188 protein-coding genes, 1 tRNA gene and 2 riboswitches are annotated in these 230,686 nt (G+C 43.3%); of the genes, 91 read left to right on the forward strand and 98 right to left on the reverse strand.

Annotated features, from left to right (window positions below; translation table 11 throughout):
- The 3 genes from ACQKCP_RS04700 to ACQKCP_RS04710 form a co-directional block, all read right to left on the reverse strand.
- Positions 1–1,965: hypothetical protein (locus tag ACQKCP_RS04700; protein ID WP_427611474.1), on the reverse strand; the 1,965-nt coding region annotated here is incomplete at its 3' end.
- A 1,085-nt stretch (positions 1,966–3,050) separates the two neighbouring features.
- Positions 3,051–3,734 (reverse strand): cupin domain-containing protein, encoded by a 684-nt coding sequence (locus ACQKCP_RS04705; RefSeq protein WP_427611475.1) that lies wholly within the window; start codon positions 3,732–3,734, stop codon positions 3,051–3,053.
- 92 nt (positions 3,735–3,826) lie between these two features.
- Positions 3,827–4,690, reverse strand: coding sequence for a universal stress protein (locus ACQKCP_RS04710; RefSeq protein ID WP_057760594.1), 864 nt, complete (start codon positions 4,688–4,690; stop codon positions 3,827–3,829).
- Positions 4,691–5,109: 419 nt separating this feature from the next.
- Between ACQKCP_RS04710 and ACQKCP_RS04715 the strand changes: the two genes are divergently transcribed.
- The 7 genes from ACQKCP_RS04715 (at position 5,110) to ACQKCP_RS04745 (ending at position 13,627) form a co-directional block, all read left to right on the forward strand.
- Positions 5,110–5,643, forward strand: coding sequence for a DUF2058 domain-containing protein (locus ACQKCP_RS04715; protein ID WP_290176714.1), 534 nt, complete (start codon positions 5,110–5,112; stop codon positions 5,641–5,643).
- Positions 5,644–6,098: 455 nt separating this feature from the next.
- Entirely contained in the window at positions 6,099–6,503 is a 405-nt protein-coding gene (locus ACQKCP_RS04720) for a hypothetical protein (protein ID WP_102078490.1), read from the forward strand.
- 363 nt (positions 6,504–6,866) lie between these two features.
- Entirely contained in the window at positions 6,867–8,915 is a 2,049-nt protein-coding gene (locus ACQKCP_RS04725) for an FAD-dependent oxidoreductase (protein WP_427611476.1), read from the forward strand.
- 196 nt (positions 8,916–9,111) lie between these two features.
- Positions 9,112–10,410: an ABC transporter substrate-binding protein gene (locus ACQKCP_RS04730; RefSeq protein ID WP_427611477.1), complete on the forward strand. Its 1,299-nt coding sequence runs from the start codon at positions 9,112–9,114 to the stop codon at positions 10,408–10,410.
- Positions 10,407–12,170 carry an ABC transporter permease gene (locus ACQKCP_RS04735; RefSeq protein ID WP_427611478.1) on the forward strand — a complete coding sequence of 588 codons (1,764 nt, stop codon included), beginning with the start codon at positions 10,407–10,409 and terminating at the stop codon, positions 12,168–12,170. The genes ACQKCP_RS04730 and ACQKCP_RS04735 overlap by 4 nt, the downstream gene beginning before the upstream one ends.
- Before the next feature lie 130 nt (positions 12,171–12,300).
- Positions 12,301–12,933: an ATP-binding cassette domain-containing protein gene (locus ACQKCP_RS04740; RefSeq protein WP_427611479.1), complete on the forward strand. Its 633-nt coding sequence runs from the start codon at positions 12,301–12,303 to the stop codon at positions 12,931–12,933.
- 67 nt (positions 12,934–13,000) lie between these two features.
- On the forward strand, positions 13,001–13,627 hold the full coding sequence (locus ACQKCP_RS04745; protein ID WP_427611480.1) for a CDP-alcohol phosphatidyltransferase family protein: 627 nt from the start codon (positions 13,001–13,003) through the stop codon (positions 13,625–13,627).
- A 44-nt stretch (positions 13,628–13,671) separates the two neighbouring features.
- Here ACQKCP_RS04745 and ACQKCP_RS04750 read toward each other — a convergent pair whose 3' ends face one another.
- The 9 genes from ACQKCP_RS04750 to speB form a co-directional block, all read right to left on the reverse strand.
- Positions 13,672–14,283, reverse strand: coding sequence for a TetR/AcrR family transcriptional regulator (locus tag ACQKCP_RS04750; RefSeq protein ID WP_427611481.1), 612 nt, complete (start codon positions 14,281–14,283; stop codon positions 13,672–13,674).
- Between the two features lie 223 nt (positions 14,284–14,506).
- Positions 14,507–16,033: an aldehyde dehydrogenase family protein gene (locus ACQKCP_RS04755; protein ID WP_427611482.1), complete on the reverse strand. Its 1,527-nt coding sequence runs from the start codon at positions 16,031–16,033 to the stop codon at positions 14,507–14,509.
- 170 nt (positions 16,034–16,203) lie between these two features.
- The gene (locus ACQKCP_RS04760; protein ID WP_057760612.1) at positions 16,204–17,610 is read right to left on the reverse strand and encodes a YjiH family protein; all 1,407 of its coding nucleotides are present in this window, start codon (positions 17,608–17,610) and stop codon (positions 16,204–16,206) included.
- Entirely contained in the window at positions 17,591–19,417 is a 1,827-nt protein-coding gene (gene dld / locus ACQKCP_RS04765) for a D-lactate dehydrogenase (RefSeq protein ID WP_427611483.1), read from the reverse strand. Before dld ends, ACQKCP_RS04760 begins: the two co-directional genes overlap by 20 nt.
- Positions 19,418–19,511: 94 nt before the next feature.
- Positions 19,512–21,233, reverse strand: coding sequence for a 5-guanidino-2-oxopentanoate decarboxylase (locus ACQKCP_RS04770; protein ID WP_427611484.1), 1,722 nt, complete (start codon positions 21,231–21,233; stop codon positions 19,512–19,514).
- A 126-nt stretch (positions 21,234–21,359) separates the two neighbouring features.
- Entirely contained in the window at positions 21,360–22,103 is a 744-nt protein-coding gene (locus ACQKCP_RS04775) for an MBL fold metallo-hydrolase (protein ID WP_427611485.1), read from the reverse strand.
- Positions 22,100–22,900: a carbon-nitrogen hydrolase family protein gene (locus ACQKCP_RS04780; RefSeq protein WP_427611486.1), complete on the reverse strand. Its 801-nt coding sequence runs from the start codon at positions 22,898–22,900 to the stop codon at positions 22,100–22,102. Before ACQKCP_RS04780 ends, ACQKCP_RS04775 begins: the two co-directional genes overlap by 4 nt.
- Positions 22,897–24,243 (reverse strand): purine-cytosine permease family protein, encoded by a 1,347-nt coding sequence (locus ACQKCP_RS04785; RefSeq protein WP_191113805.1) that lies wholly within the window; start codon positions 24,241–24,243, stop codon positions 22,897–22,899. Before ACQKCP_RS04785 ends, ACQKCP_RS04780 begins: the two co-directional genes overlap by 4 nt.
- A 139-nt stretch (positions 24,244–24,382) precedes the next feature.
- Positions 24,383–25,351 carry an agmatinase gene (gene speB / locus ACQKCP_RS04790; protein WP_057760617.1) on the reverse strand — a complete coding sequence of 323 codons (969 nt, stop codon included), beginning with the start codon at positions 25,349–25,351 and terminating at the stop codon, positions 24,383–24,385.
- A 212-nt stretch (positions 25,352–25,563) separates the two neighbouring features.
- Here speB and ACQKCP_RS04795 point away from each other — a divergent pair, with 212 nt between their 5' ends.
- Positions 25,564–26,466: a LysR family transcriptional regulator gene (locus ACQKCP_RS04795; protein ID WP_227522927.1), complete on the forward strand. Its 903-nt coding sequence runs from the start codon at positions 25,564–25,566 to the stop codon at positions 26,464–26,466.
- A 16-nt stretch (positions 26,467–26,482) separates the two neighbouring features.
- Here ACQKCP_RS04795 and ACQKCP_RS04800 read toward each other — a convergent pair whose 3' ends face one another.
- The 3 genes from ACQKCP_RS04800 to ACQKCP_RS04810 form a co-directional block, all read right to left on the reverse strand.
- Positions 26,483–28,273, reverse strand: coding sequence for a potassium/proton antiporter (locus ACQKCP_RS04800; protein ID WP_427611487.1), 1,791 nt, complete (start codon positions 28,271–28,273; stop codon positions 26,483–26,485).
- Between the two features lie 279 nt (positions 28,274–28,552).
- On the reverse strand, positions 28,553–28,888 hold the full coding sequence (locus ACQKCP_RS04805; protein ID WP_240990750.1) for a GlpM family protein: 336 nt from the start codon (positions 28,886–28,888) through the stop codon (positions 28,553–28,555).
- A 188-nt stretch (positions 28,889–29,076) separates the two neighbouring features.
- Entirely contained in the window at positions 29,077–30,747 is a 1,671-nt protein-coding gene (locus ACQKCP_RS04810) for an alpha-keto acid decarboxylase family protein (RefSeq protein ID WP_427611488.1), read from the reverse strand.
- A 254-nt stretch (positions 30,748–31,001) separates the two neighbouring features.
- On the opposite strand from ACQKCP_RS04810, the gene ACQKCP_RS04815 reads away from it, so the two are divergent.
- The 4 genes from ACQKCP_RS04815 to ACQKCP_RS04830 all read left to right on the forward strand — a co-directional run bounded on the left by ACQKCP_RS04815 (position 31,002) and on the right by ACQKCP_RS04830 (position 33,522).
- Positions 31,002–31,076 (forward strand) — tRNA-Gly (locus ACQKCP_RS04815).
- A 285-nt stretch (positions 31,077–31,361) separates the two neighbouring features.
- Entirely contained in the window at positions 31,362–32,435 is a 1,074-nt protein-coding gene (locus ACQKCP_RS04820) for an HNH endonuclease (protein WP_427611489.1), read from the forward strand.
- 23 nt (positions 32,436–32,458) lie between these two features.
- A complete protein-coding gene (locus ACQKCP_RS04825; RefSeq protein WP_427611490.1) occupies positions 32,459–33,079 on the forward strand; it encodes a class I SAM-dependent methyltransferase in 621 nt (206 codons plus the stop codon).
- Between the two features lie 131 nt (positions 33,080–33,210).
- Complete coding sequence (locus tag ACQKCP_RS04830) at positions 33,211–33,522, forward strand: DUF1244 domain-containing protein (protein WP_427611491.1); 312 nt, start codon at positions 33,211–33,213, stop codon at positions 33,520–33,522.
- Between the two features lie 75 nt (positions 33,523–33,597).
- On the opposite strand, the gene ACQKCP_RS04835 is transcribed toward ACQKCP_RS04830, so the two are convergent.
- From ACQKCP_RS04835 to ACQKCP_RS04865, 7 genes are all read right to left on the reverse strand, one after another.
- A complete protein-coding gene (locus ACQKCP_RS04835; protein WP_427611492.1) occupies positions 33,598–34,041 on the reverse strand; it encodes an SRPBCC family protein in 444 nt (147 codons plus the stop codon).
- 81 nt (positions 34,042–34,122) lie between these two features.
- On the reverse strand, positions 34,123–35,127 hold the full coding sequence (gene rluF, locus ACQKCP_RS04840; protein ID WP_427611493.1) for a 23S rRNA pseudouridine(2604) synthase RluF: 1,005 nt from the start codon (positions 35,125–35,127) through the stop codon (positions 34,123–34,125).
- Between the two features lie 312 nt (positions 35,128–35,439).
- The gene (locus ACQKCP_RS04845) at positions 35,440–36,144 is read right to left on the reverse strand and encodes a hypothetical protein (RefSeq protein ID WP_427611494.1); all 705 of its coding nucleotides are present in this window, start codon (positions 36,142–36,144) and stop codon (positions 35,440–35,442) included.
- 303 nt (positions 36,145–36,447) lie between these two features.
- Positions 36,448–37,587 (reverse strand): CaiB/BaiF CoA transferase family protein, encoded by a 1,140-nt coding sequence (locus tag ACQKCP_RS04850; RefSeq protein ID WP_427611495.1) that lies wholly within the window; start codon positions 37,585–37,587, stop codon positions 36,448–36,450.
- The gene (locus ACQKCP_RS04855) at positions 37,580–39,769 is read right to left on the reverse strand and encodes a 3-hydroxyacyl-CoA dehydrogenase NAD-binding domain-containing protein (RefSeq protein WP_427611496.1); all 2,190 of its coding nucleotides are present in this window, start codon (positions 39,767–39,769) and stop codon (positions 37,580–37,582) included. Before ACQKCP_RS04855 ends, ACQKCP_RS04850 begins: the two co-directional genes overlap by 8 nt.
- Positions 39,770–39,841: 72 nt before the next feature.
- On the reverse strand, positions 39,842–41,050 hold the full coding sequence (locus ACQKCP_RS04860) for an acetyl-CoA C-acetyltransferase (protein ID WP_427611497.1): 1,209 nt from the start codon (positions 41,048–41,050) through the stop codon (positions 39,842–39,844).
- 62 nt (positions 41,051–41,112) lie between these two features.
- Positions 41,113–42,264 carry an acyl-CoA dehydrogenase family protein gene (locus tag ACQKCP_RS04865; RefSeq protein ID WP_427611498.1) on the reverse strand — a complete coding sequence of 384 codons (1,152 nt, stop codon included), beginning with the start codon at positions 42,262–42,264 and terminating at the stop codon, positions 41,113–41,115.
- Positions 42,265–42,641: 377 nt separating this feature from the next.
- Between ACQKCP_RS04865 and ACQKCP_RS04870 the strand changes: the two genes are divergently transcribed.
- Positions 42,642–43,280, forward strand: a complete 639-nt coding sequence (locus ACQKCP_RS04870; RefSeq protein ID WP_427611499.1) for a TetR/AcrR family transcriptional regulator — start codon at positions 42,642–42,644, stop codon at positions 43,278–43,280.
- Positions 43,281–43,458: 178 nt separating this feature from the next.
- On the opposite strand, the gene ACQKCP_RS04875 is transcribed toward ACQKCP_RS04870, so the two are convergent.
- The 5 genes from ACQKCP_RS04875 to ACQKCP_RS04895 all read right to left on the reverse strand — a co-directional run bounded on the left by ACQKCP_RS04875 (position 43,459) and on the right by ACQKCP_RS04895 (position 47,849).
- Complete coding sequence (locus ACQKCP_RS04875; protein ID WP_424505811.1) at positions 43,459–44,094, reverse strand: hypothetical protein; 636 nt, start codon at positions 44,092–44,094, stop codon at positions 43,459–43,461.
- A gap of 403 nt (positions 44,095–44,497) precedes the next feature.
- Positions 44,498–45,481 carry an MDR family oxidoreductase gene (locus ACQKCP_RS04880; protein WP_427611500.1) on the reverse strand — a complete coding sequence of 328 codons (984 nt, stop codon included), beginning with the start codon at positions 45,479–45,481 and terminating at the stop codon, positions 44,498–44,500.
- A gap of 81 nt (positions 45,482–45,562) precedes the next feature.
- The gene (locus tag ACQKCP_RS04885; protein WP_427611501.1) at positions 45,563–46,195 is read right to left on the reverse strand and encodes a TetR/AcrR family transcriptional regulator; all 633 of its coding nucleotides are present in this window, start codon (positions 46,193–46,195) and stop codon (positions 45,563–45,565) included.
- Positions 46,196–46,292: 97 nt separating this feature from the next.
- A complete protein-coding gene (locus ACQKCP_RS04890; RefSeq protein WP_427611502.1) occupies positions 46,293–46,877 on the reverse strand; it encodes a YqiA/YcfP family alpha/beta fold hydrolase in 585 nt (194 codons plus the stop codon).
- 57 nt (positions 46,878–46,934) lie between these two features.
- The gene (locus tag ACQKCP_RS04895) at positions 46,935–47,849 is read right to left on the reverse strand and encodes a hypothetical protein (RefSeq protein ID WP_427611503.1); all 915 of its coding nucleotides are present in this window, start codon (positions 47,847–47,849) and stop codon (positions 46,935–46,937) included.
- 734 nt (positions 47,850–48,583) lie between these two features.
- Between ACQKCP_RS04895 and ACQKCP_RS04900 the strand changes: the two genes are divergently transcribed.
- The 3 genes from ACQKCP_RS04900 (at position 48,584) to ACQKCP_RS04910 (ending at position 53,639) form a co-directional block, all read left to right on the forward strand.
- On the forward strand, positions 48,584–49,783 hold the full coding sequence (locus tag ACQKCP_RS04900) for a sugar transporter (RefSeq protein WP_427611504.1): 1,200 nt from the start codon (positions 48,584–48,586) through the stop codon (positions 49,781–49,783).
- A gap of 353 nt (positions 49,784–50,136) precedes the next feature.
- Complete coding sequence (locus ACQKCP_RS04905; protein WP_427611505.1) at positions 50,137–51,414, forward strand: MFS transporter; 1,278 nt, start codon at positions 50,137–50,139, stop codon at positions 51,412–51,414.
- 371 nt (positions 51,415–51,785) lie between these two features.
- On the forward strand, positions 51,786–53,639 hold the full coding sequence (locus tag ACQKCP_RS04910) for an autotransporter domain-containing protein (RefSeq protein WP_427611506.1): 1,854 nt from the start codon (positions 51,786–51,788) through the stop codon (positions 53,637–53,639).
- Between the two features lie 151 nt (positions 53,640–53,790).
- On the opposite strand, the gene arfB is transcribed toward ACQKCP_RS04910, so the two are convergent.
- The 6 genes from arfB to ACQKCP_RS04940 form a co-directional block, all read right to left on the reverse strand.
- A complete protein-coding gene (gene arfB / locus ACQKCP_RS04915; protein ID WP_379544632.1) occupies positions 53,791–54,204 on the reverse strand; it encodes an alternative ribosome rescue aminoacyl-tRNA hydrolase ArfB in 414 nt (137 codons plus the stop codon).
- A 357-nt stretch (positions 54,205–54,561) separates the two neighbouring features.
- Positions 54,562–55,404, reverse strand: coding sequence for an HpcH/HpaI aldolase/citrate lyase family protein (locus tag ACQKCP_RS04920; protein ID WP_427611507.1), 843 nt, complete (start codon positions 55,402–55,404; stop codon positions 54,562–54,564).
- A gap of 236 nt (positions 55,405–55,640) precedes the next feature.
- The gene (locus ACQKCP_RS04925) at positions 55,641–56,402 is read right to left on the reverse strand and encodes an SDR family oxidoreductase (protein WP_198331300.1); all 762 of its coding nucleotides are present in this window, start codon (positions 56,400–56,402) and stop codon (positions 55,641–55,643) included.
- A gap of 174 nt (positions 56,403–56,576) precedes the next feature.
- Positions 56,577–57,359, reverse strand: a complete 783-nt coding sequence (locus ACQKCP_RS04930) for an SDR family NAD(P)-dependent oxidoreductase (protein WP_102078818.1) — start codon at positions 57,357–57,359, stop codon at positions 56,577–56,579.
- 3 nt (positions 57,360–57,362) lie between these two features.
- On the reverse strand, positions 57,363–58,370 hold the full coding sequence (locus tag ACQKCP_RS04935; protein ID WP_427611508.1) for an NADP-dependent oxidoreductase: 1,008 nt from the start codon (positions 58,368–58,370) through the stop codon (positions 57,363–57,365).
- Positions 58,371–58,392: 22 nt separating this feature from the next.
- On the reverse strand, positions 58,393–60,198 hold the full coding sequence (locus ACQKCP_RS04940) for an acyl-CoA dehydrogenase (RefSeq protein WP_427611509.1): 1,806 nt from the start codon (positions 60,196–60,198) through the stop codon (positions 58,393–58,395).
- Between the two features lie 181 nt (positions 60,199–60,379).
- On the opposite strand from ACQKCP_RS04940, the gene ACQKCP_RS04945 reads away from it, so the two are divergent.
- Positions 60,380–61,402, forward strand: coding sequence for a GlxA family transcriptional regulator (locus tag ACQKCP_RS04945; protein WP_102091183.1), 1,023 nt, complete (start codon positions 60,380–60,382; stop codon positions 61,400–61,402).
- Positions 61,403–61,421: 19 nt separating this feature from the next.
- Here ACQKCP_RS04945 and ACQKCP_RS04950 read toward each other — a convergent pair whose 3' ends face one another.
- Positions 61,422–62,699 carry an LD-carboxypeptidase gene (locus tag ACQKCP_RS04950; protein ID WP_427611510.1) on the reverse strand — a complete coding sequence of 426 codons (1,278 nt, stop codon included), beginning with the start codon at positions 62,697–62,699 and terminating at the stop codon, positions 61,422–61,424.
- A 203-nt stretch (positions 62,700–62,902) separates the two neighbouring features.
- On the opposite strand from ACQKCP_RS04950, the gene ACQKCP_RS04955 reads away from it, so the two are divergent.
- A complete protein-coding gene (locus ACQKCP_RS04955) occupies positions 62,903–63,367 on the forward strand; it encodes a YkvA family protein (RefSeq protein WP_427611511.1) in 465 nt (154 codons plus the stop codon).
- A 109-nt stretch (positions 63,368–63,476) separates the two neighbouring features.
- Here the strand turns inward: ACQKCP_RS04955 and ACQKCP_RS04960 are convergent, their stop codons facing one another.
- Together ACQKCP_RS04960 and ACQKCP_RS04965 are read right to left on the reverse strand one after the other, a co-directional pair.
- A complete protein-coding gene (locus ACQKCP_RS04960) occupies positions 63,477–63,782 on the reverse strand; it encodes a hypothetical protein (protein ID WP_102078823.1) in 306 nt (101 codons plus the stop codon).
- Positions 63,783–63,898: 116 nt separating this feature from the next.
- Complete coding sequence (locus tag ACQKCP_RS04965; RefSeq protein ID WP_427611512.1) at positions 63,899–64,444, reverse strand: hypothetical protein; 546 nt, start codon at positions 64,442–64,444, stop codon at positions 63,899–63,901.
- Positions 64,445–64,793: 349 nt separating this feature from the next.
- Between ACQKCP_RS04965 and dnaQ the strand changes: the two genes are divergently transcribed.
- From dnaQ to ACQKCP_RS05005, 8 genes are all read left to right on the forward strand, one after another.
- Positions 64,794–66,440 (forward strand): DNA polymerase III subunit epsilon, encoded by a 1,647-nt coding sequence (gene dnaQ / locus ACQKCP_RS04970; RefSeq protein WP_427611513.1) that lies wholly within the window; start codon positions 64,794–64,796, stop codon positions 66,438–66,440.
- A 147-nt stretch (positions 66,441–66,587) separates the two neighbouring features.
- Complete coding sequence (locus ACQKCP_RS04975; RefSeq protein WP_427611514.1) at positions 66,588–68,270, forward strand: hypothetical protein; 1,683 nt, start codon at positions 66,588–66,590, stop codon at positions 68,268–68,270.
- A 259-nt stretch (positions 68,271–68,529) separates the two neighbouring features.
- Entirely contained in the window at positions 68,530–69,474 is a 945-nt protein-coding gene (gene nudC / locus ACQKCP_RS04980; protein WP_427611515.1) for an NAD(+) diphosphatase, read from the forward strand.
- A gap of 258 nt (positions 69,475–69,732) precedes the next feature.
- Complete coding sequence (locus ACQKCP_RS04985; RefSeq protein WP_427611516.1) at positions 69,733–70,578, forward strand: RnfABCDGE type electron transport complex subunit B; 846 nt, start codon at positions 69,733–69,735, stop codon at positions 70,576–70,578.
- Positions 70,579–70,698: 120 nt separating this feature from the next.
- Complete coding sequence (gene nth / locus ACQKCP_RS04990; protein ID WP_427611517.1) at positions 70,699–71,394, forward strand: endonuclease III; 696 nt, start codon at positions 70,699–70,701, stop codon at positions 71,392–71,394.
- Positions 71,395–71,883: 489 nt separating this feature from the next.
- On the forward strand, positions 71,884–73,050 hold the full coding sequence (metK, locus tag ACQKCP_RS04995; protein ID WP_057760687.1) for a methionine adenosyltransferase: 1,167 nt from the start codon (positions 71,884–71,886) through the stop codon (positions 73,048–73,050).
- A gap of 76 nt (positions 73,051–73,126) precedes the next feature.
- Complete coding sequence (locus tag ACQKCP_RS05000) at positions 73,127–73,483, forward strand: DUF3144 domain-containing protein (protein ID WP_102078350.1); 357 nt, start codon at positions 73,127–73,129, stop codon at positions 73,481–73,483.
- Between the two features lie 233 nt (positions 73,484–73,716).
- Positions 73,717–74,076, forward strand: coding sequence for a hypothetical protein (locus ACQKCP_RS05005; protein WP_427611518.1), 360 nt, complete (start codon positions 73,717–73,719; stop codon positions 74,074–74,076).
- 143 nt (positions 74,077–74,219) lie between these two features.
- Here ACQKCP_RS05005 and ACQKCP_RS05010 read toward each other — a convergent pair whose 3' ends face one another.
- From ACQKCP_RS05010 to ACQKCP_RS05070, 13 genes are all read right to left on the reverse strand, one after another.
- Entirely contained in the window at positions 74,220–75,872 is a 1,653-nt protein-coding gene (locus ACQKCP_RS05010; protein ID WP_057760694.1) for a BCCT family transporter, read from the reverse strand.
- A 242-nt stretch (positions 75,873–76,114) separates the two neighbouring features.
- A complete protein-coding gene (locus ACQKCP_RS05015) occupies positions 76,115–77,767 on the reverse strand; it encodes a BCCT family transporter (protein ID WP_427611519.1) in 1,653 nt (550 codons plus the stop codon).
- 243 nt (positions 77,768–78,010) lie between these two features.
- A complete protein-coding gene (locus ACQKCP_RS05020; RefSeq protein WP_427611520.1) occupies positions 78,011–79,654 on the reverse strand; it encodes a BCCT family transporter in 1,644 nt (547 codons plus the stop codon).
- A 178-nt stretch (positions 79,655–79,832) separates the two neighbouring features.
- Complete coding sequence (locus ACQKCP_RS05025) at positions 79,833–81,110, reverse strand: PQQ-dependent sugar dehydrogenase (protein ID WP_427611521.1); 1,278 nt, start codon at positions 81,108–81,110, stop codon at positions 79,833–79,835.
- Positions 81,111–81,317: 207 nt separating this feature from the next.
- On the reverse strand, positions 81,318–83,915 hold the full coding sequence (gene clpB / locus ACQKCP_RS05030; RefSeq protein ID WP_427611522.1) for an ATP-dependent chaperone ClpB: 2,598 nt from the start codon (positions 83,913–83,915) through the stop codon (positions 81,318–81,320).
- A 309-nt stretch (positions 83,916–84,224) separates the two neighbouring features.
- Entirely contained in the window at positions 84,225–84,806 is a 582-nt protein-coding gene (locus tag ACQKCP_RS05035; RefSeq protein ID WP_427611523.1) for a L,D-transpeptidase family protein, read from the reverse strand.
- A gap of 111 nt (positions 84,807–84,917) precedes the next feature.
- Entirely contained in the window at positions 84,918–85,709 is a 792-nt protein-coding gene (locus ACQKCP_RS05040) for an SDR family NAD(P)-dependent oxidoreductase (protein ID WP_427611524.1), read from the reverse strand.
- Positions 85,710–85,781: 72 nt separating this feature from the next.
- Positions 85,782–87,497 carry an AMP-binding protein gene (locus ACQKCP_RS05045; protein WP_427611525.1) on the reverse strand — a complete coding sequence of 572 codons (1,716 nt, stop codon included), beginning with the start codon at positions 87,495–87,497 and terminating at the stop codon, positions 85,782–85,784.
- Positions 87,498–87,800: 303 nt separating this feature from the next.
- A complete protein-coding gene (locus ACQKCP_RS05050) occupies positions 87,801–88,931 on the reverse strand; it encodes a DNA topoisomerase IB (RefSeq protein WP_427611526.1) in 1,131 nt (376 codons plus the stop codon).
- Positions 88,932–89,141: 210 nt separating this feature from the next.
- Positions 89,142–89,426, reverse strand: coding sequence for a pyrimidine/purine nucleoside phosphorylase (locus tag ACQKCP_RS05055; protein WP_057760713.1), 285 nt, complete (start codon positions 89,424–89,426; stop codon positions 89,142–89,144).
- Positions 89,427–89,487: 61 nt separating this feature from the next.
- Positions 89,488–90,583 (reverse strand): peptide chain release factor 2 gene (gene prfB / locus ACQKCP_RS05060; protein ID WP_102078362.1). Its coding sequence is split into 2 segments (ribosomal slippage): positions 89,488–90,510 and positions 90,512–90,583, totalling 1,095 coding nucleotides; the frame shifts between segments, so codons are not numbered across the junction.
- 125 nt (positions 90,584–90,708) lie between these two features.
- Positions 90,709–91,410, reverse strand: coding sequence for an HAD family hydrolase (locus ACQKCP_RS05065; RefSeq protein ID WP_427611527.1), 702 nt, complete (start codon positions 91,408–91,410; stop codon positions 90,709–90,711).
- A gap of 159 nt (positions 91,411–91,569) precedes the next feature.
- On the reverse strand, positions 91,570–92,106 hold the full coding sequence (locus tag ACQKCP_RS05070; RefSeq protein ID WP_296211716.1) for a gamma carbonic anhydrase family protein: 537 nt from the start codon (positions 92,104–92,106) through the stop codon (positions 91,570–91,572).
- A gap of 502 nt (positions 92,107–92,608) precedes the next feature.
- On the opposite strand from ACQKCP_RS05070, the gene carA reads away from it, so the two are divergent.
- The 8 genes from carA (at position 92,609) to ACQKCP_RS05110 (ending at position 104,061) form a co-directional block, all read left to right on the forward strand.
- Positions 92,609–93,850, forward strand: a complete 1,242-nt coding sequence (gene carA / locus ACQKCP_RS05075) for a glutamine-hydrolyzing carbamoyl-phosphate synthase small subunit (protein ID WP_427611528.1) — start codon at positions 92,609–92,611, stop codon at positions 93,848–93,850.
- 153 nt (positions 93,851–94,003) lie between these two features.
- A complete protein-coding gene (gene carB / locus ACQKCP_RS05080; RefSeq protein ID WP_427611529.1) occupies positions 94,004–97,267 on the forward strand; it encodes a carbamoyl-phosphate synthase large subunit in 3,264 nt (1,087 codons plus the stop codon).
- Between the two features lie 330 nt (positions 97,268–97,597).
- Positions 97,598–98,074, forward strand: coding sequence for a transcription elongation factor GreA (gene greA / locus ACQKCP_RS05085; protein ID WP_057760725.1), 477 nt, complete (start codon positions 97,598–97,600; stop codon positions 98,072–98,074).
- 484 nt (positions 98,075–98,558) lie between these two features.
- The gene (locus tag ACQKCP_RS05090; RefSeq protein WP_427611530.1) at positions 98,559–99,452 is read left to right on the forward strand and encodes a hypothetical protein; all 894 of its coding nucleotides are present in this window, start codon (positions 98,559–98,561) and stop codon (positions 99,450–99,452) included.
- A 202-nt stretch (positions 99,453–99,654) separates the two neighbouring features.
- Positions 99,655–100,230, forward strand: coding sequence for a hypothetical protein (locus ACQKCP_RS05095; RefSeq protein ID WP_427611531.1), 576 nt, complete (start codon positions 99,655–99,657; stop codon positions 100,228–100,230).
- A 140-nt stretch (positions 100,231–100,370) separates the two neighbouring features.
- Positions 100,371–101,639, forward strand: coding sequence for a putative DNA modification/repair radical SAM protein (locus ACQKCP_RS05100; protein WP_427611532.1), 1,269 nt, complete (start codon positions 100,371–100,373; stop codon positions 101,637–101,639).
- A gap of 76 nt (positions 101,640–101,715) precedes the next feature.
- Positions 101,716–102,588: a TIGR03915 family putative DNA repair protein gene (locus ACQKCP_RS05105; RefSeq protein ID WP_427611533.1), complete on the forward strand. Its 873-nt coding sequence runs from the start codon at positions 101,716–101,718 to the stop codon at positions 102,586–102,588.
- 150 nt (positions 102,589–102,738) lie between these two features.
- Complete coding sequence (locus tag ACQKCP_RS05110) at positions 102,739–104,061, forward strand: glycosyltransferase family 4 protein (RefSeq protein ID WP_102093790.1); 1,323 nt, start codon at positions 102,739–102,741, stop codon at positions 104,059–104,061.
- Positions 104,062–104,192: 131 nt separating this feature from the next.
- Here ACQKCP_RS05110 and ACQKCP_RS05115 read toward each other — a convergent pair whose 3' ends face one another.
- Positions 104,193–104,927, reverse strand: a complete 735-nt coding sequence (locus tag ACQKCP_RS05115; RefSeq protein ID WP_290177656.1) for a cupin domain-containing protein — start codon at positions 104,925–104,927, stop codon at positions 104,193–104,195.
- A complete protein-coding gene (locus ACQKCP_RS05120) occupies positions 104,902–105,642 on the reverse strand; it encodes a gamma-glutamyl-gamma-aminobutyrate hydrolase family protein (protein ID WP_427611534.1) in 741 nt (246 codons plus the stop codon). Before ACQKCP_RS05120 ends, ACQKCP_RS05115 begins: the two co-directional genes overlap by 26 nt.
- 466 nt (positions 105,643–106,108) lie before the next feature.
- Here ACQKCP_RS05120 and ACQKCP_RS05125 point away from each other — a divergent pair, with 466 nt between their 5' ends.
- From ACQKCP_RS05125 to ACQKCP_RS05150, 6 genes are all read left to right on the forward strand, one after another.
- Positions 106,109–107,452, forward strand: coding sequence for a glutamine synthetase family protein (locus ACQKCP_RS05125; protein ID WP_427611535.1), 1,344 nt, complete (start codon positions 106,109–106,111; stop codon positions 107,450–107,452).
- A 1-nt stretch (position 107,453) separates the two neighbouring features.
- Positions 107,454–108,830 carry an NAD(P)/FAD-dependent oxidoreductase gene (locus ACQKCP_RS05130; RefSeq protein WP_427611536.1) on the forward strand — a complete coding sequence of 459 codons (1,377 nt, stop codon included), beginning with the start codon at positions 107,454–107,456 and terminating at the stop codon, positions 108,828–108,830.
- Between the two features lie 198 nt (positions 108,831–109,028).
- On the forward strand, positions 109,029–110,522 hold the full coding sequence (locus ACQKCP_RS05135) for a Na+/H+ antiporter NhaC family protein (RefSeq protein ID WP_427611537.1): 1,494 nt from the start codon (positions 109,029–109,031) through the stop codon (positions 110,520–110,522).
- A gap of 135 nt (positions 110,523–110,657) precedes the next feature.
- Positions 110,658–111,527, forward strand: coding sequence for an N-carbamoylputrescine amidase (aguB, locus tag ACQKCP_RS05140; RefSeq protein WP_427611538.1), 870 nt, complete (start codon positions 110,658–110,660; stop codon positions 111,525–111,527).
- A gap of 68 nt (positions 111,528–111,595) precedes the next feature.
- Positions 111,596–112,711, forward strand: coding sequence for an agmatine deiminase (gene aguA, locus ACQKCP_RS05145; RefSeq protein ID WP_201567508.1), 1,116 nt, complete (start codon positions 111,596–111,598; stop codon positions 112,709–112,711).
- A 97-nt stretch (positions 112,712–112,808) separates the two neighbouring features.
- Positions 112,809–114,182 (forward strand): NAD-dependent succinate-semialdehyde dehydrogenase, encoded by a 1,374-nt coding sequence (locus tag ACQKCP_RS05150; protein WP_427611539.1) that lies wholly within the window; start codon positions 112,809–112,811, stop codon positions 114,180–114,182.
- Positions 114,183–114,260: 78 nt separating this feature from the next.
- On the opposite strand, the gene ACQKCP_RS05155 is transcribed toward ACQKCP_RS05150, so the two are convergent.
- From ACQKCP_RS05155 to ACQKCP_RS05170, 4 genes are all read right to left on the reverse strand, one after another.
- On the reverse strand, positions 114,261–115,703 hold the full coding sequence (locus ACQKCP_RS05155) for an APC family permease (RefSeq protein WP_101205684.1): 1,443 nt from the start codon (positions 115,701–115,703) through the stop codon (positions 114,261–114,263).
- 60 nt (positions 115,704–115,763) lie between these two features.
- Positions 115,764–115,940: a hypothetical protein gene (locus tag ACQKCP_RS05160; RefSeq protein WP_179799233.1), complete on the reverse strand. Its 177-nt coding sequence runs from the start codon at positions 115,938–115,940 to the stop codon at positions 115,764–115,766.
- 87 nt (positions 115,941–116,027) lie between these two features.
- Positions 116,028–117,290, reverse strand: a complete 1,263-nt coding sequence (gene gabT, locus ACQKCP_RS05165) for a 4-aminobutyrate--2-oxoglutarate transaminase (protein ID WP_427611540.1) — start codon at positions 117,288–117,290, stop codon at positions 116,028–116,030.
- A gap of 200 nt (positions 117,291–117,490) precedes the next feature.
- Complete coding sequence (locus ACQKCP_RS05170; protein ID WP_427611541.1) at positions 117,491–118,954, reverse strand: NAD-dependent succinate-semialdehyde dehydrogenase; 1,464 nt, start codon at positions 118,952–118,954, stop codon at positions 117,491–117,493.
- Positions 118,955–119,185: 231 nt separating this feature from the next.
- On the opposite strand from ACQKCP_RS05170, the gene ACQKCP_RS05175 reads away from it, so the two are divergent.
- A complete protein-coding gene (locus ACQKCP_RS05175) occupies positions 119,186–119,947 on the forward strand; it encodes an IclR family transcriptional regulator (protein WP_102091153.1) in 762 nt (253 codons plus the stop codon).
- A gap of 81 nt (positions 119,948–120,028) precedes the next feature.
- Here the strand turns inward: ACQKCP_RS05175 and ACQKCP_RS05180 are convergent, their stop codons facing one another.
- The 3 genes from ACQKCP_RS05180 to ACQKCP_RS05190 all read right to left on the reverse strand — a co-directional run bounded on the left by ACQKCP_RS05180 (position 120,029) and on the right by ACQKCP_RS05190 (position 123,808).
- Positions 120,029–121,099 (reverse strand): histone deacetylase family protein, encoded by a 1,071-nt coding sequence (locus tag ACQKCP_RS05180; RefSeq protein WP_427611542.1) that lies wholly within the window; start codon positions 121,097–121,099, stop codon positions 120,029–120,031.
- A gap of 117 nt (positions 121,100–121,216) precedes the next feature.
- Positions 121,217–122,425, reverse strand: coding sequence for a CaiB/BaiF CoA transferase family protein (locus ACQKCP_RS05185; RefSeq protein ID WP_427611674.1), 1,209 nt, complete (start codon positions 122,423–122,425; stop codon positions 121,217–121,219).
- Positions 122,426–122,623: 198 nt separating this feature from the next.
- Positions 122,624–123,808 carry an acyl-CoA dehydrogenase gene (locus tag ACQKCP_RS05190; protein WP_102091151.1) on the reverse strand — a complete coding sequence of 395 codons (1,185 nt, stop codon included), beginning with the start codon at positions 123,806–123,808 and terminating at the stop codon, positions 122,624–122,626.
- Between the two features lie 176 nt (positions 123,809–123,984).
- Here ACQKCP_RS05190 and ACQKCP_RS05195 point away from each other — a divergent pair, with 176 nt between their 5' ends.
- The 3 genes from ACQKCP_RS05195 (at position 123,985) to ACQKCP_RS05205 (ending at position 127,708) form a co-directional block, all read left to right on the forward strand.
- Entirely contained in the window at positions 123,985–124,812 is an 828-nt protein-coding gene (locus tag ACQKCP_RS05195; protein ID WP_427611543.1) for an IclR family transcriptional regulator, read from the forward strand.
- Between the two features lie 163 nt (positions 124,813–124,975).
- Complete coding sequence (locus ACQKCP_RS05200) at positions 124,976–126,790, forward strand: FMN-binding glutamate synthase family protein (RefSeq protein WP_427611544.1); 1,815 nt, start codon at positions 124,976–124,978, stop codon at positions 126,788–126,790.
- Between the two features lie 105 nt (positions 126,791–126,895).
- Positions 126,896–127,708, forward strand: coding sequence for a phosphodiester glycosidase family protein (locus ACQKCP_RS05205; RefSeq protein WP_427611545.1), 813 nt, complete (start codon positions 126,896–126,898; stop codon positions 127,706–127,708).
- Positions 127,709–127,843: 135 nt separating this feature from the next.
- Here ACQKCP_RS05205 and ACQKCP_RS05210 read toward each other — a convergent pair whose 3' ends face one another.
- From ACQKCP_RS05210 to ACQKCP_RS05230, 5 genes are all read right to left on the reverse strand, one after another.
- The gene (locus ACQKCP_RS05210) at positions 127,844–129,067 is read right to left on the reverse strand and encodes a vWA domain-containing protein (RefSeq protein WP_427611546.1); all 1,224 of its coding nucleotides are present in this window, start codon (positions 129,065–129,067) and stop codon (positions 127,844–127,846) included.
- Between the two features lie 2 nt (positions 129,068–129,069).
- On the reverse strand, positions 129,070–131,199 hold the full coding sequence (locus ACQKCP_RS05215; protein WP_427611547.1) for a nuclease-related domain-containing protein: 2,130 nt from the start codon (positions 131,197–131,199) through the stop codon (positions 129,070–129,072).
- A 13-nt stretch (positions 131,200–131,212) separates the two neighbouring features.
- Positions 131,213–132,076, reverse strand: a complete 864-nt coding sequence (locus ACQKCP_RS05220; RefSeq protein ID WP_057760758.1) for an AAA family ATPase — start codon at positions 132,074–132,076, stop codon at positions 131,213–131,215.
- A 299-nt stretch (positions 132,077–132,375) separates the two neighbouring features.
- Complete coding sequence (locus tag ACQKCP_RS05225; RefSeq protein WP_427611548.1) at positions 132,376–132,972, reverse strand: hypothetical protein; 597 nt, start codon at positions 132,970–132,972, stop codon at positions 132,376–132,378.
- A gap of 260 nt (positions 132,973–133,232) precedes the next feature.
- Positions 133,233–133,553 carry a YcgL domain-containing protein gene (locus ACQKCP_RS05230; protein WP_057760762.1) on the reverse strand — a complete coding sequence of 107 codons (321 nt, stop codon included), beginning with the start codon at positions 133,551–133,553 and terminating at the stop codon, positions 133,233–133,235.
- Positions 133,554–133,802: 249 nt separating this feature from the next.
- A riboswitch (glycine riboswitch) is annotated at positions 133,803–133,942 on the forward strand.
- A gap of 69 nt (positions 133,943–134,011) precedes the next feature.
- Positions 134,012–134,160: riboswitch (glycine riboswitch) on the forward strand.
- Between the two features lie 168 nt (positions 134,161–134,328).
- Here ACQKCP_RS05230 and gcvT point away from each other — a divergent pair.
- The 5 genes from gcvT (at position 134,329) to ACQKCP_RS05255 (ending at position 140,977) form a co-directional block, all read left to right on the forward strand.
- Positions 134,329–135,510 (forward strand): glycine cleavage system aminomethyltransferase GcvT, encoded by a 1,182-nt coding sequence (gene gcvT / locus ACQKCP_RS05235; protein ID WP_427611549.1) that lies wholly within the window; start codon positions 134,329–134,331, stop codon positions 135,508–135,510.
- A gap of 117 nt (positions 135,511–135,627) precedes the next feature.
- Entirely contained in the window at positions 135,628–136,008 is a 381-nt protein-coding gene (gene gcvH / locus ACQKCP_RS05240; RefSeq protein WP_057760766.1) for a glycine cleavage system protein GcvH, read from the forward strand.
- Between the two features lie 352 nt (positions 136,009–136,360).
- Positions 136,361–137,119: a nitroreductase family protein gene (locus ACQKCP_RS05245; protein ID WP_160021336.1), complete on the forward strand. Its 759-nt coding sequence runs from the start codon at positions 136,361–136,363 to the stop codon at positions 137,117–137,119.
- A gap of 64 nt (positions 137,120–137,183) precedes the next feature.
- Positions 137,184–140,081, forward strand: coding sequence for an aminomethyl-transferring glycine dehydrogenase (gene gcvP, locus ACQKCP_RS05250; protein WP_160021337.1), 2,898 nt, complete (start codon positions 137,184–137,186; stop codon positions 140,079–140,081).
- Between the two features lie 206 nt (positions 140,082–140,287).
- Positions 140,288–140,977, forward strand: coding sequence for an esterase/lipase family protein (locus tag ACQKCP_RS05255; RefSeq protein ID WP_427611550.1), 690 nt, complete (start codon positions 140,288–140,290; stop codon positions 140,975–140,977).
- Positions 140,978–141,027: 50 nt separating this feature from the next.
- Here ACQKCP_RS05255 and ACQKCP_RS05260 read toward each other — a convergent pair whose 3' ends face one another.
- The 4 genes from ACQKCP_RS05260 to ACQKCP_RS05275 form a co-directional block, all read right to left on the reverse strand.
- Entirely contained in the window at positions 141,028–142,368 is a 1,341-nt protein-coding gene (locus ACQKCP_RS05260) for a ribonuclease D (RefSeq protein WP_427611551.1), read from the reverse strand.
- Positions 142,369–142,503: 135 nt separating this feature from the next.
- Complete coding sequence (recR, locus tag ACQKCP_RS05265) at positions 142,504–143,097, reverse strand: recombination mediator RecR (protein WP_427611552.1); 594 nt, start codon at positions 143,095–143,097, stop codon at positions 142,504–142,506.
- Between the two features lie 117 nt (positions 143,098–143,214).
- Positions 143,215–143,544, reverse strand: a complete 330-nt coding sequence (locus tag ACQKCP_RS05270; RefSeq protein WP_045445429.1) for a YbaB/EbfC family nucleoid-associated protein — start codon at positions 143,542–143,544, stop codon at positions 143,215–143,217.
- Positions 143,545–143,655: 111 nt separating this feature from the next.
- Positions 143,656–144,930 carry an O-succinylhomoserine sulfhydrylase gene (locus ACQKCP_RS05275; protein ID WP_427611553.1) on the reverse strand — a complete coding sequence of 425 codons (1,275 nt, stop codon included), beginning with the start codon at positions 144,928–144,930 and terminating at the stop codon, positions 143,656–143,658.
- 446 nt (positions 144,931–145,376) lie between these two features.
- On the opposite strand from ACQKCP_RS05275, the gene ACQKCP_RS05280 reads away from it, so the two are divergent.
- The 3 genes from ACQKCP_RS05280 to dusA all read left to right on the forward strand — a co-directional run bounded on the left by ACQKCP_RS05280 (position 145,377) and on the right by dusA (position 149,662).
- On the forward strand, positions 145,377–147,011 hold the full coding sequence (locus ACQKCP_RS05280; RefSeq protein ID WP_427611554.1) for a phospholipase D family protein: 1,635 nt from the start codon (positions 145,377–145,379) through the stop codon (positions 147,009–147,011).
- 230 nt (positions 147,012–147,241) lie between these two features.
- Positions 147,242–148,546: an MFS transporter gene (locus ACQKCP_RS05285; RefSeq protein ID WP_427611555.1), complete on the forward strand. Its 1,305-nt coding sequence runs from the start codon at positions 147,242–147,244 to the stop codon at positions 148,544–148,546.
- Between the two features lie 132 nt (positions 148,547–148,678).
- The gene (dusA, locus tag ACQKCP_RS05290) at positions 148,679–149,662 is read left to right on the forward strand and encodes a tRNA dihydrouridine(20/20a) synthase DusA (RefSeq protein ID WP_427611556.1); all 984 of its coding nucleotides are present in this window, start codon (positions 148,679–148,681) and stop codon (positions 149,660–149,662) included.
- 81 nt (positions 149,663–149,743) lie between these two features.
- Here dusA and ACQKCP_RS05295 read toward each other — a convergent pair whose 3' ends face one another.
- The 4 genes from ACQKCP_RS05295 to ACQKCP_RS05310 form a co-directional block, all read right to left on the reverse strand.
- Positions 149,744–150,532, reverse strand: a complete 789-nt coding sequence (locus ACQKCP_RS05295; protein ID WP_427611557.1) for a CPBP family intramembrane glutamic endopeptidase — start codon at positions 150,530–150,532, stop codon at positions 149,744–149,746.
- 68 nt (positions 150,533–150,600) lie between these two features.
- Positions 150,601–151,491, reverse strand: coding sequence for an alpha/beta fold hydrolase (locus ACQKCP_RS05300; RefSeq protein WP_427611558.1), 891 nt, complete (start codon positions 151,489–151,491; stop codon positions 150,601–150,603).
- 279 nt (positions 151,492–151,770) lie between these two features.
- Positions 151,771–152,823, reverse strand: coding sequence for a signal peptide peptidase SppA (gene sppA / locus ACQKCP_RS05305; RefSeq protein ID WP_427611559.1), 1,053 nt, complete (start codon positions 152,821–152,823; stop codon positions 151,771–151,773).
- Positions 152,824–153,103: 280 nt separating this feature from the next.
- Complete coding sequence (locus tag ACQKCP_RS05310) at positions 153,104–156,019, reverse strand: ComEC/Rec2 family competence protein (protein WP_427611560.1); 2,916 nt, start codon at positions 156,017–156,019, stop codon at positions 153,104–153,106.
- Between the two features lie 245 nt (positions 156,020–156,264).
- On the opposite strand from ACQKCP_RS05310, the gene ACQKCP_RS05315 reads away from it, so the two are divergent.
- Positions 156,265–156,849 carry a DUF2062 domain-containing protein gene (locus ACQKCP_RS05315; protein WP_427611561.1) on the forward strand — a complete coding sequence of 195 codons (585 nt, stop codon included), beginning with the start codon at positions 156,265–156,267 and terminating at the stop codon, positions 156,847–156,849.
- 75 nt (positions 156,850–156,924) lie between these two features.
- On the opposite strand, the gene ACQKCP_RS05320 is transcribed toward ACQKCP_RS05315, so the two are convergent.
- From ACQKCP_RS05320 to ACQKCP_RS05330, 3 genes are all read right to left on the reverse strand, one after another.
- Complete coding sequence (locus ACQKCP_RS05320) at positions 156,925–157,230, reverse strand: hypothetical protein (protein ID WP_427611562.1); 306 nt, start codon at positions 157,228–157,230, stop codon at positions 156,925–156,927.
- Positions 157,231–157,399: 169 nt separating this feature from the next.
- A complete protein-coding gene (gene lolD / locus ACQKCP_RS05325) occupies positions 157,400–158,080 on the reverse strand; it encodes a lipoprotein-releasing ABC transporter ATP-binding protein LolD (protein WP_057760792.1) in 681 nt (226 codons plus the stop codon).
- 57 nt (positions 158,081–158,137) lie between these two features.
- Positions 158,138–159,373 (reverse strand): lipoprotein-releasing ABC transporter permease subunit, encoded by a 1,236-nt coding sequence (locus ACQKCP_RS05330; protein ID WP_102092330.1) that lies wholly within the window; start codon positions 159,371–159,373, stop codon positions 158,138–158,140.
- Positions 159,374–159,817: 444 nt separating this feature from the next.
- Here ACQKCP_RS05330 and ACQKCP_RS05335 point away from each other — a divergent pair, with 444 nt between their 5' ends.
- Complete coding sequence (locus ACQKCP_RS05335; protein WP_427611563.1) at positions 159,818–160,792, forward strand: hypothetical protein; 975 nt, start codon at positions 159,818–159,820, stop codon at positions 160,790–160,792.
- Positions 160,793–160,939: 147 nt separating this feature from the next.
- Here ACQKCP_RS05335 and ACQKCP_RS05340 read toward each other — a convergent pair whose 3' ends face one another.
- Complete coding sequence (locus tag ACQKCP_RS05340) at positions 160,940–161,329, reverse strand: SCP2 sterol-binding domain-containing protein (RefSeq protein WP_057760797.1); 390 nt, start codon at positions 161,327–161,329, stop codon at positions 160,940–160,942.
- 866 nt (positions 161,330–162,195) lie between these two features.
- Between ACQKCP_RS05340 and ccoN the strand changes: the two genes are divergently transcribed.
- The 6 genes from ccoN to ACQKCP_RS05370 all read left to right on the forward strand — a co-directional run bounded on the left by ccoN (position 162,196) and on the right by ACQKCP_RS05370 (position 168,389).
- Positions 162,196–163,677, forward strand: coding sequence for a cytochrome-c oxidase, cbb3-type subunit I (gene ccoN / locus ACQKCP_RS05345; protein ID WP_191113886.1), 1,482 nt, complete (start codon positions 162,196–162,198; stop codon positions 163,675–163,677).
- Positions 163,678–163,686: 9 nt separating this feature from the next.
- A complete protein-coding gene (gene ccoO / locus ACQKCP_RS05350) occupies positions 163,687–164,325 on the forward strand; it encodes a cytochrome-c oxidase, cbb3-type subunit II (protein WP_427611564.1) in 639 nt (212 codons plus the stop codon).
- Complete coding sequence (locus tag ACQKCP_RS05355; RefSeq protein ID WP_057760804.1) at positions 164,325–164,504, forward strand: CcoQ/FixQ family Cbb3-type cytochrome c oxidase assembly chaperone; 180 nt, start codon at positions 164,325–164,327, stop codon at positions 164,502–164,504. The genes ccoO and ACQKCP_RS05355 overlap by 1 nt, the downstream gene beginning before the upstream one ends.
- Positions 164,504–165,652, forward strand: a complete 1,149-nt coding sequence (locus tag ACQKCP_RS05360) for a c-type cytochrome (RefSeq protein WP_427611565.1) — start codon at positions 164,504–164,506, stop codon at positions 165,650–165,652. Before ACQKCP_RS05355 ends, ACQKCP_RS05360 begins: the two co-directional genes overlap by 1 nt.
- 527 nt (positions 165,653–166,179) lie before the next feature.
- Positions 166,180–167,589: a cytochrome c oxidase accessory protein CcoG gene (gene ccoG / locus ACQKCP_RS05365; protein WP_427611566.1), complete on the forward strand. Its 1,410-nt coding sequence runs from the start codon at positions 166,180–166,182 to the stop codon at positions 167,587–167,589.
- Positions 167,590–167,807: 218 nt separating this feature from the next.
- On the forward strand, positions 167,808–168,389 hold the full coding sequence (locus ACQKCP_RS05370) for a FixH family protein (protein WP_427611567.1): 582 nt from the start codon (positions 167,808–167,810) through the stop codon (positions 168,387–168,389).
- 125 nt (positions 168,390–168,514) lie between these two features.
- On the opposite strand, the gene ttcA is transcribed toward ACQKCP_RS05370, so the two are convergent.
- On the reverse strand, positions 168,515–169,537 hold the full coding sequence (ttcA, locus tag ACQKCP_RS05375; RefSeq protein WP_427611675.1) for a tRNA 2-thiocytidine(32) synthetase TtcA: 1,023 nt from the start codon (positions 169,535–169,537) through the stop codon (positions 168,515–168,517).
- 434 nt (positions 169,538–169,971) lie between these two features.
- On the opposite strand from ttcA, the gene queC reads away from it, so the two are divergent.
- The 12 genes from queC to ACQKCP_RS05435 all read left to right on the forward strand — a co-directional run bounded on the left by queC (position 169,972) and on the right by ACQKCP_RS05435 (position 183,521).
- On the forward strand, positions 169,972–170,748 hold the full coding sequence (queC, locus tag ACQKCP_RS05380) for a 7-cyano-7-deazaguanine synthase QueC (RefSeq protein ID WP_101205716.1): 777 nt from the start codon (positions 169,972–169,974) through the stop codon (positions 170,746–170,748).
- A 344-nt stretch (positions 170,749–171,092) separates the two neighbouring features.
- Positions 171,093–171,422: a hypothetical protein gene (locus ACQKCP_RS05385; RefSeq protein ID WP_179798272.1), complete on the forward strand. Its 330-nt coding sequence runs from the start codon at positions 171,093–171,095 to the stop codon at positions 171,420–171,422.
- A 175-nt stretch (positions 171,423–171,597) separates the two neighbouring features.
- Positions 171,598–172,095 (forward strand): peroxiredoxin, encoded by a 498-nt coding sequence (locus ACQKCP_RS05390; RefSeq protein WP_160020998.1) that lies wholly within the window; start codon positions 171,598–171,600, stop codon positions 172,093–172,095.
- 144 nt (positions 172,096–172,239) lie between these two features.
- Entirely contained in the window at positions 172,240–173,730 is a 1,491-nt protein-coding gene (locus tag ACQKCP_RS05395) for a dihydrolipoyl dehydrogenase (RefSeq protein WP_427611568.1), read from the forward strand.
- A 160-nt stretch (positions 173,731–173,890) separates the two neighbouring features.
- Positions 173,891–175,075, forward strand: coding sequence for a mechanosensitive ion channel family protein (locus ACQKCP_RS05400; RefSeq protein WP_227526560.1), 1,185 nt, complete (start codon positions 173,891–173,893; stop codon positions 175,073–175,075).
- A gap of 150 nt (positions 175,076–175,225) precedes the next feature.
- Positions 175,226–177,532, forward strand: a complete 2,307-nt coding sequence (rlmKL, locus tag ACQKCP_RS05405) for a bifunctional 23S rRNA (guanine(2069)-N(7))-methyltransferase RlmK/23S rRNA (guanine(2445)-N(2))-methyltransferase RlmL (RefSeq protein ID WP_427611569.1) — start codon at positions 175,226–175,228, stop codon at positions 177,530–177,532.
- A gap of 279 nt (positions 177,533–177,811) precedes the next feature.
- On the forward strand, positions 177,812–178,387 hold the full coding sequence (locus tag ACQKCP_RS05410) for a TerD family protein (protein WP_057760825.1): 576 nt from the start codon (positions 177,812–177,814) through the stop codon (positions 178,385–178,387).
- 227 nt (positions 178,388–178,614) lie between these two features.
- Complete coding sequence (locus tag ACQKCP_RS05415) at positions 178,615–179,682, forward strand: DUF475 domain-containing protein (RefSeq protein ID WP_057760827.1); 1,068 nt, start codon at positions 178,615–178,617, stop codon at positions 179,680–179,682.
- A 244-nt stretch (positions 179,683–179,926) separates the two neighbouring features.
- The gene (locus ACQKCP_RS05420) at positions 179,927–180,847 is read left to right on the forward strand and encodes a glutaminase (RefSeq protein WP_290175455.1); all 921 of its coding nucleotides are present in this window, start codon (positions 179,927–179,929) and stop codon (positions 180,845–180,847) included.
- Between the two features lie 454 nt (positions 180,848–181,301).
- Positions 181,302–181,877, forward strand: coding sequence for a TerD family protein (locus ACQKCP_RS05425; protein WP_057760832.1), 576 nt, complete (start codon positions 181,302–181,304; stop codon positions 181,875–181,877).
- A 206-nt stretch (positions 181,878–182,083) separates the two neighbouring features.
- Positions 182,084–182,836 (forward strand): TIGR00266 family protein, encoded by a 753-nt coding sequence (locus tag ACQKCP_RS05430; protein ID WP_057760834.1) that lies wholly within the window; start codon positions 182,084–182,086, stop codon positions 182,834–182,836.
- A 76-nt stretch (positions 182,837–182,912) separates the two neighbouring features.
- Positions 182,913–183,521, forward strand: a complete 609-nt coding sequence (locus ACQKCP_RS05435; protein ID WP_057760836.1) for a TerD family protein — start codon at positions 182,913–182,915, stop codon at positions 183,519–183,521.
- A gap of 123 nt (positions 183,522–183,644) precedes the next feature.
- Here the strand turns inward: ACQKCP_RS05435 and ACQKCP_RS05440 are convergent, their stop codons facing one another.
- The gene (locus tag ACQKCP_RS05440; protein ID WP_427611570.1) at positions 183,645–184,913 is read right to left on the reverse strand and encodes a TerD family protein; all 1,269 of its coding nucleotides are present in this window, start codon (positions 184,911–184,913) and stop codon (positions 183,645–183,647) included.
- 288 nt (positions 184,914–185,201) lie between these two features.
- On the opposite strand from ACQKCP_RS05440, the gene ACQKCP_RS05445 reads away from it, so the two are divergent.
- Positions 185,202–186,350, forward strand: coding sequence for an ATP-grasp domain-containing protein (locus tag ACQKCP_RS05445; RefSeq protein ID WP_427611571.1), 1,149 nt, complete (start codon positions 185,202–185,204; stop codon positions 186,348–186,350).
- Positions 186,351–186,480: 130 nt separating this feature from the next.
- On the opposite strand, the gene ACQKCP_RS05450 is transcribed toward ACQKCP_RS05445, so the two are convergent.
- Positions 186,481–187,221 (reverse strand): MHYT domain-containing protein, encoded by a 741-nt coding sequence (locus ACQKCP_RS05450; protein ID WP_379544726.1) that lies wholly within the window; start codon positions 187,219–187,221, stop codon positions 186,481–186,483.
- 124 nt (positions 187,222–187,345) lie between these two features.
- Complete coding sequence (locus ACQKCP_RS05455) at positions 187,346–188,053, reverse strand: hypothetical protein (RefSeq protein ID WP_296211579.1); 708 nt, start codon at positions 188,051–188,053, stop codon at positions 187,346–187,348.
- A gap of 724 nt (positions 188,054–188,777) precedes the next feature.
- On the opposite strand from ACQKCP_RS05455, the gene ACQKCP_RS05460 reads away from it, so the two are divergent.
- The 5 genes from ACQKCP_RS05460 (at position 188,778) to ACQKCP_RS05480 (ending at position 194,611) form a co-directional block, all read left to right on the forward strand.
- Entirely contained in the window at positions 188,778–190,004 is a 1,227-nt protein-coding gene (locus ACQKCP_RS05460) for a S1 family peptidase (protein WP_427611572.1), read from the forward strand.
- Positions 190,005–190,047: 43 nt separating this feature from the next.
- The gene (locus ACQKCP_RS05465) at positions 190,048–191,364 is read left to right on the forward strand and encodes a phosphoribosyltransferase domain-containing protein (protein WP_427611573.1); all 1,317 of its coding nucleotides are present in this window, start codon (positions 190,048–190,050) and stop codon (positions 191,362–191,364) included.
- A 42-nt stretch (positions 191,365–191,406) separates the two neighbouring features.
- Positions 191,407–192,237: an HAD hydrolase family protein gene (locus tag ACQKCP_RS05470; protein WP_427611574.1), complete on the forward strand. Its 831-nt coding sequence runs from the start codon at positions 191,407–191,409 to the stop codon at positions 192,235–192,237.
- 62 nt (positions 192,238–192,299) lie between these two features.
- Positions 192,300–193,481 carry a cysteine protease StiP domain-containing protein gene (locus tag ACQKCP_RS05475; RefSeq protein ID WP_427611575.1) on the forward strand — a complete coding sequence of 394 codons (1,182 nt, stop codon included), beginning with the start codon at positions 192,300–192,302 and terminating at the stop codon, positions 193,479–193,481.
- Positions 193,482–193,546: 65 nt separating this feature from the next.
- Positions 193,547–194,611, forward strand: coding sequence for an HpcH/HpaI aldolase/citrate lyase family protein (locus ACQKCP_RS05480; protein WP_427611576.1), 1,065 nt, complete (start codon positions 193,547–193,549; stop codon positions 194,609–194,611).
- Positions 194,612–194,765: 154 nt separating this feature from the next.
- On the opposite strand, the gene ACQKCP_RS05485 is transcribed toward ACQKCP_RS05480, so the two are convergent.
- Positions 194,766–195,578 carry an alpha/beta fold hydrolase gene (locus ACQKCP_RS05485; protein WP_427611577.1) on the reverse strand — a complete coding sequence of 271 codons (813 nt, stop codon included), beginning with the start codon at positions 195,576–195,578 and terminating at the stop codon, positions 194,766–194,768.
- A gap of 339 nt (positions 195,579–195,917) precedes the next feature.
- Here ACQKCP_RS05485 and ACQKCP_RS05490 point away from each other — a divergent pair, with 339 nt between their 5' ends.
- On the forward strand, positions 195,918–196,715 hold the full coding sequence (locus ACQKCP_RS05490) for an enoyl-CoA hydratase/isomerase family protein (protein ID WP_427611578.1): 798 nt from the start codon (positions 195,918–195,920) through the stop codon (positions 196,713–196,715).
- 70 nt (positions 196,716–196,785) lie between these two features.
- Here the strand turns inward: ACQKCP_RS05490 and ACQKCP_RS05495 are convergent, their stop codons facing one another.
- The 3 genes from ACQKCP_RS05495 to acnB all read right to left on the reverse strand — a co-directional run bounded on the left by ACQKCP_RS05495 (position 196,786) and on the right by acnB (position 200,684).
- A complete protein-coding gene (locus ACQKCP_RS05495; protein ID WP_427611579.1) occupies positions 196,786–197,226 on the reverse strand; it encodes a PACE efflux transporter in 441 nt (146 codons plus the stop codon).
- Positions 197,227–197,434: 208 nt separating this feature from the next.
- Complete coding sequence (locus tag ACQKCP_RS05500; RefSeq protein WP_427611580.1) at positions 197,435–197,878, reverse strand: DUF805 domain-containing protein; 444 nt, start codon at positions 197,876–197,878, stop codon at positions 197,435–197,437.
- A gap of 202 nt (positions 197,879–198,080) precedes the next feature.
- Complete coding sequence (gene acnB / locus ACQKCP_RS05505) at positions 198,081–200,684, reverse strand: bifunctional aconitate hydratase 2/2-methylisocitrate dehydratase (RefSeq protein WP_427611581.1); 2,604 nt, start codon at positions 200,682–200,684, stop codon at positions 198,081–198,083.
- Between the two features lie 419 nt (positions 200,685–201,103).
- On the opposite strand from acnB, the gene ACQKCP_RS05510 reads away from it, so the two are divergent.
- Together ACQKCP_RS05510 and lipA are read left to right on the forward strand one after the other, a co-directional pair.
- Positions 201,104–201,514 carry a carboxymuconolactone decarboxylase family protein gene (locus ACQKCP_RS05510; RefSeq protein ID WP_057760859.1) on the forward strand — a complete coding sequence of 137 codons (411 nt, stop codon included), beginning with the start codon at positions 201,104–201,106 and terminating at the stop codon, positions 201,512–201,514.
- A gap of 148 nt (positions 201,515–201,662) precedes the next feature.
- Positions 201,663–202,706, forward strand: coding sequence for a lipoyl synthase (gene lipA / locus ACQKCP_RS05515; protein ID WP_057760861.1), 1,044 nt, complete (start codon positions 201,663–201,665; stop codon positions 202,704–202,706).
- A gap of 139 nt (positions 202,707–202,845) precedes the next feature.
- On the opposite strand, the gene ACQKCP_RS05520 is transcribed toward lipA, so the two are convergent.
- From ACQKCP_RS05520 to ACQKCP_RS05530, 3 genes are read right to left on the reverse strand one after another with little or no spacing between them, the layout of a single operon-like run.
- Positions 202,846–204,849 (reverse strand): TRAP transporter permease, encoded by a 2,004-nt coding sequence (locus ACQKCP_RS05520; protein ID WP_427611676.1) that lies wholly within the window; start codon positions 204,847–204,849, stop codon positions 202,846–202,848.
- A 10-nt stretch (positions 204,850–204,859) separates the two neighbouring features.
- A complete protein-coding gene (locus tag ACQKCP_RS05525) occupies positions 204,860–205,423 on the reverse strand; it encodes a DUF1850 domain-containing protein (RefSeq protein WP_427611582.1) in 564 nt (187 codons plus the stop codon).
- The gene (locus tag ACQKCP_RS05530) at positions 205,401–206,420 is read right to left on the reverse strand and encodes a TAXI family TRAP transporter solute-binding subunit (RefSeq protein WP_057760864.1); all 1,020 of its coding nucleotides are present in this window, start codon (positions 206,418–206,420) and stop codon (positions 205,401–205,403) included. Before ACQKCP_RS05530 ends, ACQKCP_RS05525 begins: the two co-directional genes overlap by 23 nt.
- Positions 206,421–206,903: 483 nt before the next feature.
- Between ACQKCP_RS05530 and mtnP the strand changes: the two genes are divergently transcribed.
- Positions 206,904–207,803 carry an S-methyl-5'-thioadenosine phosphorylase gene (gene mtnP / locus ACQKCP_RS05535; protein WP_427611583.1) on the forward strand — a complete coding sequence of 300 codons (900 nt, stop codon included), beginning with the start codon at positions 206,904–206,906 and terminating at the stop codon, positions 207,801–207,803.
- A 155-nt stretch (positions 207,804–207,958) separates the two neighbouring features.
- Here the strand turns inward: mtnP and ACQKCP_RS05540 are convergent, their stop codons facing one another.
- From ACQKCP_RS05540 to ACQKCP_RS05565, 6 genes are all read right to left on the reverse strand, one after another.
- A complete protein-coding gene (locus ACQKCP_RS05540) occupies positions 207,959–209,002 on the reverse strand; it encodes a methyltransferase domain-containing protein (RefSeq protein ID WP_427611584.1) in 1,044 nt (347 codons plus the stop codon).
- A gap of 115 nt (positions 209,003–209,117) precedes the next feature.
- A complete protein-coding gene (locus ACQKCP_RS05545; protein WP_427611585.1) occupies positions 209,118–209,780 on the reverse strand; it encodes a TIGR04282 family arsenosugar biosynthesis glycosyltransferase in 663 nt (220 codons plus the stop codon).
- Between the two features lie 84 nt (positions 209,781–209,864).
- Positions 209,865–210,569 (reverse strand): TIGR04283 family arsenosugar biosynthesis glycosyltransferase, encoded by a 705-nt coding sequence (locus ACQKCP_RS05550; RefSeq protein ID WP_427611586.1) that lies wholly within the window; start codon positions 210,567–210,569, stop codon positions 209,865–209,867.
- Positions 210,570–210,614: 45 nt separating this feature from the next.
- Positions 210,615–211,436 carry a DUF547 domain-containing protein gene (locus tag ACQKCP_RS05555; RefSeq protein ID WP_160020971.1) on the reverse strand — a complete coding sequence of 274 codons (822 nt, stop codon included), beginning with the start codon at positions 211,434–211,436 and terminating at the stop codon, positions 210,615–210,617.
- Positions 211,437–211,616: 180 nt separating this feature from the next.
- On the reverse strand, positions 211,617–212,609 hold the full coding sequence (arsS, locus tag ACQKCP_RS05560) for an arsenosugar biosynthesis radical SAM (seleno)protein ArsS (RefSeq protein ID WP_427611587.1): 993 nt from the start codon (positions 212,607–212,609) through the stop codon (positions 211,617–211,619).
- Between the two features lie 231 nt (positions 212,610–212,840).
- Positions 212,841–214,043 carry an FAD-dependent oxidoreductase gene (locus ACQKCP_RS05565; protein ID WP_427611588.1) on the reverse strand — a complete coding sequence of 401 codons (1,203 nt, stop codon included), beginning with the start codon at positions 214,041–214,043 and terminating at the stop codon, positions 212,841–212,843.
- A 375-nt stretch (positions 214,044–214,418) separates the two neighbouring features.
- On the opposite strand from ACQKCP_RS05565, the gene ACQKCP_RS05570 reads away from it, so the two are divergent.
- The 6 genes from ACQKCP_RS05570 (at position 214,419) to ACQKCP_RS05595 (ending at position 220,064) form a co-directional block, all read left to right on the forward strand.
- Positions 214,419–215,375 (forward strand): alpha/beta fold hydrolase, encoded by a 957-nt coding sequence (locus tag ACQKCP_RS05570; RefSeq protein ID WP_427611589.1) that lies wholly within the window; start codon positions 214,419–214,421, stop codon positions 215,373–215,375.
- Between the two features lie 224 nt (positions 215,376–215,599).
- Positions 215,600–216,421, forward strand: coding sequence for a 2,3,4,5-tetrahydropyridine-2,6-dicarboxylate N-succinyltransferase (dapD, locus tag ACQKCP_RS05575; protein WP_057760881.1), 822 nt, complete (start codon positions 215,600–215,602; stop codon positions 216,419–216,421).
- A gap of 225 nt (positions 216,422–216,646) precedes the next feature.
- Positions 216,647–217,378, forward strand: a complete 732-nt coding sequence (queE, locus tag ACQKCP_RS05580) for a 7-carboxy-7-deazaguanine synthase QueE (protein WP_427611590.1) — start codon at positions 216,647–216,649, stop codon at positions 217,376–217,378.
- A 61-nt stretch (positions 217,379–217,439) separates the two neighbouring features.
- Positions 217,440–218,591 (forward strand): multidrug resistance efflux transporter family protein, encoded by a 1,152-nt coding sequence (locus tag ACQKCP_RS05585; protein WP_427611591.1) that lies wholly within the window; start codon positions 217,440–217,442, stop codon positions 218,589–218,591.
- A 100-nt stretch (positions 218,592–218,691) separates the two neighbouring features.
- Positions 218,692–219,327: a trimeric intracellular cation channel family protein gene (locus ACQKCP_RS05590; protein WP_057760886.1), complete on the forward strand. Its 636-nt coding sequence runs from the start codon at positions 218,692–218,694 to the stop codon at positions 219,325–219,327.
- A gap of 71 nt (positions 219,328–219,398) precedes the next feature.
- On the forward strand, positions 219,399–220,064 hold the full coding sequence (locus ACQKCP_RS05595; RefSeq protein WP_057760888.1) for a trimeric intracellular cation channel family protein: 666 nt from the start codon (positions 219,399–219,401) through the stop codon (positions 220,062–220,064).
- 82 nt (positions 220,065–220,146) lie between these two features.
- Here ACQKCP_RS05595 and recJ read toward each other — a convergent pair whose 3' ends face one another.
- Positions 220,147–222,021 carry a single-stranded-DNA-specific exonuclease RecJ gene (gene recJ, locus ACQKCP_RS05600; protein WP_427611592.1) on the reverse strand — a complete coding sequence of 625 codons (1,875 nt, stop codon included), beginning with the start codon at positions 222,019–222,021 and terminating at the stop codon, positions 220,147–220,149.
- Positions 222,022–222,338: 317 nt separating this feature from the next.
- Between recJ and ACQKCP_RS05605 the strand changes: the two genes are divergently transcribed.
- Positions 222,339–222,854, forward strand: coding sequence for a hypothetical protein (locus ACQKCP_RS05605; RefSeq protein WP_057760892.1), 516 nt, complete (start codon positions 222,339–222,341; stop codon positions 222,852–222,854).
- Positions 222,855–223,038: 184 nt separating this feature from the next.
- Positions 223,039–223,428: a hypothetical protein gene (locus ACQKCP_RS05610; protein ID WP_201567403.1), complete on the forward strand. Its 390-nt coding sequence runs from the start codon at positions 223,039–223,041 to the stop codon at positions 223,426–223,428.
- Between the two features lie 98 nt (positions 223,429–223,526).
- Here ACQKCP_RS05610 and ACQKCP_RS05615 read toward each other — a convergent pair whose 3' ends face one another.
- The 3 genes from ACQKCP_RS05615 to uvrB form a co-directional block, all read right to left on the reverse strand.
- Entirely contained in the window at positions 223,527–223,904 is a 378-nt protein-coding gene (locus ACQKCP_RS05615; RefSeq protein ID WP_057760896.1) for a hypothetical protein, read from the reverse strand.
- Between the two features lie 299 nt (positions 223,905–224,203).
- Positions 224,204–225,256 (reverse strand): pyridoxal phosphate-dependent aminotransferase, encoded by a 1,053-nt coding sequence (locus ACQKCP_RS05620; RefSeq protein WP_427611593.1) that lies wholly within the window; start codon positions 225,254–225,256, stop codon positions 224,204–224,206.
- A 322-nt stretch (positions 225,257–225,578) separates the two neighbouring features.
- Positions 225,579–227,690 carry an excinuclease ABC subunit UvrB gene (uvrB, locus tag ACQKCP_RS05625; protein WP_101206411.1) on the reverse strand — a complete coding sequence of 704 codons (2,112 nt, stop codon included), beginning with the start codon at positions 227,688–227,690 and terminating at the stop codon, positions 225,579–225,581.
- A 478-nt stretch (positions 227,691–228,168) separates the two neighbouring features.
- Between uvrB and dps the strand changes: the two genes are divergently transcribed.
- Complete coding sequence (dps, locus tag ACQKCP_RS05630; protein WP_114700342.1) at positions 228,169–228,651, forward strand: DNA starvation/stationary phase protection protein Dps; 483 nt, start codon at positions 228,169–228,171, stop codon at positions 228,649–228,651.
- Between the two features lie 157 nt (positions 228,652–228,808).
- Here the strand turns inward: dps and ACQKCP_RS05635 are convergent, their stop codons facing one another.
- Together ACQKCP_RS05635 and ACQKCP_RS05640 are read right to left on the reverse strand one after the other, a co-directional pair.
- On the reverse strand, positions 228,809–229,897 hold the full coding sequence (locus tag ACQKCP_RS05635; protein WP_427611594.1) for a cation diffusion facilitator family transporter: 1,089 nt from the start codon (positions 229,895–229,897) through the stop codon (positions 228,809–228,811).
- A gap of 188 nt (positions 229,898–230,085) precedes the next feature.
- Positions 230,086–230,646, reverse strand: a complete 561-nt coding sequence (locus ACQKCP_RS05640) for an acyl-CoA thioesterase (RefSeq protein ID WP_102092905.1) — start codon at positions 230,644–230,646, stop codon at positions 230,086–230,088.
- Between the last annotated feature and the right edge of the window lie 40 nt (positions 230,647–230,686).

Raw genomic sequence — 230,686 nt, forward strand, 5'->3', positions numbered from 1 at the left:
TTCTACGGTTACGGTTACTTGTCCATTATCCGCCAGGTCAAAGCCATTAATGGTGGCATCACCATCACCTATTGTGACGGTTGGGGCATCAGGCGCAATGGTGTCACGGATAGCACTAGCTGACACAGCAGTAGATGAGGCTCCTTCAGCATCTTTGATGCTTGCAGTTGCTTCAAAAGGTAGACCTTCTAATGGAGCATCAAAGTTAAATATCACAGTACGTTTACCGTTACTATCAACGATAATATTATCACCATCTAACACCTCACCAACGCCATTGACAATTACTGTATAGCCAGCTTCTGCACTGTCTGGCAATTCAACAGTGACAATAATCTGATTATTAGCTATCTCATTATCAGTTATGAATGGGCTGCCATCGCCTATATCCACGCTAACTGGAGCATCAGGAGCATCAATAGTATTTCGAGTAGCCGTAGTGGTTACAGAAGAAGACTCATTACCAGCTGCATCTTTGATAATTGCCGTTACGTCAAGCGCTTCACCTTCTGCTGGTGCGTTGATTTTAACAGTTATGTTTTTATTCTCGATATCATCATTAGTCAATTCCTGCTTGATACCATTAACAGTAACAGTGTCGCCTACAACGGCATTGTCTGGCAGTACAATTGTCACGCTGACTTTATCGTTAACAATCTCATCAACAGTGATGGATTCATCGCCATTGCCGATAGCAGTATTCTTTGGAGCATCAGGGGCAACCGTGTCTACCGTGAAGTTAACTGCTTCACTTGTAGCACTGCTATTACCAGCAGCATCGGTCACGATAACAGTCACACTATAATTACCATCAGCAGTTATGCCTGTTGCTGTATCATTTGGAATGGTGACCTCAGCAACACCGTTGCCACCATCTACATCTAAATCATCTGCGGTCACAACATAGTCAACGGTGATCGCCTCACCAATTGCAGGTGTGACGGTTAAGGTGACGGTGTCACCGACAACAGTACCAGTTGGTAAGGTCACTTGGGTTTGAACACCTGATCCAGCCATAGACGCTATGCCAAATTCTTCAGCATTCACAAAACCATCTTCTGCTTCGTCAATGACAATCACTGCGGCCACTGGATCGGCATCTTCTTGTTCACCAGGAGCCACGGTATCAATAATACCAACTGTTTCCGACAGCTCGTCTGACTCATTACCAGCTGCATCTGTGATACTTGCCGTTACGTCAAGCGCTTCACCTTCTGCTGGTGCGTTGATTTTAACAGTTACGTTTTTATTCTCGATGTCATCATTAGTCAATTTTTGCTTGATACCATTAACAGTAATAATGTCTCCAACAGATGCATTATCAGGTAAACCGATAATTACATCTACTTTGCCATTGTCATCGATCTCAGCAGCATTAATAAAGGCATCGTCATTACCAACATAAATATCAGTTGGTGCATCAGGCGCGGTGGTGTCTACCGGTGCGCTATCGTTATCATCACCGCTCCCGCCCCCTCCCCCTAAAGCCGCTGCCGCCACACCAACACCTGCTAGACCCAACAACCATGGTAAAGCTGCAAAACCTTCAGCTTCTGTGGCACCAACCCACCAAGGGCTTATTTGTGAATCTCCGCCTAATGATTGACTTTGTGCCTCACCTATTTGTAGTTCAGTAATATAGTCTGTCACTTCGCCTGTATCAGGAAGATAGTAGTAATAGCTACCATCCTCAGCGATACCTATTAATGCACTATCTGCATTATCATAAAACCCCTCAATAATGAGGTCTGGACCCTGTCCATCATTTTCAAAAGAAATATGAAGGTTTTTATCTACTCTTTTAGTAACAACACTATTTGGTGCACGATTAACGGTTGTATCAAGCAGCTCGTAATTAGTTCTATTAACAGATTTAATCACTGTAGGCGTTTCATTTTTTAAGACCACTGTATGCTCAGCAACTGTCTCAACTTTATTATTAACTTTCACAATTATAGTATCCATAAAACCATCCTTGATTGACTAATTTTGACCAAACATAAACACAGCTGTTCGATAAAATATTAATATTTCATAAGGCGATAATGAAAAACACTTCTAAATCATTTTTTTCAAAGAACTTTGGTTAACTGCACTTGTAAAAATTTATTTATATATAAAGCTAACTATTCTCTATCTTTTACTAAAACTTAAATGAAATCCTGACTAAATAGACAGCTTTCTCAAAATCTTCTACAAACCTCTCATTAAAAAAACTTTACTATATATCTTATTGTTTAAAATAATTTAACAAACCATTTGAATTCAAAAAAACGAATATAGAAACAAAATATTCTCTAAGTTATAACAGCACTATAAAAGAAGTACCAACCTTCCTTAATAACGCATTCTATCAACAAAAATCTAATTAACAAACAGTTTATAGAACTTTTGTTAATTATTGTTAGACTCTGTAAATATTCATTTTTAGTCAGAAATTACTTGTACACCTTTCATATTAAGATTCGGATATGTTTTTCACTATTACTTTTATAATAATACGCTAGGTTTATAGGTCAACATAGTTTCTTTATTAGATTGTAAACAATATTCTATTATACAAATGTAATCTTATTTTTACAGAGTACATAATTCTTGAATCAACTTGTATAGGTACGTTTCAATAGTTAAGATCATAGATAACGAATGAGACTAATGAAGGAATAAAATTATAATAAATATTTTTTGTAAACTAAGATTCTTTAATAAATAGATAGCAAGGAAATAAATAATATTCATTCTCATTGCTTATAAAAATAAATATAATTTTTGATGGTAAAAAGACAAGATTAGCCAAAAGCGCTGTTTAAAAGCACTCTATTTAATTACTTAGGCTAATTTTCTAGAAGAAGCTATTTGGAAGGTTAGAATTTTTCGAAGACAGATAGGAAAAGATGATACTTGGTATCTTTTTTTTATGAAGTTCACACAAAAACGAGTATTACTTATAATATATTAATTTTATGAAGTGATAATTTGGTACGTCATTATTAAAGATTAAAAGTACCAAATTATTTTTATATTTTGTCTATACAATTAATAAGCATTATTTAAATTTCTTCAATGTCTAAACCAATGACATGATTAAGATGGCCAGTTTTTAAGTATATGGTTGCGCCCTTTACCCCTGCTTTTATTTGTACGCTTGTATCTATCGGTAGGCGTATCCAACTATCCTGCTGATATACCTGTCCACCCTCTATTAGCTCACCTGCTACAACTAATATTTCTGCACCGCCATGAACTGTCTCAGTGAATAGCAACTCGCCTGCATCGATACGCTGTAGACTAACGTGCTCTACCCCATCGGAAAAAAGCGGGCAGATAGCACGGTTGCCTTGTTGCTGCCAATTAGCACCTTTATAAGTGTCGATAGCCACGTGCTGAGTTTCGTCAGACGACATTTGCCGTAACTTGACGAAAATAACAGCACCTTCGTCACTATAAGGCCGATGACCTGAAGACGGTGGATTACGCAGATACCAACCTGCTGGATAATGAGTGTCATCTGCAGAAAAAGTACCTGATAGTACTAAAATCTCTTCGCCGCCTGGATGCAGATGATGCGGAAAGTAAGAGTTTGGCGCGTAACGTACAAGACTGGTAGCACGAGCCTTCTCTGCGCCTACACGATCAAGCATGACACGCTCCACACCATTTTGTGGTGACTTAATCCATTGATGTGCTTCAGAGGTCAGTGAAGCACGTTGTGAAAAATCTGCATTAATTAACATAAAGTATTCCAAAGGTATTAAATGATTAAGGCGTACCCACAATATAAAACCGAGGACACGCCCTAGACGATAAACACAAATATATGACGTTATTACCGCACTAGAATGACCGGTGATAACGTGCTAGCGATAATTTCTGTCGTTGTACTTCCGAGAAACAGTTGCTGCCATTTTGAATGTCCGTACGCACCCACCACCATAATGTCGACATTGTTCTCTACCTGAAACTTTAACAATCCATCTACCGCATCAGAAGCAGATAAGTGATGTGCCTCAACGACAAACCCAGCATCTTCTAACTGTGCGGCGGCCGCGCTCATACTTTGCTTGGCGGCGTCGTTATGATTGCCCACCATCACGATGTGACCTTTTAAACCTTTTAACAGTGGACTTTTTGACACCATTCGTGCCGCTTTAATAGAAGTTTTGCTACCATCAAAGGCAATCATATACGAGCTTGGCTCTTCAAATTTTTCTGAGCAAATCAATATAGGAATATCTGACCCACGAGCGACCGTCTCGATTTGACTACCAATATTAATCCGACTGTTCTTATGATCTTCTCCGCGTCGTCCCATCACAATCGCACGATTTTCTTCTTTAAAATGCTCAATACTAGGAAGCAATTTGCCGTGGCGTTGATAAACGCGAACATTGACATCAGCGAAACTGCTTTGAATGTGGCTTTTTGCATCTTGTACCAACGCATTACTATAGCTGTTGACGACTTTTGCTCTTTGCTCATCCAATTGGGACAACTCTTCTAATAAAAACTGACGGCTATTTATGCCTATAGCACCTGATAAATCCCGTCTGGTCGATGCTGGTATGTCACTGACATGCAATAATCCAACAGGTACGTTGAGTTTACTGGCATACCATGCTGCATAGTCACAAACCGATTCAGTCACTGCCGAGCCGTCAATACAGGCCAAAATGTGCTGTGATGTTGTCATAATCTGTCCTTAAATTTAATTATTTAATCCTATACAGCTTGTTAGTTCTGACCAAGCTATGCTCTTTGGCTTATGTTCTCTGACTTATAATCTTTAGCTTATGCTCTCTGGCTTATGTACTCTGACTGGGGTATGTTTCATTTACTTCATAATAGTTATCTTTCAAAAATTATCTTATCAAGTAAATTTACCCCTTCATTTGATAATAACCAATTTAAACGGCTTCATCCAGCGATGTGTGCGACCCTTTTGCAATAATTGCAATTTGTTACTGACAGCATCGTGCATGGCTCACCGCAGACTGATATCTAGCTATATATAAAGTCTTATCATTGTCTGACCACATGCGCTAGCAAAGTTTGCTACAATGTATTTTTTAGCATTTATGATTTCGGTAACGTTATTTAGGTGATTGGATTATGGCAAAAAATGCCCTACAGGCTCAATTATTAAAGGCTGGCTTGGTTGATAGCAAAAAGGCCAAGAAGATCAGCAAACAAACGCAACATGCCAAGCGTACTGGTGACTCAGAAAGCGTCGAAGCAAAAAAAGCGTTAGCAGAGGCGCAAGCTCAAAAGCTAGAAAAGGATCAAAAGCTTAATCAAGAAAAACAGCGCGTATTGGAAGAAAAAGCATTAAAGGCTAATATCGTCCAAATGATTAAGCAGCATCAGATTACTGAGACAGAAGGTGAGGTCAGCTATCAGTTTGTCGATGAGTCCAAAGTAAAGAAAATCGCTATCACTCAGAAACTGTACGATCAAATCGTGGCTGGTCACGTAGTCATCGCACGCTTGGAAGAAGGCTACGCGCTATTGCCTCGTCCATTGGCGGATCGTATCGATTCAAAAATGGAAGGCTTTATGGTTGTGTCCAACGACACTGCCGAAGAAGCATTGGCAGAAGATGATCCGTATGCCGCTTATGTGATTCCAGATGATTTGATGTGGTAAGGCATTATTCTACTGCTGTTGGCTTTACTATAGTGTTATAAGCATCCCCTCAAAAGCCCTTTATAGGATTTACGTTCTATAAAGGGCTTTTTGCGTTTATACGAGTTAGGCAAATCTTTAGAGCGCAAGATAAACGTTAAATGTGTCGATAGACTCAATCAAACGTACATAAATCGGACTTCTTTAACCTAACATTGCTGGTTTGGTTAAAGAAAGTAACCCAACCCTATAATTGCCAGAATATGGATATAATCAACTTGAACAGTTATTCAATAACTACTACAATGCGTTTTTAGTACATTTTGTGGTAATACTTTGTTTATTTTTGAGTAATCGCTCAATATTGTTCATATTTTACCTGTGTTTGTTACCTGATAGTTCGGTGCCATCGTGCCCGTTTTGTTTGCTTAATTTGTTCCAATTCACTTTTACTTTTTCTCAAAAAGAGATCATTCATGCCAAAACATTTACCGCTCTCACTATTGTTTCTTCGCCTTGGTGTTTTCATCGTATTCTTCTTTTGGACACTCGACAAATTTGTAAATCCTGAGCATGCTGCTAATGTGTTTGCTAAATTCTACGCTTTAGAAAACTTGGGCATCACTATTGTTTACCTGATTGGTAGCTTACAAATTATTCTTATCTTCTCGTTTGTCATGGGTTTATTCAAAAAGTGGACGTACGGCATCATTTTATTACTACATGCCGCCTCTACTTTTGCATCTTTTGGTCTTTACCTAACGCCTTTTGATAACTTGTTGTTCTTTGCTGCATGGCCGATGCTGGCAGCCTGTTTGGCGCTATTCTTAATGAGAGACTATGACACCCTAACACTGGGTAAAAATACGTCTCCAGTATAAATATCGGCGGCAATGCTTATTGCTTAAGTAGTATAAATGACAGACAACAAGACATAATTTATATACTATTAAGACTGCCGACTTAAATTTTTTATCGTAGTTAAGCGATTCAGACAATTCGATTTGATTGCCACGTTACTCAACTATAGTCACTTAAATATAGTCACTTAAGTATAGTTATTCAGACGATGAGTATTCTACAGTTTGTAGTAATAACTACGATTTTAGCCTTTGCTCCCTTATTTGGCCGGATTCTCCATGATTAAAAGAATATTTTTAATACTATTAATATTGATATTAGCGGCAAGCTTTTTTTATTTTGACCTAAATCAATTATTGACGCTTGATGGCTTAAAAGGGTCGATGGCGCAATTTAATGAATACAAAGCGCAGTCACCGCTATTGATTATCGGTGGGTTTTTCTTACTATATGTCGTCGTTACTGCCCTCTCCTTACCTGGCGCTGCGATTTTGACGCTAGCCGCTGGTGCTTTATTTGGTTTGGTCCAAGGCTTGCTCGTTGCGTCATTTGCATCAAGTATTGGTGCTACCATTGCCTTCTTGGCATCGCGATATTTACTGCGTGACACCATCAAACAGCGCTTTCCTGAGCGGTTGTCGGCTATCGATGCAGGCGTCGAAAAAGAAGGTGGATTTTATTTATTTACCTTACGTCTGGTACCTATATTTCCCTTCTTTTTGATTAACCTATTGATGGGTGTGACGTCTATTAAAACATGGACTTACTACTGGGTCAGTCAAATCGGTATGCTGGCTGGAACGTTTGTCTTCGTCAATGCAGGGACACAGCTGGCACAAATAGACAGCTTATCGGGTATTTTATCTTTCAACTTAATTGTCTCGTTTGCGTTATTAGGTTTCTTCCCATTAATAGCAAAAGGAGTGTTGAACATGTTTAAAAAACGCCGTGTTTATAAAAACCACACCAAACCTAAAAAGTTCGATCGCAATATGATTGTGATTGGCGCAGGCGCTGGTGGCTTGGTCACAAGCTACATTGCCGCAGCGGTAAAAGCAAAAGTCACACTGATTGAGGCAGGTGAGATGGGCGGTGATTGTCTCAATTATGGCTGTGTACCTAGTAAGGCCATCATCAAAAGCGCAAAAATCGCTGATCAGATTCGTCATGGGGAAAAATACGGTCTAGAGAACACCGTACCGCAGTTTTCGTTCAAAAAAGTGATGGCACGCGTACAGCAAGTAGTGGCTGATATCGCACCGCACGATAGCGTTGAACGTTATACCAATCTGGGCGTCGATGTGGTCAAAGGCTATGCCAAATTAGTTGACCCGTGGACAGTAGAAATCCAGCTAAATGACGGCGGCATGCAGACCCTAACGGCGCGAACCATCGTTATCGCCACGGGCGCCCGTCCATTTGTACCGCCTCTGCCAGGTATAGAAGAAACAGGCTACGTAACCAGTGACACGCTATGGACGAAGTTTGCTGAGCTAGAAGAAGCCCCTAAGAAGCTAGTAGTACTGGGCGGTGGTCCAATCGGTAGCGAGCTTGCCCAAAGCTTTGCTCGACTGGGTTCTAATGTGACGCAAATCGAGATGAGCGATCGCATTATGGGTAAAGAAGACCTTGAAGTGTCTACCTTTGCTCACCAGTCGCTTACTGATAGCGGTGTTAATATTTTGACCTCGCATCAAGCGATGCGCTGCGAGATGCGTGATGGTAAAAAATACATTATCGTCAAACACAATGAAACAGAAATCGATATCGAGTATGATGAGCTACTTTGTGCCGTTGGTCGTAGCGCACGCCTTGAAGGTTATGGTTTAGAGGCGCTAGGTATCGAAACCAATCGTACTATCGTGACCAATGAATATCTCGAGACGTTATATCCCAATATCTTTGCTGCAGGCGATATTGTCGGTCCATACCAGTTTACTCATGTCGCTGCCCATCAGGGTTGGTACGCTGCAGTCAATGGCTTATTTGGCAATCTGAAGAAGTTTAAAGTAGATTATCGCGTCATTCCTTGGGTTACGTTTATCGACCCCGAAGTCGCTCGTGTCGGTATCAACGAGCAAGAGGCCATTGATAAAGGCATCGATTACGAGATTACTCGTTTTGAGTTTGAAGAGCTGGATCGCGCCATTACAGATAGCGCGGCTAAAGGCTTTATCAAAGTCATCACACCAAAAGGTAAAGACAAAATACTGGGCGTTACGGTGGTGTCTGAACATGCAGGCGACCTAATCGCTGAGTTTGTACTGGCCATGAAACATGGTCTGGGTCTCAATAAGATTTTGGGCACCATTCATAGCTACCCTACTTGGGCAGAAGGCAACAAATACGCCGCTGGTGAGTGGAAACGTGCTCATGCGCCTGAGACCGTATTAAGCTGGTTAGAGAAATACCATACTTGGCGTCGCGGTTAGTTAATGACGGTTAGTTAATAGCAGCGAATTAAGAGCAGTTTGCTGATTAATGTCATTAAATGACGCGACTGGTAGGAAAGTTCTAAAAGACTCCAATAAAGCTGGTTTAGATTTTGTGATATCTGTTTGGTTTGACATGGCAGACTATGAAATCTTTACCAGCTTTACTAACATTTAAATCATAACGGAAACTTGAATGCGCGTTATTACCGCTTTACCGATGCTCAAACGTCTTACGCGATATAGCACCTACGCTATGGTGATGAGCATTTGTATTGGTATATCAGCAAGCACAGCATCGCCAACTACTGCCAATATTAACCAAGACTTGTCACCTTGGCAGCAGATAGAAGCCCAAGGCAGCAACCAAGATGTTTACTTTTATGCATGGGGCGGTGATCCGCAAATTAACGCCTATCTACAATGGGTCGCCGATCAAGTCGATGATAAATATAATATCAACTTAGTCCATGTCAAATTGAGCGATACCAGCGAAGCAGTCAGTCGTGTACTGGCAGAAAAATCTGCTCATAATGACGATCAAGGCAGTGTGGATCTCATCTGGATTAATGGTGCTAACTTTGCCACCATGAGTGAGAGCTCATTACTACTCAAGCAATGGGCAAACAAGCTGCCCAATTTTGCGTTGACTGATCCGGACAATAATCCAACCGTAAACTTTGACTTTGGTGTGCCGACCAACGGTATGGAAGCACCATGGGGACAAGCCTCTCTGACGTTTTATTATGACAGCTTATCGACCAGTAAACCGCCAACAACGCTAACTGAACTGACCACTTGGACAGCACAAAACCCTGGCCGCTTTAGCTACCCAAAGCCACCTGATTTTTTGGGTATGAGTTTCTTAAAATACGTCTTAGTCATGCTGCATGAGCAACAAGACGCTCAAACGGGTAAAAACACTAGCGCACAGCTCAACTTGCCTGCCACTGAAGAAAACACCGCGCTCGTATTAGATCCGCTGTGGGCGTTTTTAGATGGCTTTCATCCAACCTTATGGCGTAATGGCGAGCAGTTCGTGCAGACAGGTGCGCAGATGCGGCGCTTGGTCGATGATACTGAGCTGAGTCTCGCGTTTACCTTTTCGGCACCAGAAGTTCCTGCGGCCGTGCAGCGTTATGACTTACCCCAGAGCATTCGCAGCTATGCGATGAGTGACGGCAGCTTAAGCAATACTCATTTTGTTGCCATTCCTTATAATGCTAGCCATCCTCAGGCGGCACAATTAGTAGCCAACTTTTTGATGAGTCCAGAAGCCCAAGCAAAAAAACAAACCCCCTCGGTATGGGGTGATAAAAGCGTACTGGTCCAATCTACGCTTAGCCCTGCACAACAAGCATTATTCAAAACCAAGCAGCCCCATCCAAGCGCCCTGCCCTTTGACAGTGTCAAACGCACGGTAAGTGAGCCGCATCCAAGTTGGGTAGAGGCCATCCAGCAAGGCTGGCAAGCACGTTATGGGGTGAGTCCATGAGCCAAGGTTTTGACAAAATAACGAAAAAAGGTGATAGCCCTAGACCTATTACGCTTGAGAAAAAAGATCTGTTTACGCGTATCGTGTCTTTTAGCCCCAAACTCTTAATTCTTATATTAATATTACCGGTACTCTGTGGCCTCATCTGTGTACTGTTGCCTGCTCTGAGCTGGCTTCCTGCCCTTGAAAAAACGACTCTGAATCTGCAAGGGTTCATAGACCTATGGCAAACGCCTGGTATCACGCAGATGGCTGCATTAAGTCTTGCTACAGGACTTATCAGCACCCTGCTTGCTTTTGTCATTGCCCTGATGATATTGGCCGCGTTTTTTAATAGTGTTTGGTTGCAGCGTATTGAGCACTTACTAAGCCCTATCTTGGTCATTCCTCATGCAGCCGCAGCCATTGCCGTTGGGTTTTTGATTGCGCCGTCAGGTATGTTTGCACGGCTCATCTCCCCGTGGCTAACTGGTTGGGAGATGGCACCCGATGGTATGTTTCCACATGATCCATACGGTATCAGCATCATCTTGGGTTTAACCTTAAAGGAGCTGCCGTTTTTATTATTAATGGCACTGGGCGCGCTTGCTCAGCCTGAGCTTGGTAAAAAACTGCGTCAACAATATACCGTTGCGCTCAATTTAGGTTATTACCCAATTACTGCTTTTTTTAAGGCGGTCTTGCCCCTGTTATATCCTTTTCTACGTTTGCCGATTTTAGCAGTGCTTGCCTATGCTAGTGCGAGTGTCGAGATGCCATTGATATTAGGTCCTAACACACCGCCAACGCTTGCTGTCTCTATCATACAATGGTTTAACGATGTTGACCTGACATTGCGTATCAAAGCATCAGCAGGTGCATTATTACAACTTGTACTGACAGCAGGTTTAGTCGCCTTTTGGCTGGGTGGCGAAAAAACGATCAAAACAGTATTTAATGTTTCGTCAGTTAATGGCAAACGTCATTATGCAGATGCTATTTGGCAAAAAGTCACCGCTATACTTACCGTAGGCGTGATTGGTTTTATGCTACTGTCACTTGCTGGTCTTGTGTTATGGGCATTTGCAGGATTTTGGCGGTTTCCAGCGATGCTACCAGAGCAATTCGTGCTATTACACTTTCAAAGTGCTTTTACCCAAATGAGCACACCATTGGTCAATACGCTTAGCATTGGGGCCGTTAGTACTGCCTTTGCTGTTTTTCTGACTTTGCTATGCTTGGAAGCTGAGCAATTGAGTGCTAAACCACTGTCGCACTTCACCAGCTTTATTATTTACTTACCGCTCTTGGTACCAAGTATCGCGTTTCTATTCGGCTTAGTATGGTTACAGCAGTTGGCCAATCATCAATCAGAATTTTTTAATGTGACATTCGCCCATCTTTTATTCGTGCTGCCGTACGTGTTTTTATCACTGGCCAGTAGTTATCGACGCTTAGACTCACGTTTTGCTCATGTGGCCGCAAGCCTTGGCGCTGCCCCTATTAAGGTATTCTTTCAGATAAAACTGCCGCAGCTATTTGCCCCTATTTTGATTGCCATTGCTCTCGGTCTAGCGATCAGCTTTGGTCAGTACTTACCAACTCTATTGGCGGGCGGTGGACGTATTGCTACTATTACGACAGAAGCGGTGACATTGGCGAATGGTGCCAGTAGGCGTACCAGTGCTGTCTACGCAATTATGCAAATGGCGCTACCACTCATCGGTTTTGTATTGGCTTGGATGCTACCCAAATACTTTTTTAGAAGTGGCGCACGGTAGCAGGTTTACCATGACATGAATAAGAACAGTTGTGAAAGGCATCAGCTATCGAAAACAGCCGTTATGAAAAAACTATCCACTAAAAACACTAAAATCATTAGTCATGAAAAACGTAAATAAAGGGTTCCTGATGCCATCATCTCTACAGATAAAAGACTTACAACTGTTTCGTCAAAATGAGCAGTTATTGAGTATCAATGAGCACATCGCTGGTGGCGATATCCTAACCGTGATGGGCCCTTCTGGTAGTGGCAAGTCTAGCTTACTAAGCTGGCTAACAGGCACTTTGGCGAGCGATTTTACCGCGACGGGTACTGTCTGGTTAAATGATGAAAACGTGACTCACCTGCCTGCGCATTTGCGCCGTATTGGTGTGCTGTATCAAGATGCACTGCTGTTTTCGCATCTGTCAGTCGCGGGTAACATTGCTTTTGCCATGCCAAAAGGAAACAAAAAACAGCGAGTTGAAAAAATAGCGCAGTCTTTAGCGCAAGTGGGCTTAGAAGGGATGGGAGATCGTCATCCTGATAACTTATCAGGTGGTCAACAAGCACGTGTTGCCCTACTACGCACGCTGCTGAGTGAACCCAAAGCGATACTACTTGATGAGCCGTTTAGCAAACTTGATACTCAGTTGAGAATGGATACGAGGCAATTGGTATTCGATCAGATTCGTACTCATAAGTTGCCTGCTATTATGGTCACGCACGACCAAAGCGATGCCGAAGCAGCCAATGGTAAAGTTATTTATGTAGGACGATAATTTTGGACATCAGAGTCAAACACTCAACCAAAATGACAAAGAAAGCAAAATATAGAAGGCAGCTCGCATGTTAGACAAGTTTATTACGCCCGTGATCAAGCCACTGCTAACTCCAATAGTAGCGACATTGCATAAGCTCGGTATTACGGCTGATCAGCTTACGGTAGCTGGATTCTTGGTTGGTATGTTGGCATTACCACTACTCGCGTTTGAGCTATGGTATGGCGCACTGGCAGTGATTATATTGAATCGTATTTTTGATGGGCTGGATGGCGCAATGGCACGCTATGCCCAGCAAAGCTCAAGCGCAGGCGGTTATTTAGATATCACCCTCGATTTTTTGTTTTATGCTGCTGTGCCACTTGGGTTCATTTTGGCTAACCCTGCACAAAACGCTATTGCAGGCGCGTTGTTATTAGCAGCATTTATTGGGACAGGTTCGAGCTTTTTGGCGTTTGCGATTTCTGCGGAAAAGTTTCAATTAGACAAGCCGCAGTTTAAATATAAGAGCTTTTATTATCTCAACGGCCTCACCGAGGGCACCGAGACTATTGCTCTGTTTATTGCCCTCTGTGTTTGGCCGCAGCAGTTTGTGCTACTTGCTGGTATCTTTGCTACTGCCTGCGCTGTTACTATTTTCACTCGTATACATGGTGGGTATCATACCCTCAAGCAGCTCGAATCTACCAAGTAAGCGTCTGAGATATACGTCATATTGAATAACCGACCTTGACACTACTAAGCATTTACGGAATCGTCGAGTCGCAGTGCCTCTATAGATAAGGCCATATCTTCAGCAAGGGCGTGTACCGTCGAGCTCTCTATGTCACGCTGTGCAAAGGCACGCAGTCCCATGACTTCTGCCTGTAAGCGGCGACCAAGTCTAACTGGATCAAGCTCACTATCTATCTCACCGACATTCTGCGCTTCTCTAAAGCATCCTATAAATCGCGTCTCCATACCTGCCAGCAGCATTTCTACCTTGGTTAACGCTGTTTGCTCACGCGCACCCAGCTCTAGTAAGCTTTTGACCAGCATACAGGCTCGGCTCGGTAATGCTTTGTCACGAATCCCGCCAAGCTGACGTATATAAGCGGCAAGGCCTAATAAAGGCGTTTCATGATGGCTCAATACTCGCTCAAGCTCGGTCAAACCTAGACGTGCATAGTATTCTAGCGCTTCTTGAAACAGGCCCTCTTTATTACCGAAAGCGGCATAGATACTACCTGGGCGCATATCGAGCGCTTGCTCAATATCTTTTAGAGAAGTAGCATGAAAGCCCTTTTGCCAAAAAAGCTGTAGCGCGCGCTCCAAGGCATCCTGACGATTATAAAGTGCGGTGCGTGACATAATGTGCCCCATTTAAAAAGCCGTGACCTCATATAAAAATGGGCACGGCTATAAAACTTGAATGATTGCTCAATTTTATCCTGAATGGGTGCGACAGTAAAGTTAATATAAGAAACGGTCTGGTAAACAAACGTAATGCTAGGGCGCGACTTAGCTATCAACAACCTTAATGATAGCTAGGTGCAAATCTTTATAACGGCTAGCGAGAAACGTGAAAATCTGGTTAATGAGTCAGCAATACATGCTTACTCTTTTGATAGGCGGATAGACCGTCACTACCCAGCTCACGGCCAATACCGCTGTGTTTGAACCCACCCCATCCAGCCTCTGGCAATACAATCTGTTGCTCGTTAATCCAGATATGCCCGGCTTTGATTTGTAGCGCTATCTCAAGTGCGGCAGTCTCATTGGCGCTCACGATGGTTGCTGCTAGAGCAAACTTGCTATCATTAGCTAGGCGAATAGCCTCTGCGTCGTCAGTAAAGGTTGCACAGACTAATACAGGGCCAAACACTTCCTCCATCCATAATTGGCTGGTCGTTGGCACATCCGTATAGATAGTAGGCATCGCAAAATAGCCAGATGCTTCTAATAGCTCACCGCCGGTTAAGCAATTTAGATTTTCAGCTGTCGCAATATCAAAGAATTTCTTAACTTGATTCAGCTGCTGCTCGCTCACCAATGGACCCATTTGCGTCTCTGTCGCAAAACCATCACCAATTTGCAAACTTTCCGTTTTTACTTTTAATGTGTCAAACAGTTGCTCAGCGATATCTTGATGGACAACCAAACGCGACGTGGCCGAGCATATCTGACCTGCATTGGTAAATATACCGCCAATGATTAAATCACAAGCATAATCAATATCAGCATCTGCGCATACCACAATAGCAGACTTACCGCCAAGCTCTAGGCTAATGTCTTTGATGCCTTTCGCTGCTTGAACCATGACCTTTTCGCCGACGACATTGCTGCCAGTAAAAGACACTTTGTCAATCAGCGGATGACTGGTCATAGCAGTGCCCACTTCAGCAGCACCCGGTAAAATATTAACCACCCCTTTTGGCAAACCTATCTCAGATAGGATATTACCTAGCATAAGCTCCGGTAATAGTGTCACCTCAGACGGTTTTAATAGCACCGTACAGCCTGCCGCTAGCGCAGGTGCCAGCTTCCAAGAAGTTGTTACCATTGGGAAGTTCCAAGGGGTAATCAGCGCACAAATACCTACTGGCGAGTATGTCTTTAACAAGCGTATGCCTGACTCAAGCGTTGAGACCTTAGACCACGTTGCCTGCTCTGTGATGAGATTGGCATAGTAGCGATAGCAGGCAATAGCATCACTGACGTCTATCTTTGCTTCCTCAATTGGCTTGCCATTGTTTAATACAGACAGTCCAACCAACTTATCGAATTGCTGCTCCATAGACTCTGCAATCGCATTTAGATAGCGGGCACGCTCGCTTACCGTGGTCTGTGACCAGCTAGCAAACGCTTCATCAGCCGCTGCAACTGCCTGCTCTACATGGGCACTGGTGCATAAGCGCGTCGTTGCAATTACATTGCCTGAATTTGGATCATACAACGCATGGTTACTTCTATTATCAAAGCTTGCATCACCAGAATCGGTCGCGAGCGCTTCAATCGTAACCCAGTCACCATTGATATAAGCGGCATTGAGTACAATTTCGTTTTGAGCCGTTTGTATGGCAGTTTCTCTGGTTAAATCTGTAGTGTTCAGCATTTCCATAATGGTCAATCGCCTTATATTTTTGATCAAATTGTCTTTATGTACGTAACGTCCGTAATGTGATTGGCTAAATGGTCGGTTTAACTGCCTACAGAAAAACTGACCATTTGTATATTTTTGCATATTATTGTTAGGCTAGATGCCTTGTGAATACTATACTAGACACGTCACTAATACAGTAGATGCGCCACAGACGTAATTACTACCAAGCTGATAAGCGTACGAAGGATAAAGATTAAAAATAGCTCTAACACATTTAGCTTAATATTTGACTTCAAAATCAGCGCACCGACTTCAGACATGTAGATAATCTGAGTAATTGAAGCAGCACCAACGATGAATCGTGTCATCTCACTTTCAATGCTTTTACCGACTAGCGCTGGCAAGTACATATCCGCAAAGCCCATGATCATGGCAGGTGCCGCTTTTGCCGCCTCTGGAATTTGTAACCATTCAAGTAGTGGTACAAGTGGTGTCGCAAGCCAATTAAAGACTGGCGTATATTCTGCTAAGCCAAGACCGATGGTACCAATCGCAAAGATAACCGGAATCAATCCAAAGTAGATATCAAACAGATTGTGTACGCTGCGTTTGAACACTTTACCTAAGCTAGGCATAGAATGCGCGCGAGTAACCGCACGATTGACCGCCCATTGGTACGTTGTATATTCAGCAGGAATGCCTTCATCCAGCATGCTTTTGCCAGAATGATACGTATCAGGCTTAAGTGACAATGGTGGTATACGCGGCATAATAATCGCAGCGATGAAACCGGTTAGCGCAATAGTTAGATAAAAGAAGACGAAGTTATTGTCTACGCCGATGGTTTTGGCAACCACATAGGTAAAGGCGATAGAAGTGACGGAAAATGTGGTCGCAATAATGGCGGCTTCACGCTGACTGTAGAAGCTTTTGTCATACTCTTGCATAGTGACTAGCAAGCCGATAGACGCTGCACCAAACCAAGAAGACATTGCATCGACAGCAGAACGACCAGGTAGTTTAAAAAGCTTGATAAATACTTTACTGGCTAAGGTACCTAAAAACTCCATCAAGCCAAAATCAGTCAAAAATGGCAGTGATAAAATGGCGAAGAAAAACAACGGAATCAGAATAGGAATCAAATCTTCGAAAATGACGCCGCCCGTATTACGATTGATAATAAACTCGGGGCCGACTTGTAGGAAAATCATCCAAACAAACAACATACCTAAAAAACGCGTGGACAGCCAAAACCAATCAACATCAAAAAGCTTTTTTACCAGTGAATCTTCATGCAAATTAGGCTTTAACGCTTTGACTGCCAGTGCACCAAGAGCGGAGATAGTCACTATCGCCATCGCGATATAGGCCACAAATCCACCTAACACGGTTTGTAGCGTATCGGTCAACACACCTAATAAAATTGTGACCTTACCATCCCACTCAAACGGTATGATAAAAAGTGCAATACCCAGTGCTGAAAACAATAGGAACTTCCACATTGCTGCACGCCACTGGCCTGCTTTTGGTGTTTCTGGATCAACCGTATTATTCCCTAAAATCGGCTGCTGTGACTTATCCATATAACTCGTCATTTAATTTCTCCTTAATGGGCGATGATTGCCAGTTTTTCCATTTCTCTGTCTGACCAATACCTGGGTTAAGCGAATTGGTTGGATCCAGTTTTTTATAAAAATAATGTAGCTCAGCTTTAGCAGGGTACACATGCCCCACGTTGTGCTCAGCAGGATACTCAATATGACGCTTATCATAAAATGTCAGCAGGTCATCCTTGAATTGCTTGGCATTGGTCTTAGGTTTCAATAAATAGTCTTGGTGCATGACATGACAGAAAAAATGCCCCAAATAAAACGTTTTACTGACTTGTTCTTGTAAGTATTCAGGTAGAGTCTCGTCCCAATCTACGGCATTTCTAGGTAAAGCAATATCGGTCGATAGCAGCTCGCCAAATTTGTCTTGATTTAAATTATGATAACGAAACATGGCAGCGGTCGCGGCACTGCGAAATACTAACAGTGATTGCGATTCAAGCTCTGTGCATACATGCAGCGCACCTTGATATTGCTGCATATGATTTTGCAAAAAATCCTGCGCAGCAGCGATATTGTTGCCGTCGTTTTTATTGGAATTTTTATTAATACCATTATCAAAGTCGTTATTAAAACCATCTGCGACTTTTATAATCAAATGGTATTTATATGAGAGCGCTTGCGCAGTCAAAGTGGCTGGTAATGACGGCGGCATAAACCTAGATGTTAGTTGCAGTATCCGATCTGGCAGCGTCTTTGGAAGATGCCATTTATCCAGGTAGTAGCCAATCTTTGCTTGCAGTCGATATAACGTCCCTATCTTGCTGGCAGGAAGCTTACGCATACTCAGACAAGTGTCTCGACCATAGTTCATCGTGATGTCGTTATAGTCTTTATGCATATACTCAGCCAACACGGGCAATTTCAACTCGCTTTTTAACCATTGTTGCCTGAGTGTGGTCAAGGTATCAGCGTCGTTGGTCGAGATATAAAACGTTTGCTCGTGCTTAGGCTTGGCAAAGGTCGCTACCCTTACCGCAAATACAATGACCTTGCCAGCTGAGCCAGATGCTTCATACAGGCCGTTAGGATCGTTGTTAAATCTAGCAGGTGTCTCTGCCTCACAATTACGGACTTTGTGTTGATAATGATAGTTAGTGCAGGCGTTACTGTTGCTCGTACTATTTGAGACCTTATTAAACGTACCAGCTTGCAGGTTCTCTAGCATTTCCTCTGGCTGTGTGCCCAAATCCAGTCCTAAGTGATTGATTAACTCAAACGCTCCTGAGGTATTGCGTTTGGCAAACAAAGCCATCTCAGTATAGGCAGGTCCACGCTGCACTAGCATCCCGCCCGAGCTATTGCAGATGCCGCCTATCACTGATGCACCCACACAACTAGAGCCCAATACTGAATGCGGCTCACGCCCTAATGGCGCAAGGATAGACTCTAATTGCTGCAAAGTAGCGGCTGGCAAAGCAATCAGTTCTGCTGCATCATTAAGTAAATGCACACCGCCCAACAACTGCATAGAGATTACGACTAGTGGCCTGTCATAATCTCCATTCGGCGTTGAGCCACCTGTTAGGCCTGTATTGGCCGCTTGAGCAATGATAATCACATCAAAAGTGGCACAGATATTAATGACGCGCCATAGTGCCACAAGAGAGTGCGGTATCACAACTGCGATGGTCGCGTCTGTGATAGCCTTAATTGCACCTTGCACATAAGACCGCTGTTGGCTAGGTTTTGTCAATACATTGGTCGTACCAACGACAGCAGCAAGCTCCGTCAACAAACGCAGCATTTGCTCATGTCTATTTTCTGACATTTCTCTAGCATTGGGCGTCATGAACGTGCTTCCTTGCGTAACTAGCGTTTGTCGTTTTTTAGAACTGTGACTATCAGTCTCGTGATTATCCGTGGCATTAGAGCCAGTATTACTATTAACTAAAATAAGTCACTGTCTCAGCCATTTCTTTTAGAAAGTCGTCTGCTTCATCAATCTCATAAATGATTGGCTGTTTACCCTTAGTGTCTGTCTTTAGTGCGTCTAGCAGTTGCTGCTTATCGGTGATTCTACGATAGCCAGCGCCAAATCCGGCTGCTAGTGGCTCAAAATTTGGCGTTTTGATATTGACACCAATCAGTGGTAAACCGCCCTCTTCCATGTAACGACGAATCTCACCGTAGCCTTGGTTGTTCCATAATAAAACGATTAATGGTAGCTCAAGCTCGGCTGCGCAGATAAGCTCGGCAATCGTAAATTGAATACCACCATCACCCATTAGACTGACGACGGGTAGATTTGAGCCAACCATGGCACCGATAGCGGCAGGCAAACCATAGCCTAGCGTGCCAAAACCCGTCGATGAATTAAACCATTTACGCGTCGCCAAGGCTTCAAGACCAAGGTTGCCGCTATAGACAGGTTGCGTTGAATCACCAACAAAAATGACGTCTTCTACCTCATCTCTAATCAGCTTCAGTAAAGCATTTTGACCCGCAAAGTCTGTCGTTACATCCTTCAAGATGGCCTGCTTTGCCTCATTGACACGTGACAGTGCTTGATGATCGAATGTCTGACCTTCTAAGCGGCTGCATAAACCACTAATCGCCATCTGCGCGTCGGACAGTACCGCAATGTCTGCTATAAACGGACGCTGCAATTGCTGGGCATCACAGTCGATACGTACCAGTGTGCCGTTGATTTTGAACTCACCATTAAAGTACACATCATAGTCAGTCTCGCCAAGCTCAGTACCAATCGCTAACACCCAGTCGGCCTCGGTAATCACGGCTCGACCTGCGTCTAATGACTGGTTGCTACCTAAACTTAATGGATGACCAGGTGGCAGCAAGCCTTTGGCATTAATCGTCAAAAACGTTGGCGCATCTATCAGCTCTGCCAATCGCTGTGCATCGTGATCGACATCGACGCAGCCGCCCCCATAAAGTAGTACGGGATTTTTCGCGGTTTTTAATGACTGTACGATTAGGTCTAATTGCGTAGGATTCGGCAGTGGTCTTGTAACCTGCGATAGGCTCACACTATTTGTACCAGCTTCGCTATTTGCTACAGCAGTTAACTTAGGCGGCTTAGCAACATGGCTAGCATCAGCGGTGATGACATCGATAGGCAGCTGAATATGTACAGGGCCAGGACGTGCACCGTTAAATAAGGCAAAAGCTTCTGCAATGACTTTAGGTAACGATTCAGGTTGCCAAATGGTCTTACTCGTCAATGCTACTTTGCTAATCATGCCTTGCTGATCATGCAATTCATGCAAATGCCCTTCGCCACTACCCGTGTCTTTGACTTTATTGACACTAGATATCACTAGCATCGGTATCGAATCAGCCAGTGCTTGCGCCATCGCCGTCATAATGTTGGTCATACCAGGGCCAGTGATGATGAAACACACGCCAATCTTGCCAGAGGCACGGTAGTAGCCATCTGCCATAAACCCAGCGCCTTGTTCATGGCGCGGTGTCACATGACGGATATTGGTATTTGGAAGGCCGCGATACAGCTCTACCGTGTGTACACCAGGGATACCAAAAACGGTCTCTACACCATAATATTCTAGCCACTGCACCAATAGCTCACCGCAGGTCAATGATGAAGTGTCAGACAAAGAAGAAGGCGTTTGCGTCAATTGGGTCATGGGTCAGTCATCCTGAAAAATATAATTAGTATTAAGTTAAAATTTTTATTTGAAGTTGCTTTTTATTTAGAGTAGTTAGTTATTTTAAATCGCTGTTAATTTTGAATAATAATTAAATGCTATTCATTACAAGTCATGGTGCCGTAACCAATCATCAATCATGATGTTTAAGCGTTTACCTGAAAAGCTAGGGAAATGACCCCCATGAACGACTCGCACCGGCAGTGCATTTAAGCGGCGCATGCTCTTAGCGTAGTCAGACATATTGCTGTGCCACGTATCTTCAATTAATGGGCCATCATAGATAAGGTCACCAGAAATCAGCGTTTCGCTAGCAGCTTCCCACAAGGCGATACCACCTGGTGAATGACCCGGCGTATGAATCACTTCAAATTGACGATTGCCCAAATCAATCACGTCACCGTCTTCAAGCTGCATAATTTTCGCTGGTGCAGCAATTTTATAGCCGCAATGGGCATAAGGTTCAGGCGGTAGCGCGTCAAACATCTCATCGTTAACAAACATATCTGCCAAAGTACGAGCATTGTCTGGTTCAGCTAAGATGTGTGCTTCAGCAGAATGGACATGACAGCAGTCAAACTCATTTGCCGCGCCAATGTGGTCAAAATGGGTGTGACTGGCTACACCAACGATATCGCGATCAGCGAGCAAAGCGACATGGCGGCGCAATGGTACAGCACCTAACCCAAAATCTACTAATAAATCACGTTCGCTACCTCGTACGTGCCACAGATTGCAGCGGAAAAACGGCTTAATCCATGGCTCATCAATAAGTGTGATTCCGTCACTGAGCGTGGTGGTTCGATACCAATTTTCTGGTTTGATTCGAGGTAATGACTGCTCACTCATAAGTCAGCTCCATTAACGACATGAGTATCTTTAAGAACACGCAGGTCCTTAAGATAATTTTGATGCATACGACTCTCATCAATACGGGCAAGATCAATATCTACTATCATCGTGCCAGCGGTCAAACCAAGCCTGCCGATTACCTCGCCATCGGGACCAGCAACGATACTATTACCACAGTAATGAAGAGTGTCTTCTACGCCTGAGCGGTTGATACAAGCAACAAAGCATTGATTGTCCATGGCACGAGCGCGAATTTGGAGTACTTGACGCTCTGCATTTGGCAGCATGTTTGCTGTCGGTGACAGTATGATCTCTGCCCCCGCTTGTGCCAGCTCTCTTGCTACTTCTGGGAACTCATTATCGTAGCAAATCATTAAACCTAACTTGCCAAACCGAGTATCAACCACGCAGGATTTTTTACCTGCTGTAAAGAACTCGTTTTCACGATCCCATAAATGACGCTTATTATAAGTCGCAAGGTGTTGCCCATTGTCATCTAGCAGTATGGCAGAGTTGCTTAACTCACCATTAGACTGTCGCTCAGCGAGACCAAACAATAGATGCAAGTTATATTTCTTAGCAAGTCTCGCTGCCTCAGTGACGATTGGACCATCAATAGTTTGCGCTAAGTGATCAAGATGCTCAAAGATGTTGTAGCCTGTGAATGCAAGCTCTGGCAACGCGATCAGATCTGCTTTTGCCTCTACTGCTAGGCGGCAGAGAGACTCTAAAGCTTCTAGATTAACCGTCGCTTCAGCCAGTAAAGGATTGGTTTGAGCAACCATCAATTTCATAATGATGGCTCCTTTTGAGCTGAAGTGATAGCGCTATTAGGACGAGTAAACAAAGTCGCGCCTAACCAGTACAGTCCACCAGTAATGATAAAGACGGGTAATGAAGCACCGAAAGATGGAGGCGCTATCAAAGTCCAGTATGCGGCGAGCGCTGCACCGATTAGATATGCTGCGATAGCAATCTTTGCAGTAGGACGGCCTAACTGTTTAGTAGAATCAAGCAGCTTTGCGGTATAGCCTTCTTGACCAACAAGATAATAATCGACAATCATGACTGAAAATGCTGGGATAAATAGTGCACCTACGATCAATAAGAAGTTTTGGAACTGGTCTAAAATACCTGGTATCAGCGCCCCAAAGATAGTGACCAAACCAATGATAAGTGCAGGTTTCCAAAAGCTCATGTTAGGAGCGATGTTCATGCAGGATAGTGTTGCGCTATAGACTGCCATTACATTGGTTGTCATGACTGAAAAGAAGATAACTAGAGCAGCTGGCAGACCAAAACCAAAGTCAGCAAGCAGACGAGTCGGGTCGTAAGTCTGTTCCATACCGTTTAAGATAGAAAGTCCTGATATCGTCGCACCCAAACCCATAGCAACGATAGCCGCCATAATGTAGCCAAAGTAAGTACCCCATACGGCAATCTTTGAAGTTTTACAGTTACGGTTGTAATCAGCTGCTGAAGACATCCAAGAAAACGCAGTGGCAATGACAATATCAAACGCGATACCTAACGTAATACCATTACGTGATTCAACTGGCATCTCAAACAGGGTCGATACGTCATAATGTTGATTAAGTTGATAGAGCACGACAACCGTAAGACCTGCCATGGCTAGTGCTGCCCAGCGTTCGACAAGCTCAATACCGAGGTGACCGCGTAGCACAATTAGCACCACGACTGTCTCACACAAGATCACAAATAGTGGTAGGTTGCTATAACCCGTGGTAGCCTCAATAGCGTAATTCAGACTCATGCCAGCGAGCAGCGCCTGAATACAGCTCCACGCAATGAGCACACCCATGTTTACCAGTGAAATCAACTGGCTACCAAGTGGTCCATAAGCTCTACGTGTTAGCGCCATCGATGGCAGACCGGTACGCTGACCCATCAGACCAACCAAAAGCAGTGGAATTGCACCGATTAAAGAACCAATGAGTACGGTCGTGATAGCAGTGGTAAATCGTAGATCTGGTACCAACAACATCCCAGTTAAGATGGTCGTGACTACGATATTGGCACCAAACCACAGCGCAAACGTACCAATTGAACCCAAACTGTGTCCAGCTTCATTTGGAGAAAGCGTATCTTGACCAAAAAATGAAGAAGGTTTACTCATTAGTGTCTTCCTTAACCGAGTTATATTAATACCAGTCATTGCACTGGTGCCGATAAAGCTACTTTATGCTCCACATCTAACCCATAAGAGATTGTTAATAACCCATTCCTTTTATGGTTATCATGTTGAGATATAACGACTAATAAACCGCTTTAACTTTGTCGTCATAGCGTACGCCCGGCAGGATGCATAGCATCTCAAACAATAAGTTCGCCGCCAATACCGAGGTATTACCAAATGGATCATACGGTGGTGATACTTCAACCAAATCCCCGCCGACTACATCTAAGCCACGCATACCGCGAATGATTTCGATGCCTTGAGTAGAGGTCAGGCCACCGATTTCAGCAGTGCCCGTACCTGGGGCAAACGCAGGATCAATACCGTCGATATCAAAGCTCAAGTAAACAGGACCATCGCCTAGCTTTTCGCGTACTTCAGCCATAAGCGGTGTTAGCGACTTATACCAGCACTCTTCAGCAGGTACCACACGGAATCCTTGCTCAGTTGACCAGTCAAACTCTTCTGCGCTATAGCCTGTACCACGTAGACCAATCTGCACCACACGGTTACCATCGATGAGGTTTTCTTCAACAGCGCGGCGGAACGGCGTACCATGAGCGATTTTTTCGCCAAACATATCATCATTGATATCAGCATGAGCATCAATATGCACCATACCGACAGGGCCATGTTTTTTGGCAAGTGCACGCAGAATCGGTAACGCGATAGTATGATCGCCACCTAGTGTTAAAGGAATCGCGCCGTGTTTGACGATTTTATCGGTATAGAATTTTTCGATGATATCAACGCTTTTTAGCAGGTTGAATGTATTGATAGGCACATCGCCGATGTCAGCGACTTGTAATGACTCAAAAGGCGCAGCACGAGTGGCCACATTGTAGGGACGAATCATTCTTGACTCATCACGAATCTGTCTAGGACCCAATCTTGCACCGCTACGGTTGGATGCACCAATATCCAAAGGTACGCCAACAAACGCCACATCTAACCCTTCAGCGTCGGCTTGAGTTGGCAGACGCATCATAGAAGCGAAACCGCCAAATCTTGGCATGTCATTGCCGCTTAATGGTTGATTGAATGTCATAAGTTACTTCCTTGTTCTATTTGGTTTAAGTACACAATTTGCTACATGCCATTGACAATACATAAATATAAGAGAAGGAACCATGGTAAAATTTAGAAGTAAACTTCTATTTTTTCGTAGTAAAGTGCGCTTATAGGTCACTATCAGAAGTTTATGAAAAGAAGTATCGATTAAAAAAAGATGATATTGATTTAATAAATAAGGAGCCGCTTTTGATATTGGATGAACTGATAAAGATAGACATCAAAACACTACGTAGCTTTATGGCTATCGTAGAGTGCCAAGGCGTGACGGCCGCTCAGTCGCGTTTGAATGTTACTACTTCTGTCATCAGTGGACACTTAACCCACTTAGAAGACCGCTTAGGCATGACGCTATGTCATCGTGGTCGAGCAGGATTCAAACTCACGGAGGACGGTGCGGCGGTGTATGAGGCATGTTTAGGCTTTACCGAATCAGTCGCCAGCTTTCAACATCAGCTGCATTATATTAAACAATTAGACTCAGTTCACGGCGGGCACATCAGGCTTTGCTTGATTGATCAGATGCCCAAGTTTTTTTATGATGCACTTAGACAACGTCTAGCCAACAGCTACCGTAATAACCCGTTAATACACTTTTCTATCGACGTACAAAGCCCTGAGAGCATGTTAGAAAAGCTCTTAAGTAACGAGAGTGACATTGGCGTGGGTTATTTTGGCAGCTTTCCACCTTTACTGACCTTTAAGCCAGCATTTGTTGAAAAACAAGTGGTCTGCTGTGGTCGCGAGCATAGGCTGTTTTACAACTCAGACGGATTAACTTTTGATGATTTAGAACAGAACTATCCGTGGATAAAAAGAGGCTATGTGGTAGAGCATCATATCAATCATATTCGCCCCAAGACATTAAGCGCGACTACTTATCATATGGAGGCGACAGCCCAGCTTATCCTTGCGGGTCACCATGTTGGCTACTTGCCGCGTGATTTAGCGAAGCGTTATGAGGGTATGGGACTGATGAAAATACTACTGCCTGATGAGGCAAGCTATGATGTCGAGCACCATTGGGCATATCGAGAAAATCAGCCTAAACAAGCGGCTGATTTTTTGAATAAGATGATGAACTTATTATAAGATACCACTCGATTTATTACACTATTGCAGACGGTTGTTGGTACTTTAGACCAATGGTTCTTAGCTTCCCTTTGTCATCGACTTCCTTAATGACCAATGACCACTCATCACTCACTACGACGGTATCTCCCGACACTGGCGCGGTACCTAGATGTGATTTTACGTATTCGGCCACCGTCTGCTCCCACATGTTTTTTGTGCTGTCTTCATCGGACGTTTTGAGTGTTTTTACCAATGTCTCAGACGCCATAATTCCTGTAAAAAACGGCAAGTCTCCAAGCTTGACACTCGGTGATAGCAACCAATCGCCATAGAAGTCATCGATAGCTTTGCGATCTAATGTCGTGTCATTAAAAATCTTGGCGATTTTGCTCGCGTGATTACCTCTCATCGCATACCAAACACTGTCGCCGAACTTGAGCTTTGTATTGTCATCGACTACTACGATTTGCTGGTTACGCACTAGCGCAAAGACACTAATTTCATCTGGATTGATACCTTTGGAGATACCCATAGGATGACGCCCAATGGCAAATGCACCCGACTTTGCCTCAAACTCATACAGCGTGATACTGGCCTTATCCGATACCCAGACCTCGTGTTCTTCTTTTGGGTCTTTATTGGTTGGAATACGTACCTTAAATAGATTTGCCATTGTAGGGATGGTTGTGCCTTGCAAAATCAACGACAAAACGACGACACCAAAGGCAATATCAAACAGCATAAAGGCGTTATCTATACCAGCCATGACGGGTAAAATTGCCAAGGTAATAGGCACTGCACCGCGCAAGCCAACCCAAGAGATAAACCCAATCTCTCTGTCTTTAAATTTGAATGGTTTGACGCTGGTATAGACGGCAATAGGACGCGCCACAAAGATCATAAAGAGCGCGATTGCAACCGAATAATGCCAGACATTGAGGACGTTTGATGGAGTGACCAGCAGTCCTAATACTACGAAAAGCACTGCTTGTGATAGCCAAGCAAAGCTGTCCATCACTCGCATGACATGTTCTGTTGAGCGCACCTTGTGGTTGCCGATTAACACACCAGTGAGGTATACCGCCAAAAATCCACTGCCGCCAATGAGATTGGTCGCGGCGAACACAGCCAAGCCAGCAGAGAGAATCAAAATGGCGTACATGCCTTCTGCTAAATGCACCTTGGGCAATAATCGGGATAGAAAATAACCGAACAGTAAGCCCATGCCTAGCCCAAAGCTCAGCTGCTGTAGCAATAAAACTAAAAAACCAAATACTGTCTGACCAGCAGGATCTACATTTAGGGCAATCAAACCAGTGACTAATAAAATAGCCAAAGGATCGTTGGCACCAGACTCAAGTTCAAGCGTTGCTTGTACACGGTCGTTAAGCTTGACGCCGCCATTACGTAATAGAGAAAATACCGCTGCGGCATCGGTTGAGCCAACAATCGCTGCCATCAGTAAACCAAAGCGCCAATCGACATCGAGCAGCCAAGTGACAAAGACCCCTAGCACCATGACCGTGACCAACACACCCCACGTGGCTAGCGTAATCGCAGGTTTTAGACCCACTCGGAACGATTTAAAGGACGTACGTAAACCACCATCTAGCAAGATACAGGCTAAGGCGGCCTGCCCAACGAAATTGGCTAGCGCATATTGAGAGAACTCAATACCCAAGATACCCTGCTCGCCTGCCAACATACCCACTATCAAAAACAGCAACAACAATGGTACGCCTAAGCGCGCCGATAATGTACTCGCCATGATACTGGCGAAAATTAATACTGCGCCTACGAGATACAGGATATTTAAGGTATCCATTTTTTTTGAGCCCTATTTTTTATTATTAAGAATAGTAATTGATTGCGATGGGGTTTTCGTTATCTTGCTGTTAGTAGATATTACACCAGTGAGCCTATCATAAGCGGTCGTTATTCAAAATATGAATGACAATTATTTATAATGATATTAGCATCACCATCAGAACTAGCCGCCAATACTAAATAAATAAAAAAGACTTCAATAAAAAAAGTTTAAATATTAAAGTGAAGCCCAAAAAATACCATTGCTATGCTAAAAAAGTTTACGTCTTAACATTACTTAACCCTGAATGTATTGCCATGTCAGTACTAGAATAGCCGCCGCAACCGTCCAAGCGGCCACACCTAATAGCAATGCCTTGTATAAGCTCATATAACTGATGCTAAAAAACACCACAAAGGTATAAATCAAGTGCGGTATGACGCCAAGCATACTGAATATCAGCGCGACCTTTAAATCTGCGGGACTGCGCTCAGTACCGACGATAAAGTGACTGATTAACGTAAAAGTGGGGAATAGCGGCGCAAGTGCCGCCAAATAGAAAAATCGGGTTTGGGCGAACATTTGAATCGCCAGTACCATCAAGGCGCCGATGAGCATTTTTAACCAAATCACGACGGGTCCATCTCCTGTTGACTATAAAGGCTGAAGTAGCCCAATCCGCCATGATACTAAAGTCTGCAAACTGACATAAGAGCAATCGCTGATTAATTAATCCGTATGATAGAAAAATGCAAAAACCCCATCTAGCTAAGTTGCTAAATGGGGCTGGTACTTTTATTCAGTAAGCTTTTACGAATGACTTAGTCCTTTTTTGGTTTTAGTGCCGCGCTGATGTCTGCTAGCAATGGCGGTATATCATGCTTGTCTGCGATCACCTCAATCATTATAAGCTTATCGGTAGTCGCAGCAGCTTTGTCGAAAGCAGATTTTAGCTCGCCTGCTGTCTCTGCTTTGAGTAATAGGCTATTCGCTTCTGTGGCGCCAAACGCTCGCGGCATGATTTGCCAATCGCATTTAGGGATATCGTTATAGTATTGGTTTTCGCCATGAATTGCGCGCTCTACCGTATAGCCATCATTATTGATTAAGACGATTACAGGGTTGATGCGCTCTTGAATCATGACCGCCAACTCTTGGATTGTTAGCAATGCTGAACCGTCCCCAATTAATAACACACTGCGCTTATCTGGTGATGCAATCGCCGCGCCCAAGCTGGCAGGTAACGTGTAGCCAATTGACCCCCACATCGGCTGCCCATATGACGTCACCCCTTCTGGCAGACGCACATCACTGATACCAAAATAGGCCGTCCCTTGTTCAGAAAACACCAAGTTATTATGATCTAAGCGGTCAGCGATAATGTGCCATAGGTCATCTTGGCGGATAGCCTCACTGTCTTTGCCTTTTTGTTCGTGCGGCTTAACTTCTTCACAGAAAGGTTTTGGCACGATGTTAATGCCAGAGGTCATCACTTCATGCAGGGCTTGCAACGCATCTTTTAGCGCAATCGGTGCAAAGTTCTTACCACTAATAGAAGCACGCTCATAATGCAAGTCTACGACCACATCTTCATTGATATCTTGGCTAAACCCTGCGGTAGTAGTGTCAGTATATTGCACCCCTACTTTGATGAGACATTCGCAGTTTTCTACCGCATCTTTCACAATTGGACGCGAGGCAACACCCGCATAAGTACCTGCCCAACGATCGCTATTTTCATCAAGCAGTGTCTTGCCCCAAGATAGCGTGGTATAAGGAATCTCTGTCTCAGCGATCAATGCTTTGAGCTGTGACTGCAATCCCAAACGATGCACCATCAAATCTGCCATTAATGTCATGGTCTTGTTTGGCAAAAACTCTGTTAATGCTTGCTTAAAATCTGATAATGCCGCTTGGCTAGTAATGTCTTCTTGGCTATCGATCAACTTGGTCGTTGGTGGATAGATAGGCTGGCGCGCAACGTCTGGTGATAATAGTAAGTAACCTGGGCGATGCTTTTTGAGAATCAAGCGAATTACTCGATCAATTTCTGAAGCAGCATTTTCAGGAGTAAGCTGCGCTCGTGCCACGGTTACTGGCTCGACCATCTTAATAAAATGGTTGAACACGCCATCACCAAGCGAGTGATGAATACGGCGCTTTGAGTCTTGTAAGGCTGTGCTCGGTGCACCTACGATATGCAATACCGGCGCATACTCAGCAAAAGAACCTGCGGTCGCGTTGATCGCTGATAGTTCGCCTACGCCAAAGGTCGTCACCATGGCGGCAAACCCACGCTCGCGTGCATAGCCATCGGCAGCATAGCCAGCATTTAGCTCATTTGTGTTGCCTACCCAGCGTAGCTTGTCAGAGGCGAGAACGTTATCCAAAAAAGTTAAGTTAAAATCACCAGGTACGCCAAATATCTCAGATGCACCCGCTTCTGCGACACGATCAAACAAATAATCAGCGATGGTATATTGTTGACTCATTTTTTATCCTTATGACTTATCTTTGTAAGTATTGATAATTGTGATTGAGGTTAAATTATAACGTACGTCCCAGCTTATTTATGTAATACAAAGCTTTTGGAATACATATTATAATAAACCGTTATAACATATATCTATGGCCAGAAGACACGCCTATTTTAATAACTTTAATTTTTTTCGTCATAGGTGTTGACACCTAAAAAAAACTGCGTATAATACGCCTTCATCAACTGACGATAGTTAATTGATAATTAGCGGGAATAGCTCAGTGGTAGAGCATAACCTTGCCAAGGTTGGGGTCGAGAGTTCGAATCTCTTTTCCCGCTCCAAATATGGCTTGAAAGAGCACTAAAATCCTCACTTCTTAAATAAGAAGTGAGGATTTTTTTTGTCTAATTTTCAGGGGCTACAGCGTTTTTATGTCTTATTGCCCAATCAAACTATTAAGTTAATCTAACGAGATAAAAGTCTCGAAATCAGCACCGTGACCAAAACGTGACTATTTCGAACTAACCCTCTAAAGTGGAAATATCATTTCAATTGTCAAAGTTATAGTACTATTAGAATGGACTATCACCACAGTCCATTCTAATTAATGACAGATTGAGCCATTCATGAACTTCATAGACGTTGAGCCCACGCTAGAAAACTACTGGCGAGCTATTATTCTGTTTGGTAGAAACACTGCTTCTTATAAATTCGCGCTTGCCAAAACTTTAATCGATGTCAGCTTAGAAAGAGATTCTGACTTGATTTCGCTCGAAGATTTAGCACTGCCCTACGCCTTGCATCTATGTGAACATCTAAAACATAGCCCTAAACAGAGCACTTTTAGTAGTAGTAAGTTTATCAATGCTTGCATTCGATTCAACCATCAACAGATTAGCGAAGATGAACTCATTCATGTCACGAATAAAGAAGGATTTAAATACGTTTTGGACGCATTTCATGTGGTCAATACTAAAGCAGTGCGAGAACGTTTTTATGATGTAATTGATGAAGAATTTTTTGTTGACGAGCGTAAACACAATAAAGGAATACGTCTAACAGATAACTTATTCAAATTATTTCATGTATTTGACAATTCAGCTAAAAATCTGAATTTAGAGACAGAGTCACGTTGGAACTTGGTAGAAAAAGCGTGGGAGCTCAATATTAATAAAGGTTTAATTTCGGTTGAATTTGACCAAGATACCAAAAAATTATTTACTAAAGATACTAAACATTGCCGCATTGATATTACCAGTTCAAGAGGTGCATTAAACGGGTATCAAAAGAGCAGATGCTTTTACTGCTTTACAGGAATCAGTATTGCTTCTAATGACGTGATGCTAGCAGACGTTGACCACTTCTTTCCACATACTTTAAAAGCCCAAGTAGCAACAGCTGGTTGCTGTCGGCCAGTTAATGTCGATGGGGTTTGGAACTTAGTACTTGCTTGCTCTAATTGCAACCGTGGTATAGATGGTAAAGCTGCTAAAGTACCTAATATTGAGTTATTGAAAAGACTGCATACACGCAACGAATATTTGATTGGTAGTCACCACCCATTACGCGAAACCTTAATCAATCAAACCGGTATAAATGAGAAGACACGTCAGCAGTTTTTGCAGAAGTCTTTCAACTTTTCAAAAGAACATTTGATTCATGTCTGGCAACCTAGACAACAAGGAAACAGTCTCTTCTAATAATGAACAGCGATATATAGCCCATGATAAATCAATCAAACACCCTAGCCTTTTATAATAGCAACGCAAATTCATTCTTTGAGCAAACCATTAGTGTGGATATGCATCGGCTATATCAACCTTTTATAGATAACCTGCCTATTAGACCGTCAAGTCAGCAACACATACTAGATTTAGGCTGCGGCTCAGGTCGTGACAGTATGTACTTTGCTAACTTAGGCTTCAATGTTACCGCTACTGATGGCAGTCAAGAGCTTATTGAACGGGCAAAAACTCATAATAATGATATTATTGATTGGCAATGCTTAACTTTCGAGCAAATTCCATTTCAGAAGTGGTATAAACGATTTACAAGTATTTGGGCATGTGCTTCGCTGCTTCATGTACCTTATGAAGAGCTTCCTGAATTAGTAGATAACTTACTCACCATGCTGACAGATGAAAGTAATTTTTACGCATCTTTTAAATATGGCAATAGAGATCGTATTGAGGATGGACGTTTTTTCTGCGATATGAATGAAGAACGCTGGGAAACCTTAAAGCAAAAAATCAATCATAAGTTCAAAGAAGAAACTTGGCTTACGATTGATCAAAGAGCGAATAGAAATAAAGCATGGTTTAATATTATGATTAGGAAATTTTAAGCTGATAAATCATTACTATGCTTGAGTTTGTTGTACGCGTTTTTAATATAGAACGACATAGGTTGCGCAATATTTATGTCGTTAGTATCATGTTGGTTTAGAAGTAGCTAAACTACAATTAGGAAAATATTATGGCAAAATTAGAATCAAACATTGAGCTAGAAGCAGCGGCATTTCGTCGCTTACTAGCTCATTTAGACGAACGTAAAGATGTACAAAATATTGAGCTAATGAACCTTGCCGACTTTTGTCGTAACTGTTTATCCAAATGGTATAAAGCGGCTGGTGAAGAGCGTGGTATTGAAATCGAATACGAGGATGCGCGCGAGCTTGTTTATGGTATGCCTTATGCTGAGTGGAAAGAGAAATATCAACAGAAAGCAACGCCAGAGCAGCTAGCGCGTTTTAACGAGATTGAAGCTGCTAAGAATAAAGCGAATTAAAACTGACAGTGATGGCTCAAATAAAATAAGCCACCACTAGAGAGTGATATCAAAAAAGCCAACATTGCCGCTAGATTAGCGGCTTTCTATGGATTTGAGTATGCTACTAAACCCTATAGTTCCTTGTTTCTGCATTTGACGGTCAAATAGGCGACCGACTAATGGCAAAGGTACCGTCAATCGACCCTCAGACACCCAAGTCACGTGTGTGGTGCCATCGCCCAAGTCTTTTAAATCAATGACGCCTTTATCATGCTGCATTTTTATAGGTTTAGATTTTTCGATTTGGTATTGCATATGAGTAGGACGCTCAAACGCTGTAATCCGTTCCCAAAACTTAACGGGTCCCGTTTGAATGCTACGTAAAGCCCCGACGCCATTGCGCTCCTCGTCACCTTCATTCACCAACTTAGCCACTCCCACCGCTTTAAATGAGCCATAACTGGCATGGTCACTCAGTGCTTCAAATACCTCATCAATCGGTTTTTTGACAATGCGCTCTACTTTTATTTTAAACATAATATTATCTCATTAAGACTAAAGTTATTTAGCTTACTTCCATTTTAGAAATAAATATAGCCGTCACATTGTGAAAAATTATTACCGCGAAGAGCCTCGTCCCTTTGAAGGACGCCTGCCATTGGTAGCAGGTTTGCCATTGCCTCCAGACTTACCATTACCCCCTGACGGCTTACCACGACCAGTAGGACGTCCATCCCTACCTTTAGAACCTGCTGGTTTTCTAGCATCGTCCTTGGCGTATTTGTTACGCCCCTTTGCTGCACCTGCTGATTTTGTAGATGGTTTTGACTTTGACGAAGCATCCGTACGAGGTTTTTTTCGTGGCGTATTGCGAGATTTCTTGTTTGAGTGATTGTCTTGCGAAGAGGAATCTTCTACAGATTTAAGCAACACGGACAGCTCTTTTGGGGTTAAGTCTCGCCAGTCACCAACGGGAAGACCCTTAAGACTTACATTCATAATCCGCGTACGTTCAAGCTTGACGACTTCGTAGCCAAAGTGCTCACACATACGGCGAATTTGACGGTTTAAACCTTGTACGAGCGTGATGTTAAAGACATTAGGCGCCACTTTAGTCACTGGGCATTTTTTGGTCATCTTGCCAAGCATCGGCACACCGCCCGCCAAACCTTCGATAACACTATCCGTTAACGGCTTATTTACGGTAACTAGATACTCTTTCTCATGATTATTACCAGCACGTAGTACCTTATTGACCAAATCACCGTTATTAGTCAAAAATATCAAACCTTGAGAATCTTTGTCCAAACGGCCAATCGGAAAAATACGCAAACTATGTCGCACAAAATCGACAATATTATTTTTCTCAGAGCTTTCCGTGGTGCTCACAATGCCCACTGGCTTATTCAACGCAATAAAAATAAAATCATCAGGCTCTCGTGGCTCAATAGGCTGCCCGTTGACTTTTACTGCATCACCAGCGACCACCTGATCACCGACCGACGCACGTTTGCCATTGATGTATACATTACCTTGTTCAATAAAGCGGTCAGCATCTCGCCTAGAGCAAATACCACTTTCGCTGATGTATTTATTTAAACGAGTCGAGGAAGCGTTGAACATAAAGCACCGTTTTACCTGATAAGAAGCGTTTTTTGCTAAGAAAAAAGCCTAAATTGAATGGATCAATAATGATGAAATAGCTCACATTATATATGAAATCGACTGACCCTTTGAGGAGAGATGGGTAAAAACCAAGAAATGTATCGCGTCATGTAATTTTGGATGATGTTGAAAGAACTTATTTATGAGGTTGGGAGTTTAAAAAGCCTCACCATTCATCATACGAGCAGTGAGGCTTTTTTCTAGTTTTTCAGCTATATAATTTTTCAAATCTGTTCTTTTGCTGATCACTCTACTAACTTATCTTACTCACTATTCAGCATCATCCAACATTTTATTAAGCTCGTCCACCATTGGATCGTCAATGATACTGCCTTCTACATAGCTGATTATCTCATCTACAGTCGTCAGATCCATTTCACGAATACCTAAACTGGCCAATTGCGCATTAATAGACTCTAAATTGTCGTTGTCTTCAGCGTCATCTAATAAATCCTCTTCAAATCTACCTCTAACAAACCAGTACATTTTTTCTAGTACAGTTTCCTTTTTAGTCAGAGTAGAATAACCATCGCCATAAATGAATAGGTTGAAATGATAAGATATTTCTACATCATTGATGAAAAATGTACGTTGGCACTCTAATGTATAGGCTTGAATCTCTTCACTCTCAGCGCTTTCATCACTTTTGTTGTCTTCATCATACTCAATCGCCTCTTCTATCAACTCACCTAATATCTGATAGTCGCCGACTTTGATTTTATGATTATAAATGATAGCAGAGTCTGCGATTGCATCAAAAATAATGGCACTGACATCTAAGGTATGGTTATCGATATCATAGAATGCTTTTAACGCTGGCAAAAACTCGGTCAGCTCTTCTTCTGGCACTTGAATGAGAAACTGCTGCTCGTATATTTTAATCATATCTTCAGGAGCATAAGTATTAGCAGTATTGGTCTCGTTTCTACCTGTAGGCTGCAAAGGTAAAAAATTATACGGGTTATGTTTGGTCATTCAGAACTGCCTTTTTACTTAAGTTAAATGTATTAAATGTCTGTGTTGCTCAATCTCTAAGAGCCTTTGAACGTGCTACTATTTTTCAGTACCGTAAGACTTTAGGATTTATGGGCGTATTGTCTCTTATTCAGGCAATTTTAGATAGACAGTTATAGATATACAAGTTCAATCACTCTGGTTTATACAGACAGTCAGAATAATACAGGCTAAAAAGACGATACTAGCCAGCAGCGGCTTAATATCGCCTTCAAGTGCTAATCCAACTTTCACTTTTATCTAAAGCTACTTACATACTAATTGTTAATTCATTTGTTGCCATCCTGACGTCGCATGATGCTCATCTTGATGCACAAATAAAGGGTGAGCCTTGGCTTCATGTAAACTCAACACAGGGGTCACACAGACATCCGTTGCTGCAAATACACGTTGCCAATGCTCAAGCGTTTGACTGGCGAATTTTTCCGCGATTGTGTTGGTCGCAGCTTCACTCTCAGGTCTATTGGGCATGATACCAAGTTGCCAGTGTATTTCTTTAAGCGACGGTAGTTCCAATACCTCACATAGCCCTTGCCAAAATTTCAACTCCAAGGAACCAACTGCCATATGGCGCTTATCAGCGGTTTGGTACAGTCGATAGCATGGTAATGCACCACCCAAAAAATCATGCTGCGGCAGTAGAGTGTCGTTTAAGCCGTTTCCTGAAAGGCTATTAATAATTTTGCCTGTGACCTTTGGCATGACCATATGATTATAAAGGCTGTGTGTCATGCTAATAGCAATGTGTCGCCCTCTGCCAGTACGCTGGGCGGCAAATACAGCAGCCAACAGTGCTATCACTGTTGTGTCACTACCACCTGCCAAATCCGCAAACTGAATATTGGGCATGGCCTGCTCACCCTGCGCTGTTTTTAACTGGTCAAGCACACCACTCATAGCCATGAAATTGATATCATGACCTGCCTTATTGGCCCAGGCATGATTCACTTGAGAGCTATTTTTTGAGTCAGCATCTTCTAAATAAGTACCTTCTTTTGCGTAATTGCCTGCTACGCCATAGCCAGTAATAGATACCATCACCAACTTTGGATTGATGACATGCAAGGTCTTAGCATCTAGTCCCATTTCTACCAAGATACCTGGGCGAAAGCTATCTAACATCACATCAGCCTCTTTAAGATGTGCTTTTATAGCTTCAATCGCTTTGGGATCATGAAAATCATGCTTTTCGGTCGCCTTACCGTGGTTTAGAGCTGCGAATAGCTCACCAAATACCCGAGCAGGATCACCTTGTTTGGGCTCGATTTTAAGGACGTCCGCGCCTAAGTCCGCAAGCAGGCGCGTGGCAAATGGCCCAGGTAAATTACGAGTCAGATCGATCACTCGTAACCCTTGTAGACAGTCCGCCATTTGATCATGATTTGATACATGCATGTCAGTCATCAGAGAACGCCTCGCCTTTGGCTGCCATATCTAGCAAGATTTGAGCTGGCTCAAAACGTTCGCCGTATTTTGCCGCTAGATCATGACTCCGCTTAACAAACGCACTCACGCCCATTGCATTGATAAACTGTAGCGTACCGCCATGCTGCGGGGCAAATCCCCATCCAAAGATAGCGCCTATATTGGTATCGGCAACTGAGCGTACGACATTCTCCTCATAGCACTTAGCGGACTCATTGGCTTGAATAAACATTAGCCGATCTACCAAATCTTGCTGCGACGGTTGCTCTGATTTTGGTGGGTATAAAGTCATTAGCTCAGGCCATAGATGTTTATCACCCTCTGTTGGATAGTCATAGAACCCTTTGCCATTTTTCTTACCTTCGCGCCCATGCTCATTAACCAATGTTTTTAGTATGTCATAAGAAGGCCGCACTACGATTGGCTTACCTTCGGCTACCATATCCGCTTGCTGCTGTTCGCTGACGTGTAATGCTAAGCTTAATGACACCTCATCTTGCAATGCTAGCGGCGGCATCGGCATACCTGTTTTCATACCGGCAACTTCAATGCTACGCGGATGCACACCCTCTCCTAGCATCGCAATGCCCTCTGACACATAGGTGCCAAATACCCGCGAGGTATAGAAGCCATGACTGTCATTGACGACGATAGGCGTTTTACCTATTTGCACAACATAGTCGAAAGCTTTGGCTAACGTTGCATCATCGGTTTGCTCGCCCATGATAATCTCAACCAGCGGCATCTTATCTACGGGAGAGAAAAAATGCAGACCGATGAATTGATTTGGGCGTGTACTGGCTTTTGCCAATCCTGTAATTGGTAGTGTTGAGGTATTAGAAGCATAGACGGCCGTGTTTGAAATCACTGCTTCACTTTGCTGGGTACATTTGGCTTTAATTTCTCGGTTTTCAAACACCGCTTCGATAATAAGATCACAATCTGCCAAATTATCGTAAGAAACTGTTGGCGTAATGCGTTCTAGGAGGGCTTGTTTTTTCTCTTCGGTAGCACGCTTTCGGCTAATGGCTTTATCCAAAATACTAGCAGAATACGCTTTGCCTTTTTCAGCATTGGCAATTTCTGTGTCCAACAGTACGACATCTATCCCTACTTTGGCAGTGACATAAGCGATGCCTGCGCCCATCATGCCAGCCCCCAAAATACCGACTTTTTTGGTGATTGTGCGTTCAAAGCCTTGAGGACGAGACTGACCTTTTTTGATGCTATTCAGCTGAGTCCATAAGGTGTTAATCATGTTTCTAGATTCAGTAGACATCACGCAAGCGGCAAAATAACGCGACTCGATCTCAAGCCCTGTACCGATATCTACTAGGCATCCTTCAAACACACAAGACATAATGTGAGTGATCGCAGGATAGTTGCCATGTGACTGCTGATTGGCCATGGCTGGGGCGATAGAGAATATAGGAACCACCTTTGGATGCTTACTATCGCCGCCAGGAATTTTAAAACCTTTCTCATCCCATGGCTGCTGAGCGCTTGGATTACTTTGAATCCAGTCTTTTGCTTGCTTCAGCATGTCTGCTCGATCAGTGGCTATTGCATCAATAAGTCCAATGTCTTTTGCCGCTGATGGTCGTAATTCTTTACCTTGAGTCATCAACTCTAGTGCTACTTGAATACCGACCAATCGCGGTAAGCGCTGAGTACCACCGCCGCCAGGTAGCAAGCCCAGTTTCACCTCAGGCAAACCTAGCTTGGTCTTAGGCGTGTCAATGGCAATACGATAGTGACATGCCAATGCAAGCTCCAAACCTCCGCCTAATGCGGTTCCTGTCATAGCAGCGACGACGGGTTTACCTGACGTTTCAAGTGTACGCAAACTCCCTTTTAGTTCTTCGGTCAGTGAAAATGCTTGCTCGGCTGTCTTTATCTGGTTCAATTGATCGATATCTGCGCCAACCACAAAGGTTTCTTTGGCCGATGTGAGAATTAAGCCTCTGGCGGCGTCATCATTGATAAAACTATCAACTATCGTGGCGAATGACTCCGTAAAGCCATCACCGATGACATTCATTTTACGTTTGCTTTGGTCAATTGTGACAGTGACAATACCATCGTCATCACGCTGGGCAGAGAAGTTTTCTAGTGCATTAATGGCTGTTACGCTATCTGCTGTCTGGTTATTTGTCATCATTTTTATCCCTTAAATGATTCTTTATCTATTATTTCTTAATCTAATTGGTTTTTAGTCTATTTTAGAAAGAAGTTAAACGCGCTCGATAATCGTGGCAATGCCCATACCCCCGCCCACACATAGCGTAATCATAGCGGTCTTTAGGTCGCGGCGTTCTAGCTCATCAAGGACAGTCGTCATTAGCATCGCGCCCGTTGCACCAAGCGGATGACCCATGGATATCGCACCACCGTTGACGTTGACGATATCAAGCGAGATTCCAAAATCATCAGCGGTATTCATCGGCACAGCAGCGAATGCTTCGTTGATTTCCCACAGGTCTATATCAGAGGCTTGCATGCCCGCTTTGGCGAGGGCTTTTTGGCAAGCGGGTGTCGGGCCTGTCAGCATGATGGCAGGCTCTGAGCCAGTGACTGAAGCCATTGTGATCTTGGCGCGTGGTTTTAGTCCTGCTTTTTGACCAGCTGCCGCGCTACCGACTAAACAAATCGCCGCTCCATCAACGATGCCAGAAGAATTACCCGCATGATGCACATGATTGACGGTTTCAATCGTGGTGTATCGGTCCAAAATAACGCTATCAAAGCCCATTTTACCTGGCATAATAAAAGAAGGTTTAAGACCCGCTAAAGTCTCGACGTTGGTATTAGGGCGGATAGTTTCATCTTTATCTAACAGCATCATGCCATTGATATCGGTGACAGGGATGACCGATTTATCATAATAGCCGTTCTCCCAAGCCTGTGCCGCGCGGCGATGCGACTCAGTGGCAAAGGCATCGACATCACTACGACTAAAGCCTTTGAGCGTTGCGATGGTATCTGCACCCACTCCTTGTGGCACGAAATGCGTCGCTTCATTGACGCGCGGATCCATATACCAAGCACCGCCATCTGAGCCCATCGGTACGCGGCTCATAGACTCAACGCCGCCTGCCACCACCATGTCTTCCATACCTGACATGACTTTGGCCGCAGCCAGATTGATAGATTCAAGACCAGAGGCACAGAAACGAGACAAGGTTAATCCAGCCACACTCTGTGCCCAGCCAGCATCGATAGCAGCAATGCGGGCAATATCAGAGCCTTGCTCACCCACTGGCGTCACACAGCCAAGTACCACATCATCGACCAAACTGGTATCCAAGTTGTGGCGCTGTTGCATCTCTTTTAATAAAGTTTGCGTCAGCCAAATCGGTGATGCCTGATACAAGGAGCCGTCCTTTTTTCCTTTGCCACGTGGCGTGCGGATAGCATCATAAATATATGCAGTCTCAGTCATAAAAAATCCTTTTTTTATTTTTTAAATAAACAATAATTATCGTAGTCTTATAATATAAGCGTCTACATAAAGCGTGATGCCAACTCTTTCATAATCTCATTGGTACCGCCATAGATTTTTTGCACGCGCGCATCGGCATATAAACGTGCGATAGGATACTCTGTCATATAGCCATAACCACCAAATAGTTGCACACATTCGTCAATCACTTCACATTGCTTTTCAGTGACCCAGTATTTGATTAATGAGGCATGTGGTACAGACAGTTTGCCATCTAACATCGCATCTACTGCCGCATCACACATGGTACTGGCAGCCAGATAATCGGCATAGCATTCTGCCATCTTAAAGCGGGTATTTTGAAACTTCCAAATAGGTTTGCCAAAGGCTTCGCGCCCTTTTACATAATCTAGCGTTAGATTAATAGCAAGTTTCATTGAGCCAACCCCTGATAGCGCAATAATTAAGCGCTCACGTGGTAGCTCCTGCATCATTTGGATAAAGCCCATGCCTTCTACCGTGCCGAGCAGGTTAGTTTGTGGCACACGTACATTGCTAAAGAACAACTCTGAGGTATCTTGCGACGTCAGACCAATCTTATCTAGGTTACGTCCACGCTCAAACCCTTCTACTTTATCCGTTTCTATAATGATAAGTGAGACGCCTTGCGCACCTTTTTCGCGGTCTGTTTTGCACGCTAATAGGATAAGATTGGCATGCTGACCATTGGTGATAAAAGTCTTTGAACCATTGATAATGTAGTCATCACCGTCTTTTACTGCATAGGTTTTGATGTTTTGTAGGTCGGAGCCAGTACCAGGCTCGGTCATGGCGATAGCGCCGATATATTCGCCCGTTGCCATTTTTGGTAGCCACGCTTGTTTTTGTTCTTCAGTACCGTGGTCTAAAATATAAGGCGCGACAATGCCCGAATGCACCATACCGCCAAATCCCGATTGATTGGCCTCAGTCTGTGCGTAGATAAGCGCCGCTTCATGACCAAAATCCCCGCCGCCGCCGCCATACTCAGCTGGTATCGCTGCACACAAAAACCCCATCTCGCCTGCCTCTTCCCACGCAGCGCGATCGATCATGCCATTTTTACGCCACTGCTCATCTTTCGGATCCCAAGATTGAAACATTTTTAAGGCGCTGTCATACACCATCTGATGCTCTTCGGTCATCCAGTTTGGGGTAAATTTTTCGATACTCATGATGTCTATCCTTGACAAGGTGGAGTGAATAACAACTATAAAGTCAAGTCTATATAAATAAGCTACATCGTCATCCTCGCTAAGCATACTAATGTATAACTTGCACTCGGTTTCCTTGTATCGAAATTATATTGAACTGACTATATCTAAGCCATTTTGTAAATTATGGTAATTTATATTACCGTTATAGATATACGATAAATTCTTTGTATTTATTAATATATGAGTCTTATACTAGGCTACGAAAAACTACTTCGCAATCAATTAAAAAAAATGGTAATTTACATTACTTATTGATTTAATCACGTTAAATTATGGAACAAATCATTTAACTGATAGGACGTATCAAATAGCCAATACTTTAAGAAGCGATAAATATGAAAACCTTTACTCAGTCAGACAGCCTGACGCAAACTCGATCTCTAGCGCCCCTATCCGATATGCGGCCCGCAACTTTGGATAAAATTGAACAGGCCGTTCGTAAAGTCTTTGCAGGATTTGACGCTAATGAGGTGACGATGGCGCAAATTGCAAAGTCTGCAAACGTCTCTTTGCAAACGCTCTACAAGTACTTCGGGGATAAGCAAACGCTGTTTTATACCATTATGGATATTGTGCTCGGCAGATTAGCCGCTCGAATTATGGATCATCTGCAAGGGATTGATAGCGTACAAGATCGTCTACGTAAGACACTGTGGGTCTGCTTTGATTTTGTCGACTCACACCCAGATGCGGTGATGGTGTTGTCTTCGGTCTCGGCATCACGGATACGTAATATCGCAATCTATGAAAACAAAGAGTTAATTGGCGCGTTTTTGGCAGTATTAGAAGATGGACAAAATCGTGGGGTACTTAATGACACCGTTCCACTGCACATACTGTTCGATGTGTTTATGGGGTTTATCAGTCGACTTGGTTTAATGCATACCATTCGCCAAACAGAAACACCATTAAATGCAGAGTTTGATGCGCTATTTGTGATTTTATGGCGGGCAATCTCTAAACCTGAGGCCTGAAGCTTAAAATGAATTTTATAAAACTGATATTTAGCAGTGTTTGACTCTTACAAGAAAACATAACGTAAAAAACCAAAAAGCCCCACGATAAAGTGAGGCTTTTTTATATTTTTTTAGTCAATGTGATTATTCAATCAATGTAGTTAACAGCTCGTGCTACTTATACGCTCAAAACTTTTTAAATACTGCTAGATTTTGGCAATCCATACTCTGCATGGTCGACCACATGGTTGTTTTGTTCAATAGTCAGTCGATAACCTTTGATAATACCGTCGTATGGCAAACTGCCCTCATACTGCTGATAATGCTCGCAGATACTGTCTTGAATCACTGATTTACGTGCAGCATCGTCTAGTTTGGCAAAACCGCTAGGCAAGTGTACTTGCGCAAAACGTGAAGCCGCGCCACGAGACATCCAATTATCGGCACTCGTAAATGTAAAATCCACTTCCGCTCGTAAGCTATATCTGGGCAATGTATTAGAGTAATTCGCTAAGTCATATTTAATTTGCGCAATATCTTCTGCGAATGGCTGATACGGTATCTCAAGTACGGCAAACAGTTTTGCCAAAAACTCATCAGCGGTAAAGTGTTTGTCCATATAGCTACCATCAAGCCCAAGGAATTTGCTCGACAGTACATGGCGCAGGCGGTCATAGGCAGGTATGGTATGTTTAAGAGGATAGCCCATTTGCTTGACGATATCTTGCGGGCGCAGCTCAAGCGACTCTATTTGATTGATAATATATTGCGCTAGAGAATGGCGTGGGTGATAACGACGGGTATATTTAGATGGGTTAGCAATGTGGCTCATGATATTGAACACCTTAGACTCCTGTTACTCCGACGAAAAAGTATGATATACGCCCAAATAGGCAAAAAATCAGGCACAAATGAGGTTGTCGGAGTACAGGCTCATGCGCTTTACCAGAATTGTTTTATATCGTGCTGGAAGTTGCAAGGTTTGTCACGCCGCCATGAGACTATTGTCATGGTCGGCGATAACAAAACTGTTAAACCCACGATAGATGGTTCAACGATGATAGCACATCAGATGACAAAAAATAAATACCGATATTTGTGACCGTTTGTGAATAATTCTTTTTCACGTTGCGCATTCAATCTTAGACATTTCGATCCACTACTTATTCATGTATTAAAAAGAGGCACAACATCGAAATGTTAAGGTTGAAGTATTAAAAATTATGCTCGATAGCCTAACGATTGACATCAACGACTATTCGACCACGAACTTTACCATCCAACAATTCACTTGCTGTCGGAATGACTTCGCTTAGACCAATCTCTCTGGTGATTGCATCCAATTGCGTCATATCCAAGCTTGTGCTTAAACGCTGCCATGCTTCTACACGCTCATCATAAGGTCGCGTCACGCTATTAATACCAAGCAAACTGACTCCGCGCAAAATAAAAGGCGCAACAGTAGCAGGGAAATCCATGCCTTGAGCCAATCCACAAGTAGCGACTAGACCATCCTCACACGTGCTAGCACAAACGTTGGCCAGCGTATGACTACCAACAGAATCAATTGCGGCAGCCCATCTCTCTTTTCCAAGTGCGCGTCCCGGACTACTCAGTTCAGCACGGTCAATGATCGTCGTTGCACCAAGGCTTTTTAAGTATTCTGCTTCCTCTAGACGTCCCGTAGAAGCTGTGACAGAGTAACCTTGGTTTGCTAAAAGTGCGATGGCAAAGCTACCAACGCCGCCATTAGCACCAGTCACCAATACTTCACCACGCTCTGGTGTCAGTCCATGACGCTCCAATGCGATTAGACAAAGCATCGCGGTATATCCTGCTGTGCCAATTGCCATCGCCTGACGTTCAGTCATCGACTCAGGGAGTGGGATAAGCCAGTCACCGTTTAATCGTGCTTTTTGTGATAGACCGCCCCAATACTTCTCACCCACACTCCAACCATTTAACAACACCTTGTCGCCAACTTTGTAGCGAGGATGACTGCTTGTTTCGACAGTACCCGCTAAATCTATACCTGGAACCATAGGAAATGTGCGTACCACAGGACTACGGCCCGTGATGGCCAATCCATCTTTGTAGTTAAGTGTACTATATGCCACACGAACCGTGACGTCCCTTTCTAGCAATTGCGTGTCCTGTATCTCTGTCAGATTAGACTGATAAACATCGTCATTTTTTTCAATTAATATTGCATTAAACATAGTAGCTCCTATTTAGACCAATCGTCTATAAATGAGTAAAAAATAATTTAGACCAATCGTCTAAAAATATAGATAAAAAAATTACTTCTGTATTCCTGCTACAAAACCTCGGAAAAAAGTATCTAATGGACTGACATCTTGCGTCAACTTAGCACGCAAAACCGCACCTTCCCAACCAATCCAAAAGAAAGCAGCCAGCTCATCACAATCACTATTAACAGGTATTTGTCCTTGTTGTACTGCCAGACGCAAGCAAACCGCTAAACGCTCCTGCCAATCAAGCAATATGTTTTCTAACTCACAACGAAAACTCTCAGGCAACACTACGACCTCTTGGCCTAAGTTACCTACCAAGCAGCCGCGTCGAAATTCGTGCTTGATCATTCCCGACTTAGCATCTTCAACGAAATCACTGATACGCTGCATAGGAGATACTTGCTCATTTAAAAAACAATGATCTAGCTTGCGAACAAAATATAACGCGTATTGCCTCAATACTTCCTGTCCAAACGCTTCCTTGTTTTTGAAGTAATTGTAGAAAGAGCCTTTAGGCACATTGATACGTTTGAGTATGGCATCGATACCAGTGGTCGCAAAGCCTTGCTCTGTCAGCATCTCCATCCCAGATCTTAAAAGAGCTTCACGGGTATCCGTAAACTCTCGTTCAACATTGGGTGGACGCCCTCGACGGGCTTTTGGCTTAGTAATCGTCATACATGAATATTATGACCGATCGTCTGTAATGTCAATCAATTATTTTTAGCGGTCTATTTATCCATCAGTCGCGACAGTTTTTTGACTGCCCTTGCTATTAGTCTTCACCATGATATGTTGCCTCATCCATCCAAACGATGGGATCTTCGCACAGATGAGTTAAGTGATACCAAATATCACTACTACGAGCGATACGGTGATGACTACCTTCAAAATAATCGACGTCCCAGCTATCAGGCAGATTCACTAAGGTTCTTCTAGCCACTGCCACATCAAGACTTTCATCATCGACTTCTACCATAACTCGTACTATCTCGGTATTGGTCGTGGGAAAAGACAGCTTCATATCAGCCACGTCAGGGATACGATCCGCTAATACCTCACTTGGATAGATACAAGGTGCAAGCAACAGCGCGCGCAAGTTGTATTTGTGAGCAAAATAATTGGCAAACCAACCACCAAGCGAATGCCCTGCCAACACCACTCGCGGGTATTGTGCGATTTTCTCGCGAATCAAAGCATCATAAATCTCAAATATTTCTGCAAAACTCTCTCGATAATTGACCGTTTGGCAATATTTAGGCTCACGTGTGATACAGGTATATTTACTGGTCTCATTGCTTGAATCAAGGCCATGAAAAAACAATAAAAACGTATCATTATTTTCGATAGGAAACATCATAAAGTTCTCCTTTTTTAATTATTATTTAGGTTTTTTCTTGATAATTTGGCTTATAAATTAAACCGATTTTTGGCTAGCAATCTGCGCTTGATACAGGCTCAAAAGCTCCTCACAAGCCTGTATTGAGATATTTCTTGCAAAGCCTTCATTAAACCAAAAGTCATAAACCGCTTGGACAATAGCTTTCACCGCTTCTGCATTTTCTGGCTTTTGTTCTGTTAGTTTCATCGCAATGTCTTGCGCCTGTATATCCGACTCGCTATAAGGCGCGCTCCAGCCCACGCCATAACGATAGAGCACATCATTGATTGCCAATATGAATATAGCATTGGACACCCCAAATAAACCGATAAGCCTGTCAAGCATTGCACAGCGCTCTTCATAAATACTGACCTCTATCGGCATATCAGCTTGCTCAAACAGACAATCACAACTTACCATGTGCGAGGGTTTACTAAAATCATCCCACAACAATGGATAAATTCCGCGAATTCCGCCTTTTTCCACTATATTAAATTGCCAAATTGCATAATGCGTATCTGGCCCCTTATAGGGCACGTGTATGAGCCACTGCATCATCGCATCACTGTCATACATGATATGAGTACTACCAATCCGCACGCCCTGCTTAGGTAGTACATCCTGATATACGCTATCCATGTCATCACTATAAAGCGTCACTTTACGTAAGTTTTCATCACTGGTATCGCCTAGCTTTGCTCTGGCTTCTTTCATGCTTCGATAGGGTTTAAAGGGTGCTACCCATCTGAGTGTCTCATCGGTATTGTTCACAAAGTAAATATCATCTTCATAACTGTCTATAGAAACCGTTTCGAGGTAAAACAATGGCTGTTTTCGTACTCGGCCTTTCTCATCACTTGCTAATGCCGTTATACCAGATAGCTTTGAGCCACCCGACCACTGCATATTGTCTAACCGTTTTTGCTCAAACTGATACGTTAATGTCGTCATCGTTATATCCTTATTATTTTGATTTCGGTTGTTTAGCTGCAGTTTTTCGTTGTTGTTATATTCTGAATTCTGATTTCAAGCCAGCCGAGCCTATTCGCCATTGTTTAAATGACGTCATTATCTATAAAGTTAAGTAAATTAATCGACTTGGTAAGGTAGTAGTTTTTAATTCGGATAGACTTTTTAGCCACAGTTTTTCGCTGTTACATTGCTTATATTTTTGCAATGTTAACGAGCTTTCTCTACTAAGTTTTTTGTTTATTAATAGATATAGTTTTTTAGGTTTGTACAGGCGTAGAAGTTTAATATTCAACGTAAATAACATTGCTGAAAAAACATCGCTAAGATAGCGCTTTAAAAACTCAGTTAAGAAGTGAAGCATTGCGCCCCGAGGATTAACTGTTTGCCCTGTTATTTTTGCCTGACTCAATAACTATAATATAAACCCCTATAAAAATAAAGCCGCTTAAAACCTTCTACGACAACTGGTGTCGCTTCTTTTTAAATGAATTGTAGTTTGGTCGTTAGCAAGTATCCCAACGCATTCAATATGATTAACGACAGTTTCATATTACTTAAGTATCCTCAATAAACATCCAATTAACAATCCTTATCAAAAAACACCTTTCACGATCGACGTGGGCTTGCTACCTTGCCCCGCAAACCTTGTATTCTAATTAAGCCTGCCCCACTTTGACCTATCACACGTAGTATTCGCATCTGTATTGGATTTTATGACACATAACCTTGAGGCCAGCTCAAACGCTCGCCGAACTCAGTATTTTCAAGTATTTTTGATGGGCGTCAGTGCCTTTATTATGAACACCACAGAATTTGTCCCTGTGGCGCTGTTGAGCGACATTGCCCAAGACTTCTCTATTACGACGGCAGAGACTGGCTGGATGTTAACACTCTATGCTTGGATTGTCGCTGCGATGTCATTGCCACTAATGCTATTGACCAGTCAATTTGAGCGCAAGCGCTTGCTCTTGGGTCTTTTTGCCGTATTTATTGCCAGTCACGTACTTTCCGTATTTGCATGGAGCTTTGACGTGCTACTCATTAGTCGAGTTGGAATTGCGTTATCGCATGCGATATTTTGGTCCATCACGGCTGCAATCGCGATACGTGTCGCGCCTGAAGGTAAGAAAGCCTTAGCGCTTAGCGTACTAGCAACGGGTACATCGTTAGCAATGGTCCTGGGTGTGCCACTGGGACGTTTAGTTGGGCAATGGTTTGGCTGGCGAGCGACATTTGGCGGTATTGGCGTCATTGCCTTAATTGTATTTATTCTACAAGCGAGGCTCTTACCAACGCTACCTAGTATGTTTGAAGGATCTTTTAGAAAGATTCCAGAACTCCTTAAAAACCCTTTATTGGTCTGTCTGTACCTGCTTATTTTATTAGTCTTTACAGCGCACTATACGGCTTATTCTTATATAGAACCATTTATGCGCCAAGTTGGCAATATCAGTGAAAACGCTGCTACTTTTGTACTGTTGCTATTCGGTGCAGCAGGAATTGTGGGCAGTGTGATTTTTAGTCGTTGGGGCGATCGGTTCAATACCAGATTGATGCTGATATCGACCATACTGATGCTCGTGTCTATGCTTGCGCTGTTGCTAGCAGTGTCCTCTGTATGGGCGCTCAGCTTTATCGCCTTACTTTGGGGCGCGGCACTCATGCTACTGATTATTTCAATGCAGGCCAAAGTCATCATGGTCGATGTCAATGCGCAAGACATGCTAATGTCGATGTTCTCAGGTATTATTAATTTGGGGATTGGTACGGGTGCGCTATTCGGCGGTTATGCCGTGACGCATATCTCACTATCTAGCGTAGGGTACACCGGTGCGGCTATCGCAGTTGTGGCATTACTCTTGATGCTATTTATGATCAAGCGTTTTCCTGAACTGAGTAAACGACTTGGCTAAATAATAAGTCGATATTAAAGGATAGCCAAAAATAGCAGTCGGGAAGGAACCGTCAGAGAACAATAAGCAGAATGCCAGCCATCTAAATGGGCTGGCATTTTTTGTTATGGTCTATGAAAGCATTACGAGGATTGCCTATATATTCATTGAACGAACGTTCAGGTGCAGTTATACTAATTTTATTGGACATGAGTATGCTTAGGCTATAAGTATACTTAATAAAGGACTGATAAGGATTAAGCACAAAAGGATGAGTGTGAGATGGATACTATTCAAAACAAGGAAGTCATTACCTACGATCTAAATTTAGTAACGATATATATTGCGAATTTTCAACTTGTTGGAGATTCGTGATGCCTGATGGAATGACTCAACAAGACAGTCCAGAGCAAGGAAATCAAGATAACACTGCGCCCCTTAGGTTGGGTAAATTGCATTATGCTTGGATCGTTGCTGCTACAGGCTCTGTAGCAATGTTCTGCGGACTTGGGTTAGGACGATTCGCATTTGGCATGTTACTGCCATCCATGTCATCTTCTCTAGGATTAAATTATACCCAAAGCGGTATATTGGGATTCACCAACCTAATAGGATATCTCGTTGCTGTGCTTCTAAGCCCGCTTATTCTACCTCGGTTGGGTACTCGAACGACTGCGACGGCAAGTCTCCTCCTCATTGCTGTCTCTATGCTCGGTATGGCTTTTACCACCAGTTTTCCAATACTCTGCGCACTCTATGTGCTGACTGGTATCGGTAGCGGCGGCGTGGTCTTACCAATGATGAGCGTTATGTCGCATTGGTTTTTTCCTTCGCACCGCGGGCTCGCTTTAGGATTGGTCATGGCAGGACCCGGCTTTGGTATCATTTTATCAGGCTTCGTCGTACCCAAACTCTTACCCTTCTCTACTCTATTGTCTTGGCAAACAGGTTGGCTAATTTTCGCCGTGATTAATATTGCGGTAGCTTGGCTTACTTTTACTTTGATTCGCAATCATCCAGACGATGTCAGACAAAGCCCTTTTGGGCGCGCACCTACCTTACCTGTTAAAAATAAGAAAAAGCTAGAACGTAGCAATATTAAGCTACTCGTACATTTAGGTATTATCTTTGCCATTTATGGCGCTACTTATATGGTTTACGTTACCTTCATCGTGACCAGTATGGTTGGCTCGTATCAACTGAGTGAAGCGACTGCTGGTGGTGTTTGGGCATGGATTGGACTGCTTAGCATGTCCTCAGGCATGTTGTTTGGCTGGATTTCTGACCATATTGGTAGACGCCTTGGTCTGGCGCTGGCTTTTTTCTTCCTTGCCATCGCTTATCTGTTGGTCGGACTTACTGATTGGAGTTTAGGGCTTTACTTGTCAATTATACTGTTTGGCTTAGTGGTTTGGAGTGTGCCTGTCATTATGGCAGCTTCTGCAGGCGATTATTTCGGACCTGCGGCGGCGGCAAGTGCGCTCGCAGCGCTGACCTTTGCTTTTTCAGGTGGGCAAGCTCTTGGGCCAGTAGCCGCAGGTTATCTTGCAGAAGTCACTGGTGACTTTAGTATCAGTTATATGATATCTGGTATCGCCGCTTTTGTAGCGCTTGGACTTGCCTTATTATTGCGTCCACAGAAACAAGCTTAATTCCAGTCTCTATAGTATTGATACTGCTAACTATACTTTGCTCTTGCTGCCAGTGACATCTGTATGCGCATTTGGCCTGATTATCTTATTATGGAGTGCTGAGTTTATACTAAATATAATTGGGCAGTTACCAATAAAAATAACTGAATAAAAATTAGGTGCTTACAGCATAATTACATAGAAGGAAACAAAATATTATGTGAGCGAGACAGTATGATTTTTTAATACTTGAATACCCCTTTTTTATGCTCTAAAAACTTATTCAAATAAGGAGATATTCTTGCAATTTTGCAATCAAAACGATTGCTAGCTTTCTAAAAAGTGGTTACACTCGGTTGACAAACTATTACATTGATGACAAGGAAGTCGCTATGCCTCGTAATACCTCACGTTCTAAAATTAGCCATACCACTCTTAAAACTTTTACTAAAAGCATGCTGGCTATCAGCCTATCTATCGCTGGTATTACTCACGCAAATGCTTATGACAGTGTCACCTTTTTTGGTGATAGCCTGACCGATGGGGGCTATTTTAGTCAAGTTGTACCAGGTCCTGCTCAGTTTACTACTAACCCTGACAACACATGGGCGACCTCATTCGCTGAGCAGCTAGGTACCACGGCTGTTCCCGTTGTATTCGGTAGTCCTCAAATTGGTAATAACTACGCTATCGGTGGTGCAAGAGCAGGCGAAGAAGCGGTCTTCCCTGGCGGTATTCCTATTGCTTCTGCCAATAGCCAAGTCGATAGTTATCTCGCCAATAACACAGTAGATCCTAATGGATTATATGTGGTGTGGGCAGGTGCAAATGACTTGCTTGCGGCGGCTGAAAATCCTGCTAATGCTCAGGCGACCATACTTGGAGCAGTAGCTAGCCAAACCGAAACGATTAATGCATTAAAAAACAATGGTGCCAAATATATCTTGGTACCTAATATTCCCGATGTCGGTCTAACCCCTAGAGTTATTGATCAAGGGCCTGTAGCACAGGCGCAAAGTACTGGTGCTACTAGTCTATACAATCAATTCATGCTTAGTGCCGCAGCAAATACTGGCGCTAATATCATACCGCTAGATATGTTTAGCTTAACTCAAGAGATCATTGCATCGCCTGCTCAGTATGGTTTCACTAATGTCACCGATGAAGCTTGCGGTGACAACAATAGCTCTCTAACTTGTGGACCTGATACGCTTGTAGAAGCAAATGCCAACGAAACCTACTTCTTCGCTGATGGCATACATCCAACAGGTGCTACTCATCAACTGATCGCTGACTATGCAAATGCTGTTGTCACAGCACCTAGCCTAATCGGTGTATTGCCTCATATTGCAACGACAACTGGACTTGCAACCAATGAGCGCTTACAGTCACACGTCAATCAAATCCAAAGCAGTGAGCAAAAACCTGCCCGTACACTATGGGCCGTCGGTGAAGTCGCTAATCAAGAAATTGCTGGGTTTGATGGTGATAATAATACCCAAGTATTGCTTGGCGTAGATTTTGCTCATCCTAACTCAGCCAACGCCGTGACAGGCTTGTATGGCAATATCACCCAAAAAGACTTTGAAAACTCAGACGTCGGCACAGGTTTGAGTGATATTGATCTAGGAGAGGTCGGTTTTGGTGTCTATCACAGCAACAAGTTTGGTGGTTTACAGATCAATGGTGCTGCAGGATTTGGCAACATGGATGTCGATGTCACACGTGCTGTGACACTAGGCAGTAACCAACAGCAGTTTAAGTCAAATGTTGATGGCAAGCGCTTTTATGCCAACCTGCAGGCAGGCTACCCAATGCAAGTGAGCAATATTGCCGTTACGCCTTATATCGGTGCCACAGCAAGCCGCGTAAAAATTGACGGACTCAAAGAAAAAGAGATGTCTGGCATTGCTATGCAGTTCGATGAGCAGAAATACTCTACGACATATGGCAAGCTTGGTCTCAAAGCCAATCATAGCTTGATGGAGAACCTCAACTTATTTGGTGATATTCATTACCAAAAGCAGCTGAGTGACAACCGTGAAGCAGTAACCGCACGTTTGAATACGCTACCAAATATCAGCTTTGAAACGCCTATGGTCGAAACTGATGATGATAACGTTGCTATGACACTTGGCCTATCTAGAAGCTTTGGTCTATTGAATGCCAATGCTGGTGTCACACATTCACAAGGTAATGACGACGACTCAACCAGCTTATTCGTTGGACTTAATGGTGCATTCTAAATAAGTCGTTAATCTAGAAGAATGGTATAGGTGATAATTAATCGCCTATACCATTCTAAATTCAAAAAACCTCATAGCCTACTACAGGCTTTGTTCTATAAGTTTTCTGCCGAACAACTTCTCAATGACAAAACCTAATATCATAAATTCTCTAAAAATCTACCTTACCGCGTAAAGCCTTTGTCTTACCACGTTGGGTCTTTTTATCCACCCGTTTACGTTTGGCATTTCTGCTTGGCTTGGTAGGCCTTCTGGTTTTATTAACGTAAGTGGCTTTGGTGATAAAGCTTTGCAAACGCTCAAGCGCATCTATTTTATTGCGCTCTTGCGTTCGAAACTGCTGCGCCTTGATAATCAGTACGCCTTCCTTGGTTATTCGGCTATCTTTACTATTTAGCAGTCGCTGCTTGTACTCATCGCTCAGACTTGAGTTGTTAATATCAAAACGCAAGTGAATGGCAGAAGATACTTTGTTGACATTCTGCCCACCTGCGCCTTGCGCTCGTATGGCGCTGATCTCTATCTCATTATCGTTGAGGCTAATATTACTATTAATGAAAATCATAGTATGCTTTTATCAAATGTGAATGGATATGGTTCATGACAAAGCATTATATAGTCAATCCTCTATAAATTAGGTACGGTGTCAGTCTCGCTTAGTATACTGCTTGTAATACTCTCACTCGGCTTTCTAGGGCGTGTCCTCATTTTAAGAATGGGGATAAAAATGAGATAAATCGCAGTCAAACAAGGAAAATAGCGCAGATAATATCGAGATATTAGTCAGCTATTTGACGCCATTTGGCAAGATTTAGCCATTTTTAACCCATTTAGATAACTATCGATTAAATTGAGGACACGCCCTAGTAACCAAATTATATTGAACCGACTGCTTATATTTAACTAAATATGGATTGCTCTGCTACTTTGCCAACAGTTGACGGCTGCGCTCAATTACTGGCGCATCAACCATCTCTCCATCTATCTCAAACACTGCCTGCTCGCTGCTCTCATACTCCTCGACCACACGCCGAGCAAACGACAGTGCTTTGTCAGTCGGCTTTAATGCCTGCTGGACGACAGCCACTTGTTTGGGATGAATACACAGCATTCCAGACATGCCCATTTGTGACCATAGCTGTACTCGATCGCTCAGTCCAACTTCATTGTTGAAGTCAGGATAAATAGTATCGATGGGCGGCGATAATTGGTGCACTTTTGACGTCAGGATTAGTTGATAGCGAATTTGATTGGCAACGATATCGGCGGCAGGTGTGCCTACTTGTACTTGCAAATCGTTGCACAGATCTAGAAACCCATAACTAAACGCGGCCAACCCGACTGCTTTTGCCATACTATCGAGTTGATACAATCCTATCGCACTCTCAATCAGTGCAATCACGGGTAAATTGGTAAGCTGATGTACGTTATTAATATCTTCTGCTTGCTCAGTTTTGGCCAATAATACTCCCGATAAATGTGGCATCTTCTGACAAAGCACTATGTCTTTAAAGAATTCTTCGCTGCCTGCCTTATTAATACGTACCCAAATCGGCTGATAACCTGCACTGTCGTGATATTGCTGTAATGCTTCGCGTGCGGACGCTTTATCTTCTAGCGCAACGGCATCCTCTAAATCTACAATAACCGCATCTGCACCACTAGCAAAGGCTTTCGCTACTCTATCGATGCGAGTCGCTGGCACAAACAGCCATGTTTTATTTTGAGAAATCGTTTTTATTTTATTGTTGATAATTGAATCCATGCGTGACCCCATTATATTGTGTAAGTAGCTATTAGCATATTTATTATGCCACTATACCGCTGATGCTCATTTAAAATTAGCAATTTATTCGTTAGTACAAAACCAAGATTATTTAGACACCCCATTAAAAAATAAATCAAAAAACCGCATGAAAGATTATTTCATGCGGTTCTTGAGTCTCATGCAGTTTTAAACAATTACTTTCTTATCTAACCTATGTCTTATAGATTAGATAATTAAGCTAACATACCGCCGTCGACAACGATTGTTGCGCCTGTGGTATAGCTTGAGGCATCCGACACTAGATACAATACGGTGCCAGCCATTTCATCAGGCTCAGCCACACGTCCTAGCGGAATTGAGTGTAGTGCCATTTTTAAGACTTTATCGTTAGTAGTCAATGCCGAGGCAAACTTAGTATCCGTCAAACCTGGCAATAGCGCGTTGACACGGATATTAAGTGGGCCACATTCTTTAGCAAATGCTTTGGTCATGCTGATGACAGCTGCTTTGGTGATTGAGTAGATACCTTGCTTATCGCCTGCTACTAAACCATTGACCGATGCGGTATTCAAGATGACACCGCCACCCTGCTCTTTCATCATTTTGCCAGCGGCCGTCGACATAAAGAAGTAACCACGGATATTAACTTCAACCGTTTTATCAAAAGCTGCTAAATCTGTATCTAAGATATGACCATAGTAAGGGTTGGCTGCAGCGTTATTGACTAAGATATCAATTTGACCAAATTCACTTTTAATATGCTCAAAAATTGCGTCAATTTGCTCCATGTCTCCTACGTGACAAGCAAAAGCACTGGCCTTGTGACCGTCAGCTTTGATGCTATCAGCGACTGCTTGGCAAGCATCGATTTTTCGGCTTGAGACAATCACATGTGCGCCTCTTGATGCCAATAATCGAGCAATAGACTCACCAATACCACGGCTAGCACCAGTTACTAGAGCAATCTTACCGGTTAAATCAAATAGATCTTTCATCGTTATTCCTTATATTTTTATAAACTTTATATTTTCAATAATTTTCGAGCGCTGAATTCATATATCTAAAACGTGTATCTAAAACTAGATAACTAAACGCAGATAATCGCTGTCATAACTAACAGCGATTATCGAGCACTAATGAACTGAACAAAGAGCACTCAACGATCACAGTTACGCTAGCATACCACCATCTAAGGTGAAGGCATGACCATTCATAAAGCTGCTTTCATCGCTGGCAAGCCATGCAATCGCACTAGAGATTTCACTGACGTTTCCTAGGCGGCGCAGTGGACTGGCCTTAATCGTTGCTTGCTGCGTACGCTCATCCATCGTTGCCATGGTATTGCGTACCATCGGCGTATCAATGAAGCTTGGGCATACCGCGTTAAAGCGGATATTGGCACGAGCATACTCATGAGCAGCAGATTTGGTCAGACCCATAACCCCATGTTTAGCTGCACTATAAGCTGAGATCATAGGCGCTGAACGCAGACCTGCAATAGATGCGACATTAATCACATGACCACCGCCATTAGGTATCATACAATTGACCGCAGCACGCATACAGTGCCAAACACCCTTTAAATTCACTGCGATATTACGATCAAAATCATCATCGCTTAGCTCATGCATTGGTGAAGGCTTGTGGTCGATACCAGCGTTGTTTACTACAACATCTAGGCCACCAAGCGTTTCTACTGCAAAATCAAATAACGCACGCACTTCATCACCACTGGTCACGTCTACTTTTTTGAAGACGATACTGTTGCCAGCATCTTGACCTTGTTTGGCAACTGCTTCGCCCATTTCTTCTGCCATATCACCAATGACGACTTTTGCGCCGCGACTGGCTAGTAATAATGCACTTGCTGCACCGATGCCTGACGCACCGCCCGTGATCAAAATTCGTTTGCCAGCTACATCTGATGCAATTCCATTTGTATTCAGTGTCATGATCTATCCCTCTACCTTAAGTACTAGTTTGCCGAAGTTTTCACCGTTAAAGAGCATCATCAGAGTATCAGGGAATGTCTCGATACCCTCAACGATATGGTCTTTTACTTTCATATCACCTGACTGAATCCAGCCAGCAATCTCTTTCATGGCGATTGGATATTCTTTGATATTATCGAACACCACGATGCCTTCCATGCGAGCACGATTGACCAATAATGATAGATAGTTCGATGGGCCTTTTACTGCTGTGGTGTTGTTATATTGGCTGATAGCCCCGCAAATAACGATACGCGCATGTAGATTAATCTGGGTAAGCACGTCATTTAAGATATCACCGCCTACGTTGTCAAAGTACACATCGACGCCATCTGGACAGGTTTTCTTTAGTGCTTTTTTCACATCTTCGTTTTTGTAATCGATCGTGGCATCGAACCCAAGCTCGTCGACCAAGAACTTGCATTTCTCAGCGCCGCCCGCGATACCAACGACTCTGCAGCCTTTAATTTTAGCAATTTGACCAACCAAGCTACCAACTGCACCAGCAGCTCCTGATACTACTACCGTTTCGCCTGCTTTTGGCTGACCCGTTTTTAGCAGACCGAAATACCCTGTCATCCCCGGCATACCGAGTACGCCTAAGTAATAAGACAGCGGTGCTAGACTTGGATCAACTTTATGCAGACCTGTACCATCGCTGACCGCATATGACTGCACGCCGTCGTGACCTGCGACATAGTCACCTACTGCAAATTTCTCATGCTTACTTTCAATCACTTCACCCACGGTACCGGCGCGCATAACCTCACCAATTTGTACTGGTGCGATATAAGATTTGGCATCGTTCAACCAACCACGCATCGCCGGATCGATAGAGATGTACTCAACCTTAATCAGTAGCTGACCATCGGTAATCGTCGGTATTTCTGTCTCGGTATAATCCCAAGTTTCAGCGCTTGGCTCGCCTACTGGTCTTGCTTTTAGGCGCCATTGTTTATTTATCATTGTCATGTCTCTTTCCTTAGAGTTGTTCTTAAAACCAGTCCGCTTGCATATCAGTGCAAACCGAATTGGTGTTGGTTAATAATTCGATGTCACGTTTAACTAATGGTAGTTCCCAATCGATGAAGTATTTGGCCGCTTGTATCTTGCCTTTGTAAAAATTTTGTTGCTCGACATCTTGCGTCGTACTCAGTAGCTGCTCGGCTTTACTGGCTTGACGAATCCAAATCCAGCTCAGTACAATTGAGGCAAAAATATTCATTAGTGCTTGAGCATTACCAGTCAATGTCAGCGCTTCTTCTGTCTGCAACACTTTGCCCAAATGCACGAGCACTTCATGCAACTGACCCATATAAGGCATCAGCTTGCCTGCAAGTTGCGCACTCTCAGGCGTAGTGATGCTTTCTAAATCTTGTGTAATTTCACGTTTTAGGATTTGAATGCCTAACCCACCTTTTTGCCATAACTTGCGGAATGACAAATCTAGCGCCTGCACACCGTTTGTGCCTTCATGAATGGGATTTAGACGATTGTCACGCCAAAACTGCTCAGCCTGATATTCACGCGTATAGCCTGCGCCGCCCAATACTTGAATACCCAAATCATTGGCTTTTGGGCCATACTCAGATGGCCATGCTTTTAGCACTGGCGTTAGCAAATCTAATAGTTCGGTTAGCTCATTTTTTAGCGTTTCGTCTTCACAGGTATTGATACGGTCAATTAGGTTTGATCCATATAAGCACAAGGAGATACCACCTTCAGAGTAAGCTTTTTGCGCCAATAGCATGCGCTTTACGTCACCATGTTGAATAATGGCCGTTGCATCATCTTCAGGCTTGTTGTTTGGCGCAATGCGACCTTGCGTACGGTCTTTGGCATAATCTAGCGAGTACTGATAGCCGCGATAACCAATCATAGAAGCGCCAAAACCAACAGCGATACGCGCCTCATTCATCATCTTGAACATATAACGCAAGCCAAAATGCTCTTCACCGATGAGATAACCATGGCATGCACCTTCGTCACCGAAGCTCAGTGCCGTAGAAGTCGCACCTCTATAGCCCAGCTTATGAATGAGTCCTGTCAAATGTACGTCATTGCGCTCGCCCACCGATGCATCCTCGTTCAAGCGATACTTGGGTACCGCGAATAGAGAGATGCCTTTTACACCACCTGGACCACCTGGCACTTTGGCCAATACGAGATGGACGATATTGTCAGACAGTTCGTGATCGCCGCCTGAGATATAAATTTTGCTGCCTTTGACGCGGTATGAGCCATCATCTTGTTTTACTGCAGTGGTTTTGATGTCAGCAAGTGATGAACCTGCATGTGGCTCTGTTAATGCCATGGTTCCAGTGAATTCACCTGTTAGCATTCGTGGCATAAAGGCGGCTTTAATCTCATCACTGGCAAAATGTGAGATAACATTGATTGCCGCAGTGGTCAAAAATGGATAAGCAGTGGTTGATGGGTTGGCAGCCATAAAATAGCCTGCCACAGCAGTCATAACCGTCTCAGGTAACTGCATACCACCGTCTTCAAAGCTATAACGGCCTGCGATAAACCCTGACTCGCGGAACGCATCAAAAGCGACTTTTACATCACTTATCATGCTGACTTTTTTACCATCGAACTGCGGCTCGTTCTTATCTGCGATATGGTTGTGCGGTAGAAATAAATCTGTTGCAATCTTATTTGCCGTCTCTAGCACAGCATCAAATGTCTCGCGGCTATGTTCTGAAAACTTTGCGTGTTCAGTGAGTGATTCTGTGCCTAGCACATCATACAATTGGAAAGGTAATTCAAAATCGTTTAGGAGGGTATCTGCGGCCATAGTATTCTCGTTAACTGATTAAATGTGGTTATCAATTGATATTAGTCTAATTTGACACCTGTCCGTATTGTCATTTATGACATAATTATGGTCAAATAAGACATAAACAGAGTATCTAACTGGTTAAAATCAACCAAATAATGGCTATTTTGGTCAGCACAGCAAAGGAAACGAGTGACTTATGCCCTATTTCAAACCTTTTAAAATGATTATTCTTGGCTTCGATGGTGTGCTCGGTAGTGTACTATCTGGCGCATTGGACTTATTTTCATTCACGGGGGTCAGCTGGCAGCGCTTTTCGAATGAGTCTGTAGAGCCACGATTTAATGTGCAGATCGCAAGCTTAGGTGGCGGTGATATTAGGTGCAGCAATCGGTTGATCATGCAAGCCCACTGTGATATCCGAGACGTGACAGAGTGCGATTTATTGCTTGTGCCAACCATTGGCGATTCTATTGATAAGGTATTGAAGCAAAATAGTGAGCTGCTGCCACATTTAGTACGGCTTGCGAATACCAAGGCCGATATAGCAAGCAACTGTAGCGGTGCATTTTTTTTGGCAAAGGCAGGATTATTAGATCATAAGATAGCCACCACACATTGGGGCTATGCCAATAAGTTTAAGGTAGATTTTCCATTGGTGGACTTACAAGAGAATCAGTTTGTGACCCATTCAAGAAGCGACTCAACAAACCAGTCAGGCAATATATTTTGTGCAGCTGGTGGCAGCGCCTTTTATGATTTGGGGCTATTATTGATAGAGCGGTACTGCGGACGTGAGATTTCTACACAAGTGGCAAAAACCCAAATTATTGATAGCAAAAGAGGTAGTCAAAATAGCTATACTAATGTGACCTTGCACAAGCCGCATTCCGACCATTTGATTAAACAAGTCCAAGAATATATCGAAGAAAACTTTCAGCATTCTTTGCAGGTCAGTAGTTTAGCCGCTATGGTAAATATTACCCCGCGCACTTTAAACAGGCGCTTCCAGTCCTGCGTAGCGATGCGACCGATTGAATATATTCAGGCCGTTAGAATTGAACAAGCCAAACGCTTACTTGAATTAGGCGATGTATCGATAAAGTCGCTTGCCGATCAAGTAGGCTACGATGATATCTCTTCATTCACGCGTCTATTTAAACGTGCGACAGAGCTGACGCCTAAAGAGTACCAAGATAAATTTTCACGGTTGGCTATTTAAAAAGGACAGTGATTAGCGTTTAAGCAGTCTGCCACAAGCTTTCTACTTGGATGGCATCAGCCTTGATGGTTGGATAATCGGTAAATGCCAACTGATAGCCGCCATTTGCATTAGGACTCAGCTGGCAAATCGCTCCTAGCGGAAAGCTGTATTTTTTGCCGATATGACCAAAAGGCATACCACTATATATCGGCAATCCTGTCAATTCATGCAGCTGACGAATGACTGTGGCGACATCATAACGTTTGTCATAGCTGTCCTCGCCCGTACCAGACAATGCCCCAAATACAATCGCTTGCTGATTTTTAAACACACCTGCGAGATATAAGTCATATAACATGCGCTCAATACGATACGCCTGCTCGCCGACATCTTCTAAAAACACAATACCACCATCGATACGTGGTAAATACTCACTACCTGCCAGCGCTGATACGACACTTAAGTTACCACCCCAAATCGTACCAGTTAACGGTTTCGGCTCACCTTTTGTCAGTATGGCAGGTAGCTGCTGACTGGTTAGCGAGGCATCTTGTATGCTGATAGTCAGAGTAGGATTGGTCAGTGCTTCAACAAACTGCTGACAGCTGACTTTATCAGGTGCGGTTTTACCAAACTCACTATAGAGCATTGGCGCGGCAAGTGAGCTCATTGACCCTTTTGCCAATAGCGCACACTGAATAGCCGTCACATCGCTAAAGCCTGCGAGTATCGTGCCGCGCTCTTTCATAATCCGTCCTAGCGTCGACCAATCCACCATAGGCAATATGCGCATGGCACCGTAACCACCGCGCACACCTAGCAGTAGTTTTGGCGCGGCTATTGCCCCAGTGGCAAGGTTTTGAAAATCGCTAGCACGTTGTGAGTCCGTTCCTGCAAAGCGTAAATACTGACGATTGGTAATAGCAGGATTCTCTACTTTAAACCCAGCACAAGCCACACGATCTAATGCCAACTGATTACGCTCATCACTACCACCGACATTGGAGCTAGCAAAAAGTCGCGTCTCAATCGTAGGCGTGATACAACCTGTCTGCGTCAGTGATTCCTGTGATGTTTGTGATGGTGAGCTATCATCCAATAACGAAGTTGGTAGATCATCCTTGGTCAGCTGCGTACTATGACCAGACTCGATAGGACTGGCTGCAAGCGCTTGAGAAATACCTTGGCTCGCTAATACTGCTGTGCCTGCACTCACACCAATTCGACGTAGAAACTGCCGACGGTTTAGCCCAGATGTTGTTTCAGTTGCATGACTACTTTTATCATCTGTCCATGCCTGACGCTTAATCCCCATATCTTACTGCTACCTTATCGCTTTTATTTTTATGACTTGTGTTTTTAGACCTTGTGGCAGCATATTGTAGACGCTTTTCTGACACTGATGGTTGCCTAATCTTTACCGATATTTACTTTTTCGCTACTGAGACACACAATATAGGTCGACTAGATTTGTTATTGTAAATACAAATTCATCGCAAAAAACAAAAGGTAATAATTATGTTTAATAAAAAAACCGATAAAAACAAGTCACTTGACTCTAATTTAGAATACTTGCTAGGCAAAGAAGACAAGCTGAAAGAAAAGTTAGAAGATAGCGGCTACCTTGAGCCGTTTAGTGATGATTTAATGCTATTTATGAGTCTTGTCAAAGATTATTACAAAGGTGACTACCGTAAAATTCCTTTTAAGACAATCTCAGCTGGCGTTATTGGTGCGCTATATGTGCTAAATCCAATTGACCTCATTCCTGACTCTATTCCGTTTATCGGCCATATCGATGATGCGCTAGTACTTAAGTTCTGTTTAAAACAGGCCAGAAAAGATCTGCAAAAATACAAAGAGTGGAAGCAGGAACAATCAGCTACTAAGGATAAATTAGAAGATAAGAACGATACGGACAAAACTAGTAGTGATGACAAAGATAGCGACGAGACTGGTACTAATCTGAAGAAAGCCTCATAAATATTAATACTTTCAACTATTAAAAAACTGCACTATCGAAAAAGCCACGACCACGAATTAATATTTCGGTCGTGGCTTTTGCTATTCACAATTCATTCAATACTGCATTCTAATCAGGCACTTCATAATTAGCTTTTTCTGGATTAAGACCAAACGAGTAAACGAAGGTCGCAACGAGGCTATTGACAATAATGAAAGGCAAATCAATCGCAGCATGACCAAGTGCATAACGACCAAGCAGCCACGAGACGATCAACATGATAATAAAAAATGCACCCAAATATGCCAGAATTGCAGGATGTTTCAAATTATAAGGCTGCTCAGGCGTCGGTTGTTTGTCTAATACATACGTCCTTACCGCCCAACCAGCTGCATAAGAGAACCCGCCTAACACCACGTAACTGAAAAAATTCATATCGCTTAACTCTAATGGTATGACTGTTTATAACAAAATACTGTTTATACAAATATCATCGACCAACAATAATATTTATAGTTGATACTTATACAAGTACTATCGTCAACGCTTATTTAAATACTGTCATCGACATTATCGATAATAAGATTGGCATGTGGATTGGCTAAAATATCGGTATTCACCTCATCGCACTCCACGCGGTAGATCGTGTTGGCACCTCGGTAAATATACGACAAGTACTCACTATCTAAGAGCGGATCAATATTTGCGTAGGCTGGTTTAACATGAGCCAGTACCAGCACTCGATCAGGACGACCAATAACCGCATCGACATTGTCTGGATCAATAGAGAAGAACTGAGGTATGTCACTATTCTCGATCACTTCTAACGGCTCTGGAGTATCCCAGACACGCTTAGCAGTGACGGGTTCTTTCATCTGCATCACCCAATTGTCATTTTGCTGGCTGACCTTTATCTGAGCAGGCTCATCTTGACTCACCGTATAACAACCCTCAAAGACAGACAGATCGGACGCGACTTCGGTATCTGCTTGAAGGCTAGTATCATTACAAGCGCTCAGAAAAATCGCGCTGCTAGTAGTTACACTGAGCATCAAATACGTCAGTCTCTTATTAAATAAATTCGAGCGTAAGGACATAATGGGGTTATCCTGCAATCATGCATTAAAAACTTTTATTAAGTGTACTATTATCAAAATGTCACTAGATAGCTGTATAAAAGAATGTGCTTGGGCAGCTTTATAGCAAAGACAGCTCTGTCACTAAAAATCAGTGGCTTTCAGCGAGCTTCGCTATTTTAACAGAAAACTAGGACGTTACTATTATGTTATAAGTTACCGTGAGGGTTTTATGACTTTGTGCGTCACGACTGCCCATATTTATGATAGATTTGCTATACTCACAACGTCATCATCATCGTTCGAATAACGTAAACGAGATGCTCTAGTACTACCCTATGCTTACCACTTATCAGGTCCATACTCTTTTATGTCAGACACCCGTAATTCAATGCCAAACACTCATAAAGATAACGCGATTGATCCATTGGCTGCTAAAAAAAATACCACTGTGGCCTATACTGATGGTGCTTGCAAAGGCAATCCTGGCGCTGGCGGCTGGGGAGCACACTTGATATTTAGTGATGGCAGCACGCAAGATTTGTACGGCGGCGACAAAGAAACCACCAATAACCGTATGGAACTAATGGGTGCGATACAAGCCCTGACGCATAGCCCGCATGAGCATACTCTTGAGATTTGGACTGACTCCAGTTATGTCAAAAAAGGCATCACTGAATGGATTGAAGGTTGGAAGAAAAAGGGCTGGAAAACTGCCAGTAAAAAGCCCGTCGCCAATCAAGACCTATGGCAACAATTGGATAAGCTCTGCCAACAGCGTGATGTTAGCTGGCATTGGGTCAAGGGTCACGCTGGACATGCTGGTAACGAAAAAGCAGATGAGCTGGCAAACTTAGGTGTCACCTCAAACAGCGGGCATTCAGCTATAGTCAGTGAAGCAGATACGACTAAAAAAAAAGACCACATAGCGACTGATATTGATACTAATACTGACACTAACATTGATACTTCGCAAAAATCATCTAGCGCTGACTGGCTAAGTTTCGATCCATTGGGTCTAGATATGATGGACGATAATTTTGATGAAGAGCTCTTAGAACCTGAGCCGCTAAGAGAAGATAGTCAGAGTACAGCTAGCGCCCTTAAGATAAATGAAGACATTGCTGTAGAATCTAACAGCCATCAAGACAATACATACAACCCGACGAGTACCAAAGCTATGCCAGACATTCAAACGCACCTAGATGATACCGTCGACAATGATATATTGCCAAGTGTAGAATCTGACGCCCCTAAGTTCGATGGGGATACTAGCCGTGCCAACCCACATTTTAAGCCGTTACTACCAAAGCCGATACACCGCCATGAAGCAGATCGTCAGCTCATTATGGATACAGAAACCACAGGGCTTGATGCACTAAAAGGCGATCGTATTATCGAGGTCGGTATTGTGGAGCTGGTCGGACGTAAGTTTACTGGTGAAAAGCTGCACGTTTATATCAATCCGCAGCGTGGCATGGATGACGAAGTCATTCGTATTCATGGTATCTCTGAAGCATTTTTGACCGACAAGCCGACCTTTGACCAAGTGGCTCAGTCTTTGTATGACTTTATGGACGGCGCTGAGATTATCGCTCACAACGCTACTTTTGATATGAACTTCTTAAATATGGAGTTTGCAAAAGTTGGTCTGAATGACTTTGCTAATCGAGTGCAGGTAACCGATTCACTGGCGATGGCCAAGCAGCAATACCCTGGGCAAAAAAACACGCTAGATGCCCTCGTGCGTCGCCTAGATGTTGGTAAGCAAGACCGTACTTTTCACGGAGCATTACTTGACTCAGAGATTTTAGCCGAAGTTTATTTGGCGATGACTGGTGGACAGGTCACGCTTGCCATCGAAGAGGATACAGATACCGATGGCGGACAAACCGCTCATGCAAGTTTCGCCAATTTAGCGAATTTATTGCTGGCATCAACGGCGGATGAAACTGCTGACCAAAGCTGGTATGCCGCTTTGGCAGAAGATTATCCTGCCCTAAAAGCTAGTATATAATTGTCGTTCGAATTTTTATTGAACCGACATTTGTATAATTTAGTCTTGATTATTATGATAGAAAGCGTTAAAACATCACTAGCTAATATTTTCTGAATCAAATTTACACCATTGCTATTCTCATCAGTACATTATGGAAAAATACTTATGGACCAGTCTGCGCAAATGAAGCTAACCGCCCCAACGCTTAGTGTTACTGATTTTAACCTACCATCACTCCATTTACTGCATGATGAGGTTATAGCCACGCTTAAAGACACTGAGATTCATCTAGGTGAGTTTAATGATGATAGTAGTCAGGCGCCTTTGTTGTCGGACTCTATCGAAGTATTAAAGCAGCTGTCTTGTATTTTCAAACTGATTTCTTTGGTCGGTGCAGAAGCATTAAATGATGCTATTGTTGGTGGTCTACAGAGACTTTATGACAATGGTGATAACAACGATACTGATTTGATCATGGATCTATCAGAAGCCATAATGACCTTGGATCGCTATGTCGAGTTTGTCCTCTTGACTGAATCGGTAGAGCCTACTCTACTGATACCTGTCATTAACAAGCTTAATGCGCATAGTCAAGAAGCTCCTATTACAGCAGACTATTTTTCTGCATTTGGTAGCAGTAGCGTCATCATTGCCAATCCTGAACAAAACTTTGAATCTCTAAGCACGCTTAATTTAGACACAGAGCTGCTGACCAACGCGTATCGTAGTGGCCTTGCGGTTGCACTACTCAATCAAGATGGCAAAATTGACTCAGCAGATCAGCAAAAGTTGGATGCTATGAGTGCAGCTTGTGCATTAATCGCTGCAAATACTGATAGTTTGTTTTGGCAAGCGGCGACTGCTGCCGTGACTGATATCGCAGCAGTATTACCATTAAACCTAAGTCAAAAACACACACTTATCTATTTAGAGCAGCAATTTCAAAGCTATTTGCCAGTAATGGATACCCGTTTTGCAGATTTAGTGAGCTTTGCCTGTCAGCGTGATAACGAGCAAGCGCAGCAATTACGTGAACAGTATGCAAGCAATCATTTAGAAGGTGCTCAGCTAGAACAAATGAAGCGCTTTTTATTCGGTCCTAACCGCGAACTTACTGATACGTTAAACAAAATTATTCAACATCAGATCAACAATATTAAAGAACACGTCGATAGCTATGCACGTGGCGATTCAATCAATCCTATTGACATGCAGACAGCGCAGATTATTAAAGAGCTGACTGAACTGAGTTCGGCATTACGTTTGCTAGGTCTGTCCAACGCAGCCAATAGTCTTAGCGAAGCAGCAGAAGCTGTGAGCCATTGGCAAGCGCCTTCTCCTGAAGATTTTGATCACTTGCTACTAGCGTTAATGCATGCAGAGAACGCCACCATTGCTATGGCAGAGATGCATACACCAGGGGCAATCTATCTGCCACTGAATAATCCGCATATCTCATTGCATCAGCTTAATACGGCTAATGATACCTTGATACAAGAAAGCCGAACTGCGATTGCTAGTGCTGAGCAAGCCATCAATGATTATTTGGCCGAGCCTGAGCGCGACATGCTTAATATCCAAAATATTCCTGGGATGATGCGTCAAGTAGCAGGCGCAGTACGCTTCTTACAACTGCCCACACCTGCCAGCATGCTGAGTCAGCTAGCCAACTACATTGAAAAGCGTATCGAAGGCGGACGACGTATCGAAGACAGTACGTTAGCCTGCATCGCTGATGTTATTATGGCGGTCGATCATCATTTAGATGGTTTTGAGAATAATCGTCCTGTCAGCAAGCAAGCGCTTGATGTTGGTCAACAGAGCTTAAGCCATCTACTGGCTGCTTAACTTTTCTCATTGTCATGTCATGGTCATCATCTCTTAGCCATGACATCTCATTTACGTATAGATAATTCAAGATAATGTAGGTACAAGTCAGGCATGTGAAAGCGCTACAGTCATTAGGTTAAACTAGCCTAGTCATTAGGCTGAACCAGCCTGACAACATATCTGGATATCTGGTTTACATAGAATTGATGATATTTTACTCTAAAACAGTCTGTGTCTACGTCGATGCGGACTTACTTTATAATGTTTGGAATTTTATATGGCCCATGCTTTTGTATTAAGTGATGACAGTATCTTATGCCGTCAAATGCCAGATGGTTGGTGGCCTTTGCAAGTTCAGCTATCGCCCGATAGTAATGACTCAAATGAGCAAGCTTATCAAGTCGGTCATGTAACGCTGCACGAGAGCCTAGCACCAAATCATTGGCTATCAGACGATAACAATAGCACTGGCAACCATGCAGATAATACGGTTGATGCCAATATGGCTCATAGCTTTACTGCTCAAGCTACGAGCGCCATGACTTATGACTATGCAGTTGCTCATAACGTAACGCTACCAATTATTGCTGAAAGCAGTGGCAACACTTTTGTTCCTTATCGAAAACTGATGACTCATTTGCCAGTCGCCTTGTCAGATCAGATTAGCCAAGCGATACAGCTATTAAGCTGGCAAGCAGATACACAGTTTTGTAGTCGCTGTGCTAGCCCTACTGTAAATGCTGACCAAGGCGAACGTGCCATGGTTTGTCCAGTATGTCGGTTGCGCCAGTATCCCCGCGTACAACCATGCGTCATTACTGCTATTACTCGTCCAAATCCAGTAACAGGTGAGATGCAAATTTTACTGGCTCACCATCATCGTCATGGACAGCAAAACCTACCGCCAATGTATGGTTTGATCGCAGGGTTTGTAGAAGTTGGAGAGAGTCTGGAGCATGCCGTAGTACGTGAAGTCGCAGAAGAGGTCAATATCAGCGTATCAGATATCCGCTATGTCAGTAGTCAGCCATGGCCATTCCCCTCTAATTTGATGCTTGGTTTTCGTGCATCGTATGCCAGTGGCGATATTATCTTGCAAGAAGATGAGCTAGCACATGCTGATTTCTTTGATCTCTCAAACCTGCCCAGAATTCCGCCGAAGGGTAGTATCGCTCGCGATTTGATTGACCAAGTGGCTAAAGAACAAAATATAGATTTATAATCAGTCCTTATCTATAAACACCACATTTCGCTGTAGTATTGTATTTTCAATCTCATCTCTTTAAAATCGCTGCTCCTGTGATAAGCGTTTTACTTTAAATCTTATTTTTTAATAAGTAACACGCCAAAATGAGCAGTAACACGCTAACATGAGCCAATGCCCTTATAGATACTGTTTTACAAAGACCGCTTTCTCAACCTTTTATCTCTATTTATACTAATACCAATTCTTACGACTGGTATTAAGGTCCTTAATTAAATGCAAAGTAGCACCAATATACGCTTAGTCAATCTACCTGTCTTATTCGATGCATTACACATTGATACCTTGCCCGCTGACATACAGGCACAAATTGCACGTGTGGATGCTTGTTTGCCACAGACGCAATGCGGACTATGTGAGCATCCAGATGGTTGCCTACCATATGCCGCTGCGATTGTATTAGATGGCGAGCCGTATAGCAAATGTGTGCCTGGTGGTCAGCCTGTCACCAATGCGATTGCTCAGACTCTCGATATAGATACTCCTGACACTACGCTGACGGCAGTGCCTTCACAGTGGCCAATAGATGCCACCTCTGAACGTCCGACCGAGGTTCGTGCGGTTATCCGTGAAGATGACTGTATCGGCTGCACCAAATGCATCCCTGCTTGCCCAGTCGATGCTATCGTTGGTACTGGTAAGCATATGCATACGATTTTTACAGATTTGTGCACGGGCTGCGAGCTCTGTATCGCGCCCTGCCCTGTTGATTGCATTGACTTAGTTGCGATTGAGCGAGAAATATCTGAGCCTGAGCGAATAGCAGAGCAAGAGGATTTGAGACAACGCTACCATACCCATTTGAAACGTGTCACAGAACAGCTTGCCGATACGAGCAATAGTAGACCTGTCGTTAGTATGGTAGAGGCTAAGCTTAATAATGCAGCAAGCCAGTCTCTAAACATCAGTGAATCGCAAGCGAAAAACACCATTGCAGCTGCCAAGCTCCGTACCAAAATCAAAAAACTGGAAAAGCAACTGAGTGTTCGTGCAAACGATAAGAAACAAGCAGAGCTCGAATCCTTACAAGCCGAACTTGAGTCATTGCAAGTAGCGCTATAACAGTAATAGCGGCTTACGCAATTAATTCGTTAATAAATTGATACTTTAATCATTAACATGAATGTTAGCGCTAGCATATAATTTGGCACCATCATTCATCAAAATAATAGTCAAAATGCCATGAGTAAAACGGTCAAACATAAAACAGCTGACACGCCGCCCTCTAGACGAATGCCCAATCGTGACGTGCGTCCATTCTTTGAAAAGCTAGCAGCGACTATTGATGAACCTGTCACCGAACTTAATTATGACAGTAATTTTGAGTTACTTATCGCAGTAATTTTGTCCGCACAAGCGACTGATGTCAGTGTCAATATTGCTACCAAGCAATTGTACCCTGTGGCCAATACACCTGAGTCAATACTGGCACTAGGCGAAGACGGTCTCAAATCCTATATCAAAAACATTGGTTTATATAATGCCAAAGCAAAAAACGTCATCAAAACTTGCCGTGATTTGATTGAGAAATTTGATAGCACTGTTCCTGATAACCGCAAAGATTTAGAGTCACTGGCAGGTGTCGGCCGAAAAACTGCCAATGTCGTGCTAAATACGGCTTTTGGCCAGCCGACCATGGCCGTTGACACGCATATCTTTCGGGTGGGCAATCGTACTGGGCTTGCCACTGGCAAAACCGTACTCATCGTCGAAAAAAAGCTGGTTGAGCGCATCCCAGAAGACTTTATCGTAGACGCCCATCACTATCTTATCTTACACGGCCGCTATACTTGCCAGGCTCGTACACCCAAATGCGGCGCCTGTCCTGTCTATGAAGAATGCATGTTCAAAGATAAAGCTGCATTTTTAGAGTTGTAACGTATTGTTCATTTCAAGCAGACGCTACTGCTAGCTAATCACTCAGCCAAATAAATCGCTATCCAGTAACCACCTTTGATTGCAGTGAACTGCTTGTTGAGCATTTCTTATAGTAGAGCAAGTGTTGCTCACTAGAGTTTTATAACGTTTCAAGGTAGAATAACCCTATTTTGCGTTAAGAGATTTTGGCCATTACCCTGCTTCTGATAAGGCAATCTGCACATTAGCGTTGTCTATTAGGACAAGTACTGACCCAACTCGTTATCGCCAAGACCATATTAGAGCGAGGCAGTATCATTTTATATATTGATTAAATGATAGTCAGCTCACCCTTTGGTCATATTTATTAGCAAAGATTTTAGTCAAAACCGATTTTAAATTGAGAAATACCGATTATCTGCCGCGTAAATGCGTGGTCAAAATTAATTAGAGCAGCACCCAGATGTGCTGCTTTTCCTACCCTTATTGATTCAATTAAGCGATCCCATTATGCGTGAATACAACTTATTTACCTCAGAATCTGTGAGCGAAGGCCATCCTGACAAAATGGCTGACCAAATATCAGACGCTATCCTTGACGCTATCTTACGTGAAGATCTGCACGCACGTGTGGCATGCGAAACCTTAGTAAAAACAGGCGCAGTCATACTTGCAGGTGAAATCACTACAACGGCAAATATCGATTTAGAGCGTCTGGTTCGTGACACCGTAAATGGCATCGGCTATCACCATTCAGACCTAGGCTTTGATGGCGAGACTTGTGCAGTCATCAACATGCTAGGTAAGCAATCTCCTGAAATTGCGCAAGGCGTCGATCGTAGCGACCCTGAAGAGCAAGGTGCAGGCGACCAAGGCTTAATGTTTGGTTATGCAAGTAATGAAACCGAAGTATTGATGCCAGCGCCTATCGAATATGCCCATCGTTTGATGGAGCGTCAGTCGGAGCTGCGCCGTGCAGGCGAGCTGCCATGGTTGCGTCCAGATGCCAAAGCGCAGGTGACCTTGAAGTATGACGGCAATCGCCCTGTCGCCATCGATGCTGTTGTATTATCAACACAGCATGATCCAAGCATCTCGCAGTCAGATCTACAAGAAGCGGTGATGGAATCTATCATCAAGCAAGTGCTACCAGCTGACTTATTGCACGCTGGCACACGCTATCATATCAACCCAACTGGTAAGTTTGTGATTGGTGGCCCTGTTGGTGATGCTGGTTTGACTGGTCGTAAAATTATCGTTGATACTTACGGCGGCATGGCGCGTCATGGTGGCGGTGCGTTCAGTGGTAAAGATCCTTCAAAAGTAGATCGCAGTGCTGCTTATGCGGTACGTTATGTTGCCAAAAACATCGTAGCTGCAGGTCTTGCTGAGCGCTGTGAAGTACAGGTCAGCTATGCAATTGGTGTCGCTGAGCCGACCTCTATTTCTGTCAATACCTTTGGTACTAGTAAAATCAGTAACGATGAGATCATCCGCTTGATTCGTACTCACTTTGACCTACGTCCTTACGGCATTACCCGTATGTTGAACTTACTACAACCAATGTATCAGCAGACTGCTACCTTTGGACACTTTGGTCGTCCAGGTTCAGAGACTGCCTTTACGTGGGAAAAAACAGACAAAGCTGATATCTTAAAAGCAGACGCTGGTTTATAAGAGTCACTACTTTAAAACGTTTACCAACCATTTTTATATACTAAAAACTACTGACACTTATTATTAGGAGTTGCTTATGTCTCAAGACAATATTCAAGACCAAAACGCTGATGCTAACATCGAAATCACCCCTGAAATGCAGGCATTCTATCAACGTGCTGACGCTATCATCGGTATCGCCAACAGTCAGCTAGGTCCTGAAGCACATTCAGGTCAAGTAGGTGCTTCTTTATTGTATGCTGCAGCACGCTATAGCGCGTCAGTTGCCTCTATCGGCTTCGTCAAAGGTGATGATTTCGCCAAAGAAAAAGACGATATCGTCGAGTTTTATGTCAAACAGTATCGCCAGATGCTAAGCGATAATTTAACCGATTATGCTCAAAACTTTGACAAGTACGTACAGCTCAATCAAGACGACAAACCAGCTGAATAAGCGAATGTCGTCAGTTTAGATGTCTTTGATTTAGATATACTGTCGTAAAATCAGTATTTGATGGCAGAAAATAAAACCCCAAGCTTAACTAAGCTTGGGGTTTTTTGTATGGTGTTTAAGTAGATAGCTACTGACAAATGAGCTACCATAAATACTTAAGCGTTTAGCCTCAGTAGGCAAATCCATCAGCGATAACAGGACGCTATCGAATATTATTAATAAGGACATTTTTTATGAAACAAACTCTATCCAATCGTCGATTTTCCACAATTAACCAATCTTCGTTCAAACCGTCATCACTTATATTGATATTAGTTCTAGCTTTAACTGGCTGTAGCTCTATATCTGATATCAGAAAATCTGGTCAAACACCTACCCCATCCAGTCCTGATATCAGTCAGCAATTTGAAGGTGCTGCTCTTACTCAATGTCCGCCCGCTAACCCTGCCAACAATATCTGTACGGCACAATATGAACCCGTCTGTGTAAAAACGAAAGTTGGATCAGTTGTTAGCTACCGAACGGCTAGTAATGCCTGCTCAGCCTGTAATATCTCTGAAGCCGTTGGTTATGCAAAAGGCGAATGTCGCTAATCTACAAAGTGGTTGTATCGAGATCTGCTGTACTTAAATCTGCTGTATTGGAAGACCTTCTATTAAAGATATTGAACATCCATAAAAATACCCAGCTTATGACAAGCTGGGTATTTTTGTAGCTAAAAAATAACCTCTAAAGCTTAAGCATCTTTCTCAAGTGCTGGTGGGCCTTTTAGCAACTCTTCATCACGGAATTCATTAGCCGAGTTATGCTCTGCCGACTCTTCTGTGGTGAACCATTGCTGATTACGATACAGTATCAAACGATCTCGACTTAGGCCACGCAATAGAGAATACATCATCACGACGATCACAATAGCAAAAGGAAAGCCTGAGACAATTGATGCCGCCTGTAACGCACTTAAACCCCCTGCTGCCAATAATACAGCAGCGATAACACCTTCAGAACCTGCCCAAAACAATCGCTGAATCTTTGGTGGATTGGTATCGCCACCTGATGTCAGCATATCGATGACAAAACTGGCTGAATCTGATGAGGTAACAAACCATAGGACAATCATCACCACAATAAGCAAGTTGACCGCACCTGTTAATGGATAAGATTCCATCAATTTAAAGATAGCGCTACCTGTATCGGCTTTGACCGCTTCGATCAGACCTGGACTAACTATGTTAGGGTCTGCTGCTGCCACCAACTCCATATTTACTGCAGAACCACCAAAAGCAGTAAACCACAGGAACAATATCGTGATAGGAATTAACAGTACGCCTAATATAAACTCACGGATGGTACGGCCACGAGAGATACGTGCAACGAATACCCCAACGAATGGTGACCAACTAATCCACCATGCCCAATAGAAAATCGTCCAAGAAGCTTGCCAGTTTTCTTCGCCTCTATAAGACTCTGTCCACAAACCTAATGGCACGATTTGATGCAAATAGTTGCCGATGTTTTCTACAAAGCTATTAAAAATAAACTGCGTAGGCCCAAAGATAATCACAAAACTTAGCAATATCACAGTGAACAATATATTGGTATCACTTAGACGCTTGATGCCTTTATCCAATCCCATAAACAGAGACAACCCTGCTAGCATGGTGATAAGGCCAATCAAAATAATCTGCACCGTAATATTATTGGGTATACCAAATAACGTCTCAAGGCCTGAGTTAATCTGTAAGACGCCAAGGCCTAACGTGGTCACTACCCCAAACATCGTACCAAATACGGCGAGCGTATCTACCGTATGTCCCCAACCGCCGTAGATCTTTTTACCCAATATTGGATAAAGTGTCGAACGGATAGCCAGTGGTAAACCTACTCGATAATGAAAATAAGCAAGCGATAGCGCAACCATGCCATATAGCGCCCATACATGTAGACCATAATGTAGGAACGAGATATTCATCGCTTGCTTGGCAGCGGCAACTGTCTCCGCTTCGCCTAATGGTGGCGCCATAAAGTGATACAGCGGCTCAGCGGTGCCCCAATAAAGCAGCCCAATACCGATACCAGCTGAAAACAGCATACCAATCCAAGAAACCATATTGTACTCTGGCCTCTCATTCTGATGACCGAGTCTGATATCGCCGTAGCGGCTAAATATCATATAAATACTCATGACCAATGTTAAATTGACCACGACAATAAAGAACCAGCCGAAGCGTAAAGAGACAAATGCTTTTGCTTGGTTAAATACTACTTCTGCTTGTTCGTTGAATAAAGCGCCAAAAATAATGAACGCCAGTATCAAGATTGCTGAAGTCAAAAATACAGGTTTACTTACCCGCGGAAAAGGGCCTAATCGGCCAACTTTTACATGATCCATAGGTATATCCCCAAAAAAGTGCGTAACCATACCAAGGTATGAACGAATTATCAAATATAACACCTTGTAAATACTACCGAATGTATAGAAATGGTAGTAACATTTCGGTAATAATTTTCAACAATACAAATTTATCCTGAATAAATTTAAGTATCTTATCCCAATAAAGAAGCCCCAACTTAAAAATAAATTGGGGCTTCTTCTATTAAAAGCTTGAGTAGTTGTCTTACTTTTACCTGCTTTTAGTCACCTTTAACAATCTTGGGTGGCCCTTTTAGTAGATGCTCATCAGCAAATTCAGCTGCCGAGTTATGATCTGCTGATTCTTCAGTAATATAATGCTGCTGCGCTCTATATAGTATCAGTCGATCGCGACTCAAACCACGCAGTAGCGCATACATCATTGCAAATATAACCAAGGCAAATGGCAATCCTGCTACGATAGCGGCTGCTTGTAACGCGCTTAATCCACCAGCAGCCAACAAAACAGCAGCAATCACGCCTTCAGTGCTTGCCCAAAATAAACGTTGAATCTTTGGTGGATTAGTATCACCACCTGCGGTCAGCATATCGATGACAAAACTTGCTGAATCTGATGAGGTCACAAACCACAATACAATCATAATCACAATCATAAATGTGATGGGTTGCGCCAACGGATAGTACTCAACCAATTTAAAAATGGCACTACCAAAATCTGTTTGTACTGCCTCGACCAGTCCAGGACTAACCAACGCCGGATCAATAGCAGCGAGCAGCTCCATATGAATAGCAACGCCGCCGAAAGTTGAAAACCAAAAGAACAATATGGTCATTGGGATAAGTAATACCCCAAGTACAAACTCTCTAATCGTACGACCACGGCTGATACGAGCAATAAACACGCCGACAAATGGCGCCCAACTTACCCACCATGCCCAATAAAATATCGTCCATGCTGACTGCCAGTTTGCTTCACCTTCATAAGACTCTCCCCACAGACCTAATGGCACAACCACTGAAAGATAGTTGCCGATATTTTCTAGGAAGCTATCAAAAATGAAAAGCGTCGGACCTAAGACGACCATAAAACCAAGCAAAATAGCCGTTAAACCGATGTTGACATCGCTTAGACGCTTGATACCCTTATCCAAGCCCATCATGACAGAACAGGCGGCTAAAGCAGTAACAAAAGCAATCAGAGCGATTTGTATTGTGAGGTTATTAGGAATACCAAATAATTTCTCAAGCCCTGAATTAATTTGCATAACGCCAAGACCGAGTGACGTCACCACACCAAACATCGTACCGAATACGGCTAAGATATCAACGGCATGACCCCACGAGCCATATATCTTTTTACCCAATATAGGATAAAGGGTTGAGCGAATCGATAGTGGTAAGCCACGGCGAAAATGGAAATAGGCTAAAGATAGCGCTACAATTGCGTACAATGCCCAAGCATGTAAGCCCCAATGTAAAAAGGTAATATTCATAGCCTGCTTGGCGGCTTCTATCGTTTCCTTTTCACCGAGTGGTGGTGCCATAAAGTGATATAAGGGCTCTGCTGTACCCCAGTAGACAAGTCCAATACCGATACCAGCAGAGAACAGCATACCAATCCACGAAAATAGACTGTACTGTGGTGTCTCAGTTTGAGCACCAAGACGAATATCGCCATAACGGCTCATAGACAAATAAACACAAAGTCCTAAGGCCACATTAACGAGAATAATGAAAAACCAACCAAATTTATCGGTAATAAAGCCTTGTAAAAAACTGAACAACGTACCGGCAGATTCAGTAAAAAAAACGCCAAGAACAATAAATGTAATAATCAGTAATGCTGAAGTTAAAAAAACAGGTTTACTTACCCGCGGGAAAGGGCCTAACCTGCCAACTTTTACATGATCCATAGGTATATCCCCAAAAAAGAGCGTAACCATACCAAGGTATGAACGAATCACTAAATATAACACCATGTAAATACTACCGAATGTATAGAAATCGTAGTAACATTGCAGCAATAATATTTCAACAATCTGAATTTTTCCTGAATAAATATAAATATCTTTACCCAATAAAAAGCCCCAATTTAAAAATAAATTGGGGCTTCTTCTATCAAAAGCTTAAGTAGCTGTCTTAATGCTATCTACTTCTTAGTCACCTTTGACAATCTTAGGTGGCCCTTTTAGCAGATGCTCATCGACGAACTCATTCGCTGAGTTATGGTCTGCTGATTCATCCGTAATAAAGCCTTGCTGCGCTCTGTATAGAATCAGACGATCGCGACTCAAACCACGCAGTAGCGCATACATCATGACAAAGACTACTAAGGCAAACGGTAGTCCTGCTACGATCGCTGCCGCCTGTAGAGCAGACAGTCCACCAGCCGCTAGCAAGATAGCAGCGATAACGCCTTCTGTCGTCGCCCAAAATAAGCGTTGGATTTTCGGTGGGTTGGTATCGCCACCAGCAGTCAACATATCGATAACAAAGCTAGCAGAATCTGACGAGGTCACAAACCATAGCATAATCATGACGACAATCAGTAGCGTAATTGGTTTTGCCAATGGGTAGTATTCAACCAGTTTAAAGATGGCGCTACCAGAATCCGCTTGTACTGCTTCAACCAATCCTGGGCTAACACCTGACACAGCAGAAGCAAGCTCCATATGAACAGCAACGCCGCCAAAGGTGGTAAACCAGAAGAACAAAATCAGCATTGGAATCAGTAGTACACCAAGCGTAAATTCACGGATAGTACGGCCACGAGAGATACGAGCAATAAAGATACCAACAAATGGTGCCCAACTAACCCACCATGCCCAATAAAATATCGTCCAACTACTTTGCCAATCTGTACCGCTATAAGACTCACCCCATGTACCTAGAGGTACAATCACAGTCAGATAGTTGCCGATGTTTTCGATAAAACTATCAAAGATAAATAGCGTTGGTCCTAAGATGACCATAAACGCTAATAAGACGATAGTGAAACCAATATTGATATCACTTAAACGCTTAATACCTTTATCCAAACCCATCAAGACTGAAGCTGCTGCTAGCGCTGTGATGAAAGCGATCAAGCCAAACTGTACGGTAAGACTGTTAGGCGTACCAAACAGCTTTTCGAGTCCAGAGTTGATCTGCATAACCCCAAGCCCGAGCGAGGTAACCACACCAAACATCGTACCAAACACAGCCAAAATATCGACCGTGTGTCCCCAACGACCATAGATCTTTTTACCAAGTAAAGGATACAAAGTAGATCGAATCGATAATGGCAGGCCGCGACGGAAATGAAAATACGCTAAAGATAGCGCTACAATCGTATAAATCGCCCAAGCGTGTAGACCCCAATGCATAAATGAGATATTCATTGCTTGCTTGGCGGCTTCTACTGTCTCGGCATCGCCCATTGGTGGTGCCATAAAGTGATATAGCGGCTCTGCTGTACCCCAATAAACTAGACCAATACCAATACCTGCAGAAAATAGCATACCAATCCAAGAGAACAGATTGTACTGCGGTCGTTCTGTTTGGTTGCCTAGTCGAATGTCACCATAGCGACTCATTGCCAAGTAGATACAAAGCGCGAGCGCGGTATTAACTAGAATAATGAATAGCCAACCAAACTTATCGGTAATAAAGTTTTGTAAAAAACTAAAAACAGCCCCTGCTGTTTCGGTGAAAAACGCACCGAAAATAATAAAGCCAATAATCAGCAGTGATGATGTAATAAACACAGGTTTACTTACCCGCGGAAAAGGTCCTAATCTGCCTACTTTTACTTCTTCCATGTGCAAGTCTCAAATTTCAAGGAACGTTACCTTAACAAAATAGGTCTTAACTATCAATCTATTACAAAATAAAACTTGATAAAACTATTAATTTACTCTAAAAGACTTGAGCGGTTTTATTAAAATAATTAAATATACAGGTAGATAAATATGTCATTAATTCGATGCTATCTAGATGTTATTTGGGTAATAATCTGAGTAATTGTGCATCATTACCATCTTCAAGTGTCCACACTTGCCCGTCTATTGCTAGCACACTGCGTACACGCTCACCCATGTCATAGCGATAACGCTCAGCGGCGGTATTGTCTTCGCTTATGCCAACTACGATAAGCGCTTTAGACGATAAACCACTGATAAGCATATTGCCCTGCCAGCTAGGAAAGTCATTATGAGTACCAGCCGCATAGATGCTCATAGCAGATGGTGAAATGACAGGTGTCCAAGTAATTTTGGGTGCCGCAAACTCTGGCTTTGTGCCATGGTCAGGAATGTCTAAACCTGAATAATTGCGGCCATTGGATACCACTGGCCAGCCATAATTATTACCCTTCTCAATAATATTAAATTCATCGCCACCTTTTGGTCCCATTTCGTGCGCCCAAAGCTGTCCACTATCGTCAAATGCCATACCAAGCACATTGCGATGTCCGATGGTCCAAAACTGTTTGGCCAACTCATTATCAGTAAACGGATTGTCTGTCGGGGTGTTACCGTCAGGACTCAACCGTATTATCTTACCAAGATTGCCATTCATGTCTTGTGCTGGGTCTTTGTCTTGACGCTCGCCTGAGCTGATATATAGATAGCGCCCATCAGGCGAAAACAGCAAACGATGACTATAATGTCCCTGCCCTGTGACTTTCGGAGACTGTTGCCAGATAGGCGTGATATCTTGCAACGTAGGTGTGGCTGTCTCTAATCCTGAGAGTGTCGCCTTGATCACTTTAGCGCCAAATTTATTACTATCACTTCCTGTTCCTGCTTCCGCGTAGCTAAGATAGACGGTATTGGACGTCGCAAAATCTGGAGCCACGATTATGTCTCCTAAACCGCCTTGACCACCGTAAGCGACTGTAGGAACGCCTTCAACTTTGCTCTTATTACCCGTCGCGGTATCTACGATAAATAGCTCACCTGTTTTTTGTGTTACTAGTAATTTGGGCGCTTTGCTATCTGCAATAGGTAACGCTGTCATAGCCCAAGGCTCATCAAAGGTAGCGATTGCTTTAGTCATAAAAGCAGGCTTGCTAGTCTTTGTTTGTGTAGTACTTTTTGTAGCGGTTTGAGTATCGCTATCTGAAGTAGAAACCTCTTTAGACTCTGTTGCAGTGCTTTTGTTATTGCTAGGACTTACTGCTGAAGGGTTGGAGCACGCGGCAGTGCTAAACAGCAATGCTGCAATGATTAGTGGCGAAGTTAAAGGTATATTTATACGTTCAATATGGGCTGTCATCGTTCTGTTTCTCCATTCAGTTGATACTTATACTATTATTCATTGATTTAGTTATAGCATAGTCCTGAGACTTAAGAGATATTGAAATGGTAAAAGAACAGTAACGTAAAACGCTCCTTATAAATAAAAACCCCTTACCTACTATTGTAGATAAGGGGTTTGTTTTAAGCGTACAGTTGGGTTATAAAGACGTCAGAGCCAATATGATTAGCTCATTCTAAGCTTATCAAAAGTTAGTTTGTCATCGGCACCTATATCGACTTTGATAATATCACCAGCGACAAAATCACCTGCCAATAGCTTCAATGACAATGGGTTTTCGATCTCTTGTTGAATGGCTCGCTTCAAAGGACGAGCGCCATAAACAGGGTCATAACCTACGGCAACCAATTTATTCATCGCATCTGCTGACAGCTCAATATCCATCTCACGCTCTTGGATACGCTGACGTAATCGATCCAATTGAATATCCGCAATACCTGCCATCTGCGACATACCAAGCGGATGGAAAACTACGATTTCGTCAATACGGTTGACGAACTCTGGACGGAAATGCTGCCCAACAGAATCCATTACTTCCGCTTTGATATCCTCGTAACTTTCACCAACCATCTCTTGGATCTTATGCGAACCTAAGTTACTGGTCATGATGATCACAGTGTTTTTGAAATCTACCACACGACCTTGCGAATCGGTTAAGCGGCCATCGTCCAATACTTGCAGTAAAATGTTGAACACATCAGGATGCGCCTTCTCTACTTCATCAAACAATATGACGCTATATGGCTTACGGCGTACTGCTTCAGTCAATGTACCGCCTTCTTCATAACCGACATAACCTGGAGGCGCGCCTACCAAACGGCTGACACTGTGTTTTTCCATATACTCACTCATGTCGATACGTACAATCGCATCTTCAGAGTCAAATAAGAAATTTGCTAGTGACTTAGTCAGCTCAGTTTTACCAACACCAGTAGGTCCTAAGAATAAAAACGAACCAGATGGACGATTGGGATCAGACAGGCCTGCACGGCTACGACGTACCGCATTGGCCACTGATTCGACTGCTTCGTTTTGACCAATGACACGCTCATGGAGCTTTTCTTCCATTGCGATCATCTTGTCACGCTCGCCTTGCATCATTTTGCTGACTGGAATACCAGTCGCGGCCGCAACCACTTCAGCGATTTCGTTGTCTGTCACCTTGTTACGCAGCAATTTCACACCGCTACCTTCACCTGTCTGCTCTTTTTGCTCAGCCAGATCAGACTCATGAATACGACGTTCTAACTGCGGAATAGTTTCGTATTGCAGCTTACTCATGGTCTCATAATCGCCTTCGCGGCTAGCTTTGTCATAGGCAATACGGGCTTTATCTAGCTCGTCTTTTAACTGTTGACTGCCTTTGACCAGTGCTTTCTCTGCCTGCCAAACCTCGTTGAGATCAGCATACTCTTTTTCCAATTCCGCTATTTGCGCATCGAGCACTTTACGCTCGGCTTGCGCGCCAGCATCTTCTTCATTTTTGAGCACTTCACGCTGCATTTTTAGCTGAATCAAACGGCTATCAAGCTTACCTAATGATTCAGGCTTGCTGTCCATCTCCATGCGCAGGCGACTGGCCGCTTCATCAATTAAATCAATCGCCTTATCTGGTAGCTTACGATCGGTGATATAGCGATGACTCATGCGCGCAGCAGCGATAATGGCACTGTCTTGGATATCGACGCCGTGATGCAGCTCGTAACGCTCTTTTAGACCCCGTAATATCGCAATGGTATCTTCGACCGTTGGCTCATCGACCAGCACTTTTTGGAAACGACGCTCAAGTGCGGCATCTTTTTCGATGTACTTGCGATATTCATCAAGCGTCGTCGCCCCAACGCAGTGTAGCTCACCACGAGCCAGTGCAGGTTTTAGCATATTACCTGCGTCCATCGCACCTTCAGACTTGCCTGCACCAACCATCGTATGTAGCTCATCGATGAACAAAATGACATTGCCTTCTTGTTTGGCCAAGTCGCTCAATACGCTTTTGAGACGCTCTTCGAACTCACCGCGGAATTTTGCCCCAGCGATTAGCGCACCTAAATCCAACGATAGCACTTCTTTACGGCGTAGACCTTCTGGCACGTCACCATTGATGATTTTTTGTGCCAAACCTTCTACGATAGCCGTTTTACCAACGCCCGGCTCACCAATGAGCACAGGGTTATTTTTGGTACGGCGCGACAGTACCTGAATGGTACGGCGGATCTCTTCGTCACGGCCAATGACTGGATCTAGCTTGCCAAGCTCTGCTTGTTCAGTCAGGTTGATCGTGTACTTGTTGAGTGCATCACGCTGATCTTCTGCGTTTTGGTTATTCACCGTATCATCACCGCGCAATTGCTCAATCACCACTTTTAACTTGCTTGCCGTTACGCCTGCACTTTCAAATATTTTTTTGGTTTCGCCCTGCTCAGCGAGTGCCAACATCACCCATTCCGTCGCGATAAAATCATCGCCTTCTTTTTGTGCCTGACGATCTGCCAAGTTCAAGATTTTAACCGAGTTTGGGTTAAGATTGACGTCACCTGTCGGCTCCGAAATCGTTGCTTGGTTATCCAATGCTTTAGCAACGCCATTTTTTAGCGCTGGGATAGAAGCACCTGCTTGTTGGCAGATAGATAAATTAGATTCATCTTGTAGCAACACGGCAAGCAAATGCACAGGATCAATGCCTGTATGATCGCGCCCTAACGCTAGGCTTTGTGCTTCTTGAATGGCGGATTGCAATTTTTGAGTAAACTTCTCAAATCTCATGTCTATATCCTTTTATAATTGGTATTTTCAGTAGCACCTCTAAGGATTATCTTAGTCTAGTGCCCACTGTTATCTGTCACTTATATAAGGTATATATACACCTATTTCAAGACGATTGCTAAATAAAACCTTACTTAAGACAATGATATTTATTATTAATAATATTTAAATAATTTATTAATAGCAGTTAAAGATAGTTAGTAGATCAGTTACGCCATTTTATTAGGGCAAATTAAAGATAAATCTCCACTAAATACGCTAATGAATAATGCATCTACTTAGTATAAATTAGATGACAATCCGACTATTCTACTCCACGATTTCAATAGGAATACCAATTGTCACCGCTGCCATAATCTCATCCATCTCGTCATTAGTGACAGCGATACAACCATCTGTCCAATCACGTCGTTGATTAAACAGTGCCAGATATCCAAAGCCATTCATTTGCCCATGAATCATGATGTCGCCACCCGGATTGACTCCTGATGACTGCGCTCGTGCCTTATCCTCATCATTGGGATAGCTAATATGAATAGAGCGATGCGCAATAGAGTTCTCATTTTTATAATCTAATGTATAGACCCCAACTGGCGTACGCTGGTCACCTTCCTGTTGCTTATGACCTGTTGGACTGCCCCCTAGCGCAATACGATATGACCTAATGGCTTTACCATCGCTCATCAGTTTTAAGATACGGTCTGATTTGTCAACGAAGACTCGATCAATGACTATGGAAGGAAGAATGGGGTCTTTGGGTTTTGAGGTGCTTTTGACATAAGCAATAGCGCTGGTGCTGACAATGGCAGCAAGACTAAGACCAATGATAATGGGCAACCAAGGCGTACGCTGCTCATTTGATGAGTAAGGTTTTTTATGAAAAAATGGCATAGACTCTGATTCCCATAATTAATTTTTTGTCATTAATCATATGTATCAAAGCACTATGCCAGATTCTATAGATGAGTTTTGTGCGAAAATGATGAATCATTTACTAGACTGCTACACCATGCGAATCGCACCATCTAAGCGAATGACTTCACCATTTAGATAAGCATTATCGATGATATGAGTGACCAATTTGGCAAACTCATTGGGAGCGCCTAAACGTTTAGGATATGGCACACCTGCCTCTAACTGTTCGCGTGCCTTTTCAGGAATGCTCTCCATCATCGGTGTAGCAAAGACACCCGGTGCGATGGTCATAACGCGTATACCATACCGTGCCAACTCACGAGCAAGTGGCAAGGTCAGACCAACCACGCCTGCCTTGGACGATGAATAGCTGGCTTGACCTACTTGACCGTCAAAGGCTGCGATAGAGGCTGTATTAATAATAATACCTTGATCTACATTCTTCTCTACATGGTCGCCTGCACTGCCATCACTCGCTATGCGCTTGGCAATGCTAGCAGCGACCAAACGAGCGACGTTAAATGAACCGACCAGATTGATATTGACTCCGCGGCTAAATGCCTCAAGGTCTGCCGGATTGTTATCACGATCTAGCAGCTTTTGTACCACTACAATACCAGCACAGTTGATTGAACCTTGTAAACCGCCAAAAGCTGACTCTGCCATTTCAACCGCTGATTGCACTTCATCACCGTTGGTGATATCACAGTGTACAAAACGCGCACTATCACCTAACTCGGCGACCAATGCTTGCCCAGCAGATTCATTTAAATCAGCGATAACGACGTTACCACCCTGCTCTACAATCGCCCGAGCCACTGACTCTCCTAAACCTGATGCACCGCCTGTGACCAAAAAGCTGTTTTCTTTAACTTGCATGATTATTCCTTTAAATTTTTGCTTCTTATTAGATATTTTTCTATTAAATTTATGTACGCTTTACCAATTCATTTATGCAGCAGACAGACTACGCAGCAAAAAGCGTTGAATCTTACCACTTGGCGTTTTCGGCAGTTCTGTCACAAACTCGACCTCACGCGGATAAGCATGAGTGGATAGACGTTTACGTACCAGCTCTTGGATTTCTTTAGCGATTTGCTCACTGCCTTCGATGCCATCTTTTAGTACCACATAAGACTTAATAGTGTGACCGCGCACTTCATCTGGCACACCTACTGCCGCAGATTCTGCCACTGCTTCATGCTCTAACACAGTGTTTTCGACATCAGTAGGCCCTACGCGATAACCTGCGGTAATAATGATGTCATCATCACGGCCTGAGAACCAGTAGCTGCCGTCACTATGACGCTCGACCACGTCGCCTGTCAGATAGTAATCATCTACAAAGGCTTGCTTCTCATTCCAGCTATAGCCACGGAAATAAAACGCAGGTGACTGACTGACCACGACTGCTAACTGCCCTTGCTCACCATCGGGTAGTACATTCATATCATCATCTAGTACGACTAACGTATGACCTGGTAGCGCCATACCCATCGAGCCAACAGGACAATCGTGCGCCAATGCGTGATGTGCACAGCAGGTCATGCCAGTCTCTGTTTGCCCATATTGGTCTTTGACTTGGCACGCCAAATAGTTCTCGACCCAGTTGACCACTTCGGTGTTCAGTGTTTCCCCTGCCGAGTTGGCACAGCGCAAAGACAGCTTGGCATTTGTATCGTTATGAGCGCCTTCATTAACACTATCAAACACACCACTAGATTTCATCATTCGAAATGCAGTTGGTGAAGAGGCTAAATTGGTAATCTTATGACGCAACATAAACTCACGGGTATTGGTCGCGTCAAATCCTGCTTCATTAAAATAAGTGGTGATACCCAGTAGCAGTGGCCCTGTGATGGCATAGTACAAGCCATACGCCCAGCCTGGATCTGCCATGTTCCAATATTGATCATCTTCGCGTAGGTCGATGGCATAACGCATATATAGGTAAAAAGCAGGTAACGCCGCTAACGGAACGCTGACGCCTTTTGATTTACCGACTGTACCAGAGGTAAACATTTGCAAAAATGGCGCATCTGTATCAAGCATCACAGGTTCAAACGTTTGCGGCTGTGCTGCCATAGACTGGGTGTAATGATCGTCACCCCATGTCTGAGCATCTTCTATACTGCCGACCAATACCATTTTGGTTTGCTCAGCCAAATCTTCAAACTTGCTGCGATTTTCTAAGTTAGTAAAAACGACTTTGGTATCGGCTTTGTCCATCCGATATTTGATCGAATCATAGCCAAAAGCGGTAAATAGCGGCTGATATACGGCTCCGATACGCCATGTTGCCAATACAACAGTTAGCAGCTCGGGCGTGCGCGGTAGCATCGTCGCTACTTTGTCGCCCGCTTTTACCCCATACGACTGTAGCAAATTAGCGATTTGAGCACTCGCTTTGTCAAGCTCACCAAAACTCATGCGCGTTATATTGCCCATGGTATCTTCATGTACTAACGCAGCATTGTCAGCGCGGCCGTCACGTACATGACGACCACAGCAAGCCATATAAGCATTTAGTCGATCATCTACCTGCTCGCCAAATATTTCTGACAGCAGTGTATTCATATCAAAATTATTATAGTAATCGGTGTAGTTTTTTGATGTGACGGTAGAATCTGTATCAATATTCGTCGGAATTTGAGAGGCGGTGTTCATAAGCTAATCCTTTAGCAATATCAGGTAACTGGTAAAATGGTATTTATAATTGAAAAACGATCACATCCTATAGACCGTTTCATAGGTTCGTATTTATCATGTTCTATTAGTAACGCATTTCTACGTTTATTTCAATACATAACGTATCATTTTTATTTTATAGAAATGGAGGTAATCTATAACTAATTATCATTAATTCGCTATAGGTCCGCGAAGACACCTACAATAGTCAAGTACTGCCACATATTTTCAATTTCCTATTAAAGAATTAACACCTCAATATTATTATCTAAAACCTCACACCTAAACATCAGCTCTTAAAAACCCTAACAATGCTTTTTCTTCACAGCTTTGGTATTTTTTGGTTCGTCCACGGCGCGCTTGTTTGTAAGTCTCAAAGAACTGTCCTGCCAAAAAACGCTCAATAACAATGGGATGAATATAAGAAGCACGGCATACGGTTGGTGTGTTGCCCAGCTCTGCTGCCACACTTTTTACCATATCAGTGACTAATTGCTGTCGCTCAGCGCTTTCTGGCGCACTGGTTAATATATTAGCGCCTACGGACGTCTGTAGCTCGTCATATAGGTAGCTTGCCGCAAGAACACTTGCCATCCATGTGCGAAAATCTTTTGCACTGTACAGCTTGCTTTCGCAGTCCATGCCACACGTATGCATTCGCAAGTAATCATTGATATCGCTACTGTCAACGACTTGCTTATGTCCGTTGTCATCTAAATATTTGAATATCTGATAGCCTGGTAGCTCAGAACAGGCTTGCACGATATCAATCAATCGCTCATCTTGTAGCTCAATATGATGCTCTTTTGCACTTTTGCCGACGAAATCAAACGCCAGTCCATTGTCGGTTTCACTGACATGCTTGCTGCGTAGCGTACTCAGACCATAGCTTTTATTTTGCTTGGCGTAGCGGCTGTTGCCAATACGAATCAATGTTGTTTCTAGCAATTTAACAACGGCAGCGAGTACGTTGGTGCGTGATAAGGACTTTGCTTCCAAATCTGCCTCCACCTGCGCGCGCAGATTGGGCAATACCTCTGCAAACCCTATCATCGCATCAAACTTGGCTTGGTCACGGATGTTGTTCCATGAGGGATGATACAGATACTGTTTGCGCGATTTTTCGTCTCGCCCTGTTGATTGCAGATGGCCTCGTTCATCTTGGCATATCCACACCTCTGACCACATAGGCGGTATCACCAATACATCAAAACGCTGACGCAATGCTTTATCTTTGACCGTGTTGCCCGTTGCATCACGATAAGTAAAGCCGCGACCCCAACGTCTACGCTCGTAGCCTGGTTCGTCGTCACTCACATAACGCAAGTTAGCGCGGCGTGCGAGATGCTCGTAATCATGACGCACGTCTTTGGTCATTGTTTGCTGGCTTGCCTTTACTGTTGCCTTTGTCATAAACCTATATACCTTTGAGAATTCATGGTTTTAGCATAATTAATGACGGTAGTTTTTGCTGTTTATTTGGCACAGATAAAGTGTAATGCTGTGTAAAACATGGTTTTCAGGATAGTAGCTTAAAATTTATTTGAAATATGACACAAAAAAAACGCCAAGCATAAAATACTTGGCGTTTTTCGTTTTGATACTGCTATAACTTAGAAGTCGTTATTTACCATATACACATAGATAAGCGGTTTCGACGTCTACTTTTACTTGGAACTTTTGATTGGCTTCAACCGTGAATTGCTCGCCAGCGTTAAACGTTTGCCACTCATCACTCTCTGGTAGCTTGACAGTCAATGCACCGCTCACCACACTCATGGTTTCAAATTCACTGGTGCCAAACTCATACTCACCAATTTCCATGACGCCGACAGTCGCAGGCTTGGTAGCCGTTTGAAAGGCAATAGAAGTCACTTTATCATCAAAATAATTATTAACGCTTGGCATAATTTTCCTTAATTAAATATTGGTTACTCTTTTAAAACGGCTGCTTATTTAAAACGGGCTTTTACAGTCCTGCTTTTAGACTCGCCTCGATAAACTGATCGAGGTCGCCATCCAGCACCGCACCAGTGTTAAAGGTTTCAACGCCAGTACGCAAGTCTTTGATACGTGAATCATCGAGTACATAAGAGCGAATCTGACTGCCCCAGCCAACATCAGACTTACCGTCTTCAACCGCTTGCTGTGATTCCATGCGCTTTTGCATTTCCAGCTCATAGAGCTTAGCACGTAGCATCTTCATCGCCGTGGCTTTGTTACCATGTTGACTACGCTCATTCTGACAGGTCACCACTACGCCCGATGGCTCATGGGTAATACGTACCGCAGAATCTGTCGTGTTTACGTGCTGACCACCCGCCCCAGATGAACGATAGGTATCGATACGTAAATCAGCCGGATTGATATCAATCTCGACGTTGTCGTCAATCTCAGGTGAGACAAACACCGCAGCGAACGAGGTATGACGACCATTATTACTATCGAATGGCGACTTACGTACTAGACGATGGACACCAATTTCGGTGCGCAACCAGCCAAACGCATAGTCGCCTTTGATCTCAATGGTTGCCGACTTGATACCAGCCACGCTACCTGATGACACTTCAATCACATCTACTTTAAAGCCATGAGCTTCTGCCCAGCGCGTATACATGCGCAGTAGCATTTCAGCCCAATCTTGTGCCTCCGTACCGCCACTGCCTGACTGAATATCCAAGTAGCAGTTATTTGGATCCATCTCACCGCTAAACATCCGGCGGAATTCTAAATCAGCAACGCGTTTCTCAGCGCTATCTAGCTCGCTCTGCACGTCGGCTAGCAAGGACTCATCTTCTGCTTCGACTGCCAACTCTAGCATGGCAGACGCATCTTCTAGTGTCGTTTCAAGAGAGACCACCACATCGATGACACCATCAAGGTGGCTTTTTTCTTTATTAATCTTGGTGGCGCGTTCTGGATCGTTCCATAGCTCAGGGTTTTCTAGCTCTAAATTGACTTCTTCTAAGCGTTCTTGCTTACCATCGAAGTCAAAGATACCTCCGCAAATCCTGCCCACGCTCTGATAAATCTTTAATTTGCTCTTGATACGGATTGATTTCCATAAATGTTCCTGTTTTTCTAATAAAAATAAATAACGCATGTGGCGCTATTTTAAATGAGATTGAGACTAAATGGTTCGCTAATTATCGCTATTGCCAATGTTGCTACTATTACTAGCTTAAATAATCTAGATCGACCAATTTTCTACTGCCCAGCGATTGGCCAAGGCATGCGCATGTAACGCATCATCAGGTGATACGCAAACGGCCACATCAGCCCATTCGAGTAACGGAATATCATTTTTGGAATCTGAATACGCGTACGTTTTTTCAAACGTGATGCCAGAGGCTTGCTGTTTATTTAGCCATTTATCCAAATGGTATATTTTGCCCGCTTGAAAGTTTGGTCTGTCAGTTAACTTACCTGTATAGCGATTATCCTTGATCTCGAGCGGCGTTGCCAATACATTGGCTTCTTCCACGCCAAAACGCTTAGCAATGGCAGATACTACAAAATCATTGGTCGCAGAAATAATTACCACATCGTGTCCTTGCTCAATATGCTGACACAATGCTTCCATCGCTTTTGGGCGAATATGTGGCTCGATTTCGCTTTTGATATAGTCTTCTCTTAGCTCATCCAGTCTATCAAGCGGCAGACTGCTTAAAAACTGCGCGACGAATTCATTGTACTCTGTCGCGTCTAGCGTGCCTTCGATATAGTCATTATAGAATTTCTGATTGGCAGTGCGGTACTGCGCCTCATCGACAAGGTCATGCTTGACGATATACTCGCCCCAGAGATAATCGCTATCGACATCAAGTAATGTATGATCTAAATCAAATAATGCCAGTTGTTTTTTTTGTATTTGTGCTTGATTTGCCTGCATGGTGAGACCTTATCGTTGGTTGCGAAAAAATATGAATCGTTTAATAAAATTGGGTACAGTTGTGTATTAAGTATGATTACATCATTTAAATAGCACATCAATTAAATACAGCTCGCACCCTATCGTCTATCTCTTTAAACTTAGCTCGTTTACTTACCCTTAGTCAGGCATCGCTATTTCTGTTAAGCCTGTTTTAAATTTCTGACAACGCTCAGCATAATGTAGCGCTGACATTTTTAGCATCGCTGCTTGCTCATCTGTTAGCGTCTTGACCACTTTTGCAGGCGCGCCCATCACTAGCGAGTTATCAGGAATAACCTGACCTTCAGTAATCAAGGCTTTCGCCCCTATCAGACAGTTTTTACCGATTTTGACATTATTGAGCACCACAGCGCCAATGCCAATCAAGCTATTATCACCGACTTCACAGCCATGTAGCATAGCCAGATGACCGATAGTCACGTAATTACCAATAGTAACTTTGATACCTGCATCAGTATGAATCACACTGTTTTCCTGCACATTACTATAGTCACCGATATGGATACGATCGTTGTCACCGCGTATCACTGCACCGAACCAAATATTGGCTTGATGGCCTAAATACACATCGCCCATCACTTGCGCCGAGTCTGCCACCCAGCCATTGAACGGTACGGCAAACTCAGGGGTTTTGTCTAAATACTGATAAATCATAACGACTCCTTGTCATCTTCATTATTGTTATAACAAACGATTATAAAAATTGGGTCTAGGACTGCGCTGTCCATTGTGGCAAAGCCAACTGCGAAAATCCAGCGCTATTAATATACGCTGGATGTCGAGTTTTATAAAAGAGAAAGTAGTCAATATCTGCTTAGGCTATTTTATAAAGTCAATATCTTTATAAAGTACTCATTATTAGCCATGAAATGACTATTAATCCAGTAAATCGGCTAGCTATAACTGTCTATTTTGTATATAATACGCAAAATCTGTGCCTAAGCGAGCGGACATGATGCAAGTTACCTATTCACTATCTAGTGGGTTTTGTAGTTTTCATCAATAATGTCTTCTCGCTTTTTTGTGGAAAATTTTTGTGTATCGCCCTTTTTTTACTTTTATATGACAACAGTCAAATGCCGTAAATAAAAGGATACGGAGCAATTTTAGACCAACAAAACATGATGGCACTCACCAATAACAGCGGAGGCAATCCTTGAATTCATCGGCAGAAATACAAGCAATTTTGGCACTAGCAGACGGTACAATCTTTCGCGGTGTCAGTATCGGCAGCCTAGGTCATCGTATTGGTGAAGTGGTATTTAACACAGCCATGACAGGGTATCAAGAAATCCTAACCGATCCAAGTTATGCCCGCCAGCTGGTGACTTTGACTTACCCTCATATCGGTAATACAGGCACCAATAGCGAGGACACAGAATCTGGCAATGGCCACAAAGTATGGGCAGATGGTCTTATCATCCGTGATGCCACCATGGCAACTTCTAACTTCCGTAACTCAGAGTCACTCAGCGACTATTTACAGCGCAACGAAACCGTCGCTATCGCTGAAATTGATACGCGTCAGCTAACACGTCTATTACGTGATAAAGGTGCACAGAACGGCTGTATCATGACTGCCTCAAACGGCGAGACGATCAGCAGCGACGATGAGCAAAAAGCGATTGAGTTAGCAAAAGGTTTTGCAGGTCTAAAGGGCATGGACTTGGCAAAAGAATGCTGTACTAAAGAGAACTTCGAATGGACAGCGGGTACCTGGGATTTATCAGACACCTTACTCAACCGTGATATCCCTGGTAGTCATGATAGCGGTACTGGCGGCTTCTTTAAACAACTCGGCACTCATATCGATTCTAAATACAACGTCGTCGCTTATGACTTCGGTAGCAAAACCAACATCCTGCGCATGCTCGTCGACCGCGGTTGTCACGTGACGGTTGTACCAGCACAGACCCCTATCGCAGACGTGCTAGCAATGAACCCAGATGGCATCTTCTTATCAAACGGCCCTGGCGATCCTGCAGCTTGTGATTATGCTATCGATGCGGTACGTCACATCATTGAACAAACTGACGTCCCAACGTTTGGCATCTGCTTAGGCCATCAGTTAATTGGTTTGGCTAGCGGTGCAAATACTATCAAAATGAAAACGGGCCATCATGGTGCCAACCATCCAGTACAAGACTTAGCGACTGGCACGGTTATGATCACCAGTCAGAACCATGGTTTTGCGGTTGATGAAGACACGCTACCTGACAACGTTAAATCTACCCATCGCTCATTGTTTGATGGTACTAACCAAGGTATCGAGCTGACCGATAAGCCTGTATTTAGCTTCCAAGGTCATCCAGAAGCCAGCCCTGGTCCACATGACTGCGCGCCATTGTTTGATAAGTTTGCGAATATGATGGAAGCGTCTAAAACTGCCCAAGCGTAAACGGTTGATTATAACTACATAATAAGTAAACGCTTGAATTGTCCATAGCAGTTCAAGCGGCACTAAATAAAGCATTGCAAGCATAAAACGCCTTGAGCGTTACTAAAAATAAAGATTACTCAAATTATCACCCAAACGAAGGTAGCTCTAACTATGCCAAAACGTACCGACATAAAAAGCATTCTTATCATTGGCGCAGGCCCTATCGTCATCGGCCAAGCATGTGAGTTTGATTATTCAGGCGCACAGGCGTGTAAAGCACTAAAAGAAGAAGGCTACCGCGTCATCTTGGTCAACTCAAACCCTGCGACCATCATGACTGACCCTGTCATGGCTGACGCGACCTATATCGAGCCGATTACTTGGCAAACCGTTGAGCAAATTATTGCCAAAGAACGTCCAGATGCAATCTTGCCAACAATGGGCGGACAGACAGCACTAAACTGTGCGCTAGAGCTGGACAAGCACGGCGTATTGACCAGGTATAACTGTGAGTTGATTGGCGCGACCAAAGACTCAATCGAGATGGCAGAAGACCGCAACTTGTTTGATAAAGCCATGAAGCGTATTGGCCTTGAGTGCCCTCGCGCTGAAACGGCTGAAACCATGGAAGAGGCCTTTGCTACTCAAGAAAAAATGGGCTATCCATGTATCATTCGTCCATCATTCACGATGGGCGGTTCAGGCGGTGGTATCGCTTATAACCGCGATGAGTTCATTGAAATCTGCGAGCGCGGTTTTGACTTGTCTCCAAACCATCAATTGCTTATCGATGAGTCATTGATTGGTTGGAAAGAATACGAGATGGAAGTGGTTCGTGACAAAAACGACAACTGCATCATCATCTGTGCCATCGAAAACTTTGACCCAATGGGCGTGCATACCGGTGACTCAATCACCGTCGCACCAGCACAGACCTTGACCGACAAAGAATACCAAATCATGCGTAATGCGTCATTAGCAGTACTACGTGAGATCGGTGTAGAAACGGGCGGTTCAAACGTCCAGTTCGGCATTAACCCTGATACCGGTCGTATGGTCGTCATCGAGATGAACCCACGCGTATCTCGCTCGTCTGCCCTAGCCTCAAAAGCCACTGGCTTCCCGATTGCCAAAATCGCAGCGAAACTGGCCATTGGTTATACGCTAGACGAATTGCAAAACGACATCACTGGTGGCAAAACGCCAGCCAGCTTTGAGCCTGCGCTTGATTATGTCGTGACTAAGATACCTCGTTTCAACTTCGAAAAATTCCCACAAGCAGACAACATCCTATCGACTCAGATGAAATCTGTCGGTGAAGTGATGGCAATTGGTCGTAACTTCCAAGAGTCTATGCAAAAAGCCTTACGCGGCATGGAAACAGGTGCGGATGGCTTTGACGAGCAAATTGACTTATCAAAAGTAAGCGCCGAAAAAGCACGTAGCGAAATTATCAACCGCCTAACCATTCCAACACCTGAGCGTATCTACTACGTTGCTGATGCATTCCGCGTCGGTATGAGTGTCGATGAAGTGTTTAACTTTACCAAGATTGACCCATGGTTCTTGGTACAGATAGAAGACATCGTCAAAACAGAAGCTACCGTAAAATCACTTGGTTTTGGCGGATTAAACGAGAAAAACCTACGTAGCTTTAAACGTAAAGGTTTGTCAGATCTACGTTTGGCTAAATTGCTTGGAATCTCACAAAAGCAACTACGCAAAAAGCGTTGGGATCTAAACGTCTATCCAGTCTATAAGCGTGTCGATACCTGTGCCGCAGAGTTTGCTACTAGTACGGCTTATATGTACTCAACCTACGATAGCGAATGTGAAGCCAACCCAACAGACAAAAAGAAAATCATGGTTATCGGTGGCGGCCCTAACCGTATCGGCCAAGGTATTGAGTTTGATTACTGCTGTGTACATGCAGCGCTTGCCATGCGTGAAGATGGTTACGAGACCATTATGGTCAACTGTAACCCTGAAACGGTTTCAACCGATTATGACACTTCTGACCGTCTATACTTCGAGCCAATCACATTAGAGGACGTGCTAGAGATCGTTCGTATAGAAAATCCTGATGGCGTGATTGTCCAGTTCGGTGGTCAAACACCATTGAAACTTGCTCGTGCACTAGAGTCAGCAGGCGTTAAAATCATCGGTACTAGCCCAGATGCAATCGACCGTGCCGAAGATCGTGAGCGCTTCCAGCATATGATTCAGCAGCTAAACCTAGTACAGCCATCAAACGCACTAGCAACCAGCTTGGAAGATGGCTTGGTTAAAGCAAAAGACGTAGGCTATCCATTGGTTGTACGTCCATCTTATGTATTAGGTGGCCGCGCGATGGAAATCGTCTACAACGAAGACGAGCTAAGACATTACCTACGTACTGCGGTACAAGCATCGAACGAAGCACCTGTCCTACTAGATCGTTTCTTAGACGATGCTATCGAAGTCGACGTAGACTGTGTATGTGATGGTACTGATGTCGTCATCGGCGGTATCATGCAGCATATCGAACAGGCTGGCGTTCACTCAGGTGACTCAGCATGCTCACTACCACCATACTCACTGTCTAAAGAGCTATGTGACGTGATGCGCGCACAAACGGTCGCTATGGCAAAAGAGCTAGGCGTTATCGGTCTAATGAACGTACAGTTCGCGGTAAAAGGCGAAACGGTATACATCCTAGAAGTGAACCCACGTGCTGCACGTACAGTACCGTTCGTCTCTAAGTGTATCGGTACTTCGTTAGCACAGGTTGCTGCTCGCTGTATGGCTGGTACTTCGCTTAAAGACCAAGGCTTTACCACTGAGATTGTCCCAGCATTCTATGCGGTCAAAGAAGCGGTATTCCCATTTGCTAAGTTCCCAGGTGTTGACCCAATCTTGAGCCCTGAGATGAAATCAACGGGCGAAGTTATGGGCGTGGGCAAAACCTTTGGCGAAGCATTCTACAAGGCCATTATCGGTAGTAATGAGCGTCTGCCAGGTCTACCGACTGAAGGCGAGACAAAAACCGTCTTTATCTCAGTTCGTGACAGCGACAAAGCCCAAATCGCTCCGATTGCTCGTCAACTTGCAGACTTTGGCTTTAAGATTGTCTCGACCACTGGCACGCAAAAAGTACTGAGCGACGCTGGTATCGAAAGTCAACAAATCAATAAGGTTACTGAGGGTCGTCCGCATATCGTTGATGCCTTGAAAAATGGCAAAATCGACCTTATCATCAATACGACTGAAGGTAAGCAAGCACAAGAGGATTCGTTCTCTATTCGCCGCAGTGCGCTACAAGGAAAAGTATTCTACGTCACCACGTTAGGTGCCGCTGATGCCGTCTGCAAATCTTACGCGATTGACTTACCGTTTGATGTCTATAAGTTACAAGATTTGCATGAGCAAGCAAAGTCTATTGACGTGGCTGAATAATTTCAGTAGATTAAGCATAACCGTTAGGCTTGCCTAAAAGCTCACTCAAGTATCGTTGTTTGCTTTAAATATAGCCAACCATGCTTGAGGAACGATACCTTTACCGTGATAGACCTAAAAAGCATAGTGGCTAAATTGCGACTATGCTTTTTATTACGTAAGCTTAAGTGCGCCTATGCTTGAATTGAGGTGAGATACACTCATAAATGATAGCCAACTTATTCATTACATCGTCTTAATTATCACTCTTTTATATTTTATATCCATTGCAACAACACTGACACCATCTCATTATGAGGTGGTGTGGTGTTATTGGTTTAAGGAAAAAACATGCAACGTTACCCAATGACTCCGCAAGGACACGCGGCTCTAGAAGCCGAATTAAAACAGCTAAAAAGTGTCGACCGTCCACGCATCACAGCATCGATTGCTGAAGCACGCGAACACGGCGATTTGAAAGAAAATGCTGAATACCATGCTGCCCGCGAGCAACAAGGTTTTTGTGAAGCACGTATTCGTGACATCGAAGCCAAACTTGGTGGCGCTCAAGTCATCGATCCTTCGACACTGCCAAAAGAAGGCCGTATTGTATTTGGTGTTAGCGTCGTGATCGAAAACATGGACACCGAAGAAGAAAAACAGTACAAAATCGTTGGCGACGATGAAGCTGACTTTAAAGCTGGCAAAATCTCAGTCAACTCACCAATCGCTCGTGGTTTGATTGGTAAATTCGAAGGTGACGAAGTACGCATCGAAACGCCAAAAGGCGTGGTTGAATATGAAGTCATGAAAGTTATATACGACTAATAGCGACACTTAATAGCTACACTGCGTTCTAATCTATAAATTTGATGTTCTCAAAGATAGACAGTTTGAGAAATGACTTTTAGATAGTAGCTTCTATGACAATGATTGCGACTGACTACTTAGCCGTTCAATTTCATAGATGAAAGCTGTACTACACATAGATAGCATTTATATCGTTTCGGTTACACAATGCTGCTTTTATCCATGATTTGTTTTGGCGCATAATTATTTGAGTTTGAGTGCACAATAGCTTCAATATTAAGTTTATTCAATAAGAAATAGTTAAGATTGAATAGCTTTTATACAAGTTAGCACTGCTGCGCTTTTACTAAAAATAATGATGGTCTAATCGCACGCATAGGCTAATATCAGCACTACTACCCTCGTTATTTGGCATATTTTTCGGTGTCATTTAGCGGGGGTTTTGTTTATCTAAGCATTATCTATTGTTGTATTACTTACTATTATTTTTGAGGAGTCTTTTATGATTACGAACAAAGGTTTTCAAGCATCAACTGCTACAACGACTATGGCAAAAAATGCAGCTATGTCTGCAATGCTAGCAGGTATCATGTTGGCCGCATCATCGGCCAATGCTGCCCCTGAGATTGCTATTAGCTCCTCTGCGAGCGGTAGCACCACGGTGGTCGAGCAATACTCTGATGGTAAAACTGCTACTATTACGGCGACGTCAAACGGTATCACTATGCAAGATGGTATGCCGTACTCGGTAACTCAGGTGACCACTGTGCCACGCTATGTCGTGCGTCAGTCTCCTGTTGTCCAAGGTACGACGACCGTTACTAGCGTACCGGTGACTAACTCTATTACCAATAAAGTCACTAAAGTAGATGTGATTACCACGCCTGCCAGCAGCGTGACGCAAGTGCTACCTGTCACAACCAACGTCATCCCGCCAGTGATTATGCAGCAGCCAGTGACCAATCAAGTAACGACAACGACGACAACTTTAGATACGTTGCAACTGACCCCGACTTTTAGCACGCCTGGCGTGGTCAATGCCAATACTAAAGTGATGAAAATTTTAAAAAATGCTGATGGACGTGAAGTTGCCGTTCCTGCCAATCATATTGCCCCTGGCGATGTGATCGAGTATCACACCACTTATACCAACACTACAGCACAGCCGATTAATGACATCAACGCAATGATCTCATTGCCAAGTGGCGTCCAGTTAGTCTCGTTGAATAGTCCTCTACCGACGCTTGCTACCACTGGCGGAGACAGCTATCAAACCATTCAGCAAGTTGGTAATACGGTAGTTGTCCAAGAAAACTACTCTGGTCTAAAATGGAACTTGGTGAACTTTGATGCCAATGCGGCCAAAACCGTCGTCATACGTGCGAAGGTTCAGTAAATACAGTAATAGAACTTAATAAATTCTAAATTTTATAAAAGGTCTTGTGGACTAGTCATCTAGTCTACAAGACCTTTATTTTGGAAAATAGCCAACTTATTGTGATATAAATAAACGTTTATTCATCCGAAAAATGAGCCTTATACTTGTATTGGCTGTAACACGTTATTATTAAGCTCTATATCACTAAGAAAGATGAATAATGAGCATCCTATCCATTAGAATACTTCTATTCATCCTTGTTCTTATCGGCATATTTATTGTCTTTAAAGCGATAAAATTGTTTAGCAATGCATTTAATGGCGTCAGATTATTGACGCTACCATATAACGATAATGCAGGTAGTTTCACTGTCTCAAAATCAGGCGTTTATGCAATCTGGCACAAGGGCCCTCTTTTCAAAAAAACGCCGCTGACTTATTTTAAACCACATATCATCAATACCGCTACTGATAAAGAAATCAAGCTTAATCGCTCAACACTGTCTCCGCGCTCAAACAATTTTGATACTGGAAGAATGGAGCTTTTTACTTTTAGTGCGGAAGCTGGTCACTACGAATTAAAGCTAGTACCAGGATCAAGTACCTCAAGATTTCAAGCAATGATAGGAGGTACCCTGCCGTTGACAGATATTGATTTAAGCCAATACTCTATTGAGGTTCAAAAAAGCCAAGCACAGATACTCACGATACTAGCCATTCCTCTCCTACTACTCGGTATTGTAGGTATCGTTGGCGGTTTAGTCATTGGATTGTTAGCTGAAAAAATATTTATATAAACTCAAATTATATCCAAAATCCATATTTTCGTGACGACAACCGTTGTCGCATATCATTCTAACTTCACCTATAAATACAATGACTTAGCGATAATTTTGGTAAAATAGTCTTTCATCAATTAATTGGTAAAACGCGACTTATGGCAAACATCAATTATGAAAGATTACAGGGCAAACTCAATATCTTGGCCGATGCTGCCAAGTATGATGTCTCTTGCTCATCCTCCGCTGGTACTCGTAAGAACCAAGGCGGCGGACTAGGCGATGCCTCAGCAACGGGGATCTGTCACAGCTATACCGAAGATGGTCGCTGCGTCAGTCTGTTAAAGATTCTTTTGACCAATCACTGCATTTACGACTGCGCTTATTGCACCTCACGTAAAAGCAATGACACCCCGCGCGCCGCGTTTAGTGTGGAAGAGGTGGTCGACTTAACCATGCAGTTTTACCGCCGTAACTATATCGAAGGGCTATTTCTCAGCTCTGGTATCTTTAAAAGTGGCGACTATACAATGGAGCGACTGGTCGAAGTCGCCAAACTCTTGCGTACGCGTGAGCGCTTCAATGGTTACATCCACCTAAAGACCATTCCAGGTGCGTCAAAAGAACTGCTGCTAGAAGCAGGGTTATATGCGGATCGTTTGAGCGTCAATATCGAGATTCCGACCAAATCGGGGTTGGCTTTGCTTGCGCCAGAGAAATCACATGATCAACTAAAAGCACCCATGGAAACGGTAAAAGAAGAAATCATTACTATTCGTGAGAGTCGTAAAACCCATAAAAAAGCGCCTAAGTTCACGCCAGCAGGTCAGACCAGCCAAATGATCGTTGGTGCAAGTAACGAGACTGACCTACAGATAATTCAGCTATCGAGTCACTTCTACAAAACGTATGATCTCAAGCGGGTCTATTACTCAGGTTATGTACCTATGCTCTCTGACAATCGTTTGCCTGCGATTGGAACGCCTGTACCGATGGTACGAGAGAATCGTCTGTATCAGGCAGATTGGTTAATGCGCTTTTATGGTTTTGGTGCGCATGAGATTGTGGAGCCAGAATCTCCATTTTTAGATTTAGACTGCGACCCAAAGCTTGCTTGGGCAATACGCCATCGCGAGCATTTCCCAGTCAATATCCAGACAGCGACTTATGAGATGATTGTGCGTATCCCAGGTATCGGTACAAAAACTGCTAAAAAAATCGTCAAAGCACGTAAGTTCAATCAATTAACGCTATACCATCTAAAAAAGATGGGCGCTGCGGTCAACCGTGCTAAATACTTTATCGCGACTACTGGTAAAAACGAACACCTTGCTCATTTAACGCGGGATAATTTCCGTCAGTATGTATTGGCTCAAACACAGACCAAGTTTAACGATCAGCGTACTGGGCAGTTGGCTTTATTTTAGAATGGCTCTAGATAGTGGGTGCTAGAGAAAGTGGCCATCTGTCTACTGTATTTATGATAGAAATTTAGGATAAAACATGTCAGCACTTATGCAAAATGACTCTTACGCTGTCGGTCAATTGACGCCTAGCATTGTACTGTATGAGCCTAGCTTTGAAGGTTGGCTAAGTGCTGTGTTTTATGTCTATACCAATCGTCTACAAAACGATGTAGCGCTAAAGCTAACTGCTCAAGACTGCTATGTGCCATCACTCATCGCTCAGGCGACTAGCGTGGTAACCGATGAAGATAAAGCCGAGCGCGTGTTGGTCAAATTAAATACCTTACTGGGTCGCTCAGGCATGCGAAATGTCTTGTGGGGATTTTTATCAGAGAAGGATAATATCGGTACGACGTTGTTTCGCGTAGTCAAATACGCTATCGACTACCCTAGTCGTCAGATCATGCAGGATTTGGGTAATTTGGACGTGCTTGAGCTGGTGCAAACGGTCAAATCGGTCGGCCGTGAAAAACACCGTATGGAAGCGTTTGTACGTTTTGAGCATACGACTGATGATATTTATTTTGCACGTGTAGAGCCTGATTTTAATGTACTGCCATTGATTGGGGAGCACTTTCGTCAGCGCTATCAGGATCAGCACTGGGCAATCTATGATCTGACTCGGGGCTATGGCATCTATTATGATAAAAGTAATAGTACGCCATCACGTCCAGCAAAGCTGCAAACCATCACCGACCTCGATGATGCGGTACTACGCAATCCTGCTAGCATCCACAGTCCTGATGAGCAGCGCTATCAAAAATTTTGGCAAGGCTACTTTACCAACGTCAATATTAAAGAGCGCAAAAATCCTAAGCTGCATAAACAATATCTCCCGCAGCGCTACTGGAAATACTTGAGTGAAAAACAAGTGCTGCCCAATGCTGAGCATTTACAGAAACGACGCTAACGGCTTTTTATGTTTATTAATCCATGTCTTACGCTTGTATAGTCTAAAAACCACCTATCTGACCTCATCTTTTTATCTTGATGGTTGAGTTTTAATCGCTTTTAACTGACAATAGCAAATTGATATTACTAACCGGTGACCAACGCTATTATGAAAGTTATGCGCTTACTGTCGTCTCTAAAGCATGATGAATCCGAGCGCGGCATTTTTCATCTTGGGCGAGCATTGGTCAAAAATGAGCATACCTCTATCATTGTCTCTAGTGCCGATGAAGACAATGACTTGGTCAGACGTCTCAAACGCGATGGCAATATATACCATCAGCTACATGTGAATAAAAAGTCCTGGCTATCGCTATTGCAAGTCTCTGCACTGCGGCATTTGATAGAAAAGTACGAGCCCGATGTCATTCATGTACATTCGCGTACCCCTGCATGGATATTGCATTTGGCACTGCGCCGCGCACGCGTCAGACGTTTTCCCAAACTGGTCTCGACCATGTATGGTTTTTATCCAATCAATAAGTACTCTCAAGCCCTACTCAATGTTGATACGATAATCACCGTATCTGATAGTGTCACGCAATACTTAAAAAAAGGACTGCGCATCGAAGACGTAGATCCTAAGGTCATCACGCGTATCTATCGCGGTATCGACACTCGGCGCTACCCTTATCGTCATAATCCTTCGGTTTATTGGTTACGTCATACCTTTGCTGAATACCCTGAGCTTGAGCACAAAAAATGGCTCGTATTCCCAACCGTCATCGGTAATGAGTACGGTCAAGAGTGGCTCATCGATATCTTGGGTAACCTGCAAGAGCAGTTCCCTAATATTCACGTCATTATTATGGATGAAGACTATAAAGACGGCGATGTCGCTCATGAAGATTTTCGCCAACGTACTAATAGCTTAGGTTTAGCTGAACGCATTACCTATGTGGGCAGCAAGCGTAATGATATGCGAGAATGGCTATCGGCGGCCAATATTGTCATGGCACTTGCCAATGAGCCCGAGTCAATCGGTATCAATGCCCTACAAGCCATACATCTAGGTACGCCAGTCATTGGCTGGGATCAAGCCGCCTTTAGCGAGATTTTACAACCGCTCTACCCGCAAGGACTGGTTAAAAAATACAATGCCAATGCGCTTTGTAAAGCCGTTAGGAATCAGCTAGAGAGCGTGACGCGTCCTGAAATGACCAACAAATTTACCATGCGTGAGATGATTGAAAAGACGCTTGAAGTCTATCAAAGCTTACATGATGCGGCGCTTGCCGAAGAACAAGCCGAAGCAGATGCTATCGCAGTTCGACGCATCAAACGCAGTCTGAAAAAAGCATCTAAACCTGCCCTAAATGTCGCTGTAAAAAATATCGAACCTGTTGCTAAAAATCCAAAAATAAAGCTAACCAAAGAAAAATCGAAGGCAACGGATAATGTCGATACGACAGAAACAACTGAAGACAATTAACAACCATAAGCTAAGCGTTTTATTCGTTACGTAATTTTTTAATCAAAAAAAGGCTACTCCTAAAATGGAAGTAGCCTTTTTTGTTCAATCATCACTGGTCAATATCAAAACCAACGAGATTTAGCTTAGGTTTAATAAGTCGTCGGTGTATGGGCGCTTACGATACGGGTAACGCTATCGGTAGGATTAATAAAAGTATGCGGCTGAATGGTATCAATCACATAGCTATCACCTTGATTTAACAAATAGGTACTGTCTTCGATACGGATAATAATCTTACCCTCGATGACCGTACCAATCTCCTCACCTTCGTGAGCGATTTTTTCTTCTGTTGAGCTATTTGGCTGATAGGTCTCTATCAAGAACCCTAAGTTTCTTGTCCTGCTGCAGTTATAGACCTGCTTTAGCGACACTTTGCTATTGGGTTCATTAAGCTCTAGTAGATCCTTTGGCGTTACAATCACTCTAGCCTTTGGCTCTTTCCACTCGTCACTAAAGAACGTAGTCAGATCAGAACCCAATACTGTCAAAATCGCCTTTAACGTATTGACCGCTGGACTGACCTTATTGCGCTCAATTGAGCTGATAGACGTGTTCGTCAACCCTGACAGTTTTGCCAATTTACGTTGCGAATAACCTTTTGCTAGACGCAGCTGATTAATCTTTTTGCCAATGTCTTCCTTCAACGATTCATCTGCCTCAGAATCATTCAGTTCATCATCATCGATATCATCTATTTCAATATCAACATCAGCTACATCTTTGTCATCGACACTATCAACATCGTTTTCAATGTTATCACTATCAGTGACAGCAGTTTCTGCCTTACTTTTAGTCGTGCTATTCGGTTTGTGGTTCTCTGGCATGGTGAATAAATTCCGTGAATAGAAATTTGGACAAGCTATCTTGCGCATAATTTAACTCAGGATGCCATTGTACACCAATCATAAATGGATGTTGTAACAAGCTGATAGCCTCTACCAGACCATCAGGCGCTAACGCTTCGACGAATAAACGCTCGCCTACCTTATTGATGGCTTGCTTGTGCAATGAGTTGACGTGCCACTTTTCACCAAATGCTGCCAGCCTTCCTTGAGATTGAATGATGACGTCATGTATGGGCTGATACTGCACCTCAAGCGGCTGGGTATTGTCTTCTAAATGTTGCTCATAAAACCCATCAATATCACGCCAGTCAGGATATAGCGTGCCACCAAAATGAACATTCATCTCTTGCAAGCCTCGGCAAACTGCAAACAGCGGAATGCTTTTTTCGTCTGCATAAGCCAATAATTTGAAGCTCAGCTCATCACGGCCTAGATCTTGTTTGGCTTCGGTATGTGTCGCGCCATAACGAGTTGGGGCGACATTGCTATAACTACCGGTCAATAAGATTCCATCTGCTATTTCGAGCAGCGCATCGAAGTTTTCGCTGTCAGCAGCTGTGTTTGGCAGCAGTATAGGATTCCCACCATAAAAATTTACTGCATCGATGTATTTTTGATATACCGCCTGTGCTGGCTGTCCGTCAACCATCTTATGACAAGACACAATAGCAATAATAGGTCTGGAATTTTTCATCTCATTTTCCCTCGTTATAACAACCAGACCTAAGCTGTCTATGTTGTCTAATCCCTTATTTAGCTAAAATTTAACACAACGCCTCGTAAAATGTAAACTATAAACTTCATTAATGTCGGTATTTGTACTAAAACCTCGCATTTGAGTTATTTTAAGATAATTTTAAATAAAAATTGACAATTATAGTTTTCATCCATATATTAAAAGTCAGCAGCAATGATAACCAACATAATTTAACTTTTAGCCTAAATAAAAATGCCTAAGAGCACAGTCTATAAGTCACTAATATCATTGATAAAAAATTTAGCAGTAGTACAAACACCTCAGATTCAACCCGTCATTTATCAAATACTTATTTATTAAGTGTTCGTTATAAATGCCACTAGCAGAGAATTTAGACACCCCAGCCAAAACGTAGTAGCAGTAACAAACCCAGTAATTCTACAAATTCATAGGAAGAACAGACATGATGACAACCAATGGAATGGTCAGATCTGCAAACAGCACAGAGTACGTCTATGTTGCCGCAGGAGATATCAATGGCTTACTTCGTGGTAAGCGCATCCCTTTTGATCAAATGGAAAAAGCAGAAAACGGTGCAATCCGATTACCTCTGTCAATCTTAGGTGTCGATATATGGGGCGCTGATGTCATCGAGTCTTCGCAGTGCAATGGTGATATCGATGCCATTGCCCGTCCAACTGGTCGTGCTGCTTATCCGCTTCTCAATACCAGTGCCCCTTCATCGCTACTACCGATTTGGCTATATACCGAAGACAATGAGCCTTACTACGGTGATGCCCGCCACGTTTTGGACTACATCAGTAAAAAGTTCAAAGCACTGGGACTGACGCCAGTGATGGCAACCGAACTAGAGTTTTATTTGGTGGACTATACTGAGGGAGAGACACCCAAGCCGCCTATTCGCCCCAAGAGCGGCCTAAGACTGAATAAAACATCCATCTTGAGTATCAATGACCTATTACAATTCGATGAATTTTTAGATGAAGTCTACGAGCAGTGTGAAAAGCTCAATATTCCTGTTGATGCAGCACTGGCGGAAAATGGTTGTGGTCAGTTTGAAATCAATTTATTACACGTCGACGACCCATTAAAAGCTGCTGACGACGCGATTTTGTTTAAACAAGTGGTTAAGGCCGTGGCAGCTCGTCGTAAGCTTACCGCCACCTTTATGGCAAAACCTTTTGGCTTACAGTCTGGCAATGGCTTTCACGTGCATTGCAGCTTATTAGATAAAGATGGCAATAACGTATTCGATGATGGGTCAGATGAAGGCTCAGATATGTTGCGTCATGCCGTTGCTGGCCTACTAAAGACCATGTCAGATTGCACCTTATTATTTGCACCACATGTCAACTCTTACCGCCGCTTTACCCCCGGTACATTGGCCCCCAACAACGTGTCATGGGGTTATGAGAACCGCACCGCAGCTGTACGTATCCCTGGCGGTGACACAAAAGCACGCCGTATCGAGCACCGTGTATCTGGTGCAGATGCCAATCCTTATCTAGTTTGTAGCGCAGTACTGGCAGGTATGCTGTATGGTATCGAAAACAAGCTTGAAGCACCTGAGCCGATTAACAGCATTACTTATGATGCAGCAGAACTAAAAACCTTACCGTTGGACTGGCTCTCAGCCATTCGTCAATTTGAGAGCAGCGATGTGGTTGACTCACTATTCCCAAGCGAAATGATTGAGCTATTGATTGCGGTTAAAAAGCAAGAGGCCAAACGTTTTGCTCAGCAAGTGACCAACCTTGAATACCTCACCTATTTACAGGATGTTTGATATGTCAAATAGCAGCCCAAATAGCAACCAAAGTAGCAATATGGCAACGAACCAAAACCCACCTTCTAACAACACGCGCAATATCCCGCATTACTCGGATAAGGGTCAATACCCTGATAGCTATTATGCAGCCAGTCGCAACCCTAAGCCTGACAGACCAACGCTTAAAAACGATATTCAAGTAGAAATCTGCGTGGTCGGTGGTGGTTATAGCGGCTTATCAACTGCCCTACATCTTATCGAAACAGATCATGAGGTCGTCGTGCTTGAAGGCGCACAGATTGGTTGGGGCGCATCAGGTCGTAACGGCGGTCAAATCGTCAATGGTCTAAATGCCAGCCTGCAAAAAATCAAAAAATCTTATGGTCAGCAAAGCGCAGATTTCGTCGGTCAACTCGTGACTCGCGGTGGCAAAATCATTCGCCGCTTTGTCAGTGACTACGATATCAGCTGCGATCTGAAAGAAAAAAACATCTTTGCAGCATTGAATAACGGACAGCTAAAAGATTTGCAAGAGACGCATGCACTGTGGGAAAGCCACGGTATGCACGACCGAGAAATGCTAGACAAAAACGGCATTCAAGAACATATCAAATCAGATGCTTATGTGGGCGGTGTCATCGACCATTCAGGTGGACACTTCCATCCATTGAACCTTGCATTGGGTGAAGCGGCAGCTATCGAAAAAAATGGTGGCACGATTTATGAAAACACCTTAGTCGTAGATATTGAGTACGCTGACGACTCTATCAAAGTCATTACTGAGTTTGGCACAGTGACCTGTAAGCAAGCCGTTCTATGCGGTAACGCTTATCTCAATAAAGTCATTCCTAAGCTGACCGATCGCGTGATGCCAGTATCGACGCAGATCATCGCGACCGAGCCACTGGGCGATTTGGCCGATCAACTGCTCCCTACTGATGTCTGTGTCGAAGATGTGCGCTACATTCTTGACTACTATCGCCTCTCAGCAGATAAACGCATGTTGTTTGGCGGCGGTACGGTGTATGGCGGTCAAGATCCTGCTGATATCACGGCCAAAATCAGACCCAATATGAATAAGATCTTCCCAGAGCTGCGCGATGTGAAAATCGACTACGCGTGGAGTGGTAATTTTGCCTTGTCCTTCTCTCGTGTACCGCAAATGGGCAAACTACATGAGCGCGTATATTTCGCCCACGGCTATAGTGGACACGGCGTAACAGGCTCTCATCTGTTCGGGCAAATCTTGGCTGATGCCATCAATGGCAAAACCAAAGAGTTTGACACCTTTGCACAGATTCCTTGGATTCCGTTCCCAGGTGGCAGGGCTCTACGCGTGCCTTACTCTGTCATGGGCTCATGGTGGTATGCACTAAAAGACACCACCGGCTTGTAAATACATGACCAACCGTGAATAAAAGCGGTCGATATAGACGACGTTTTTATCATAAAAACTACTGTTGCCTTGACCTATCACAGTAATGGATTGCTGTGATAGGAAGCTCGATAGAAAGTTGATTCGCTACTGTCTGTCGAGCATCAACCACTGAATAGAGTTTGTTTCAAAAAATGAGGTTATACAGGGAGCGCAAGTATGAACATGAAACTCAATGATGCTGTCGAAGGGCACTATCATAACAAGCGAGTCTTTCTCACCGTAATAGTAGCCGTCGTCATCTATCTGGCCTTTGCTTGGCTATCCATGAGCCGTGGTCCAGATGAATCTTGGGGTGCTTTATCTTTATTACCCACATTATTAGTATTAGTCACCGCCATTGTCTCTAGGCGACCGTTTGAATCTATGATTGCAGGCTGCGTCGCTGGCCTTGTGATGCTCAACCCCTTTGATTTGGTTTCCCCGTTTGCAGACAATATGTCGATGGTCTTGGGTAACGAGACCATTATCTGGATTGTCCTCGTCTGTGGTCTGATGGGCGGGTTAATCCAGCTTCTTGAAATCAGTGGCTGCCTAGATGGTTTTAGTGAATGGCTACAAAAAATCATCAAGTCGCGTCGTCAGTCATTGTTGGCCACCTTTGCTTTGGGCGTTGTGGTCTTTATCGATGATTACTTGAACTGCTTGGCCGTATCTACCTCTGTTAAAAAACTGACTGACGTCTATAACGTTTCTCGTGAAAAGCTCGCCTATATCGTCGATTCGACCGCCGCTCCTATGTGTATTATCGTGCCTATCTCTACGTGGGCCGTTTACTTTGCAGGTCTACTAGAAGAAAACGGCGTAGCAGCAGATGGCGAAGGCATTGGACTTTATATCAGCGCTATTCCTTATATGGCCTATGCTTGGTTTGCCTTACTTATTGTATTCTTGGTTGCTTATGGCATATTGGGCGATTGGGGACCGATGAAAAAAGCAGAGAAACGCGCCAAAGCTGGTAAACCTGTTCCTGAAGCATTTGTCGAAGAGCAACTAATTTCAAACGTCAAAGCCAAGCGCAAACTGTCATTCAAAGCCAATATCGCTAACTTTGCTTTTCCAATGATTCTATTGATTGTCTCAACCGTTTACTTTGAAATCGATCTGTTACGCGGGGCACTATTGACCTGTTTTGTGACTGTCGTTGTCTATTGGATGCAAGGTATCTTAAGCTTTGAGACACAAGTTGAAGCCATCTTTAAAGGCTTTAAAGTCATGCTCTATCCCCTCTCAACTGTTATTGGTGGTTTTTTCTTAAAAGCCATCAATGATGAGCTTGGTATGACCATGTATGTGATTGAGGCTATCACGCCTTATATGACCATTATTATCTTCCCTGCGGTTATCTTTGCGGTCATGGCCTTCTTGACCTTTGCAACTTCATCAAGCTGGGGTCTGTACGTGTTGGCGATGCCTATCGTGTTCCCAATATCGCTCGCCCTTGGCGTGAGCACACCCCTTATGATTGGCGCCTTGTTATCAGCCTCATCATTCGGTAGTCATGCGTGTTTCTTTAGTGATTCATCATTACTTGCCGCGCAAGGTGCTGGCTGCTCACCCATGCAGCATGCCTTTACCCAGTTCCCGTATGCAATGTTAGGTGCAGGACTGTCCGTCGTGACCTTCTTAGGATTGGGCTATATGATGGCTTAAGCCGATAAAACTTGACCAATATAAGCTTAACTATTGTCGCTATACACTAGCGAATGATGAGAAATTGTTCGTTAGCAAATATGAGTCATCATTTACCTATAGTATTACTTATCTATTAATAAAAGGATTTAGATCATGCGAAACGTTACTGTGGCGACCACGCAAATGACATGCGGTTGGGATATTCAAAAAAACATTGCGACCGCGACTGACTTGGTCAAAAAAGCGGCCAACGATGGTGCCAATATTATCTTGCTACAAGAATTGTTTGAGACGCCCTACTTCTGCCAAGTTCATGACTTTGATTATTTTAAATTGGCAACTTCAGTTGAAGATAATGCAGCTATCAATCACTTTAAACAACTAGCGAAAGAGTTAGAAGTGGTACTGCCGATTAGCTTTTATGAAAAATCAGGCAATACATTCTTTAATAGCATCACTGTAATCGATGCCGATGGCGAGATATTAGGCACTTATCGCAAAACGCACATACCAGATGGTATTCCTTATGCCGAAAAATTCTATTTTACCCCTGGTGATACAGGATTTAAGGTTTGGCAAACCAAATACGCTAAGATTGGTGTCGGTATCTGCTGGGATCAATGGTTCCCTGAATGCGCCCGTAGTATGGCATTGATGGGTGCCGAGTTGCTGTTTTACCCGACTGCCATTGGTGATGAGCCAACACTCGGTATCGACTCAAAAGGCCATTGGCAGCGCTGTATGCAAGGCCATTCTGCCGCCAACCTGATGCCAGTTATTGCGGCCAATCGCATTGGCACAGAAACCATCAGCCAAAATGGCAATGACAGCACGATGCAGTTTTATGGTAGCTCGTTCATTACCGACGGCCGCGGCGACATTATAAAAGAAGCATCAGCAGATACTAGCGAAGTGATTAGCGCCACCTTTGACTTAGATCAACTGGCTATCGATCGTCAGCAATGGGGTGTGTTCCGTGATCGTCGTCCATCGATGTATGGCACACTGCTGACTCACGGTTAATTTGATTTCCGTCTCTTTAGTTTACTCTCACTATTTTTATGGTTGCTCGTATACGACAAGGTGATTTTATGTCTATATTACTGACAGACTCAACCCCGCAGCAAGATGGCTTTTATATGCCAGCAGAGTTTGAGCCAATACAAAAGGTATGGATGGTCTGGCCATACCGTGCTGATAACTGGCGACAACAAGCAATCCCTGCCAAGAAGGCTTATGCTGATGTTGCATTGGCAATTAACAAGTTTTGTGAAGTCGGCGTACTGGTTAATCCTGAGGATTATCAACAGTGCCGCGATAGCTTACCTGATGATATCGATGTTATCTCTATGCCTAGCAACGATGCGTGGGCGCGTGATACTGTGCCGACATTTTTAATCAATGACGCAGGCGAGCTACGCGCTTGTGATTGGACATTCAATGCGTGGGGCGGAGACTATGATGGGCTCTACTCGCCATGGGATGACGATGATAAACTCGCAGAACGCTTATGTGAGCATCTAGATATTCCGCGTTATCGAACGGATGACTTTGTCATGGAAGGCGGCGCGTTTCATGTCGATGGTGAAGGCACGGTTCTGACCACGCGTATGTGTCTGCTAAGCCCGGGGCGCAATCCACATCTGAGCGAGCAGCAAATCGAGGACAAGCTAAAAGCCTATCTCAATGTCCAAAAAGTGCTCTGGATTGATGATGGTATCGATCCTGATGAGACTACAGGTCACATCGATGATATCGCTTGCTTTGCACGACCTGGTGAAGTGGTTTGCTTATTCACTGATGATCCTGAGAATCCGTTTTATGAAGCAACACAAAAAGCCTACGAGCAGCTCTCAAATATGACCGATGCAAAAGGCAGACGACTAACAGTCCATAAGCTGTGCTGTACCCAACAGCCAGTGACCTTGCCTGATGATTATGACATTGTGCAGTCTGATGATGCCAAACCTCGCCTAACGGGTGATGTTTGTATCGCCTCATATGCCAATTTTTTGATTTGTAATGACGCGGTCATCGTACCGCAATATGATGATATAAATGATGCACTCGCCATCGAGCAGCTTGAAAAAGTCTTTCCTCAGCATCAGGTAGTGGGAGTACGAACAAGAGAGATTGTTTTTGGTGGCGGTAATATTCACTGTATTACGCAGCAGCAACCAAAACCATCGATCAAAGGCAATAACTAAAAGCATTAATCAAAAGCTTTAATTAAAAGCACCCGCATAAAAATATAGACCCAAATGGATTTTGAACCCAATAATATTTTAAAATAAAGGACATAATATGAGCGATTATCAAGTTAATAACCCAGCCACTGGCGAAATAGAAGCCACTTACCCTACCGCCACTGAACAAGATATCCAACAAGTCATTGAGCAAGCAGATACCGCTTATCAAGACTGGCGTAAAGTGCCATTAAATGAGCGCAGTGCACTACTGCATAAAATCGCTGATATCTATCTTGAGCGTCAAGACGAGCTATCACGTATCGTTGCAAATGAGATGGGCAAACCTGTTGCCCAAGCAAAAGGCGAGATCGGTCTGGTGGCTGATATCTACCGCTACTATGCAGACAACGCTGAGCAGCTACTAGCGCCAAGCACTATTGATGTAGACTCAGGATCAGCATCGGTAGAAAAACACCCTGTAGGCGCGCTATTAGGTATCATGCCGTGGAACTATCCACATTACCAAGTAGCCCGTTTTGTCGCGCCGAACTTTATGGCAGGTAATACAATTATTCTAAAACACGCACCGCAGTGTCCAAATACAGCAGAAGTTATCGTCGATATCTTTAAAGATGCAGGCGTACCTGAGGGCGTTTATAACAATATCTTTGCAACCAATGAGCAATCAGCGACCATCATTAACGATACCAGAGTACAAGGTGTCTCGCTAACAGGTTCTGAACGCGCTGGACAAGCCGTGGCAAAAGAAGCTGGCGGCGCACTCAAAAAGGTCGTTTTAGAATTGGGTGGTTCAGATGCCTTTATCGTCGCAGCCGATGCCGATATCGAGCAGGCGATACAAGGCGCTATCTCTGGTCGTTTTGGTAATACTGGACAAGCCTGTAATGCTGCTAAGCGTTTGATCGTTATCGAATCAGTCTATGATAAATTCGTCGAAGGCTTTACCAATGCGGTCAGTAACATGACTTTGGCCGACCCGCTTAAAGAAGATACGTTCATTGGCCCAATGTCATCAAAAGCCGCTGCGGTCAACTTGCAAGCGCAGCTAGACAGCGCTATCCAAGCAGGGGCAACAGTATTGGTAGAAGGCGGCATGGACAAAGACAAGCCTGGCGCTTGGTTTAAGCCTGCGGTACTGACAGATGTGACAGAATCCATGGACGTATATCGTGAGGAGCTGTTTGGTCCTGTAGCAGTCGTCTATAAAGCAAATGATATCGAACATGCTATCAAGATTGCCAACGATGTGCCTTTCGGTCTGGGTGCGTCTATTCAAACGCAAGATGCGGCACTGGCTGCTGAAATTGCCGACAAACTAGAAGTGGGTATGGTCACTATCAATGCGCCTTCTGGTTCTGAGGCCAATACGCCATTTGGCGGTGTTAAACGTTCAGGCTTTGGCCGTGAGCTTGGCACCCTTGGCATCACTGAGTTCTTAAACTATAAGCTGATTCGTGATAAGTCTTAATAGATTAAAACCTTAGTGAAATAAAAAAAGCCTAACGTTTGACGTTAGGCTTTTTTATGAAAGCTAATTAAAGTAAGTCTACTTTTTATATGGGTTTTCTTTTAACCATTGCTGGTTAGCCGTTTTCAGCTCACGCAGCTCATGATCCATAATGTCTTTACTCTTGCCAGGATTCTTCATCGTAGCATAACCGTACAATACGCCACCAAGTACGATCCAGCCAAGGAAAATCCACCACTCAATAGCGACAAGTGCTGATGGCATACCTGGTAGATATAGCGCCAACATACCAAGACTGAGGATAATAGTGATAATACCAACCAATTTACCTGCTGGTACTCTAAACGGACGTACCATATCAGGCTCACGGTAGCGCAGCACTAAGAATGAAAGAGCCACACAAGTATAAGCAATAACAATACCGAACCCGCCAGCATCTACAATCCATACCAGCATTTTGCGACCAAATAATGGCGCAAGTGTCGCGAGACCACCGATTAATAAAATCGCATTGACGGGCGTATTATATTTCGGATGCAGTTTGCACAAAAACTGCGGCAACATGTGCGTTTTGCCCATAGCATATAGTAGACGACTACCACCGATAAGAAACGCATTCCAGCTTGATAAAATACCCAGTACACCGCCAATAACTAGCAAGGTGCCTGCCCATTTACCATTCCAAGCATTAGTCATCGCATCAGCAGTAGCTAATGTTGAGTCTTGCGCCTGTAATAGCGGTAAAGTCTTACCCACACTCCAAGCAACTGCTACATACCACAGCACGGCGATAATAATAGAGACAATCAAAAACTTACCGATGTTCGGACGAGATAGATTGATTTCTTCTGCAGCTTGGGGAATGACATCGAAGCCAACGAATAAGAACGGTACCATTACCATCACCGTCATGATGCCACCCATACCACCAATAAAGTTAGGCGCTTGTACGGTATTAGAAGTTTCAGGGCTAAATAGTAATGCACCTACGAACAGCAATATACCCACTAGAAAGATACCGACGACTGCTGTTTTTTGGAACCACGCACTGACTTCCATACCGCGTATGTTCAGCCAAGTAACAATCACTGAGCCGAGCATCCCGACGCCTACCCAAGTGGCGTAAACATCCCAGCCAGCAACATTCCAAAGATACCCTTGGCTATAATTGGGAATAATGTATTCGACGACGGTGGGCAGTGCCACGGCTTCGAACGCAACGACTGAGAAGTAACCGAACAAAATACTCCATGAGCAAATAAAGGAGACATTGACCCCTAGTGCTCGGTGAGTATAAGTATGCTCACCGCCAGTAATTGGCATAGAGGCCGCAAGTTCAGCATACGTCACACCAATCAATACAACTACCAGACCGCCTATCAAAAAGGCGCTAATTGCGCCCCATATACCTGCCGAGATGATCCAACTACCTGCCAGCACAACCCAGCCCCAACCGACCATTGCACCGAATGCCAGTGCAATAATATCGAACACCCCTAGCGACTTTTTTAATTCAGACATAACCTACTCCTTGTCTGTGTTTCATCCGTGTGAACCTGTTACAGTTACACTATTTTTGTTTCATGGGATCATACCCATCATGTTTGTTGTGTCTGTCGCGTCGCCGCAAAGTTTAACTTTGCTATCGGTATAGTATTCAAACAGCAAAAACAAAAACGGCGTCTTGACTTGCAAGGCGCCGTTAAAAAACTCACTCAAAGCGAGTGTTATAAGGGCAACCTTGCCGTTATCTTTCATACAATCTTTTAACCAATATTGGTACTTGAACTAGCTGTACTTGGTTAAAAGCGCTCCATCGCTAAAGTAAATAACACTCAGTATTGCTTATGCCGTTAGAATACCTTTGATAATATCAAGGCCTTCTTGTAGCACTTCATCTTCAACCGTCAATGGCACCATCACACGGATGGCATTGCCATACATACCACAAGACGCTAATAGCAAGCCTTGCTCAAAAGATTTTGCTTTTAGATTGGCGGCGGCGGCGGCATCAGGTTTGCCTTCGCTATCGATTAGCTCAAACGCTAGCATCGCGCCTTTATGACGGATATGACCAATGCTGCTTAGGTTCAAGCCTTTTAAGAACGCGGCAATGGTATCGCCAATCTCGATACTACGCTCAAGTAAGTTCTCTTCTTCGATCACTTCCATGACAGCAAGTGCGGCCACACAAGCCAGTGGGTTACCAGAGTAAGTACCACCTAGGCCGCCGACTTGCGGCGCATCCATGATGTCAGCACGGCCAATAACCGCAGAGATAGGATAACCACCCGCCAAACTCTTCGCAGCAGTCATTAGATCAGGCTCAACACCTAGCTGTTCAGTGGCGAACAACGTACCGGTTCTCGCAAAACCACACTGTACTTCGTCAAAAATAAGCACGATGCCATGCTCATCACAAATCTCGCGCAAGGCTTTGGCAAATGATGGCGTGACCTGATGGAAACCGCCTTCACCTTGGACTGGCTCAACAATCATTGCCGCCACTTCACTAGGATCGATGTCTGCTTGGAAAATCATGTCAAGGCTATGTAGCGCTTGCGCTTCTGTTACGTTCAGCTCTTCTGCAGGGAACAATGCATGAAACACAGGTCCTGGCATCGGGCCAAAGTTCTTTTTGTATGGTAGTACTTTGCCAGTTAGGCTCATACACATCATGGTACGACCATGCCAGCCACCAACAAAAGAGATCACGCCTGGACGACGGGTTTTAGCACGAGCAATCTTGATGCAGTTTTCAACCGCCTCTGCGCCAGTGGTCAAAAAAAATGCTTTAGTATCGCCGCTGATAGGCGCTTTTTCGCATAGCTTTTCAGCCAGATCTACATAGCATTCGTAGTTAATCATTTGCGCCGCAGTGTGCGTAAACTTGTCTAGCTGCTCATGCACGCGCTGAGTGATTTTTGGATGGCTATGACCGGTGTTCAATACTGAGATACCACCGACAAAGTCGATATAACGCTTGCCTTCAATGTCCCAGATTTCTGAGTTCTTTGCTCTTTCTGCAAAGATAGGAAAGGCAACCCCAAGTCCTGTTGGTAAAACAGCTTTGCGGCGCTCAAGTAATGATTGGTTGGTAGTCGTCATGGGAATGTCCTTTTCTTTGTTCGTAACATAAGTGCCATCTAGGGATTGGCGGTTTATTTGATGTCTGTTTTTTACTCAGTAGATATCAAATGGTGCTTGTTTGACCCAAAACACCACAGATATCTAAAAACTTTTGCTAGTTGATGCTTTGTTAGTTGTTACTTTGCTAGTTATTAAGCCAATTAATTAGGTTATGGCTATTAGGTGATATCAGAGCACCAGTATTTGGTCGTGATGTAGTCTTCGATACCGTATTTTGAACCTTCACGGCCAAAGCCAGACTGCTTCACACCGCCAAATGGGGCAACTTCCGTAGAAATTAGACCAGTATTGTGACCGATGATGCCGTACTCAAGACCTTCGGTAACGCGCCATGAACGTGCATAGTCGCTACTATAGAAGTAAGCGGCCAAGCCATAAATGGTATCGTTAGCAGCACGGATAACTTCCGCTTCGTCTTTGAAGGTAAAGATGGTCGCAATTGGTCCAAAGATTTCTTCAGAAGCGATGTCCATATCGCTGCTGATATCTGTGATAACCGTTGGGTTGTAAGTCAGTTCTGAAGCGTCGTTAACACTACCACCAGTGACCAGTTTTGCGCCTTTATCTAGCGCGTCTTTTAGCAAGGCTTGTACTTTATCTAACGCTTTTTTGTTGATAAGAGGACCGATATCGACGCCTTCTTCTAGGCCGTTGCCTACTTTTAACTCAGCGACTTTTTTGACAAAGACATCTAAGAATTTATCTTTAATGCTGTCTTGAACGTATACTCGGTTGGCACAGACACAGGTCTGGCCAGCATTACGATATTTAGAAGCGATTAAACCAGCAGCGGCTTTCTCTAGATCGGCATCATCAAAGACGATAAACGGCGCATTACCACCCAACTCTAACGATAGCTTTTTGATAGTCGGTGCGCATTGTGCCATCAACGTACGGCCTACTTCTGTAGAACCTGTGAATGACAGTTTATGAATGCGAGCATCACCCGTTAGGATGTCGCCGATGACAGAAGACTTACCAGTGACGACCTGCATGACGCCCGCTGGAATACCCGCTTGTTCTGCCAATACGCCAAGTGCCAATGCAGAGTATGGTGTCTCGGTGGCTGGTTTGACAATAATCGTACAGCCTGCTGCTAGTGCAGGAGCAACTTTGCGCGTGATCATCGCAGCTGGAAAGTTCCAAGGCGTGATAGCAGCACAAACACCAACTGGCTGCTTGAGAACGACATGACGTAGCTGTGTGCTATTGGCAGGAATCACATCACCATAGACGCGCTTGCCCTCTTCGGCGAACCAGCGGATAAAGCTGTTGGCATAACCTACTTCACCACGTGACTCAGTTAGTGGCTTGCCTTGCTCAGCGGTCATAATGATGGCCAAATCTTCTTTATTGGCATCAATCAGATCAGCCCACTTTTGCAATAACTCTGCACGCTCTTTGGCTGTCTTGGCTGCCCAAGTAACTTGAGCTTCATGAGCGAAGGTGACGGCTTCATTGACATCTTCTGTGGTGAGGCTTGGTACAGTACCAATGAGCTCGTCATTAAAAGGATTGTTTACATCGAGCACAGCTTCATCACTAGCAGCATGCCAGCCGTCTTTGATGAAGCAAGATTGTTTGAGTAAATCTGGATTTGATAACTGCAGCGCGTGTGACATGTTGACGCTCCTTGTCATATAGGATGTATTTATAAGAATGGATACATTGATAAGTCGTAAATAATTATTGATAATTCATTATTTGTTCAATATACTGAACACGTATTTTATATACGAGACATCATTATAAGAACGATATGACGCGATTTGCAACCCTTAATCTCATTATTTTAAAAATTATCTTGTACTTCTTTCTTTTATTTCATTTTTATTCACTTTTATAGGTTACTTATGAGCTCGACTGCCGTGCCTGCGTTAGACAAAACGTTTCAAATTTTGGACTTGATTACCGATAGCTCACAGCCTCTGACAGCGGCTCATATCGCAAAAGAGCTTGGGCTACCGCGTAGCTCCACTCACAACATTTTGCAGAGTCTATTGACCAAACATGTCATTTACAAAGACCCTGAAAGCCGTTTTTATTTGGGTTCATATTTGATGTATTGGGCAGGCAAGTATGAGCAGCAGCAAGGCGTGGTGCAGTTGTTTAAAGATTTGATTGTGCAGTATCCGGTACTTCTTCAGCACACAGTTACCTTGTCAAAACTTGATTTGGGCGAAGTGGTATTTTTGGCATGTCATGAGTCGCCTGCGCCGCTTGGCTTTACTTTTCGTGCAGGCGTTCGCGTACCTGCCGTATTTTCTGCGACAGGCAAAGCCATGCTATCGACGTTGTCGATGGACAGTATTAAATCATTGTATAAAGATGCGTTTCCGACGCCGATGACCCAGCATGGGGTCAAGAATTTTACCGATTTGGCAACCGAGCTTGCGGCGATACAAGAAAGCCGAGTATCTCTCGATGATGGACAATTGCGCGATGGGATGTACTGCTTGGGCACTTATATTCGTAACGCGTCAGGCAATGCGGTCGCTGGTATGGCAGTGAGTTTTTTGCAAGGAGAGTATGAGTCTAAACGGGCTGAGGTCAGTGCGGTATTGATTGAATTGGCGGAGCAAATTGAGCAGCATTTAGGCTTTACGGCAAATTGATAATTGGTAAGAATCTATAAAAAATAGGTCGCAGTGTTTACTCCTATACTCTGCGACCTATTTTATTACTTTTAATTTGATTTAAATATTACTGCCGCTACTGCTGTTCTCGTCCATCAGTCCTAATAGGAATGCTTGTAGATTGTCATTGAGCTTTTGAATGTAATATCCACCTTCCACTAAGACAATCAAGGGCTTGTTTAAGGCTGCCATCTTTTGTGCCAATATTTTAAAGCCTTCGGTACTAACAGCACATCGCGCTTCTGGATCGTTTTCATAAACATCAAACCCCAATACATGAACGATAACGTCAGGATCAAATAGCGTCATCGCCTTAATAGATTTATCAACATAGTCAAAGAAACCTGTTTCATCGGTGCCATGTGGCATCGGGAAATTGATGTTGTAGCCTTCGCCCTCACCCACGCCTTTTTCAAACGCATGCCCTGTCACTGCTGGATAAAAATTAACGGGGTCACCATGTACTGAAGTATAAAGCACGTCTTTGCGGTTGTAGAATATTTCTTGGATACCTTGTCCGTGATGCATGTCAGTGTCGATAATGGCGATTTTTTTATACTTTTGGCGTAAATGTTCGGCGATGATGGCAGCATTGTTCAGATAGCAAAATCCGCCCGCAGCACTCTTGCGCGCATGATGACCCGGCGGCCGTGAAAAGCAAAGCTGTATCTTGCTTTCGACACGCTCGGCGTCTGACGCCTCATCACTTAGCAGAGCTTCAGCTGCATTAAGTGCCGTTTGCGCCGACCAATAGATAGACGTCCAAGAATGCTCGCTAATGGGCGCACTATCGTCTGCCTGATACTTCGCCGCTCTTGCCATGATGCCTATACCGGGATTATCATACGGCACATAAATTCCCGTTTGTACCTGCGCCCCCAAATCCTCCTCAACCGCCATCCAGTCATCATAGCCATGCTTAAGAAACTCAACATAACCAAAGTCATGAACTGCCAATATTGGCGTGATGCCGATATCGGTGGCAGTAGTGATCTCTAGACCCAAAGCTACTGGCGCTTTTAACAGCTCGACCATACGCTCTGGTATCTCTAACGGCTCATGCATCTTTCCATAAGAAAAATAGGGTAACGGTCTATGCAGACTTAGGTTTTCATGGCTATATATTTTCATGCTCAACATTCCTTGTTTGACACTACTTGGTTTTACATTATTTTATTAAAGAAATTCCATTTCCTAGCTTTTGTGTTTAGTTTCTATCACTGTAAATATAAGGCTGTTGACGCTACTTTATACAATTCCATCGGCTTTTAGCTTAGCGATCATCTCACTGTCATAGCCCAAACCAGCAAGCGTACTATCAGTGTGTTCGCTCAACTGCGGTGGCGGCGTACGATAGCTGACTGGTGATGCGGATAATTTGATAGGGTTGCCAAGTGCACGTACTGGACTGCCTTGCTCGGTGAAATTAACAATCATATTCCTTGCTTGCGCTTGCGGCATGGCTAAGGCTTCAGCCACGTTATGAATCGCGCCGCATGGAATGCCTGCTTGATCTAAAACCTCTAACCAGTAAGTACGTGGTTTCTTGGCAAAATGCTTAGTCAGATCGCGGCACAGCAGTTCGCGATTGGCAACGCGTTGTGGGTTGGTCGTAAAACGCTCATCGGTATGCCAATCAACTGCGAGCACGTCACACAGTTTGGCAAACTGACTGTCATTACCACAGGCTAAAATAAAGTGCTGCTCGCCCTCGCCCGCAAATACTTGATACGGCACGATATTGGGATGCTGATTGCCCAACCTTGGCGGTATCTTATCTGAGGCCAAATGATTCATGCCGACATTGGCCAGCATAGCCAGTGCACTGTCGAGCAATGCCACATCGACATGTTGACCAACACCCGTATTTTGACGTGCCAGCAGTGCCGCTTGTATACCTATCGTCAGCTGTAAACCTGCAAACAAATCAACCACTGCGACGCCAACTTTGTGCGGTTCGCCATCACTAGGACCCGTGATACTCATCAGCCCTGATAATCCTTGGATAATATAATCATAGCCGGGGCGTTTGGCATCGGGACCTGTCTGCCCAAAGCCTGTCAATGACGCATAAATCAGCCGCGGATTGGACTGTTTTAGACTGTCATAATCCAAGCCGTATTTTTTCAGACCACCGACTTTGAAGTTCTCAACCAAAATATCACTGTCAGCGATTAGCTGCTTAATGATGGTTTGCCCTGTCGGCGTAGTGATATCAACCGTCAGCGATTTTTTATTGCGGTTAATGGTAGCGTAATAAGCGGAGGTGTCATCGCTGAATGTTGGCGGCGCCCAATGACGCGTCTCATCACCGATATGCGGGCGCTCAACTTTGATTACTTCAGCACCAAGATCAGCTAACACTTGTGTACAAGAAGGCCCTGCCAACACTCTCGACAAATCAAGCACCTTGATACCATGCAATGCGCCCTTTGGTATATTAGCCATATCAATCATATCTGTCATGAGATTTCCTTACTCTGTCGCATATTTTCTATATCATAAAATTGTTCTTCATGATTTAGCGGTTAAATAGCTAAATCATGAAGAACAACTGAAAAACGTACGCTACTGTTAATGCTCTTTTGATAAAAAGCCAAGCAGTAACGTACGTCGTAAAATACATTTGTACCAAAAATTATTAGCTAAAAACGCTTAGAAGAACGCTTGAATGCCTGTCTGTGCACGGCCTAGGATAAGCGCATGAATATCATGTGTACCCTCGTAAGTGTTGACGGCTTCCAAATTCATCACGTGACGGATGATGTGGAACTCATCAGAGATACCGTTACCGCCATGCATGTCACGAGCGATGCGAGCGATATCAAGTGCCTTGCCGCAGTTATTACGCTTAATGAGTGAGATCATTTCAGGCGCTGCGTTGTCTTCATCCATCAAACGACCCACGCGTAGCGCTGCTTGTAGACCTAAGGTAATTTCTGTCTGCATATTGGCAAGCTTCAACTGTACCAACTGCGTTGCCGCTAGCGGACGACCAAACTGCTTACGATCGAGCGTGTACTGACGAGCCGCTTTCCAGCAGAATTCAGCCGCTCCCATCGAACCCCAAGCGATACCATAACGGGCTTTGTTCAAGCAGCCAAAGGGTCCTTTTAGACCACGGATGTCTGGGAAAGCATTGGCTTCAGGGACGAATACTTTGTCCATGACAATCTCACCTGTGACTGACGCACGTAGTGAGAATTTGCCTTCGATTTTCGGCGCAGATAATCCTTTCATACCTTTGTCTAAAACAAAACCACGAATCTCTCCAGCATCATCTTTTGCCCACACGACAAATACGTCTGCGATAGGACTGTTGGTGATCCACATTTTGTTACCCGTCAGCTCATAGCCGCCGTCTACAGCGCGTGCACGAGTCGACATCGATGAAGGATCAGATCCTGAGTCTGGTTCAGTCAGACCGAAGCAGCCTACATACTCACCTGTGGCAAGCTTTGGCAAATACTTTTCTCTTTGCTCTTCAGTACCGTATGCCCAAATAGGATGCATCACTAGGCTTGACTGTACGCTCATCGCTGAACGGTAGCCCGAATCAACGGCTTCCACTTCCTTGGCAATCAGACCATAGGCGACACTTGATAGACCTGCACAGCCATAACCTTCAATCGTGACGCCTAGCAGACCCATTTCACCCATTTGACGCATGATATTACGATCAAAATTCTCATTGCGATTGGCTTCAATAATGCCAGGCATCAGCTCTTTTTGAAAAAACTGACGCGCGCTGTCGGTGACCATACGCTCTTCTTCAGTGAGCTGGTCACGTAGTAAAAAAGGATCTTCCCAATCAAAGCGTGGGCTAGTAGATGTTGCCATGTGGATCTCCTTGGTATCAGTCATCCTGACTGACGAATAGTAATTGATACATCATTTGGTCTAACAAGTCATTGACTTCGTTATTCCGCTGTGCGAAACTTAGTTTCATAATTTAAAACCATTTAACCAAACTTTCGCTGCGCTGTAAACCTTTATCAAAAAAAGATGAGTATAAAATGACGAAACCCTTATCAACAGCTACTCCGCTACTCGAACGCATGCATGCAACAATGAGTCAAAATAAGGAAGAGAATGACCGACAGTTTGTAACTGCATTGGGTCGCGGACTGATCATACTGGCGGCTTTTGAGCATAATGAGCGGCTCACCCATCAACAGCTATGTCAAATGACCGAACTACCGAAAGCAACCATTACTCGCCTTATCCATACTTTGACCATGCTCGGTTTTTTACGAACGAATGATTATGGTCAGTATCAATTGGGCAGTAGTGCGGTACGCCTAAGCGCGACCGCATGGAGTCGTCACGATATGGTTGCAGCAGCTGAACCACTATTACGACAGTTCGCCAGTGAGAATGAAGTATCGGTGAATTTGGCAACCGAAGTCGAAGGAGAAATGCGCTATCACGCCTGTTGCCGTAGTCCTGCTCGACTATCAGTCAACTTGCAGGTTGGCTCCGCTGTACCTGTCGCACGCACTGCTATTGGACGGGCTTTTTATGCGGTAAGCTCGCAAGCGAGACAGGCAGTTATTACTAGCAATCTCCAAGAGAATTTATCTATTGAAGAATTCAACGACGCACAAACTGCCCTAGCCAGCTCGGCAGAGCACTATGAAAAGTATAGCTATACCGTGTCTGATGGAGAGTTTTCTACTGACATACTGGCAGTCGCGGTTGGGGTCTATGATGTCGCAACAGGACAATACGCGTATTCGCTGAATGCTAGTGTGCCAAGTGCCAACTGGGAAGCGGATGAGTATGCTGCGATGATAGTGCCAAAATTGCAGGCACTGGCAAAGCGGATTGGTGGTGTTACATAGAGCATGTTAAAACGAATAAAATCAAGGTTTAGGCTGGATTCATTAATACACCGTCTGCAGCCCTGTTACCCATTGATACCGACGTAATGACGTCATGCGTGTATGATATACGCGACAAATGTAAGCATCTTATCTATATCAATCATTACTATTGAGCCTCGCTATGCCTGAATCTCGTACCAATCTAAACCCTGAACCCAAAACCAGCTCGCCGTATTTTATCGGATTATTACTTCGCTATAGTACGTTTGGCGCGGCGATTTTAATTCTATTGGCGGGTTTATTATTAGTAAGTTGGTGGCTGATTGTTATCGGTGGTTTGGTTGTGGCACTTGGTATCTATGACTTGATTCAGTCCAAGCACGCGATATTGAGCAACTACCCCGTCGCTGGACATATTCGCTATGTGTTAGAAGATTTCCGCCCTGAGATTCGCCAGTACCTACTTGAGGACGATAAAGAACAAGTGCCGTTTTCACGCCAGCAGCGCGCACTAGTATATCAACGTGCTAAGAACGTCAGTGACACCAACGCCTTTGGTACGCTAGATAATTTATATACTCATGGTAAAGAGTGGTTTTTACAATCCACCATCAGTGCACCACTAGAGAACAAAGACTTTCGTATCATGGTAGGCGGTGAGCGTTGTCAGCAGCCGCACGATATGTCAGTATTCAATATCTCCGCGATGAGCTTTGGTAGTTTATCAGCGAACGCTATCATGGCACTCAATCAAGGCGCAAAACTCGGCGGTTTTACCCATGACACAGGCGAAGGCGCGATTAGCCCTTATCATCGTAAGTTCGGTGGTGATTTAATTTGGGAATTGGGTACAGGCTATTTTGGTTGCCGTGATAATGATGGTAACTTCGATCCACAGTCTTTCGCTGAAAAGGCCGTCGATCCGCAAGTTAAAATGATTGAAATCAAGCTTTCACAAGGCGCTAAGCCTGGTAAAGGTGGTGTCCTTCCCTCTAGCAAAATTACGCCAGAGATTGCAAACACACGTCAAGTACCTACGGGTCAAGACTGTATCTCGCCCTCCTCGCACACTGCATTTAGCACCCCGCGCGAGCTGGTCGCCTTTTGGCAACAGCTACGCGACCTATCGGGCGGCAAGCCAGTTGGCTTTAAGCTATGTATTGGCCAACCATGGCAGTTTATGGCGATTGTAAAAGCGATGATAGAGACGGATAACTATCCTGATTTTATCGTTATCGATGGTGCAGAAGGCGGCACAGGTGCAGCGCCCGTCGAGTTTATGGACAACGTCGGCATGCCAATGGTCGAAGGGTTTTTACTCGTACATAACACTTTAGTCGGTGCAGGTATTCGTGACAAAATTAAGCTTGGCGTCAGTGGCAAGATCGTATCAGGCTTCGATATCGCGCGTATGATTGCGTTAGGTGCAGATTGGTGTAACTCGGCACGTGGCTTTATGTTTGCGGTTGGTTGTATTCAGTCGCGCTCTTGTCATACCAACACTTGCCCGACAGGTGTGGCAACCCAAGATCCATATCGTCAAAAGGCGCTTGACGTCCCTAGTAAGGCTGAGCGTGTTGCAAGTTTCCACAAAAACACGCTAAAATCGCTTGCCAGTATCGTAGGCGCGGTCGGTTTACAGCATCCTAGCCAATTACAGCCGTATCATATCGCACGCCGCTTAGACGATGGGCAGATTAAGCTGTTATCCAAGTTTTTCTACTTTGCTGATAAAGGCGCATTGCTCGATCATAGTGCCCGTGCCGATGTATTTAACCAGATGTGGGTCATGGCAAACCCTGATAGCTTCTTAGCCAACAACGATGCGCTCATTGCTTATAACAAAGACTCACGCGATAAGGGCAAAGAAACTGGCGCGCCAACAGAACAAAGCGCTGGATATAGTTCTGAGCACTTGACCAATCTCACCGATGGTGGACGATTAATTGGTAATGTGAACAATACAATCCGTGACTTCCCGCCTACTAGCGATTGATTCAGCGCCTGAATTGTTGTACTTAAAAAGTAGTAATGAAGGTGTAATTAAGCAGTAGATAGCCACCAAACTTAAATAATTTGTACATTAAAAGACGCGTGATTGATGCCAAGTTCTATTTTTACCTTATCCCTATCAACGATAGTGCTTGCGCTGGGCCTGAGCGCTTGCCAGCAGACCAATACTAATGCGGCTAGTAGCGACACCGATAGCTGGTCATGTCAGACTGAGGACACGCCTTTTACTTATAGTGTTTGCCGTGTGGATGCTACCGCGTTAGCGAGCGAGCGTTATTCATTACAACTTTTTTGGCAATCTTCTGATAACAATAAGCCTTTGCTAACCTTTGATGCGTTATTGGCCACATTACCGAATCATGAGACTCTCAACTTTGCCATGAATGCAGGCATGTACAATGAAAACTATGCGCCGATTGGCTATACAGTCATCGAAGGCAAAGAACTCAAATCGCTAAATATAAAAGAAGGTGGCGGTAATTTTCATCTATTACCTAATGGGGTTGTGTGGTGGGACAAAGCTGGCACAGTGCAAATCACCGAAAGTAATGCGTTAAATGAGCAGATAAGCAATGGTGATGTGCAGCCTTGGTATGCGACGCAATCTGGCCCTATGCTTGTCATCAATAACGAGATACACCCAAAGTTCAACCCTGATAGCAGCTCAATCAAACTGCGTAATGGTGCAGGTGTTTGCCGTGATGGCAGTATACAGCTCGTTAATAGCGATGAGCCTGTGACCTTTTATGAGTTTGCAGAACTATTTAAGAATGAACTGGGTTGTTCAAACGCGCTGTTTTTAGACGGTGGTATTGCCTCAGCGTTGTATGCACCTAGTATCGATAAGCAGGATAAAAAAGAGATGGGCGTGATGATTGGATTGGTTGAAAATAAAAAATAATATCCCTCTTTACCATAGCATTTGTCGCTAATATACCTCCTCAAAATTGGAATTATACTCAATAAAAAAGCACTTAAAACGATAATGTCGCTTTAAGTGCTTTTTTCATATGACTCGTCCAAATGTAGACTAATACTACCGCGCCATATATTGAGTCATTTCTTCAACACCATGTAATGTCATCGGATACATTTTATTTTCAAACAGTTTTTTAATTTCAACGATGGTTTGCGTATATTGCCAATACGACGGGTTTTCAGGGTTGAGCCAAGTTACTTTATCGAAATGCTCAAGTACGCGCTTCAGCCATACGATGCCTGCTTCATTATTCATATACTCTACGCTGCCGCCTACTGTCATCAGCTCATAAGGCGACATCGATGCATCACCGACGAAGATAACACGATACTCTCGGCCATATTTATTGAGCAGCTCAAACGTTGGCATCGGCGCACTATGGCGACGATTGTTGTCCTTCCACACATAGTCATACAAACAGTTATGAAAATAAAAGAACTCTAAGGTTTTAAATTCGTTTTTTGCCGCAGAAAATAGTTTTTCGAGCGCTTCGACATGGATATCCATACTGCCACCCACATCAAACAACATCAGCACTTTGACACGGTTACGGCGCTCTGCCTGCATATGTATATCGAGCACACCCTTTTTTGCCGTACGCTTAATCGTCTCATGAATATCGAGCTCATCAGCACTACCGGTCCGTGCAAACTGACGCAGATTGCGTAGCGCCATTTGAATTTGGCGTGTACCGAGCTGATTGTCGTCATCGAGATTGCGATATTTACGCTGCTCCCAGACTTTTGCTGCGCTACGTTTGCGAGACTCACCACCGACACGTACACCTTCTGGATGGTCACCATAGGCACCAAATGGCGAAGTGCCGCCCGTGCCTACCCATTTACTACCACCTTGATGACGCTTTTTTTGCTCTTTTAACCGTTCCTCTAACGCCTTCATCAGCTCTTCAAGCGAGCCGTACTTTTTCAGTAATCGTCTTTGCTCTTCGGTCAGATTCTTTGGATCGAGCTTTAAATCTAGCCACTCTTTGGGCACGTCCGTTAGCTTGGCTAATAGCTCATCCATATCGAGACTATCGACACCTTCAAAATAATCCGCCATGGCCCGATCGAACTTATCAAAATGGCGCTCGTCTTTGACAATGCACAGTCGAATCAGCCGATACATATCTTCGCGGCTGGCAAAAGTAGTCAGTGCTGGATCTTCAGGATGCGTCTGCATCATCAGCCCTTTATCTAACGCGGCATTGAGATCGAGCAGCTCGCGCGTACTGACTGGCACGCCATAAGTACGCAAGGTATAGAATAATTTTATGAACATAATTATGCCTTTAGTGGAGAAGCATTATTTGACTCTTGAATTGAACTTATAAGCGATAAATTAGTAGTCCAAAAAGTATTACCCTCAACACTTTCAATCAGTGCCTCTAAATTCTCTTCATAACCGCTAAGAGGATTTTTATTAGTGTTATCGTTATCCATCATATTTGAAAGATACTGTTTATGTCCGTTTAGAATAATCACCAACTCCTCAAAAGATACTTTTAAGAAACCATCAATATATTCATGGTCAAACTCTAAAGTAGTGTCTACAATCCACGAATGAATACTAAATTGAGAACTATCGAGTCCTAAGCTAGGCAAAAAAACATCTCTAACATATTCAGACTTGCGTGATAATTGGTACGCAGCTTTTTTCAATACAAAATTTCTGTACTCATATATCTCTTTAACGCTACTTTTTACATAAGTAGATTTAAGCTCAATAACTAAAATCTTATCTTCCGATACTACGATCGCATCTATTTCACCTACTCCAGACTCTGAAGGCTCATACTGACTGTAGACTCTGCCTTTACATTTAGCTAATAACCCAGCTAAATTTTGCTCCATTAAGTCTGTTTCAGATTTCAAACTGGCTCTGTTTTTATATAATTTTCTAAAAGTATTTATGGTGGCTGTATTGAAGTTCTTTTGAAAAGTCACCCATGGCAGTGAAAACATATAACCATCAAGCTTATAAAAAGATTTTTCCCCATAAGAAGAGCTTTCGCCTTCTCGCAAATCTTGCGACCAAAAATCCAAAATACGGCTCATCTCTCTCTTTTTTGAATTTCCGCTACCTTCTAATATCCAATCTGACATGCTAATAGCTTTATCTTTCATTTTTGCATGATTTAAAGGCATTCTATCTTTACCTTCAGAGAATCCTTTTATCGCTAACCTTTCCAATGCTATGAAAGGATGCATTTCGGCATTACGAGCCATATCTTTAAATGGTTGAACAAAATTATATTCAAAATGAGCCTGAATCATTAGCATAGTGAATATCAAAGTAGATAAATCATATACTTCGCCAAAGTCAGCTTTCTTAATTCCATACACTTCTTCTAACTGTAAAATAATACCTTGCGTTTTTGCTAAAGCTTCTAGATTTGCTTTGAAATTAACTCCTTTATCTAACTGAATAAGATAAGGGCTTTTTTCTAAAGAATTAAAACCTCTGTATAACCAATAAATAGATAAAATAGTTAGCTTATCTGAAAATAAATCAGGTTCTTTACTACTAGATTTAAGCTTTAGTTGATTATTCTCTAAATGGTAATTTGTCTCTAAATCAAAACAATAAGAGTCTATAACTTGATCTCGATACAAATTAATCTCAATCTGACAAGCTACCATTCTTTTAAAACTATCATAACTAGTTATAAGCTTATCATTTAAATTTTGACCTAATACAAAAGGCATCATAGTACCTTTAAAAATTAACGCTAATGTTTTTTCTGTGAATTCCTTTTTTTGAATGTTAGCACTAGTAATAATGTGATTGAACGCTTTCCATACATTTTCAACTGGTATATATTCTTCAACACCATATTGATAAGGGATTTTGGTATAAAGATTATCTATACTTTTTGGACTTAGTATCAAATACTCACAAGCATATAAACTGCTAAATATCATAGCAGTTACTTGGTCAAACTGTGTTTGATTCTTAAGCTCTTTATAAGCATTACAACGTTCTTGATACTGTAGTTGTATGTATTCAACTGTAAGTAGAAACTCCTTGAACTCTAACAAATCAGTCTGATTATCTATCTCGCTCAAAACTACCCAAGAACAATGGTCAGCGTTCGCAATGATGCCTGACTGACGTATTGCTTTGACTACACTGTTTCGATTGCATTCTAATAACTTGATCACTATGTCTTTATTAATTGATGTTGAACGAATATATTGACTTAGAGCAAGAATAAAACTCTCACTATTCATCTGCTCCGTTGTCACGTTTTCTATAAAGTTAGATCTCCAAAAGTCATCCAACTTATCAGATACGCTATTAAACTTACTTGAAGTACTACTTTTAAAAAGCAACACATCAAGTGTATTTAATAATGATTCATCATTACTACTTCCTAAAACGAAAGCGTTAAACTGCTCATCGAAATACAATGTACTTTTCCTTTTAACGACGCATCATATTGGCAAAACGCTGTAATAAACTCACATCTGCCTCGTTTTTGAGCAACGCACCATATAGTGGCGGGATAGATTTCTCACCGCGCAGATTTTCTTCTAATTCGTCCTGAGCCATATCATCAGCAAGTAACAAGGTTAACCAATCGACCAACTCAGACGTTGATGGTGGCTTTTTAAGACCTTGAATACCACGCAGCTTATAGAAGATATCCAATGCATCATTGACCAGTTTTTCTTGAATGTCTGGAAAATGCACTTCGATAATTTGGCGCATGGTTTCTTCTTCTGGGAAGTCGATATAATGGAAAAAGCAACGACGCAAAAACGCATCTGGCAGCTCTTTTTCATTGTTTGAGGTAATAATAACTACTGGACGCTGCGCCGCTGTAATAGTCTCGCCCGTCTCATAAACATAAAAAGACATCTTATCAAGCTCATGTAGCAAATCATTTGGGAACTCGATATCGGCTTTATCAATCTCATCAATCAGTAGTACGCTACGCTCTGTACTGGTAAAAGCGTCCCACAGCTTGCCCGGCTTGATATAGTTGGCAATGTCATAGACCTTATCATCACCCAACTGTGAATCCCGCAGGCGCGATACTGCATCGTATTCGTACAGTCCTTGCTCAGCCTTAGTCGTCGATTTGACGTGCCAAGTAATCAGTGGCATGCCCAAACTCTCAGCAACTTCTTCGGCAAGCAACGTCTTACCTGTGCCAGGCTCACCTTTGATCAGCAATGGCTTTTGTAAGGTCATAGCGGCATTTACGGCCAGTTGCAAATCATCGGTAGCAATATAACTACTGGTACCAGTAAAGTTTTGCTTGGTATTGTCAGCTGTGGTCATAATCAGATCTCGATTGTTGTTATAGATAAGTTGTTATAAAGGGATAGGTCTAAAACATAAATGAATAATAAAGGATAAATTAGTAAAGAATAAATTAGATTAGCACAGCCTGATGCATTGCCAAAATACTCATGCGTTCGCTTTTATTAACAATTGTTATGTGCAATTCATAGTGAGCAATTATTTATATGACTAATAATCGAACTGACACAAAAAAAGACACGCAGCGGTGTCTTTTTATTCGGGTATCAAATAAATTCTAAAACAATAGTACTATCTTAATGCCTAGCCTATTTTTATCACTTATCAGACGTATCGCTATCCGTTTTTTTAGCCAATGTACTGTCTTTTTTTAAGCTTACATTAGTGTCAGGCTGTTCGGTTACGGTAGTGCCTTCTGGCAAATAACTGCCTGTGGTCATTTGCAATGTGGCCTGCGTATCTTCTGCGCTGCGGCTACGGGCTTTATCCAAGCTTGATGCAAATGCGCTGCGTATCAACTGCCATACAAAACCAACAAACAGCCCTGCGACCAGTATCACCAATATCGGCAACATGTTGGCAACCGCGCCTGCGTAATCTTTCATCATCACAGCATAGACAACGCTAATGCTGGCTGGTGCAAGCTCGCTCGGATCGCCAAGCGCTGTACCTGGTGCTAGTAATACCGCAAACAGAACCATCCAGCTCATACCGCCCAATGGTTTTGGCAGTACACGAGCAACGAGTATCCATAGTACTAGCACCAAAACAGCACCGCCCAGATAAGCATACATCGGCAAATCAGCGGGCGGGACATCCTTTACCATTTGGCCCCACCAAATGGCAATCTCACCGAGAATGTCACTGATAGACTCTAGCGGCAAGCTATGTAAGATATTTTTTAACCAGTCCATGCGTGTTTATTTACCTGCGTTTATCGCCGGTGACACAATCTGTGTCTAGCGGTATATGTGCGTTCTGTAGAACCAGAATGAGGCCAACGACATAATGAACTTATGCATTATGTAGGCTTATATGTACCTTGCGTAGGGTGTCAGTTTATCACGACTCTCTACTCAAATGCATGTGAGCAAGTGTGTCGTAGGTTTTTATCGACGCTATTTTAAGGTAGCGTACTGATATGTCCTACCACACTTACTTGCTGACAAATCTATTAATTGTAGATGCTGTCCTGCGATTCACGAGCGCGCAGCTCTGCTTGGCGGCGCATGACATCTTGCGGCGGCAACTGCACAAAGTAACCTTGAGACTGCAGTTTTGCCAATACTTCTTCTTTATCAACACGAGCGAGCTTATCTTTAGTCGACAAGTCCAAATGCATGACGAACTTACTACGGCCTAAACCTGCACGGAAATCTTTTGGTAATACACCAAGCCAGTCTTTGATTTCATCAGTATCATCAGGATAATCAGGACGCGCAATGTAGATATACATGTCGTCATGTTTGGGAAATTTATAAATATCGCAATGCATAAAAACCACCTATCAGAAACTATGGGCGTAGGTTAGCATATTTCAGGCAAATACCAGTAGTCGCTTTGCGTTTTGCTATCGTAATTTTTGTCAAGAGACACAGATAAAACGCTGATATGAGCGATAAAAATATCGTTGTAAAACATAACCTATTTGACAAACTGCCCTATCAAAACATCATTTTTGCCAAATTTATTTATTTTAATGGCCTTGATGACTTGTAAAAGCGCTTTGAACCTTTCATAATAAAAGCGTTTTTCAGGAGAGAGTTTATCAGCATCTTTTTTGTATTGAACCCTATTGGTTATACAACTATCGCAATTGCTAGATAACCACCGAAGGCGCATCTACCCTGCCAATCGCTCAGGTAAAAGGACTGAAAAACGCATGTCACTGTTGTTTGATAATGTTTAGTAATATGGCGCTAATAGCGCACTACTTTTTTATCAAACATAAGGCATAACAAATCTGGAGAGTGGTAAGAACGGACGACGTCTTACCCACCGAAGGGGAGAAAATACGCTATCATCGACGATAGGGCTCATATAACTGCCCAAGAATGATGATTCGTGTTGAAAATCTCAGGTCACAGGACAGATAGGGCTTTAGCTCAAACTGACGTATAGCGTCTGTTTGGCTTACGTCTTCATCTTTGCTTTCTGTGTCACCCTTTGATGTGATATTTGCACCTTGCAATATTGCTTCTCGCTACTTTTACGTTGCGCATCACTCCTTACTCTACCGAGTACGACTGATGTACACATAAGGATTTGTTATGACTGATACCCATTCTCAAGACTCTAGCAGCAACCAAGCTCCTCAGCGCACCCCTTTTTACCAGTCTCATATTGATAGTGAGGGCAAACTGGTCGATTTTTCTGGTTGGGAATTGCCAATTCATTACGGTTCACAAATCGAAGAGCACGAAGCGGTACGTACAGATGCAGGTATGTTTGATGTCTCACATATGGTTGTGACTGATATCAAAGGCGCTGATACCAAAGCATGGCTACAAAAACTGCTCGCAAACGATGTCAACAAACTCACTACCGCTGGTAAAGCGCTGTACTCTGGCATGCTCAACGAGCAAGGCGGCGTCATCGATGATTTGATCGTCTACCTCATGAATGCAGAAGAAACTGAGTACCGTATCGTCTCTAACGCAGCCACTCGTGACAAGGACTTAACACAGTTTAATAAAGTCGCCGAAGGTTTCAATATTGAGATTACCGAGCGTCCTGAGCTGGCTATGCTCGCCGTGCAAGGGCCAAATGCTATTGCAAAACTGGCTCAGGCCAAACCAAGCTGGGCAGATACCTTAGCAGGACTAAAACCTTTCGTTGGTGCTGACTTGACCGATATCGAAGGCACTGATTGGTTTGTGGCTCGTACTGGTTATACTGGTGAAGATGGCGTCGAAGTCATTATGCATGCTGATGATGCCCCGGCTTTCTTTGAGCAGCTAAAAGCAAATAGCATCAAACCTGCTGGTCTTGGCGCACGCGATACCTTACGTATGGAAGCGGGCATGAACCTTTATGGCCATGACATGGACGAGACCATCAGCCCTTATGAATGCAACATGGGCTGGACGCTAGCGCTCAAAGACGACCGCGCCTTTGTTGGCCGCGAAGCATTGGTCAGCAAACGTAAGCAGTCAAAAGAAGACAACACCGCTATGAAGCAAGTGGGTCTACTATTGACCACGCGTGGCGTATTGCGTGAAGGCATGACAGTAACTATCAATCAAGGCACTGACAATGAGCAAACTGGCATTATCACCAGTGGTACATTCTCCCCTAGCCTAAAAAATTCAATCGCAATTGCCCGTGTGCCTGCCAGCTTATCAGAAGATGACAGCGTACAAGTCGATCTACGCGGCAAAGGTAAATTCGTCGATGTACGCGTACTGAAGCTACCTTTTGTCCGCAACGGCAAGCAACAGTTTGACTCTTAGGTCTTATAAATTCTATCATTAGAGCGCGTTGTCATTTTACACATGATTATAAAAGTGACGATACGCCCAGCCTCCATTATTTTTGTTAATTAACCTCTATCACTTAGGAGAGAGACCATGAGCAACATCCCAGCAGAGCTAAAATATATTGCGAGTCACGAGTGGCTACGCCTAGAAGACGACGGTACAATCACTGTTGGTATCACTGACCATGCTCAAGATCTATTGGGTGATGTGGTATTTGTTGAGCTGCCAGATGTGGGCGATATCATTGCTGTCGATGACGAAATCTCAGTTGTTGAATCAGTAAAAGCCGCTTCTGACGTTTATGCTCCTATTTCAGGTGAAGTGATCGCTATCAACGAAGCACTAGAAGATGATCCTGAAATCATTAACTCTGACCCATACGGCGAAGGTTGGTTCTTCAGAATGAAGCCTGACAACATCGCTGATTACGAAGCACTAATGACTGCTGACGAGTACGAAAGCGACTTATAAGCTAAGCACGTAAGCTAATCATGCTCTCGCAAGACATTAGCACTTGTAAGACTTTAGCTCGTACAAAGCACTAGCCTCGACCAAACATCATAGATACTGGCAGCAGCTGGTATCTATACTCTCTATTTAAACGATTTAAAAACCTTTCTCATGAAAAGTATTGGCTCATTGACCATGCTTGTTATTTGAAAGCAGCTTTATATGTAGATCTCCAACAATCATTATCGTCCGATGTTATTGCTACCAAGCGTTATCTCATTGACTCGTATTGATCACCTATTCGAATCCCAGTGAATACGTGCTATCAATAACGACGCAAACTGATAACCCAATTCTCAGCATGGATCCTAATATGAATGCCAACACCGATAATAAAGACCCCATTGCCACACCAAACCATACGCCGCAGCTACAAGCCTTCCGCGATATCGTAGAGTCACGCCGTTCCGTGCGCCGTTTTACTGACACACCTATCCCTGACGATGTATTGGCAGACTGTCTGCGGTTGGCCATGCTAGCACCAAACTCTAGCAACCTACAGCCGTGGGAGTTTTATGTTATCGATGATGCTGACAACCGTAAACGTGCCGTCAAAAACTGCATGAATCAAAACGCAGCAAAAACATCAGCCCGTTTGATTGCCATCGTTGCTCGTACTGATGTTTGGCACGATCACGCTAAGCAAGTATTGCGCGAATACCCTGATCAGCCAGTGCCAAAGAAAGTGAAAGACTACTACAACAAAGTCGTCACGATGGACTTCTTGCGCGGCCCAGCCAACGTGGTTTCGGCTGCGAAATGGGGCGCAACGCAAGTGGTCAGACGCGTAAAAGGCCCAATTAAATCGCCTTACTATACCTTTGAAGACACCAAAAACTGGGCAACTAATAACACCGCACTTGCCGCTGAAAACCTCATGCTAGCACTACGCGCTCATGGGTTTGATAGCTGTGCTATGGGCGGCTTCGATGAGCCTGCTATGAAACGCCTACTAGGCTTAGGCGACGATCAGCATATCATTATGATGATTGGCGCAGGTGAACGTGCTGACAATGGCGTTTACAATACCCAGTTCCGTTTTGATCAAAAACAGTTTGTGCATTACGTATAACGTACGGCTCACACTATTCCCTTAATTGCTATTTTGTTTATTACTCCCTTAACCAAGGATTGTCATGACTATCTCTCAAAACCCATCGTTTGATACCTTTCAAGGATTGTTCAACGAAGCTGAATTTGTCTATCGCCACTTAGGTTCGAACGAGACCAAGCAAGCTGACCTACTCAGCGCTGTTGGTTATAAGGATATGCAAAGCTTTATCAATGACACTGTGCCTGAGCCGGTACGTTTGCACAAAGAGTTGGATTTGCCAGTAGCAATGAGTGAGCACGCGGCACTTGCCAAACTACGCACGATGGCAGATGACATCACTGTTAACAAAAGCTATATCGGTCAAGGCTACTCTCCGGTTCGTATGCCGGCTGTCATTCAGCGCAATGTGCTCGAAAATCCAGGCTGGTATACCGCTTATACGCCTTACCAAGCGGAAATCGCTCAAGGTCGTCTAGAAGCACTGCTGAACTTCCAACAAGTATGTATCGATTTGACTGGTCTTGAGTTAGCTGGTGCGTCATTGCTTGATGAAGCAACGGCCGCTGCAGAAGCAATGGCCATGTCGAAGCGTGTGAGCAAAAGCAAATCAACGCAGTATTTCGTCGACGAGCGTGTCTATCCACAAACGCTAGATGTTATTAACACTCGTGCGAAATACTTCGGTTGGGAAGTTATCGTTGGTGATTTTGAAACCGCTAAATCTGGCGACTATTTTGGTGCGCTATTCCAGTATGTCGGTGCTGAAGGTGACGTTAAAGACTTAACAGACGTCATCAGTGCAGTAAAAGAAAACAAGACTTACGTCAGCGTCGTCAGTGACATTATGAGCTTGGTGTTATTAAAATCACCAGCCGATATGGGTGCCGACGTAGCGCTAGGTAGTACTCAGCGTTTCGGTATCCCAATGGGCTTCGGTGGTCCACATGCCGCTTATTTTGCGTTCTCTGATAAAGCCAAACGCTCAGCACCTGGTCGTATCATTGGCGTATCGAAAGACGCACAAGGCAATACAGCTCTGCGTATGGCTCTACAAACGCGTGAGCAGCATATCCGCCGCGAAAAAGCCAACTCAAACATCTGTACCTCACAAGTATTACTAGCTAACCTCGCTGGTATGTACGCGGTCTATCATGGTCCAGGCGGCGTAAAACGTATCGCTACTCGTATTCATGCGTTTGCCACTGCGTTTGCTGATGCTATCACAGAATCTAACGACAGCAGCTTGAGCGTGGTACATGATCAATTCTTCGATACAGTCGTGGTTGATTGTGGTTCAGAGAAATTGGCTACTCAAATTTTCAAAAATGCAGACAACGTTGGCTATAACTTATGGCGTCTAAGCGACACCAAATTGAGCGTTGCCTTTAGTGAAACCAGCGATCAACAAGACTTCAACACCTTGACTCAGCTATTCGTCAACAAGTCACACGATCTACCTGAAACAGCTCGTGTCTCTTTAGATAGCGCACACCTGCGTACGGATGACATCTTGACCCATCCAGTATTTAACTCGCATCACACCGAACATGAAATGCTACGCTATCTAAAGTCGCTTGAAGACAAAGATTTGGCGATGAACCGCAGCATGATTTCACTGGGTAGCTGTACCATGAAGCTAAACGCCACCAGTGAGATGCTACCGATTACGTGGCCTGAGTTTGCCAATGTGCATCCTTTTGCACCGCGTGACCAAGTCACTGGCTATATCGCAATGATCGATAGCTTGCAAGATCAATTAAAAGCCATTACTGGTTTTGATGATGTCTCTATGCAGCCAAACTCTGGCGCCTCTGGTGAATATGCTGGTCTGTTAGCGATTCGCCGTTATCATGAGTCATTGGGCGAAACCAATCGCGATGTTTGCTTGATTCCGATGTCGGCGCACGGTACCAACCCTGCTACTGCCATGATGATGGGTATGCAAGTGGTTGTGGTCAAAACTGATGAAAACGGCAACGTTGATATCGATGATCTAACTGCCAAATGTGAAGAGTACAGCGATCGCCTAGGTGCGCTAATGATCACTTATCCATCGACGCATGGTGTGTTCGAAGAAGGCATCCGTCATATCTGTGATTTGACCCACAAGCATGGTGGGCAGGTCTATATGGACGGCGCGAACATGAATGCTCAGGTAGGCATGATGCAGCCTGCAGACGTTGGTGCTGATGTATTACACATGAACCTGCACAAAACCTTCTGTATTCCGCATGGCGGCGGCGGTCCAGGCATGGGCCCTATCGGTATGAAGGCGCATTTGGCAACATTTATGGCCAACCATACCTTGAGCCCTGTACATAATGCACAAAAAGACTGCTCAGCAGTATCAGCAGCACCTTATGGTTCAGCAAGCATCTTACCGATCTCATGGATGTATATTGCTATGATGGGCCGTGATGGCTTATTAAAAGCAACGGAGCTGGCATTACTGAATGCCAACTATGTGGCAGCTGAGCTAAAAGGTCACTACCCTGTCTTGTATGCAGGCAAAAACGGCCGCGTGGCTCACGAATGTATCATCGATATTCGTCCGCTAAAAGAAGAGACTGGCATCACAGAAAGCGATATCGCTAAGCGCTTAATGGATTATGGTTTCCATTCACCAACGATGAGCTTCCCAGTCGCTGGCACGCTTATGATTGAGCCAACAGAGTCTGAGTCAAAAGAAGAACTAGATCGCTTTATCAGTGCGCTGAAGTCTATCAAAGCTGAAGCCATGAAAGCCAAAGCTGGTGAAGATAACTGGACGCTAGAAGACAACCCATTAGTCAATGCACCGCATACCGCAGCTATGATTACTAGCGAAGAGTGGACGCATCCTTACAGCCGTGAGACTGCTGCATTCCCACTGCCATACATCCGTGCAAACAAGTTCTGGCCAAGTGTCGCGCGTGTCGATGATGCGTATGGTGATAAGAACCTAATGTGCTCTTGCCCAAGTATCGAAAACTATATGTAATTATCATTTTCGATAGCTATTCTCTGTAGTAAAAACCTCCAAGTCAGCTACTGACTTGGAGGTTTTTATTTTGCTGACTTTTTATCTATTACGTTAGCAGGTAATATTATCAATAAAACAAACGATAAGAACTCAATGTAATAAAAACTTATATTGATAATAAGCTATTTATCTTAAATTTCTGAAGCAATCATTTGGACACTGCTATGCAACATAAAGCGCCTGAACAAAAAATTCGCGTTATTCTAATCCATGGGTTGCATCAAACCCCATGGATTATGCGACCATTAGCCAAGCGCCTGCAAGCAGCAGGATTTGATACCCGTCAGTATGGCTACCGTGGTATGCGTGATGGTATCAAAACCAATAGCGCCCGCCTAAATAGCTGGCTAGAAACAAACCATCACCCAGATCATCCTATAGATTTGGTCGGACACAGCTTAGGTGGTTTAATCATTCGTGATTTTGTCGCTCAGTATCCAAAATGGAAAATTGGACGTTGCGTGACTCTAGGGACACCGCATATAGGCAGTGTTTGTGCAGATTATATCTGGCGATTGACTCCTGTTGTCGTAGGTCGCTCGTATGTCGACGCACTGGACGGCACAGTCGCGCCATTGCCCAAACACGTGATGCTAGGCGTCATCGCTGGCAACCGACCTTATGGTCTAGGTCAGCTGTTTTTACAATATCATAATCGCAAACTGCGCAAATCTGACAAGCCACCCCTTAACGAGCAACTTGCACATGACGGGACAGTATATATCGAGGAGACGAGGATAGAGGCAGCAGCTGATCATATCATCATGCCAGTCTCACATACTGGCATGCTAGTGAACCCAGAGGTCGCCGAGCAGACTCGATACTTTTTAGAGCATGGACGATTTAAACGCTAAGAGCTGTATGAATACTTGAGTATCAGTTTTTCGTCTTATTAAACGACTCCTTATTGAACACGAATACCCATGCCCTGCTGCAGTTCGGTTTTATGCTTTTTGATGACTGGAATTAAGGTTTTAATTACCCAGTCGTTACGCCAACCTTTTAACCCTTGTGGCAGTTCGCTCACGTCTTGATCAAGAGCAACCACTTCATACAGTTGTCCTAGCCATTTTTTACGCATCAATACGCTAGCAGGTATACCAATCTCGCGCGCATGCTCATCAATCGCTTGCTGCACTGCTTTTGATAATACTTTATTTTTTGAGCGATATGGTGGCACTAGACAGTCTGGATGCTCTTTAGGCGGTAGACTCTTGGCATCTCTGATTATTTTCAGCAGCTCTTCGCCATATAGTCGCAGCATACTACGGTGCATGGTCGTTTTGTGTGCCAGCTCGCGCATACTGTTTGGCTTTTCAGTGACAATCTCTCGCACTGCTTGTTTTTTTATCACAAAGGTACGCGGTTGATTGGTCGCACGTGCCAGCTCTTCTCGCCACGTAGCCACACCTTTGAGTATCGCCATTTGCTGTGAGTTATAGCGATAATCTGCCATCGTTAGATACATCGCTTCATCTTCGACGTGCTGCGTGTCATACAAATCACTGGCATAAAGCTGACAGTCAGCCCAAACATAATCGTATAAACCTTGAGACTTAAGCGCATGCTCGATACTGAGATATAGCGCTGGCAAATAACGCACATCATCGATAGCATATTGCTCTTGTTCATCTGTCAACGGACGCTGGAGCCAATCAGACTGACTATGTTCTTTATCAATATGCATATCTAGCTGATCAGCCAGTGCCTGCTGATACCCCATTTGCAATTGACCCGTCAGATAAGACAACGCTATTTGCGTATCAAAAATATTGGTCAACGGTGGACAGCCAGACAATAGATAAAAAATACCCAAATCTTCGCCGCAAGCGTGCCAAATAGCAACATCTACTTTGCGTAGCGCTTCCCACAGATCAGCCAGTTGTAGCTGCGGTGCATCCAGTAGATAAACATGATCGCCAGTATTTAATTGCACAAGCGCCAAGCGCGGATAATAAGTATCACGCTTAATAAACTCAGTATCTAAGGCCACGCGTCCACAAGTCGCTAAGGCATCAATAACCTCATCTAAATCGCCTTGCTTACGTACCCATGTAATAGCAACGTCATCAGCAATATCCAATAGTGCATCAATATCTAGCACCTCAGCATCTGGAGTATTAGACACTGACTCAGATGAAGTGGCTGCTGACATTGGCTCAGTATTAGCGGCTTCTTGTAATGAGCCATCATTGATATCAGAAGCATTTGATTGAGCTGAAGCGTTTGAAACGTTATTGGACACGGGCAGATACCTGCATTAATAGGAGAAAATAAAACGCTAAACCGCGCCTTAATAAAATTAAAAGATAAACAATAATAAAGTAATTATAACAATTCCGAGAAATGAATTGGGTAAGACTTTGAAGCAATCAAAACGTTATAAAAAAGAACGATTTTGCATGGCTTGACCAAGCGTCATACTATCCAGATACTCAAGCTCGCCGCCCATCGGGACGCCTTGTGCTAAACGCGTCACTTTATTGACATGACGACTGACAGCTTCACTGATAAAGTGCGCCGTAGTCTGCCCTTCGACAGTCGTGCCTGTTGCCAATATCAGCTCTTCGACAGGCTCTTTCTTCACTCGCCATACGAGCTGATCAATATTTAAGTCATCGGCACTGACACCATCAATTGGCGATAGATGCCCACCCAACACAAAATAACGACCACGGTAACCAGCTGTCTGTTCAATCGCCATCACATCTGCTGCCGTCTCGACCACGCATAGCAGACTGTCATCACGTCTAACATCTTGGCAAAGCGGACATACAGCCTCATCACTAAAGCTATGGCAACGCTGACATTCAACAATATCACGCATGGCTTCATCTAGTGCTTGGGCGAGTGCCATGCCTTGTGGGCGTTTTTTACTGAGCAGATGTAACGCCATTCGTTGGGCACTTTTTTGACCGACGCCTGGCAATATACGCAGCTGTTTGACCAGCTGATCAAATTTGGCTGTAAGCAAAGTAGCTTCCTTTAATTGACTTTATCTAACTGAATTTATAAATCGTAGCTATAAAAATGGGGTCGTATCGTGTCGATAACAACCCCATTTTTGTCTTCAGTATGAAGTATTTAATGCTTAAAACATGCCTTGCATACCTGGTGGCAGACCCATGCCCGAGGTCGCGCCAGCCATCGTTTCTTCATATAGTGCATCTGCTTGACGAACCGCATCATTGATAGCAGCAGCGATAAGATCTTCGATCATATCTGGCTCATCTTCTAACAGACTTGGATCAATAGTCAAACGCTTAACCACATGACGACCAGTCATCGTTACTTTAACTAGTCCACTGCCCGCTTCTGCTTGCACTTCTTTGTTAGCAAGTTCTTTCTTAGCGTTTTCAACGTTCGCTTCTACTTTCTTTTGCATCGTTTGTGCTTGTTGCATCAATGCTTGAATGTTCATAGTTGCCTCTTTTGTTATTTATGGTTTGTATTTTATGCTAGTGCGTATAGTAATGAATAATTAATAACGTAAAGTTAATGCAATGCGTTAGTGCAGATTATACCGTTATCTTTACAAACTGTCTAAACCACGTGCCAAGTCTTTGATAATATCTTCCACATCTTCTAGACCTACCGATAGACGAATCAGACCATCTTTAACGCCAGCTTCGGCACGAGCCTCAGCAGTTAAGCGGAAATGCGTCGTGGTTGCAGGATGAGTAATCGTGGTTTTGGCATCGCCCAAGTTATTGGTGATAGAGACCATTTGGGTTGAATCAATCACATGCCACGCCGCTTCTTTGGTATCACGGCTATCAGATGCCTTGACTTCGAAGCCCATGATAGCACCGTAACCATTCTTCATATGATGCTGACGTGTAGCAAGCTCGTGCGCAGAATGGTCACTCAAGCCTGAGAAATGCACAGTACTGACATTAGGGTGATTGACCAAAAACTCTGCCACTTGATTGGCATTTTGGCAATGCGCTTGCATACGCAATTTAAGCGTTTCAAGCCCCTTAGTAAATACCCAAGCATTGAACGGACTCATGCTGATACCACCTGAGCGCACCACGGTAAATGCTTCTTGCATCAGTTCATCACTACCGACCAACGCACCGCCTAATACTCGACCCTGACCATCCAAATATTTGGTCGCAGAGTGAATGACCACATCCGCACCCAAATCTAATGGGCGCTGCAATGCTGGTGTCGCAAAGCAGTTATCAACGACGAGTAATATATCATTGGCTTTACATAGCTGACTCAAATAACCGATATCGCAAATCTGTGCCAATGGATTACTTGGGCTTTCGCAATAAATCACCTTGGTATTTGGTTGAACCGCATTGGCCCATGCCTCATTGTCGAAGCAATCCACGTAGCTGACTTCAACACCAAACTTGGCCATATAGTTGTTGAATAGACCGATAGATGAGCCGAATAACTGGTTGGCCGCTAGCAAATGGTCGCCCGCTTTTAGATATGCCAAGCACATGGTCAAAATAGCGCCCATACCAGAGGCCGTTGCAACCGCGCGTTCACCGTTTTCTAATGCAGCTAAACGACGCTCAAAAGTACGCACGCTTGGATTGGTATGACGAGAGTAGACATTGCCTGTTTTTGTACCGTCAAAATGAGCAGCAGCATCAGCGGCTGAACGATAAACGTAAGAGCTGGTGGTAAAAATAGGCTCTGAATGCTCGCCTTCGTCTGTACGGTGTTGACCTGCCCGCACTGCGATGGTCTGCATGCCATAATCAAGCCCTAAATCTAAGGCATCGTTGCGCCAGTTTGGATCTAACTTGTTCACACTGCTCTCATCATGGTTTTGCGACTGACTCATAAACGTTCCATTACTTTGGTTGGTATTTTATTGGTTAATACTTTATTGATTGGTCTTTTAATTGAAATAAAATGACTGCTTATTCTTCTGATTATCGACCGAATTCATCAGCGTTATCATATCATGTCGACTTATTCCGCACAGCTGGTTTCAAATGGCCACTAAATATTATTTTCGAATACTAAAGATGTATCAATTTTAATGCTCAAAATCTGCCACATATATAATTAAACACTACTTAAAAAACAATGATTTCGTGCGCTAAATCTAACAAAAATAACGTATTTATAATAGGCAGATATCACAACAGCTGCTAAGCTTAGCGACGATTTAGATTTTGCCACGCGTAATACAACAACAGTTTGGTAATTCATCTAACAAGAGTGATTTGAACACTCAGAATCATTATTTATCAGTACATCTAGGCTCATTAAGGTAAATTCGTTATGTCGATGTTCAGTATAGAACCAAGCAGCTTATCGTTGAGTCTAACCCTAGGACTGACTTTAGGTCTTAGTGCTTGCCAGAGTTTGCCCAAGCAGCCACATTTACCGGAAAGCCAAGCACTATCAGCGCGTGTAGAGGCGCTATATTCAGACGAGCAAACGACGCAAGGTGAGACGATTAAAACTAGCAGCACTGACTTGGTCTCTGCTATTAGTGCGCAGAACGATATTCATCCTGATTTGTCTGGTTACCATCCAATCGTGACCGGAGCGAATGCTTTTGCGGCACGTAGCATCTTGACAGATATGGCCACGCGCAATATTGATGCACAGTACTATATTTGGCATAACGATCAGGCTGGTCAGCTTTTGTTAAAAGACTTATGGGACGCAGCTGAACGCGGCGTAATCGTGCGCTTATTGTTAGATGATTTTAATAATAGTGCCAAGTTTGACCAGCATTTATTACGTTTTGCCAGTCATCCCAATACCGCGGTGCGTATTATCAATCCTTTGATGCATCGTAAGTTTCCAACATTGAACTATGTGACTGGTTTGCCGCGTATCAATCGCCGCATGCACAATAAGAGCATGACCTTTGATAAGCAAATTACCATCATCGGCGGGCGTAATATCGGTAACGAATACCTTAGCAATGACCAAAGCAGCCAATTTGCAGATTTGGATGTCTTACTTATCGGTAAAGTCGTCGCAGATATTGATAACAGTTTTTATGACTATTGGTCATCGCCTTTATCATTCGATATTGAGACCTTAGCGAAATTTGATAATGACGTTACGCCTGATTTTTTAAAGGCTTTAGATAAGCTCGGCCTGGATGAAGAAAACAACGAAGGCAGCAGCTTGACGGTTTATAAAGCTGCGATCAAAGACTCTACGATTGATAGTGACTTGATTAATAAGCGTGTGCCTTTTCGTTGGACCGACATGCAGTTCTTAAGTGATGATGTTGGTAAACTAAGCAAAACAGTTCCTGCCGATACCAACTTGGTTCATCAGTTGCGTAACTTGCTTGGTAGCCCAACCAAGAAATTGACGATTATTTCTTCTTATTTTGTACCGACCAAAGATGGCGTCGATACATTGGTTAAGTTGGCTGAAGCTGGTGTTGATATTAAGATATTAACCAACTCATTTGATGCGACCGATGTGACTGCCGTGCATTCTGGTTATAGCCAGTGGCGACCTCGCCTGCTTCGTTCAGGCGTCAAAATATATGAGCTTAAATCGACCGCTGCTGAAGAAAAACGTGACAATAAACTGTGGCGAGCACGTAGTCAATCTTCGACCAGCTTGCACGCAAAAACGTTTGCAGTAGATGATTATCAAGTCTTTATCGGTTCATACAACGTTGACCCACGCTCTGCCAATATCAATACCGAAATGGGCGTGATTATTAATGATGATGAACTCGCAAGGCAGTTGCATGGTGCTTTGAGCGACGATCTATTAAATCAAGCGTATGAAGTCAAGCTACTAGAAAATGGCAATCTGCAATGGCATACCATGGAGAAAGGCGAAAAAGTAGTCTATGACTCAGAGCCACGAGTGGATATAGGTGACCATGTTTGGCTAACCATTATGTCTTGGTTGCCCATTGACTGGCTATTATAGATATATAGCTTATTAATTTCGACAGCTCTAGACCATTAGAACATTTAGTTTTGCGACTCAGTTGTATTAAGTAAACAAAGTACTATTCAAAAACTTCTATTTTAAACACCCAACTTATTGTTTCGGCAAATCATCTTTTATATATCTTGATTTGCCGTTTTTACCATGGCCGGTTATCCAAACGATGATCGTCTTAATGACCACTTTACTCTGTGGATATGTGATCTATTATGCCGTCTCGTTCTCAATACGCCCTAATGTCTACTAAAGACAAAAACATAGTGATGTTCATTAGCTTCATCAGCGCTGTGATATTTTTTGATTTTTTGATTTACTTGTATATCTCAGATATTGTTTCAGCGGCGATTTTTCCTGCTAATTCTGACCCTAGAGTTGCTAAACTGCAAGGAATGGGGCTTTTTGTTATCGGTTATTTAGCACGTCCAATCGGAGGTGTTCTCATCGGTCGTTATGGTGATATAAAAGGTAGAAAGCCCGTTTTATTGCTAAGTATAATAGTCACCGCATGTAGTCTCCTCGCAATGGCATTTTTGCCCACTTATGCACAATGGGGCATCTTTGCGCCTGCTTTATTCATTTTGTTAAGAATAATACAGGGTATGGCATACGGACTTTATGTTCCCTTATCTTGGGTATTTGTGGCAGAGCATGTGCCTAGACAGTATTTATCAGTAGCCTGTAGCTACGTGACTGCCAGCTTCTTTGTAGGCGTGTTATTCTCAAATGCATTTTTTATGTGGCTCTCTAGCTTTATGACCACAGCTGAGTTAACTGAGTACGGATGGCGCTTGCCATTTTTAGTGGCCGCTGCACTAAGTGCTTTGCCGTTATTGGTGTGGCGAATGGTTGGAGAGACGCCTTTCTTCTTGGCACTCGTAAAGCCGAAGGCAAGTAAAAATGCAGGCAAGCCACTGACGTTACTTTTTAAACACTGCAAACATTCCATTTTTATCGGTATGGTGCTGACGTTAGTAATCTCTAGTATTTCTACTGTTATCGTTTTGCTATTACCTGACTTAATAGAGATAAATTTTTCGTTGGACAGTGATTTATTCGGGTTCTCCCATAGCTTGGGCATCATATTTATAATTTTTGGCTGTATATTCTATGGGATGATTTCTAATCACGAGAATTTTGGTAAAGTGTTGGTAATCGGTTCGATTTTACTGATTGCCCAAATGCTGGCGTTCTTTTACCATTTGCAGGCGGGCGGTGATTATATACTGATCATGTATGCGATTTTGGGCTTCTGTGCTGGCGTGATTGGTATGGTCCCTGCTATCCTTGTAGAGCTGTTTCCGACCAATGTACGTCTGACTGGCGTTGCTTTTTGCAACAATGTCACACAGGGTATCGTGGGTGTACTAATACCTTTTGGTCTTGGATACGCCACGACTCTAGTAAGCTTTTCACCAGCACTGTACATTGCCTTTATTGGCTTTATCGGTATTATCATGGGGCTTTATTTTTATAATTTGCCCGAGTTGAAAAAGATTGACCACGTTATTGTATAAGTAAGATAGTCAATCGCCGCTTCGCATAACGCTTAAAGCTCTAAAAAATCTTGAAAATAAGGTGCAATGGGTTGTCTCATCCATTGCACCTTCTCCATTTATTTAAGACACAAATATTAAGGCTTGATGACCATGGTTGATATGACCAACAAACGCCTCTCAGTAGCTCCTATGATCGACTGGACTACGACAGATTATCGTTATTTTGCGCGACTGTTTAATCCGCATACCTATCTATATACCGAGATGATCAGTACTGGTGCATTGATACATGGCAATCGAGCACGCCACTTGCGCTTCGATACACTTGAGCATCCTCTTGTATTGCAACTTGGCGGTGCAGACATCAGTGAGATGACACAATGCGCAGAGTTTGCTCAGCAATATGGCTATGACGAGGTCAATATCAATGTTGGTTGCCCCTCAGATCGCGTACAGCACAACAAAATAGGTGCTTGTCTGATGGCAGAACCTCAGACCGTCGCTGATTTGGTCAAGCATATGCAAGCTGCAGTCGATATTCCTGTGACGGTCAAACATCGTATTGGCATCGATGATTTTGATAGTTATGAGTTTATGGTGGACTTTGTGCAGACAGTGGCAGCAGCAGGTTGTACCCGCTTTATTGTACATGCACGTACGGCATGGTTGCAGGGGCTCAGCCCTAAGCAAAACCGCGAGATACCACCGCTGCGTTACGATGATGTGTACCGTCTAAAGCAGGACTTTCCTGAGCTAGATATTGAAATCAATGGCGGTATCGATACAATTGAAGATATAAAAATGCATCTACAGCATATCGATGGTGTGATGATTGGCCGAGCGTTTTATCACAACCCTTATCTATTAGCAGAGGCCAATAGCTTATGGAACGAGGCAACGTCCGAGACAATACCTAAGCGCTCAGAGATTTTAGCGCAGCTATATCCATATCTCGAAGAACAACTCGCAAAAGGCGAAGCGTTGCCAACGATGACACGGCATTATTTAGGACTTTTCCAAGGTCTGATGGGCGCGCGTAAATGGCGTCAAGCCTTGAGCGGTAAACCTCAACTGACGATTGATGATATCAAGCGAGCTGCCGATGAAGTGCTACTATTAAATCCTGATGCATAATCCTAACGCGTCGCCAAATTTTGATATCTGACTGGCTCGATAGAATTTACATGCCAGCCGTCGTTGTGGCTAGTATTTCATCTACGCCGCTTGCGCAATATACTGCCACATCGCTGCACCATTATTGACAATGTGCAGTACGATTAGCAGTAGTAGCGAGCCTGACTTAATCCGTGCATAGCAAAATATCAATGCCAACACTACGATGGTACTGATTTCATAGATACCATACTGCACATGGATCACAGCAAATATCAAACTTGTCACAATACTGGCGACAATCGCCCCATGATTCGCTGAATATGATGGTGCTGTGAACTGTTCTGCGATGGCTGACCACAATATACCGCGAAAGATAACCTCTTCATAAATTGGTGCGACGACCACCATAGCAAAGACCAATAGCCAAACCGAACTGACTGACTGATAAAGAGGGTCAACAAACACCAGCGGTGCCATATCGAGTACATACGTTAGTGCCTGACTGGCAATCATAAATATCAGTAGTAGCCCAAGCATGCCTATACCCACCGACAGTGAGAACGGTTTTAGCGCTAAATATTGACGCAGGCTGCCACCTTTTAAACGAATGATAAGTACGCTAATTGCCACTAGCAATATACAGCCGATAAGTATAGACAGGCTCACAACCGTTCCATCATTACTACCAAAATAGAATATACGCCCTATCGATGTCCTTTCATCGGGAGGTAATATCAGCTTGCCAGCGACATAAACACCTACCAACTGACTGATAAAAAATGCAAGCACCATTCCTACTGTTAGCACGAATGTATCCACGCGCGAAAATAGCGGCAGAGACTTAGGTGAGACAGTCGTACTAGATGGCGCAGTTAGGTTCTTTGGCATAAAGGTATCACTTAAAAATACTCTGGCAGCTCATATCCATTACAAGCATGACTGATGGTATGTTGCATTTATCTTGACAGTTGCTGCTTGATCAATCCTAGCACCTGCATTGAGACAGACTCTGGATGCTCAAGTGGGAACATATGGCCTCCTTCGTGAGTCTCATAAGGAATACCCAAGCGCGATTTTATCTGCTGCGGAAAGCGACGTTTCAAAAAGATACTGTCTTGACCAATGATTAAAGTTACAGGCACTTTAGGGCCACGGTTTGGTGCAAGCCAATACCAAGATGGGTTGGTACGGAACACAGCAACTTCGCTGGCTTTAGGGATAGCCAATGTCACTTTACCATCAGCACGCTCATGCAAGCCGTGATCGATATATCCTTGAAAGCTACGCTCATCGAAACTCTTAAAAAACCCTTTATGTCGCATTTTCTCATATGCGTCGTCGCGGCTATCCCACACATCACGGCGATGTTTGGACACGCCAGCTGGTGACAGCTTGTCCATCAGACGATTATTCATGAGCGGTAATCTGTCTGCTGTCTTTGCCAAATGCCACAACAAGCTGACTTTGCCATAAATCCAAGGCGGGTCCATAAGCACTGCTTGTGCAAACAATTCAGGCTGACGATACGTGGCCTGCAACGTACACATAGCCCCAAGCGAATGCCCTACTGCTACTACCTGTGCTACGCTGTGCTTTTTACAGGTACTGTTTACGCTATCAATGATTTGCTGCGTCAGACTGCGCCAATGGTCATCCACTGGATAATCGGGCGTATCACCCAACATCGCAATATATTCAATCGTAAAAAATTCTGATAAACCTTCAAAAAACGGCTCATATACCGCGCTTGGCATTCCATTAGCATGAGCAAAATGCAGCACAGGTTTATTGGTTATTTTAGAGGCAGGCAGTTTAGCAAAGGACAGCGAATTTATTTCATCACTCATGACAGACTCTCGTAGGATCGTTTATGTTATATATTATTCTAATGATTGAACCTTGTACCATTATTAAAACCAACAGCATCAAAACCAACCCCTTCAAAACCAACTATGTTTATATGGCAAGTTTGACGACTGTATTTGATGGTTATAGTTGTATAGCTAATTTAATCAGGCTATCACTCAGACCAAGGTTTTTATTTGGTAGTGCATACAATTAAGGCTGAGCACAATTATATGCTCAGCCTTAACAATCATACACATTATATCTAGAACATAAAACGCTTAACGCATCTGCCCAGTGTTGCTTTCTTGTGGCAATACGTCGAGACTAACGCTAGAGCCAATACCTGCACCTAATTTCACTGCAAAACGGTCCATAAACATTTGGAACGGATCAGTTGGGCTATAGCTGATGATCGTATCAAGGTCTAGTTGCTTACTTAGACTTGTGATACTACCTGTTTTGTCTGCCAAACCTAGCTCAATAGACTGCTCACCTGTCCAGAATAACCCTGAGAACAGTTTGTTTTGCTCAGGATTCTTCAGACGGTCACCGCGCCCTTCTTTGACAGCGTTGATGAAATGCTTGTGCGTGTTTGCCAGTACTTTTTCGACATGATTTTCTTCATAATCAGTCAACGGACGAGATAAGCTTAAGATATCTTTATACTCACCAGCCGTAATCGTACGATCTTCTACGCCAACTTTGTCCATTAAGCCTTTAACGTTGTAGCTTGGCATAATGACCCCGATAGAGCCGACCAAACTTGATGGATTGACATAAATCTCATCGGCGGCAGACGCAATATAATAAGCACCTGACGCACCGATATCACCAATCACCGCATAAAGCTTTTTGTCTGGGTATTCTTGGCGTAAGTTCATCATGGTCTGCCAAATCTCATCAGACTGTACTGGTGAACCGCCAGGTGAGTTAATGTCCAATGCTACTGCTTTTGAGTTACTGTTTGCAAAAGCGTCTCTCAATGCTTCATTGACATCATACGCATTGGCCACATCATCATTACTGATAACACCTTGCAGCTCAACCACTGCCAAATGCGGATCGCTAGTATCGACTGCGTCCATACCTGTTGGCGCACTGCTACAACCACGACCAAGGGTTAAAAATATCAATAAGATATAACCAAAGGTCAGTAGTTTAAAAAAGATACTCCAGCGACGAGCGCGGCGCTGCTCAACCACACTCGCTAATAACGTGTTTTCCAGCACCTTCCATTCTTGTCCACTTGGCGGGCTTGGTTGCTGCAGTTGCGTTGGCTGATTTGCCGAGTTATCAGGACGTTTGTTAGGGTCTGGTGGCCAGTTGGGCATATAACTTCCTAAGTTAGAAACAATCTAAAACAATAAAATGAGGTTGTCGAGAAATACAGCTAGAACGGTGGTATATACCTGATACTGTCTCACCATATCTGTGACCTATGTTAATAGTCAGTGACCTGTATTAATAGGCTGCTAAGTATGGTGGTATTTCGATAATGGTTCAATAGTATAACTGTGAAATATCACTATATTGTAACGCTGATAATATAAGCCTTATTTTTGAGGGTTGGTGTTTTCAACATTGGGAATACTATCAATATTGCTTAGCGATTTAGTTGTTTAGCGATAATGCAGCTTCTAAAGGATTATTATCATAGGTTATAACTTCATCGATTCCCTGACGACTTATGACATCAGCTGTAATTTGCGAAGCACTCTGACCAAGCCAACGTGTATTTTTGAATAGCATGTCATCATTATTTGATTCAGCTGAACATAGTAATGACCACATTTGCCAAACGCGTTGATGAGTATCAGCATCTAAAATCAGACGTGACTGAGACTCTGACTGTTTGCCAGTTAACTTGTTAGATGCTATTTGTGCTGGAGGGCTAACAGGTGAATTGGCAGGTAACGAGTTAAGTGGGTCTGCCGCATTGTATCTTAGAACGCGTATAGGCAGATTAGTATCAAGAGCAATTGTACAATCCCAAACGCTGGTGTCACCTATCTTGGTCCAACCAGTGATGGCTTGTACTGACAACTCATCGTTGGCTGACTGCCATATTTTGCCTTGATCACAACGTTGGGCACTGATAGTGGGCGTATCTTCAGACTGCTTAACTGTTTTATAGGCTTGCTGAAATGCAGACCAACGATCAGAGCGCCCTGCTTGCCAATATTGGCTAATAGATAAACTACTATTTAATTGAGCAACGGTCATCGGCAGTAATTCAGAATTTTTGGTATTAGCAGTATTCTTATCGTCGTGAATTAACGTATCAGTCAGGCCGTCACTGCTACTCTGTATGACAATGCTCTCTAACTTATCGACAGATAAACTACCCAGTTGCTGCTTTAAATTTTCAGATAGTTTATCTGCTGTCAGGCTGCTTGGCATCGTTCGTGTAGAAGCTGGTCTATGGTCAGCTAAGAACAACCAATTGGTACTGTCTTCATTGACGGTAGGATATTGCAGCAATGCCGCCGTTATATACGAATCACCCGTTAGCAAAATATATAGGGTCGGCATCCTCACAAATGATTGCTGATTGGCATACACCGTGATCATCAGCAACGTTAATGGTGGCAACGTCAACCAACGGCTGAGTAAACCTTGTGGCAACAGCCAAGGCAATGCACTTAGCAAAGCCATCGATAGTATCGCGATATTAACTGGTGTATAGAGCCACGCATCCGATAGCGCTGGCAATGACGTCAGCCAACTCATCAAATCGTGTAGATGACCAACTATCGTACTAATAATTACCCAGAGAATATCAGCAATACTCGGCACCAAAAGGTAACATAGTCCTGCTAATAAATTGAGCGGTACAATCACCCAACCAAATAGCCCAATGGCAAATAAATTAATAAAAAGACCCCATAACGACGCCTTACCGAATAAAAGCAACGTAACGGGTAATAAAGTAAGAAACAGCCAAAACTGTAGTTTAAATACACGCTTGGCCATTCGCCAAACACGGCCAGAGAGCGCGTTACTGATATGAGTATGCTGCTTACTATCGTGTACAGTTGTTGCAGTAGTAGTCTGATGCTCATACGACTTATCGTCATACTTGAGCAATAGCGCTACTGCGATAAAAGACAGCCAATACCCTGCCTGCCATAATACGTAAGGGTCACCCCAAGCCATCAATACAGCTAGCGCTAATAGCACGCGCATCGTACTGACGGGGAGCAATGTTAATCTAACGAATCCAATCGCTAATAACATCCAAGCCGTACGGGCAGCAGGCACGTCAAAACCAGTAAATAGCGCATAAATAAAAGCGGCACCAATCATTACCCACCAGCGCACTTGCCAACGCGGAATACGACGATAAATCGCTGAATAATTACGATCAAACAGCAATACAACTATGCCTGCCAATACAATAGCCAAAAACAGTACGTGCGTGCCTGAAATAGCGAGCAGATGTGAGATACCCGCCAGTTGATATAAGTCCTTAGTATCACGATTAATCAAGCTACGATCGCCCGTAAGCAGACTTAATGTCACGGCTTTTGCTTGTTGCTCTGCTGTCGTTTGTGCTGACCAGTCTTGATAGAAATGCTGTCGTAATCGCCAACGCCCCTGATCGATACGAGTACGAAAGCGCTGAAGATATGAATCAGAGTCTAGCGACTGCTTCGAATATTTTTTATCGCTGATTTCATTGCTGATTTCGTTACTATTTACCAATATAGGACTAACGGCCAAAATATTTGCAACGCCATCAATATGCCGACCTCGCAACCAACGATAACTGTCAAAGCCAGTAGGGTTATTGACTGCTTGCTCAGAAGTAGCTAACGGCGCCAGTGCTAGGCTCATGAATATCTCATCACCGGGCTGCAAATCGTTTAAGGCTGCAAACTGGCTATCATTTGCAGACTTTCTTGGATAGGCGTTGAGTAGGACTCGGTGTTCGCTAACTTTGAGACTAACTTCATTGGGATTAACATCGTAATTTCTACTTAGGCTATTTTTATCAGCCTTTAAATAATTAGATGTTTTAGTTGCTAACTCTTGGGGCGTTAGCTCAGCGACTAATGGAGCGATATTCGTTATCACCGCTACTTGACGATAACCGCTGTCTGTAGTGGCATCATAAACACTGTCGCTCAACCCTTCGATACGCACGAGTGCTTGTACTCGTATTGGAGCAGTTATTTCAGTGGTTTCTGCTCGTTGGTGAGTAACCAAAGCTTGCAATGCACTGCCTATCACTAACGCAGTCGCTAATAAAGCTAAGACTAAATATCTAATAATTCGGAAAGGAAGTTTAGTATGACGAGATGCGTTGTTAAAGGTATCGTTATCAGCGCTGTGGCTGTCTATCGAGGGTATGTTGAATTGAGCAGAAGCCAGCAGAATCGTGGCAAATACAATCAGCTCCAACGACAGATTAGACGTACCAACTGTCTCTAGCAAGGATAAGTCAGTTGGCATTATCACATTATCTGCGACTGCCAATACGCCCATCATAACTATAATTATTAGGCTACCAATCAACCAGTACACCAGCACTCCTTGCTTGATGACTTAAATATTATTCGGCCAAATATGGTGACTTACTATAGCAAATGGCACGTGATGCAATAGCATTTATATTTATATTACCCTATACTGAGGCAACGTATTAGGTGGTAACTATCTGACACCACCATTCTGTGTGTTCTAACCTTTATCCTACTCACCATATATTACTTTATACCAGCTTCTCAATACTATTGAGTAGACTGTAGTTAATGATTAAAGGCGATCCTGTGCCCCAAAAACGTCTAAAAGACCTACTTCCCACACCAGAGAAAATCTTAGAAAGTCGCACTTTAAAGCTGTTTGCACCGCACTTGGCTGATCCAAGGTTATGGCATTTTAATCGACACAGCCTAAATAAGGCCGTCTATATCGGTGTACTAAGTGCATTTTTTCCGCTGCCAGGACAGATGTTGCTGGCGCTTATTGGCTCGCTTATTTTTCGTGCCAATGTCCCTATGGCGCTTGGTTTGACATGGATTACTAACCCAGTCACTAGCTTACCCATCTTCTATGCTGGATACTATATCGGTGCAAAGATCATTGATGCACCTGTGATTAGCTTGCGATTCATCGGTAGAATGATTGCTGATTTTAGCTTATGGGCATTATCAAACGGTGCCAATCCGTTCATTACTTATCGCGGTACAGTATCGCTTGCTGCATTTTGTATCGGGCTAACGATTTTGGCCGTGGTCACCAGTCTTATTTGCGGTTTGGCATTTAAGGCCATTTGGCGTTATAAAACCGTGGCGAGCTGGCAGAAACGTCAGCAGAAACCTTCTGACGAACCTGACGAATCTGACAAGTCATAAGGCAATTTATAAGGCAATTTATCTTTATTACACGGCTATAACGCTTACGCCCTGGCTAATCTAAGCTAGCAGAGCTTATTCTTCTTTACTGTTCTCTATAGCATTTAAGACTTTGTCAGTGAAATCCCTATCCATCGGTACGATCTCAATGACTTCATCATTTTTACAGAGCGTATAACGCTTACCTGTCGCGCTATCTTGGACTTTCAGGTCGTAATCAACCCCAGCCAAAGTGATGGCATCAAACACAGGTGTCAGTAGCTCGGTTTGCGCCTGTCTATCGAGCGTTTCAAACAGAGTTGGATCGATGTAAGGCTTTAACGGCTCATCACCCTTTTCCGCACTGCCAAAAGCCGCAATTGGATTATCATCTTCACGCATTTTACGCATCCTTATAAAATAGATAAGGCGGCTGGCTCACAACCGCTTAATCGCTAGTTTCTATGATATATTTTCTTAATAATACAACAGTAAACCTTTAACGTAACAGTCCTGAAAAACGCAAACAGATGGCGTTTCGGTCAGTTCTTTAACCTAATATAAAAAATTATTAATACTGTTCCCAATGCCCATTGCGTAGCAACAACTGACGGTCAGCAAGCGCCGCTAAATTGCGGTCGTGCGTCACCATAAGTAGCGCGGTTTGCATGGTGCTTTGTAGCTCTGACAACAGGCCAAATACGCTCTGCGCATTGTCATAATCCAAGTTACCTGTTGGCTCATCCGCCAAAATAAGCGATGGCTTAGTCACGAGCGCGCGTGCAATCGCTACACGTTGACGCTCGCCACCTGATAGCTCACCTGGTCTATGCATCAAACGATGCTCAAGACCGACATTTTCTAGAATCTCAACTGCCTGCTTACGAGCATCAGTCGTTGATACTTCTGGACGCATCAGCAATGGCATAGCTACGTTTTCGATTGCTGTAAATTCTGCCAACAGGTGATGAAACTGATAAATAAAGCCCAAATGCTTATTTCGCATTGCACCGCGCTCAGTTTCATTCATGCTATTTAATAACTGACCATGCAACCAAACCTCACCACTCGTTGGCGTATCTAGACCACCAAGCAAATGTAACAGCGTACTTTTACCTGAACCACTGGTACCAACGATAGCGATGCGCTCACCCGCATGAACAGTCAGATCAAGACCAGTCAATACTTGTGTACTGACCGCGCCTTCATCATATATCTTATTGATATTGGTCGCCTCTAAAATGGCAGACATAGCGCTTCCTTTATTTTATTTATTTCGGTATTTATCTCGATGTTTGGGCGTTTGGGATTACTCATAGCGTAACGTTTGAGCAGGCTGAATCTTAGCCGCTCGGCGCGCTGGATAAATCGTTGCCAAAAAGCTCAGTACAAACGATGCACCTGTAATTAATACCACGTCTAACAAACGCAACTGTGATGGCAAGTAATTGACAAAATACGCATCAAATAGGTTCAGACCAAAGGCTTGGTTAATAAAGCCTAAAATATCGCTGACCGTAAGCGCAAATATCACACCCAATATCGTACCAGCGATAGTACCGATGACCCCGATAACCACACCTTGAACCATAAAGACTTGCGTAATTAAACGAGGAGATGCACCAAAGGTTTTTAAGATTGCGATATCTGCTTTTTTATCGGTCACTAGCATAACCAGACTTGAGACAATGTTAAAAGCGGCAACTAGGATAATCAAAAATAGTAATAGGCCGACCATGGCTTTTTCCATTTGAATTGCCCCAAACAGATTGCCATGAGTTTGTGTCCAGTCATTTGGATATAGCTTTTCAGGTGCGATAGCAGCCGCTTTTTCCGCAGCTATAGGCGCAGTAAAGATATCGTTAAGCTTCATGCGTACGCCCTGTGCGCCTTCTGGCAGACGCAGTAACTTTGCCGCATCTCCCATCGGGATAAACGCCATAAGACTGTCTACTTCTGGGCTGATCGTAAAGATACCTGTCAGAGTAAAACGCTTAAATCGCGGTATCACGCCTGCTGGTGATGGTGACGCTTCTGGCAATACTAGCGTCACTTTATCCCCTATTTGCAGACCCAAAGACTGCACCATCTCCTCGCCCAACACGATACTGAAATCGCCACTTTTCAGGGTGTCAATACTACCTTCAATCATGTGCTCATTGATGATGGAGACATTTTTCTCGTATTCAGGCTCGACGCCTGTCACCATGATTCCTGCGACCTGACCATTTGATGTCAGCATCCCTTGCAGTTGAATGAATGGTGCCACAGCTGCCACTTCTGGGTCTTCTTTGATCTGATCAGCCAGCTGTTCCCAGTCGCCAATAATTTCTGATGAGACCACCGTAGCCTGCGGTACCATTCCCAAAATACGGGTTTTCAGTTCACGGTCGAAGCCGTTCATCACTGATAGCACCGTAATCAATACGGCAACCCCAAGCGTCAGACCAATCATCGAGATGAGTGATATAAAGGAGATAAAGCCATTACTACGTTCTGCTCGGGTATATCGTAAGCCGATAAATAACGCTAAAGGACGAAACATATTCAAACTCTTTATCTTATCTACGTGCGACTTTATATAGGTTGCATAACGAGCAGTAGTAAATGCATCATACAGTTGCTACTACTCACATATAAATCAAACACAAAAACAGGGGGTCAGACGAGCCAATAACAGCTGTCAAAAGGGAGCTAGTTTGACACAAACTAGCTGATATGTGCCAGTCATTAGCAACAACTGAGAGTATTTTTTACCAAAAAACTGGGTTTTGTTATTATTTTTTATAGGGGGCTTGCTATTATCTGTGCCAATACCTATATATTATATGCTAAAGACAATTGTCATTAACCCCTCATTGAGGTTTACTCGCTATTTACTGATAATATCGCTGACCATCATAAACCAATCATTTAAAATGTTGGATGGTACACAAGCAAACACAGTATTAGATACAAACCTCACGCTGACTTAATTTTGAGTATTTTCATGACCATAAATTATCAATACAAAAACATTCAATCTCCTACCAAGATCACGTTGACCGATGAGCAGTCTGCAGGTCACGCCGATCACTGGCGTATTCTGACCGATGATATGAGTCATGATGTGCCTGAGTGGCTACAAAAAATGATTGAAGTCGCCGCGATGCCTAAAGGCCTGAATAACAACGTCAGTGCAAAAGACAGCTGTCTGCTTCTATCAGAAGATCAGCCATGCCATATTAATCAAGTACTTGCGATGAAAGATGGTAAGCCAGAATGCTTTATCAATGCCTATCCTTGTGTCGATAGTCCTTACGGATTGAACTGCAAAATTGAGCGTGTCATCGCCAATGACAACTCACATGATGCCGTGTTGCGCTTACGTACTGCTGATGGCAGTATCATTTATGCGTTTGATCAACTCTATACGACCAACCGTCACCTATATCAACGCGACACCTCTTACTATGTCAACTTTAGTGCTTGGGCGCACGAAATTAAGCTAAGCGAGCAAGACGAAGTCATTATGGTCGAAGACCAAGAGTCTATCCGTTATCATCGTGCCTTTAACGATATCGTGGCGGCAAATGACGGAAAAATCCCTGATGACCTGCAAGAGCAAATCAGCGAATGGAAGCCTGAAACCAAAGAGCAAATGGCACCTGTCGAGATTAACTTAGGTCATATGTGCGCTTACCTGTTTGGCGATACGCTAGGACAAGAAGACGAGGCTTGGTGTCAAGGTCAAGTACTTGGCAAGCAAGAAACCGTCTTCAATGGTAAATCTATCATATTGTTTGACGTAGTGACGCTACGTGAGCAAGATGCAGATCCTTTTGTAGTGCGTATCGGTGCGCTTAATACTGCTGAGACTAATAGCATCAAAGTACATGACTACGTCCAAGCAAACGTATGGCTACAAGCAGCAATATACAAAGAAAACCAATCAAATGGGACGCAGCAATCAAAAGCTAGCTAGTCTTTTTGAGAGACTTTCACAGCTTTTTACGCTATTACTTATTTCGTTATGCAATGAAAAAGCCCCTAATATGAATTAGGGGCTTTTTTGTATCTTATAGATTCTTACAACGCAAAAACGTAACGTAAAATTCGTATGAATATGCGATTAAGCCATCGTCGTCATTGATTTGATGCGAGTGTATAGCTCTTTTTGCTCTGCGCTTGGACGTGCAGTCTGTACGGCCATTAGCTGTGACATATCGCCTTCGACACGGATTTTGCCACTCATAAACGCACCCATGATTTGATTGGTATCAAAATCAGTGATGATGGACTGTAGGATATCGCGATCTAATAACAGTGTCGTCGTTGCATTATCGTTTAAGCCGCGATGCAGCAAACCATTTGCAAAATTGGCTTCGATAGTTTTATCAGCTTCAGCCACTTTTAGGTTGACGACCATATTGGCAAGTACTGGCGGTAAGTTTAACTCACCTGCTTCGTTGCCCATTTTTTCTACTTGCTCAAACCATTCATCTGTCAAAAAAACTGCCATATTATATTATCCTTAATTGATATTCTGTCAGACCAATACTACTCAAGGCACTCTTGGCCTAACTATTAGAATTATTAAAATGATTGCTATCAATAGACCTATGCAATACATAGCCATTAATGACGTTCAGCCTCATTATAAAGGGCGACTTGATAAGAAGTAAAACCTATTTATCGGCTCAGCAATGTTATTGTTACAAAACTTCTTTGCAAGCCTACGCTTATGTCTAGCGAGCACTTCCCCTATTCAATCAAAATGAGCATCTAGAATAGTGACAAAATTGTGTATAAAATAGAGGAGTAGCACAGCAATAATAAGTTGCTCGCTAACATTTATACCAAAGAGTTTGTATTTTGGCGCATAGTTCTGATGATATTTAATTAGGATTGCGTTACAATACCCTTAAACAGAGTCGGGAGTTTTAACCAAAAATTACATAATCGTGTTTTTTGTCAGCCGCCGCTAGCATACATCTATGGTCAATGCGTTTTAATAGCCCTATAGATATGGGTATCTATCTTCATTAGTACAGATTTTTTCGTAATAATTAAGATACATATTTAGCCTTATGAGATGTTTGATGCTCAAAACGGCGCGTCTTCTTATTTACCCTGATGATCTATTAACAATCCTACTATCGATTGACCTTGAGTAAGGTGCATGAAGTGCCTATTTCTATTTATTAGTATTAACTGATAGACAGCAAGGGCCTGAATCGATAGTTAATGACGTCGTGGCGTTAAATAAGTCAAAAAACAACATGTGTTGGCACCAGTATAAATATGAATTTGAGAGTATTTATAGTGCAGACAGCATAGATTGTTGGTTAATTCTGTTGATAATTCGGGCTGTAAAGGAATCATCCAATGAGTTTACAAAACACAGCAGTCGCCCCAGTTGACCGTGAGTATGAAATTACTGTCGTAAGATTTTTTACGATCATGGCTGTCGTTTGGGGCATCGTCGGCATGAGTCTTGGTGTGTTCATTGCTTCACAGTTAGCATGGCCAGCACTCAACTTTGACATTCCATGGCTGACCTTTAGTCATTTAAGACCACTGCATACCAATGCGGTGATTTTTGCGTTCGGTGGTTCTGCCCTGTTCGCAACGTCTTACTACATCGTTCAGCGTACCTGTAAAACGCGCTTATTTGCGCCGTACTTAGCTTGGTTCACCTTTTGGGGTTGGCAGGCAGTTATTGTTGCTGCCATCATCACGCTTCCTCTAGGTTTGACTACCAGTAAAGAATACGCTGAGCTTGAGTGGCCTATTGATATCTTAATTGCCTTGGTATGGATTTCTTATGCCATCGTATTTTTTGGTACACTCATCAAACGTAAAACCTCACATATTTATGTGGCTAACTGGTTCTTTGCCGCTTTCATCATTACGATTGCACTACTACACATCGTAAACAGCATGGCGATTCCTGTTAGTGCGTTCAAATCTTACTCGCTATTTGGCGGTGCAACTGATGCGATGGTGCAGTGGTGGTACGGACATAACGCGGTAGGTTTTTACTTAACGGCAGCCTTCCTTGGAATGATGTATTATTTCGTTCCTGTACAGATTGGCCGTCCTATCTATTCTTATCGTTTGTCTATCGTTCACTTTTGGGCATTGATTGCTTCATATATGTGGGCTGGTGGTCACCATTTGCATTATTCAGCGCTTCCTGATTGGACGCAGTCTCTTGCTATGGTCTTCTCAATCATCCTATTCGCACCATCTTGGGGTGGTATGATTAACGGTGTACTAACGCTATCAGGTAGTTGGGATAAGCTACGTACCGATCCGATCATCCGCTTTATGATTGTTGCATTGTCGTTCTACGCGATGTCGACGTTCGAAGGTCCAATGATGTCTATCAAGACAGTGAATGCGCTATCGCACAACACTGATTGGACAATTGGTCATGTACACTCAGGTGCGCTTGGCTGGGTTGGTATGATTACCATTGGTTCGCTATATGTACTGTTACCACGTATTTATAACAAACCGAAGATGTACTCTATCAGCTTAATCACCACGCATTTTTGGCTTGCGACTGCAGGAACGATTTTCTATATCGTGTCTATGTGGATCTCAGGTATTGGCCAAGGCATGATGTGGCTTGCTACTAACCCAGACGGTACTTTGGTATATAGCTTCGTTGATACTGTTGAATTCTCGCATTTCCCATATATTGGCCGTGCATTTGGTGGCTTCTTATATGTATCGGGTATGTTTGTAATGGCTTATAACTGCTATAAAACACTCAAAATGCCAGAAGGTAAGCCTGTAGATGTCGCTGATCCAACGGATCATGAACCTAGTGTCGAAAAACCTTCGACAGCTAACGTATAAGGAGCGATCATGGCTGGTACACCGCATGAAATTATTGAAAAAAATACAGGCTTGTTAGTCATTGGTATCGTGATTGCTATTAGTTTTGCAACGCTAGTTGAAATCGTGCCATTGATCTATGACAACAAGGGTCCTGAAGAAGGCGGCTTGAACAAGCCCCTTCCTGCTATGGAACCTTGGACAGCGCTTGAATTTGAAGGTCGTGATATTTATATCCGTGAAGGATGTCACGTTTGTCATACTCAAATGGTTCGCCCATTACGTGCAGAAGTTGAACGTTATGGACCATATTCACGTGCCGCTGAGTCGACGTGGGATCATCCATTCTTATGGGGATCGAAACGTACTGGACCAGATTTAGCACGTGTTGGTGGCCGTTATTCTGAAGATTGGCAAAAGCAACATTTGATCAATCCACGTTCGCTAGTGCCTGAGTCAGTTATGCCAGGTTTCCCTTGGCTCGCTGAAAATGAAGTAGATGGCGAAAATATTCAAGCTAAAATGCGTCTATTCCGCGATCGCTTCGGTGTTCCTTATACTGAAGAAGACATTGAAGGCGCTCCAGATGCAGTGCTTGGCGCTACTGAGCTTGACGCTTTGGTTGCTTATCTACAACAGTTAGGTACCGCAATGGAAGGACAGCGCTAATGGGTATTGGTGAATTACAAACAATTGCGACCGTTTCTGCCTTTATTGCCTTCGTAGGCGTTGCATGGTGGGCGTATTCGCCAAAAAACAAAAAACGCTTCGAAGAAGATGCACAACTTGCGCTTGATGACGAGGATATAAAATCTCTGTCTGAAGAGCAGCGCAATAAGGATAAATGATGACATTTTTTTGGAGTTCTTGGATCACGCTAATCAGTTTCGGTTGCTGGCTTTTTATTCTTGGCGTTCTGCTGTTTGTACTAAAATACAAACCAGACGTTGAGGAAGACGGTACCACTGGTCATGAATATGATGGTATCCGAGAATACGACAAAGCACTTCCTAAATGGTGGTTGGTGATATTTTTTGGTTCAATCGTTTGGGGTGTGGCGTACTGGGTATTCTTTCCAGCTATGTTCCCAGCACATTGGAAAGGTATCGCCACCGTAGAAGTTGACGGTGAAACTGTACCGTGGACCTCTAAAAACGAGTTGTTCAGTGAGCTTGAAAGTAACAACAAAGTATTTACTGATAACTTTGAAAAAAGCATTTTGGTAAAAGCAGACGCTGCAGGCGCGACTGCGACACTTGGTACGCTAAACGAGTTACAAGCGACCATGCGTCGTAGCGAAAACCCACCAGCAGATCTACAGACTAAAATTGACGAAAAAGTTGCAGAACTTGCTCCTTATGTCGAAAAACTGTCTGAAAATCCAAATGCTTTAAAAGTTGGTAGCCGTTTGTTCCTACAGAACTGTTCTGTATGTCATGGCTCTAACGCTAAAGGTGCGACAGGTTACCCTAACCTAACGGATAATGATTGGTTATACGGCGGCGAAGCTAGCAATATTTTGACTACGCTACACAATGGTCGTATCGGCGGTATGCCTGCTTGGCGCGATCAGATCGGCGAAGACGGTGTACGTGCAGCTTCTGAGTATGTATTGTCACTATCTCCAAACAACGGTAGTAAGAGTAACGGTGAACTTGATCAAACCTTGGTTAATCAAGGCGAAGCTATCTTTAAGCAACAGTGTGCACTATGTCACTCTGAAAGCGGTAAAGGTATGATTTCAGCAGGTGCACCGAACTTGACTGACAATATCTGGTTATATGGCGGTGAGCGTGAGACTGTACGTAATACATTACGTTATGGCCGTGCTGGCGTTATGCCTCAGTGGGAAACTAAGCTAGGTAATGAGCGTATCATGCTACTTGCTGCTTATATCTACTCACTATCAGATAAAACAGGCAAATCACCTGAATCAGCACCAGTTACTGCTGTAGCTACTCAGCCTGTAGCAACTGAAGAAGCAACTGCTAACTAAGACGTTGTTACTGTACTGAATATGGACGAGATTTAATGAAGGGAGAACTGTTATTGCAGTTCTCCCTTTTGCGTATAGTGATATTGATTTTCATTTAAAAATGACAGTGATGAGCGCCTATAAATACTAGAAAACGTTCTCATATATTCGTTGCTTTTTATGATTATCACCCCATTATTAGTAGGGAGAATGTTAGAATAGCTATTTTTTAAAATAGTCTATTGGTCATGGCTTTATATCGCTCTGACTCAATCATATAACACGATAGTCAACTTCACATAAATTAGATACAGGCTCGTTTAGTCTACTATTTGTAGTACTTTCGCGTCCCTTTACTTGTATCAAGATTATGTTGAACCGACTATATTTACAATCGATCATTTGGTAAGCAGATTAGAAGGTTTTCTATCGGATTTTCTATCCGCTATTTACTGACATTGATAACATCATACACTCATATACCTCGACGCTAGAGGTGTTTGTTCATCATGCCAGCAGACTGATTCTTTTTTTAAAGAGGCACGTTTATGTCAGCACAACAATCCAATAAAATTCCTGTACAACAAGTCGATCTTGATGCAACTAAGCATCGTGTGCACCCGAGGTTTGTCACAGGTTTTTATCAAAACATTCGTGTCATTACGATGTATGCTCTTTTGGCGGCTTTTTTACTTTTGCCATGGCTGCGCTATAATGATAGACAAGCAATATGGTTTGATGTGCCATCGCAGCATTACTATATTTTTGGCATGACGTTTTTGACGCAAGATTTTTATTTTATTGCTGCATTTGCCATTATTGCCGCGTTTACGCTGTTTATGGTGACGGTATATGCTGGACGCGTTTGGTGCGGTTACGCCTGTCCTCAAACGATATGGACGCATCTATATCAATATGTTGAAAAATGGGTGATTGGCGATCGTAATAAGCGTATCAAGTTTGATAAAGCACCGTTAAGTGCGAGCAAGGTATTCAAGCGTACGGTTGTTTATTCAATTTGGTTTTTGCTTTCTGTGATTACAGCAGCGACCTTTGTTAGTTATGTAGCAGGTACAGATTCTCTATATCACAGTTGGCAGTCAATAGGAGTAATTCCATTCCCTGACTGGCCAACATGGGTATGGGTCTCAATGTTTATCTTTACCTTTGCTACTTATGCCAATGCAGGCTATATGCGTGAGCAAATGTGTGTACAGATTTGTCCTTATGGCCGCTTTCAGAGTGTGATGTTTGATAAAGACACATTGATCGTATCTTATGATTATGAGCGTGGTGAGCCGCGCGGTGCCCGTAAAAAAGGCACAAATCCAGAGCACTTAGGCGACTGCGTTGAATGTACGATGTGCGTGCAGGTCTGCCCTACTGGTATCGATATTCGTGATGGTTTACAAGTTGCCTGTATCCAGTGTGCAGCTTGTATTGATGCCTGTAACGAAGTGATGGACAAGGTCGGCTATCCGCGTGGCCTGATTCGTTATACTACCGAACGACAGCTAGCAGAAAAAGAGCCAAGCCGCGTACTACGCCCACGATTATTTGCTTATTTGACATTATTAGCCGTACTATGTGGCGGCGTTATATATGCGTTAACCGATCGCGTGCCCTTAGAGATTGATATTCGCCGTGACCGTAATCAGTTGTCGTCTATCAACAATCAAGGCATGATCGAAAACAGCTATATCGTTAAGCTAACCAATAAGACGCAGGACGCTCATACCTACACGATAACACTAGCACCGCAAAAAGGGCTGAGCTTAGAGCTGCGCTTTAACGATGTACCATTAGAAGCTGGCGAAAGCTTTGATATGCCAGTCAGCATTTATGGTGATCCTGATGTAATAGAGTTTGGCCAAACGCCTGTCACGCTAAATGTGAGCAGCGAAAACGGTAAGTACAAGGTAAGTAAGGAAAATATCTTTACGACCCAAGGTCAGTAAATGATTAATACACCCGTTATTTAGTTTCATGTATGTCATTCGGTAGTCTGTAGCTAGTGCAAGTAGTTAAATAATTAATTGTGCTAGCTAAAGGCTATCAAATAAATGTTTTACCATTAAACTGGCAGCACTTAGCCGCCAAATTATCCGTTGATACCATTTGTAGATGTCTAATGAACAGCTATCTATTGAATGCGTATCTGATGCATAGGTATTTTATGTCTACTCCAGCACCGAACTTTAAACATCAAGATAAGCAGCCATGGTATAAAAATTACATGGTCGTTATCTTTGTGATTGGCATGCCTGCTGCGGTCGTGATCGCTTGTATTTGGTTTGTTTATTACTCTTACCAGATCCGTGATAGCGTGGTACGTGACGACTGGTATATGGATGGCAAAACGCTCTATCACGATGTGTCTCGTGATAAGCTCACGTATGACTTAGACTTACATGGACAAATGCAGTTTGCAGAAAATGGCGATATTGTGTTTTATCTCAACTACCCTGAGCAAAGCGTCCAGTCAGGCAAGCTGCTAAACGGTACACCACTTACCTATCCTGATACGTTGGAGCTTTCCATTTCTCATGCAACGGATATCAAAAAAGACCGCGATGTTGTCCTTAAGCATGTTGAAGGCAATAAATACAGTGCACAAGTCGATATCGATCCTGTAAAAGCCAAGTATTACCTTCAGGTTAGCAATGACAGTAAAGATGATTGGCGTATGCAAGATGTCGCAAAATTGCCTCGTTCGAAGGTTAGTTTTGACCCGCTACCCGTTTTTGCTAAAAGTTAATACTGTTAGTAGCATCCAGACATAAAAAAATCAGCCACTCATCAGAGATTGGCTGGTTTTTTTTAGCTATTTAATATTCTACTAATTAATAGGTACTATTTAATCTCGTACTAATTTAGCAACTACTAAATCACTGGGTTAATCGTTGGGATTTTATGTGCTTTACGCTCATTTTGTGCAGCTTTTTCCGTTTCTGTTGAATAAGGCTTATCGCTAGCGAACTTAGGATTGAACGTTTGCGTCCTTGGTGATACAGGTAAACCAATCTCAGCCAAACTATCTGTCTGCCCAGCTTGAATATTGTCACCTTCAAATAAACGCTCATCATTATCACGGTCAAGACTGAGTGTTTCAAAGTCAAAAAGCTCACGATCAGCTAACTGTGATGGCGCAACGTTTTGCATTGCCTTAAAGATCGAAGCCAAACGCTGCGGGTGAGCATCATCCCATTCACGCAGCATATCGTTGATGATGGCACGTTGTAGATTGGTCTGGCTGCCACACAGGTTACAAGGAATGATTGGGAACTCCTTTAATTTGGCATATTCAATGATGTCTTTCTCTTCGACATAGGCCAATGGGCGAATCAGCATATTTTGCTTGTCATCACTCAGCAGTTTGGGCGGCATGGATTTGAGTGCACCACCATGAAATAAGTTCAAAAAGAAGGTCGCCAACATATCGTCACGGTGATGGCCAAGGGCAACCTTAGTCGCGCCAATTTGTTTAGCAAAGCCATATAATGAGCCGCGGCGCAGACGCGAACAGGCCGAGCAATAGGTTTTTCCTTCTGGTACTACGCTTTTGACGATGCTATATGTGTCTTTTTCTAAAATATAGTGAGCAATGCCCTGCTCGTTTAGATACGCAGGTAAAATGTCTTCCGGATAGCCTGGCTGCTTTTGGTCGAGATTGACCGCAACGATGTCAAAATGAATCGGTGCAATGCGTTTTAGCAGCAATAAAATATCAAGTAAGGTATAGCTGTCTTTACCACCCGAAACACAGACCATCACCACATCGCCATCTTCAATCATGTTGAAATCACGGATTGCCCAAGAAACTTGGCGACGCAGCTTCTTTTGTAGTTTACGAAAGTACGCTGACTCGGTAGGTGCTTGTGCATCGGCAAACTGCTCGTCAATCATGTCCTCATCACTGCCATCTTCAGAGACGTCATCGTACTCTCTACTATCAGTATCGGTGTCTAAAGCCTGACTATCAAAGCTCATTGCATCAGATACATCATCAGCTTGAGAAGGAATATTTGGCGTAAATAAGGTTGCTGCGGTCATAAGTTACTCAATATCTTTATAAGGGTGATTTTACTATAAAGCGATTTGCGATAAAGCTTTTAAAGCATTATCACCGATGTCATGTGACTGATACTTTAAAAGCTGCGATTATAACAAATATTGCTAACAGATTGAAAAGATGACAGTAATACCGACTTTATTTTATTACGATGCTGTTTAAATTTGCTTTGGCAGCTTAGTGACGGGTGATTGGTCGCTTCGTGGTTCTGTAGTAGACGTATTTTTGCTAAAATAGCCGTTTTCGTAAACCAATAATAGATATCACTATGACTAACGTTACTTTGCAAAACACCCCCAATCAAGTATCAGATGCTGATTTAGCTGCTCTTACCAAAAGCCAAAATGCGGTTGTCCTTTTATCAGGCGGTCTCGATTCGGTGACTTGCTTATATTGGGCAAAAGCGCGCTATGCATCAGTGACAGCAGTCAGCTTTAACTATGGTCAGCGTCATAATAGTGAACTTGTCGCCGCAAAAACTATCGCTGAGACAGCAGGTGTCAATCATAGAATCATTGATATTGATATCGCACAACTGGGTGGTTCATCATTAACAGATCACAGCATGATCGTGCCAGACGGTGATTCGGACAAATTCCCTAGCAAAAAGCGCGACGAAATCGATAACGACGCTATCCCAAATACCTATGTGCCTGCACGCAACACTATCTTCTTATCGTACGCGTTAGCAGTCGCCGAAGTCGCTGATGCAAATCATATTGTCATCGGTGTCAGCTCAGTTGACTACTCGGGCTACCCTGATTGTCGCCCAGAGTATATAGCTGCCTTTGAACATATGGCCAATCTCGCGACAAAAGCAGGCGTTACTGGTCATCGCTTATCGATTCAAACGCCATTACAGCAATTATCAAAAGCCCAAACTATTGAGCTCGGTCTGTCATTAGGTGTCGATTACGGACAGACGATTTCTTGTTATCGCGCAGATGCCAATGGTCTTGCTTGCGGTGTTTGTGATAGCTGCGCATTGCGTCGTCAGGGCTTCGCCCAAGCTGGCGTCACCGACCCTACTCATTATCAGTCTTAATTAATTTTAGTCAGTCCTATATAAGTTGGGTACGGTACAAGGCGCGCTTAGTCTACTACTTGTATTACGTCTACTCGCCTATCTTATACCCAAATCATATAAGACCGACTATGTATTAACGCTAAACGCTGCGTGGCATGATGATACCCATCAACATTCGCGCAACATTCGCTTGCATTAACACAGCACGTCGTTCTTGTATTCTAATCGACATACTTGCTATCGTATGAACGATTATATTTATCGAAAGATGTACATGACGATATCGGTCACTCATATATTGATGAGTTGACTTTGCATTGAGCAAAAGATAAAAAATTGACGCTACCCGTAAGAGGAAATTTATGAAGTTTTTGCCAGTACTACCCCTAGCCTTAGCGGCCCTGTTTGCCTTGCCACAAGCTAACGCTGCTGACATTAAGCAAGATAATATCAATTCATGTGTCAATGGCGCAGTCAAATACAAGGTCGCTGACAAAAGCAACGCAACCAAACTATGTAACTGTACTATTGGTGTGCGCAGCAACATGACTATCGGTCAAATGTGGGAAATTGAAAGCTACGCACAAGACAAGAAAGACCCTTCTAATCTGCCATATGTGAAAGCGATGCAAAAAGATTTGCAGCAGTGCACCGTTGGCTTAGATTTGAAGAAGCCACAAAAACCTGCGTAACCTCTAATCGTTTGATATATAAAAGACTGGCCATTGCCAGTCTTTTTTGTTGCCAATGAATGGGCAAAGTGTAAAACTGATTATTTATTTCTACTAATCTGCCTATAATAAGAACACGATAAATAGAACCATCATTAAGCCAATACACATAACTAAAACTAATAAGGATTTTACAATGGCCAAGCCAACAACAGAAACCATTCACCTACCTGATTTTCCAGTAACCATAGTACGCAAGCTTGCTGGCAATTTCATCCATGATGAAATCAATCTAAAAGAGATGGTCGCTAATACCGATAAAGGCCTTATTCTTTATTTTTATCCTAAAGATAATACGCCAGGCTGCACCACACAGGCAACAGAGTTTACTTCGCACCTTCATGACTTCGATGAATTGGGCTACGACATCATCGGCGTCTCTCGTGACAGTGTTGAATCTCATGAAAAATTTATCGACAAATATGACTTACAGATTCCACTCATCAGTGACGCTGATGAAAAGCTATGCCAGTATTTTGATGTTATCAAAGAAAAAAATATGTACGGCAAAGTTACGCTAGGCCTTGTACGTTCGGCATTTGTATTCAATAAAAACAGTGAGCTGACTCATGCACAGCGTAACCTACGTGCCAAAGACTATACCAGTCGCTTGCTGACTATATTGGCGCCGTAATCACTGGTTCTGTAATTAAGTCAGTGTTATTGACGTTATAGTTAAATCTGTATTGATCATAAGAACGATAAAAACCGAATAAAAAATATAAGCCAAGCATTCAGTCTATTACTGAATATAACTTTGCCCCTATTAGAGAATAATATGAATAAACAATCTGACACGACTACTGACGATACGCCGAAAGAAGTCACGCGCAAAGTATCTGTCGCTATTATTGGCGCGGGTACCGCAGGTCAAAACGCTTTTCGCCAAGCGAGTAAAATCAAAGATGACGTAGTTATTATAAATGAAGGATTTTGGACCACGACCTGTATTGCGGTCGGCTGTATGCCTAGTAAGCTGCTAATTGCAGCTGCTGATCGCGCACATGATGCCAACCATTCTGCTGAGTTTGGTATTCATGCAACCGCGCAAATCGATGGCAAACGAGTCATGGAGCGTGTGCGTGACGAGCGCAGTCATTTTGCCAGCTACATTAAAAAGCAAGTGGACAGCTGGCCTGATCATAAGAAAATCGACGGTCGTGCTCTTATTAATGAGCAAGGGCTAATCGAGGTCAATGATGAGCTGATTGCTGCTGAGCAAATTATTGTCGCCACCGGTAGCTCGCCGTTTATTCCTGATGGGTGGGCGGATAAGCTTGGTGATACCATGCTCACTTCTGATAGTGTCTTTGAGCTTGAAGATTTGCCAAAAACGATGGCTGTCGTCGGTGCTGGTGCCATCGGTCTAGAGCTTGCACAAGCGTTTACACGTTTAGGTGTAGAAGTCACGCTGCTAAACCATGCCAAACAAGTGGCTGGTCTAAAAGATGATGATATTAATAACAAGGCCATGGATTGCTTAAGTCATGAATTAACCATGCATCTAGGCAGTGAAATTACCGATGTAGGCACAAAAGCAGATGAAGGTAATAAAAGTGCATTTATCGAGTATGAAGATAGTGCTGGTGAGTCTCAGCAATGGCAAGGCGATTACGTCTTAGTTGCTACTGGTCGTCGCAACAATATTAAGCAGCTGGGTATCGAAAACTTGGGCGTTGAGCTAGACGATAAGAACCGTCCAAAAGATTTAAGTAAAAAAACAGGTCAGATTGGCGACTTAAACGTCTATATCGTTGGTGATGCCAATGCTAATATTCCATTACTGCATGTGGCCAGCGATGAAGGCTATAGTGCGGGCAGCATGGTCTGCGAAAACACAGAAGCGGCCTATATTCGCCCACCTGCGACTCCTTTTTCTATCGTATTTTGCTCACCGCAAATCGTCAATGTGGGTATGTCGCTACCAGAGATTCAAAAAGATTCAGAACTCGAATTTGTTATCGGTAGTGTGAGTTTTGATAATCAAGGACGTAGCCGTGTAATGGGTGTCAACTGCGGCTTACTACATATCTATGGCTGTAAAAAGACAGACAGAATTTTGGGCGCTAGTATGGTCGGCCCTGATGCTGAATATATCGGTCATATACTTGCTACAGCGATTACCAATGATTTGAGCATTAAAGACATGCTCGACACCCCTTTTTATCATCCGACGATACTAGAGGGACTACGTACGGCGCTACGTGATGTTCAATATAAAATGGAAATACCTTTCCAGTCTCTAGATACCCAAAAGGATAATTCTTAATCGACCATTTAGCTAAGTCCTCAAGTCAGCAATGCCTTTAAATTAATAGTAACTAGTCTTAACTGTTCCTTTATTTGATTGCCTTGACGACTTGAGGTAATTTATAAATAGATATTCGTTTATAATTTTTTGTACAAACACATCCTGCATGGACGAAAAAATGCCAATCGCTAGTGTTACCGACTTTTTTAAAGAGATCGTTCGCGACTTACATACTAGCCTATATCTTGCTCTTGGCGGCTCTATCGATGAAGAGTCACTTAATTGGTCCTCTCAAGCAGTAGAACTGGCTAGCACTGGCATCAAAATCCTAATCCTGCTTGCGGTATTGGGATTTTTTTATTGGTTGGCCAATTATATCCTTAGGCAAAGCCGTGCCAAAATTCGATTAAATGAGCGCCGCACCAAGATTGTCCGTTCAGTTTTGCGCTATGTCTGGATTGTCGCCAGTCTGATAGCGATTATGAGTCAGATAAACTTTGAACCAGAAACCATCAAAGCCACCGCAAAGGCAAGCACTTGGGCAGGCATCTATTACGTACTTTGGGCATCATCAGGACAAATCATTCACAGAGTCCTACAGCATTATGGTCTCAATGCTTCCATAGAACAGCTTCTCAAAAATATTTTATCTGTACTACTATTGGTACTCGGGCTTGCCAGCGTCATGGCGCAATTTGGCTTCGACATTGTATCGTTAGTGGCGGGTTTAGGTATTGTTGGTTTGGCGGTTGGTTTCGCCGCTCAGTCTACCCTTGCTAATTTTATCGCTGGTATCACCATTCTGCTTGAGCAGTCTTTTCAAGTCGGTGACTGGATTCATATCAATGATAATGAAGGACGCGTGGTACTTATCGCGTTGCGCACCACTCATATCCTTACCCGAGACAATATCACTGTTATTATTCCAAACTCTAACGTTGCCTCCTCAGAAGTCATCAACCTGACTTCCAAAAACTTTATCCGTTTTGATATTCGCGTACGTATCGCGTTCGAAGATGATATAGAAACGGCTCGCAAGGAAATCTTGCAAGTTCTCAGCGATACCGATGCGGTGCTTAATCGTCCTGAAACCTCAGCGACCGTGGCAGAAATTGGTGAGTACGGGGTGTTTTTTATTGTGAGATTCTGGGTTAAACCAGCCGCCGTTGCCCGCATCCCCAAAATTAAAGAAGTGCTACAAGAAGAGATTAAAATTGCGTTTGATGCGGCTAATATTTCTACGCCCTATCCGCATATGCGCTTGCTGATGCCAAAAGATGTTGACTACCCTATTGCGACCAAGCCCTTTGCAACCACCACTCAAATCGTCCCAGAGGAATTACCACTGACGAAAGGTGAGTAGAGAATTTATTGTCACGTATTTAGCTATCACATCTTAAAATCTTAAACACGGCTACTTTGAACCATCCTACTGTGAATTATGGTAAAATTGCCGGTTACACCGATTATCTTATTATTTGCTTTTTTGTCAATTTAGCCCACAGGTACCCGTATGACCGAACAAACCGCGCCCGCATCTCTAACAGCAGCTTCACCAGAGTTGTCGCTTGATCTTATTATTACCTGTGCCGATGGGCTTGAGGCACCACTGCAGACTGAGCTAACCAGTTTTGGCATTGACAGCGAAATCAAAAGTACCGGCCGTCTAGCTGTCACTGGTGGCTTACGTGAGCTATATACCATCTGTCTATGGTCACGCGTGGCCTCACGAGTATTGATGCTGATTAAACGTAAAAACATCAATGCAGAATACGACGTTGCGGAGCAGCTATACGGCTTGGCAAAATCGGTCAATTGGACTGAGCAGTTTAGCCTAGAGCAAACCTTTGCTATTCGTTTGTCTGTTGATAAGCGTGTCGCTGTCAGTCAGCAGTTTGCCATGCTACGTATCAAAGATGCGATTGCCGATACCTTTAACGAAGTTTACGACAGCCGTCCTAACGTCGACAGCAAAAACCCAGACTTCTCTGTTTTTGCCACCATTAATGACAAGCAAGCTGAACTGTATTTAGATTTATCAGGTACCAGTTTGCATCGCCGTGGTTATCGCGTGGCCATGACAGAAGCACCATTAAAAGAAAACTTAGCAGCTGCCCTACTCTATAGTGCTGGTTGGCACAAGAAAAACGAAGCTGGCGATGCACCTTTCTATAATGCGTTAATCGACCCAATGTGCGGTTCTGGAACGTTCCTTATTGAAGCGCTATTGATGCATTGCGACTATGCCGTGGGTATCGACAAAGCTGCTAATCAATTTGGTTTTTACCAGTGGCAGCATCATGATGAGACGCTATGGCAAGAGATGATCGATGATGCTCAAACTCGTTTCCGCGAAGCATTAGAGATTGCCAATGAGCAGCCTGATACGTTGCCGCTGATGCTGGGCTTTGATGCTGATAGTGGTGCGATCCTCGCCACAGAAAAGAACTTAATTGCCGCAGGTCTACAGGATTTACTACCACTACTCGATATCGAGCATCGTGCGCTTGACCAACTTAGTAACGTGCTCAAGCCATTAGTCAATGATGGTCGATTGAGCAATCCTTTGGTCATTACCAACCCACCATATGGTGAGCGTTTGGGTGATGAAGAAATGATTAAGCCGTTGTATCAAGCGATTGGGCTGATATTGCAAGACAGCTTTGCCGGTAGTGGCATTGACCCGATGCTTGGCATATTGGCCTCTCATGTTGAACAAGTAGATATTCTACCGATTAAAGAACCAAAAACCTTACGCTGTCATAACGGTGCTATTACCGTCTATTTCCGCTACGGAACGCTTATCGCTGGGCAAACAGGCAACCTTGTCAGTCGTTTTGAGAAACGCGAGATTGAAGTAGAAGACGGTCAAGACTTCATTAACCGTCTGCAAAAGAACCTTGCTAAGCTCAAGAAACTGGCCAAAAAAGACAACGTAAGCAATATTCGTGTTTACGATGCTGATTTACCTGATTTCAAAGTTGCGATCGACTTGTACGGTGATTATGCACATGTGCAAGAATATGCGCCGCCAAAGACCATCCCGCCTGAGACCGCAAAAAAACGCTTTAACTTGGCATTGATGGGTATCCGTGAAGTCTTTGATATTAACCGTGAACAGATCTTTATCAAAACGCGTGCCCGTCAGTCTGGAAACGACCAATACAGTAAGCAGAACACCACAGAAAAACGTGGCAAGTTTCATATTGCGCGTGAAGATGGTGCCTATCTGTATGTCAACTTTACAGATTATTTAGATACCGGTCTGTTTATCGATCACCGTAATATGCGTGCTCGTATCAAGGACAACAGCCGCGGTAAAGCAGTACTTAACCTGTTCGCTTATACTTGTACCGCAAGTGTGCATGCAGCGCTTGCTGGTGCGAAAAAAGTCACTAGCGTTGATTTGTCACAGAACTATCTAGATTGGGGCAAACAAAACTTTGTCTTGAACGGTTTGGACGTTAGCCGCAATAAGTACCAATTCGTTGCTGCCGATATCTTTGAGTGGATAAAAGACAATACCGAACAGTTCGATGTTATCTTTATTGATCCACCGACCTTCTCAAACTCTAAGAAGTTTCAAGGTACTTTTGATGTGCAACGTGACCATGCGGCATTGATTAATCGTGCAATGAACCGTCTTACCTCTGATGGCGTCTTGTACTTTTCTAACAACTTTACGCGTTTTGAGTTAGATGAGCAGTTGACTCAGCGTTATGACATCATTGATATCACGCAAAAAACCATTGGCTTTGATTTCAATATCAAAAAGCCGATTCATCAAAGCTTTGAGATTCGTCATCGTCAAAGTCTATAATTCGAAGTTTTAGATTTATAGTTTAGAATTTAAAGTCCGTAAACAGGATTTTAATAAATAAAACTATAGATTTATAGTGACAGCATAAGTACCTGAAACTTCTGTTTTTTGCCGAATGTATATGAAATATAACAATGGCCCAATCAGCTTTGATTGGGTCATTTTTTGTTGCTATGATAGAGCGTTACTAGGCGATGGATTTGCGCAGTTATTGCGTAAGCATCGCCTTTTTTCGATGACCTTATAAAACCACTAACGTCTAATAAAAAGGATAACACCATGGCTTTATCACTTAATAAAGGCGGTAATTTATCGCTAACGAAAACTGACCCAAATTTAACCAAACTACTTATCGGTCTTGGTTGGGATGAGCGCGCTACTTCTGGTGCTGAGTTCGATCTTGATGCTAGCGTGTTTTTGCTAAATGGTGCGGGTAAAGTGCGCGGCGATCACGACTTTATCTTTTATAATCAGCTGAAGTCTGACAATGGCGCTGTCGAGCATACTGGTGACAACCGTACTGGCGAAGGCGACGGTGATGATGAGGTTATCAAAGTAAATCTCACTCAAGTACCTGCAGACGTAGATAAAGTAGTCGTGACAGTGACTATTCATGACGCTGCAGCGCGTAGCCAGAACTTTGGTCAAGTCGCAAACGCCTTTATCCGTGTCGTTAACGAAGAGACTGGTACTGAAGTAGTACGTTTTGATTTAGCAGAAGACTACTCTGTAGAGACAGCGATGGTATTTGGCGAAGTATATCGTCACAACGGCGAATGGAAATTCCGTGCTGTTGGTCAAGGCTATTCAGGCGGCTTGCAAGCGATGTGTCAGCAATACGGTGTTGATATCTAAAACCATTATTCACTGGTATTTAGTCTATTATTAGTCACCGTCATCACGTCCAAAATAGCAAACCGCCATCGTTGCAAATAGTCACAATTTTTAATGGCCAAATGACTAGTAATGCTTTACGTTTCGTTTAAAATTATGCATAAAAAGTGGTTAGTAATAACCGCTTTTTTGCGGTTCATGCCTATACTAGGTAGACCTTAGCTTTACGCAACCATACAGGATGTGTCATGAGACATTTTTATTTAGACTTTATCTTCACCGCAATTGCTTTGGCAATAGCAGCATGGTGGGGATATTCACATGGCGGTATGGGTGGCATGATAGCCACTCTTTCTATTACCGCTATTTTGGCCGTCATGGAGATTTCATTATCTTTTGATAATGCGGTGGTCAATGCTTCAGTCCTTAAGGGCTGGGACGAATTTTGGAAAAAGATATTTTTAACCGTTGGTATCCTAATCGCTGTATTCGGTATGCGATTGGTCTTCCCTATTGTCATCGTCGCGGTTACTGCTGACCTTGGTATGATGGAAGTCATCAACTTGGCTTTATATAGCCCTGAAGAGTACTCGGCAAGACTGATGGCACACCATGCGGAAATCTCAGCATTTGGTGGTATTTTCTTACTATTGGTATTCTTGAACTTTATTTTTGATGACAAAGAAGTACATTGGTTTGACTGGCTTGAAAGCCGTTTAGCCAAGCTAGGTAAAGTCGATGCCATGAGCGTATTTGTAGCGCTTATCGTCTTGATGATTGCGGTATCGTGGGCTAATGCAGAGCAGTCAAGCGCTGTCCTAATCGCAGGTGTTTGGGGTATCTTGGTTTATCTGGGCGTACAGGTTGTATCAGGTATGCTCGAGGGCGATCTGGAAGAAGACCTAGAGAACGAAGAGAATGGTTCGGGCGCTGCGGCGACCAGTGCCATTATGAAAGGCGGTATCATTGGTTTCCTATACTTAGAAGTCCTAGATGCCTCATTCAGTTTCGATGGCGTGATTGGCGCATTTGCAATTACTAATGATGTGATTGTTATCATGTTAGGTCTTGCGATTGGTGCGATGTTCGTACGTTCGATGACTATCTTCTTGGTAGACAAAGGCACGCTTGACGAGTTCATCTATCTTGAGCATGGCGCACATTATGCAATCGGCGCATTGGCACTGATTATGCTATTGTCAGTGAAGTTCCACGTGCCAGAGATTATCACTGGTCTGATTGGTATTGCCTTTATTGGTTGGGCGCTGCTAGCGTCACTTCAGCATCGTAAAGCTGAGAAAGCCAGCTTAAACTAAGGCATGTTCTCAGTGTAATCTGTATCTAGTTATACATCTAAGCAGGTCATATCATCAGGTATGGCCTGTTTTTTTTAACAATTTTGCCTTACTGTTAGGCCGTATTGAAGCCCCAAGATATCGGAATAACCAATAATTAAGACAATCAATGGTTAAAATTACGTTTGCCCTGTTACTATTACCCTATCTTCAGTTAAAATCCTCATCCTTAAATAAATTGTCGAAATAAGACCCTATAAACAATATGCAAAAAATTCTTGATGATATTGCCGCAGAGATGGCAAGAGAAACTGACCGCGGCAAAGTAGCAGATTATATCCCGCAATTGGCTCATGTCGATCCGAACCAGTTCGGTATAGCTGTAGCGACTCCTGATGGGCATATGTATGCAGCAGGTGATGCAAGCACTCTGTTTTCCATCCAAAGTATCTCTAAAATATTTACCTTGACCATTGGTCTTGGCAAGCTAGGCGATACACTTTGGACACACGTCGGACGCGAACCATCTGGCGATCCTTTTAATTCAATTGTGATGCTCGAGCATGAGTCTGGCCGCCCACGTAATCCTTTTATCAATGCTGGGGCAATCGCAGTTGTCGACGCCATCATGATGGGACATGAGCCAAAAGAAACACTGGGTGAAATCCTGCAGTTTGTTCACCTCATTGCAGATGATGAGTCAATTCGCTTTGATCATAAAGTAGCGGCTTCTGAGATGGCGCACAAGGACCGAAATGCCTCTCTGGCGCACTTTATGAAATCCTTTGGTCGTTTAAGACACGATGTGGATAATGTATTAGGTACGTATTTTCATCAGTGCTCAATTGCAATGAACTGCCAACAGTTGGCCAGTGCTGGTCTGTACTTAGTGTCTAATGGAGTTGATAAGCACTCAGGAGTACGCGTAATCAATGAAAAACGAGCACGCCGTATTAACTCGTTGATGATGATGTGTGGTCATTATGATGGTTCTGGCGAATTTGCTTACCGCGTGGGTTTGCCAGGCAAAAGCGGCGTTGGTGGCGGTATTTTGACGATAGCACCTGGTAAAGGTTCTATCGCGGTTTGGTCACCAGGGCTTGATCATGTAGGTAACTCTAAGCTTGGACTAAAAGCACTAGAGCGCTTCGTACAAAAAACTGGCTGGTCAGTTTTTGCAGAATAAGAGATACATGTATATTTATCTAAATAGGTTTTTTATATAACGCCATACTCTCATACTAGCTGCAAAGCATACCTAAGCCATGAGTTGGTTTATTATAAGCACATATAGTCAGTCGGTGCTTTTTAAAGCGATTGTTTTATCTAAGCTATCTTTGTGCTAAATCCCTTTTGTATGAAACATTACTTTTCATAACAATATCTTAACGACTATTGCTAAGTTGACTAGAAATTATCAAAGATACAGAAGTATTATTTCCCTTGGTAAGCATATAGTAAGTGCACAAAATACGCCTTGCTTAGTGAGCAAACGCTTAGTATAGTAAAACCTAATGATATGCAGGGCATAGCGTACAGGTAAGTTTTTATTATTTGCTCTGAGGTATCAGTCACTGCACAACTTTTAGTTTATTTTTTATCAATCAATCCACTTAACTATTAATCCAAAGGATATTTGTATGGCTATTAGCTTAACAAAAGGCGGCAACGTAAACTTATCAAAAGAAGCGCCAGGTTTAACTAACATTACAGTCGGTCTAGGCTGGGATCCACGTGCCACTGACGGCCAAGAGTTTGATTTAGATGCAATCGGTTTCTTGATTAACGAAGCAGGCAAAGTCCGTAACGACCAAGATTTTATCTTTTTCAATAACCTAAAATCAGACAACGGCGCTGTTGAGCATACTGGTGATAACCGTACTGGCGAAGGCGATGGCGATGATGAGAAAATCAAAATCAATCTTGCGAGCATTCCAGCTGACGTCAACAAAGTAGCTATCTGTGCCATCATCTATGAAGGCCAAGCACGTAACCAAAACTTCGGTCAAGTTGGTGATGCTTATATCCGCGTTGTAAACGATAATGGCGAATCTGAAATCGCTCGTTACGACTTATCAGAAGATGGCAGCACTGAGACGGCGATGATTTTCGGTGAGTTATATCGTCACAGCGGTGATTGGAAGTTCCGTGCGGTTGGTCAAGGCTTCAGCGGTGGTCTAGGACCATTAGCAGCCTCTTATGGCGTAAATGTTTAACGTTAAAACCAACGTAAATGTTTAGCAAGCCAATTATCATAATCAGACGTCTGGTTATGATCTAATGAGCCATCAAGTGTGCCCCTTTAACGCATTTGATGGCTTTAAATTTAATTGGCTAATCATTACAGTCTATAGCGCAAATAAAAGCATACGCATACATTAAGAGCATTTAACAAAGATATTAGAATAAGGATTTGCAAGCCATGGCCGCAACATTCAGTTTAATCGGTACTATTGAACCTTTTTTGCATTGTAATCTTAAAAAAGGCGATTCAATTTATTGTGAAGCCAATGCGATGGTGATGATGGAGTCCAATCTTGAGCTGAAAGGTAAGCTACAAGGTGGCCTGATGCAGTCACTGATGCGCCGCTTTGCAAACGATGAATCGTTGTTTCAACAGCAGATTGAAGCGGTTAATGGTGAGGGCGACTGTTTGCTTGCGCCCACGCTTGATGGTGATATGCAAATCATAGAAGTTGGCAAGCAGCAATATACATTGAGTGATGGTGCGTTTGTCGCGGCCCAAACTGGCGTCGATATCAGAGCCAATATTCAGCGCAATTTAGGCGGTGCAGTGTTTGGTGATACAGGCGGCTTTATGGTGATGCAGACCCAAGGTCAAGGCCAAGTCGTGGTATCTGGTTTTGGCTCGTTGTTTGAGATTGATGTCACACCGGATAAAGACGTTATTATTGATAACGGTCATGTGGTCTGCTGGGACTCAAATCTTGAATACAAGTTGTCAGTTTCTACCAGTAAGAAAAAAGGCATCATGAGCAATATTATCAACTCTGTTACTAGTGGCGAAGGTATGGTTCTGAACTTCTCAGGAAGTGGCAAAGTCATTATTTGCTCGCGCAATCGTGACAGTTATCAAGGTTGGATACAAAGCGTCCTAGGTAGTAGCTCAGGTGGACGTGGTGGCGGTGGCGGATTTTTAGACAATATCTTATAGCACCTTTCGCAATTTATAATACTCTTTAGCATTATTTTTAAACGGTTTTACTCACAATTATTATAAGGATACTCACATGGCAGTTAGTCTTCAAAAAGGTCAAAAAATCTCCCTAAGCAAAGAAGCTGGTGGCGAGCTGACTCAAGTTAAACTAGGTCTAGGCTGGGATGTCGCGCAAGGGCCACAGGATAAAAAAGGTGGCTTCTTAGGAAAATTATTCGGCGGCGGTTCTGGCGGCGATTCTATCGATTTAGATGCTTCATGCATCATGTTCGATGCTAACAAGCAAGCGGTCGATGCCATTTGGTTTAGTCAGCTAAAATCGAAAGACGGCAGTATCGTGCATACTGGTGATAACCGTACTGGCGATGGTGATGGCGATGATGAAGTCATCAATGTCGATCTCTCAAGAGTACCTGCCAATGTGGTTTCATTGGTATTTACGGTCAATAGCTTTACTGGTCAAACGTTTGAGACAGTAGAAAATGCTTTTTGTCGTATCGTTAATGCCAATAATAATAGTGAAGTAGCACGTTATAACCTGTCTGCGCAAGGTGGACATACGGCGATGGTAATGGCAAAGGTCTATCGTCATAACAATGAATGGAAAATGCATGCGATTGGCGAAACAGCTTCTGGCCGCACCTTCCACGATTTAATGCCTGCTATTACTCCGCATGCATAATTGACTTGAGACTTTAACTGGATTATTACCAATCTAGTTAAATAGTTTATTTCATAAAAGAGCGGCCCATCTATCAATAGATGGGCCGCTCTTTTATGTTTATTATTTAGATCTTAAAAAATACTATTTACGTCCACGTTTCCAGCTAAAGCCCCAATTAAACGCTTTGTCCATTTCTTGGTGACCTTTGAAGTATTGGTTGATACGCTCAACATTGATACTGCCTTTTTGATTGACCAAACGGGCAATGGCACACATTGGTAGATTACCAGCACCCTCGGTCAAACGTGTCTCAATCGGTGATTGCTCGGGTACATGGATAGTCACAACCCCATAGGTTTTTTCCCAGTTGGGCGCGCCTTCATAAATAAACGCAAAGATAAACACCTCTTCAATCTGTGACCATTGCTGACCGTTAATATCTAGCCATTCACCGCCGCTTACCTGCCCCGTTCTATCATCCGCACGTAGGCAAACATAGGGCGCTGATTGTAAACTACCAAAACGATTACCCAACGCTTGAATAAGGGTTTTTTCGCCATTTTTTAGATGAATCATAGCACCGACATCTAGATCGATACCGCTTGATTGATGCTGCTTAAACAGATCTCCCAGTATGCCTTTCTTAGGCGCTGCTTTATCACTTTGCGGGCGTTGGTTCCAATCTAAATTGACCGAAATTTTGCCAAAGTCATCACGTTTTTTAAGATTAATGCTAGATTGGTTTTTAGTTAAGGTTATTTTACTTAAGTTAATCGAAGGACTGGCAGGAATCGGTGGCGGGTTATTAGTTTGAGACGTGCTGCCTACTTTTTGCGTATTGATTGGTCGCTGCGTGTTGATAGGTTGGCTTTGTGCAGGGTTCTGATTTTGGGCAGGTGCGTCATCAGCGATTTCAACACCAAAATGCTCAGATAAAGGTTTTAACCCTCCTTCAAATCCTTGGGCGATAAAACGAAATTTCCAGCTTCCTTGTCTGCGATAGCATTCAGCCAATATAATGGCTTTTTCATTACGTCCAACGCTACTCAATTGACAGCTCATCAGCACTTGGCTGCCCTGCAAAACTTGAATGTCCACATCGCCAACTTGCGACAGTGTTTGCGCACTAGAGAACGCTAGGGCAATTTTCTCAATAGTTGCAGGCTGTGCAGACAAATTGACATCAAAAAACCCATCACTGTCATGACCACGGAAGCTAACACTACCATCATCGCTACGTGTCTGACCATAAAATATCATGTCACCATCACCGCGTACTTTTCCGTCATTAGTCAGGCGATAAGCGGCACAATCGATGGCATTTTGGCTTAAAATACGAATGCTAATATTGTCAGTTGGTAGTGGCGCATTGGCACCTGCAATTAGTTTTTGAGGTTGGTTTTGACTCATCATACATCCTTTAGATTATTTATTATGCTGTTGTCATTGTCATGCTGACTATCATCATATAGTAGCATGGATATTATGAATTTTTTGAACCAGACAATCGCTATATAAGCGCTAAAGTCATCCTTACAAATCCCTATGACTATTTTATTAGAGGCGTTTATAACGCATATCATTTGTATATAATACTTCCTATTAAACCGTATACCTTTGCTAATATTACTACTAGATTTGCAGTAGCAATATTGACTTGCCCATTCCCCTACACCTAATGATAACGCTGAGAGAATTATGAATAATCTTGCTGACAATAGTAACCCTTCAATACCAGTAGGAGCGTGGTTAGCTGAAGGCCAATCTAGCCAGCGTGATATGTTAAAGAGCTTACAAAGTCTAAAGAGCAAATCAAGCAGTCCTTCAAACAACCCTTTTCAAGTTATTGCCTCACACCGTCATGATAGACCTGAAATTTTTGAATTAGCCGATATGGTTTATCGTGAGCCAACTGACTCGATTGTAGATACTGACACCCAAATGACTAGCGAACCTATACCACGCTGGCAGTTCGTATTGGAACAAGCTCAAAAGCATAACGTAAAAGTACTACTGACTGGACGCAATGGTATCGATTATGAAGCGCATCGTGAGAAATTTGACGCTGCGGGTATTCGCTTATTGACGGGCGCAACCAGCGTGGCGGCACTAGAGTCAATCGATGATAAATTTGCTTTTATGCAGCATTGTCACACTCATAATATCCCAGTGGCAGACGCATGGCGTTTTGACAATACGGCGGAGCTTGAGGCTTTACTCACCGAGCATGGTGACCAACCCCTATGCGTCAAACCTGTTGTCGGTATTTTTGCCCAAGGGTTTTGGCGACTAGACACGGGTAAAGCAGATAGTACTGCGTACGATAGCTTTGAGCACTTATACTTCACTGAAGAGAAAAAGATAAATACAGCTCAGTTTGTGAATGCCTATACCAACAGTCAAATGGTACACGAGCGCCCTATTCCAATGTTGCTTATGCCTTACCTATCAGGGCAAGAGTACTCTATCGATGTAGTCTGTGAATATGGCGAAGTTCTAGCTGCTGTCACTCGTCATAAAACAGGGAAGATACAACACGTTGGTTATGAGCAGTCTGTCATGGATGTCGTAATCCCATTGATTAGGGCTTTTGGCTGTGATGGTATCGTCAGTGTACAGACCAAAGCTGACGATAGTGGTCAGCACCGAGTTCTTGAGATTAATAGCCGCCCATCAGGTGGTATTGGTTATACTTCTCATAGTGGAATTGATTTGACGCAAGTTGGATTTTCTTATTGGCTGGGATTATCAGAGAGACCTAACTTAGAGACCAATATTCAGCATATTGAACCATGCCAAGTACGCTCTATTATGATGAGTGTCAAAATTGAAAAGGATAATGAATAAATAGTCCGCTAAGCATGCACGTGGTTAGCAAATGATTTGAATAGGCACAAAAAAAGGTTTTTAGATTAATATCTAAAAACCTTTTTTATTATCTTCATTCTTGAAAAGTATTAAAAACGAACGCTTTGAATTATTCACCAAACGCTAGTGTTGTTTGCTTAGGTGCATTTTTAGAAGCAATGAACCATAACAAGCTCAATACAACGGCTGAACCGATGAAAATCATAATAGATGAAGAAATGGCACCTGCATGTGTATAGTCCATCGGCATCACATGATCAGTCATTGTCATTTCCATCGCGGCTATACCAGTGTAATGCATACCACAAACGGCAAGACCCATGATAAACGCACTACCAAAACGCTGTAATGAACCACGCAAATTAAATGCCAACCATAGTGCAGCGATAGCGGCTGCAATAGCAATCACAATTGATACCATTAATAACGGTATATTGTATGACATGGTAGCGTCCATTTGCATAGAGGCCATACCCGTATAATGCATAGCTGCGACACCAAGTCCAGTAAGCACGCCACCGCCGATCAGTTTACCAATGCTTGAATCACCGCGACCTACGATAAGGACACCGACAGCAACGAAACAAATTGCAAGTAGCATTGAGACAATCGTTAACCCTAGATCATAGGTAACAGGCATTTTCATATCAACTGCCATCATACCGATATAGTGCATAGACCAAATCGCACCCCCGATTGCAATCGAAGATAGCGCAACCCAAAAATATAAATCTGTTCCTGGCTTGGCAGAAGGAACTCGAATGGCTAGGTTTAGGCCGACATAAGAACCAAACACTGCAATGGCGTATGAGACCAACACCAAAAGTAAGTTATATTCAACTTCAATCATTTTTTTGCCTTTTATCTATCATAAAAACTGAGCCAAATAACGTTACTTCAATCACAACACAGTGCGTCATTCGCTCATTAGTATTTGTTTTACACAGACATTAGATTATCTATGCATAATATTTTTACCCAATGGTAAATTCGCAAATGTTGGTACTGCCCGCACCACAATTAGTTTCTTTAACCTGAACCATATCGACAGCAGGATTGCTTGCTAAAAAGCCTTCTATATAACCTACAATAAAATGGCATCCTGAGTGATTATGGTCTGACGATTTACAAAATGGACATTTGATTAAATAAATTACATTGTTCTTTGCTTTAACTTTAGAAAGTCCCTTTAGTGCTGGCACAAGTTCGCGAGTAATCGTAGTAGGCATCTTTAACGGACTACCAAGTGAATAATCACGTTGGTAAATTCCGCCACCAACCTTACGGCCCAACTCGTGCAATGCAGTCATGCGTTGATCACTAGGCAAACTATCTTCATACTGACCGACAATATCTGCTATTTTAGGGTAGTACGCGCCGATGGCTGATAGAACGCTCTTCTCATCCAATGTCTTTTTTGCGGGGGCAGCTGACGAGCCACCCTCATCATCTATTTCTAGATTAAAAAGCGTACATCCTTCGATCGAAGATAAGTCATCGATTAAATCTTCCTGCGTTTTAGACCCCAGACTTCTTGCGATCACGTGAATGATGTTACCACCATTCTCTGAAGCCTCCTGTCTTTGGGAGACTAGCTGATAACCTGCTTTGATAAGCGGCGAAATAACATTGACCAAACGAATACGTTCAGAAGACGTTTCTAATGCACAAGAGAATTTCATAGAGCACTCCTTTTCTTAAAATACTGCTACGCTTTCTTCTATCAAGCTCTCTACATAAAGTAATTAACAAATATGAATAACGTTTTAAAGATCCGGCCAACTGACTTTCTCACAATATAAAAAATATTCAGACATCAACCACACAATAGTTTTTGTATATCTTTTATATTATAAGAAATGAAATATATTCAGTAGATGAAACTTCAATTTTATAGTTATTAAGCATATAAACGATTTAACAACTAGAAATTCATTAATCTTAAAGCAGTAATGAGCTTGAAAACAAGATTGAGATAAATATGTTTAAATAAACTACTATTTTTAAATTCTTATGATAACACTTACTCACAGTGAAGTTACTAAATAGCAATAGATTTTGATTGTATTATTACTGGAATTTTGTTTTGTAGCAATACACTATAAGGTATTGTCCGATAAATGGCTACATTAGCCGACAAATGGCTAGACTATAGTGCCACATCGTTGTTCTATAAAAATAATGTATTATTTAAAAAATCTTGACACCTATTTATATCTATCTATCTTGATATTTCTATTATGCAATTAACCTTAACTATTTATTAAAACACCTATTACTGTTTTCTCTTTGTAGAATAATAGGTCCAAAATAAAAATCCTCTGTGTAGTCAGACTTTAGTCTCAAGGATAGAATCATTAAATAATAACAATAAACATAATCGCGCAAATAAACTAAGGAAATGTGATGTCGAAGCAAGTCGAATTAGTGCTAGGAGCCAATACAGTTATCGAAAATAACAAATGTTCGATCGCATTTTCTACTACTAAACCATTAGAGTTTGGACAGCAGCTTGGGCTATTGTGGTTGCCATTAGATGCCCATCGTAAAGCAGTTTGTAGTCCTGCTTATTTACATGAGTCTAAAGACTGGGCTCAGCTCGATAACAAGGATAATCCAAGCACATGGCAGTTAGATTTACCCCAGTTATTTGATACACTTGGCGTTAGTTTCTTACAACTGATTGCTTATGTTTATCATGAGCCAAGCCTAAACTTGCCAGCGGTAGAGTTAAATGACGTAAGCCTCACGCTCAACAACGGGGATATTCGCTACAACTTCACAACAAACGAGCGGCATGTCAAAGCGGCGATTATATTAGAAATATATCAGCGTAATGGACAGTTCAAATGTCGGGCGCTTGGTGAGACATCAATGCAAGGCTTGGCGAGCCTTGAACATCATGTACAGGTTAGTCTGGATGTTCGTCCACCTAGCACACATACGCTTATTCAAGAAGCTCAACAGCAGCAGCGTACTCAACCAAACAATGAAGCTCGCCCTCCTCGTCAAGTACAAGCAGGCGAGACTTGGACAGGAACAGCGTTTGCTATTGATCCCTATCATCTGCTGACCTGCTATCATGTGATTGAGTCAGCAGCGATGGTTGGCGTACGTCAGCAAGGTCAGCCTGATCGCGAGGCACAAGTCGTACTCAGCGATATCGGAAGCGACTCAGCTATTATTAGAGTTAGTGATCCTTTGCCTAGCTACCTTCCATTGGCGCAGCAGTGTGTTGATATATTAGGTGAGACCATTACCACACTGGGGTTTCCGTTGTCAGGACTGAGTAGCCAACTCCAAGTCACTCAAGGCTGTATATCAGGATTGACAGGTTTAAATAACGATATCCGTCATATGCAATTCACCGCACCCATTCAGCCTGGATCTAGTGGTAGTCCTTTATTATTGCCGACTGGAGAGGTGGTCGGTATGGTCACATCAAGTCTGGTTCATGAACATGCACAAAATATGAACTATGCGGTGAAATTTCAGTTATTATCTGCCCTACTGGCGAGCGCTGGCATCAGTTTGGAGCACACGTCTGATTTGACCAGTGCTACGCCTCTTACAACACCTCAGCTAAGCAAGCAAAGTCGCAGTGCCTTATGGCTGGTTGGCTGTCAGGGTTAAGAAATCTACGACGACATATAATTAAAAGCGCCAAGGAATATGAATGTTAAATGAGCAACACAGTACGACTATCACCCTACCCCGTGGTACGCTAGATCTGACTTATCAAACCAACTCAGCCACTAATAAATCAGTCACTAATAAAAATGGCGCAGAACAACGCGACCATTATCAATTAGAAGACTTACTTGGATTTGCACAGCGTATTAATCCAAAGCGTGCGTTTTTGTTTGTCTCAAAAGTGCTAGGTCGTCATATTCCCGTTGCGCCAAGCACCATGCGAGAGGCATTTACTGATTTGGCTGATTTAGTGCCTAATCACTTGTCTCAACCTATCCTAGTCATTGGTATGGCAGAGACCGCTGTTGGTCTATCTGCTGGTGTCCATCGAGCGCTACAAACGCGCTATCCTCAAGCTCTGCTATTAAACTCTACGCGTCATGCACAGCACGATGAGAGTAGTGATCCAAATGGTACCGACTCCTTGCTAACGACGTTTTGTGAAGACCACAGTCATGCTAGCCAACATTTAATTTATCAGAGCAAAGATAGCGTTACTCAGGCGCAGCTACTGGCCAGTAAAACACTGATTATGGTCGATGATGAAGCCTCAACGGGTAATACCTGCGTTAATGTCGTCACTGCGCTGCGTGAAGCAGGACTGATCCAGTTAGAGCAAGTGCATCTAACAACACTGGTCGATTGGTCATTAGATCAAGAGAAACCTAATCCACAGTCAGATGCTAAACCTGCACGTATGGCCGATCGTCTCGCTGGTATTGAGTTTCATCGACATCATTTATTGTCTGGTGCCTGGCAATGGACAGATGCCCCTAATCCTGAACCCATTACAATGCCATCGGTTGATACTACTGCCGCTGGTAGTCAGGCGCTCGGTGATACGGGAAACTGGGGGCGTTTTCCAACGCTAGACAGTACAGAAGGTTTTGCTAACTATCTTTCAAGTTTTCAGACTGCATTTACCCGTTTTAATGATCAAGAAAACTTTGATGTTGCTCAGCTACCAAAAAGAATCTTAGTATTGGGCAGCAATGAGTTTGTTTGGTTGCCATTTCTATTGGCTGAATGGCTTGAAACAGAGTCCGACAAGCTCAACGACGATACAGCGTCCATGGTTAATTTTAGCGCATTAACCCGCTCACCGATTGCGCTTGGTGGGGCGATTACCACGATGCTGAGCTTTAGCGATAATTACGGGCTTGGTATGACCAATTTTGCTTATAACGTTGAGCCTAGTGATTGGGATTTGATTGTGTTGTGTATAGAAACATCAGCTGATAGTGTGGATGTTATGTGGCGAGGTTTGGATAACGTGCTGGTGATGAGCCCTATTCATTAAACTGCTCTCTAACTTTCAAACCTATTATTTACGGACGACGCCATGACTACCTCCTTTTTTAAAGCCAACTCAGATATCATCAAGCCTTATGCCTTGATGGATTTGGATGACACGTTATTCCAAACCCAACGTAAAATTGACGCTTGGGATTTACCCACCACTGAACCTGAATCTCTAGTTTGTGCGACAGTCAATAAACAAGACGAGCCACTGAGCTTTATGAGTCAGCGCCAAGCAACCTTTTTTAATTGGTTGTTAGCTAGCACCGAATTAATCGTAGTAACGGCGCGGGATCGTAGTGAAATAAAACGTGTGAAGCTGCCATTTGATAGCTGGCAAGTATTAACCCATGGAGCGATTATTTTAACGTCTGACGGAGCGCTGCTGAGCAGTTGGCAGCAGCATATGTATAGTAAGCTTGCGCCATTGCAAGATAAGCTTAATAAACTAAGCGAATTATTTGCCAGTCATAGTCAAAGCGAGCAAAGTCATTTAGTATTTACACCGCATATCGATAGCTTTAACAATGGCTCTGTTGATAAAGAGCTAACCATTTATCTGGCTATCAAACATGCGCAGAAAGACCATCAAGCGCTCGTAGATTTAGCTGAGAAACTGCCCACTCTGATACGTGATTTTAATCAAAATTTCTATGTACATGTGAATGCTAATAACCTAGCGATATTGCCCCATGCGGTTCACAAGCGTCATGCGGTACAGTTTTTATTAGAGCATCATTTAGACCATCAGCGTCCCAGTTTTGGCTTTGGTGATAGCTTAGCTGATCTGCCTTTCTTACAGTTATTGGACTGGTACGGTATGCCCAATCATGGCCAATTGCATGAGCAATACCAGTCTAAATCGTCAGGCTAAATCAGCTTAAACTGCAGCCACGCAAATCCACTTTTATCATCACGAGTGCTATTATTCATACTATGACTTTACCTAATATACAGATAAAAAGAGCTACTCTGCAAAACTATGGCTCAGGCAGCTATCTTGCAAGCGATGTCACTGTCCTACTCGATATGGTGGATAAGGACGCGGTTGCTGATGTGCCCGTCAGTCAAAAAGAAGCGCTTATCCAAAGCGGACAACGCCATTACTCTGACATGCTGACTTTAGAGCAAGCACCTACTGCAATGCATGAGCAGCTATACATACAGGCATTAGAGCAAGGGTCAACAAGAGCAGCGACCGATATCGCTCATTTATCCTATACGCTACATCATGTTTTTCAGCAGAATGTGAGTGATGAGCACCCACTGGTTTTGGTCAGTTTGGTAAGAGCTGGTCTGCCGATTGGTGTGTTATTGCAGCGTGCGCTGTCGGATACAGACAGTAGCTATCGCCTGCCAAGTGTACATTATGGCATCAGTATCATTCGGGATCGTGGTCTTGATCCAATGGCCCTGCAAATGCTACTGGAAGCTTATCCAAACAGTCCAGTCATATTCGTCGATGGCTGGACAGGTAAAGGTGCCATCTATCAAGAGTTGGCTCGTAGTCTAGAGACGTTTAGCGATTCTACTCATGTTAATTTTGCTAATATTTTTCATCAAGGTGCTAACGTCATTCCGCTACTGACTCTTGCCGATCCGGCTGGCGTTGCTTGGCTCGCGGCTAGTGAAGAAGACTGGTTAATCCCATCAGGGTTGTTAAATAGCACCGTATCAGGATTAATTTCACGCAGCTTGTATACAGAGCCGTCATCAGGCCTGCATCGCAGTGTCTTTTATGATGATTTAATTGAGGTAGATCACAGTTTGGCATTTATTGAGCGTATCGATGCCGTGAGACGATCATTGGCTACAACTCCAGCGCGTTTACCGACTTACCAGCAGCCACGCTACCAGACTGCGGCGTTGATAGAGACGCTGGCAGCAGATTATCATATCGTCAATCGCAACCGTATTAAGCCGACTATTGCTGAGGCAACACGTGCCATATTACGCCGTGATCCCGAGCGTATATTGCTCGCCACTGCTGAGCACCCTGATACCGTACTGCTACGCCATTTATGTGCGCAACGAAACATCACTATCAGTGTATTAGGTGATAAAATACTGCCTTATCAAGCCATCACGCTTATCAAGCAGCGCTCCCAAGACACTTAATACAATTAACGGTATTAAATACTTTCTTTTTCGTTCTCTTATACTCTCTACTTATGATGCCAATTATGTCAGATATGCTAAAAACCGAGTCAAACCTTTACAATGATACCCAATCTTATGCGCATCTGATCACTGAGCGTCATGCGATGGTCAAACCACACACGCACCATCCATATCAGCTCGGTGCTAGCTTATACATGCCTGCGACTCGCCAAGATATTTGGCAAGTCATCAAACGAGATAAATTACCGACGATTAATAGTATTATTATCTGTCTAGAAGATGCTGTCAGTCAGCAGGATGTTGAGTTAGCGCTTGAGCGTTTGCGAACCCTCCTAAATACTTGGGCTGAGCATGTGAATAGCATCAATGCGCCATCTAAATCGGCGAAGATTCATGCTCAGCATCCAACGCGTCCACTAGTCTTTATACGCCCACGTAGCCCGATGATGCTACAGCAACTGGCTGATTATGCCCATATCGATCTTATCGATGGTTTCGTCATGCCAAAAGTTGATATGTATAGCCTATCTAACTGGCGCATGGCTTGTCAGAACCTAAAAGTAGATCAACTACTTATGCCGACGCTCGAAACCGCCGCGCTGTTTAATCCGCATCACAATCAGGAGCTTGCCATCGCTTTTAAAGAAGCGTTTAGCCAACCAGTTTTTGCATTGCGTATCGGCGGTAATGACTTGTTTGCAGCATTGCGCTTACGCCGCCCAAAAAACAGTATTGTCTATGACTCGCCTATCGGTACGTTGGCTTATCAAATGCTTGGCTGTTTTGTGCCGCATGGTTTTTATCTTACCGCGCCAGTATTTGAGTACTTGGATCAGCCGACGCTGTTTATGCAAGAGCTGAACCGAGATGTCAGCTTAGGGATGGTGGGCAAAACTGTCATTCATCCAAGCCAAATCGCCCTAGTACAGCAAGCTTACTGTGTGCCACTGAGTACATTGGATGAAGCGCAAGCGATCCTTCACTCTGAGGCCAAAGCGGTATTTAAGTACAATAATACGATGCTAGAGCCTGCGACGCACCGTGCTTGGGCAACTGAAATTGTTAATCGCGCAGAAGCCTTTGGAACCATTGATGACGGACATAGCCAGTACAGCTCACGAATGTAGCTGCCACCGCTGATACAGATAACTGTCTGCCATTTAACAACTTGCACCATGCAAAAAGCCGCTATCAAATAACAGGTAGCGGCTTTTTTATATAGCTATTTGTTTAGGATTTTTTATAGATATGAGGCTTTAAAGCTCTCGAACAGTAGCTACATTAAGCACAACTTTCCAAAAACTGACGGAGTACTTGGTTCACTTGCTCAGGCTCTTCTACTGTCGATGTATGACCAGCACCTTTGATAATAGCAAGCTTAGAACCAGTAATAGCAAAGTGCATGCGTTCAGATTTGGCATAAGGCGTGGCGGCATCTTCATCACCTACCACAATCAGTGTCGGCGTTTTAATTTCACCCAACTGCTCATAAGTACCTGTACGCTCAATCACACCCATTGTTGCTTTGACCACACCGCCCTTGCGATTGCTTTGTAGCATTGTTAGCCACTGCTTACGGTCAGATTTACGCAGCTTGTCTGCCAAAAACGTACTGCCAAACATAATTGGCATCACCTTATTACTCACACGCTTCATACCTAACCAGCGAATCGCTTTAACCAGCTTGCGATACTGAGGGATATTTTTTGGATCTTCAGGGTCAGCAGAGGTTTCTAACAGCGTTAATGACAACAGCAACTCAGGGCGTTTGAGCGCAATACGTTGAGCCACGAACCCGCCCATAGATAGCCCAACAAAGTGACATTTATCAATACCAAGCGCTGCAAGTAAGCCAAGCGTATCGTCCGTCAGCGTCTCCATATCATAGCCAGATTTAGTAACCTGCGACTGACCTTGCCCGCGAAAATCGAAAGCAATACAACGATAGTCTGTTTGAAAATGCTCCACTTGCTTATCATACATCTGTGAGCTCCACAGTAGACCATGAGCAAATACGATAATGGGCTTTGTTGTGTCATTCGGTGCGCTGTCTTCGTAATAAATATCAGCGTTATTTACAGTGATAGTTGGCATAACCACGTCCTTGTTTGATCAATGAAAAGTTTGAGCGTACCCTTGTGTCTTTTACGACTCTTTTACGCTCAACCTGGCATATTAGCATAATCCATTAGACCCTTAGGTCATAGCCTTTTTACGAACCAGTCGTTTTGTCTCATTAGCTAGCATTGGCTTTTGCGATAGAATAGTAAAGTTTACCAGTATGTAGATGTGTCTTAAGCGCCCACAAAACATGCTTTTATAATCATAACAAGCTGCTATAGTAATCAGCATTGAACCATTTTTACCTTTATCTCAAAGTATTGTCATTGATACAAAATATTAAAACAGTCATTTAAAATAAGGAAATCTCAAATGTCACAGTCTCTCGTCGATTATCAAGTTGCAGAGCACATTGCTACCATTACCTTTAACGATCCAAAAAGCTTAAACGCCTTTGGCACGCCCTTAAAAAACCAAGTCTTGATAGCGCTAGATAAAGCGGCTGCAGACGATCAGGTACGGGTGATTATTTTGCAAGGGGCTGGTGGTAATTTCTCCAGCGGCGGCGATATTAAAGAGATGTTGTCTGAAGGATTAGACAAGGATATTGTTTCAAACAAATTAAGAGGCATGGTAGAAGGCGCAGGCGAAGTCAGCTTAAAGTTACGTCATATCCATAAGCCGATTATTGCCAAATTAGAAGGTGCCGTGGCTGGTGCTGGCATGAACTTGGCGCTTACTTGTGACTTCCGAATTGCCGCAGACAATGCGAAGTTTGTACAAGCCTTCATCAATATCGGCCTAGTTCCAGATGCAGGTGGTATTTACTTATTAAACCAATTGGTTGGTGCAGCAAAAGCCACTGAGCTTGTAATGCTAGGTGATAAGTTAAAAGCCGAAGACATGGCGCGCTTAAATCTAGTGAACAACGTGGTTAGTGCTGACGAGCTAGAAGCCACCGTACAATCATTAGCGCTACGATTGAGCCAGTTGCCAGGCAAGGCATTGGCCGCTATGAAAGAGAGCTTCAACGTACACGCCTTCGCTGGTTTGAGCGCAGCGTTAGATACAGAAGTAGAGCAACAGACCGTAATGGCAAAAACTGATGACTTTATCGAAGGCGTTAGCGCCTTTATAGCGAAGCGTAAACCTGTATATCAAGGCAAATAACAAGATAAACAATGATGCCATAAAAAAAGGGCTGCCAATATGGTAGCCCTTTTTTTGTCAATATCTTTGATTAAGAAGCGGACGCGGGTTTAGAATGATGAGGTAAAGTAAATATCTTGTCAAAAATCAGAGTAAAGGTAAACGTATAAACTAAGAAAAATAGCAGTAGCGCTACTTCCATCGTAAAGGCTTTTACTAAACCAACATCGTACCAAATCATATATAGTGGCAAGCAGATCAACACCAGCCCACCTTCAAAACCAAAAGCATGAACACTGCGTATCCATAACGTGCGACGTACAATGCGCCTGCGACGTTCCCACGCTTCAAAAGCGGTATTATATATAAAGTTCCAAACGACGGCTGCTACCGACATCATTACGGCTATTGGTAAAGATTCTGATGCGTCACTGTGACTGAGTTTCATCAAGATAAGGGTAGATAAGATAATCGCGATAATTTCGAAAGCGGTCACATAAATTAAGCGACGTTTAAGCGGTGATAAGGTCATCAACCAAGACTCCAAAGCACCTGTATTTAAACAGCAAGGTGCATGTTAAAGTATCGGTCCGTCCCGAGTTAGAAAAGATAAATAAAGTGCAGAGCCACGGTTTCCGCCTGCCCCCATATTATACAAAAACCAGACTCAAAAATCAGTAAGGACATTTGTAAACAGGCGTAAGCCGCTTTATTAATCATTAGCGCCCGTTTTAGCCAGACTATTTTGCCGGTAGACCCCATTTATTGGTTTCAGGCTTGGTATCACTCGCTAGAAATACTAGCAATATAATAGAGCCTATCAGTGGCACTATCCCTATCAAAAACCACCATCCTGAGCGGCTAGTATCATGCAAGCGGCGGATAGTCACGGCAAGACCAGGCAGAAATAAACCAAGTGCCACTACTATGTAAAATAAACCTGTCTCTGAGCTGAATATTATTGCGTCTAGCAGCATTGCAACGATCATCACTCCCATTTGTACTAGAAAGAAATACCAATACTCTTTACGGCGAGCACGGCCAGAAAAATTCGTGTAATTTCTCATGCCCTTTTTAAACCAGTCAATGATGCCATAATTTGCTTCAGCACTATGATTATTAGCCACCGTAGATCTAGGCAATGGCGGCGGTGTCGCTTTATCAAGCTTGATATTATTTTCCATAGGGCTTTTTATCTCAGTCGTGAAAAGTAGAAATTGTCAGTGAAAATTATCAACCATTGGCTTTGATTATAGATACTCAATAAAAGTTTGTAAATGAATACTAGTTTTCTTACAGTCATCAATAAAAAACCCCGCATCATGACGATACGGGGTTATTCTATTATTAAAACTTAAAAACGTTTTGCTTAAGCTGCAACCAAAATTAGGTCAACTGAGCAACGTTAATCTTGTCTGCTTCTTCAGTATAGTCTTCCATACGATCGAAGTTCATGTATTGATAGACTTCATCACCCATGCTGTTTAGCATACCAGCATACTGCTGATACTCATCGTTAGTCGGCAATTTACCAAGTACCGCTGCGACTGCTGCAAGCTCTGCAGAAGCTAGGTATACGTTAGCGCCTTGACCTAGACGGTTCGGGAAGTTACGAGTTGAGGTCGATACCGCAGTAGATTTCGGTGCGATACGTGCTTGGTTACCCATACATAGTGAACAACCTGGCATTTCAGTACGAGCGCCGGCTTGTGCATAGATGTTGTAGTAACCTTCTTCCATCAACTGGCGTGCATCCATCTTGGTCGGTGGTGCAATCCATAGACGAGTCTTGAGGCTTCCTGCTGGTACGTCTTGTAGCAATTTACCTGCCGCACGGAAGTGACCGATGTTAGTCATACATGAACCAATGAATACTTCATCAATGGTATCGCCAGCCACGTCTGCCAAAGTCTTGGCATCATCTGGATCGTTCGGGCAGCAAAGGATCGGCTCTTTGATGTCTGACATATCAATAGTGATGTCGATCGCGTATTCAGCATCGTCATCAGCACGCATGAGGCTTGGGTTAGCCAACCACTCTTGCATTTGCTCAACACGGCGACTGATCGTACGTGCATCGCCATAGCCTTCACTGATCATCCACTTAAGCAGCGTGATGTTTGAGTTTAGGTACTCAGTCACTGACGCTTCAGACAAAGTGATGGTACAACCAGCAGCACTACGCTCAGCTGAGGCATCAGACAATTCAAATGCTTGCTCAGCGGTCAAATCTTCTAGACCTTCGATTTCAAGAATACGGCCGTTGAACTCGTTGATTTTACCTTTCTTATCAACGGTCAAGTAACCTTCTTTGATCGCTTGATAAGGGATCGCATGTACTAGGTCACGTAGGGTGATACCAGGCTGACGCTCACCAACAAAACGAACACGGACAGATTCAGGCATATCAAGTGGCATCACACCAGTTGCTGCTGCGAAAGCAACTAGACCAGAACCGGCTGGGAACGAGATACCCATTGGGAAACGAGTATGCGAATCACCACCAGTACCAACGGTATCTGGAAGTAGCATACGGTTCAACCATGAGTGAATGATACCATCACCTGGGCGTAAGCTGACGCCGCCACGGTTCATGATAAAGTCAGGTAGTGTGTGCTGAGTCTCAACGTCAACTGGCTTTGGATAAGCCGCCGTATGACAGAATGACTGCATGACGAGATCCGCTTGGAAACCCAAACACGCCAAGTCTTTTAGCTCATCACGCGTCATTGGGCCAGTCGTATCCTGAGAGCCGACAGTCGTCATCTTAGGCTCACAGTACATACCTGGACGTACGCCTTCTAGGCCACATGCTTTACCAACCATTTTCTGCGCTAGCGTAAAGCCTTTACCCGTATCGGCTGGCTCTTCTGGCTTAGCAAACACGTCTGAGTGACCAAGACCCATGTACTCACGCGCACGGTTGGTCAAACCACGACCAACGATCAATGGGATACGGCCGCCAGCACGAACTTCATCAAGCAATGTTGGTGAGTTTAGTGAGAACGTTGATAATACTTCATCAGAGTCATGCTTAGTGATTTTGCCTTCGTACGGATAGATGTCAAACACATCACCCATGTTTAGGTTATCAACGGCAACTTTTTCGATTGGCAATGCGCCAGAATCTTCCATTGTGTTGAAGAAGATAGGAGCGATATTGTTACCAAGCACTAGACCGCCGCCACGTTTGTTTGGCACGTTAGGGATATCTTCACCCATCAACCACAATACTGAGTTGGTTGCAGACTTACGGCTAGAACCAGTACCAACAACATCACCAACATAGGCTAGCGGATGGCCTTTTTCTTTAAGCGCTTCGATTTGCTTCATTGGGCCAACAACACCCTCTTCGTCAGCATTGATGCCGTCGCGAGAGTTTTTGTGCATGGCCAACGCGTGCAATGGGATATCAGGACGGCTCCATGCGTCTTGCGCAGGTGACAAGTCATCCGTGTTGGTCTCGCCAGTGACTTTGAACGTCGTGTAAGTGGTTTTCTTTGGTACTTCAGCACGGTTCAAGAACCATTCTGCGTCAGCCCAAGACTGAATCACTTCTTTAGCAATAGTGTTGCCAGCTTCTGCTTTTTCAGTCACATCATTGAACGCGTCAAATACTAGCAAAGTTTTCTTTAATGCTTCAGCAGCGTCTTGTGCAACTTCGCTATCATCTAGTGCAGCAACTAATGGCTGAACGTTGTAGCCACCTTGCATAGTGCCTAGAATTTCAACAGCTTTTTGCTTGCTGATAAGTGGTGATGATGTTTCACCCTTTAAGATAGCAGCCAAAAATGCCGCTTTAACGTATGCTGCTTGGTCAACACCAGCAGGAATACGGTTTTCTAATAAGTTCATCAAGAACGCATCTTCGCCTGCAGGCGGGTTCTTTAATAATTCAACCAACTCTACTACTTGTTTTTCATTTAGTGGTAGGGGTACAGTTCCTAGCTCAGCACGTTCTTCGACATGTTTACGATAAGCTTCTAACACAATAGTCGTCCTCGTCAGTTGGGGTGTAGCACATTACGTGGGTAGTCAGCATGACTGCCTGCGTCTATATACTATATGAAATAATTATCCGTGCAATCATAGCTTAAAACGCTTTAAATGTTAATGGCTCAGCCCTGAAAAGGCGCATAGTAAGGCCATATTGAACATTTATTATAAAAATAGTGCCATCAATAATATGATTGTAACGCTCATTATAACTGGCATTTGCCTGATTACGCTTATCAATCAGCGCTTGCTTTATGACTGAGCAGACACCATATGACTGATATACGCTTTTGTAAGAAACAACTTCGATAAAGTCTCGCTTAAAAAAATGTAGCAATATCGATATATTAGCAGCCGATTGATTAACAGTCGATTTGGTAAAGACATCTTGGTAAAACATTAAGGACGACGATATGACTGATAGCAATACGGACAACAATCCTAACTATGACAATGGTCTCAAGGTACGCACCGAGGTAATGGGTGAGCAGCATGTCAAACGCTCGCTTGATGCTGCCACAGGATTTACCCAACCACTGCAAGACTGGATTATCGAACACGCTTGGGGCAGCACTTGGCAAGATGACTCAGTATTACCGCGTAAGTATCGCTCATTAATCACTATTGCCTTTTTAATCGCCCAAAAAAGCCCAAACGAGTTGAAAGGACATATACGCGGTGCCATTAACAATGGGGCTAGTGTCGCCGAGATTAGAGAAGTGCTCATGCATAGCTTGCCGTACTGCGGTGCACCTGCTACTCAAGAAGCGTTTCGCGCCGCCATAGATATACTGAATGAGTTAGAAATCGATATAGATATTTAAAACTATGGTCGTCCGAGCAATCATAGTAATCTTAACAATATTGTTTAAAAATTGACGACCAAATTTCTGCTATAATATCTGCACTCATAAAACATTCTGATAATTCCATAAACCCTTATAATATAAAGGGTTAAGAGATAACTCCATTATGACAACTGCCGTACAAACACATGTACCTGCTGCTAAGGCCAAACCAAAAAAAGCCATCCAAGGCGAAAAGCTGCGTGGCTATGATAAAGTTGCCCGTATCCCAATTAAAGTGATCCCGACTGTCGAGGCAAAGAAAAAGCCTGATTGGATTCGGGTAAAAATGTCCTCGCCTGCTGAAGTCGCTCGTATCAAAGCAACCTTACGTGAGCAAAAGCTTTATACCGTCTGTGAAGAAGCAGCATGCCCTAACCTGCCACAGTGCTTCGCTGATGGTACAGCCACCTTTATGATCATGGGTGATATCTGTACGCGTCGCTGCCCATTCTGTGATGTAGGTCATGGTCGTCCTAATGAGCTAGACAAGGATGAGCCGCGTCATACCGCTGAGACGATTCAAGGTCTACAGCTTAAGTATGCCGTAATCACCTCTGTCGATCGCGATGACCTAAAAGACGGCGGTGCGGGACATTTTGTAGAAGTGCTAAACGAGTCAAGAGCGCTTAGCCCAAACTGCTTGATTGAAATCCTTGTACCAGATTTCCGTGGTCGTATGGATATCGCATTGGATTTATTGACAGAGACTGCACCAGATGTGTTTAACCACAATATCGAAACGGTGCCACGTCTATACAAAGCTTTCCGTCCAGGTTCTGACTATCAGCATTCGCTAGATTTGCTTAAGATTTATAAAGAGCGTCGTCCTGATATCGCCACTAAGTGCGGCTTTATGGTTGGTCTTGGCGAGACAGAAGAAGAGATCTATGCCCTACTCGATGATCTAAAAGCTCATGATGTAGATATGATCACTATCGGTCAGTATCTACAGCCTAGCAAAAACCATGCGCCTGTTGATCGTTATGTCCATCCAGACGAGTTCCAACGCTACATGGATTACGGTAAAAAGATTGGCTTCTTTAGCATTTGGGCAGGTCCAATGGTACGCTCAAGCTACTTTGCAGATCGTCAGTACTATGGCGAAGACTGCCCAGCACCTATCCGTAGCAAAAAAGCATTAGAAGCTGAAGGCAAACTTGGCTGCTAATTTAGCAAAAGTGATGTGAAAGTAATTGTGAAGAACAGCCGCCAAGACATCTAGAGAATATTAAAAAGGGTGAATAACAGATTTGTTATTCACCCTTTTTTTAGCTTTATTAGATTTACGAATGATTAAACCTAACGTTTTACACGGTTAAAGTTGGCGTTGGCTTTCCAGCTGTTTTTATATTGAATGCAGCAATACCGAGGACAATAATACCACCTGCGATACCAGTCGTAATCTCAGGATAAATCAATAATAAAGCGCCAATAGCTAAGATGATACGAGTCATCGTATTCATACTACCTCTAAAGTAACCTTCAAGTGCTGAGCTCAGTGCAATGACACCTGTTACCGAAGTCACTACCACTGTAATGATATCTACAATAGGTGGCAGCGGGAAATCTTTTGCCGTGACTGCTAGGCCAGTTGGATCTATCATCAACATCGTTGGATTATAGATAAACATGAACGGCACGATGAATCCTGCGAGAGCAAGTTTGAGGGACAAGAACCCTGTCTTCATCGGATCTCCACCGGATATCCCTGCACCCGCAAAGGCTGCGAGACACACAGGCGGTGTAATATTGGCAAAGATACCAAAATAGAAAACAAACATGTGCGCTGATAAGATTGGAATATCAAAACCGGCCAATGCTGGCGCAGCCATCGTTGCTGTGATGATATAGGCAGGAATAGAGGGTAGTCCCATGCCCAAAACCATTGATGCCAACATCGTTAAGATAAGCGTAAAGAACAATGATCCTGCACCTAACGTGACGATAGAGGATGTCATCACCGTACCAAAGCTGGTCAGACTCACAACCCCAATGATAATACCGACGACCGCACACGCTGCCATTACCGCTAGCGATTGGCGCGCACCATCTTCTAATGCACCCAAAATATCAGAAAAGCTCATGCGCGTTTCGGCACGTAGCATACTGATCACAACGGTGAAACCAATGGTATAAGCTGCTGCATATCCCACAGGTACGTTTCTGATTAATAAGAAAATCAAGAAGACAATCGGCAATAGCATGTGACCGCGGGCTTTCAATACTTCTTTGACCGCTGGTAGATTTTCTTTAGCAATACCTTTTAGATCGCGACGTCCAGCGCGGAAATGCACCTGCGCAATGACGCCTAAATAGTACAAGATCGCTGGTAATAATGCTGCTAAGGCAATCGTGCTATACGGTAAGCCTGTTGTCTCCGCCATAATAAAGGCACTGGCACCCATAATCGGTGGCAAAATCTGTCCACCAACCGAAGCACTGGCTTCAACTGCACCTGCGAAATCTTTGTGATAGCCGACCTTTTTCATCAACGGAATGGTAAAGGCACCCGTACTAACCACATTTGATAAAGCTGAGCCATTGATACTGCCCATAAAGCCACTAGAGATGACTGCTACTTTTGCAGGTCCGCCCTTTTTATGACCAGCGATGGCTAATGCCAAGTCATTAAATAACTGCCCCATTCCCGAACGTGCTAAGAACGCACCGAACAGAATGAACAAGAAGATAAAGGTGACCGATGCACCAATCGCAACAGAATATAGACCTTCTGTTTTTAAGAATAATTGACCAAAGATATCACCCATATCATAGGGGCGAGTCAAAAGCCTATCAGGCATAAAGTCTAGATGACTGACAAATGGATAGGCCAAAAATATGCCGGCCAAGATTGGCAAAATCCACCCAGTGATACGGCGGCTGCCTTCTAACACGCAAACTACCGTAATTAAGGAAAATATCACATCGACCTGATTGGCCATACCGCCACGCGAGGTGACGATGTCTTGATACTCATAAATGAGATAGCCCATACCGGATAGAGACAGGGCAAACCAAATCCAGTCATACCATGCCACTCGTTTGCGACTGCTTTTTTTGCTGGCTGGAAAAATTAGGAATATCAATGCAAAACCAACACCCACGTGTACAGAGCGCTGTAACAATGCTGGCATTGGATTAAAAGTGATATATAAATGAAACAGCGAATAGAGTATACAAATGCCAGCGATAAAATACTTCACTGGTCCTTGAGTGATATGACGCGTGATTGACTCTCGGTCATATTTTTCCAATACTGCTCGGTTGACCGCATCCGCCTCAGCATCGTTATCAACTTGCGCATCTGGCATGGTAGTCACACTACCTTGATCCGTCACTTGGGAGTTCATGACAAAAGTCCTTTTTAAATCTATCAATTAAATCATACGTCTTAGGCATGATCACCACTTCAGAATAGTCTGGCACCCACTGGTGAATCAAGAAACGATGACCACCATAATCCATTTCACCTTTGGTCAGTCTAGATACGACCCAATTAAGGCGAGGCAATTTTTCGTTGATTTGATAACCCAGATAGCCAGGCTTTTGTATAGGAGCGAGCATTTCGGTGGAGGGTGTCCCCGCACCGAACGCTTCAAAATAGGTCGTGGTCAGTAACAGCTCAGCACCTGCTGTACTGCTGCCGTCTATGCGTTGATACTGCTCTTCCCACCACTGTTTTTCTACAGAATGTATCCAACGTAGCTGAAAACCAGGCTCAGTGAAGTAACAAACCTTATCATCAGCACCATCTACGCCTGCGACTCGCACTTCAACGACAGACTGAAGCGTAAAGCCTAACCATAGCGTAAAAAAAACCAGCGCTGCAATAAATGCCGCGCCAGTTGATAACCATAATGAATTACTTGGCTGCTTGTTCGTCATAGTACTTTTTAGCTCCAGGATGGATTGGGGCTACCATGCCATCACGAGCGGTTTCTAGACTGATATCATTGGCCGCTTGGTGAGCTGTTTTTAGACCATCTAAATTATCGAACAATGCTTTGGTTAGTTTATAACCATCCGCTTCAGATAGGTCAGAGCTAACCAATAATGCATTCATAATTGCAGCAGTTGGTACGGCTGTTTCGTTGCCATAAGTACCAGCAGGAATCTCAAAGGTTTTGAAGTAAGGCTTGGTCGCAATGATTTCTTTTAGCTTGTCTTGGTTGATAGTGACAATCTGTAAATCTAAGCCTTGCTCTAGCTCCATCAAAGATGAGTTTGGTAGGCCACTACTAAAGAATGCCGCTTCGATCTTACCTGCTTTCATACCATCAGCAGCTTCAGCAAAGCCTAGATAATCAACGGTGACATCATCATACGTGATACCAAACCCTTCAAGTAAAGTACGGGCATTGACTTCTGTACCAGAACCTTGATCGCCTACCGCAATACGCTTGCCTCGTAAATCTTCAATGTTTTTGATACCAGATTTTTTCGAGGTCACGATTTGCACGACATTAGGGTACAAAACAGCAATCTGTTGAATGTTAGTGATTGGCTGCTCAAAGTTGTTTTTACCTTCGACAGCATCTGTCACTACGTCACTTAGTGCCAAGACCATGTCGACCTTGCCTTGGGTCAATAGATTGACGTTTTCGACTGATGCGCCAGTGGTTTGAGTTTTTGAGTTTACGCCAAAGGTTTTGACATAGACTTCAGACAATGAAGTACCAATGATGTTGTAAGGGCCAGACGCACCGCCAGTAGCGATGGTCAAAAACTTAGTATCAAGCTTATCTGCTGCAGTATCTGTTGCCGCGCTATCTGCAGATGCAGTATCACTGCCCTCTGAGCTTGGAGATGAGCATGCGGTTAGACCTAGCGCAGCACTCAACATAGCTGACAAAAGTAATGGGGATTTTAAAGAATTAAGCATTGAATTCATCCTTGAAGTGGTCGATTTTGTACGTTTAACAATATCCGTATTTATACATAAATACGTTACAGACGAGTAATAATATAGTAATTTTGTCGATAAATAAACCTTAGCTTACTTTCTCTTTTTCTTTCAATACCTTATATTTAAAGCTATTAGAGAAAATATAGGCCATTCATTAATTGAGCTAATATATACGTATGTTTTGCTATGCGAAACAAAGTTTCATTTAATAAATATTAAAACAAAATTTGTTGCTATTGTAAACCTTTATCGATATCTAAAAAATATTGTCATATCGCATTATTTCTTAGGAATTTTTAGATATAGCAAATTAATAAGAACTCTCGATTTATAACTATCTCGATTTATAACTATAAAGGCAAAAGTTCTGCTATATTTTGTCTAACCTATTTTTTGGTTAAGGATATTACATGGCACTAGTCTGTGCCTTTCTTTGATTAATCTACTCGGATAGTCCTTATGACAATACCTCACACGGAAGTACTGGCAACGTTATCTGCTGATATTGCTATCATCGGTGGCAGCGGCCTCTACCAAATGTCATCACTGACCAACAAACGCAGTATAACGATACAGACGCCTTATGGTAGTCCATCTGATGATATTGTCTTAGGTGAGCTTGATGGAGTGACCGTTGCGTTTTTGACACGGCATGGTCAGGGTCATAGACTGACCCCGTCCGAAGTGCCTTATCGAGCCAATATCTATGCGCTAAAAACGCTTGGGGTGCGCTACATCGTGTCCGTATCAGCAGTAGGCTCTCTACGAGAATCACTTAAACCACTAGATATGGTCATTCCAGATCAAATGATTGATATGACTAAGCAGCGAGTGAGTACTTTCTTTGGTGAGGGTGCCGTCGCTCATGTGTCGATGGCAGACCCACTATGCCCTGCCCTAGCAGACATCTTGACGCGCGCTTATGACCAAGCAGATATTATAGAAGGTAGCAGTCATTCTAAGGCAACTTATGTCTGTATCGAAGGGCCTCAATTCTCAACTCGGGCAGAGTCAGAATGGTATCGTCAGATGCAGGCAGATATCATTGGCATGACCAATATGCCAGAAGCCAAATTGGCACGTGAAGCCAGTATTGCTTATGCCACGTTAGCTCTGGTGACGGACTTCGACTGTTGGCATCCGACGGAAGAAGCCGTCAGTGCCGACTATGCGATACAAAACCTAATGAAAAATGCGGATAATGCTCAAAAAGTGATAAAGAAAGCCGTGGCTTTGATTGCTACCGAACTGCCTGAGTCAATCGCTCACAGTGCTCTTGCACAAGCATTGGTCACGCCTATAGATGCGATGGACGAGCATACCAAGATTAGACTGGCCGCCTTGCTAGCACAATCTTAATACGTACCTTCCATCTTTAACTGACTACTGCTAATCGGTCTAATTTTAATCGAGCTGACTTCAATCGAATCAAAAAAGGCCATTATCTAAAATAATGGCCTTTTTTATAATTTAGCATGTATATTTAAATTTATGCTAAGTACATCACTTTGATATCAGCAACAACCACCTGCACCAGATACCAGCATCATAGCCTGATTAAATGGTATTAACTCACCGCAACCTGCAAAAATACCGTAGTGACGACTGTCATCACCGATAAACTCAAAGTGCGGCGCAAAGCGAGACTCTTGCAGCATGCGAAACGTATTGCCACATACTGGAAATACCCGACCAGCTTCGATAGCATGATGCTTATCTAAATCAAACCGATGCGGGGACTGCTCGATAGTTCCTTTGTATATCACCGCTTGCCCGTGATCTTCACAAGCATCCTCAAGCGAGTCAATTTTAAATAAGCGGTAAGTTGCAGAGAAAAACTGAATAGCACCAATTTTAGTCGCCAAAGCAGGATCTGTAATCTCAAGTGGGCGATCTTCAACCAAACGTACGTCTAAGAATCCTGCATCTCGTGACAAACGGGTAAAATCCTTCCAATACAATGCGCCGCTCAAACATTCACCATATAAGACTGGGTCGTCAATTAAGTGTTGCGGGATACGGCGATCGGCATAGACGTCAGAAAAATAAAACTCCCCACCAGGTTTCAGCAAACGCTGTACACTGGCCATAACCGCGGCTTTATCTGGTGATAAATTGATAACGCAGTTTGAGACGATAATATCAAAGCTATCAGCCGCCAGATCTAACTCATCTAGTTTCTCGATATAGCCATGCAAAAATGTCACATTATTATAGCCAAACTTATCGACATGATAGGCTTGATGCTGTTTGGCAACAGTTAGCTGCTCATCGGTCATATCAACACCGACTACGTGGCCACTCTCGCCAACCAATTGTGCTAGTGCATAGACATCTCGACCTGAGCCACTGCCCAAATCTAAAATTCGGCAGCCTTCAAGCAGTGCTGGACACACCAGACCGCAGCCATAATAGCGATTCAATACTTCATCGTGAATATTCGCGAGTAACGGCTTGAGCCACTCAGGCATATTGCTGATATCACAACAAGCCGAAGTCTTTAAATCATCGGTACTCTGTAACTCTTTGCCATAGTAATTTTGCACGACGTCATGCATAACAATATCCTTATTGAATGTGCCATCCAGTTAAAAGTCTTAGTAAATCATCTTAGAATATGCAACTACATTAGTGAGTTTATTGACCTAGTTATCAATAATCCGCTATCAGCTATCAGTCGTTATCGACTTTGATGTTGAGTTGAGAGTCTGGCCAACCTGATGGCAAATGCTTTAGATCTTTAGGTTCATCAATATCATGTAAAGGGTCGAATAGTGCAAGTGTCCAGCCTAATGCCGCTATGCGCTGCTTGGTGACAGCAGCAACACTAGCTGTACTCCAAACAATGTCCGAAAACAGGCTTTCATCAACTCGCTTAAACCCTAACAACACATAACCACCATCAGTCGCTGGAATCATAACCGAATCGTGTTGATTTAGCTGCTGTACCGCTGTCTGAATACGTGCTGTCGTAAGACTAGGACAGTCCGTACCAATTAACACAACCTTGTCAAAATGTTGCAATGCGCGCTGACTGGCTATCAACATACGCAAACCCAAATCACCCTCGGCCTGCGTAGACCAACGCAATGAGTCAGGCAAATCAAATGCTTGCCAGCATGGATCTGTTGGTGCTGGACTCATACATAGCTCAACGGAAAAACCCGTATCAATAGTCTGCTCAATACTATGCAGTAATAGTTGCCTTGCCATACGTGCAGCGCCATCTACCCCTAGCGCTGGCTGTAAACGGGTCTTTGCCTTATTGGGCGCTGGATATTTTGCAAACAGAATGATGCAGGTATCTTGCTGTCTTGCAGATAAATCAGCTGTCACTATAACTGTCTCTCAATTGGCCAAATACACGAGGATGAACTCTTTCTTCTTTTGTCTATCATATTTATAAACCAAACAGCTTCACTAATTATAGTAGCGTTGCTTTAAAACATTAGGCGATACGCCTCGCCAATAATCAAAGCGCAAATGCCACATCAAGAAAATAGTCCGCCATGTACCATGTTGCTGCCAACGCCGCGCGGATGTTATGACTTTACTTTTTAGACAGGCTGGTCGAGCAATTTTCTTTAGACGTTTACACAGTTCGATATCTTCCATCAGTGGCTGATCAGGATAGCCACCAATCTGCTCGAACAAAGACTTTTTGATAAATATTGCTTGATCACCAGTGGCTATACCCATTAAGCGCGAGCGTTGATTTATCATTAATCCGACGATTTTTAACAATGGATTGTGGCTATCTAAATGGACATCAAAACGTCCCCAATCGTACTGAGCTACTGCCTGCTGAATATTATCTATCGCGTCAACTGGCAGCTCGGTATCAGCATGTAAAAATAGCAGTACATCACCTGTTGCTGACATAGCGCCCGCATTCATCTGCTGTGCACGTCCTACGGTAGATTCGATAATACGCCAATCAATAACTGATTGAGCAATCTCTGTACTTTTGAGCACACTGTCGGCGATAGCAACCGAACCATCCATTGAACCACCATCGACCAATATTACTTGCTGCGGTGCCGGAGCGAGACGGACAATATGAGCAATAAGCTCAGGCAAGTTATCCGCTTCATTTAATAATGGAATGATGATGGAAAGTTTCAATAGATATACCGTCACGTTAATCAGCGAGTAAGATTAAAAACTGGCTTATTTTTTATTCAAATTCCAGTTGTAATCGGTATAGCTGATTTTTATCTTGCCTTGTTTGAGATCCGCTGTCTGAGCTTTGCTCAATCCTAATGACGAGCTATAACGACCTAGAAACCCTGCTAAATCTTTTGTGCCACGCCAATTGGTTGCAAAATCTTCTTTATACCATTTAAAAATTGGTGACACTCTTAGCGTATCTCCTTTGAGACTGTTGCGGCTACTGTCTGCTAAAAATTTAGACGTTGCCTGCTCTAATTGACTGTCTAAACGCTTGCCAGTAAAGGCATCATCTTGCAATGCAGGGCAACCGATACTGGCACAATTGACCGCAAAGTGAATGCGCGGATCGTTGTAACGTTTAGAACCACGAATCAGGTTGTGCTCGATATCATCAAGTGAGCGCGTCTTACCAAGTAGCGAAACAAACTCTTGCTTCCATGGTGACCCAAACAGTCCGCCAATATCTTTGATAGATTTGACGTTTGGATATTTCGTCAATACCAAATCAACCGTACCAGCGTTATAAACGTTGATCAAAAATGCCAACTGCTCATTTTTACTCCAACGATTGAACTCTGATTGAGATACCTTGCTTGTCGCTTCCAGATAGCTTGTCAGTTTACTTTGATCTGCTTTCATGCCAGCATAATTGACCACTGAAGCCTTGCCACCGTTGGTCATAGTTACATGCTTATTTAGTAAGCTATCCCAGCTCTGATGGTTGAAGTCAGCATGAGCAGCCACGCTTGCTAATAAAATAGTCGTGGCAATCACTGGTTGGGCGAAAAACGTCTTCGCAGAAAAGTTAAATACTGACATAGGACTTACTCCGTTTACACTGATTGTTTTTTATCTAAATTTTTATGTATGCTAAAAGCACCTATGTTTAAAGTGCTTAGGCTTAAAGCTCCTATGTTTAAAGTGCTTAGGCTTAAAGCTCCTATATTTAAAGTGCTTATATTAAAAGTGCTTATATTAAAAGTGCTTACATTAGAATTACTAAGGCGTGTCTACTAGCACTTTCTCTCCTGCCTCTTCTTCTAACGCGCCGCCACAACTACTGCCCTGCCCTGCTGTGCAACCATAGCAGTGGTCAGCAATGGCAATATCATCACCAGACGGGTTTCGCGTTAACAAATCACTTAGGTGTCGCCGTGAGTTATTTGGGACAGGTATCTCTAACTGCTGATTGAAATCACAATCAAACAGCTCACCCAACCAATTGACACTAATGGTCGAACGGCACATGACCTCGGCTAGATTAGCAGCCATATAATTAGCTTTGAGCAAATCCATATACGGGTGGAACTGGTCTTTTGCCAATAGCACCGCCCCAAAACGCTGAATCGGCATATTGGTTAGGGCAAATAGATGATTAAACTCAATATCAAAGTGTGCTTTTAACTCACGCTTATAATCCGCTTCAAGCTGCTGTTGATTGGGCGGCAGCGTCGCGCCTTGCGGATTGAAGACCAAGTTTAATGTTAAATTTGAATTAGGCTTGCCATAGCCCAACTGATTGAGCTTCTGTAATCCCAATATACTGTCGTCAAACGCACCTTTGCCGCGCTGTTTGTCTACGTTTTCTAAGGAATAACAAGGCAAAGATGCCACCACTTCCACTTGGTTATCTGCTAAAAACTGCGCCATATCCTCATAACCCTCTTCCATAAGGATAGTCAGATTACAGCGGTCTATCACTTTGACACCTAATGCCCGAGCGGCCGTGACCAAATACTTAAAATCCTCATGCATTTCAGGTGCACCGCCCGTCAAATCAAGCGTATCGATGTTTTGTGCTTGTAATACCTCTGGTATCAGCTCAACCAACTCACGTGACATCATCTCGGTACGATAAGGACTGGCAGCCACATGACAGTGCACACAGGACATATTGCATAAGTAGCCCATATTGACTTGCAATATCGTCAATTGACGTCGTTTTATCGCTGGAAAATCAGTATGCTCAAGTAGCTCGATAGTTGATTTCATGGTGGTCTAAAATCCTGTTAGCAGTACAACTAAAAAAGGATAGCAACGTGACATTAAAGAGTAGAAAACAAAGTTAGCGCATTGCTTTTACTGTTTATTTTCAAGATTGACAACGTAAAACCTGATTGCTCACTTTACGGTTTATCTAATCAATCATACCTGATTATCAATAAGCATTGATGACTAATCAGATGGATTTTATGGTTTATTCCAAATGAGCATTAACCTTCGTTAGTTCTTATCAGCTTCGATAAAACGCTTATCGATATACTTCTTGAGATGCCATACCCAGCGGCCTTGTAGGTTTACATTACCCCAACTACCAATGGCGTATTTATCACCGCAAGACAGCAGATATAGCGTGCGTGACTTTGGCTGATAGCTCTTCATTACGTTGTCACCCAGATAGGCCAATAGATTATCGGCTTCGACAGCCCCACCATGCACTGAATGAACCCCCGAGTGCGCCACGTATTTATCGATTCGTGTCGCCACATCACCAACCGCAAACACGTTAGGATGAGAGACGCTCTGTTGCTTATCGTTTACCGCGACAAACCCATCACCTTCGATTTCCAAATCCGTAGAAGCCGTCCATGCCGACCCTATGACGCCAGTCGCAGCGATGACCGCATTGATGGACAATGATTTATGGGTGGTCAATAATTTTCCATCACGATAATCGGTCGCTCGTTCTCGAATTATCGTAATGCCATGACGATGTAACTGCTTAATGACCCGTTGTCGAAAGCCTGAATTAAACCCTGACAATAGATTCTCACCGCATACTAATGTCACCTGATGATTACGATTGATATTCCGTAGCGCGACTTGGGCTGCCATGACCAATTCTATTGCCGCAGCGCCTGCCCCGATAATAGCCAATTGGTACTTTTCAGATGACTTGGCATCTTTTAGAATCCGCTGCCATTGTGTGATGAATGTTGATAACGGTCGTATGGCAATCACGTCAGTATTAGCATAGGTATTAACAGCGCCAACATCTCTATCATCACTATCGCTTTTATGCTCGTTGTAGCCATTGTGGTCACGTAGCCAACGCATATCTGTATCTGCGCCAGTATTTAAAGACAAGACATCGTAGTCAAAATCCGTTTGTTCATCGCCAGTCGTAACCACCTTGTTTGACGCTGCGTTTACTTTTACAAGCGACTGCTGAATAAAGCGCACGCCTGCTCGCACACAAAGCGATTTGATATCGATACTGATATCATGCAGCTGATAATGCCCTGCCATCCAACCCGGTAACATGCCAGAATAGATAGTTTGCGGTTGCTCGCTAATTAAGTGAATGTCTGTATCTGTCGTATCGGTATTCTTTAAATGCGCGGCGCTAAGTCGGCGTAACATGCCAATGTGAGCGTGACCTGCGCCTGCCAATAGTAGTGTCTTTTTCGGTGAAAATTTTGTCATAGATGATTTTATCAAGGCGGTTGGCGGTTGGTTGCTGTTAGTGTTTGATGGAATGTTGATTGATATAAATGACTTTAAAAACTCATTTAAAAGTATCATATAAATAAGACCAGTCTGTTGCGGGCGAACAGTAAGAGCGTAAATGGCGTATGTGGTTTATACAGACTCAGCGATAGTTACTGCTTTAACCGTTATTAGTAGAATGAGATTTTGTATAACTGAATTAAAATCATAAAATAAGGTGAAATTATTTATCATCGCCCAGTACAATAGGACAGTATAAGAGCCGCATGATAAATTGCGCTGCTTGACTCATTATTTGAGAAACATTGTCAAAACCGTTAATGAAAATTATAAGTAATCAAGGAACATTACATGAGTACCAACATCGATACCAGTAACGATCACATTTTGTCTTCTGACAATATTCACTACTTGCACCATGATTTTTTTGAACCAAGTAGCAAAGACGTCGAGATTAGCGCGACTTTATTGATTGTGCATGGCATGGCAGAGCACAGCGGTCGCTATAGCGATTTTGCACAGTTTTTGGCAGACAATGGTATCGCTGTGGCGACTTACGATCATTTGGGTCATGGACAGACGATCAAGACTGAGGCCGATCTCGGATTTTTTGGTGAGGAGCATCCAGTACAGTCGTTACTAAAAGACGTGATTGTGATGGCCGATAGCCTAAAAGAGCGTCATCCAGACGTCCCGCATTTTGTGATGGGTCACTCGATGGGCTCATTTATCGTGCGCAATGTACTCAAGCATCATGCGCATAATTTCACAGGCGCCATCCTAATGGGTTCCGCAGACGCCAACCCACTAGCTAAGGTTTTATTACCTATCAACAAATTACTGGCCAGAGTCGCACCAAGACAACCGAATACAGTTTTTGCCAAGGTGATGAATAAAGTCCTGAACAGCCAACTATCTGATCGCAGTTCGTCCTCACAGTTTGCGTGGCTCAGTGAAAATACCGCAAACATTGAAGCCTATGAAGCCGATCCTAAGACTGGTTTTGACTTTACCAATAATGGCTTTATGACATTGTTTACGCTCATGGATACTGGACTGAATAAAAACTGGGCTACTACTATTGCCAAAAACTTCCCGATGTTATTTATCAGCGGTGAAGATGATCCGATTGGTGAAATGGGTCGCGGTATACGTAGGGTTGTCACGCGTCTGGACAAGCGTAATTTCAGTCATGTCGATATTCAGCTGTATCCTAATATGCGCCATGAAGTGCTGCACGAAAAGGATAAACAGACCGTTTATCAAGATATTTTAGAGTGGATAGAGACCAACACGACAGACGATTAAATCATGATAAATGAGTTGTTTTAAGAGGATGTCTGAAAACAACTCATTCAATATTGTCACAATAAGATCCTCAACGTGTTTGCTAAAAGCGGTCAAATTAGCGACAATACGGCAAGCAAGTTTTTGGACCAAGCCAGACCTCGAATTTTCTTGAGGCTGGGTCATATAAGTCTTTAACCATAACATTAAGATCCCCCTCCCTTTCATTCATTTTAGGAACCTTTATGTCATTACAACAAACCATCGAACAAGCATTTGAAAACCGTAACGAATACAGCCCAGCCAATATGCCACAAGACGTGCGTGATGCTATCAATCAAGTACTTGAGCAACTAGATAACGGTAGCCTGCGCGTAGCAGAAAAGAAAGATGGCGAATGGGTTGTCAATCAGTGGGCCAAAAAAGCCGTATTATTGTCTTTCCGTCTAAACGACAACTACGTCCAAGCTGCTGGCGAACACGTACAGTTCTATGACAAAGTTCCAACTAAATTTGCTAACTGGACCGAAGCGCAGTTTAAAGAAGCAGGCGTACGCGTTGTACCACCAGCTGTCGCGCGTAGAGGTTCATTCATCGCAGCAGGCGCAGTATTGATGCCGTCATACGTCAACATCGGTGCATATGTCGATCAAGGTGCGATGGTTGATACCTGGGCGACTGTTGGTTCATGCGCTCAAATCGGTAAAAACGTGCATTTATCAGGCGGCGTTGGCATCGGTGGTGTATTAGAGCCATTGCAAGCAAACCCTACTATCATCGAAGACAACTGCTTCATCGGTGCACGTTCTGAAATCGTTGAAGGCGTTATCGTTGAAGAAGGCGCTGTCATCTCTATGGGTGTCTATATCGGTCAATCGACGCGCATCTATGATCGCGAGACTGGTGAGATTCATCGTGGCCGTGTACCAGCAGGTTCTGTTGTCGTACCAGGTAGCTTACCGTCAGAAGATGGCACACACAGCTTGTACGCTGCTATCATCGTGAAAAAAGTTGACGCGCAAACTCGTGCAAAAACATCAGTAAATGAGCTATTACGCCTAGCCTAAATATTTGGCACGTACCGTTGTTTATTGAATAATATTGTTTTATATGAAGATGCTGGAGGATGACTCCAGCATCTTTTTTGCAGCTTAATATAACGCGTTACGTTATAATCCTCTTTTAGTTTGTCTTTATACAAACACAAAATCATTCGTATCATCCCCTGCCTTTTTATTACGATTGATAAGCGCTTCATTGCCTTATCGACCTTTAACTGTATTTGAAATATTATGAGTGAATCATCATTACGCACCGCCGCTATCCCTGTCACTGACCCTGAAGCAGGGTTACGTCTGACTGAGATTTTTTATTCCTTACAAGGTGAGGCAATCACCTCAGGCTTGCCGACGATATTTGTGCGTCTAACAGGCTGTCCGCTGCGCTGCGTCTATTGTGATACCGAATATGCTTTTACTGGCGGCGAACGTCAATCATTAGAAACTATCATAGAAACCATCAAAGGTTATCCGTGCAAGCGTATCTGTCTGACGGGCGGTGAGCCGCTAGCACAGCCAAACGCCATTGAATTGATGAAACGTTTGCTGAGCGATGGGTATGAGATATCCCTTGAAACCGCAGGCGCGCTCACGGTAGAAAACGTGCCAGCAGCAGTCAGTAAGGTAATGGATCTCAAAACGCCAAGCTCAGGCGAAGTCGACAAGAATCTATGGTCAAACCTCGACTATCTCACTCAGCATGACCAAATCAAGTTTGTCATTATGAATCGTACAGATTACGACTGGGCAAAAGCTAAATTGACCGAGTATAAGCTAAACGAATTGGTCGGTACAGTGTGGTTCTCTCCAATGTTTAACGTCGCAGATGATGTCAATGAACAGCTAAGCCCTGAAGTACCTGTATTGGCGCGCGAGCTAGCAGAATGGATGTTGGCTGATGCCTTGCCAGTTCGCTTTCAGCTGCAATTGCACAAAATCATTTGGGCAGATGCCAAAGGCAAGTAACTATCAGCAAGTAACAAACAGAAAGTGTGAACACGTTGAGTGCCATGGATAAGGTAGCGGTATGATCAAACTCATTTTATTGGGCTTGCTAGCAGGTGCGTTTTTTAGCTCGACATTTATCTTAAATGAGCTTATGAGTAGCGCAGGTGGACATTGGTTTTGGTCAGCGAGTCTACGCTATGTCTTTATGCTGTTGATTATTACTGCCATTATTACGATGCAACATGGCTTTGGTCGTATTAAAGCGCTAATGAGGATTTTTCTTCAGCATTGGGGTTTTTGGTGTATTACTGGCAGTATCGGATTTGGGCTGTTTTATACTGGTATTTGCTATGCCGCAGATCATGTTGCAGGATGGGTGGTAGCGGCTACCTTTATGTTTACCGTCGTCACCAGTTTGCTTGTGCTATTGGCATTTGGTCAACGTTTTGATAAAAAGTTCATCGTATATGCTGTCATTGTCTTTATCGGTGTGGCGTTCGTTAATATCAGCGAAGGTCTGCATGCTGCTTCTATAACCGACACCGTCCCCATGTCTGACATGCTGCTCTATGGTGCGCTACCCGCTCTTATCGCTGCTTTTAGCTACCCAATTGGTAACCAGCTGGTTTGGCAGGCTTCTCATAATGCCCGCCAGCGTAATACTGAATTACAGAAGGCAGCAGAGTTGAACGCTCAAAAAGCTAGTATTGGTATTGATATTAATGAGCAGAGTGAACCGCTCATATCTGAAGCTTATGATTTGCCAGCTACGACATATGATGCTACCGATATTGATAGCGTACTTCAAAGTGACAACACTGCGGCAACCTCATCCCTACAAAATCTAATTGCTCGTATTCCTTCTATCGAAACCACGCTACTGCAAAATGCCTTTAACAAAGTTTGGCTAATGACTCTTGGGTGTTTGCCATTTTGGCTGTTTTTGGGCATTATAGTGCGCCCTGACCAGCCCCACCCCTCACAAATAATCAATACGTTGCTCGTTGCTCTATTAGCAGGCGTGGCAGCGACCACTATATTTTTGTATGCGCGCGAGCAAGCTGTTACTTCAAGCGAGGTTGCAGGCGTTGACTCAACCCAAGCCAGTGAAGTTATCTTTGCTTTGATTGGGGGTATAGTATTATTAAATAACGCCATACCTTCGGCGATGGGACTGTTCGGTATAGGGCTGATTATTGTAGGGCTGATATTCTTTGCAAAAGATGGCTAAATGGCACCATAACACTACGCCCATTTCATCAAAGTCATGCATTGAATAACCGCCTAAAAAACACCTATCACTTTGATGATCTCGATTTGGCACTATAACCATGGGTAATGCTTTGATTTTTCCTGATATTCTATTATATTTATTGGACATGGTTGGCATTGTTGCCTGCGCGATTGCAGGGACTTTACTTGCGCAGCATAAAGGCTTTGATATCGCTGGGTGTATCTTGGTAGCGATGGTCAATGCTATCGGCGGTGGTACATTACGTGATATGGCTCTCGACCGTCATCCTCTATTTTGGATGACTGATCTTAATTACGTGATCGTTATCACGGTGACCTCTCTTATTTTACAAATATTCTTTCACCTTTATCATAAGATTGATAATGCGTTAAAGCTCTTTGATGCCATCGGGTTGGCCGCTTTTAGTGTCATTGGTTTTAAGGTAGCCTTAACCCTAGACATGTCTCCCCTAATTGCTATTATGATGGGCGTCTGGACTGCCATTATCGGTGGTTTGCTACGTGATATCATCTGTAATGAGATTCCGTTAGTGCTACAGCGTGAGATTTATATTACTGCCAGTATCGCAGGGTCTGTAACGTATTTATGCTTACAGTATTTTGGGGTGGGCGCTAGTCTTAACGAATTTATTATGCTGTTTGTGATCTTTGCAGTACGTATGCTCGCGCTCAGGTTCGACTGGCATCTGCCTTCTATTCGACTCGTGAATTAATTAATTGAGCAAGACTCTACTTAGATAGCCTTTGTTTGACTGACAATAATTGAAAATAGTGAGAACTGCCCATGTTGGCTATCGTATTGGACCCTACCGTACTGATCACTACTTTTGACCCACGCTCTTTGATATATTTCTTCGATATGATTGGCATCATCGCCTGTAGCGTCTCGGGCACGATACTTGCCAAGCACAAAAACTTTGATGTCTTCGGCTGTCTACTCGTGTCTATTGTCACTGCTATTGGCGGCGGCACGGTACGTGATGTCATTCTGGATCGCCATCCGTTATTTTGGATGGTAGATATGAGCTATCTGACCCTTATTACGATTTCATCGCTAGCGATGCAGATATTTTTTCATCCAAACTCCAGACGAGTGGATAAGTTCCTTAAGCTATCTGACACCATTGGTCTGTCAGCATTTACGCTGATCGGCATCAAAGTCGCTGATAGTATGGGTGCCAATGTGCCTGTAGCGCTATTATTAGGTGTGATTACCATCGTGGTTGGTGGCATCATTCGCGATATGATTTGCAATGAGATTCCATTGGTACTACAGCAAGAGATTTATATCACGGCAGCGTTGACAGGTGGGGTTCTGTACTTTGCTCTAAAGAACTTAGGCGTGACAGATTGGGTAGCTGACATCTCTACGATGAGTACGATTTTTACTTTGCGTATGCTGGCTATTCGTTACGATTGGCAGTTCCCCACACTAGAGTGGAAATACTGATACTAGAGCGTGTCTTCATTTCAAAAATACCAACGCGCTCATATTTGAGCGCGTCTAGTATTATCAGTTTGACATTGCTACTTTAGCCTTGCTCTACCACAGCCAAATCCTTGACCATCAGCTGTAAGCTTTGCTTGCCATTCCATTCATTGATGTCTAGCTGAAATAACAAATGGACTTGCTTAGCACGGTAATCCCACGCCTCATTATCGAAGTTAAAGCAAATGGCCTCTATCGGATATTGAACGTCTGGATAACGCAGCGATAACTTAAGATGTTTGTCTTTTAAAATCCTGAAGCTCAGTACCTCAAACACACCATCAAATATTGGCGGTGCAAATCCATGACCCCAGATACTGGCATCGGCTAAATGCTCGGCAAACCATAAGCTAAAGTCACTCGCTTGCAAAGGTCCATCGGTGAATTTTTGCTCTGCAAATACCTCATCATCCATCTGAGCCATCACTTCATTAAAAGCTGTGACAAATGCCTCAAAGTTACGGCGCTTTAGGGTCAGACCTGCTGCCATCGCATGCCCGCCGAAATGACTGATTAATTCAGGATAACGCTCAGCAACCTGTTCAATCGCATCACGAATATGTACGCCAGAGATAGAACGTGCAGAACCTTTAATGGCACTATCTTCATCTGTTTGTTCAGTGTCTGCTGGTGCAAAAACGATACTGGGCAAATAATGGCTTTCTTTCAATCGACCAGCGACAATGCCAATGACTCCTTGATGCCAGTCATCTTGGTATAGAATAATACTACGCGCACCTGAATTGCTGGCTTTAGAAGTGGAGACAGCTTGAGTAGCCACATTCTGAGTAATAAGCGCTTGAGTAATTGTATCATCATTACTGGTATTATCATTATCATTGATATCGCCACTCACACTCTCATCGCTATTATTTTCATTAGCCAGTGCTTGTACGATACTATCAGCTTGCGCACGCATCTCGCCTTCTACATGACGACGCGTACGGTTCAGCTGCTCAAGCTCTTGTGCCAAACGTTGTGCAGTACTCCAGTCTTCGGTTAATAAGCACTCGATACCGATGCGCATATTATCCATACGCCCAGCTGCATTGATACGTGGACCTAATACAAAACCAAAATCCTGTGCATGAAGCTGCTTGGGATCACGGCCCGCTTGCTCAAGCAATGCCAATATTCCCATACAGCAGCGGCCTTGACGAATTGCCGATAGCCCATGATGTACCAAGATACGGTTGTTTTTATCCAGTACCCCAACGTCTGCAATCGTCCCAAGTGCGACCAAATCCAAATATTGGCTCACCTGTACCGTAGACTTGCCAGCTTCGCGGCGTAGCTTTGCTAAGCGTCCGAGCACATAAAATGCTACGCCTACTCCAACCAATGCCTTACTAGCAAAGTCACAACCTAGCTGATTGGGATTGACTACCGCTTCGGCAGGTGGCGTCTCTTTGGTCGTGAGATGGTGGTCTGTGATAATCACCGTAATACCATCAGCTTGGGCACGCGCCACCCCTTCATGACTTGAGATACCATTATCAACCGTCACTATCATATCTGGTTGAAAAGTCTCAATACCTAACTCGACGATCTCTGGCGTCAGGCCATAACCGTACTTAAAACGATCTGGTACTAGGAAATCAACGACCGCACCCATCTTTGTGAGCGCGCGCATCATTAAGGCTGTACTGGTGGCACCGTCACAGTCAAAGTCACCAACGATCAAGATACGCTGACGCTCATCAATCGCCAAGTCCAATAAGCGCACGGCTTCTGTGACACCGTGCAGTGCCTCAGCAGGCAATAGACCTGATAGGCTAGTCTCCAGCTCATCAGGCGCAGTGATACCTCGCCCTGCATACAGACGGGCAAGCGTGAATGATTGAGCGGCAAATGGTTGCAGCGCGGCGGGCAACTCGTCGATGCGAGTGCTGGTATAACGGGGGGTCAAATTTAGCATGAGGGTATTCTACTGGCTTTAGCAGAGGGTCACAATGACAATTTATACTACCTCTGTATATCATTAGGCATTGTGCAACCTAATGAATAATGCCCATATATTAGTAATAATTGAGACTGCCATTTTTATAGCTCATGTAAATCACCTTCGTTTACTCACTTACAAAAAAGGTGCACAGTGTGAGTAATTTCATTCATTTTGCTACAAAGCAATGATTGTAAGCCACGCATAAATCCATAAAATAGTAAGCAACTGAAGGATTTGTTATTCATTGAACTTTTTATCATTTATATTTTAATTATTTATAAGGACACTTTATGAAAACCACGCCACTTGCTGAAAAACTTCCAAATACTATCGACCCTAACCTAGACCTTGATAAAGTTAAAAAAGAATGTCAAGGAATGGTAAAAAGACGCGCTAGAGTTTCTGCTGGTGTAGCGGTTGTGCCAGTGCCATTTTTTGATGTGGCAGTTGATGCAGGCATGTTAACTCAGTTGATTCCAGAAATTAGTGAGCGTTTTGGTCTCATTGAAGACCGTCAATCAGCCATTAACTTGGAATCTCGCGAAGTGCATTGGAGCGCAGTAAAAGACCGTACCGTAGATTTCGCTGGACTCATGGCAACACGTGGTATCGTCAAAAAAACCATCCAAGGTTTCGGTGGTCGTATCGCTGCCAAACAAGTGACCAAGTTTATCCCACTTGGCGGTCAACTGGTTGCTGCAACGATGGGCTATACGATTTTTAAGAAAATTGCCAATGACCATATCAATGAATGCTATAAATTGGCAAAAGATATTCAGCAAAAAGAACACGGCAAAAACGTATAAATAAGCCGAATAGCTTAGTCTATATCAAGCCAGTTAAGTGTTCACTTAGCTGGCTTTTTTGTGGTTTATACAGATAAGTTATAGAGCTCTAAAATAATATGCGCTTGTGGTTAATGATGTCATTGCTAGGTTTTACTGATAATATACAGCTTTATTTATGACAGACACCTTAAAGGACTAACTTATGAAAAAAATCTTGGCTTCAACGATGATGCTAGCGACTTTTGCCTTGGCGGGATGTACCACAACAGGTGCTACAAACAACGGTACGGGTACAGCAATAGGTACCGCAAACGAGATCGGCATGAATGTTTTTAGAGCTGCGATCGACAACCAATGCCGTAGCCAAATTGAGAAACAAAACGCGTGGCGTGTTGCAAGCGTCGCCATGACAGAAGCACAGCAAGAATCTGTTAAAACCAATGTTTGTGGCTGCGTCAGTGAGCAAGCACCGCAGCAAGTGACGATTGTTGAGCTGGGCAATGCCGCGATTGACTCTCAGTACCGTACTCAGTTAGTCGCACAAGTCGTCGCCAAATCTCTACAGAGCTGCTATACAAGCTTTGTTCAATAGAACAATCAAATTATTCATTAGAATAAGAAATAATAAAAAGGGTGCGTTATACATAACGCACCCTTTTTATTGCTAATAGATTAGTTCATTTAATTAGCCTAAAATTTATTTGTGTCAGATGGTTGAGACGTTATAGAAGCAGTAAAAGGCAACGATTGGCTACGACGAAAATACTTCGAGGTACTATCAATAATCTTATCTACTTCCTTAATTAAATCATTAATCACGTCATCATAAATACCATGATATAGCTCTTTTTCAAATGCTGTAAATGGGTGCTTACGCGAAGCTGAACCCACCTCAGTGACACCGTCTTTACTATAAAAAATATCTACGCGACCATCACTATTCAACACACAATTTAATAGACCACCTTCAATTTCCATCTCTACGCGTTCTGGCATAAAAATATAGTCATCTACATTGATAAGCTTTTTTTCTACTTCTCGTTTAAAAAATGATTTGATATCGAACATAGGTACATCCCTAACTTTATAATTATAAGATACGTGAGCATGCCGAGCACTGTGACTGTTACCCAGTATTCATCTGCGTGATTAACGGGTCATGCTTTACTCAGTTATCCTATAAGATAGCGTTAGATTATTTAAGGTGCGATATGTAAAACTGCGTTTGATGTTGGTAAAAATGTGCGATTGATTTTGGATGTGACATAGACCCAATAAAATAGAACCAGAAAAATAAACACAACAAAAAAGGAAGCTGCTAATCAGCAACTTCCCTTTATATCATCCAACTGCATTAACTAACCTAATTAGACCCAGCCCTTTTCACGAAATGATTTGAGCACCTCTACAAATACCGCCATCTCATCAGGTCTGCCAAGTGTTAAGCGATTAAATCCTGTGATAGGTGCAAACTCGCGACCAACTGCGATGCCATGTTCTCGCATTCTATCGATATAGATTTGCACATCGCCTTTTATCTCATGGAATATAAAGCTCGCTTGTGACGGCAAATAGCGTAAGCCCAGCTTATCTAATGTTTGCTCGACCAGCTGACGCGATTGATTGGCTGTACGTAAGCTCAATGCCAAAAAATCTTCATCATCGAGAGTCGCTAATGCAGCTACCGCACCTGCCAAGTTGGTATTATCAATCGAGATAAATGCTTCTAATCTAGCTATCATTTGCGGGCTAGCAACTGCATAGCCAACACGCATGCCAGCGAGTGCACATAGTTTTGAGAAAGTACGCACCACAACGATATTTTCTGAGTACTCCTCTCGTATCCATGCAACACCACTCTCAAAACTTGGATCAGTCACATACTCTGAATAAGCTTCATCTAATAAAAAGTAATGGTTACTTGTTGCATTTCCTACCCATTCTCTAAGTTTTACTGTGTCAGTAATAGTCGACGTTGGGTTGTTTGGATTGCACAGATAAAACAAGCTAATACCGTCAAAGTCATCAGCGACTTTTTGCATGCTTTGCAAGTCAAAAGCGTAGTTTTCAGTCGTCAGCGGTACTTTTACCACAGGCACATCGATAGATGTCGCGTATAACTCAGCATAGGCAAAGGTTGGATGCGGCACGATAACTTGAAATTTTTTGCCTTCTACTAATGTTTGATTTTGTAGCATTTGGACGACAGTACGAATGTTTTCACTAGAGCCACTACCCAGTGAGATTTGACTGTCTGTCACACCGTTTATCTCAGCGACTTTGGTAATCAGCGCTGCACGTTGGTCATCAGGATAACGAAAACCGATATTTAAAGAGTCGATAACGGCTTGTTTGGCCACATCTGACATGCCGAGTGAGTTTTCGTTAGAGTTTAATTCTATTAAGTTGTTGGTAAGCACAGTGAATAATACGCCTAGATTATGTCCATTCCAAAAATTTAGTCTGTGTTGATAATGTGAGCTATAAAAACAGTAAGCCTAGCCTACCAAGAACATTACACGTACTTGGCTTATTAGCTTGTGACTTAAACTTTTGAAATGTTATATGGATGGTGAGGTTTATGCGGATATGGTAAGTGGCAATGCGCAGTATTACAAGTATTCTGCACATTCCCATATTGAATAAACCACAAAAAAGTGAGGTACTCAAAAAGCACCTCACCTTCGCTATTGTTTAGCCTCTTTTTAGCCTCTTTTTAGCCTCAATATTTAACCTCAGTTATCAGATTAAATGTGCTTTTAACTCCAGCACTTTATCACGCGTTTTTGCTGCTTCTTCAAACTTCAAATCACGCGACATTTGCTGCATTTGCTTCTCTAATCGTTTTATTTCTTTGGCAAGCAGATCAGGACTACGCAAGATATTGATATCGACATCTGGCAAGTTACTCTTAACTGGGATAGCTTGATTATCATTGGCATCCAAGCTTTCACCCGTATCAATCTTGTCCGTGATACTACGGCGAGCGCCTTTTGGCGTGATGTTATGCTCAAGGTTAAAGGCAATCTGCTTATCACGGCGACGATCCGTCTCGTCTATCGCCTTTTGCATACTTGGCGTAATACGATCGGCATAGAGAATGGCTTTACCGTTTAAGTGACGCGCTGCACGACCAATGGTCTGAATCAGCGAACGCTCAGAACGCAAGAAACCTTCTTTATCAGCATCAAATATCGCTACCAGTGATACCTCAGGCATATCCAAGCCTTCACGTAACAAGTTGATACCGACCAGCACATCATGCACGCCAGTACGGAGCTCATGGATAATCTGCATACGCTCGACAGTATCGATGTCCGAATGTAGATAGGCGACCTTTACATCGTACTCTTTAAGGTAACTGGTCAGATCTTCCGACATGCGCTTGGTCAACGTAGTAATCAGTACACGCTCGTCCTTTTCACGGCGTTTGGTAATCTCTGATAGCACATCATCAACTTGCGTCAATACAGGACGTATTTCAATCTCAGGATCAATTAGTCCTGTAGGACGAACGACCTGCTCAACGACTTGCTCGCTGTGTTCAAGCTCATATAGCGCTGGCGTGGCACTCACATAAATGGTTTTGGGCTTAATGCGCTCCCACTCTTCAAACTTCATCGGGCGGTTATTCATCGCACTGGGTAATCTAAAACCATAATTGACCAAGTTTTCTTTACGTGATCTATCGCCTTTATACATCGCACCAATCTGTGAAACCGTCACATGTGATTCATCAAGGAATAACAAGGCATCTTCTGGAATATAATCAAACAACGTCGGCGGCGCTTCCCCTGATGGACGCCCAGAGAGATGCTGTGAGTAGTTTTCGATACCGTTACAGTAACCAAGCTGCTGAATCATCTCCAAGTCATACTGGGTACGCTCTTTGAGACGCTGTGCTTCAATCAGCTTGTTGTTGTCACGGAAGTACTCTAAACGCGGCTCTAACTCAGCACGAATCGTATGACTGGCAGCTTCTAGCTTATTACGCGGCGTCACATAATGAGATTTTGGATAAATGGTAATACGTGGCACGCTGCGTACCGTCTTACCCGTCAAAGGATCAAACCACGTGATTTTCTCAACCTCATTATCGAATAAATGCACACGTACAGCTAGCTGCTCAGACTCAGCAGGATAGATATCTAACAGCTCTCCACGCAAACGATAGGTACCACGACCAAAATCTAGCTCGTTACGTGTGTACTGCATCTCAACCAAACGCTTGATAGTTGCCGTACGGTCAATGTTATCGCCCACAACGACATGCAGTAGCATTTTTAGATAGCTTTCTGGATCACCCAAACCATAGATACAGGATACCGAAGCGACAATAATCGCATCACGACGTTCTAACAAGGCACGCGTGGCTGACAGGCGCATCTGATCAATATGATCGTTAATGGCGCTGTCTTTTTCGATAAAGGTATCACTCGCTGCGACATACGCTTCTGGCTGATAATAATCATAATAGCTGACAAAATATTCGACCGCATTATTAGGGAAGAACGATTTGAACTCACCATATAGCTGAGCCGCTAGCGTTTTATTGTGCGCCATGATAATGGTCGGACGCTGAGTTTCAGCGATGACCTTCGCCATGGTATAGGTCTTACCAGAGCCAGTCACACCCAATAGCAACTGCTCGTCCATGTCCGAATTGATACCGTTGACTAACTTTTTGATAGCTTGTGGCTGATCGCCTGCTGGCTCAAAGTCAGTAACCATCTCAAAGGCACGACTTGATATTTGCGTCCCTGACGCATTAACACCACTAATTTCAGCTTCGCCTTGGAGCTGAGTGGCCAATTGATTTAACTGACGCGATGAGCGCGGTTCAGGCATTCGCATAATGGCTTTCTTCTTCTTAAGGTTTATAACAATATGGGGTCTGAGCAGCGGTTTTTAAAGGAGAATAAGGAGCCTCATCCTATAGTTAAAACACTGTCTCGCTGCCCAAAAACATGAGTGTATAGATCTACTATTTATTAAAAGTTAAGGCTTAATAGTAGCGGATAAAACTTACATCGTTATAAAAAACGCACACAGTATTCGATAAATTTACAAAGCTTTTCATGGTTAACAAACTCGTTACACGACCACCTAACAAAGCCTAACACTCAAGGGTTCCAACACTGAGTTAAGCTGCTATTATCGTTCTTGAATTAACAAGTTGATGACTTCTAAGTATTAGTGATCAGTATTAATGAATTGATAGCTGTACAGCAATTCATTAGTTTTAACTTGATTGTCATCGAATAGAAGACCAATAAAAATACATTGAACTTTCATTCAATATAATAATTTTAAATAAATGACGGAGTAAAATATGAGAGAACGTTACGCAAGTGGTATTTCAGACGAAACTGCGAAAAAAATGATTGATTTGCTAAACGCTAACCTAGCAAACGTTATTGATTTGACCTTAGATGGCAAACAGTGCCATTGGAATCTACAAGGCACCGGCTTCATCGGTGTGCATCAGTTATTAGATGAAACATCAGATCGCATCCTTGAAGTATCAGATACTATCGCAGAGCGTATTGTGATTTTGGGCGGTCAACCAAACGGTTTGGCAAGTCGCGTAGTCAAAGAGTCTATCCTAGATGACTACCCAACCGATATCACTGAAGTAGATCAGCATGTTCGCGAGTTAACTAGCCGCTACAAGAAAGTCGCAGAGACATTGCGTGAAGCGATTGCTACTGCTGGCGACGCAGGTGATGAAGACACCGCTGACTTATTTACAGAAGCTAGCCGTATCATCGATAAAGATGCATGGTTCATCGGCGCAAACGCACCAAAGAAATAATAGCATTCAATTTGACTAGTCACTAAGCACTAGAGTTATAAAAAAAGCCGTCATAATTGACGGCTTTTTTGTGTCTGGGTTTTTGAATTTAGAAAGTGTACTTAAAAGCATTCAATAGGATTTCTCTACCGCATAATTAAACTATTAAACTTCTAAATTAGATATTCTCTAAACTTAGCAGCTCAGCGTTAGGTTCTGACAGTGTCAAGATAGCCTCTTGAAAGACTGGGTTACCTCTGAATAGATTTTCAATCTCTTCAAATTTCTGAGCGATATGCTCTTCTTTTTGATTGCCTGCGATATCTACTGCCGCCACCATAAATATCTTTTTTGGGCCGACCCACTCTAAGTGCAGGTAAGACACACTATCGATATCTGGATGATTCAGCAGCTCGCTCAAAACGTATTCGTGCATCCGGTCAGTGACTCTATGCCCGACTAAGAAATCTCGGTTACGACTAATCAAGAATATCGCGACGACGCCCAATAGTAGACCGACAATAATAGACCCTAACGCATCCCAATATGGTTCGCCCGTATAAGCGTGCATACCCATAGCAGCAGCGGCAATCACCAAACCGATGACTGCTGCTAAATCTTCAAAGAATACGCCGCGCAACGTTGGGTTGGACGTATCTACGACATAGCCAAGTGCACTGGTATCGAGCGCTTCACCATGCTTTTTACTTTGTCTGTATGCCTGAATCAATGAGATCCCCTCGAGCACAAACGCCACTGCCAATACGATAAAGCCAATCGTATAGTTAGCCTCAGATTCAGTAGCGTTCCATTCCTTAATACCGGTATAGATAGAGACAATCGAGCCTGCCGTAAATACACCAAAAGCAGCAATCATCGACCAAACGTAAGACTCTTTGCCATAGCCTAGCGGATGGCTTTTATCAGCAGGTTTGATGGATTTTTTTTCTGCGACGATGAGCAAAGTACCATTGCCAGCATCCGCCCATGAGTGAGCTGCTTCTGCAATCATAGAGGCTGAGCCTGTCATAAAGGCGGCAACTGTTTTTGCAATTGCAATAACCAGATTAGCCCCGACCGCAATCAACACAGTGATCAGTGAGCCTGAATGCTCATCATTGGTTTCAGGGCTTTGATTGAGAGTATGTTTTAGTTCAGGGTCACTTGGAATTTTAGAATTACCTGCCCCACGCGCGCGAGGTTTTTGCGCCTTAGGAGAGGCTGGTAAATGGCGCTGGGGATTAGCAATAGATGGCTTTAGACTCATGCTAGACTCACTAAAATAAGGTATTGATAGTAGAATTTGTCGCCGTAGATAAATGGCTTGAAATATATATCAGCTTAAGATAAGCGCTCTACAATATCAGTGTCTTTTTAGTGAGTCGTTGTATGAATTATTAATTCAATAAAACTGGATAACTCTTGATGATTTCAGATAGCTTTGAATAACTTAGGCTACTTTGCTACCTTTTCATTTTCTTCGTGTTCGTTAAACTGTTTATTAATCTCTTCGAAATCACAACTTGGACGATGTGAACTTTCCATACGCAGTTTCTTTCGTTCTTTAGCCGCATCCGCTCGACATTGCTGCATCTTGTTTTTGATATCGAGTGGCGGTGCGGATGTTGGTTTACCATTGTCATCGATAGCCACCATCGTAAAGTAACAACTGTTGGTATGACGAACGGTACGACCCCGCACATCTTCTGCTTCGACGCGAATACCTACTTCCATTGAGGTGTTGCCAACATAATTGACGCTGGCTGCAAAAGTAACCAACTCGCCCACATATATCGGCTCACGGAACATCACCTGATCGACAGACAGTGTCACCACATAGTTACCACTATAGCGACTGGCACAAGCATAAGCGACCTGATCAAGCATCTTGAGCAAATCTCCACCATGCACGTTACCAATGAAATTCGCCATATCAGGAGTCATAAGTACTGACATGTATAATTCATGGTTTAATGGGGCTTTTTTGGCAGTGGAGCTGGTATTGTATTGCGGCATAATATTCCTTAATGGTTTGACACTTATTTATTATGTCTAC

This window comes from Psychrobacter sp. NPDC078631 (assembly GCF_050268165.1).
Classification (GTDB): domain Bacteria; phylum Pseudomonadota; class Gammaproteobacteria; order Pseudomonadales; family Moraxellaceae; genus Psychrobacter.

Bases quoted from the DNA above. Each gene is read 5' to 3' on its own strand.
- gcvH (WP_057760766.1), top strand. From the start codon at position 135,628: ATGAGCAACATCCCAGCAGAGCTAAAATATATTGCGAGTCACGAGTGG.
- ACQKCP_RS04865 (WP_427611498.1), bottom strand. From the start codon at position 42,264: ATGAGTATCGAAAAATTTACCCCAAACTGGATGACCGAAGAGCATCAG.
- ACQKCP_RS05320 (WP_427611562.1), bottom strand. From the start codon at position 157,230: ATGCGTGAAGATGATAATCCAATTGCGGCTTTTGGCAGTGCGGAAAAG.
- aguA (WP_201567508.1), top strand. From the start codon at position 111,596: ATGTCTATATTACTGACAGACTCAACCCCGCAGCAAGATGGCTTTTAT.
- ACQKCP_RS04875 (WP_424505811.1), bottom strand. From the start codon at position 44,094: ATGAGCCACATTGCTAACCCATCTAAATATACCCGTCGTTATCACCCA.
- ACQKCP_RS05160 (WP_179799233.1), bottom strand. From the start codon at position 115,940: ATGAAAGATAACGGCAAGGTTGCCCTTATAACACTCGCTTTGAGTGAG.
- ACQKCP_RS04730 (WP_427611477.1), top strand. From the start codon at position 9,112: ATGCGCGTTATTACCGCTTTACCGATGCTCAAACGTCTTACGCGATAT.
- ACQKCP_RS04855 (WP_427611496.1), bottom strand. From the start codon at position 39,769: ATGATGACAAATAACCAGACAGCAGATAGCGTAACAGCCATTAATGCA.
- gcvT (WP_427611549.1), top strand. From the start codon at position 134,329: ATGACTGATACCCATTCTCAAGACTCTAGCAGCAACCAAGCTCCTCAG.
- ACQKCP_RS04895 (WP_427611503.1), bottom strand. From the start codon at position 47,849: ATGACGACATTAACGTATCAGTTTGAGCAAAAACGGTTAGACAATATG.
- ACQKCP_RS05360 (WP_427611565.1), top strand. From the start codon at position 164,504: ATGACATTTTTTTGGAGTTCTTGGATCACGCTAATCAGTTTCGGTTGC.
- ACQKCP_RS05615 (WP_057760896.1), bottom strand. From the start codon at position 223,904: ATGTTCGATATCAAATCATTTTTTAAACGAGAAGTAGAAAAAAAGCTT.
- rlmKL (WP_427611569.1), top strand. From the start codon at position 175,226: ATGACCGAACAAACCGCGCCCGCATCTCTAACAGCAGCTTCACCAGAG.
- ACQKCP_RS05120 (WP_427611534.1), bottom strand. From the start codon at position 105,642: ATGAAAAATTCCAGACCTATTATTGCTATTGTGTCTTGTCATAAGATG.
- ACQKCP_RS04985 (WP_427611516.1), top strand. From the start codon at position 69,733: ATGCAAAGTAGCACCAATATACGCTTAGTCAATCTACCTGTCTTATTC.
- ACQKCP_RS05095 (WP_427611531.1), top strand. From the start codon at position 99,655: ATGAGCATCCTATCCATTAGAATACTTCTATTCATCCTTGTTCTTATC.
- ACQKCP_RS04820 (WP_427611489.1), top strand. From the start codon at position 31,362: ATGAACTTCATAGACGTTGAGCCCACGCTAGAAAACTACTGGCGAGCT.
- ACQKCP_RS04740 (WP_427611479.1), top strand. From the start codon at position 12,301: ATGCCATCATCTCTACAGATAAAAGACTTACAACTGTTTCGTCAAAAT.
- aguB (WP_427611538.1), top strand. From the start codon at position 110,658: ATGCGAAACGTTACTGTGGCGACCACGCAAATGACATGCGGTTGGGAT.
- nth (WP_427611517.1), top strand. From the start codon at position 70,699: ATGAGTAAAACGGTCAAACATAAAACAGCTGACACGCCGCCCTCTAGA.
- ACQKCP_RS04745 (WP_427611480.1), top strand. From the start codon at position 13,001: ATGTTAGACAAGTTTATTACGCCCGTGATCAAGCCACTGCTAACTCCA.
- dnaQ (WP_427611513.1), top strand. From the start codon at position 64,794: ATGTCAGACACCCGTAATTCAATGCCAAACACTCATAAAGATAACGCG.
- ACQKCP_RS05395 (WP_427611568.1), top strand. From the start codon at position 172,240: ATGAATAAACAATCTGACACGACTACTGACGATACGCCGAAAGAAGTC.
- ACQKCP_RS05435 (WP_057760836.1), top strand. From the start codon at position 182,913: ATGGCAGTTAGTCTTCAAAAAGGTCAAAAAATCTCCCTAAGCAAAGAA.
- ACQKCP_RS05280 (WP_427611554.1), top strand. From the start codon at position 145,377: ATGTCGATGTTCAGTATAGAACCAAGCAGCTTATCGTTGAGTCTAACC.
- ACQKCP_RS04945 (WP_102091183.1), top strand. From the start codon at position 60,380: ATGCCCTATTTCAAACCTTTTAAAATGATTATTCTTGGCTTCGATGGT.
- ttcA (WP_427611675.1), bottom strand. From the start codon at position 169,537: ATGATTGACGAGCAGTTTGCCGATGCACAAGCACCTACCGAGTCAGCG.
- metK (WP_057760687.1), top strand. From the start codon at position 71,884: ATGCGTGAATACAACTTATTTACCTCAGAATCTGTGAGCGAAGGCCAT.
- ACQKCP_RS05590 (WP_057760886.1), top strand. From the start codon at position 218,692: ATGGGTAATGCTTTGATTTTTCCTGATATTCTATTATATTTATTGGAC.
- ACQKCP_RS04725 (WP_427611476.1), top strand. From the start codon at position 6,867: ATGGCGCAATTTAATGAATACAAAGCGCAGTCACCGCTATTGATTATC.
- ACQKCP_RS04955 (WP_427611511.1), top strand. From the start codon at position 62,903: ATGTTTAATAAAAAAACCGATAAAAACAAGTCACTTGACTCTAATTTA.
- ACQKCP_RS05000 (WP_102078350.1), top strand. From the start codon at position 73,127: ATGTCTCAAGACAATATTCAAGACCAAAACGCTGATGCTAACATCGAA.
- ACQKCP_RS05130 (WP_427611536.1), top strand. From the start codon at position 107,454: ATGTCAAATAGCAGCCCAAATAGCAACCAAAGTAGCAATATGGCAACG.
- ACQKCP_RS05295 (WP_427611557.1), bottom strand. From the start codon at position 150,532: ATGCCAAAGAACCTAACTGCGCCATCTAGTACGACTGTCTCACCTAAG.
- clpB (WP_427611522.1), bottom strand. From the start codon at position 83,915: ATGAGATTTGAGAAGTTTACTCAAAAATTGCAATCCGCCATTCAAGAA.
- dps (WP_114700342.1), top strand. From the start codon at position 228,169: ATGAGAGAACGTTACGCAAGTGGTATTTCAGACGAAACTGCGAAAAAA.
- ACQKCP_RS05285 (WP_427611555.1), top strand. From the start codon at position 147,242: ATGCCGTCTCGTTCTCAATACGCCCTAATGTCTACTAAAGACAAAAAC.
- ccoO (WP_427611564.1), top strand. From the start codon at position 163,687: ATGGCTGGTACACCGCATGAAATTATTGAAAAAAATACAGGCTTGTTA.
- ACQKCP_RS05520 (WP_427611676.1), bottom strand. From the start codon at position 204,849: ATGCCAGATGCGCAAGTTGATAACGATGCTGAGGCGGATGCGGTCAAC.
- ACQKCP_RS04925 (WP_198331300.1), bottom strand. From the start codon at position 56,402: ATGAAAGATCTATTTGATTTAACCGGTAAGATTGCTCTAGTAACTGGT.
- mtnP (WP_427611583.1), top strand. From the start codon at position 206,904: ATGACAATACCTCACACGGAAGTACTGGCAACGTTATCTGCTGATATT.
- ACQKCP_RS04750 (WP_427611481.1), bottom strand. From the start codon at position 14,283: ATGTCACGCACCGCACTTTATAATCGTCAGGATGCCTTGGAGCGCGCG.
- ACQKCP_RS05420 (WP_290175455.1), top strand. From the start codon at position 179,927: ATGCAAAAAATTCTTGATGATATTGCCGCAGAGATGGCAAGAGAAACT.
- ACQKCP_RS04835 (WP_427611492.1), bottom strand. From the start codon at position 34,041: ATGTTTAAAATAAAAGTAGAGCGCATTGTCAAAAAACCGATTGATGAG.
- ACQKCP_RS05340 (WP_057760797.1), bottom strand. From the start codon at position 161,329: ATGGCAGTTTTTTTGACAGATGAATGGTTTGAGCAAGTAGAAAAAATG.
- dld (WP_427611483.1), bottom strand. From the start codon at position 19,417: ATGACGCCCAATGCTAGAGAAATGTCAGAAAATAGACATGAGCAAATG.
- ACQKCP_RS05205 (WP_427611545.1), top strand. From the start codon at position 126,896: ATGCCAAGTTCTATTTTTACCTTATCCCTATCAACGATAGTGCTTGCG.
- ACQKCP_RS04890 (WP_427611502.1), bottom strand. From the start codon at position 46,877: ATGATGTTTCCTATCGAAAATAATGATACGTTTTTATTGTTTTTTCAT.
- ACQKCP_RS05170 (WP_427611541.1), bottom strand. From the start codon at position 118,954: ATGTCACACGCGCTGCAGTTATCAAATCCAGATTTACTCAAACAATCT.
- ACQKCP_RS05100 (WP_427611532.1), top strand. From the start codon at position 100,371: ATGGCAAACATCAATTATGAAAGATTACAGGGCAAACTCAATATCTTG.
- ACQKCP_RS05090 (WP_427611530.1), top strand. From the start codon at position 98,559: ATGATTACGAACAAAGGTTTTCAAGCATCAACTGCTACAACGACTATG.
- ACQKCP_RS05180 (WP_427611542.1), bottom strand. From the start codon at position 121,099: ATGAAAATATATAGCCATGAAAACCTAAGTCTGCATAGACCGTTACCC.
- ACQKCP_RS05105 (WP_427611533.1), top strand. From the start codon at position 101,716: ATGTCAGCACTTATGCAAAATGACTCTTACGCTGTCGGTCAATTGACG.
- ACQKCP_RS05450 (WP_379544726.1), bottom strand. From the start codon at position 187,221: ATGATTGAAGTTGAATATAACTTACTTTTGGTGTTGGTCTCATACGCC.
- ACQKCP_RS05025 (WP_427611521.1), bottom strand. From the start codon at position 81,110: ATGACAGCCCATATTGAACGTATAAATATACCTTTAACTTCGCCACTA.
- ACQKCP_RS05445 (WP_427611571.1), top strand. From the start codon at position 185,202: ATGAATAATCTTGCTGACAATAGTAACCCTTCAATACCAGTAGGAGCG.
- ACQKCP_RS05640 (WP_102092905.1), bottom strand. From the start codon at position 230,646: ATGCCGCAATACAATACCAGCTCCACTGCCAAAAAAGCCCCATTAAAC.
- ccoG (WP_427611566.1), top strand. From the start codon at position 166,180: ATGTCAGCACAACAATCCAATAAAATTCCTGTACAACAAGTCGATCTT.
- ACQKCP_RS04830 (WP_427611491.1), top strand. From the start codon at position 33,211: ATGGCAAAATTAGAATCAAACATTGAGCTAGAAGCAGCGGCATTTCGT.
- ACQKCP_RS04940 (WP_427611509.1), bottom strand. From the start codon at position 60,198: ATGGCCGCAGATACCCTCCTAAACGATTTTGAATTACCTTTCCAATTG.
- ACQKCP_RS04770 (WP_427611484.1), bottom strand. From the start codon at position 21,233: ATGACCCAATTGACGCAAACGCCTTCTTCTTTGTCTGACACTTCATCA.
- ACQKCP_RS05565 (WP_427611588.1), bottom strand. From the start codon at position 214,043: ATGACAAAATTTTCACCGAAAAAGACACTACTATTGGCAGGCGCAGGT.
- ACQKCP_RS05230 (WP_057760762.1), bottom strand. From the start codon at position 133,553: ATGCATTGCGATATTTATAAATTTCCCAAACATGACGACATGTATATC.
- ACQKCP_RS05225 (WP_427611548.1), bottom strand. From the start codon at position 132,972: ATGGACTGGTTAAAAAATATCTTACATAGCTTGCCGCTAGAGTCTATC.
- ACQKCP_RS04850 (WP_427611495.1), bottom strand. From the start codon at position 37,587: ATGACTGACATGCATGTATCAAATCATGATCAAATGGCGGACTGTCTA.
- ACQKCP_RS05500 (WP_427611580.1), bottom strand. From the start codon at position 197,878: ATGGAAAATAATATCAAGCTTGATAAAGCGACACCGCCGCCATTGCCT.
- ACQKCP_RS05610 (WP_201567403.1), top strand. From the start codon at position 223,039: ATGAAAAAAATCTTGGCTTCAACGATGATGCTAGCGACTTTTGCCTTG.
- ACQKCP_RS05465 (WP_427611573.1), top strand. From the start codon at position 190,048: ATGTTAAATGAGCAACACAGTACGACTATCACCCTACCCCGTGGTACG.
- ACQKCP_RS05415 (WP_057760827.1), top strand. From the start codon at position 178,615: ATGAGACATTTTTATTTAGACTTTATCTTCACCGCAATTGCTTTGGCA.
- ACQKCP_RS05045 (WP_427611525.1), bottom strand. From the start codon at position 87,497: ATGAACACCGCCTCTCAAATTCCGACGAATATTGATACAGATTCTACC.
- ACQKCP_RS04920 (WP_427611507.1), bottom strand. From the start codon at position 55,404: ATGGATTCAATTATCAACAATAAAATAAAAACGATTTCTCAAAATAAA.
- ACQKCP_RS05195 (WP_427611543.1), top strand. From the start codon at position 123,985: ATGACGAAACCCTTATCAACAGCTACTCCGCTACTCGAACGCATGCAT.
- ACQKCP_RS04825 (WP_427611490.1), top strand. From the start codon at position 32,459: ATGATAAATCAATCAAACACCCTAGCCTTTTATAATAGCAACGCAAAT.
- ACQKCP_RS04930 (WP_102078818.1), bottom strand. From the start codon at position 57,359: ATGACACTGAATACAAATGGAATTGCATCAGATGTAGCTGGCAAACGA.
- ACQKCP_RS05390 (WP_160020998.1), top strand. From the start codon at position 171,598: ATGGCCAAGCCAACAACAGAAACCATTCACCTACCTGATTTTCCAGTA.
- ACQKCP_RS04950 (WP_427611510.1), bottom strand. From the start codon at position 62,699: ATGGGGATTAAGCGTCAGGCATGGACAGATGATAAAAGTAGTCATGCA.
- ACQKCP_RS05185 (WP_427611674.1), bottom strand. From the start codon at position 122,425: ATGATTGATATGGCTAATATACCAAAGGGCGCATTGCATGGTATCAAG.
- ACQKCP_RS05125 (WP_427611535.1), top strand. From the start codon at position 106,109: ATGATGACAACCAATGGAATGGTCAGATCTGCAAACAGCACAGAGTAC.
- ACQKCP_RS05275 (WP_427611553.1), bottom strand. From the start codon at position 144,930: ATGAGTCAGTCGCAAAACCATGATGAGAGCAGTGTGAACAAGTTAGAT.
- ACQKCP_RS05220 (WP_057760758.1), bottom strand. From the start codon at position 132,076: ATGACCACAGCTGACAATACCAAGCAAAACTTTACTGGTACCAGTAGT.
- ACQKCP_RS04785 (WP_191113805.1), bottom strand. From the start codon at position 24,243: ATGAGTAAACCTTCTTCATTTTTTGGTCAAGATACGCTTTCTCCAAAT.
- ACQKCP_RS04710 (WP_057760594.1), bottom strand. From the start codon at position 4,690: ATGACAACATCACAGCACATTTTGGCCTGTATTGACGGCTCGGCAGTG.
- lolD (WP_057760792.1), bottom strand. From the start codon at position 158,080: ATGTCTGCCATTTTAGAGGCGACCAATATCAATAAGATATATGATGAA.
- arsS (WP_427611587.1), bottom strand. From the start codon at position 212,609: ATGAAATCAACTATCGAGCTACTTGAGCATACTGATTTTCCAGCGATA.
- queC (WP_101205716.1), top strand. From the start codon at position 169,972: ATGACTAACGTTACTTTGCAAAACACCCCCAATCAAGTATCAGATGCT.
- ACQKCP_RS04715 (WP_290176714.1), top strand. From the start codon at position 5,110: ATGGCAAAAAATGCCCTACAGGCTCAATTATTAAAGGCTGGCTTGGTT.
- speB (WP_057760617.1), bottom strand. From the start codon at position 25,351: ATGACATTCAATCAACCATTAAGCGGCAATGACATGCCAAGATTTGGC.
- ACQKCP_RS05430 (WP_057760834.1), top strand. From the start codon at position 182,084: ATGGCCGCAACATTCAGTTTAATCGGTACTATTGAACCTTTTTTGCAT.
- ACQKCP_RS04960 (WP_102078823.1), bottom strand. From the start codon at position 63,782: ATGAATTTTTTCAGTTACGTGGTGTTAGGCGGGTTCTCTTATGCAGCT.
- ACQKCP_RS05490 (WP_427611578.1), top strand. From the start codon at position 195,918: ATGTCACAGTCTCTCGTCGATTATCAAGTTGCAGAGCACATTGCTACC.
- sppA (WP_427611559.1), bottom strand. From the start codon at position 152,823: ATGCCCAACTGGCCACCAGACCCTAACAAACGTCCTGATAACTCGGCA.
- ACQKCP_RS05400 (WP_227526560.1), top strand. From the start codon at position 173,891: ATGCCAATCGCTAGTGTTACCGACTTTTTTAAAGAGATCGTTCGCGAC.
- rluF (WP_427611493.1), bottom strand. From the start codon at position 35,127: ATGTTCAACGCTTCCTCGACTCGTTTAAATAAATACATCAGCGAAAGT.
- dusA (WP_427611556.1), top strand. From the start codon at position 148,679: ATGGTTGATATGACCAACAAACGCCTCTCAGTAGCTCCTATGATCGAC.
- ACQKCP_RS04760 (WP_057760612.1), bottom strand. From the start codon at position 17,610: ATGACGAGTTATATGGATAAGTCACAGCAGCCGATTTTAGGGAATAAT.
- ACQKCP_RS04810 (WP_427611488.1), bottom strand. From the start codon at position 30,747: ATGAGTCAACAATATACCATCGCTGATTATTTGTTTGATCGTGTCGCA.
- ACQKCP_RS05070 (WP_296211716.1), bottom strand. From the start codon at position 92,106: ATGATTTATCAGTATTTAGACAAAACCCCTGAGTTTGCCGTACCGTTC.
- ACQKCP_RS05010 (WP_057760694.1), bottom strand. From the start codon at position 75,872: ATGGATCATGTAAAAGTTGGCCGATTAGGCCCTTTTCCGCGGGTAAGT.
- greA (WP_057760725.1), top strand. From the start codon at position 97,598: ATGCAACGTTACCCAATGACTCCGCAAGGACACGCGGCTCTAGAAGCC.
- ACQKCP_RS04845 (WP_427611494.1), bottom strand. From the start codon at position 36,144: ATGACCAAACATAACCCGTATAATTTTTTACCTTTGCAGCCTACAGGT.
- ACQKCP_RS05175 (WP_102091153.1), top strand. From the start codon at position 119,186: ATGAGCTCGACTGCCGTGCCTGCGTTAGACAAAACGTTTCAAATTTTG.
- ACQKCP_RS05020 (WP_427611520.1), bottom strand. From the start codon at position 79,654: ATGGAAGAAGTAAAAGTAGGCAGATTAGGACCTTTTCCGCGGGTAAGT.
- ACQKCP_RS05370 (WP_427611567.1), top strand. From the start codon at position 167,808: ATGTCTACTCCAGCACCGAACTTTAAACATCAAGATAAGCAGCCATGG.
- ACQKCP_RS04705 (WP_427611475.1), bottom strand. From the start codon at position 3,734: ATGTTAATTAATGCAGATTTTTCACAACGTGCTTCACTGACCTCTGAA.
- ACQKCP_RS05150 (WP_427611539.1), top strand. From the start codon at position 112,809: ATGAGCGATTATCAAGTTAATAACCCAGCCACTGGCGAAATAGAAGCC.
- ACQKCP_RS05635 (WP_427611594.1), bottom strand. From the start codon at position 229,897: ATGAGTCTAAAGCCATCTATTGCTAATCCCCAGCGCCATTTACCAGCC.
- ACQKCP_RS05510 (WP_057760859.1), top strand. From the start codon at position 201,104: ATGACTGATAGCAATACGGACAACAATCCTAACTATGACAATGGTCTC.
- ACQKCP_RS04910 (WP_427611506.1), top strand. From the start codon at position 51,786: ATGCCTCGTAATACCTCACGTTCTAAAATTAGCCATACCACTCTTAAA.
- dapD (WP_057760881.1), top strand. From the start codon at position 215,600: ATGTCATTACAACAAACCATCGAACAAGCATTTGAAAACCGTAACGAA.
- gabT (WP_427611540.1), bottom strand. From the start codon at position 117,290: ATGACGACTACCAACCAATCATTACTTGAGCGCCGCAAAGCTGTTTTA.
- ACQKCP_RS04885 (WP_427611501.1), bottom strand. From the start codon at position 46,195: ATGACGATTACTAAGCCAAAAGCCCGTCGAGGGCGTCCACCCAATGTT.
- ACQKCP_RS05200 (WP_427611544.1), top strand. From the start codon at position 124,976: ATGCCTGAATCTCGTACCAATCTAAACCCTGAACCCAAAACCAGCTCG.
- ACQKCP_RS05040 (WP_427611524.1), bottom strand. From the start codon at position 85,709: ATGCAAGTTAAAGAAAACAGCTTTTTGGTCACAGGCGGTGCATCAGGT.
- ACQKCP_RS05480 (WP_427611576.1), top strand. From the start codon at position 193,547: ATGTCAGATATGCTAAAAACCGAGTCAAACCTTTACAATGATACCCAA.
- ACQKCP_RS05540 (WP_427611584.1), bottom strand. From the start codon at position 209,002: ATGCATGACGTCGTGCAAAATTACTATGGCAAAGAGTTACAGAGTACC.
- queE (WP_427611590.1), top strand. From the start codon at position 216,647: ATGAGTGAATCATCATTACGCACCGCCGCTATCCCTGTCACTGACCCT.
- lipA (WP_057760861.1), top strand. From the start codon at position 201,663: ATGACAACTGCCGTACAAACACATGTACCTGCTGCTAAGGCCAAACCA.
- ccoN (WP_191113886.1), top strand. From the start codon at position 162,196: ATGAGTTTACAAAACACAGCAGTCGCCCCAGTTGACCGTGAGTATGAA.
- ACQKCP_RS05460 (WP_427611572.1), top strand. From the start codon at position 188,778: ATGTCGAAGCAAGTCGAATTAGTGCTAGGAGCCAATACAGTTATCGAA.
- ACQKCP_RS05270 (WP_045445429.1), bottom strand. From the start codon at position 143,544: ATGAACATTCAAGCATTGATGCAACAAGCACAAACGATGCAAAAGAAA.
- uvrB (WP_101206411.1), bottom strand. From the start codon at position 227,690: ATGCGAATGCCTGAACCGCGCTCATCGCGTCAGTTAAATCAATTGGCC.
- ACQKCP_RS05065 (WP_427611527.1), bottom strand. From the start codon at position 91,410: ATGCAGGCAAATCAAGCACAAATACAAAAAAAACAACTGGCATTATTT.
- ACQKCP_RS05385 (WP_179798272.1), top strand. From the start codon at position 171,093: ATGAAGTTTTTGCCAGTACTACCCCTAGCCTTAGCGGCCCTGTTTGCC.
- ACQKCP_RS05255 (WP_427611550.1), top strand. From the start codon at position 140,288: ATGCAACATAAAGCGCCTGAACAAAAAATTCGCGTTATTCTAATCCAT.
- carB (WP_427611529.1), top strand. From the start codon at position 94,004: ATGCCAAAACGTACCGACATAAAAAGCATTCTTATCATTGGCGCAGGC.
- ACQKCP_RS05485 (WP_427611577.1), bottom strand. From the start codon at position 195,578: ATGCCAACTATCACTGTAAATAACGCTGATATTTATTACGAAGACAGC.
- recJ (WP_427611592.1), bottom strand. From the start codon at position 222,021: ATGCTAAATTTGACCCCCCGTTATACCAGCACTCGCATCGACGAGTTG.
- ACQKCP_RS05110 (WP_102093790.1), top strand. From the start codon at position 102,739: ATGAAAGTTATGCGCTTACTGTCGTCTCTAAAGCATGATGAATCCGAG.
- ACQKCP_RS04775 (WP_427611485.1), bottom strand. From the start codon at position 22,103: ATGAGTGAGCAGTCATTACCTCGAATCAAACCAGAAAATTGGTATCGA.
- ACQKCP_RS05595 (WP_057760888.1), top strand. From the start codon at position 219,399: ATGTTGGCTATCGTATTGGACCCTACCGTACTGATCACTACTTTTGAC.
- arfB (WP_379544632.1), bottom strand. From the start codon at position 54,204: ATGATTTTCATTAATAGTAATATTAGCCTCAACGATAATGAGATAGAG.
- ACQKCP_RS05425 (WP_057760832.1), top strand. From the start codon at position 181,302: ATGGCTATTAGCTTAACAAAAGGCGGCAACGTAAACTTATCAAAAGAA.
- ACQKCP_RS04860 (WP_427611497.1), bottom strand. From the start codon at position 41,050: ATGACTGAGACTGCATATATTTATGATGCTATCCGCACGCCACGTGGC.
- ACQKCP_RS04755 (WP_427611482.1), bottom strand. From the start codon at position 16,033: ATGGAAATGCTGAACACTACAGATTTAACCAGAGAAACTGCCATACAA.
- ACQKCP_RS05475 (WP_427611575.1), top strand. From the start codon at position 192,300: ATGACTTTACCTAATATACAGATAAAAAGAGCTACTCTGCAAAACTAT.
- ACQKCP_RS05050 (WP_427611526.1), bottom strand. From the start codon at position 88,931: ATGACAAAGGCAACAGTAAAGGCAAGCCAGCAAACAATGACCAAAGAC.
- ACQKCP_RS05440 (WP_427611570.1), bottom strand. From the start codon at position 184,913: ATGAGTCAAAACCAACCTCAAAAACTAATTGCAGGTGCCAATGCGCCA.
- ACQKCP_RS05005 (WP_427611518.1), top strand. From the start codon at position 73,717: ATGAAACAAACTCTATCCAATCGTCGATTTTCCACAATTAACCAATCT.
- ACQKCP_RS04735 (WP_427611478.1), top strand. From the start codon at position 10,407: ATGAGCCAAGGTTTTGACAAAATAACGAAAAAAGGTGATAGCCCTAGA.
- ACQKCP_RS04905 (WP_427611505.1), top strand. From the start codon at position 50,137: ATGCCTGATGGAATGACTCAACAAGACAGTCCAGAGCAAGGAAATCAA.
- ACQKCP_RS05210 (WP_427611546.1), bottom strand. From the start codon at position 129,067: ATGTTCATAAAATTATTCTATACCTTGCGTACTTATGGCGTGCCAGTC.
- ACQKCP_RS05525 (WP_427611582.1), bottom strand. From the start codon at position 205,423: ATGACGAACAAGCAGCCAAGTAATTCATTATGGTTATCAACTGGCGCG.
- ACQKCP_RS05135 (WP_427611537.1), top strand. From the start codon at position 109,029: ATGAACATGAAACTCAATGATGCTGTCGAAGGGCACTATCATAACAAG.
- ACQKCP_RS05300 (WP_427611558.1), bottom strand. From the start codon at position 151,491: ATGAGTGATGAAATAAATTCGCTGTCCTTTGCTAAACTGCCTGCCTCT.
- ACQKCP_RS04965 (WP_427611512.1), bottom strand. From the start codon at position 64,444: ATGTCCTTACGCTCGAATTTATTTAATAAGAGACTGACGTATTTGATG.
- ACQKCP_RS05335 (WP_427611563.1), top strand. From the start codon at position 159,818: ATGACCATAAATTATCAATACAAAAACATTCAATCTCCTACCAAGATC.
- ACQKCP_RS04720 (WP_102078490.1), top strand. From the start codon at position 6,099: ATGCCAAAACATTTACCGCTCTCACTATTGTTTCTTCGCCTTGGTGTT.
- ACQKCP_RS05355 (WP_057760804.1), top strand. From the start codon at position 164,325: ATGGGTATTGGTGAATTACAAACAATTGCGACCGTTTCTGCCTTTATT.
- ACQKCP_RS04800 (WP_427611487.1), bottom strand. From the start codon at position 28,273: ATGGATACCTTAAATATCCTGTATCTCGTAGGCGCAGTATTAATTTTC.
- ACQKCP_RS05155 (WP_101205684.1), bottom strand. From the start codon at position 115,703: ATGTCTGAATTAAAAAAGTCGCTAGGGGTGTTCGATATTATTGCACTG.
- ACQKCP_RS05570 (WP_427611589.1), top strand. From the start codon at position 214,419: ATGAGTACCAACATCGATACCAGTAACGATCACATTTTGTCTTCTGAC.
- ACQKCP_RS05585 (WP_427611591.1), top strand. From the start codon at position 217,440: ATGATCAAACTCATTTTATTGGGCTTGCTAGCAGGTGCGTTTTTTAGC.
- ACQKCP_RS05115 (WP_290177656.1), bottom strand. From the start codon at position 104,927: ATGCCAGAGAACCACAAACCGAATAGCACGACTAAAAGTAAGGCAGAA.
- ACQKCP_RS04975 (WP_427611514.1), top strand. From the start codon at position 66,588: ATGGACCAGTCTGCGCAAATGAAGCTAACCGCCCCAACGCTTAGTGTT.
- ACQKCP_RS04900 (WP_427611504.1), top strand. From the start codon at position 48,584: ATGACACATAACCTTGAGGCCAGCTCAAACGCTCGCCGAACTCAGTAT.
- ACQKCP_RS05555 (WP_160020971.1), bottom strand. From the start codon at position 211,436: ATGTCAGTATTTAACTTTTCTGCGAAGACGTTTTTCGCCCAACCAGTG.
- ACQKCP_RS05190 (WP_102091151.1), bottom strand. From the start codon at position 123,808: ATGGCAACATCTACTAGCCCACGCTTTGATTGGGAAGATCCTTTTTTA.
- ACQKCP_RS05410 (WP_057760825.1), top strand. From the start codon at position 177,812: ATGGCTTTATCACTTAATAAAGGCGGTAATTTATCGCTAACGAAAACT.
- ACQKCP_RS05055 (WP_057760713.1), bottom strand. From the start codon at position 89,426: ATGCCAAGCGTTAATAATTATTTTGATGATAAAGTGACTTCTATTGCC.
- ACQKCP_RS05530 (WP_057760864.1), bottom strand. From the start codon at position 206,420: ATGCTTAATTCTTTAAAATCCCCATTACTTTTGTCAGCTATGTTGAGT.
- ACQKCP_RS04880 (WP_427611500.1), bottom strand. From the start codon at position 45,481: ATGTTTAATGCAATATTAATTGAAAAAAATGACGATGTTTATCAGTCT.
- ACQKCP_RS05605 (WP_057760892.1), top strand. From the start codon at position 222,339: ATGAAAACCACGCCACTTGCTGAAAAACTTCCAAATACTATCGACCCT.
- ACQKCP_RS05330 (WP_102092330.1), bottom strand. From the start codon at position 159,373: ATGTTTCGTCCTTTAGCGTTATTTATCGGCTTACGATATACCCGAGCA.
- ACQKCP_RS05245 (WP_160021336.1), top strand. From the start codon at position 136,361: ATGAATGCCAACACCGATAATAAAGACCCCATTGCCACACCAAACCAT.
- ACQKCP_RS05470 (WP_427611574.1), top strand. From the start codon at position 191,407: ATGACTACCTCCTTTTTTAAAGCCAACTCAGATATCATCAAGCCTTAT.
- ACQKCP_RS05015 (WP_427611519.1), bottom strand. From the start codon at position 77,767: ATGGATCATGTAAAAGTTGGCAGGTTAGGCCCTTTCCCGCGGGTAAGT.
- ACQKCP_RS05495 (WP_427611579.1), bottom strand. From the start codon at position 197,226: ATGACCTTATCACCGCTTAAACGTCGCTTAATTTATGTGACCGCTTTC.
- ACQKCP_RS04935 (WP_427611508.1), bottom strand. From the start codon at position 58,370: ATGACAATGATAAATAAACAATGGCGCCTAAAAGCAAGACCAGTAGGC.
- nudC (WP_427611515.1), top strand. From the start codon at position 68,530: ATGGCCCATGCTTTTGTATTAAGTGATGACAGTATCTTATGCCGTCAA.
- ACQKCP_RS04870 (WP_427611499.1), top strand. From the start codon at position 42,642: ATGAAAACCTTTACTCAGTCAGACAGCCTGACGCAAACTCGATCTCTA.
- ACQKCP_RS05455 (WP_296211579.1), bottom strand. From the start codon at position 188,053: ATGAAATTCTCTTGTGCATTAGAAACGTCTTCTGAACGTATTCGTTTG.
- ACQKCP_RS05035 (WP_427611523.1), bottom strand. From the start codon at position 84,806: ATGCCATTTTTTCATAAAAAACCTTACTCATCAAATGAGCAGCGTACG.
- gcvP (WP_160021337.1), top strand. From the start codon at position 137,184: ATGACTATCTCTCAAAACCCATCGTTTGATACCTTTCAAGGATTGTTC.
- ACQKCP_RS04780 (WP_427611486.1), bottom strand. From the start codon at position 22,900: ATGAAATTGATGGTTGCTCAAACCAATCCTTTACTGGCTGAAGCGACG.